Origin of the sequence: Pollutimonas rozaliensis, assembly GCF_048751585.1 — a bacterium.
Lineage (GTDB): Bacteria > Pseudomonadota > Gammaproteobacteria > Burkholderiales > Burkholderiaceae_B.
Window position 1 is genome coordinate 112,877 of sequence record NZ_JAZHOB010000007.1, and the last position, 216,756, is coordinate 329,632.

Consider the following 216,756-nt stretch of genomic DNA (forward strand, 5'->3'; position numbering starts at 1 on the left):
CAGGCTGGACAGGCCGTCCTCCACTTCACGGAATGCGCTCAACACCGTCTGGCGATATTTGGCGACATCCTCCTCATAGCGAGCCCGGGCACGATCCAGGCCGGCCTGGCGCTGCCCTCCGTCGAAAATGGGCAGGGACAGCATGGTACCGACCAGGGGCCCCAGCAGGAAGCTGCGGCTGGACCACTGGAACAGATCGCCCAACTGCGAGGACTCGTAGCCGAATGCGCCCGTAATGTTCAGACGCGGGAAGAATGCCGCCTGAGCCGCGCCGATCCGTGCATTGGCAGCGGCCATGGCGCGCTCGGCGGCCGCGATATCCGGGCGGCGCTCCAGCAAGGACGATGGCAGGCCGGCGGGTATGCCCACCGCCACACGTTGCAGCGGGCGAGGCGCTATCGAAAACTCCGCTGGCGTCTTGCCCATCAGAATCGCCAGCGCATGCTCCGCCACGGCGCGCAAGCGCGCAACGCCCAGCGACTCCGATTGGGCGGAGGCCAACTCGGACTTGGCCCGCGCCACATCCAGTTCGCTGATGTCGCCCTCCGCATAGCGCCGCTGAACCAGGTCCAGGGTTTTGCCGCGCAACTCCACGGTGCTGCGGTAAAGCTCCTGCTCGGCATCGAGCCGCCGGATCAGGAAGTAGCTCTGCGCGACATCGGCTTGCAATGCCAGTTGCACGGAATGGAACAGGGCGGCGCTTTGCTGGGCATCCGCCGTGGCGGCATCGACGTCGGATGCGATCCGTCCGAACAAGTCGACCTCGTACGACAGGCCCGCTTGCGCGCGCCACAAGGTCGCGGGGCTGTTCGGCGCATCGGCCGGCAGTCCCTGCGCGGCATTGGATGCCCGTTGCCGGGTCGGTCCAAAGCCGGCATCCAGCCGCGGAAAGAACTCCGAACGCGCACCGCTCTGCAACGCGCGCGCCTGCGTGACCCGCGCGGCGGCGGCCTTCAAGTCCTGATTGGCCGCCAGAGCCTGCTCTTGCAAGGCATCGAGCTCGGCGTCGTCGAACACGGCCCACCACTTGCCACGGGCGATATCGTCGGAGGGTTGGGCCGCCTTCCAGCGCTGGGCGGCCTCGGGCGACAGGGTCGCCTCTTTGAAGGCCTTGGGCACATCGGCCGCCGGGCGCTGGTACTGCGGCCCCACGGCACAACCCGCCAGCAGCAGGACCAGCGCGCCCATCGAAAGAGTGAAACGTAAAGAATTGATCATAGCCATAATCCTTGAAACTTATTGTCCGGCGTGCGCGGCCAGCGCCGGCGCTTCATGCGTCGTTGCGGAGCGCAAGGGACGTCCGCCGATCGAGCGCAGCAATACATAGAAGACCGGCGTCAGGAACAGGCCGAACAAGGTGACGCCCAGCATGCCGAAGAATACGGCGACCCCCATGGCATGCCGCATTTCAGAGCCGGCTCCGGCCGATGTCACCAGCGGAACGACACCCATGATGAAGGCGATCGAGGTCATCAGGATGGGCCGCAAACGCAGGCGGCTGGCCTCGATGGCCGCCTTGAGGGGCGCGGCGCCCTGCAGTTCGAGCTCGCGGGCGAATTCCACGATCAGGATGGCGTTCTTGCAAGCCAGGCCCACCAGTACCATCAGGCCTATCTGGGTGAAGATGTTGTTGTCGCCGCCGGTCAGCCAGACACCGGTCAGGGCCGCCAGTATGCTCATGGGCACGATAAGAATCACAGCCAGCGGCAGGGTCAGGCTTTCGTATAGCGCGGCCAGCACCAGGAACACCAGCAGGACGCTGATGGGAAACACCCAGATTCCGGCATTGCCCGCCAATATCTGCTGATAGGTCAGGTCGGTCCATTCGAACTTCACCCCGCGCGGCAGTGTTTCGGCGGCGATGCGCTCGGCGGCGGCCTGGGCCTGATCGGACGAATACCCCGGCGCCGGCCCGCTATTGATGTCGGCGGCCGTGTAGCCGTTGTAGCGGACAACCATCTCGGGCCCGTAGGTGGGCGTCACCTTTACCAGCGACGACAAGGGCACCATGTCGCCCGAGCGGGTACGCGTCTTCAATTGCAGGATATCCTCGGGCTGCGAGCGGAACGGGGCATCGGCCTGGGCCCTGACCTGATACACCCGCCCGAAGCGGTTGAAATCATTGACGTACAGCGAACCCAGATAGATCTGCATGGTGTCGAACACGTCGGTGACCGGCACACCCAGTTGCTTGGCCTTGACCCGGTCCAGGTCCACGTCCAGATGCGGCACATTGATCTGGAAACTGGAAAACGCGGGGCCCAGCTCAGGCGCCTTGCGCGCCGCCCCCATGAAAGCCTGCGCGGCGGCGTCCAGCTGCGCATAGCCTACCGCGCCGCGGTCCTCGATCTGCAGCTTGAAGCCTCCCACCGTGCCCAGGCCCATGACCGGCGGCGGAGGAAACACGGCAATGAAAGCATCCTTGATCGCGGCGTACTGCTGATTGAGCGCGCCCGCTATGCCGTTGGCCGACAAGGCATCCCCCTTGCGCTCCTTGAACGGATCCAGCGTGACGAATACGATGCCGGCGCTGGAACTGTTGGTAAAGCCATTGATGGACAGACCCGGAAAGGCGATTGCGCTTTCCACCCCCGGCTGCTTCAGGGCGATATCGGTCATGCGGCGTATCACCTCTTCGGTGCGGTCCAGCGATGCTCCGTTCGGAAGCTGCGTAAAGCTGATCAGGTATTGCTTGTCCTGCGCCGGCACGAAACCGCCGGGCACGATGTAGGAAATGGCCACGGTCAGCGCCAGCAGGACGGCGTATACGCCCATGGACGAAGCCTTGCGGCCGATGACGCCCGACACGCCTTTCGCGTACCGTTCGGAGGAGCGGTTGAAGAAACGGTTGAATCGCTGGAAGAATCCTCCCAGGAAGCGATTCATGACGCGCGTCAGCCAGTCGGGCTTTTCGTGATGCCCCTTCAGCAGCAAGGCGGCCAGCGCCGGAGACAGCGTCAGGGAGTTGAAGGCCGAAATGACGGTGGATATGGCTATCGTCATGGCGAACTGCTTGAAGAACTGTCCGCTCAGTCCGGTCATGAAGGCCAGGGGAACGAATACCGCCACCAGCGTCAGCGCAATGGCGACGATGGGCCCGCTGACCTCGCGCATGGCTCGATAGGTCGCATCGCGCGGCGACAGGCCCTCGGCAATATTGCGTTCAACGTTCTCCACCACCACGATGGCGTCGTCCACCACAATCCCTATTGCCAGCACCAGCCCGAACAGGGACAAGGCGTTGATCGTATAGCCGAAAGCCAGCATCAGGGCAAAGGTGCCCACAATGGATACCGGCACGGCCAGCAAGGGAATGATAGATGCGCGCCAGGTCTGCAGGAACAGGATGACCACCAGCACGACCAAGGCGATCGCTTCCAGCAGGGTCACGACAACGGCATTGATGCTGGAACGCACGAACTGGGTCGGATCATAGGCAATGCGGCTTTCCACCGAAGATGGAAAGTCCGCCGAAAGCTCTTTCATTACGGCGCGCACCTGATCGGATACCGCCAGGGCATTGGCCCCCGGCGACTGCATGATACCCATGCCGATCGCCGGCTTGTTGTCCAGCAGGGAGCGCAAGCCGTACTCCGACGCGTCCAGCTCGATGCGCGCCACATCGCCCAGGCGCGTCACACCGCCATCGGCGGAAGTCTTCAGCACGATATCGGCGAACTCCTCCTCGGTGCTCAAGCGGCCCTGGGCATTGACCGACAACTGCATGGCGACATCGGACGACGTAGGCGACGCGCCGATGACACCGGCCGCGACTTGCACGTTCTGCTCGCGTATGGCCGCCACGACATCGTTCGCCGTCAAGCCGCGCTCCGCAATCTTCTGCGGATTCAGCCACACCCGCATGGCATAGTTGCCCGAACCCCAGATCTGGACTTCGCCCACGCCCGGAATACGCGCCAATCTGTCCTTGATGTTCAGGACGGCGTAGTTGCGAAGGTAGGTCATGTCATAGCGATCGTCGGGAGAAAGCAGATGCACGACCATGGTCAGGGTGGGCGATGTCTTGACCGTGGTCACCCCCAGCCTTTGCACATCTTCCGGCAATCGCGGCAGCGCCTGCGACACACGATTCTGGACCAGTTGCTGGGCCTTGTCCGGGTCCATCCCCAGGTGGAAATTGACCGTTACCGCCAGATTGCCGTCGCTGTTCGCCTGCGATTGCATGTACAGCATGTTTTCCACGCCATTGATGGACTCCTCCAGCGGCGCGGCCACCGTTTCGGCGATGACCTTGGGGTTGGCGCCCGGATACTGGGCGCGCACGACCACCGATGGCGGGACCACTTCCGGGTATTCGGAAATGGGCAACTGAAAGACGGCCAGCCCTCCGGCCAGCAGTATCAGCACCGACAACACGCCCGCAAAGATCGGACGGTCGATAAAGAATTTGGAAATGTTCATGAATATCCAGCGTTGTTCTTGGAATCAGTTTGCCGACGCGATACGGCGGGCGGCCGCGTCCGCGTCGGAGCCGGCCGTGCCGCCGCCCGCCTCGCCGGCCGCCAGGATCGGATGGGGAGAGACGGGGTCCCCGGGCCGGATGCGCTGAAGGCCGTTGACGACGATGCGCTCGCCCACTTTCAAGCCGGCTTCCACCACCCTGCCGCCCTGCTGGTTCGCTCCCAGGCGAACCTCGCGGTACGCCGTTTTATTGCTGTCGTCGACCACGATCACGAAGCGTTTGTTCTGATCCGTGCCTATGGCCTTCTCGTCGATCAGCACGGCGTCGTGCGGCGCACCGCCGCCAAGGCGTATGCGCGCATACAAGCCGGGAACCAGGGTTCCATCGGCGTTGTCGAACACGGCCCGCACGCGTATCGTTCCGGACGAGGTGTCCAGGCGATTGTCGACCGAGGCCAGACGGCCGGGGCGCGGATAGCCGTCTTCATTGGCCAGGCCCAGGAAAACCGGCACCTGCGCCGCCAGGTCGGCGGAGCGCGCCGGGTTCACGAACTTCAGGAAGCTTTGCTCGTCCACATCGAAAGACGCATACAGCCGGGAAACCGAGACCAGCGATGTCAAGGAGGGGGAACTCGCACCGGCGGTCACGACATTGCCCGCCGTGACTTCCGCGCGCGACACGCGGCCCGGAAACGGCGCCACTATCCGGGTGTGCTCAAGGTCCAGCTCGGCCGACTCCAGCATGGCCTTCGCCGCTTGAAGGTTGGCGGCCGCCTCGCGCGAGGCGTTGCGCTTTTCCTCGTAATCACGCTTGGCTATGGCGTTATCGGCCAGCAGGCGGCTGCCGCGCGACAAATCGGAGGCCGTATAGGCGGCGCGGGCTTGGGCGGCCGCCAGACGGGCCTTGGCCTGATCGACCGCCGCCTGGTAGGGACGCGGATCGATGGTGAACAACAGGTCGCCCCGCTGCACCAGGCTGCCGTCCTTGAAATGCACGGCAGTCAGCGTACCGGATACCAGCGGCCGGATCTCCACACGATCTATCGCTTCCAGCCGGCCCGAAAACTCATGCCAGTCGGTGATTGTTTGTTTTTCAACGATGGCGACATCGACGGCGGGCGCTGGCGGCGCCCCCGCGCTTTGAACGGCGCCGGCATCGACCCGCAAGGCAATAATGCCGGCGGCCAGCAACACGGCGGCAACCGCCGACATAGCGTAGCGCTTACGCAGTAAAAACATGGTCTTCCTTGAATAGATAAGTTGCTCTTCACCAGGGCGGGAGCAGCGCCGCGAGGGCAAGCTGTGTCCGTTTGCAAAACGCCGTAGGAAAAATGGAAAGGTGGGAGTATTATTGATTCTTTGCGAAAACAGATAAATAATCATTTTTCGCTAACACTATTCATTTTTCGCGAACAATCATTTTTTTTACCGGCAGTCATCCTCCTTTTCCGGAGCGACGATTGCCGATCTTTCGGAATGAGCCATGGATCGTTTTCAAGCCATGCAGGTCTTTACCCGGGTCGTCGATGCCAACAGCTTCACTCTGGCGGCCGACACCCTGGGATTGCCTCGCGCCACTGTCACCACCACCATCCAGAGCCTGGAGCGCACACTGCAAGTGCGCCTGCTGAATCGGACCACCCGCCGGCTTAGCCTGACGCCGGACGGCGCGGCTTACTACGAGCGCTGCGTGCGGATACTGGCCGATGTCGAAGAGGCCGAGTAGTCATCCTTCCACGATGTCACACGCGGGCCGCGCGGCCGCCTGCGCATAGACGTCCCGCCCTCCATGGGCCGCCTCATCCTGATTCCGGCGCTCTGCGATTTCCACGAACGCTATCCCGATATCGAGCTGGCCATAGGCATGAGCGACAGGCCGGTGGACATGGTGCAGGAGGCGGTCGACTGCGTGATAAGGGTGGGCGAACTGCAGGATTCCTCGATGGTGGCAAAGCGGATCGGAACATTTGAAAGCCTGACTTGCGCCGCGCCGTCCTATCTCGAGCGCCACGGCATGCCCAAGTCCATCGAACAGCTCGAAGGCCACCAGGCCGTCCATTATTTTTCCAGCCGCAGCGGACGGGTCATAGACTGGAGCTTCATGGTTGACGGAAAGCCGACCGATGTTCCCGTAAAAGGCGTCATATCCGTCAATGACGCCGAAGCCTATGTCACCTGCGGCCTGAACGGATTCGGCATCATCCAGCCCTCCCGCTACATGGTCGCGCCTCATTTGCAATCGGGCGCGTTGATCGAAGTGCTGTCAGACTGGAAACCTCCACCCATGCCGATTTCAGTTGCCTATCTTCAGAACCGCCACCTGTCTCCCAAGGTCCGGGTATTCGTGGACTGGATAAGCGAGCTCTTCCAGCATTGCCCCTTGATGAGCGGATGCCAGGCGGAGCACTTCAGCAAGGAATGCGCCTTCGCCGGCGAGCACAAGCACAAGCAGAAGCCCATGCAGGGCAATTCGCTGCACGAACTCATCGCCCACCACAATATGGCCGAAAGCGTGTTCTGAAGCCCGACGGGCATGGCATTTGCTTCTTCGGGACGAACGGAGGGGCAAGGCGATTGACCGGCGCCTCTCCGCGATCCTGAGGAGAGCACATGAACGTCGCCATTGTCGGAACCGGTTATGTCGGCCTCGTTACGGGCGCATGCCTGGCCGAGGCTGGCCACTTTGTCACTTGCATCGATAATAATGCGGTAAAAATCAAGCATATGCGGGCAGGAAGGCTGCCCTTCCACGAACCCGGCTTGCAGGCCATCGTGCTGTCGCAACTGCATGGCGGAACACTGCGCTTTTCAACCGATCTGGCCAGCGGGACCCGGCAAGCCCAGGTTGTCATGCTGGCCATCGGCACACCTTCGGCGGCCGATGGCTGCGCCAATGTCGACAGCCTGCTGTTGTGCGCGAAGGCATTGGCGGACACGCTGGATCATTCATGCGTACTTGCCATCAAGTCGACCGCTCCCGTGGGCACTTGCGAGCAGGTGCAATCCTTCTTCAAAGCGCGGCAAGGCCTCAGGCCGGATGCTCCGCGCGTCGAGGTGGCCTCGAATCCCGAGTTCCTGGCCGAGGGCCGCGCCGTCGACGATTTCAGGAAGCCGGACCGCATAGTCATTGGCGCCGAGACGGCGCAAGCCGGAGACACGCTGTCCAGGCTTTATGCCCGGTTCGATCCGGATGGCCAGCGCACTTTGCGCATGGACGTGCGTAGCGCCGAGTTTGCGAAATACGCCTGCAATGCCATGCTGGCTTCCAGGATATCGCTGGTCAATGAACTGGCCAACATCGCCGGAAAATTGCAGACCGACATGAAGGCCGTTTGCAAAGTCCTTGCCACGGACCATCGGATCGGCCCTGATTTCCTGCGCCCGGGCGCCGGCTACGGAGGCTCCTGCCTGCCCAAGGACCTGCGCGCGCTTATCCGCGCGGCGGAGCAATGCCAGGAATCCGCCCCCTTGCTGCGCGCCGTGGAGGAGGTGAACCAGCGCCAGGTCAGACTGCTGTTCGATTCCATACAGCGCTACTTCGGCGGCAGTTTATGGGGACGCCGCATCGCAGTCTGGGGGCTGGCTTTCAAGCCGGGCACGGATGATGTCCGCGAGGCGCCCAGCTTGGCGCTCATACGTCTGCTGATCGACGCCGGCGCCACGGTGCGGGCTTACGACCCGGCGGTCTGCGCTTCGATCCCCAAGCTGGCAGGCCGGCCCGGGCTGGAGTTGAGCCGTTCGGCGGCCCAGGCATGCCGGCACAGCGAGGTCCTGGTCGTCATGACGGAATGGCAGGAATTCACCGAACCCGATTTCTCGGCGCTGGCCAGCAGCCTGGAATCCGGGGCTGTTTTCGACGGGCGCAACCTATATCGCCCCGAGCAACTGGCCCGCTTCCAGTTGCGGCATTTCCGGATCGGCCAGAAGGTCCAGGGCAAGCCGCTCGCGGCACACCGCCATGCGGCCATGCCGGCGCATTCCAGTCCAGGGTGAATCGGCGAATCGCGTATCCCTTCATAAATGGATCGGCTCATGGAGAACGGCAATGCAAACAGATTGGGGATCCCTTTTCGAACTGACCATGTCCCCTTGGGAACTCATCGTGCGAGGCACCATAACCTACTGGTTCATCTTCGCGCTGCTGCGGCTGGCGGGCCGGCGCGATTTCGGATCGGTGGGCATGGCCAACATCCTGCTTCTGGTGATGATTGCGGACGCCGCGCAAAACGGCATGGCGGGCGACTACAAGACCATCACGGAAGGCATGATCCTGATCGCCACCCTGGTGTTCTGGAGTGTGCTCGTCGACCGCCTATGCTACTTCGTGCCCGCGGCGCGGGTCGTTCTGGAGGCCAACCGCCTGTGCCTGGTCAAGGATGGCCAGATACAGCGCCGCGGCATGCGCCGCGAATACATAACGGAAGACGAATTGATGGCGGAATTACGTAAGAACGGCATCGACGATATCAAAAAAGTCAGGCGCGCATATATGGAGGAAGCCGGCGACATCAGTGTTCTGCCTTATCGGAAATGACGGGCGGCCGAGCCACGGCCAATACCGTCGCCAACAGCTCGCGAGGATCCACCGGCTTGGACACATGCACCTGGAAGCCCGCCAGCAAAGCGCGCAGCCTGTGTTCACGCTCCGTGTAGCCCGACAGCGCGATGGCGGGCAGGCGCTGCGCCAGGGAGGATTTGCGTTGCGCCTCCATATTCCTGATTTGCGTTATGACCTCGTAGCCATCGGGCTCGCCCAGCGAAATATCGCAAATCAGCGCATTGGGCCACTGGTCCGGGGTGCGCTCCCGCAAGGCGGACAATAGCGACAGTCCGGAAGAAAAAAGCTCCACCTCGCAGCCTTGATCCAACAGAACGTCCCCCAGAAGCTCCCGGGCCTCTTCCTGGTCATCGGTGATGAATACCGTCAGGCCCCTCAGCCTGCCGCCATCCGTCCATTCCTTGGGCGCGGCAGGCGCCAGCGAGGCGACCGCCCGCAGAGGCAAGTGCATGGAAAACGTCATGCCGCCGCCGTCATCCGACGGACGTACCTGCAGACGCCCTCCCATCTGTTCAAGCACGCTGCTCACCCGCAACGGGTCGAGCACCGGAACCGCCGCGGCTTGCGCCGTCCCGCCGTCAGCCGCGTCCAGAGGCTCTGGCGGCGCCAGGCGCCGGTCGGTCACGGCTACCATGGCATCGGTGCCGTCGCGTTCCACGCGCAACTCAAGGCGCTCCGACGGCGGCGTGAAAGCAATGGCGTTTTCGCATACCTCGCACAACACCTGCTGCAAGGCGCTGGGATCGCCGGTCACCCGCAGCGAATCCGGACTGATCAAGGTATAAAGCACGATGCCCTTTTCATCGATCTGGGGACGCATCGCGTCCAGGACACCCGCGACCAGGGTGGTCAAATTGATCGGCTGCGCGCTCAGGCGGGTCCCCGATTCATCCAGTTCATTCTGTTGACGCTGCAGATCCCACATCTGCGAATACGTGCCTTTGGCCCGCAGCAGCTGCGCATGCGTGCCGCGCTCCACGATGTGGCCATGGTCCATGACCAGAATAAGGTCGGCATCGATGATGGTCGACAGACGGTGGGCAATGATCAAGGTACTGCGGCCCTGAGCCAGCAATTCGAGCTCGCCCTGGATGGCCCGCTCGGTGCGCGTATCCAGCGCCGAGGTCGCTTCATCGAACACCAGCAGCGGCGGATTCTTCAGTATGGCGCGCGCAATGGCAATGCGCTGGCGCTCGCCGCCCGAGAGCTTGACCCCGCGCTCTCCCACCAAAGTGCCGTACTGAGCCGGCAGGCTCTGGATCAATTCGTGGATGCGGGCGGCTTTGGCGGCCTCGATGACGTCCGCCAGCGACGCCCCCGCGCGCCCATAGGCAATGTTGTAGGCAATCGTATTATTGAACAGGATCGAGTCCTGAGGCACGACGCCTATCGAGGCGCGCAGGCTCTTCAGGCTGACCGCGCGCACGTCCTGGCCATCGACCTCCACGCTGCCGCCGTCCACATCATAAAAACGCAAAAGCAGCCTGGCCAGCGTGGACTTGCCCGAACCGCTGCCGCCCACCACCGCCACCGTCGCCCCCGGCTCGATGCGGAAGTCGACCTCGTGCAGGATCTGGCGTCCCGGCTCGTAGGAAAAATCGACTTGCTTGAAGGCCACCGCCCCGTCGCCCAATTGCAGGGGCGGCAAGCTTTGCCCAGGATCCGTCTCGGGTGGATACCGCAGCAGATCGGACATGCGTTCAGCATTGATCAGCGCTTCGCGCGCCTGTCGAAACACCAGTCCCAGCGCGCTCAAGGGCAGGCAGACCTGGATGACATAGGCGTTGACCAGCACCAGATCGCCGACCGCCATCCTGCCTTCCACCACCTCCTGGCCGGCCAGGATCATGACGGCGGCCACCCCCAGCGCAATGATGCCGCTCTGGCCCACATGCAGAATCGACAGCGCCTTCTGATTGTCTATTCCCACCCCTATCCACTTCTTCATGGTATCGCGCAAACGCTGCGATTCAAACGTCTCGCTGGTGTAGAACTTGACCGTCTCGTAGTTCAACAAGCTGTCGACCAGATGGCCGGCGGCCGACGAGTCCAACTCATTGAGCCGGCGCTGATAGGGAGTGCGCCTCTCGGTGAATATGACTGTATATACGCCATATGCGATGAAGGTGGCCGCCACGATGCCGGCAAATCCAAGCCGGTAGGCGAACATCATGATCAGGACCACCGACACGATTTCGATCAGCGTTGGCAGGACCGTGAAAAGCGCCGTTCCAAGCAGGAAGCCGACACCCGCCGTCCCGCGCTGCACGTCGCGTGAAAACATGCCTGTCTGGTGGCCTCCGTGGAACTTCACGCCCAGGCTGTGCAGATGGTCGAACATCCTGACGGTGAAATCGGCCACCGCCGTTTGCGTCACCCGCGCAAACACCAGGTCGCGCAGTTCAGTGAACAGGCCGGAGGCAAAACGCAGCAGCGCATAGCCCAGCAGCAGGAACACCGGCAGCACCAGCTCGCCGTGTCCAGCCTCCAGGCTGTCGACGATGCCTTTCAAGGCGACCGGCACCAGTACCGCCAGCAGCTTGGCAACGACCAGCAAAGCCAGCGCTGCGCCCGCCCGCCGCCGGAATCGCCACAGTACCTGGGCGACCGTCCTTAGAATTTCCCGGCGGGCCAGGATGGCCGAGCCCGCGCCTTTATCCGGCCTGCGGCCATTTCGAATACCCTGATCAGCGCTTTCCATCAGTACGATCTCTATCCACGGTTCGCAACCCCGGGATGGCGGCAATTAGCATGCCCGCAGGAAAGCCAGGAAGCGTCTTTCATCGGCGCGCAGGCCGGCGGGAGCACTCAGGCTGGCGCGCGGCGGAAGCTGTCCGGCCAGATAGGCCTGCGTAACGGCCGGGTGTATGTAACAGTCGCGGCATATGGCGGGGGTGTTGCCCAGCATTTGCGCGGCGGCCTTGTAAACATCGCCCAAGGCCGCCTTGCCGCAGACCCGCGTCCCGCCTCCGTGCTTTTGCAGTTGCTTGAAAGCAAATACCGATGCTCCCCAGGTACGGTAGTGCTTGGCGGTGAAATCGCCGCCGCCCGCTACTTTCAGATAATCGTTCACGCAGCCCGAATCGATACGGTGCGTGCTTCCTTCCTCATCGCGGTACTGGAACAGCTCGTGGCCGGGAATCTCCATGCAACGCCTTATGGCCCGGGCGATCCTGCGGTCATTGATGGTGACGTCGTGCCGTACACCGCTTTTACCGCGAAACTGGAAACGGATCCGGCTGCCCATGACGGTGGCATGCCGGCGCCGCAAGGTCGTCAAGCCGAAGGATTTATTGCTTTTGGCATATTCGCGCGTACCGACGCGAATCAACGTCAGGTCCAAAAGCTTGACCACAAGAGCGGTGATCTTCCGGATAGTGAGTGCGTTCGATTGCATATCCCGCTCCACCCGGCGGCGTATGCGCGGCAAGGCGGCGCCGAACTGCTCCAGTTGCCGGTACTTGTGGGCATCCCGGATTTCCTTCCACTGATCGTGATAGCGATATTGCTTGCGTCCTCTCGCATCCCGGGCGGTAGCCTGGATATGCCCATCCGGATCCGGGCATATCCAGACGTCTTCGTAAGCGGGCGGGATGGCCAGGGCATTGATCCTGTTCAACACACTCGCATCCCGAATCGCCTTGCCCTGCGCATCGACATACCGGAAACCCTTGCCCGCCTTTTTACGCGCTATTCCCGGTTCCGCATCGGTGGAGTAAACCAATCCCCGCCCGCCTTCGGCCACCTCGGATACATCGGACGCATCCTTCATCGTTCATCATTCATGCATTGCACGAAATCAGGACATGGCGGCGGACGGTACTAGATCCTGCTTGAGAGACTCCATCTCCTGCGCCAGATCCTTCAGGTCTATTTTCTTGGAAATCACCTTGGGAAACAGCTCGCCCTCCTCCTCCGTGACATGGTGGTTCACGTATTCTCCCAGCACGGTGAATTTCGCATCGTACAAATCGTCTTCGGGGTCCATGCCCTGAAGCTGGGTGATGAGCTCCTTGGCGGAGGCATGCTCCACCAGCGCTTCGTTGAGCAGTTCGCCGAAGGCCTGGGGATCCTGGTCCCGCAGATAGGGATAGAACTTCTCCTCTTCGATCTTCGTATGCACGGTCAGCTCCGTACAGGCTTCCTCCACCATCCTTTGCCGAGCAGCGACATCCTTCTCCTTTTCAAAATCCTTGAAAATTTTCTTGACCTTCCGATGGTCGTCCAGCAATAGACTCAACGCCGCCTTCTGGGCCGCGGGAATTTCCGATTTATTCATGTTCGCTCCTGTGTGCAAAGCTGTTTAGGCGTGTCCCGGCGCTTGTGTCCGGCAGCACCTGCAGAGCAATTTCCATGCCGCCCAGGAGCGTCAAGACAAGGCGGGATCCACAGGCCGGGACGCAGGCGCATGCGAGCGCGACCCGTAGCGGTTTGCATAGCACCAGGTAAACTCGGCGCCAAGCAGGAAAACCTGCGCCGCGTAATACACCCAAATCAATACGACGATCAACGAGCCTGTGGCGGTCAGCGACGATACGGTCGAACTCTTGCCCAGATACAGGCCAATGCCGGCCTTGCCGATCTCGAACAGCAGGGCCGTCACGGCCGCGCCTATCCATACATCGCGCCATGCTATGGTGGCCTGCGGCATGAATTTATATATGGCGGCGAACAGCACCACCGTCATGGTCAGGGAGAAAGCCGCGTTCGCGATCTGAAGCACCGCCTCCCATCCCGGAAAGAATGCGCTGCTCCATTGCCCCAGGACGGCGAGCAGCGCACTGGCGACCAATGACACCAGAAGAAGAAATCCCAAGCCCAGCACCAATCCGAATGAAAGCAGCCTGGCCCGGAACAGCGCCCATAGGCCCGCTCTTTTCTGCTTGCTGGGCACCTGCCATATCCGGTCCAGCGCGCTTTGCAATTCGGCAAAGACGCGGGTCGCGCCCACCGCCAGAATGACGACGCTGACCAGCGTGGCGAAAAAGCCCTGAGCAGGCTTGTCGGCGCTTTTAATCAGGCTTTGTATGCCCGAGGCGCCTTCGGGTCCAACCAGGCCGCCCAGCTGGCGAATGATTTCCCCTCTTACCGCGTCTTCCCCCCACACGGAACCGGCCACGGCGATCACGATGATCAATAGCGGAGCAATCGAGAAAATCGTGTAGAAGGCAAGCGCGGCTCCCAGGCTGGACGCGTAATCCTCTTTCCAGGCCAGAAACGAGCTTTTCACCAGATCGAAGAATGCCCTTGCCGTCATGGTGTGCCGTGCCATCGGGCAGCCTGCCTCAAGGTATCGCCCTGTCGTGGCCCAGCGACGGCGCCTCCGGGATGGAAGCGGCCCTTTGCTTGGCCAGTGCCTTCAGGCAATGAGCAATGCTGGCCGCGATCGCCTCGTCGAACCAGGGCAGGGCTCCGCTGACTCCGACGACGATGCCGTCGACGCATGCGCTGCCCCATAGGCCGGTATCCGAACCCTTTAACAAATGAGGGGCCAATTGCCGTACGAAATGCCCGTCCCGGCCCGTCCGCCATGCAACCCGGGTTTTATCGCGTGCAAAACGGGCATAGTCGGCATCCCAGGCGGAGCGGTCTCCCACGGCATGCTCATAAAGAACCGCATGATCGAAATCACTGGCCTCGGGGCCCAGCGCGGGATCCATGATCACAATATAAAGGAAGCCGCTATCGCCTATCGTGCGTTGCAGCAGGCCTTGCTCCACCATGGGTAAAACCAGGGCGACCGCCTCGCGGGCGGCTCGTTGATCGGCAAAGAAGCTGCCCGATGCGAACGGTTCCTTGTCTTCCATCATAATGCGCCCTCCGGCTTCTCATTCGGCTTTATGCAGTCCGGCATGCAACTGCTTGGCCATCTGCAAATGGCCCTGCAATACGGGCAGGGTCTTGGAAGCGAATGCCTTCACATCGCCATCAGCGGCATTTTTCGAGGCATTGGTAAAAAGAGCGACCGCCTCTTCATGCGCTATCACGCCGATTTCCTGGGCGTACTTCTTGTCAAACTCCTCGCCCTTGAGCTTGCCCAGCTTGGCAAGCTGGTCCTGCTGCTTTTTATTCATGGACGCCGGCAGTTGCACATCCTTGGCCTTGGCCAGGGCTTGCAGTTCGGTGTCCGCCTTGCCATGATCGGCAAGCATTTTTTGCGCGAACGACTTTACCTGCGCCGATTGCGCCGATTTATCCGCCAGGGCGCTGGCCTCCAATTCCAGCTTGCCAGCCGCCGCCGCCGAAGTCATGAAGGTCATATCGGCTTTGCCGACGCCGGCGGCCAAGGCCGCTCCGGATACAGCGCACACCGCAAGGGAAAAACAAAGCTTGTGAAGGGAGAATACATGCATGGAAGGCTCCTTGGGTGGTCGAAATGCAAACGCAATACACCAGCAAGCCCCATGCCGCCGCAAAGCCCCCTTCTTTTATGCCGAGCGGCTCAAGCGCTTGTACCCATATGCCTGCTCCCATCAGGGCCTTGAAACCGCAAATATGCATAAATGAACGAAATATCGAAGCGGCTGCGGTGCAAGCAACACAAGAGGCAAGTTATGGTGTTCAATACCGCTCATGAAGATCGACACCCAACCCTCCGGCGATGTTGAATCGCCCTATGCGTGGACACGCCTCATCGTGTCGCTGCTGCTGATGACCATCGGCGGATCGGGCATGTATTCCGTGACAGTGGTGCTGCCGCAAATACAGGCGGAGTTCGGCGTAAGCCGGTCGGACGCCTCGCTGCCCTACACCCTGACGATGGTCGGCTTCGGCCTGGGCGGCATACTGATGGGCCGCCTCTCGGATCGCTTCGGCGTATTCGTCCCTATCGTGGTGGGCACGCTGGGCATCAGTTCGGGATTCATGCTGGCCGGTTCGGCCGGCAGCCTCTGGCAATTCAATCTGGCGCAAGGCCTGCTTATCGGACTCATGGGCACGGCGGCCAGCTTCGCGCCCCTGGTCGCGGACACTTCCCAATGGTTTACACGCCGGCGCGGCATCGCGCTGGCCATTTGCATGAGCGGCAATTATCTGGCCGGGGCTGTCTGGCCGCCCATCATGCAGCACTTCATCGATACCGTAGGCTGGCGCCAGACCTACCTGGGCATAGGCATGTTCTGTCTGCTGTCCATGCTTCCGCTGGCGCTGGTCTATCGCCGCCGGCCGCCATCGACGCAACCGTCGGCGGCCGGCGGCCAATCCAGGCCGAAGGCGCGATTCGCCCTGGAAGCGGCCCGCTCCGACCCTTCCCGGCCGCTGGGCCTGACGCCGGGCGCCTTGCAGGTGCTGCTCTGCATCGCCGGCGTGGCCTGCTGCGTGGCCATGGCCATGCCGCAAGTCCATATCGTGGCGTACTGCGGCGACCTGGGCTTCGGCGCCGCCCGAGGCGCCGAAATGCTGGCGCTCATGTTGGGCCTTGGCATCGTCAGCCGCCTGGTGTCGGGCTGGATTTCCGACCATATCGGCGGCTTGCGCACCCTGCTTCTGGGTTCGGTGCTTCAGGGCGTCGCCCTGCTTATGTTCCTGTCCAGCAACGGCCTGGTTTCGCTGTATGTCATTTCCGGCTTGTTCGGCCTGTTCCAAGGCGGCATCGTTCCGGCATATGCATTGATCGTCCGCGAATTCTTCACGCCCAAGGAAGCCGGGGCGCGCGTCGGAACCGTGCTGATGGCCACGCTTTTCGGCATGGCGCTTGGCGGCTGGATGTCGGGCGCCATCTACGATCTTAGCGGCTCTTACCAAGCCGCCTTCGTCAACGGCCTGGCCTGGAACGCACTGAACATCAGCATCATCGGATTCCTGTTGTACCGCGCCAAACGGGGGCCGGGTCGGGCAGGCGTCCCCATGAGGGCATAAACCGCCAGGCCGGATCCCATTGACCCTTGACGTTAGGCGGCCCTAGCCGCGAAACGACAGCGCGACGAAATCCACAAAGGCGCGCACGCGCGTCGAGAGCTGATGCCTTTGCAGGTAGGTCGCGTAGATATCGGCATCGGGCGTCTGGTAATCGTGCAATACCTGCACCAGGCGGCCGCTATCGAGATAACGGGAAATATCCCATTCGGCGCGCATCAGGATGCCATGGCCATCCAGTGCCCAGTTCACCGCCGTTTCCCCATCGTTGGTGCTCAGTGTGCCATGCACCCGGACGACTTCAGTCGTTTTTTCGCCGCCCTGCTCCGTGGTCAGGCGCCAGACGCCATAGGCTTCGTCGCCCTGCTGTATGCCTATGCAGTTATGCTTTTCCAGATCCTTGGGTGTGGCGGGCGCCGCATGGCGGGCCAGATAGGCGGGCGAGGCGCACAGCAGCCTGCGGTTGGCCGCCAGGCGCCGGGCCATGATGCGGCCGTCGGGTGGTTCTCCGAAGCGGATGCACACATCGAAAGCATCGCTGCTGAAGGCGGGCGGGTCGACCGACAACTGCAACTGGACCTGCACGTCCGGATACTTCAGCATGAAACGCGACACCAGCGGCGCGATATAGCTTCGCCCGAACCCCGGCGATGCATTGACGCGCAACAGCCCCTTGGGCGCGGCTCCGGATCCCGCCAGCAGTTGCTCCATGTCGTCGATTTCAGCCAGGATGCGGCGGGCGTGAGCCAAATAGATTTCGCCCTCGGGCGTCAGCCGCATGCGCCGGGTCGTGCGTATGACAAGCGGTATCCCCAGACGGGCCTCCATCTGCGCAAGACGCTTGCTGACCGCGGGGGTGGTAACACCCAGGGTACGCGCCGCCGCCCCCAGCCCCGCCGATGCGGCAAGAACCGAAAAAAAAGCGAGCTCGGACGGATGGGTTCCAGAAGTCATGCGTATGCGTTTTGATTATTGAATACAAGTTAACAGTGGTTTCACCGCCAGCCCCTTATTTTGAACTGAATTGCTCCTATAGTTCAAGCAAAGCCAAGCATTGCAAGAGGAGCATTGGATGAAAACATATCGCATCGCCACGATTCCCGGCGACGGCATCGGCAAGGAAGTCATACCCGCTGGCCAGGAACTGCTGCAGGCACTGGCCGCGGCGGACCGCTCTTTCGCCTTCGAGTTCGAAAACTTCGATTGGGGCGGCGACTACTACCGCAAGCACGGCGCCATGATGCCTGAAGACGGACTGGATGCCCTGCGCGGCAAGGACGCCATTCTGTTCGGCTCCGCCGGTGACCCGGACATTCCCGATCACATCACGCTATGGGGCCTGCGCCTGAAAATCTGCCAGGGTTTCGACCAGTACGCCAATGTCCGCCCCACCCGGATTCTTCCCGGCATCGATGCGCCGCTCAAGCGCTGCGCCGTCGAAGACCTGAACTGGGTCATCGTCCGTGAAAACTCGGAAGGCGAATACTCGGGCGTGGGCGGACGAGTCCACCAAGGGCATCCCATCGAAGCCGCCACCGACGTTTCCATCATGACGCGTGCCGGTGTGGAGCGCATATTGCGCTATGCCTTCCGTCTTGCCCAGTCGCGTCCCCGCAAGCTGCTTACCGTCATCACCAAGTCCAACGCGCAGCGCCACGCCATGGTCATGTGGGACGAAATCGCCAAGCAGGTATCGGCGGAGTTTCCCGATGTCGCCTGGGACAAGGAACTGGTCGATGCGGCCACCGCGCGCATGGTGAACCGCCCCGCATCCATGGACACCATTGTCGCCACCAACCTGCACGCCGACATCCTGAGCGACCTGGCCGCTGCGCTGGCGGGTAGCCTGGGCATTGCGCCCACCGGCAACATCGACCCCGAAAGGCGCTATCCATCCATGTTCGAACCCATCCACGGATCGGCCTTCGACATCATGGGCAAGGGCCTGGCCAATCCGGTCGGCACATTCTGGTCGGTCGTCATGCTGCTGGAGCACCTGGGCGAAACCGCCGCCGCCCAGCGCGTCATGCGCGCCCTGGAATATATAACCTCCCGCCCCGAGTTGCATACCGGCGATCTGGGCGGCAGCGCCACGACCGCCGCCGTTACCAAGGCCATGTGCGACCGGATCGCACAAGCCTGATCAACAGCGCAGCAATACGGCGCCACCCCGGCGCCTACATATAAAACAGGAGACAAGCATGAAAAAAAATCAAATCAATGGAACGGGAAGAAAAGCGGCCGGGCTTGCGAAGGCGGGCGTTGGCGCGCTGGCCGTGTTCGCCTTGTCCAGCTCCCTTGCCATGGCGCAAGCCTGGCCCGACAAACCGGTCAGCCTGGTCGTGCCATTCGCGGCGGGCGGCACCACGGATGTCCTGGCGCGCGCCCTGGGCGATCAGTTGTCCAAATCGCTGGGACAGCCCGTGATCGTTGAAAACAAGCCGGGAGCGGGCGCCACGCTGGGCGCCGACATTGTCGCGCGCGCCAAACCCGACGGCTATACGCTGCTCATGGGGGCGGTACACCACACCATTGCCACCAGCGTCTATAAAAAGCTTTCCTACGATTTCCAGAAAAGCTTTGAACCCATAACGACGGTTGCCCTGGTTCCCAACGTGCTGGTCATCAACGCCGCCAACACCCCCGCCAAGACGCCGGCGGAACTGGTCGCGCTGGCCAAGAAATCGGCGACCAGCCTGGCATATGGGTCAAATGGCTATGGCACCTTGCAACACCTGATCGGCACACAATTCGCCATGCAGAACGGCATTGAGTTGCTGCATGTGCCCTACAAGGGCAGCGGCCCCCTGACCACCGACCTTATCGGCGGCCAGGTCACTATGTCTTTCGACACAGTCACGCCCGTCCTGCCGCATATCCAGGCCGGCAAGCTGCGCGCCTTGGCCGTCACAACCGCCAAGCGCTCGTCCGTGCTGCCCGATACGCCGACCTTGAATGAATCGGGCATGCATGACTTCGACCTTGGAACCTGGTTCGGCGTGCTGGCCCCCGCGGGTACGCCGGCAAACGTCCTGGACAAGCTGAACACGGAAATGGTCAAGGTCATCAAGTCGGCCGAGTTCCGCGACAGAATGTCCAAGATCGGCGCCGAGCCCATAGGAAATTCGCGTGCGGAGATGGCCAGACAGATCGACGACGACACCAAGCGGTTTGCCCAAGTCATCAAAAAAGCCAACATAACGGTTAATTGAAGCAGGAATATCGGGCTACAAAACCTGGCATCCAGCTTGGAAAAGAACAGGCCGCCGATCATATGATCAGGCGGCCTGTTTTACTGGATTCATATACAGTGGTTTTTCCAGAATGGCATCAAGCTTGCAAATGACTTAAAAAAAAACTTAAAAGAATGTTGTAACTACCTAATATAAAGACGTTTTTTCTGATACTATCACTTCAATTAAAAATACGTCCTCGCGCCCACGACATGTCTGCTATCCGGAACACACCCTTGCGCCGCTTCTCCCTATTGGCTCTGCTGCCGGTATGCTTCGTTTTCGCGCTAAGCACCAGCATTCCGGCCCAGGCGCGAACACAGACGAAAACCGCTCAAACACAGAAAGCCGGCGCCTCGGCCAAGAAACCCGCTCCTAAAAAAACGGCCGCCAAAAAAACCGCCAAGCGCAAGATTGCCAAGGCCCGCCCGGCCAGCGCCGGCAAGTCCCATATCGTACGACGCCAGAACTTGCGCAAGGCCAGCTACGCCCCGCTCATCCAGGAAGCCGCGCCTCCGCAAGCGGGAACTCCCGAAACAGGACTGGACACCCGCCAGGCCATGCTGCGCTCCGAAGTCGCTTTCGTGCAGGATCTTGAAAGCTCCCATGTCCTTTACGACAAGAACGGCGATGAAGTCCGCCCGATTGCATCCATTTCCAAGCTTATGACCGCGCTGGTGGTCGCTGAAGCCGGCCTGCCCATGGACGAGGTCCTGGAAATTTCCGATGCCGACGTCGACCGCTTGCGCCATTCGCGTTCACGCCTGCGGGTCGGCACGCAGCTTAGCCGCGCCGACATGCTGCACTTGGCGCTGATGTCTTCGGAAAACCGCGCCGCCCATGCACTGAGCCGCTATTATCCAGGCGGCATGCCCGCCTTTGTGCGCGCCATGAACGACAAGGCGCGTGCCCTGGGCATGCGCAAGACGCACTTCGTCGAGCCCACCGGCCTGTCCAGCGAAAACGTTTCCTCGCCGCGCGACCTCGTCAAGCTATTGCGCGCCGTCAGCAAACAGCCGCTTATCCATCGCTACACCACCGACGACAGTTATCTGGTCGATGTCGGCCGGGGCCGGCAACTGGTCTACAACAATACCAATCGCCTGGTGAAGAATTCCGATTGGGACATCCGGATATCCAAAACCGGCTTCATCAATGAAGCGGGCGAATGCCTGGTCATGCTGACCCGGATCGACAACCGCGATGTCGCCATCGTACTGCTCAATTCCACAGGACGCTATTCACGCATCGGCGACGCCGTGCGCATTCGCAACCTGGTTGAAAACGACAGCAACGTGGCGATGCTCTAAACCCTACCCCGATCGCGCCCGGACCATGTGCATTGCCTACCTGTCCATCTTCGCGCATCCTCGATGGCCTTTGTTCATTGCGGCCAATCGCGACGAATTCCATCAACGGGCCAGCCTGCCCGCCGCGCCCTGGCCTGATCGGCCCGACGTCATTGCGGGCATAGATTGCCTGGGCAAGGGAAGCTGGCTGGGCATGACCCGGCAAGGCCGTTTTGCCCTGCTGACCAATTATCGCGACCCCTCACGCCTTGTTCCAGACGCGCCATCGCGCGGCGAACTGGTCAGCCAATACCTGACGAGCCAGGAATCGCCCGCATCGTACGCGCAACGCATACACGCCGCGGGCCCGGCCTATAACGGGTTCAACCTGATCGTGGGCGACCCGGACGCCGCTTGCTATGTGGGCAACCAGGCCGGACAAGCCGCGCCCCAGGCCTTGCAGCCGGGCCGCTACATTGTGTCCAACCATTTGCTGGATACGCCCTGGCCCAAGGCGGAGCGCCTAAGGACCGCGCTTGATTCCTTTTCGCTGGATGGGCTGGAGCAATCACTGACGCCCATCTTCGAGATACTGAAAGACAACACGCCCGCCCAGGATCACGCCTTGCCCAGCACCGGCCTGACGCTGGAGCGCGAGCGGCTGCTTAGCAGCCCTTTCATCGTCAGCCCCGACTACGGCACCCGCTGTTCCACGGTCATTGCCGCACACGCCAGCGGCCGCGTGTTCTTCAGCGAAGTGAGCTACGATGAATCCGGCCGGTCCACCCAACGGCACGACTGGCCTTTTTCCCTTGTTCCAAGGAGTGCGCCATGAATGCTTCCATCTTTGGCACCCGGCCATCGAAAGCGGTATTGAACATAGCCCTGGCGACGGGCATATTGCTGGCCAGCGGCCTGTATATCCAGTCCCGCGCGGAGCTGCCCGCGACACAGATACAGGGCAGTACGGAATACATCAGCGGAGGCTTCGGCCAGGATGAATCCACGGCCTTGAAGCAGGCCATGGATCAGTGGCCTCTGGCCCTGACCTTTGCCAGCCAGGTGGACGGCAAGGCCGCCTATGCCGGCGAAGTGCAGGTGGTGATCCGCAACGCAAGCGATGCAACGGTTTTGAATGTCGCATCCGACGGGCCGTATTTTCTGGCCCGCCTGGACCCGGGCTCGTATCGGGTTTTCGCCACCTACGACGGCCAGACGCAATCGAAGGAAATCACCATCGCTCCGGCAGGAACGACTCGTGTGACGTTTACCTGGAACAGGCCGGCCTCGGGTCCCGATTGAACAGGTTCTAGTGCAAGGTTCTACCGGAAGGCGGGACCTCGTCGGACGCCTGCCCTTCTTGCAGCGACCCCAGGGCATCTTCCCAATTGCGCAAGGGGACACAGGTCTGCAGGCGCACGACGGCCTGCTTGATCAGGGCATCGTGCAATTCGTGCCCTATCCGGGAAGCCACATCCAGCGTCGCATCGCCTTGCAGTTCGCTCAGGCGGACCAGCGTGGATTCAACGTCTTCGACCGAGACCTGCTGATCGTTGGCGCCATGAAAAAAATGCAGCATGGTGGTGGGCGGCACCGTGCTGGGCAAGGCCGCATACAAGCCCGAAAAGGCCAGGACGCGGCCGGCCAGATTAGGCTGGGCATGGCTGGCTTCCAGCGCCATCGAGGCTCCTTGGGAAAATCCCGCCAGCGCCGTTTGCTGCCCCGACAAGCCGTAGCTGGATTGTATTTGGCGAATCTGTGCAATGAGTTCCGGCAGAGCCTGCGCGACACGTTCGGCATAATTGCTTTCGCGCAGGCCAACCGGATCGATCCAGTGATAGCCCGCTATGCCTTCCCGATCGGCAACGGATGCCGGATTGCCGGCCGGGATGTTTTCAAAAGCATAAGGAAGCACCACCATCGCTCGCGGAAAAGCGCGCTTGATGGCTTCGGCCAAAGGAAACATCTGCCGGGGGTCCGCCGACTCGCCATGCAGCAGTACAAAAAGCAGTTCGGGCTTTTCCGTCTTGGGTATGAAAATAAAAGGATCCGGAAAGTCCGGCTTCATCGCCATATCGTGATCTCCTCAAAGCCTGGCCTTGCTTGAAACTTCGAAAATTGTACGCCAGATAGGAAAGCCGTTTGATTAGGAACGCCATGATTTTTACTGTATATTTATACAGTATCAAGAATCCGGCCCCGGCAATGCGCGCTTTTTCCCTGCAACACCCCGAACACATCCACCCGGCCCTCTGGCGGGGGACCCAGCTTGCCCATGCGCGCCGCCCCGTCGTTTCCACCGGCTTCGCCGCCCTGGACCGCGAGCTTCCCGGGCAAGGCTGGCCTTTGGGTTCGCTCATCGAGTTCCTGCCCAGCCAGCCGGGAATAGGCGAAATACATTTGCTGCGGCCCGCCCTGGCCAATCTTTCTTCCGAGCGCAGCGTCATCCTGGTTCATCCCCCTTGCGAACCGTACTTCCACTGCTGGGTCGATTGGCGGCTTCAAAGCCGGCGCCTGTTATGGGTCAATCCGAAAACCCAGGGCGACGCCTTGTGGGCCGCCGAGCAAATCCTGAAACACAATGCCTGCGCCGCCCTGCTTTGCTGGGCCGCCACCCCGCAGCCGGACGGCGTGCGCCGCCTGCATCTTGTCGCACAGCAAAGCGACACGCTCTTCGTGCTTCTGCGTCCGCAAACCGCGGCCATGCATGCCAGCGCCGCGCCTTTGCGCCTGCGCCTGACGCCTTTCTCCCAGGGCATCGGAGCCTTCATCCTGAAGCGGCGCGGCCCTTCCTGCAACCAGCCGGTATCCCTTGTTTTTCAACCCGCGCGCAACACAGCCGGGTGCCTTGAATGCCATGAACAGCACGCCTCTCTGGTTCAGCCTGCATCTGCCCACGCACAGTCTGGACGTCCACTTCCCGCACTGGTCGGCTAAAACACTGCTGGCCGCCGTCTTGCTCAAGGACCGGGTCTGCGCCTGCACTCCGGCGGCGCAGGCCAAAGGCATCAGGCCGGGCATGCGATCCAGCACCGCGCTGGGACTGGCCCCCGGCATTTTGCTGGCCGCCGATCAGGCGCAGGCGCGGCATGACCATTTGCGGGAAATCGCCCTGTGCCTATTGCAATACACACCTCATGTAGCCTTTTTCGACGAGCATGCATTGGTTCTGGAGGTCGGGGCAAGCCTGAGCCTATTCCACGGAGTGCGCCGCCTGCATGCACGCATCCGGGCCAGCCTGGACAACATGGGCGTGCGGGCTCGTATCGGCATGGCGCCCACCGCCTTGGGCGCCTGGATGCTTGCTTGCCGCAGCCAGCCTGGGGCCCGCCGTGTGATAAGCCATCAGGCGCTGCGGCGCCGGCTCGACCCCTTGCCCACGCACAGCCTGCCCGCCGCCCGTCCCTTCGACGACTGGCTGGACGGCATAGCGTGCCACAGCCTTGCGCAATTGCGTTCATTGCCCCGCAAGGGGCTCCAGCAGCGCAGCAGCCCCCTGCTTTTACAGGAACTGGACGATGCCTACGGAGATGGCCGTCAAAGCTTTCCCTGGTTCCAGGCTCCCGAGCGCTTCAAGCTGCGCCATGAGCTGGACGAACACCTGGAGCACTACAACGCCGTCCTTGCGGTCGCAGGCCGCCTGATCGAACAATTGTGCGGCTGGCTGCATGCGCGGCAACGAGCCGCCCGTGTACTTGAGTTGCGGCTGCACCACGAAAAAGGCCGCCAGGCCAGGGCCCCCACCTGCATTGTGCTGCGCCTGTCGGAAGACGCCTGGCTGCCTGAAAATTTCCTCACCGTACTCAGGGAACGCCTGCAATCGCTCTGCCTGGATGCGCCGGTCATTTCGCTGGAGCTTTCCGTTACTGAAACGCTCTCCCGGCCTACGGCCAGCCTTAGCCTGTTCCCCGAGCCCTCGCAGTGGCTGCGCCAGGAACACCGGATGCTCGATCTCTTGCAGGCCCGACTGGGGCAGGATCGCGTTTTGCGCGCCTGTCCCAGCGCCGATTACCGTCCCGAGCAGGCTAACCAGTGGCTGGCCGCCGATGCCCATGCTTGCGCGGCGGACATGCCGCCTGCCCTCTCGGGACATTCCCGCCCATTCTGGCTCCTGCCCGAACCAGAACGACTGGATGTCCGCAATGATCGTCCCGCATACAGGCGCAACAGCCTGCGCCTGATCCAGGGGCCCGAGCGTGTGGAAACCGGCTGGTGGAACGCCGCCGGACACGAACAGCGCGATTACTTCATTGCGCAGGACGAGTCGGGCGCGCGGTACTGGATCTATCGACAGCGCGAAGCCGGGGGCCTGGGCTGGTTCCTGCACGGCTTTTTCGGCTGAATCCTTCTTGCCAGCCTACGCCTCATCATGAAAGCCGCCTTGCTTCCCGACTATGCCGAACTGGACTGTCTGTCCAATTTTTCGTTCCTGAAAGGCGCCTCGCACCCAGAGGAGCTGGTGGAACGCGCCGCGGAACTGGGCTACGAAGCCCTGGCTCTTTGCGACGAGTGTTCCCTGGCCGGCGTGGTGCGCGCCTGGACCGAAGCCCGGAAGCAGTCCATCAAACTGATTATCGGCAGCCGCTTCAAGGTGGACGGCATGGAAATCATCATCCTGGCGCGCAACAAGACAGGCTATGGAGATTTGTCGGAACTGATCACCCTGGCGCGCAGGCGCAGCGAAAAAGGCCAATACCGGCTGAGCCTGGAAGACATCGCCTCGCCGCCGCCGGGCGGCGAGCATCTGAAAAACCTGCCCGACTGCCTGTGCATATTCAAGCCGGATTACGACGTCGACCCCCAACTGCTGCACGAGCAAGCGGCACGATTGCTGCGTATCTTCGCCGGGCGCCTCTGGCTGGGCCTGGGCTTGCGATACCAGCACGCCGACGCCCAGCACCTTGCCAGGCTGGAATGGGCAGCCCGGCACTTTTCGATCCGGCTGGTGGCCACCGGCCAGGTGGAAATGCACAGGCGCTCGCGCCAGCCCCTGCACGACACCCTGGCCGCCATACGTCTTAAGCAGGCTGTGCAGCATTGCGGCTACGTCCTGAAGCCCAACGCGGAACACCACCTGCGCAGCCGCTTGCGCCTGGCCAATGCCTATCCCGCCCACACACTGGAGGAAACCCAGGTCGTGGCCGGGCTCTGCACATTCAGCCTGGACCAGATACGCTACCAGTATCCCCGGGAAATCGTGCCCGACGGCATGAGCGCAACGGCCTACCTGCGCCAGGAAACCTATGCCGGCGCCCGCAGGCGCTATCCCAATGGCATCGCCGATTCCATCAGAAGCCAACTGGAAAGCGAGCTGGCCATCATCGCCGGACTGGAATACGAGCCCTATTTCCTGACGGTCTACGACATCGTGCAGTTTGCCCGGCGACGCAACATCCTTTGCCAGGGGCGGGGCTCGGCGGCCAACTCCGCCGTCTGCTATTGCCTGGGCATCACCGAGGTCGACCCCGAGAACGGCAACGCCCTGTTCGCCCGCTTCATCAGCCAGGCCCGCAAGGAGCCGCCCGATATCGATGTGGACTTCGAACACCAGCGCCGCGAAGAAGTCATCCAATACATCTACGAAAAATATGGCCGGCATCGGGCGGCCCTGACGGCGGTGGTCAGCAGCTATCGCACACGCAGCGTCCTGCGCGACACGGGCAAGGCGCTGGGCCTGGATCCGGAACTGGTCGACCGGGTCGCCAAGTCCTTTCATTATTGGGATGGCAAGCAAAACCTTCTGGACAGGATCGCCGCGCACGGCCTGGAAGGCGGCTCGCACATTGCCAGGCTGTGGGCGGAGCTGGCACAGGAACTGTCCGGCTTTCCCCGGCATCTGTCGCAGCACCCCGGCGGCTTCGTCATCGCGCGCGACAAGCTGTGCCGGCTGGTGCCCATCGAGAACGCCGCCATGCCCGAACGCAGCATCGTCCAATGGGACAAGGACGACCTGGATGCCATGGGCCTGCTGAAAGTCGACATCCTGGCGCTGGGCATGCTGTCGGCGCTGCATCGCTGCCTGGACCTGGCCGGCCGCCGGCGCGGCAAGCCCTTGCTCATGCAGGATATCAAAGACAATGACGAGCCCACATACCGGATGATCCAGCAAGCCGATACGATAGGCGTGTTCCAGATCGAATCGCGGGCGCAAATGAGCATGCTGCCCCGCCTGAAGCCCGCCATCTTCTACGACCTGGTGATCCAGGTGGCCATCGTGCGGCCCGGCCCCATCCAGGGCGGTATGGTCCATCCCTATCTGCGGCGCAGGCAGCACCCGGAAGAAATAGAAGCCCCCACCCCCGCCATAGAGAAAGTGCTGTCGCGCACCCTGGGCGTTCCCATCTTCCAGGAGCAGGCCATGCAAATCGCCATGGCGGCCGCCGACTTCACCGCCGACGAAGCCGACCAATTGCGGCGATCCATGGCGGCCTGGAAGCGCAAGGGCGGCGTCGAACATTTCCGCAAGCGGCTGATCGACGGAATGATCCAGAATGGCTGCCCGGAAGAATTCGCCTTGCGCATATTCCGGCAACTGGAGGGTTTCGGGGAATACGGCTTTCCCGAAAGCCATGCGGCCAGCTTCGCCAAACTGGCCTACATCAGCGCCTGGCTCAAATGCCACGAACCCGAAGCCTTCCTGGTCGCGCTGCTCAATTCGCAGCCCATGGGCTTTTATTCGCCCAGCCAACTGGTGCAGGACGCCCGGCACCACGATGTCAAGGTACTGCCCGTGGATATTCAAGCCAGTTGCTGGGAGGCCGGCCTGGAGCCGGACGGCCGGCGCCCCGCCGTGCGCCTGGGCCTTAACCAGGTCAAAGGCCTGTCCAGGGACGCCGGGCTGCGCATCGAAGCCGCCCGTCGGCCAAGGCCTTTCGACACGGTGCAGGATCTGGCCGGCCGCGCCGGCCTGAGCCGCCACGAGATGGATGCCCTGGCGGCCGCCAATGCCTTGCAGCCGCTAAGCGGGCATCGGCGCCAGGCCCGTTGGCAGGCCGCCACCCAGCCGCTCAAGGGTTTGCTGCATGGCGCGCCCATCAACGAAACCGCCCAGCCTGCGCTGTCCGCGCCCACCGAAGGCCAGGACCTCGTTGCCGATTATCGCTCCATGGGCCTGACCCTGGGACGCCATCCCGTGGCCTTGCTGCGGCCCACCTTGGAGGCGCGGCGATTCGTGCCGGCGGCGACCTTGGCCGACGACTATCCCGACCGGCGCCTGGCCCGGGCCTGCGGCATCGTGACCGGGCGACAGCGCCCCCAGACCGCCAAGGGCACGGTATTCGTCACCCTGGAAGACGAAACGGGCAACGTCAACGTGATCGTCCATGCCGAGCTGGCCCAGCGCCAGCGGGCGGCGCTGGTGCAATCCAGCCTGATGGGCGTCTACGGTGTCTGGCAGCGCCACCAGGGCATCAATCACCTGTTGGCCAGCCGGCTTGTCGACCTGAGCGGCTTGTTGGGTTCCCTGCCCACCCGCAGCCGGAACTTCCATTAAAATGAACCCTTTGATCAGGATGCAATCATGGGCAACACGCTAAAACAGCAATTGGCCGATACCGTAAAAACCGCCATGCGCGCCAAGGATTCGGCCCGATTGGGCACCCTGCGTTTCCTGCAGGCCGCGATCAAGCAAAAAGAAGTCGACGAACGGCGCGACCTGGACGATGCCGACGTCACGGCCATCATCGAAAAGCAGGTGAAGCAGCGACGCGAATCCATTGCCGCCTTCGAGCAGGCCGGACGCACTGAAACGGCCAATCAGGAAAAAGCCGAATTATCCATCCTGCAGGAATTCCTGCCGCAACAGGCCGCGCCCGAAGAAATCGATGCCGCCATCGACGCCGCCATTGCCGACGTAAGCGGCCAGGGTGTGACGGGCGCGCCGGCCATGGGGAAAGTCATGGCGATACTCAAGACGGCCCTGGCCGGCCGCGCCGACATGTCGGCGGTATCCGCCCAGGTCAAAGCGCGCTTGATGTAATCCCAAATCAAGCGTGAACGCGAAGGCGAAGCGCAGACATTACTGGCGTAAGGCAAGCGAAGCCGACAAAATGCACGCTTGATTTGGATAGGGGCTTAGCGATAGGCCACGCAAACCGAGGTATCCATCAGGATGGACTGCCGCATGGCGTTCAGGGCGCCCGCATCCCAGGGCGAGTGCCCCCAGACGGTATGCGTTACCTGGGTATGGCTGGCATCGACGGCCTTGATATCGGTGCGCGCCACTTCCAGCCCGCCCAAAGGACTGCGAACCGCGACGCTGCCCGCCTGCATGGCCGGATCCACCTGCGCGTAGACATCGTAGTGCTTCTTTCCGCGCAGGCATTCATCAGCCTGATTCTGGGCCCGAAGGTATACGATCTGATAGCTGCGGGGAACCGTATAGGATACAGTGGGCGACTCATCGCCCGGCTGTATTCCGGCGATGCAGCCCGACAGCAGTGCCGCTGTCACGATACCGATCAATTGCGCTTTCACCGTTCCTCCGTGCATCTGCCCGCGTCAACTGGAAAGTTATCACGCCGCAAGCGGCAATTGGAATTTTTTTCTGCCTCAGGAGCAGGTTTCTTTCTGCGGCGCGGCGGCGCTGGACAAGGACGGATAGTCGATATAGCCTTTTGCCCCGGCCGTATAAAAGGTGCTGGGGTCCCAATCATTAAGCGATGCGCCGGCTTTCAGGCGCGCGACCAGATCCGGATTGGCGATGAAGGCCTTGCCGAACGCCACCGCATCGGCCTGCCCCTTGGCGACCATGGTATGCGCCGTGGCGATATCGTAGTTTTCATTGACGATGACCGGACCGCCGAACTGCCGCCGGATCTCCGCCGTCAGGCTGTCTTCGCCCAGGGATTCCCGCGTGAAGATGAAGGCGATGCCGCGCTGGCCCAAAGCGTGGGCCACATGGGAAAAGAGTTCGCGCGGATTGGAGTCGGACATGGAATGCGCGTCGCCGCGCGGTGAAAGATGCACCCCCACGCGGCCGGAGCCCCATACCCCCACGCAGGCATCGACCACTTCCAGCAGCAGGCGCGCCCTGTTTTCAATGGAACCGCCATACTCGTCATGCCGCTTGTTCACGCCATCCTGAAGGAATTGGTCGATCAGGTAGCCGTTTGCGCCATGCACTTCCACGCCATCGAAGCCGGCCTCGCGGGCATTCTGGGCCGCACGCGCGAAATCGTTGACAATGCCGGGGATTTCCTCGATGTGCAAGGCGCGCGGCACCACATAGGGGCGCTTGGGGCGCAACAGGCTGACGTTGCCTTGGCAAGCCACCGCGCTGGGCGCCACGGGGATTTCGCCGTTCAGGAATTCGGGGTCGGAAACGCGTCCCACATGCCATAGCTGCAGGAGGATTTTTCCGCCCTTGCTGTGCACGGCCTGGGTGATCTTCTTCCAGCCTTCCACCTGGGCGCTGCTCCAGATGCCAGGGGTGCTGGGGTAGCCGACCCCTTGGGGCGACACCGATGTGGCTTCCGACAAGATCAGGCCAGCCGTCGCACGCTGGCAATAATAACTGCGCATCAAGTCGTTCGGCACACGTCCATCCGATGCGCGATTCCGGGTAAGCGGAGCCATTACAATACGGTTGTTTAATGCCACAGCCCCCAATTGAATGGGGTCGAACAAGCTAGTCATCATTAATACTGCTACTCAAATCAAGGTTAACCCTAGTCAGTGTGCCTGAAAATAACAGAAGCCGCACAGACAGGCATATGTCCATTAGGGTTTTTACCAGAATTTGCGCCACCCCCGCAATCCACTATCGTAGAGTAAGCCGTTCGCCGGAATACAAAAAGCAAGGAAGCACATGGGACAATTCGCCGTTATCGGCCTGGGCCGTTTCGGTTCCGCCTCAGCCCTGGAACTCATGAAAATGGGCCACTCGGTGCTGGGCGTCGACACCGACGGTAAAGTCATCGACAAATATGCCGATCAGCTGACGCATGCGGTCATCGCCGATGTCACCGACCGCGCCGCCCTGGAAGAACTCGGCCTGGACAACTACGATGTGGTGCTGGTCGCCATAGGCGAAGGAATACAGGCCAGCCTGCTTTGCGTCGTCCACCTGAAGTCCCTGGGAATACCGACCATCTGGGTCAAGGCCACTTCGCATGCCCAGCACCTCATCCTGAGCAAGCTCGGGGTGGATCGCATCGTGCATCCCGAAGAAGAAATGGGTATACGGGTGGCCCAGGCGCTTAGCTATCCCATGGTCAACGACTACATCTCCATGGGCAATGGCGAGTTCGTCGTGGAGATCGACGTCAGCGATCGCCTGGAAGGCATCCCGCTAAGCCAGGTATTGCAGGGCGTGCCCGACACCATCCATGTGCTGCTGGTCAAGCGCAAGATCCAGATCTTCGTCCATCCTTCGGACGATTTCACGCTAGAGGCCAAAGACACCTTGGTATTGTTGGGACAACTGAGCACCCTGAAGGCCATTGCGCCCAAGCTTGCCTGAGCCATGCGCAACTGGCTGCCGCTTTATAGCTATCAATCGTACCAACGGATACGGCGCACCGGGCTGTTGCGCGCCAGCCCGCCCATCGTGCTGGCCGCGGGCTTCCTGGCGCTTATCGCCCTGGGCACAGTTCTGCTTGCCCTGCCCATCGCGGGCCGCGAACCCATCAGCCTGTTCACGGCCTTCTTCATGGCGACCTCGGCGGTTACCGTCACCGGCCTGACCGCTATCGATCCGGCCGTTTCGCTCAGCCTTTTCGGCCAGATCGTGCTGATTTGCCTGGTGCAGTTGGGAGGGCTGGGCTTTGTCACTTTCGCCGTGGTCGCCGCCATCACCCTGGGCAAGAAGATGAGCCTGAAGCACCAGGCGCTCGCGCTGGAAGCCTTCAATCAGACCAGCGTGTCCAAGATCCGCCGCACCGCGTTTTCCGTCTTCAAGATATCGCTGGGCATAGAAGCCATTGCGGCGATCATCCTGGCCCTATGGTGGTGGCGCGACTACCCCTTGGCCACCGCGGCATACCGGGCTGTGTTCCATGCCATCGCCGCCTTCAATAACGCCGGATTCTCGCTGTTTCCGTCCAGCCTGGCGCTGTTCGCGGAAGACACCGCCGTCATACTGACGATCAGTTTTTCCATCATCCTGGGCGGCATCGGCTTCTCGGTGCTGAGCGATGTCGGACACAAGAAGCGTTGGGCCACCCTGCTGCCCTACACCAAGGCCATACTGCTGGGTACGCTGGCCCTGAACCTGATCGGCTTCGTTGCCATCTGGGCGCTGGAATTCAACAACCCCGATACCCTGGGAAGCCTATCGATCCATGGGCAGGCACTGGCCGCCTGGATGCAGAGCGTAACCAGCCGCACCGCCGGCTTCACCAGCATCGACATCACCCAACTGCACGACAGCTCCACCCTGGTGGTCATCCTGCTCATGTTCATCGGCGGCGGTTCGCTGAGCACCGCCAGCGGCATCAAGATAGGGACCTTCATCGTCCTGCTTGCCGCCGTCTATTCCTATATTTTCCATCGCAAGGAAGTCGTGCTGATAAAGCGTTCAATATCGCCCGATACGGTTCAGAAAGCGCTGGCGCTGGTTCTGGTCACCTGCGCGCTGATCTTCGTGGGCGTCCTGTTCTTGACGATATTCGAGAAAGCGCCCTTCATCAGCATTCTGTTCGAGGTGGTCTCGGCCGTCAGCACCACCGGGCTAAGCCGGGATCTGACCCATAACCTTTCCGCGCCCAGCCAGTTCTTGCTTGCCTTGCTGATGTTCGCAGGCCGGCTCGGTCCATTGACCCTGGTATACAGCCTTGCCACGCAAAAACGCAGCCGCGTGCGCTATCCGGAAACCGAGTTCCAGGTAGGTTGAAAACTATGCTAGAATCTCGTTCTTCGCTGATCTTGGTTTGGTCCATCAGCGAGACGACTAAAGGCAAAGCTGATCAAAGGCTTTCGCCGATAGTTTCGGGGCGTAGCGCAGCCTGGTAGCGCACTTGCATGGGGTGCAAGGGGTCGCGAGTTCGAATCCCGCCGTCCCGACCAACAAAATCAAGGGCTTGCAGAAGAAATCTGCAAGCCCTTGTGCTTTATAAGAGCAAACAAAAAACCCCAGCAAAAAAAGCCGCCGCATCATTTCGGATGCGGCGGCTTTTTTATACGCAATTACTGCACCGAAATATTCGCGGCCTTGACCACGGTATCCCAGCGCTTGAGTTCCTGCTTGGTGAAATCGCCCAGTTCGGCCGGCCCCATGTACTGGGCTTCGGCGCCCAGGGATTCCGCCTTCTTGCGGAACTCCGGAGTCTTCATGATGGCTTCGATTTCCTTGGTCAGCTTATTGACGACTTCGGGCGGCGTGCCGGCCGGCGCGTACATGGCAAACCACGAGGACACGAGCAGATCGGGGAAGCCGGCTTCAGCGGCAGTGGGCACGTCGGGCAGGCTGGGCAAACGGCTCTTGCCGGTCATCGCCAGCGGCCTGAGCTTGCCGGCGGCAATTTGGGGCAGCAGCGGCGGGGGCGTGGTCATGGTCATATCCACGGACCCGCCCAACAAGTCCTTCATTGCCGGCCCGGTGCCGTTATAGGGGATGTGCGTAAACTTGGTTCCCGCCATCTGGTTCAGCAATTCGGTGGACACCTGCTGCAGCGAACCCACACCCGACGATGCATAGTTCAGCTTGCCGGGCTCCTTCTTGTCAGCCGCGACCAGCTCCTTGAGCGTCTTGTAGGGCAAATCGGAGCGCACGACCAGGACTTGCGGCGCCGACAGCACATTGGCCACCGGAGCAAAATCCTTGATGGGGTCCCAGCTTAGATTGGGCGTAATCAGGGGCGTGATGACCTGGTAGCCCGAATACTGCAAAAGCAGGGTGTAGCCGTCGGCTTCCGAACGGGTAACGAGTTGCGCCGCTATGGTCCCCGCCCCGCCCGGCTTATTGTCGACCACCACGCTCTGGCCCAATGCGCGGCCTAGCGGCTCGGCGATCATGCGCGCGGTCAGATCGGTGGTGCCGCCAGGCGCCGCCGATACGATCAATTTGATGGGGCGGTCGGGATAATTCCCGGCCTGTGCCGAGGCCGGGGCCACATTCATCGACAGGCCCGCAGCACAAGCCAATGCGGCCAGGGGGTATTTCAATTTTATTTTGGATAGCATTATGGTCTCCTGGATTGAATAAAACACGACGGCCGGCGCCGGCTGTTGGTATGGATATAGCCGGCCCTTAAGGCAACCGCCCTTGCGGCGCCGAAGCGGCTGTGCGCGACGCATCGAGTATGCCACCGCCGCCTTGCACCCGCCTTCCTTATTGCGACAAGCGGGTTATCGCGAAACACGAAAGCCCGCGCACGACACGCGTCATGCGTCGGGCGGAGTGTGCTGCTGTACGTGTGCCAGCAACAGCCTGGCAGCCGCCGTCAGCGCGTCGGGATCGCGCACGCCGATAAGGAGCTTGCGGCGTGCCCATTCGTCGGTCAGCGGAATCAGGCTCAGCTCCATGGCGCGCGCATGGGTCGCCGCCGCCAGGCGCGGCAAAATGCCGATGCACTGGGTGGCCACCGCCATCTTGCAGATGGAATCGAACCCCCTTACCTGGATGCGCAGCTTAAGGAGTTTGCCCAGGCGCTCGCTTTCCTCCTTCAGCCTCAAGGCCAGCGAGGTCGCCTCTGAAAGCCCGATGTAGTCGTAGGCCAGCGTATCGGAAAAGCTGACCTGGCTGCACGTGGCCAGCGGATGGTGGCGAGGCACCATCAAAACGAGCTCGTCGTCGCGATAAGGGTATGTCGTCAGGCCTACGCATGGCGTGCGGTCGGCGAAGATGCCCAGATCGGCCTGGTTATTGATGACCGCATTGACGATGCGCGTACTGTTTTCCTCTTTCAGGCTGATGCGTATGGCTGGATGGTTGCGCATGAAAATCGCAAGATCGTCCGCAAGGAACTGCGTGATGGCCGACGTATTGGCGCCCAGACGAACATGGCCTTTGACGCCAAAGGCATAGTCGGACAAGGCGCTGGCCATCTGGTCCATCTCGTGGATCACCCGCAAGGAGTGATGCAGCAGGGCCTCGCCCGCCTCGGTCAGTTCGACGCCGCCCGCGTGGCGATACAGCAGGGGCGTGCCCAGCGCCACCTCGAGATCCGAGATACGCTTGCTGGCGGCGCCCACAGCCAGGTGGGACTGCCGCGCGCCGGCCGATATGCTTCCCTGCCGGGCCACGGCAATGAACAGCGCAAGGGTTACAAGGTCGAATCTGGCTAGGTTCATGGTTACCGGGGCGTGGCGGGGAAAATGCGCATCAAGCCGGCTGGACAGGCGCCGGATGCAGGGTCAGGCGCGGCCCGGCCTTTAGAATCTGGCTGGGTACGTCATGGCCTATCAGGCCCGGAAGCGTACCCGAAATATCCAGGATTGCGTCCAGATCGATGCCCGTGTCGTATCCCATAAGCTCCAGCATGTGCACCAGGTCTTCAGTGCACACATTGCCGCTGGCGCCAGGCGCATACGGGCATCCGCCCAAGCCGCCCAGGGAAGCATCGAAACGATCGCAGCCCACGCTTATTGCGGATAAGGTATTGGCCAGCGCCATGCCGCGGGTATTGTGAAAATGCATGGTCAGTTCCAGTTGCGGAAAGCGGGTCTTCGCTTGCCGGGCTATTTCTTCAACCTGCGATGGGTAGGCCATGCCGGTGGTATCGCACAAGGTAATGCCGTCCACGTCCAATTGCGCAAACCGGTCCATCAGCCCAAAAACCTCGGTGGCGGCGATATCGCCTTCCATGGGGCAGCCAAACACCGTGGAGAGCGAAACGTTGATGGCGGTGTCGGTGCCGCGCACGGCGCCAACCACGTCCGCCAGCTGCGCATACGACTGCTCGCGCGTCATGCGCAGGTTGGCCCGGTTATGCGTCTCGCTGACCGACATCACCAGATTGACCTCGTCCACATTGCAGGCCAGCGCCCTCTCCGCGCCTCGCGCATTGGGCACCAGCACGGTATAGATGACGCCCGGTTGGCGCCGGATTTCGTGCATGACCATGTCCGCGTCCTTCAATGCCGGAATGGCCTTGGGGGACGTAAAGGAAGTCGCTTCGATCTTGGCGTAGCCGCTGCCGGAAAGCCGATTTATGAACTCGATCTTGTCATGAGTATCGATAAATTGCTTTTCGTTCTGAAAACCGTCGCGAGCTGCGACCTCTTGAATGTATAGCTTCTTTCTGCCGTTCATTTTGAACCCTCGGTTCAGGGCCGGATAAATCCAGAACGAGATTTCTCATTCAACATTCGCCGGCCCTGAATAAATTAATTAAATGATTCCGCGTTGCCGCCATGCCTGGCGGGTGCCTTCATCGATGCCGATGCCCGCCAATATCTCGTCGGTATGCTGGCCCAGGGCTGGCGCGGCACTGCGCACTTCGCCGGGGGTTGCGCTGAGCTTGGGAACGATGCCCGGCAGTTTGATCCCTGTCCCGTCGGGCAGCACCGAATCCAGTATCATGCCGCGGGCCTGATAATGCGGATCCGCGGCAATGTCGGCCACATCGTAGATCCTGCCCGCCGGAATCTGCTTCGCATTGAGCCTATCCAGCACTTCGTCCAAGCCATGCCGGGCCGTCCACTGCGAGATGGCCTCGTCGATCATCGCCACCTGCCCTACCCGGCCGACATTGTTTTCCAATGCGGGATCATTGCCCAGATCATCCCGGCCGATGACCGACATCAATCGTTTGAAGATGCTGTCGCCATTGCCCGCAATGAGCACATATTTATTGTCCTTGCATCGGTAGGCATTGCTCGGCGCGATGCCGGGCAGGCTGCTGCCGGCAGCCTGCCGGACCTCGTTGAACACCGAATATTCGGGCAACAGGCTCTCCATCATGTTGAAGACGGATTCATACAAGGCCACGTCTATCATCTGGCCCTGGCCATTTTCCTGATCCCGCGCTCTCAAGGCCAACAACACGCCTATCACCCCGTGCAGGGCCGACAGGGAGTCGCCTATCGACACGCCGACCCGGACTGGCGTGCGTCCGGGTTCGCCGCTTAAATGCCGCAGGCCGCCCATGGCCTCGCCAATCACGCCGAAGCCGGGCAAGTCCCGGTACGGCCCTGTCTGCCCGTAGCCGGACACCCTAAGCATGATCAGCCGGGGGTTGATGGATTTCAGGTCTTCCCAGCCCAGTCCCCACCCTTCCAGGCAGCCCGGCTTGAAATTCTCGATCAGGACATCGACTTCCTTGACCAGCGTACGCACGACCTCTTGCGCCTCCGCCTGGCGCAAATCCAGCGTTATCGATTTCTTGTTGCGCGATTGGACCTGCCACCACACCGAGGTGCCGTCGTGTATCAGGCGCCACTTGCGCAAAGGATCGCCCTTGACGGGCGGCTCCACCTTGATGACTTCGGCGCCGAATTCGCCCAGCATCTTGGCTGCAAAAGGCCCGGCTATTAATTGCCCCAGTTCCAGAACGCGGATGCCCGTCAATGGTTTGCTCATGATTTCCTCGTGAAATAGCTCTACTCTGCTGTCGCAGGCAGTCTATCAAGCAATCCTCCCGCGCCGAAGAATTGCTTAGCGATGCCGCCATCGCGAAATGCGATGGCCAAGCACCGAAAGGCTATACTGGACATCACCCAACGCTCACCGTGACCGCCATGCATCTGGACCCCATTTCACTGAAGCTGTTCATCAGCGTCCTCGAACAGGGAACCATCGCGCGCGCGGCCGAACGCGAGCATATCGCCGCGGCGGCGGTCAGCAAGAGAATCAGCGAGCTGGAAGCCCAATTGAAAACCCGCCTTCTGGTCAGGACCAACAAGGGGATAAGACCCACGCCGGCGGGCATTGCCTTGTCGGCCATGGCCAGGCGCGTCTTGCGCGAATTGGACGAAATTTCGCTGCGCATGAAGGAATACTCGGACGGTGCGCGCGGCTTGGTCAGGGTATGCGCCAACATTTCGGCCATTACGCAATTCTTGCCGCAGGATATCAAATCGTTCACGAACGCCTACCCGAACATCCATGTCGATCTCGAGGAGCAGGTGACGCCCGCCATCATCAAATCGATAACGGAGAACGTTGCCGATATCGGAATTTTCTCGGACACGCCCCTGGACCAGGGCATCGAGACCCTTCCCTACAGGGAGGATACGCTGGCGCTTATTGTCCCTGCCGGGCACTCATTGGCCGCCAAGGCCGGTTTCCGTTTCGTGGACGCCTTGGACTACGAGTTTATCGGTCTGCATACGGGCAGCGCCATCAATCGCATTGTGTCCAGGGCCGCCGATGAACTGAAGCGCACGATAAAGCTGAAGGTGCAGGTCACTGGCTTCGACGCCTTATGCTTCATGGTCAACTCGGAATTGGGAATAGGCGTCCTGCCGCTGGCCATCGCCAAGCGTTATTCCAAGATGTTCGGTATCCGCATTCTCCCTATCAAGGAATCCTGGGCGCGCAGAAAGATACTGATAGGCGTACGTTCGTTCGAATCCCTGCCGGCCGCCGCTCGGCTATTCGTCGAGCATTTGAGCCCTGGGGGCGATAAAGCGCCGAACGCGGGCAAAACACCCCTCAACGTTCAATAACTCCCCAGCGATGAAGGCCTGAGGCCGGGCGATACACAGCCTGGCTTCACTGCTTTATTCAGCGACTCGACCAAACGGCTTACCACGCTCGTCTAGCCCCAGCGTAAGCCGTATGCCGCATTTTGCTGGCTCTTGTTCCTCTCTATGATCCCTTCCATCGAGTCTGTATCCAGACATTAAAAATCGTAGCAAGCATGAGATAGCGCTGCGGAGGTCCAAGACCTCTTGCGCGAGAACCGGCTCAGGCTGTCGTCGATACAAGAAGCCCGGATGCGCATAGAAAAGGGAGCTAATGCCATGCACCTGTCCAGCAAAACGACGGACGCCGTCTGTTTCTCGCCGAACGGACGATCATGAATACATCGATGCCACTCGGTTTCCTTTGCCTGGTGATTGCCGGCTTGTTGAGCACCCCGGCGTCCGCCGCCGTATCGCGCGCGGAATACGATGCGCTGATACGGGCCGCCCGGGCGGGAAACTACGAGCCGGCGCTGATCATGCTGCGCCAGCATGGCGTGGAACACCCCATGGATCTGCGTGCCGCTTACGACCATATCCTGATTGCCACGTGGGCCGGCAACAATGACGAAGCGATCGCCGCTTACGAGGCCATACAGCCCGCCCCCAACCACCCGCCGGCCGATGTCCTGATCGCACTCGCCCGTGCTTACCGGGACACCCAGCGATGGGATTACGCCCTGGACCATTACCGTGAGGGCCGTAGGCTGTTTCCGCGCCAGTCGTCCTTCGCGGTCGGTGAAATCATGACGCTGGCCGACGCCGGGCGTGCCGATGAGGCCATCGCGCTGGGCAAGGAATTGATCGATGAGATTCCGGACGATGCCGACGCGCGCCTGGCACTGAGCTACGCCTACAAGGTTCGCCCGTCTCCTTATCCTGTACTTCAGGAAGCCGACCATGCCAGGACCCTGGCGCCGCGAAAAACCTATGTCACACGGGAATATATAGATGCTTTGCAGCACGCGGGTCTAGCCCAGGCCGCATTGACCGTGGCTCGGGAACATCCCGATCTGCTCAATGACGCAAAAATGCGCCAGCTGGAAGCGGACTACCTGGCGGAAGTAACACGCTTGGCCGCCATGCCATACCGGCTGGAATCGGAACGGTTCGCCACCGCGGACCGCGCCCTGGCGGATTATGAGCGTCTCATCCCCGCCTGGGAGGCCCTGGGCCCGGCCGCCAGCGCGGACGTCACGCGCCTGCGCGCCGATCGCTTGCAGGCGCTGCATGCCCGATCGCGCATGCAGGACGTGGTGGATGGCTACGAAAGCCTGGTCGCGGACGGAATAAGCGTGCCGCGCTACGTATTGAACGATGTCGCTTCCGCATATCTATACCTTCGCCGGCCCGAAGAAGCCCAGGACCTTTACCGCCAAGTAATGGGCGACGGCAGCCAAAGGGACAATCCCAGTGAACGGCTAAGCAACGAAACCGGCCTGTACTACTCCTTGATTGAAAGCGAACAGTTTGACGAAGCCGGAAATGTCATCCAGGCCGCGCGTGCCGGCCAGCCGACATGGCGCTACATCAAGGGCGTGCCCCAACGTGTTCCGAATGACTTGCACTTGTATTCAGAGCAGACCGCCGCACTTGGCCTGTTCTATACGGACGATACGGCCGGCGCCCAGGCGCGGCTGAAAGATCTGGTCGATCGCGCGCCGACCAACGTCGGCCTTCGAACTTCGCTGGCCAACGTCTATGCCAGCCGGGGCTGGCCGCGACGCGCGGAGAAGCAATTGAAAGTCGCCGAAGCGCTGGAGCCCCAAGCCGTGGAGGTCAAGGCGGTCCAAGGACTGACGGCCCTGAAGCTTCAGGAATGGCGGCAGGCCGAGATACTGACGCAGGACCTTGCCACCCGGTTTCCCGAAGAACTTGCCACGCAAAACCTGCAACGAGAATGGGCGCTGCACAACAAGGCCGAGCTGCGCGTCGAAGCGCGCCGGGGCATCGCTTCGGACAGTCCGGTAACCGGCAGCGGCGATTTCGGCATCGAAACCGTTTTGTATTCCGCGCCGCTGAACCACAACTGGCGGGTCTTCGGTGGAGCCGGCTACGCAAACGGCGATTTCGATGAAGGCAGCGGAAATTACCGATGGCTGCGCACCGGCGCGGAATGGCGCGGACGGGATATGACCGCCGAGATGGAAGCATCGACGCATAACTACGGCTATGGCACCAAACCCGGAGCCCGGATGTCGGTCGCCTACGACCTGAGCGACCAATGGCAGGTCGGCGCCTCGGCCGAACTGAGATCGCGCGATACCCCCCTGCGTGCCTTGCGCAACGACATCTCATCGAATGCCGCGGGCGTCTATGCCAGATGGCGGCAAAGCGATCACCGGGAATGGCGCTTTTCGCTGGCGCCCTCGCATTTCAGCGATGGCAACAATAGGCTGGCGGCCACCTTGTCCGGCCGCGAGCGTATCTACACCCGCCCCCACCTCAAGGCGGACTTGAATATCAACATCGCCGCAACGCGCAACTCGCAAGAAGGCGGCCCCTATTTCAACCCCCGATCCGATCTTGAAGTGCTGCCCACGCTGAATCTGACCCATACCTTGTACCGCCGCTACGAAACAGTATGGGAGCAGACCTTCATTCTCGGCATCGGCGCCTACAAGCAACAGGACTTCGGTACCGGCGCCATTGCCGTCGCAGGTTATGGAATGCGCTACCGCTACAACAACGCCTTCGATATCGGCGCGACGGTACTCGGCATCAGCAGGCCCTATGACGGCATACGCGAACGCGAAGTGCGCTTCATGCTCGACATGTCATTCCGCTTTTAGAAGAGACGCCATGCTTGCCTACATTTCACGCACCCCATTGTTCGCGATCCTGCTATGCGCCCTGCTGTTCCTTGGCGGCTGTGCCAAGGACATACCCGCCTTTGTTCCACCCAGCGAACGCTCCATGCATAACTCCCAATACCCCTGGAAAGAGAATACCTTCCTGTCGCTGGCCTATCACGACGTCGAGGACACGGATCCGGACCAGACTTATGTCAGCGTCAGCACCGAGCATCTGATCGAACAGTTCGCCTGGCTAAGGGAAAACGGCTATCAGCCGGTTACTGTGGATCAGATACTGACCGCCAGCAAAGGTGGCAAACCCCTGCCGCCAAGAGCCCTGCTGCTTACCTTCGATGATGGCTACCGCAGCTTCTATACCCGTGTGTTTCCGCTGCTGAAGGCATACAACTGGCCGGCCGTTCTGGCTCCGGTCACCTCCTGGGTGGACACGCCCGACGATCAAACCGTGGATTTCGGAGGAAAGCCCACGGATCGCGAACGCTTTCTGACCTGGCGGCAGATACGTGAGGTATCGCGTTCCGGCCTGGTCGAGATAGGTGCCCATACCGACGCATTGCACTACGGCATCCTATCCAATCCCCAGGGCAATCTAGAGCCGGCCGCCGCCTCCCGCGCCTATGATCCCGCCACCGATACCTATGAAACCGACCAGGCTTACCGAACGCGTGTCGCAGCCGACGTGGATCGGGTCACAAAGAAAATACTCAGGGAAACCGGAAAAAAGCCCCGCGTTTGGGTATGGCCCTATGGCGAGGCCAGCGGCGACGCGCTAAGAATCGTCCAGTCCAAAGGCTATTCCATGGTGCTGACGCTCGATAGCGGTCTGGGCAAAGTGGATGACCTGAGCAATGTCCCCCGCGTACTGGTCTCCAATGATCCCCAGTTGCAGAACTTCGCACGCATCAGCATGGTCATGGAAAACAACACTGTCATGCGGGTCGCCCACGTCGACCTGGACTACGTGTACGATCCCGACCCGGAGCAGATGGAACGCAATCTGGGCGATCTGGTCCAGCGCATTGCCGACATGCGGATAACCACGGTCTTCCTGCAAGCCTTTGCCGATCCCGAAGGCGACGGACTGGTGAAGTCGGTGTACTTTCCGAATCGCCATCTTCCCATGCGCGCCAACCTGTTCAACCGCGCCGCCTGGCAACTGCGCAGCCGCGCCATGGTCGATGTGTATGCCTGGATGCCGGTGCTCAGTTTCGATCTGGATCCCAAGCTGGCGCGTGTTATGAAATGGGATCCGGAACAGCATACGGCGACGGTCGATCCCGGCCAGTACCGCCGGCTCTCTCCCTTCGATCCCGCCGCGCGCCAGCAGATCATCGACCTGTATGAAGACTTGGCTCGGCATGCCATATTCGCCGGCATTCTTTTCCACGATGATGCCCTGTTGTCCGATTTCGAGGATGCAAGTCCGCCGGCATTGGCGGCCTATCGCGCCGCCGGATTGCCCGACAGCATAGAAGCCTTGCGCGCCGATCCCGATACCCTGCATCGATGGACGCGCTTCAAAAGCCGCTATCTGGTCGATTTCACCAAAGTCCTTGCCGATCATGTACGCACCATACGCGGCCCGCAAATCAGGACGGCGCGCAATATTTACGCCCAGCCCGTGCTTCATCCCGAAAGCGAAGCCTGGTTCGCCCAGAACCTGGATGACTTCCTGGAGGCTTACGACTGGACCGCGCCGATGGCCATGCCCTGGATGGAAAACGTGCCCCACGATGGCGCCGATGCCTGGCTGGACAGCCTGGTCGACGCCGTCGCGTCGCGGCCGGGAGCGCTGAACAAGACCGTGTTCGAAGTCCAGGGCCGGGATTGGCGGCCCTCCAGCGCCAACGGCGACTCGGGGCATGTCGATTCCGCCGTGATGGCGCACTGGATGAAACGCCTGCAACTGCGCGGCGCCCGCAGCTTCGGCTACTACCCCGATGATTTCACGCAGAATCAGCCCCGGTTGGACGTCATCCGGCCGGCCATTTCCAACGCCTGGTACCCATTCCAATGATAGACCGACTGATCGCCTTTCTGGTGTTGTGCATCGTTCTTGGCGCGCCTTTCGGCCTGACCCTGGCGCTGACCAGCAATGTCTTGCTGAACTTCGTTTTCTTTTATCCGCTGTTCATGTCGGGTATCTGGATGGCGGGAGGCCTGTACTTCTGGCTGCATTGGGAGCGCAAATGGAACTGGCGTCCCTACCGTCCGCCGCAATTTCCGGACGAACCGCTGATCACCATACTGATCCCCTGCTACAACGAGGCGGACAACGGTGAACAGACCATACTGGCCGCGCTGGGGCAGGAGTATCCCAACATCGAAGTCATTGCCGTCAATGACGGCTCCACCGATGGCACCGCGGTGATGTTCGACAAGCTGACTGCCTTGCATCCCCGGCTGCGTGTCATTCACCTGGCCCAGAATCAAGGCAAGGCCATGGCGCTGCGCATGGGCGCCATGGCGGCCCGCAGCGAATACCTGGTCTGCATAGACGGCGACGCGCTGCTCGACCCGGATGCCGTCAGCTATCTGGTTGCGCCGCTGGTCAACAATCCGCGCGTCGGGGCGGTTACCGGCAACCCCCGGGTCCGCACGCGGTCTACGCTGATCGGCCGCATCCAGGTGGGCGAGTTCTCATCCATCATCGGCCTGATCAAGCGCACACAGCGCGTCTACGGCCAATTGTTCACCGTATCGGGCGTTTGCACCGCCTTTCGCCGGCAAGCGCTGGACGAAGTGGACTACTGGAGCCTGGACATGATCACGGAAGACATCGACATCACGTGGAAGCTGCAACGCGCGCAATGGTCGGTCTTCTATGAGCCCCGGGCGCTGTGCTGGATACTCATGCCGGAGACCTTGCGCGGCCTGTGGAAGCAGCGCCTGCGCTGGGCCCAGGGCGGCGCCGAGGTATTCCTTAAAAACCTGATCACCATCTGGAGCTGGAAGCATCGCCGGCTCTGGCTGCTGATGTTCGAATTCTGCCTTTCGACGGGATGGGCCTTCGCCTTTGCCCTGTCGATCGCGCTGTGGGCGCTGGGCCACATTATCGTGCTGCCCCCCAATATACAGGTGTCGATACTCATGCCGCCGTCGTTCACCGGCATGGTGCTCGCCATGGTATGCCTGATGCAGTTCCTGGTCAGCATACTGATAGACAGGCGCTACGAGCCGAAGCTGGCCCGCGCCCTGTACTGGATCATCTGGTATCCCTTCGCCTACTGGATCATCAATCTTTTCACCACTCTCTTCAGTTTTCCCAAAGTCATGCTTCGCATCCGGCGCCAGCGTGCGCGCTGGAGCAGCCCGGATCGGGGCATCAAGGAGTTGACATGATCATCACAACGCAACGCTCGCCCATCGCATTGGCTATCGACGCATCGCTTACCGCACTGGGATGGATAGGTTTCTTCTACCTGTTCACCAAAGGCGTGGTCGCCGTCATGGACGGCAGCTACGACAGCCCATCGACCCCCTTCATTACTCAGCTATGGCCCACCGCGCATACGCTGGCGCTCTACGCGCTGGTGGCCGCCTTCAACGCCACGCTGGTGGTGCTGTGGGGCCGCTATCGCAAGCTGTTCTTCAGAAAGCTCAACCGAAGGGAAGCCGACAGCAAGATCGATGACGAAACGGTGGCCACGCATTTCCACCTGTCCAGCAATCAGTTGCACGAAATACAGGGTAGCCGGGTAACCGTCATCTACCACTCGGATGAGGGCAATATCGCTCATCTGGAAACCGATCAGCTGCGCATGCAGCCCGCCGGAAACAGCGCTATTTACGACGCCGTGCGCGCAGCCTGACAGCCGCGGCCGTGTGCCGGCGCCTGCTTCCGCCATTTGGCCGAGGTGGATAAACGCCGCTACGGAAAAGAGCGGAGAGCGGCCTACGGCATATGCCGCATGTTTCCAGGCCGCGCCGTCTCTATCATGTATTCATGCAGTCCGTTTCCATACGTTAGAAAAAGCAGCAAAAAATTCATGCTGGGGAAAAAGCCGGAAGATGCCGGCGCAGCGATAACACCGCACTCATCCGTTGTGCGATCAAGGACTGGGAGGAAACCCGAAATGCGCTGTTCCATGGTTTGGCTGATTTCGCTTGCCGCCGCGGCGTCTTCCCCTCTGGCCCGGGGCCAGGACCTGCCGCTGGCCAAGGACGGCCTGCCGCCCACCGTGCTGGACGACGGGCAGGCGAAGAAAAGCGTATTCGAGGACCCGCTGGGCGGCGTGGTTGTAAATCGGACCGTCACCGTGCTGGGCAATGATTTCTACCAGGACTTTACGGCGTTATGGCGCCAGAAAGACATCAGCAACAAGTTTTCGATCTCCATCTACGAAAGGCCCTCCGCCCGTTTCGGCAGCGAGATCTGGGTTCAATTCCGGCAAAAAAACATGTTTCACGTATTTCTGCCGCCGGCACGCGCCGCAACAAAAAAGATCAGCGCCGTGGCCGTCGAACTGGTTTACCAAAACATTGCCGACAGCGAAGCCGAACGCATCCTGGTCCGCAGCCCGGACCTAGGGCCCGAGGAGATGTAAATGAAAGGAGCAGACATGTCGATAAAAAAAAGGTTTCTGCTGCATGGCATTGCGGCCTGCTGCGCATGGACGCTTGCCGGCCAGGCTGCGGCCACGGAACTGGTTTATTACCCCTTCAACCCTTCGTTCGGCGGTAGCCCGCTGAACGGCCCCGTGCTGCTGAACTCCGCGCTGGCCACCAACCGGCACACCGATCCGGACATAGGCCAGGATCAATTCGGGATTGAGGAAAAGACCCCCCTGCAGGTTTTCAACGAAACGCTGGAGCGTTCGATCCTGAGCCGGCTGGCATCCGCGGCCAGCTCGCAGATCGTCGGACCCGATGGGCAATTCATGCCTGGCACGCTCGAGACCGAGAGTTTCACCATAAATGTGGTCGACCTGGGCAACGGCTTTTTGTCGATAACGACCATAGACAAGCTCACGGGCGGCATAACCACATTCCAAGTAGGCAAATGACCATGCATAAGAGCCAAACCGGGCCTGACACCGCGCAGCGCGGCCTGAAGATTCTTCTTACCGCCGCAGTCTGCCTGGCGCTGGTCGCCTGCGCCGTGCCGCACAAGCCGGCGGAGGTCGCCACGCCGGCGCACTTGACGCCAGCCACGCCTTCCACGCGCGACCTGGTCAAGCTGCCCCCTCCAAAAGGGAAAGTCACCGTGGCGGTCTACGGCTTCCGGGACCAGACGGGCCAGTACAAGCCCGCACCGGATAGCTCGTTTTCCACCTCTGTGACCCAGGGCGCGTCTTCCATGCTGGTCAAGGCGCTGAAGGACTCGGGCTGGTTCACTCCAGTGGAGCGGGAAAGCTTGCAGGAGCTGCTGACGGAGCGCCGGATCGTCCGGGCGCTGGACGGCTCCCAGGGCGAAGCGGCGCCGAATATACAGATCCCCGCCCTGATGCCCGCCTCCATATTGATAGACGGCGGCATCGTCGCCTACGAAAGCAATGTCCGCACCGGCGGGCTGGGCGCGCGCTTTCTGGGAGTAGGCCTTTCCACCCAATACCGGATGGACCAGGTCACCGTCAGCCTGCGCAGCGTCGACATACGATCGGGCCGCGTGCTGCAGGCCGTTTCCACGACCAAGACCATCTTTTCCTATGAGGTCCGGCCCAGCGTCTACAAATTTGTGAATTTCAAGGATTTGCTGGAAATCGAAGGCGGCGTGACCAGTAACGAACCCACCCAGCTTTGCGTCAAGGAAGCCATCGAGGCCGCGGTCATCCATCTGACTGTGCAGGGCTTGAAAGACCGCAACTGGCTGCTCAGGGATGAGAACGACTGGAATTCCCCCCTCATCCAGGCCTATCTCCAGGAAGGCAATACGTATGCGATCAATGTCGCCGACCTGCCTGCGGGCGGCGCGGCGGCCATGGAAGCCGCCCCGGCAACGTCAAGCGATTCCTTTTCGAATCCGTAGCAGCGTTGTATGGCAAGCCCGGAACAGAGACCGCCGGGCTTGCCAGATAAATCCAGGTCTTTATTTTGAGGAGAAACGCAATGAGCATCAAACTGTCTGTTATTGCCCTGGGTATTACTCTGGCTTATGGGGCAGGCGCCGCCATGGCGGCCAACGTCGCCACGGTCGACCAGAACGGCGTCCACAACGACGCGGTCATCGAACAATGGTCGAACGAAAACGCCAGCGCCGCCATCACGTCCTTCGGCAACTTCAACGACGGCTACATCGAGCAGGAACGCAACAATATCGCCAACGCAACCATCTCGGCTTTTGGCGACTTCAATGATGCGGTCATCAACCAGCACAACGTCAACAATACCAACGCGACCATCTATCAAGCCGCCGATGCAGGGGACGCCACCATCAACCAAAGCGGTGGATGGAGCTACGGCTATCACCATGGCCACTCCAGCGAAGGAAACAACCAGTACGCGGTCATCAACCAGAACGGCGGTTGGGGCAACGTGGCTTGGGTAACCCAGACCGGCGACAACACCGACGCGATCATCAATCAAAACGGCTACAAGAACCGGGCCGGCGTTGAACAAGACGGCGGCGGCAGCCAATATGTTACAGCGCGCATCAATCAGACCGGTGCATTCAATGATGGCTACATTCAACAGAACGGCGCGAACCTGATGGCGACCATCAATCAGACCGGCGCCAAGAACGATGCCATCATTCTCCAGAAGGGATCGGGATACACAGCAACCGTCACGCAGGTTGGGTACGCGAACAACGCGTACGTGAACCAGCGCTGATAAAAAAATAAGCACTGGGCGTCCGCAGGCATCACTGTTTGCCTGCGGCCCCTCCAGGGCGAGTACGCCGCATGACCATTAAAAAGGCCGGAAATGAACGCAGATGCCGATATTCAGGTTTGGCTGGAAACCATGGCTAGGACCCAACCCGTTGTCATAATTCCATACGTGCAAAGCACGGAGAATAAAACCCTGGGCTACAGGCTCAGGGCGGTAAAGGACGGCCCGGGGGGACGTTCCGTGCTGGGCCAGGGAGGTACGCTGCAGGTGCCGGCGGATACTCCCACAGCCTTGGGTCGAATGTCCCTGAACTACAGCGCCCGGGACGCCTGCAGCATCGATTTGACGCTAAACGAAAATGGCGAGGCCCAGCGCAATTACCACTTTGCCTGTCCGGAATAGGCATCTTTACAAGAATTTACCGTGTAACAGCAACAACTTACGCTGATTTACTAAGGTAAACATTTACTTGCAACAAAGATCATGAGTTAATACCATATTAGGTAGTTGGGATCAATTAAGATCACAATTTGTTTCGCTGAGTGCGAACCGGACAGTAGGCTAAGTGATATTCAGCGGGTAGACGCCGATATTGAACGCCCTGTGACAACGAAATCAGGGTACAGGCTTTTGTCTTCCCGGCAGCTTGCCACTACGAAGCTCGCAACAAGCGAACATCGAACAAGGGAAGAACAAAGCATGTCTCTCATTACCGTCATCGAACCGCACCCGTTGATCCGGCTGGGTATCCTGCAATTATTGTCCAATGTCGAGCCCAGCTCTTCGCTGAAAGGCGAGGATTATTCCAGCATCGCGCGCGACACGCCGTGCACCGATGAATCCGACCTGGTTTTGCTTTCCATTTCCTCGTTTGAAGACGTGCACGCATTGACGACGGCCACCGAGCGCGTCTTTGCCCCCAAGGCCATGCTGCTTTTGTCCGACAGCAGCGATATGCCGCACTCCGTACAGGGGCTGCCTCCCTCGGTTGCCGGCTATGTGCCCAAGAATGCTCCTCCCGAAGTGCTGCAGGCTTCGGTTCGATTGGTGCTGGCGGGCGGATCCTGCTTCCCCATGCGACCGAACGTTGCCAACTCACAACAATCGCTGCTGACTCACTTCAAGCCGGTCAATTGGCAAATTGATAACGAAAGAAAAACCAAGGCGGCCAACGCCAATCCCGAATCCGAAATGCTGGGCCTGACGCCCAGGCAATATGAAGTGCTGGTCCTGCTGGCGCGGGGCTATCCCATGAAGACGGTTGGGCGATACTTGAATATCTCCGTCGCAACGGCCAAAGCGCATACTGAAACCCTGTATCAGCGCCTGGATGTGCATAACCGCAACGCCGCCGTCTACGAAGCGGTATCGCGCGGCGCCACGTTGGGCTGGCCATCGATCGGAGGGCCTCAGCAAAGCGCCGAAGCCTGAGCGGTAGCCGCAAAAGGAAGCCGGCCATGGGCCGGCGGGGCCGGAACGCTTAAAGCAAGCCCATTTGCAAACGGGCGGGCTCGCTGATCATTTCGCGGCTCCAGGGCGGATCCCAGACCAAGTCTACCTTTACTTCATCAACGCCATGGATGGACAACAGCTTGTTGCGCGCTTCGTCGGCGATCATGGTGCCCATTCCGCAACCGGGCGCCGTCAGCGTCATCTGGACCTCGATCCGGAACTGTTCGTCGGCCGCGGGCATGACCTTGCAGCTGTATACCAGGCCCAGGTTCACGATATCGATGGGGATTTCCGGGTCGTAGCAGGTGGACAGCAGGCTCCAGGCCGCATCCTCGACGGCTTGCGCGGTCACCGGTCCGTCGTGCATATGGGTGGCCGCTTCAGTGGGCTCGAAACCGAGGGCATCGCCATCGGCTCCCTCGACCCTGTACAGGTTGCCCTCGACCATGACGGTATAACTGCCGCCCAATTGCTGGGTGATGGTGGCTTCGCAGCCCTTTTCAATAGTGACAGGCGAGCCGTAAGGCACCGTCACTGCGGGGCAGTCGCGGCTTACGATCACGTCTTGACGTGTATAACTCATAATGTGCCTCTACTTATTCGGTACGCGCCGTATCCCTGGCCTGCGTAATCGCATTATGCAAGGTATGCCAGGCCAGCGTTGCGCACTTCACCCTGGCGGGGAATTCGCGCACGCCGGACAAGACTTCCAACTTGCCGAAATCGCGCTCTTCCGGATGCGCCTCGGTCAGCATGGCATGCATGTCGCGAAACAAAGCCTCGACCTGGTCCACCGGCTGACCCTTGACCGCTTCGGTCATCAGCGACGCCGAAGCGGTCGATATGGCGCAGCCGTGACCCACAAAACTGGCTTCCTGCACGATGCCGTCTTCCACCCGCGCGTAGACTGTCAATTGATCGCCGCACAAGGGGTTGTGTCCATCGGCCGTATGGCTGGCATCCGCCATGGCATGAAAATTACGCGGGTGACGGTTGTGATCGAAAATCACTTCTTGGTAAAGCTCGCGCAAATCGCTGTGATGATCGCTCATTGATGCCCTGTTCCAAACAATTTCTGCGCCTTGCGCAGCGCCGCGGCCAAGGCGGCTATGTCTTCCTGCGTGTTGTAGAGCGCCAGCGACGCCCGCGCCGTGCCGGGAATGCCGAAACGGGTCATCAATGGCATGGCGCAATGATGGCCCGCCCGTATGGCCACGCCTTCCGTATCCAGAATGGTGCCCAGATCGTGCGGATGAATGCCGTCGACCACAAAGGACAGGATCCCCGCCTTGTGCTGTGCCGTGCCGATCAGGCGCACCCCGGGCAGGGCAAGCAATTCTTGCGTGCCCTGCTCGAGCAGGAAATGCTCGTGCGCCGCAATGGCCTCCAGGCCGATAGCCAGAACGTAGCGAATCGCCGCGTCCAGGCCGACGACCCCGGCGATGTTCGGCGTGCCCGCCTCGAAGCGCTGGGGTACATCGGCATAGGTGCTGCGCTCGAAGCTGACCGTGTAGATCATGTCGCCGCCGCCCTGCCAGGGCGGCATGTCTTTAAGTATGTCGTAACGCGCATACAAGGCGCCGATGCCGGTGGGACCGTACAGCTTATGTCCTGAAAAGGCATAGAAATCGCAATCGATCGCCTGCACGTCGACCATCTGGTGCGCCACCGCCTGCGCGCCGTCTATCAATACCTTGGCGCCGGCTTCATGAGCCAGACGGGTGATCTCAACAACCGGATTGACCGTGCCCAGCGCATTGGAAACATGCGCCACGCCGACCAGTTTCGTTCGCGGCCCCAACAGGGCGCGATATTGGTCCATGTCCAGTTCGCCGCTGTCCGTCACCGGAACCACGCGCAATCGCGCGCCCGTCTGCTCGCACAGCAGTTGCCAGGGCACGATGTTGGAATGATGCTCCATGCCGGTGATCAGGATTTCGTCGCCTTCTTTCAGCGCCGCCCTGCCCCAGCTGTAGGCGACCAGGTTGATGGCCTCAGTGGTGCCGCGGGTGAAAACGATTTCCTGACTGCGCGCGGCATTGAGCAATTTCCGGACGCTCTCGCGCCCCTGCTCGTAAAGATCGGTGGCATGCTGGGACAGCCAATGCACGCCGCGATGGATGTTGGCGTTGGAATGCTCGTAATAACGGCTTTCTGCCTGGATGACCGCCAGCGGCTTTTGCGTCGTGGCGCCATTATCCAGGTAGGCCAGCCGGCGCCCTTTTACGGGATGCGACAGGATGGGAAAATCGGCGGCGCAATCCAGCAAGCCCTGCGCGCCGGCCATGCGTATCGGTGCATTCATGCTAGAACTCTCCCAGCGCGGCGCCGCCCGGCACCAGCGAACGTATGGCGGAAGCCACCTTGCTGCGCAGCGCTTCAGGCTCGATGCGGCCGACGGCCTGGGCCGCGAATGCATAAGTCAGCACGTTGCGCGCATGCGCCTCGTCCAGGCCGCGCGAGCGCAGGTAGAACATGCTGTCCTCGTCGATCTGGCCGACGGTGGCGCCGTGCGCGCACTTAACGTCGTCGGCGTAGATTTCCAGCTCGGGCCGGGCATCCGCCTTGGCCATGCGCGACAACAGCAGGCTGTCGGAACGCTGGACCGCATCGGTTTTGTCGGCGCCCGGGGCCACCAGGATGCGGCCGCCGAATACGCCGCGCGCCGTATCGTCCAGTATGCCCCGATAGAATTCGCGGCTGACGCCATGCGGCTGCGCATGGTCTATCAAGGTGTGGTGGTCGACATGCCGGCGGCCGTCGACATAGTACAGGCCGTTGAGCAGGGTTTCGCAATGATCGCCGGCAAAGCGGGTGGCGATATCGTGGCGCGCCAGGCGCGCGCCGAAGGACATGGAATGCGAGTTATAGATCGACCCCTTGGCCTGCTCGACGCTGACCGCGCCAAGATGGAAGGCCTGCGGGTCTTCCTGCTGCAGCTTCAGGTGGGTGACGTGCGCATCCGCGGCCAGCTTGGCCCGCGTTACCGTGTTGGTCAGGCTGGCGCCGCTGCCCTGCCCCACATAATGTTCCACGACAACGGCCTGCGCCGCGGCCTCGGCGACAATAAGATTGCGCGGAAAGCTGGCGGCCTGCTGGCTGGCCGCAATGAACAACAGGTGCACCGGCCGGTCCAGGGCAACGCCCCGGGCCAGGCTGATGAAGGCGCCGTCGGCCGCCAAAGCGGTGTTCAGCGCGGCGGTGCTGGAACCCTCGAGCTCATTGCCGAAAACGGCTTCAACCTGTTCGGGAACCTGTTCCAGAGCTTCGGACAGGGACTGAACCCGGGCGCCCTGGGGCAAAGGCCCCACATCGGACAGCTCGGGCACATGGCGCCCATCGACGAAGACCAGCCAATGGCCGGCTTCTTCGCCGCGCAACTGCCCGGCGAGCTGCGCCGCCGACGGCTTGCCGGCCTCAAGAAAAGACTGCTGTTCCAGCACGGCCAGAGAGGTGTGGCGCCACGCTTCCTGGCGAGTGGTGGGCCAGCCTTCGGCGGCAAATCGTTCGATGGCGCGTTGGCGCATGGACGACAGCCAGGGGAGCCGGGCACCGGCAGAGCTGCGCGCATGAGCCGTAAAACCGGTCACCCACGTTTGCACCGTGCTCATGCCGCGGCCCCTTTGTTTTCAGCTGCCAGATCCTTGACCCAGCCATAGCCCCGCTCTTCAAGCTCAAGCGCCAGCTCGTGTCCGCCGGAACGGACAATGCGCCCGCCCGCCAGCACGTGCACGAAATCGGGCACGATGTAATCCAGCAGGCGCTGATAGTGGGTAATGACGATAAGCGCGCGCTCGGGCGAACGCAGGCGATTGACGCCGTCGGCAACGACCTTGAGCGCGTCGATATCCAGGCCGGAGTCGGTTTCGTCCAGAATGGCCAGCTTGGGTTCCAGCAAGGTCATTTGCAGGACCTCGTTGCGCTTTTTTTCGCCGCCCGAAAACCCCTCGTTCACGGAGCGGTAAAGGAATTCCTCTTTCATGCCCACGGCTTTCATTTCGGTCTTGACCCGCTTGATGAAGTCCATGGCATCCAGCTCGGGCAGCCCTTGATGGCGCCGGCCCGCGTTCACGGCCGCGCGCAGGAAATAGGCATTGGACACGCCGGGGATTTCGATGGGATATTGAAAGGCCAGGAACAGGCCCGAACGGGCTCGCTCTTCAATGGGCATGGACAGGAGATCCTGGCCCTGCCATTGCACCGACCCGCTTTCCACCTTGTAATCCTCGCGGCCGGCGAGCACCTGCGACAGCGTGCTTTTGCCGGATCCGTTGGGACCCATGATGGCGTGGACCTCGCCGGCTTTAACCTCGAGGTTCAAACCGCGCAGAATCGCCTTGTCTTCGACCGAGGCGTGCAAATCCTTGATGCTTAGCATTACTACTTCTCCTTAACCTACGCTGCCTTCCAGACTTACGCCGAGCAGGTTCTGAGCCTCGACTGCGAATTCCATGGGCAATTCCTTGAAAACTTCCTTGCAAAATCCGTTCACGATCATGGACACGGCATCTTCGGCCGAAAGGCCGCGCTGCATCGCATAGAACAACTGGTCTTCGCCTATGCGCGACGCTGTCGCCTCGTGCTCGACGCTGGCCGTGGGGTTCTGCACCTCCATGGTCGGGAAGGTATGCGCCGCGCACTTGCTGCCGATCAGCAGCGAATCGCACTGCGTGTAGTTGCGCGCGTTCTCGGCCTTGGGCGTGATGCGCACCAGGCCGCGATAGGCGTTGCTGCCATGCCCCGCCGATATCCCCTTGGAAATGATGGTGCTGCGGGTATTGCGGCCCATGTGGATCATCTTGGTGCCGGTGTCGGCCTGCTGGCGATGATTGCTGAGCGCCACCGAATAGAATTCGCCGACCGAGTCGTCGCCGCGCAGGATGACGCTGGGGTATTTCCAGGTGATGGCCGAGCCGGTTTCGACCTGAGTCCACGAAATGCGCGAACGCGCCCCGCGACAGTCGCCGCGCTTGGTCACGAAGTTGTAGATGCCGCCCACGCCGTCCTTGTCCCCGGGATACCAGTTCTGGACGGTGGAGTACTTGATCTTGGCGTCGTCCAGCGCAACCAGTTCGACCACGGCCGCGTGCAGCTGGTTTTCGTCGCGCATGGGCGCCGTACAGCCTTCCAGGTAGCTGACCGAAGCGCCTTCCTCGGCAATGATCAGCGTGCGTTCGAACTGCCCCGTATCCTGCGCATTGATGCGGAAATACGTGGACAGTTCCATGGGACATCGAACCCCTTTCGGAATGAATACGAAGGAACCATCGGAGAACACCGCGGAGTTGAGCGCGGCATAGAAGTTGTCGCCCGGAGGCACCACGGTACCCAGGTACTTGCGCACCAGATCGGGGTGCTCCTTCACGGCTTCCGAGAACGAACAGAAGATGACGCCGACCTCGGCCAATTGCTTGCGGAAGGTGGTGGCCACCGACACCGAGTCGAACACGGCATCGACCGCCACGCCCGCCAGCCTGGCGCGCTCGTGCAGAGGGACGCCCAGCTTTTCATAAGTGCGCAGCAGCTCGGGATCGACTTCGTCCAGGCTTTTGGGGCCGTCCTTCTTGCTTTTGGGAGCGGAGTAATAGCTGATGTCCTGGAAATCGATGGCCGGGAAACTGACCTTGGCCCACTCGGGCAGGTCCATGGTCAGCCAATGCCGATAAGCGGCCAGACGCCATTCCAGCATGAATTCCGGCTCGCCCTTCTTGGACGAAAGCAGCCGGATGGTGTCTTCGGACAAGCCTTTGGGTATCGTTACCGATTCGATCTCGGTCACGAAGCCGGCCGAGTATTCGCGATCGAGGAAGGACTCGATGGGATCGACTCGGGGTGTAACGCCCGGTTCAGCTCGAGGCGTGACGCCGGGTTCTGTCAGAGAATTCATTTATGGATACTCCATGTCGTGGGACGTGCCGCTTTGGTCCTGGCTTTCGACTCGGGCACCGGCTGCGCATTCAAGGGAAATTCAATGGGGGTCGGACGGACCATATCGGCCACGCTGACGTCTTCGAGCGTGCGCCGCACAATGGCATTGATGCGCTGCCAATTCGTGCGGATATGGCAGCCCGCTTCGACCGAACATGCACCCGGCGTAGCGGTGCATTCGGTCAGCCCGAAAGGTTGTTCTTCAAGAGCGTCTATAATCTGCGCTACGCTGATCTGGTCGGCGGGCCGCCCAAGCGTGTAGCCGCCCCGGGCGCCGCGGCTGCTTTTGACCAAATCGCGCTGGCCCAGCAGCTTGAGTATCTTGCTGACTGTGGGCTGGCCAAGACCCAATGTGGCGGCCAGATCGGCCGCGCTGAACACACGGTCCGGGCACCCGGCCATGTGGGTCAACAACAGCGTCCCGTAATCGATTATCTTGCTGATACGCAGCACCTGCGCCTCCGAATCACTTCATTAGCCATATAGTACCGCTTTGGTACTATATGAGTCAAGTCGGTTCCTCATCCCCGCCGGCTTGCTGCAGCATCCACATTTGCGCATACCGTCCGCCCTGCAACAGCAGATCGCGGTGCGAGCCGCGCTCCAGCACACGGCCATGATCCAGCACGATGATTTCATCCGCATCCACGATGGTCGATAGCCGGTGGGCGATGATGAGCGTGGTCCTGTCCTTGGCGATCAGACTCAGCTCTTCCTGGATCGCCCTTTCGGTGCGGGTATCCAGAGCGCTGGTGGCCTCATCCAGGATCAGGATGGGCGGATTCTTCAGCAGCGTCCTGGCAATGGCCACCCGCTGTTTCTCGCCGCCGGACAGTTTCAGGCCGCGCTCGCCGACTTGCGTCTGATAGCCTTCGGGCAGGGCCGTCACAAAATCATGGATGCTTGCGGCCTTGGCGGCCTGCACGATCTCCTCGTGGCTGGCCGCCGGATTGCCGTAAGCGATGTTGTACAGGATGCTGTCATTGAACAACACCGTGTCCTGGGGCACGATGCCTATGTGCTGGCGCAGGCTGGCCTGAGTCAGGTCGCGAATGTCGATGCCGTTGACCCGTATGGCGCCGGCATCGATGTCATAGAAGCGGAACATCAGGCGCGACAAGGTCGATTTCCCCGCGCCCGACGATCCCACCACGGCCAGCGTCCGGCCCGCCGGTATCGTGAAACTGACGTCGAACAGTATCTGGCGATTGGCCTCATAGCCGAAATCCACCCTATCGAATTCGATGCTGGCCTGGGCCGCCTTCAGCTTGCGCGCATCGGGCCCGTCCGCCACTTCCTGGCCCTGCTCCATCAGGCTGAACATGCGCTCCATGTCGGCCAGCGCATGCTTGATCTCCCGATACACGAAGCCCAGGAAATTCAATGGCGCATACAGTTGCGTCAGGTAAGCCGACACCAGCACCACATCGCCCACCGACATGGTCTGGCTGACCACTCCCTGGGCCGACAGCCAGAGCAACAAGGTGATGCCGATGGTAATGATGAAGCCCTGTCCCATGTTCAGAAAATTCAGGGACACCTGGTTCTTCACCGCGGAATCCACCCATTTGCCCAGGTTGCGGTCATAGCGATCGATTTCGTAGCCTTCGTTGCCGAAATACTTGACGGTCTCGTAATTGAGCAAGGCATCAATGGCCTTGCTGTTGGCCTTGCTGTCCAGTTCGTTCATGCTGCGCCGATACACCATGCGCTTTTCGGTCACCAGCAAGGTAAATGCGATATAGGCCACGATGGTGCCTATCGTCACGATGGCGAACATGAAATCGTAGCGCCACAGCAGGATGGCCGCCACCATGCCGATCTCCAGCAAGGTCGGCAAGATATTGAAGACCATGAAGTTCAGCAAGAAGCCTATGCCCTTGGTGCCGCGCTCGATATCGCGGCTCAGGCCGCCTGTCTGGCGCTGCATGTGAAAGCGCAGGGACAAGGCAAACAGGTGCTTGAAAAGCCGGGTGGCAATGCGCCGTATTGAGCCTTGCGTCACGCGTGCGAACAAGGCATCGCGCAGCTCGCCGAACACGCTGCTGGCCAAGCGGGCAAAACCATAGCCCAGCAAGGCGGCAACCGGCAGGACCATCAGCGTGGCCGGCACACTGAGCTTGTCCACCACCTCTTTCAGGTACAAGGGCAGGATAACGCTGGCCACCTTGGCGGCCACCAGACAGGCCAGGGCGGCCATGACGCGCCACTTGAACTGCCAGACGAAAGGCAAAAGCGATCTGATGGTCTGAATATCGTTGCGACGGCTTGGGGCCGGGCCCCTGTGGGTGAATCTCATGAAGATGCGATCGAAGTGGCGGCGTCCGACATTGTACGTTGCGCTACCCTTCAGGCAGGCTGCCGCGCTGCTCCTGAAGCAACTCGTAAAAGGCCCGCGCCGCGCTGGACAAGCTTTTTTCGCTGCGGCGTATCAGGTAGAGCGAGCGCTTCAGGCGGCTCTTTCCCGCCAGCGGCACCACCGCGATGCCGGGATGCCGGAACTGGAACAAGGTCATGGAAGGCACCAGGCTGACGCCCAGCCCCGCCGCCACCAGACCCGTCACGGTTGCCAGGTGATCGACTTCCAGGAAGGTGTCCAGCCCTGCGAACACGTTGCTGCGCAACAGGCTCTGGCGAATGCTGCTGGCCTTGCCAAGCTGGATGATGGCGCTTCCCTTGAGTTCGCGCAGATGCACGGCCGGCCGCTGCGACAGCGGATGATCGTTGCGGCACACCAAATGGAAGTAGTCCTCGCACAGCGGCTCGGCGGCCAGGCCGGCCATGTCCCGTCCCTTGGCCGCCACGGCGATATCGACCGAACCCCGCCGGACCAGATCCAGGCAAGGCTCCAGCAAGGCGTCGTGCAACTGCAGCTCAACCCCGGGATAGCGGGCCAGAAACTGCGCATAGATGCCGGGCAGCCAGCCGGCGGCCAACGAAGGCAAGGCCGCAACGGCAACCCTCCCCTTGCGCTTGGCGACATGGTCATGGATGTCCTCCATGACGCTGTCCAGATCGTTCAGCAGCCTCAAGGCCGACTCGTTGAACAGCCTGCCCTCGGGCGTCAGTTCCACCCGCCGTGTCGTACGGTCGAACAGCCGGGTGCCGGCGGCGTCCTCCAGCGTCCTGATCAGGGCGCTGAATGCCGGCTGGGTGGTGTGGCAGCGCTCCGCCGCTTTTGTAAAGTGCCGTTCCTGGGCAAGAGCCACAAAGGCGCGCAATTGGCGGGACGATAGATTCATAAAAATGTTGGATCAATAAATAAGATATTTCTATTTAACTTATCAATTTAGCAATTCTATAGTACAGCGGCAAACACACAACAGGCATATACGGGCATGGAGACGACACCACTTACCATAGGCTGCGCCACAGGGTTCTCGGGCGACCGCAGCGACGGCGTGCGGCCGGTCGTCGACACGCTGATCCAAAGCGGCGGCCAGGCGCTGATATTCGAAACGCTGGCCGAGCGCACCCTGGCGTTGTCGCAGCTGGCCAAGAACAGCGATCCGGAACTCGGCTATGAGCCCTTGCTGGCCGAGTTGCTGCGGCCCGCGCTGGCCGATTGCCTGAAGCACAAGATACGAATAATCAGCAATTTCGGCGCGGCCAACCCGCCCGCCGCCGCCCGGCGCATTCAATCGCTCGCGCGGGAGCTGGCATTGCGCGCGCCGCGCATCGCCGTGCTGTCGGGCGACCAACTGACCCGGCCCGAACAGCTGGCTTACCTGCGCGAGCGTTTGGGGCCCGAATTCGACCGACTCGATATCGTCAGCGTGAACGCCTACCAGGGCGCGGTGGAAATCGCCCAGGCCCTGCAAGCCGAGGCCGACATCGTGGTTGCGGGACGGGTGGCCGACCCCTCGCTGGTATTGGGACCCGCCTTGGCGCACTTCGATTGGCGGCACGACGACTGGCACCGGCTGGGCTGCGCCACCATGGCGGGCCACCTGCTGGAGTGCGGTACCCAGGTCAGCGGCGGCTACTTCGCCATACCCGGCCTTAAAGAAGTGCCGGACATGGACACGCTGGGCTTTCCGATTGCCAGCATCGATGGTTCAGGAGCGTTCTCGGTCACCAAGGCGGCCGGCACGGGCGGCGCCGTCACGCTGCAAACCGTCAAAGAGCAACTGCTGTACGAAGTGCATGACCCCGCCGCCTACCTGACGCCCGACGTCATCGCCGATATCAGCCAGGTGCGTGTCGCGCAAAACGGGCCCGACAGGGTCGATGTGCGGGGCGTCACCGGCCACCCCAGGCCCGACACCCTGAAAGTCAATATCTGCTATCGCGGCGGTTGGCTGGCGGAGGCCGAGATTTCCTACGCCGGATTGCAGGCCGAGGCGCGCGCGCGCCTGGCGGCGGACATTGTCCAAAAGCGGATAGGCGCGCATTTGAAGCTGCGCATAGACCTGATCGGCGCCGTCAGCATTTTCGGCGACGACGACGGCCGCTACCTGCGCCAGCAGGCGGCCGGTCAGGCCAGGGACGTGCGTCTGCGCGTCGCGGCCGCGCATCCCGATAAGGAAACCGCCGCACGCGTCCTGCACGAGGTCACCGCGCTGTATACCTGCGGCCCCGCCGGCGGCGGCGGAGTCCGCACGGCTCTGCGGCCCCGCCTGAACAGCCTGTCCAGTGCCGTCCCCCGCGACCTGGCACCGGCAAGCTGGACTTTCACGGATGAATGAATTCATGCCCGCCACAGATAACCTCGTCCTCGTTCCCTTATACCGCCTTGCGCACAGCCGCACGGGCGACAAGGGGGACATATCCAACATCAGCGTGATCGCCTGGACTGCCGAGCTTTTTCCCATACTGAAAGAGCAGCTTACCGAACAGGCCCTGGAAAAATGGTTTGAATTCCGCAAGCCCCGGCGCGTGCGGCGCTACCTGATTGAATCCATAGACGCCATGAATTTCGTGCTGGAAGGCATCCTGGACGGCGGCGTCAACGACGCGCTCAACCTGGATACCCACGGCAAGGCCCTGTCGTTCCATCTGCTGGATTTTCCGATCCGGGTAAACAGCGGCCTGGCCGCCACCCTGCCCGACATCACCCCCTGACCAACCCACCCAAAAGGAGACAACCCATGAACCCGGGTCAAATCAAAAAAACATTATTGGCTGCGGCACTGGGCCTATGCCTGCCTCTTGCCGCGCCATCGCATGCGCAAGACTACCCCAGCAAATCCATTACCTTTGTGGTGCCTTTCGGACCCGGCAGCGCCACCGACCAGCTAGCCCGCGCAATCGGCCAAGGCATAACCGAACAGACCAAGCAAGTGGTCGTCATCGAGAACAAGCCCGGAGCAAGCGCCATGATAGGCGCCAGCGACGTGGCGCGCGCCGAGCCCGACGGCTATAAAGTGTTGATCACCACCAATACGTCGCAATCGGCCAACCCGCATCTTTACAAGAAGCTCAATTACGATCCCGTCAAGGATTTCGAGCCGGTCACCTTGCTGGGTACAGGCGGGCAAATCATGGTGGTCAACCCCGCCTCTCCCGCCAAGACGGTCGGCGACTTCATCAAGCTGGCCAAGGAAACCCCCGAAAAGCTCAGCTTCGGCAGCGGCAGCTCCAGCAGCCGGGTCGCGGGCGAGCTGTTCCAGCAGATGGCCGACGTAAAGCTCCTGCACGTGCCTTACAAAAGCAATCCCCTGGTCATCACCGACCTGCTGGGCGGCCAGATCGACATGATGATGGCCGACATGGCCACCGGCCTGCCCCAGGTCAAGGCCAACAAACTGCGCGCGCTTGGCGTAACCATGGCCCAGCCTTCGGTATTGGCTCCCGACATACCCACGATCGCCAGCGCGGGCGTGCCGGGTTACGAAATGGGCTACTGGTTCGGCGCCTATGTGCCGGCCAATACGCCGGCCGCGGTGGTATCCCGGCTGCACGATCTGCTGGTCAATGCCACCACACGCAGCGCCGCCGTCCAGTTCTACGAACAGACAGGCACGAAGCCCGTGACATCCACGCCGGCCGAGCTTGCCGATTTCCAAAAAAAGGAAACGGAAAAATGGGGCGCCATCATCAAGAAGGCGGGCATTGAGCCCTCGTAACGGCTTGGGCTTTCAGGTCTCCGGGTAGCGGGGCTATCTGGGGGTTAACTCCTGTTACCCCTATCCGCGCGCCATGAACTTTTGTTTACCGGAACACCTAATACAATAACGTGCCCGCAAGGGATAAACCGGAGAATGTATGGCTGTTCCACCTTTCGATTACGACGCCGCGCTACTGTCCTGCGCGGCCGGCGATCAGAACGCGTTCCAGAATCTGTATCGGCACGAGGCGCCGCGCATGCTGGCGCTGAGCCTTAAAATGCTTGGCCAACGCTCCAGCGCAGAAGACCTGGTGCAAGACGCATTCATCCTGATCTGGAAAAACGCGGCCAGCTACGATCCGATCATGGGCAGCGCTCGCGCCTGGATGTACAGCATCACGCGCTACCGCGCCCTTGGGCGTTTGCGCCAGGCTGGCCGCCTGCGCTCCAGCGACAGCTCATGGACGGATACCCTGCCGGGCGACGGAGCGTCGGCCGAACCTCACAGCGTGGCGGACACCATCGCATCACTGGACGAATCACGCCGCAAACCCTTGCTCATGGCCTTCTACAATGGCTACAACTACGAACAGATCGCTGCGCGCCTGAAGACCTCGCCGGGACAAGTCCGCCAGCATACGCAAGACGCCCTGAAATCGATGCAGGAGCGGCAACAGGCATGACACGCAACGACCAAGGCATACTGATTGCCGAGTACACGCTGGGCCTGCTGAATCCACAAGAAATGGCGCAAGCGCACGCCTTGCTGGGCCAGGACGCCGAAGCCGTCGTGCAGGCCCTGGACTGGGAACGCCGCTTCCTGGAACTGACCGATCTGTTGGCGCCGGTGGACCCGTCGCCCCTGCTGCTGGCCAAGATACAGACCAGCCTGGGGCACGACACTACGCCAAGGCCATCGAGCCTATACCGCAAGCCGGCGCACAACCCGCCCGGCGAGCCCCCACCCCCCAACGCCCACACGACGGCGCCAAAGAAGCGAAAAGCGCAACAAGCCACTGAACGGATACGCAGCGAACCCAGCCTATCGGCCGCTCCAAGGGCCGACAGCCCATCCGAGCCCGATGCCAGCGACACGCCGCCGGCAACGGCCAGCGCAGCTCTTCCGCCACCGGAGAATACCGGCAGCCTGACCGCCATGGCCGCCGGACCGGCCGGCACTAGCGCAGTCCCCGCCGCCCCTCCTCCCGCCGCGGACACTGTCGCCGCCATGGCGGCCCCCGCTGCCAAGACGGCGGCACCAGCCAGGACGGCGCCTCGTGAAAGAATATCCCAGGGAAATATCTGGATATGGCGAGCCGCCAGCGTGGTTTTTGCCGCCATCGCGCTGGCCCTGGGTCTGATGCCGGCCAAGCCCGTGCCTCCGCCCGTCACCGTCGTCGAGCTCGCGCCGACCCAGGCCGCCATATTGCAGGCGCCCGGCCAAAGCTCCACGCCCGGCTGGACCGTGACCATCGATCCGCAGCAGAATGTGCTGCTGGACCCGCAAGTACGCAGCGACATTCCCGCCGACGCCTCGGTGCAGCTGTGGACCCATAACAAGAATCTTCCGCAACCCAGATCGCTGGGGCTTATCGATCCGAACAAGCCGGTCACCGTGCCGGCGGCGCTCATGGGCCAGGTCAGTCCCGACCAGATCTTTGAAATGACGCTGGAGCCGGCGGGGGGCTCGCCCACCGCGGCCCCCACCGGCCCCATCCTGTTCATAGGCCGCGTCGTCACGTTTGGAAAGCGGCCGCCGCCCAGCCCCGCGGCGGGTGCAAGCGCCCCGCCCGCGGGAAGCTCTTAGTGTCCCGTCATGGCCGGGCCTCATCGGCAAAGCAGATAGCGGCCTAGCAAAGCACCACATTCACCGCCAGTCCGCCGCGCGACGTTTCCTTGTACTTGCTGCGCATGTCCGCGCCGGTCTGGCGCATGGTCTCGATGACGGCATCCAGGGAAACATGGTGCTGCCCATCGCCCTGCAAGGCCAGCCTGGCCGCGTTGATGGCCTTGACCGCACCCATGGCGTTGCGCTCTATACAGGGTATCTGTACCAGCCCTCCTATCGGGTCGCAGGTCAGGCCCAGGTTATGCTCCATGCCGATTTCCGCCGCATTCTCGACCTGTTGCGGCGTGCCGCCCAGGACCGCCGCCAGCCCCGCCGCCGCCATGGAACAGGCCACCCCCACTTCTCCCTGGCATCCGACCTCGGCGCCCGAGATCGAAGCGTTCTGCTTGTACAGAAAGCCTATCGCCGCCGCCGTCAACAGGAAGTCGACACGGCCGTCGTCGGACTGCTCCGGAATGAAAGTCTGGTAATACCGCAGCACCGCCGGCAGCAATCCGGCGGCACCGTTGGTCGGCGCGGTCACCACCCGCCCGCTGGCGGCGTTCTCCTCGTTGACCGCCATGGCAAAAAGGTTGACCCAATCCATGGCATGCAGCACGTCTTTCCGGGCGGTATCGCGCTGCAGTTCGCGATACAGGGCGGGCGCGCGGCGGCGCACCTTCAGGCCGCCGGGCAGGAGCTGGTCGGCCTGATCGTTATCGCGGCCGCAACCGCGATCGATGCAGGCATTCATGACATCCGCGATATGCAACACACCCCGCCGAACTTGTTCCGCGGGCGCCAGCACAGACTCGTTGGCCATCATCAACTGCGCAATGGACAGGCCCGTCCGGGCACAGGACTCGAGCAGTTGCGCCCCGGTCGAGAACGGATAAGGCATGGGCTCGTGCTGCGGCACGGACTCGTCGGTTTCCTGGGAATCGAGCGCACGGATGAAGCCTCCGCCTATGGACACATAGCGCTCCGCGATCAATAGCGCGCCCGAGGAGTCGAAGGCCTGGAAGCGCATGCCGTTGGGATGCTCGGCCATGGGCCGGATCCGGTACGAAAAGGCTTTTTCCGGATCGAAGGCGATATCGTGTGATCCCCATAAACGCAGCCGCTTGGTGGTCCGAACCTGTTCCATTAGTTGAGAAATGCTGGCCGGCACCACGGTATCGGGCGCCTCGCCCATCAGGCCCAGCGTGATGCCCATGTCGGTGCCATGGCCGCGTCCCGTTTCCGCCAATGAACCGTACAGGTCCACGGTCAACGCCGTCACGCGCGGCAGCAGACTCCGGGCTTGCAAGGTGCGTGCGAAATTGCGCGCCGCGCGCATCGGACCGACAGTATGGGAACTGGAGGGGCCTATGCCTATCTTGAAAATATCGAATACCGAGAGCGTCATGATGGAGTGCCTGTTTTTCTGTTCGGTAAAACCCCGCCCCCGAACGAGAGAAACCGGCGGGCATGCGCCGATTTTATCGCCACATCCGATGAATCTAAAGCTCTCCCGGCGAACTCCATTGCAAAGAGCCCTGAAGGGACGTAATGGACTCCAGCGGCGCCGTCTTGCGAAAGTCCGATGGCGACATGCCAACATGGGCATGAAAGGCATTGGAAAAATTGGCGGAGCTGGAAAAGCCCAGCTCCAGCGCTATAGTCTGTATGTCCAGGGATGTCTGCACCAACAGGCGCCGCGCCATGCGCATGCGCTCTTCACGCAGGAATTGGGTCACGGTCAATCCCAGCGAATTGCGGAACGCGTCCGATATGCGCTTCTTGCTGACGCCCAAGGCCTGCGCCAGCTCGCCCATCTGCGGCGGCTGCGCCAGCCTGGCGGAAAGATAATGTTTGGCCGTCCGTATCAGAAACTGATCAGCGGACTCGTCGGCCTCGGTAAGGGGTGGCACTAGAGACATAAAGGGTAGGCATCGAAAACAAGCCAGAATTGGCCCGCATCCTAAAACTCGTACCCATTACGGTAAATTCGCGGCTCGGATTTGTCCAAGCTTTTAGCGCCGCGTTAACTATATTTGACGTTGCGAAATAATTTGTGGAATTCAGGAGAGATCGAACTGACCGTTTTCCCCGGTTTCGGAGCCTGTTTTCCCCAATGCGTCGGCCAGCATGCTTCGTATGGCGTCCAGATCGTTGCGCAAGGCTTGCAGCTCGGTGCCTGAAAGGCGCACGGCCGCGTCCTGATCATGGGGAACGTCGTGCAAGTCGCCCAGACGGTTGCGCGCGCCGCTGATGGTGAAACCCTGCTCGTACAGCAGATCGCGAATGCGGCGGATAAGCAGGACTTCGTGATGCTGGTAGTAACGCCGGTTGCCGCGGCGCTTGACCGGCTTGAGCTGCGTGAACTCCTGTTCCCAGTAGCGCAGCACATGGGGCTTGACGCAGCATAGATCGCTGACCTCGCCTATCGTGAAATAACGCTTGGCGGGAATGGGGGGCAAGGTGACAGGATTATCGCTAGTGCTCATGGACGGGTTCTATGCCGGTTAAAAGACAAGGTTTTTCCTATTCTGCAACGGCGGCCGGCTTGCCGGCGAATTCGACGACGCTTTTCAGCTTCTGACTGGCATGAAACGTGACCACCCGGCGCGCCGCAATGGGAATCACTTCGCCGGTCTTGGGATTGCGCCCCGGACGAGGCGGCTTGTCGCGGACCTGGAAGTTGCCGAAGCCCGACAGTTTGACTTCGACGCCGCGCGCCAGGGAATCGCGTATTTCCTCGAAAAAGGTATCGACGATATCTTTGGCTTCACGCTTGTTCAGGCCGACGCGCTCGAACAGCAATTCCGCAAGCTCGGCTTTGGTCAGGGTGCGATCCGGATTCATGATGTCTTTACTCCTTAAGCGCGCTGGCGCACTGCATGAGCGCTCACCAGTGCCTCCAGCAGCCGGGCGAGGCATTGTTCTACCTTGGCATCGTCGAGCGTGGCATCGCGGTCTTGCAACCAGAAACGGAAAGCCATGCTTTTCTCGGCGGCTTGCGCCGATTTGTCGCGCCACACATCGAATAGTTTAATGTCCTTGACGATACCAAGAGTAGCATTAGATTGAATCGTTTGCGTAAGTGTAGCCAACAAATCCCCATACGACACATCCGGGCCGGCCCAGACCGCCAAGTCCCGTATCACGATGGGCTGGCGGGACAGTTCGGCAGGCGCCGGCAGGTCCGTTATGGAAACGGCCGAGGCATCCAGCTCGAATACCACCGGCGCATGCGCCAGGTCGCACTGCTGGGCCCAGCGCGGATGAAGCTCGCCTATCCATCCAATGGCCTTGCCGTCGAGCTCCAGCCGCGCCGAGCGGCCGGGATGCAGCGCCGGGTGCGCGGCGGCGATGCACGCCAGCCGGCGCGCCTGCTCGCCAAGCAAGGCCTCCACATCTTTTTTTACATCATAGAAGTCGACCTGCCGGGTGGGCACGCCCCATTGCTCTTCGTGCGCCGGCCCCCAGGCGGCGCCCGCCAGATGCTGCGGCTGGCGCACACCGGCAACCGCAAGAGGGCCGTCGGCCACAGCGGCGTCGCGCGCGAATACCCGTCCCAGCTCGAAAACGCGCACACGGCTCTGCTTGCGATTGGCGTTATGGACGATATTGGCCAGCAGGCCGCCGATAAGGCTGGAGCGCATCACCGCCAGTTGGCTGGCAATGGGGTTGAGCAGCCTGATGGGGTCGGTATTGCCCGCCAGGTCGCGCTCCCAGGCTTCTTCGACAAAAGCGAAATTGATGACCTCCTGGTAATCCAGGCTGGCCATGCGGCCGCGCAAGGCATGCGGTCCGCGCAGTGTTTCCGGATCGACGCGCATTGTTGCGCGCGCCCGCGGAGGCAGGTCCGGAATGCGTTCGAAGCCGTAAACGCGCGCCACCTCTTCGATAAGATCTTCCTCGATGAACAGATCGAAGCGGTACGAAGGAGGCTGGACGGTGAAGACATCGTCCTTGACGGTAAACGGCAGGCCCAGGCGGGTGAAGATTTCTTCCACCTCCTGACGCGCCACGGGCACGCCCAGGACGCGGTGGCAGCGGTCCAGCCTCATGTTCACAGGCTTGCGCTCAGGCATGTTGACGATCTGGTCGTCCAGCGGGCCGGCCTGCCCGCCGCAGATATCGATGATCAAGCGGGTCATGCGTTCCAGATGCTCGGTGATGGACTGGAAGTCCACCCCGCGCTCGAAACGATGGCTGGCCTCGGAACTGAACTTGTAGCGGCGGGCGCGGCCCATGATGGCCTCGGGCCACCAGAAGGCGCCTTCCAGGAAAATGTCGGTCGTGTCCAGGGTAACCGCCGTGGCCTCCCCGCCCATGATGCCGGCCAGGCTCTCCACCGCATCTCCGGTCACGATCACGCCCACATCGGGCTCCAGCTGGACGGTCTGGCCGTTCAGCAGCTCCAGTTGCTCGCCCGGCTTGGCCCAGCGCACGGTCAGGCCGCCCTGTATGCGCTTCAAGTCAAATACATGGGTCGGCCGACCCAGCTCCAGCATGACGTAATTGGAAATATCGACCAGTGCCGAGATCGGGCGCTGGCCCGCGCGCTCCAGGCGGTCTTTCATCCAGGAAGGCGTCTGCGCCCTGGCGTTCACGCCGCGCAGGATACGGCCGGCGAAACGGCCGCACAGATCGGGAGCTTGCACCTTGACCGCAAGACGGTCGTCCAGCGAGACCGGAACCGGCTCGTAGGCGGGCAGCGTCAGCGCGGCACCGGTCAGCGCCGATACCTCGCGGGCGACCCCCAGGATGGACAGACAGTCAGCCCGGTTGGGCGTTAGCTTGAGCGTGAACAGGGTGTCGTCCAGATCCAGCGCATCGCGCAGCGACGCCCCCACCGGCGCATCGCCGTCCAGCTCCAAAAGGCCGGCGTGATCCTGAGACAGGCCCAGCTCGCGCGCCGAGCACAGCATGCCCGCCGATTCGACGCCGCGCATCTTGGCGGCGGCTATCTTCATGCCGCCGGGCAGCTGCGCGCCGATGCGGGCCAGCGGCACCTTCAGGCCCGCCGCCGCGTTGGGCGCGCCGCACACGATCTGCAGCAAGGCGCCCGATCCGTCGTCGACCTTGCAGACGCGCAACTTGTCGGCATTGGGATGCGGCTCGATTTCGACAATATGCGCAACCACCACGCCGCTGAACGGCGGAGCGGCCGATTCGGTCTCTTCGACTTCCAGACCCGCCATGGTCAGGCGATGCGACAAGGCATCGGTATCCAGATCGGGATTGACAAACGCGCGTAGCCAGGACTCGGGAAATTGCATAATGTACTCGTCGGATTCGTGTTGCGGCTAAGCGGGCCGCCGCCGGAAGTCGGCGCCGCCCGCTTTCTAAATAGGGTTCAGCGGTTGAACTGGCGCAGGAAACGCAAGTCGCCTTCAAAGAACTGGCGCAGGTCGTTGACGCCGTAACGCAGCATGGTCAGGCGCTCCAGGCCGGAACCGAAGGCGAAGCCGATGTAGCGTTCGGGATCCAGCCCGAAATTGCGCACGACTTCCGGATGCACCTGGCCCGAGCCCGAGATTTCCAGCCAGCGCCCCTGGTTGGGGCCCGAGGTGAACATCATGTCGATCTCGGCGGACGGTTCGGTGAACGGGAAGAACGAGGGACGGAAGCGCACCGACAGATCGTCCGTTTCAAAAAACGCCCGCAGGAAATCGGTATACACGCCCTTCAGGTCGGCGAAGGAAATGTCTTCGGCTATCCACAGCCCTTCGACTTGGTGGAACATGGGGGAATGGGTGGCGTCGCTGTCGACGCGATAAGTGCGCCCCGGGGCAATGACCTTGATGGGCGGCTTGTGCATGCGCGCGTATCGCACCTGCATGGGGCTGGTGTGCGTGCGCAGCAGCAAAGGCAGCCCCTTGTCGTCCTGCATATCGACGTAGAAGGTATCCTGCATGGAACGCGCGGGATGGTTCTCGGGATTGTTCAGGGCGGTGAAATTGGTCCAGTCGTTTTCGATTTCGGGGCCGTCGGCCACGTCGAAACCGATGGAGCGGAAAATGGCCTCGACACGCTGCCAGGTGTGGATGACCGGATGGATGCCGCCGAAAGCGCGGCCTCGGCCGGGCAGGCTGACATCGATGGTCTCGGCGGCCAGGCGCTTGTCCAGCTCCGCTTGCGCCATCTGGGCGCGCCTATCGTTCAGCAGGCCTTCGATCTGCTGCTTCAACTGATTGATGCGGGCCCCTTCGGCCTTCTTCTGCTCGGGGCCCAGTTGCGCCAGGCCTTTGAGCAAGGCGGTCAACGCGCCCTGCTTGCCCAGAAATTTCGCCTTGGCGTTTTCAAGTGCCGCGGCGTCGCTGGCCTGGGCAAACTGTTCTTTGGCCTGTGCAAGCAGGTCGTCAACCGGAGGAGTCATAGTGTCGCTTTTCCAAATACAAACGGAGCCCCAAAGAGCCCCGTTTGCAGCAATACAGAATCGAATTCGATCAAGCAGCCAAAGCGGATTTGGCTTGGGCAACCACGGCTGCGAAGCCGGCTTTATCGTTTACGGCCATGTCGGCCAGTACTTTGCGATCCAGTTCAATCGAGGCTTTTTTCGTGCCGGCGATAAACACGCTGTACGAAACACCCAGCTCGCGGCAGGCCGCGTTGATGCGGGTGATCCACAGAGCGCGGAAGGTGCGCTTCTTGTTGCGGCGATCGCGGTAGGCATATTGCCCAGCCTTCATTACCGCCTGTTTGGCGATGCGGAATACATTACCGCGGCGGCCGCGATAACCTTTTGCTGCTTTGATAACTTTTTTGTGACGAGCACGGGCAGTAACGCCGCGTTTTACGCGAGGCATAGTAGATCTCCGGTAATCAAGCGAAAGGCATCATTGCCTTGACCGAGGCGACGTCTGCGTCGTGCACCGCGGCAGAACCGCGCAACTGGCGCTTGTTCTTGGTTGTTTTCTTGGTGAGGATGTGGCGCTTGAACGCTTGGCCCCGCTTGATAGACCCGCTACCGCGAACCTTAAAGCGCTTCGCAGCGCCTTTCTTGGTTTTCATCTTAGGCATGATGTAACTCTGTTATTAAATTATGAATGCAGGTGGCACCCGAACCGGCCAAAACACCTGGCTTTGGCGGCAAAATACTGGCTGCGCTTGCAAGACCCGACACCCACTTCTGGTTGTACTACTGTGGCGCCACCACGGTTTTGTTGTGGCCCGCCACCGCTTACTCAAGTCCCCCGCTTGGGGGAAGCTGGAAAAGCCCTTGATTATATGATGAATTCCCGGCGTTTGTCTAACGCGCGTAGAGGCCCGGGTATGGAAAGGCGGCGCCCAAAGCGCCGCCCTCCGGCCAGGCGGAAACGGCCAGCCCAGGCCGGGACGCTGAAGGAGCGACGCGCCCTTCCTCCCTAAAAAGCCTTGGATAGGGTCAGGATCGCCGCGGAGCGCCCCAAATACTTGCCCTTGGCGCTGGTATAGACGTTTCGGTCGGCGTTCGTATCCACATAAGCCAGTGTTGCTGTAAAGCCACCATCCCATTCTTTCTTGAGGCCCACCGACCAATCCGTGTACGAGCCATCGTCCAGATTTCTGACCTTCTGATAGCCCACGTGCGCGTTCAGCGCCAGCCCCCACACGCCGGTGGGGAAGCTGCCGGAAAGATCGTAATACTGGCTATTCTTGGAATCGGGCACGCCGAAAAGGTTCGTGAACGAATGGGAATACTTGAACGTTACCGGCCCGTAGCCCAATCCCAGATAGCCCTCGGTGGTGTCCGGCTTGGTGAATCCGGACGGATAGCTGCCCGGGTAATAGTAATGCAACACCCCGACATCGACGGACAAATCACCCCAGATTTGACGCGTGTATCCCGCGTAGAAATCCATTTCGACCGACGACGACACATCGGGATCGGCATCGGAAAGCCAGCTTATGCTGGAATTCCAGTTTCCCACGTAGAAGCCGCTGGCATGCTTCAGGTCGAATCCACCCTGGATCGCCGGCTTGTTGTTGCTTTGCATCAGTCCGCGATAGCGATACTGGCTGGCCAGCGACACGTTGGCGCTAAGGGTGAAATCGGACTGAGGCGCGGGAGTGCCGGCCGCGGGGTCATTGGCCGCTTGCGCGCCCGCATTGGCGGCGGCGAGCAGACCCAGGACGACTACCGATAGCGAAAGAGTGGAACGAACCATGAAATGCTCCTTGGATGACATTGACGGACAGTGGATCAATGTTTCCAAACGCAAATCCCATGCCAGATTTCAAAGGATCGAAACATCCCCCGGCAAAGCCTGCGCGCCCCTTATGCCCGCCTTGACGCCTCGCAATGAGGCGAGCCGCGCCCGATTCCGGGCGGATGCGCCAATATCGGGCAAGCGGGCGGAATCAGCCCCAGGGCTGCCGGTACTGAATAGCCTCGGCGATATGCAACGCAGTTATGCCGTCCTGCCCCGCCATGTCCGCCAAGGTGCGCGCCACGCGCAAGCTGCGATGCATGACGCGCGCCGACCAGCTCCAGCGCTCCATGGCTTGGCCCAGCAGCTTTCTGCCATCATCGTCCAACGGACAGTAATGCCGTATCTCATCAGCCCCGAGCCGGGCATTGGTGGTTTTTTGCCGCTTCCACTGCCGGGCGCGGCAGCGTTGAACGCGGATGCGGACGGGCTCGGAGGCTTCGCCTTGAGGAAGGTCCATCCAGCCCGGCTCCGCCGGCGGCAAGGCTATTTGCAGATCCACCCTGTCCAGCAGGGGACCGGATAGCTTGTTGCGATAGGCCTCGATCATGTCGGGTGTGCATCGGCAGTTCTTCCGTTTATGCCCCAGCCATCCGCAAGGACAGGGATTCATGGCGGCCACCAACTGGAAGGCCGCGGGAAAGGTCAAAGTGCGCGACGACCTGGCTATGGATACGCAGCCGGTTTCCAGCGGCTCGCGCAAAGACTCCAGCACCCGGCGCTGGAACTCGGGCAGTTCATCCAGAAAAAGCACGCCGTGATGCGCCAGGCTGATTTCCCCCGGCCTGGGGTGAGCGCCTCCGCCCACCAGCGCCGGCACGGAAGCCGTGTGATGGGGGGATCTGAAAGGCGGCAGATCGGAACAGACCTGATCCCGCCCGCCCAGGCCCGCCAGCGCCGCGACCTCCAGCACTTGCTCTGGATCCAGCGGCGGAAGCAGGCCGGGCAGCCGATGCGCCAGCATGCTTTTGCCCGTACCTGGCGGGCCGGACATCAGCAGGCTGTGCCCTCCGGCCGCAGCGATCTCCAGCGCCCGGCGCGCCGCCGACTGTCCACGCACATCGGACAGGCAGGGAGCGGCGCTTCCCGCCGCGGGCTGCGGCGCGGGCACGGCAATGGGCAAGGGCTGACCGCCCGCGAAATGGCTTACGGCATCCGCAAGGCTGCCCACCGCCAGAACGGTCAGGCCGGGGACTCTTGCAGCCATCGGGGCGGAATCGGCCGGCAGCACCAGGATGGCGCCTGGCTCGCCGCGCGCGACGGCCAGCGCGATGGCCAAAGGCGCCCCGACCGAAACAATGGCGCCGGTCAGCGAAAGCTCGCCGGCAAAGACATAGTCCTGCAAGTCGGGTTGAGAGCCGGCCGCGCCATCGGGCTGGACCTGGCCCGACGCCAGGAGCACGCCCAGCGCAATGGGCAGATCGTAGCGCCCGGACTCTTTAGGCAGGTCGGCCGGCGCCAGATTGACCGTGATGCGGCCGGCGGGAAATTCGAAGCCGCTGCTGACTATGGCCGAACGCACCCGCTCGCGGCTTTCGCGCACGCCCGCGTCGGGCAAGCCGACCACATGGAATGCCGGCAGGCCATGCCCGACGTGGACTTCGACGCGCACCGCGTAAGCCTGAAGGCCGCACAGCGCCCGGCTTGCCAAGACCGCTAGAGACATGAAACACCCCGCCAAGTATCCATCAGCCGCCAGTATGGCGCTGGAACTTGTGCGGGGAAGGCTCCGAGGATGGATTGATCGCAGGCGGCTACTACCCTGCGGAATGCGCCGCACTTGGGGAGGTGATTACGGCGCGGCGGCGGTGGCGGCCATAACACCCCGACCGGCAGTCACCTGCTCTATCACGTCCAGCCAGTCCGCAATGTATCGGTCCATGCCGAAGCGCCGCATCGCGGTCTGGCGCCCCGCCTCGCCCCAGCGGCGTGCAAGCTCCGGATCGGCTATCAACCGCCGCATGACATCGACGATCAAATCCTTGTCCGTGTGCACAAAACCGTTTTCGCCGTTGACGATGACGGTGGGCAGCTCCGTTGCCGCAACGCCCACTATAGGCATGCCGATCAGCATGGCCTCCACCAGTGCCAGGCCCAGGCTGGTGTACCGGATAGGCGTGTAGAAAAACCGATATGGCGCCATCATCGCGGCGACACTCAAATTGGAGACTTCGCCCAGGCCGCCCATCTGTTCGCTCTGCATGCCGATCAGGTCCAGCGGAACGCGCTGGCGGCTCCAGGCAAACAGATCCGCTCCCATGCGCCGTCTCCGTCCGGGCAAGCCGTTGATCACCGTGATGCCCGCCGCCCGCTCGCCGGTGTATGAAACACTGGGATCGACGGGCACGCCATGTTCAATCACACGCGTCGGCATGTCGCCGGCGTCCCAATTAAGGGCGTTGTAGTGCGTCACATGCACCAGCACACCGCAATCATGCCGGAAGCAATGCACGGTATCCACCGGGTAGGGACGCGGCGGATCGTGTTCGATATAAATGCTGGGCAAAGCCCGTTGCGCGGCGGTAAGCAGCAGGGGCGCGTCTTCCTCGTAGGCGGTTCTGGACTGATAGATAACGCAGTCGAACTCTTGCGTGGCGATTTCCTCGGCCGGGATCTCCGTGATGTTCTTGCCCCAGGGAATTTTTCCCCCCAGCGGCGAATAGCCCGGCATGCCGTCACCGCGCACGGGAATCACGAAATCGTGAGGCACCTGCGACAAGGAATACAGATAATTCCCGTGAACATGCCAGGTCAGGATGCGCAGCCTCCTGGGCAATGCTTGATCAGTGATGTCCACCGCCTTCCTCCAGCTTGAATAGGATCGAACCTGAAGGGCAAGCAAATTTTGTACCGGCCGGCCCGGCTTGCCGATGGATTGATCGCAAGCGGCTGCCGGCCCGCCGGATCGTCCCGCCTAGACCGGACCGGTGGTGGAGCCGGCTTGCAATGGCGTGTCGGGCCGGCCTTCCAGTGCCTGGACCCTGGACTCCAGGGCCGTGATCCGTGCCATGGCCCGCTCCAATAGCTGCGCCTGGACGTCGAATTCCTCGCGGGTGATCAGGTCCATGCGGGCGAAGGTTTGCGCCATCATGGCCTTGACATTGCGCTCGATATCGGCGGCCGGGCTCTTGGCGATGAGCTCGGACATGTTTTTCTGAAAGTCTTCAAACCAATCGCTGCGGTTAATCATGGCACTCTCCGTGGACGTCAGCCTGTAGTGTAATAAAAAAACGAGCCCCTGAAGGCTCGTTTTGCCGTCTATCCGCCGCAATCGCGACGCATCATGTCAGGCAAACCCGTTCAGGGCTTGGTTTCGGTGGACGGAGTGGTTGTGGTCCCGTCGGCCTGCTTGCTGCCGATCGAATCCTGAATGGCCTGGTCGGCCTTGGCCGCGCCTTCCTTGATGGCATCGCCCATCTGGCCGGCCTTTTCAGCAGCGCTGTCCTTCAACTCGACCGCTTTGTCGGAGATGGTGTTGGCCGCCTGCTTGGCGGACTCTTTCATTGTGCTGCCTTCGCTGGAGGACGGTGCGGGAGCGGGAGTGCCGCTGGGCGATGTGCCGGGCGCGGGTTCAGGAGCCGGCGCGGGGGCCGGGGCCGGGGTTTCCATGCCCGGCGCGCCGTCCGCCGGTGGATTCGTGTCCTCGCCCTTCGAGCATGCGGCTAGCAGACTCATTGAAGCAACCATAGCGATAAGGGCTAGATGTGTACGAGTCTTTTCCATGATATTCCTCTCTTATGCAGAGTCGCGGATATTTCTTAGCTGGCATCGGTGCGACTAACGATCCAGCAGCGAGCTTGTTACAACTGGCTTGGTAACAATGTTAGCCACAGAAACCGCTAGACAAGCGAACCTAGTGTAAATCCTGATTTCAATAATATTTTTTATTCGGGCGGATTTTGGCGGGAATACCTTCTGGCATCGGGGCTTACGCTTTTCGGCCCGCGCCCTTGAGCCATACACATAGATACAAACCCTCCGCCTGGCCGATGTTTTGTTACAGATTTGTGCGGATCCCGACCGGCGTTCCATATTGGTGCGGGGCAAATCGCGCTGCACCGATATGGCGCAAACCACGGACCGCGGATAGCGCCGTAAGCGGCGATTGCCGCTCTTGCCGCGTGCATGGGCGATTCCCGCAAGGAGGACGGCAGAGGAATGAAAATTGGCATGCTAATTGCGTAAACCTCGTCGTCAACCTCACGAGGAACCACAATGAAGCTGATTACCGCCATCATCAAACCTTTCAAGCTGGATGAAGTCCGCGAAGCCCTGTCCGACATCGGCATACAAGGCATGACCGTTACCGAAGTCAAGGGCTTCGGACGCCAGAAGGGCCATACGGAACTGTACCGTGGCGCCGAATATACCGTCGATTTCCTGCCCAAGCTGCGCCTTGAAATGGCCGTATCCGAGCATATGGTCGAGCAAGCCATTGAAAACCTGTGCACGGCGGCGCACACGGGAAAGATCGGCGACGGCAAAATATTCGTCACCCCCATCGAGCAGGCCATACGCATACGTACCGGCGAATCAGGTGAAAACGCCCTCTAGGGCCACGGGAATCGCAGGCTTTTGATAACAAGCTCATGCGTCGCGGCGGCCGATATGGCATCGCCCTGGCGCCCTACTGATCTTCTGGAGTAAGAAAATGGATAAAGCCGATCTGGCGTGGGTAAGCGTTTCGACCCTGCTTGTATTGCTCATGGTGGTGCCTGGCCTGGCGCTGTTTTACGGCGGCCTGGTCCGGGCAAAGAACGTCCTGTCCGTGTTGATCCAGGTGCTCTCCACCTTCGCGCTGGCGCTGGTCATATGGTTTGTCTACGGCTATTCGCTCAGCTTTACGGAAGGCAACGCCATCCTGGGCGGATTCTCCCGCGTGCTGTTCAGCGGCATGCTCGATTTGAGCACGCAGAAATTCGCGCTGGCGGGCAGCATTCCGGAACTCAGCTTCGCCACCTTTCAGGCGACATTCGCCGGCATCACCTGCGCGCTGATCGTGGGTGGTTTCGCGGAACGGGCGCGCTATTCCGCCGTACTGCTCTTCACCCTCATCTGGCTGACCCTGGCCTACATACCCATCGCCCATATGGTGTGGGGACCGGGCGGCTGGCTGCTGGAGCGCGGCGCGCTGGATTTTGCCGGCGGCACCGTGGTCCACATCAATTCCGGAGTGGCCGCTCTGGTGGGAGCCTATTTCATCGGCAAGCGGGTGGGCTACGGCCGCGAATCGATGCAGCCGCATAACCTGCCGATGGCCATGATAGGCGCGTCGCTGCTGTGGGTGGGCTGGTTCGGCTTCAATGCGGGTTCGGCGCTGAGCGCCAACGAAACCGCCGCCCTGGCCTTTTTCAACACCATAATCGCCACCGCGGGCGCCATCCTGGCCTGGGTGCTGGTCGAATGGAAGTACAAGGGCAAGCCGTCCCTGCTGGGCGCGATCTCGGGCGCGGTTGCCGGCCTAGTGGGGATCACGCCCGCGGCGGGCTTGGTCGGCCCGGGGGGCGCGCTGATCATCGGCATCGTCACGGGCGCAGTCTGCCTTTGGGGTGTCAATGGATTGAAACGCATGCTGGGCGCGGACGATACGCTGGACGTGTTCGGCATCCATGGGGTTGGCGGCATCGTCGGCGCACTTCTGACCGGCATCTTCAATGCGCGCCCGCTGGGCGGGCCGGGCCTGGAAAGCCTGGGCGCCATTCCGCATCAAGTATGGCTGCAATTGGAAGGCGTGCTGATCACCGTCGTGTGGTCCGCCGTGGTGGCCTTCATTGCCTACTTCATTGCCGACAAGGTGTGCGGCCTGCGGGTTCCCGCCGATATGGAGCGCGAGGGCCTGGATATTCATTCGCATGGCGAGACCGCGTATCAGCGCTAGCCTGCAAATTTCACGAGCTGCACAAAAAAGCATAGGCAACCGCCGCCCAAGGACTTATGGTTACTGGTTCGACGCCAAACAACCCAAAGAACTGCCTATGCAACCAGTTTTTGGGCGTGCATTTGCAAGCTGGTCTGCAAATGCACGCATGCATTCAGCAAGCGATCCACGGCTGCGCAACAAGGATCAATCAGAAGGCCAAGCTCCGAATCGCTCAAGTACTGCTGCACGATCTCGCTAAGACAAAAATATAGTTTCTCGCCCCAATCAGCCTGCTCCAGCTCTTGTGCGCTCAATAACGCTCCGCCCATACGGCTTTCAAGCCCCTGCGCCTGCAAAATCAACATAGGCCGCCAGGATGCCAGTTGTTTTGCCAACTGTGCCTGTAAGGCGCTATCCAACGCCTGTGACAGCTGTGCGCACACTGCTTGAACCTGGTCGCGCCTGGCTAGTGTTTGATCGTTACGCATTTGAGCATCAATCCAGCCGGGCAATAAGGGCATAACGCTACGCCAAACAGCTTTGCCTACATTGGCTGGACAGGCATGCATCCGAACGCGTTCTGCGTGCAACATGTTCTGCAGTGTTGCCAACTCTACAAACAGTCGCTGCTCAAGCGGGGTTTGCACATGCTCTTGCAGATGGTGCAGCAGCACTTCTGCAGGCTTGCGTCGCTTGTATGCCAGCGCTGGCGTAGCCAACTCCTCGAGCGCAGCGAACAACCGCTCAAAACCCGCCTCCCGCAGGCTGGCTTCATCATCCCGGCCTTTGCCCCGTGCCATATGCACCGATACCGAAAGCGCCGGCCGCAGCAGCATGGTGTCTACGCCGAGTTGCTTGAGCTTGGCGTGCGCGCGCGCGCCGACATCTTGCTCTTGCAATACGCGATTTGCGTCAGTCTTGTTACGCAAAACCTTGCATATCTCGCCATCGATTTCGTCTTCTTCGAACATATCGCTCCGTGTAATCACAGGCAATAAAGGTTTGCGACGTCGCAGCTCGCGCGCGAGCTCATCGAGTTCCTGCACCTGGCCGGGCGAGGTAGAGCTACTTAACCACAGCACGGCATCGGCACAGTCGGTAAAGCGGAGCGTCAATTCGGTGTTCTCGGCGGTCATTGAATGCAAGCCTGGCGTATCCAGCAGCACAAGACGGTCACCTATCTCCACGCATTGGACGCTGGCCGTCGTTTCGGTTGCGCCTTCGGCAAAGCCACGGTCGGTGTGAACAATGCACCCGTGGTCAAGCCGGAAGTGCTTAATATTCCAGCCATGAATGGCCAGTCGCTCGGCCAAGAAGTTGCACAATGAGCTTTTGCCGGCATTGAATTTGCCAAAGATCAGCAGCATCAACCTATCGTCAAAGCGTTCCGCAAGCGATCTCGCAAGCTGTAATTCGCCCCACTGCGCTTGCCTTTCGTCGATAATCTCTTGCGCCAGTGCTCGCAAGGTCCGCAATTGCATGGCTAGCGCGCTATCGCCACGCAACTCGTCTCCGTCTGGCATCCACTCGTCCAGGATGGCCTGCAGTTGCGTCAGCCAGTTCCACATCCCGTCCACAATGCACTCAAGATTGCTTGCGGGCGCAAAGGAGCCGCCCAATGCGCGGATTAAGCTCTGCTCACCGGCCATGCGCGAGGCCTCGTTCACGCTTCAGGCTTCCAGGCTCTCAGTACAGCCAGCGCCTCTTCGCAAGCGGCGAGATCTGCCTCACACTGTGTGATCCGGTTTGCCAAAGCGCACTGATCCTCCGAGGGCATGAAATAGCGTGCGAACGCGCGTTGCAGCCGTGCCCTTCCGGCCTCTTCGGAGAACATCTTGCGCAAGTCTTCCCGGTACTTCACCGACACGCCCATGACCGCCACCACCAAGCTGTTTAGGCTTTGCGCCTCGACATGTTGAGCTTTGGGCAGGCTGGTCAAACCGTGCTTGATCAGCACACCGCCAATCTCGATGCAGGCACGAGAATAAGCAATCTGCAGCCGTGCGCGCTCGCGTTTGCCGGCGCTGGCCTTGAACATAGTGGCAAAAGAATCCGGCTCTAGCGCACGATCCGGACCGCTGCCGATCAGTATTTCTTGCAGCCCCTCGCCCACCTTGAGCAGCACTGCCGCAAGATCCTCCTTGAAGGCCTTGCGCTGCTGGCGCTGCTTGGCCTGACATTCCGTCAAAGCATTGGAAGCCGCCTTTTCGCAGGACTCGCATTCGTCCGCGAGTTTGGCATGCAGTAGGGCGTGTTCATGGCGTCGTGCCGCCGGCACCGCCGCCACGGCCTGAGAGATAGCCGCTTGCAGCTCAGGAATACCGCTACGTTCCACAAGTAAAGGCTTATCCTCCTGTACCCCCCGTCGATGCCGTGTCGCCGAAACCGCATACGTCGCGAATACCGGCCCCACCTCCAGCGTCTGAAGCTGCGTGCGCAGCGCTTCTTGGATATCCCGCAAGTGCGCATCATCAGCCAACTGGTCCACCTGCGTCATAACGAAGAGTGTCAGGCGACGGCTACGTCCAGCATCATCACAAAGCTCAGCGAGCCACCGCCGTTCAGCCGCATCCAACTCGCCTTCCTTGGCAGCATGCACGAATAGCCGCACATCTGAGCATAACCACACCGCTTGTTCGGCCAGGGTATCGTCGGCACTGTTGACATCGGCGTCCAGGCCTGGCGCATCCAGCCAGCGCACGCCCTGGCAACGGTAAGCCGAGAGCGTAGCAGTCTCGCGCCGATCCGCTACAACGAAAGCATCGTCCCCCAACAACTCGTTGAGCAAGCGGCTCTTGCCATGGTTATATTTTCCGACCACGGTCACTACCGGCAACTCGCGCCGTCCGGCCGGATCCGACAATCTGGCTAATCTTGCAATTTCGCGGCCCTGGTATGGCAATACTGCCAGCACGGCCTGTTGCCCAGCCCTCGATAAAGTTTGAATGTCCGCCGCGCCGATGACCATGCTTCAGATTGCCGATGGGTGCTTGGCCAAAGGCGTAACCTTAATTTGCATGTATGGGAACAAGGGCAATTGGCTTAATAATGTGTGCAACTCGTCGTTGCTTTCCACATCGAATATGCTGTAGTTGGCATATTCGCCCACTACACGCCAGATATGTGGCCATTTCCCCGACCGTTGCAGCTCCTGAGAATATTCCTTCTCACGCAGCTTGATGCGGTTGGCCGTATCTTCGGGAAGATCGGCGGGAATATTGACGATCATGTGAACAAGAAAAAGCATGATTCAGCCTTTGAGCAAGTTTGTGTTGAAAATGAATGTACGCGGCACGTCATACCTCAGCAGGCAAGCCATCCAGAAAGCCTGAGAGTGCCGCCTCGAACGCATCGGGCGCCTCCAGGTTCGAAAGATGCGAGGCCGCTATCGTTGTCAATCTAGCCCCGGCGATCGATTGCTGCATGGCTTTCGCATCATCCACCGTAGTAACAGGATCGTATTCCCCGGCAAGCACCAACAGCGGAACAAGAATCTGCCCGAGTGCCGGACGCAGATCTGAGGATCCCAATGCTTCGCAACTGGCCGCATAGCCTTCGGGGTCGGTATTGGCGAGCCACTGCTGCGCGATACGTACGACCTGCGGCTCGGTGCTGATGAAAGCCGGTGTGAACCAACGCCCGGGGCCTGAATCGGCGAGCGCCCGCATGGCGCTGACGCCATTGTTCTGAATGAGCCTTGCACGCTCTTGCCAGCCCTGCTCTGTACCAATCCTGGCAGCACTGTTGCAAACCACAACCCCCACAAAACGCGCTGCGGCATGGATGGCCAGCCATAGGCCGGTATGCCCACCCATCGACAACCCGCAGAAGCGCGCACGCTCAATCTGCAAGGCGTCGAGAATTGCCAGCACGTCGTCACCCAGCTGCGAAAAACTGTAGGGCCCGGGCGTGACCACGCTCTGTCCGTGACCACGGGTGTCGTAGCGCAACACCCGATAAGTCTTGGAAAGCGCCTGAGCCTGGTGATCCCACATCTCCAGCGTTGTTCCCAGCGAATTGCTTAGCATCAACAGCGGCGCATCGGCAGCGCCATCCAGCGCGATACGGAAAGCACCGTTACGCGTCTCCAAGATACGCATGTCAGTCATCGATAATCCTTTATGCCTATGCGATGGTCGCGCCGTCAGGCAACCCGGCCAATGCCTGGGTTACGCTGTCGACGCATTTGTCAATCGTATTCAGGCTACCAGGCGCGGGCGATGCACGAGCTGGTCGTCCGCGCCATTGATCAGAGCCGTGAGCTGGAAGTCGAACACGATCTCCGTAAATGGACCTTCCAATCCTTCGGCCTTGATGCTGGCTTCGTCGGTACGCTCCACCAGCGGCGGGACCAGGCCTTCGCGCGTGGCATAAGCGAAGTCATCATAAACCAGCGGATCGCCATCGATGTTGATCTGCGTAGTCAGCTTACGGTGCTCATCCGCCGCCACGAAGAAATGTATGTGCGCGGGGCGGTTGCCGTGGCGACCAAGTTCGTTCAACAGCGCCTGTGTAGGACCGTCGGGCGGGCAACCGTAACCTTTGGGCAGGATGCTCTGGAATTTATAGCGGCCCTGATTATCGGTGATTATTGTGCGGCGCATATTGAAAGGCTGCTGCTCGCCAGTGGGGTCGAAGTGCGAGTAAAAGCCTTTGGTGTTGCAATGCCAAACCTCGACCTTGGCTCCAGGAACTGGCTTGCCATCAGCAGCAAACACCGTGCCGTGCATGATAAGCGGATGGCCATCCTTGTCGGTGCCATCGTCGAGCCGGGCGAATCCTTGCTCCACTGGCGCACCCGCAACATACAGCGGACCTTCGATGGTGCGTGGAGTCTTGCTTTCGACGCCACGTTGCGCGTCCTCCGCATCCATGCGCATGTCAAGGAAGCGGTCAAAGCCCAGGCCTGGGGACAGCAGGCCTGCTTCACCGCGTTCGCCCAACTTATTCAGATAGGCAATGCCGGCCCAGTATTCATCCGAGGTGATGTTCAGGTCGTCGATGGCCTTGTACAGATCGGAGATAATGCGGTGCACGATCTCTTTGGCTCGCGGGCTGCCTCCTTCGTTGGTCAGGCCTGCGGCAGTGCGCAGGAGATCCTGCACCTCTTGGTTATTAAAAATCTTGACGCTCATGATATCTCCTTCAGCTTCCGGGAAGAATTATGCTGCACTCAGTGGCAGCGAGAATTGAAAACCATATGGGAATTTCTATAGGACGGGTCAGTGAGCCTTCACAGCCGCTGCCGATACGCTTACGGAGGCGCCCTGAGTACGGTCACGCCTGAAACGCTGCACGCGTTCCTCGTCCAATGTAATGCCTAGCCCCGGGCCTTGCGGCACAGTAAGCTGAAAATCCTTGTACTCCAGTGGCTGCTGCAGGATCTCTTCCGTCAACAGTAAAGGGCCGAATAACTCAGTGCCCCATTGCAAGCTGCGGAACGTGGAAAATACATGTGCCGAGGCAATTGTGCCAATGGGGCCTTCCAGCATTGTGCCGCCGTATAACTCAATCTGCGCGGCATCGCCAATTGCGGCTACTTGCTGGGCCGCCTGTAAGCCGCCGGACTGCTCTATCTTTATGGCGAACACATCGGCCGCTTCAGCGCGCGCCAGCGCCAACGCCGAGGCCGGGCCCGTCAGGGATTCATCCGCCATCACAGCAATTGGGTAACGGCCGCGCAGCCGCGCCAACGCCTCAGCTGAAGCCACAGGTTGCTCTACCAGCTCGCAACCCGCATTGGCCAGCGCAGCCAGACCTTGGCGCGCCTGGAGCTCAGACCAGGCCATGTTCACATCCACGCGCACGCTGCCGCGGTCCCCCAAAGATTGCTTGATGGCGGCCACATGGGCCACGTCCTGCTGCACGCTACGGCGACCTATCTTAAGCTTGAAGATCTGATGGCGGCGCTCAGCCAGCATCTGTTCCGCCTCTTCGATGTCCCGACCCGTATCGCCGGAGGCGAGCGTCCAGGCCACCGGCAACTGATCGCGCTGACGCCCACCCAGCAACTGTGACAGCGGCAAACCGAGCCGATGGCCAAGTGCGTCGTACAAGGCGGTTTCCACCGCGCATTTGGCAAAACGATTGTCGCGAATAGCGTGGTGAATGCGGGCCATCACGGCCGGCACCGCATCGGCATCAGCGCCTGTAAGCAAAGGCGTGAAATAAGTATCGATAGCCAGCTTCATACCTTCGGGCGATTCCGCGCCATAGGCCAAGCCGCCAATTGTCGTGCCCTCGCCTACGCCTATACTGCCATCCGAGCAGTAGATGCGCACCAACATCAAAGTCTGGCTCTGCATGATCGTCATCGAGAGCTGATGGGGTCGGATCGTTGGTAAATCCAGCAGCAGGGTTTCAACCCGTTCAATAACTGTGGAGCCGGTTTTCAGCGAAATAGTGTTTTGTAGCATAACGTCCTTCATACCCAACATGCACCTGACGGGCAAGTTGGCAATGTTTGAGCGGGGTATTTTGTAACCCGTCTCGATTTGGATAGGTCTGAACCATTTGTGTCGGCACGACCCGCCAGATCGAGACATGGAAATCGGTAGATAATTACAACCGAGCAGTGGCAGCCGCTCCGCCTACAGAAGCCCCGGTGCTTTTGGATTCGTACATGGCCTCTTCGTTCTCGGGTGTCACACCCCGACGCTTTTGCCAGCCGGCGAGCCAAGCGACAAAGAAGGGAAGCACGAATGCAGTGACCACGACTGCGGCGGCAATTTGAGCAGTCGCAGCGTCTTTTACGGCAAGATAACTAGGATCAAGCGCAGCAACCACCGCCGGTGTTGCAATGGCATTTCCCGCCACGCTCGCTTCGGAGGCAGCGCTGACCATGTTTCTTGTTGATGCGGGGTGACGCCGAACAATATGCCACACATAGAGCGATGCAATGGCAGCTCCGCCTGAAAACACAGCCGTTGCCAGACCCAGCAGGATTCCGACGGAACCTTCTCCAACGAGCACCTGCAAGTTGATGCTGGCTCCGATGGCAAATGCGGCAAACGGAATAATGAGTTTTTCGCCAGCCTCGAGAAATTTTCGAGCAATGGAACTAATATTTCCAAGGATAAACCCAAAAATCATTGGAAAAATGGCGGAAAAAAGGGCCATCATCGGGAAAGCCGCCAAGCCTGCAACCCCAAGAGCCACTAAGGTCAGAAACGGGCCGTCATTGATCGAAAGAATCGAGATTGCGCCTTTGTCGGTCTTGTTTCCAAATTGGCTTGTCAGCGCTACGTATAAAGAGCCGTTTGAGTTCGACATCCCAGCGATGATGGCCAGCGGAAGCATCCCCAGGAAAACGCCATTCGTGGAAAAGAAAGCGACGGACAGGCCAAACAATACAGCTATTCCGAACTTTGCCAATAACAAGACCAAGCCTTTTTCCACGGACGGAAGCGCAGCTTTGAAGCTGATCTGAGATCCCACCGAAAGAAAAAACAGCCCGATCAGAACGGCGAGCCCATTCTTAAATAGTGCAGTGGTAAAGCTACCTATCATGAGTGCTTCTGGGGCCACGGTGTTGACCACCACCCCAAGAAAGAGCGGCACGATCATCAGGGCGCCTGGGATCTTTCCGACTTGCAGCAAGAACCGATCGAATGGAGTGTAATCGTTCATTTTGTCTATCCATTAATAAATTTGATTAGTGCGAGGATCCCGGGGATATCACCCTTGATCCCCCCCTCCTGCGGGTAAAACTGATCCAGTGATATAGGAAGCTTCATCGGAAGCAAAAAATAGCAATGGCGCGACCATTTCATCTAACGTTCCGTACCTGCCCAGGTATGTGCTTTCTGTGGTCTGATCGATAATTTCCTGGTACCACACTTGATCCTGTTTCGGAAGTTCAAACGGATTTCCAAGTGGGTTGCGAGGAACTCGCCTGACAGGGGCTTCAGTCCCACCAACAGCGACTGCCACAATACGCACGCCCTTCGAGCCAGCTTCCATGGCAAGCGAAGCAGTCAATGCATTGACCCCGCCCTTTGCCGCGGCATATGGAACTCGATAAATGCTTTTGGTTGCTATGGATGAAACATTGACCACCACGCCTTTTGCGCGCTCCACCATAAACGGCAGAACGGCCCTCGTGCACCACAATGTTGGAAAAAGCGATCGTCTGATCTCATCCTCGATGTGTGATGGTTCGTACTTTTCAAACGGTCTGGTCCATATTGTTCCGCCAACATTGTTGAACAACACGTCAACCTGACCGTAAGTGTTAATTGCATGAAGCGCCATCTCCTCGGCGCCGCTATAGGTTTCCAGATCCACCTCAACCGCAGATGCCGTGCCGCCGGACTCCTGAATTTTTTGAGCAACTTCCTGGACTAAAGGGGAACGATCCGCAAGCACGACGGTTCCTCCCTCTTGTGCAAACTTTCCAGCCAGAACTGCACCAATTCCTTGGGCGCTACCGGTAACGATAGCCACCTTCCCTCTAAATCGCTTACTCATTTTGATGATTCCTGCGAGTGAATGATCGACTTTTTTATATTTGAAATCTTTAGTCCGCTCAGGTAGCAATGGCAGACGGACCGATACTTGAAACACGAGCGTCATTTAAGCGCGACGCCATTCCGGCCTCCAATACTGTTTCAATATTGTTTGATACCAAAAAGGTATAATTATTTGAATTCTCTACCGATATCAATGTGTTGGAGCTGATTGAAATGAATAAGCTATCGTTTTCCCCAATAGCGTCGGTGCCTGGTCAAGTTTGGCATCATCATGAACTGCAAAAAACAAAAAGCGATTTTTCAGCTGCTCGCTGAGCACTTCAGAATCTGCCTCAATGGAAGGATCCCGCATGGAACTGCGCCAACTGCGTTATTTTGTTGCCATCGCTGAATGCCGCAACTTCACCCTTGCATCCAAACAATTGCATATCGCCCAACCGCCGCTGAGTCGGCAAATTCAGATGCTGGAGGCGGAATTGGGTGTGACGCTGCTGTTGCGTAACAGTCGGCCGGTACGTTTGACCGAGGCCGGTCGCGTGTTCTATGAGCAAGCGCTCCAGGTATTGGCGCGCATCGAACAAATGAAATCGGCCACACAACAAAGCAGTGCGAATCAGCGCCGCCGGCTTGCCATCGGTTTCGTGCCTTCTGTGTTATATGGTGGCTTGCCTATCCTCATCCGCAAGTTGCGCCAGCGCATTCCCGACATTGATTTGCAAATGGTGGAACTGACTACGTCCTTGCAACAGGTGAGCGTATTGCAGGCCGGGCGCATTGACATTGGCGTGGGGCGTATCCGCAGCGCCGATGATTCCGTGGAACGCATTGTGCTGGGCGAGGAAAAACTAGTACTAGCCGCAGCGCCCGGTCACGCCTTGGCGGCATCGAGGGCCGCAGTAAGCCTAGCTGAACTAGGAGGCCAGAGCCTGATCGTTTACCCGCAGGAGCCCAGGCCCAGCTTTGCGGACTACGTGATCAGCATGTTGCGAGATGACTCCATCCGACCCAAGGAAGTCATCGAGGTACGCGAACTACAGACCGCGCTGGGCTTGGTCGCCGCCGAAGGCGGTGTATGCCTGGTTCCCTCTTCGGCACGCATCCGTACCGATGTGATCTACCGTGAAGTACAGGAAGAACGCGCTACCTCGCCCATCATCCTGATTCACCGTCTTGGCGATACATCCTGGTACATCGAGCCAGTTCTACAGCTAAGCCGCGAAGTGTTTTCCGCTTTAGCTTATCCTTGATATCCGCCTTCGATAGTCGCTAGGAGCGTACCGGCTGTCGTTGATTTCGCATCGCCCGCTGCGCTGCGCTGCGAAGTGAGGAGCATTCTGACTAACCCGACAAGGTGGCCAGATCGATGCGTTCCGCCCGGTTCAGCGCCGACGCCACCTTGACTCGCAATGCATTCGAATGGGCCTGCCGGATTTCTTTCTTGACGTCGAGCAATTGCTGCGGATGCATGGAGAATTCGGTCAGGCCCAAACCCAGCAGCATGCGAGTGACCCGGGAATCGCCGGCGATCTCGCCGCAGACCGCCACCGGCTTGCCCGCGCGCTCGCCCGCGTTGATGGTATGCGCGATAAGCCGCAACACGGCCGGATGCATGGGATCGTACAAATCGGCCACTTCGCTGTCGCCCCGATCGATGGCCAGGGTGTATTGGATCAGGTCGTTCGTGCCTATGGACAGGAAGTCCAGCGTCTCGACAAAAGGTTCGATGGCAATGGCGATGGCGGGAATCTCGACCATGGCGCCCAGGGAAATATTGCGGGCATAAGGTTCGCCGCGCGCATCGAGCTCGGCGCAGGCCGAATCGATGGCGACGCGCGTGGCATGGACTTCGTGGATATGCGAAATCATGGGAATCAGGATGCGCACATGCCCATGCAACGAGGCGCGCAGCAGCGCCCGCAACTGCGTGGCGAAGATCTCGGGATTGGCCAGGCAATACCGTATGGCGCGCAGCCCCAGGGCGGGATTGGTCGCCACGGTGACGTCGCCATCCAGATTCTTGTCGGCGCCCAGGTCCAGCGTGCGTATCGTGACGGGCCGGCCCGCCATGGTCTTGACCACCGAGGAATAGGCCTGGTATTGCTCTTCCTCAGTAGGCAGGTCGTGGCGGCCCATGAACAGGAATTCGCTGCGGAACAAGCCTATGCCGTCGGCGCCCGCTTCCATCGCGGCGGCGGCTTCTTCGGGCAACTCGATATTGGCTTCAAGCTTGATGGCGATGCCGTCCAGCGTAACGGCCGGGGCATGGCGCAGCAAGGCAAGCTCGGCGCGTTCGCGCGCATACTCGGCTTGCCGTTCGCGGTATTCCCGCAGCACGCTTTCCGGCGGATTGACCAGCACTGTCCCCGAAAAGCCGTCGGCCACCAGCGTATCGCCATCGCGCACCAGAGCGCGGAAGTGCCCCAGTCCCACCACAGCCGGCACGTTCATGCTGCGCGCCACAATGGCGGTATGCGACGTGGGCCCGCCCAGGTCGGTCAGGAAAGCCGCGAACCGGCCGCCGCGCAGGCGCAGCATATCGGCCGGCGAAATATCGCGCGCCACGACAATAAGCGGATCGTTGGAGTCGCCGGCTGACAAATTGGGCAGCAAAGCCGTGGATCCGGACAGGACGCGCAACACCCTTTCGATGACCTGGCGGATATCGCCGCCCCGCTCGCGCAGGTATTCGTCTTCCATCATGCCGAACTGCTCGGCCAATATCTGTCCCTGGCTGGTAAGCGCCCATTCGGCGTTGTAATGCCGCTCGACAATGAGAGCGCAGGTCTGCTGCAACAGCATGGGATCGTCCAGCAGCATGCTGTGCACGGTCAGCAAAGGGCCCAGCTCGCGCGGCGCATCGTCGGGAAGTGTGCTGGCGATAAGCTGCAGATCCTCGCTGGCCGTCGCCAGCGCCCTTTTCAGGCGCTCGCATTCGGGCTCGACGTCTTCGGGCGCAATGCGATAATGGGCTACCTCCAGCGCGGCGGCGCTCATGACCGCCGCCCTGCCTATGGCGTAACCCTTGACCACCCCCTGGCCCTGCATGCACAGCATGGCGCAGAGGCCCGGCGGTTCAAGAAGAGTATTGAGGGTCATGGGCGGCGCAATCCGAAGGAAAAAGCTATTCCTGTTCGCCGAACTTGTTCTCGAACAAGGACTGGATATCGAGCAGCGCCTGCTCGGCATCGGCGCCCTGCGCATCGACTTTGACGGTAACACCCATTCCGGCGGCCAGCATCATGACGCCCATGATGCTCTTGGCATTGACGCGCTGCGCGCCGCGCGCGATGAAAATTTCGCTATTGAACCGGCCCGCCAGCTGGGTAAGCTTGGCGGCGGCGCGGGCATGCAGGCCCAGTTTGTTGCTGATGACGATGTCGACGGAGGGCATAGGGTTCTTTACTTTTTTTGAGATGCAAAAACCAGCGTTGCGGATCAGCAGGTCTGGTCGGCATTGACAATGCCTCGCAATGCTCCCAGCCGGACGCTTTCGCTGAGCTTGTCGGGATTTTCCTGTTGCTCCGTAAGCGCCTTCAGGACCATACACAAATTTGTACCGGTAATGAGATGAGCGGTCAAGCCTCGCTCGATGGCCAGCTTAAGGGCGCGCTTGGCAATATTGAACGGCGTCGCGCCGAATATATCGCAAAGCACCAGCGTGGCCTCGTCGGGAGTCCCCAGCAACTGCCTGGCCAGGAGAGTGACTTGCGACTCGGGGTCCGCATCGGGAGCGACGTCGAACACGGTCAGTTCGGCGCTGTGGCCCAGCACGTGTTCGGCGCAGGCCGCAAAAGCCAAGCCCAGTGGTTCATGCATGACCAATACGATGCGGGCCATTCAAGCACCTACCGCCTGTTCGAGCGCCGCCGCGAAATGGCCGGCCACGTCGAAATCGGTTTGCTCGGTGATCTCGACGAAACAGGTCGGGCTGGTGACATTGATTTCGGTGATGTAGTCGCCGATGACATCCAGGCCAACCAGCAGCAGGCCGCGATCATGCAGGCGGGGACCGATAGCCTGCGCAATTTCGAGGTCGCGCGGGGTCAGAGGCTGTGCGACTCCCCTGCCGCCCGCCGCCAGGTTGCCGCGGGTCTCCCCGGCCAGCGGGATGCGCGCCAGGCAATAAGGCACGGGCTGACCGGCAATGAGCAGGATGCGCTTGTCGCCATGGACGATCTCGGGAATATAGCGTTGCGCCATGATGGTACGCGCCCCGTTGTCGGTCAGCGTTTCCAGGATGGCGCCGAGATTGGGCTCGACTTCCTGCAGGCGGAATATTCCCGTGCCGCCCATGCCGTCCAGCGGCTTGACAATGACGTCGCGGTGCTGGGCATGGAAAGCCCGCAAGCGGGCCATGTCGCTGGTCACCAAGGTCGGCGAGGTGAACTCGGCGAATTCGGTGATGGCGAGTTTTTCTGGATGGTTGCGTATGGCGGCGCCGGAATTGAATACCCGGGCGCCTTGGGCCTGCGCATATTCGAGCAGATGCGTGGCGTACACGTATTCCATGTCGAAAGGCGGATCCTTGCGCATGAGCACCGCATCGAACTCCGACAAGAGCGCATCCCGGCGCGGTTTGCTTTCGCGCCACCACGCATGGCCGTGCAAGTCGGCGCCGGCCACGAGATCGATTCCCGTCGCCGCCGCCTTGACCACCCCTTCGTCAATGAACAAGCCGCTCTGGTAGGCCACGCTGAGCGTGTGGCCGCGGGATGCGAGCGCGCGCATCATGGCCACGGACGAATCTTTGTAGGCCTTGAGGGCGGGCAAGGGATCGATAATGAACAATACGTGCATAAGGCACCTGCGTGTATCCGATCCATCGGGCCGGACCGATGGATCGGATGTGTGGGAGTCGGGTCAGCCGGCGGATTCGCCGGTCTTGCCCGGGGTCGCCTTCTTGCGCGGCGCAAGGACCATGACCATTTGACGGCCTTCCAGTTTGGGCATGGCTTCGACCTGGCAGAGTTCGACGAGGTCGTCGCGCACGCGCTCGAGCACGCGCATGCCCAGCTCCTGGTGAGCCATTTCGCGGCCGCGGAAGCGCAGGGTCACTTTGGCCTTGTCGCCTTCCTCGATGAAGCGGCGCAGATTGCGCAGCTTGACCTGGTAGTCGCCTTCATCGGTTCCGGGACGGAATTTGACTTCCTTGACCTGGATGATTTTTTGCTTGGCGCGAGCTTCTTGCTGGCGTTTTTGTTCTTGATACTTGAACTTGCCGTAATCCATCAGGCGGCAAACTGGCGGCTCTGCATTGGGTGCAATTTCGACCAGATCCACTTCGTTCTGTTCTGACAGGTGGAGAGCATCGGAGGTTTTAACCACCCCTAGCTGCTCGCCATCTACTCCAATAAGTCGCACCTCGGGGACGCGGATTTCACCATTGATGCGATGTGGTTTTTCGGTTGCGATGTCTAAGACTCCTAGAATTGATAAAAAAATCAGGCCTGTCCGGCTTCCCCGCCATTATGACGGGAATCGATTTCGTTTTGCAGGCGCGCGGTAAAGTCGTTCAACGGCATCACGCCCAGATCGACACCGCCACGCCCGCGTACCGCCACTTGGCCGGTTTCGCGTTCTTTTTCGCCCACCACCAGAATGTACGGTATTTTTTGCATACTGTGTTCACGGATTTTACGGGTGATTTTTTCACCACGCAAATCGGAACCGGCTCTAAACCCTTGTTTTTTCAGGCTTAGGGCGATTTCCTCGGCATAAGACGCCGAGGCTTCGGAAATGCAGCACACCACCGCGTGCTCGGGAGAGAGCCAGGCCGGCATGGCGCCGGCATGGTTCTCGATCAGCATGCCGATAAAGCGCTCCAGCGAACCCAGGATGGCCCGATGCAGCATGACCGGCGTCTTGCGCTGGTCGGCGGCATCCACGTATTCGGCGCCCAGGCGCTGCGGCATGGAGAAATCGACCTGTATCGTGCCGCATTGCCAATGCCTCCCGATGGCGTCCTTCAAGGTGTATTCCACCTTCGGGCCATAGAATGCGCCCTCTCCGGGGGACACCTCGTACTTGCAGCCCGTACGGTCCAGGCTTTCCATGAGCGCCTGCTCGGCCTTGTCCCAGACCTCGTCCGAGCCTATGCGCTTGTCGGGGCGGGTGGCGACCTTATACAGAATCTCGGTGAACCCGAAGTCGGCGTACACCTTCTGCAGCAAGGCCGTGAATGCCGCGCATTCATCCTGCAACTGATCCTCGGTGCAGAAAATGTGGCCATCGTCCTGAGTGAAACCGCGCACGCGCATCATGCCGTGCAGCGAGCCCGAAGGTTCGTTGCGGTGGCATTGCCCGAACTCTCCATAGCGTATCGGCAGTTCGCGGTAGGAATGCAGTCCCGCATTGAATATCTGCACATGGCCGGGACAGTTCATGGGCTTCAAGCCATAGGTGCGGTTCTCGGACTCGGTGGTGAACATGTTCTCGGCGTAGTTGTCCCAGTGGCCGGTTTTCTTCCACAGCGACAAGTCCAGAATCTGCGGCGCCTTGACTTCCTGATATCCGTTTTGCTGGTAGACCGTACGCATGTACTGTTCAACCTGTTGCCACAGGGTCCAGCCTTTTGGATGCCAGAAGATCAGGCCCGGCGCCTCTTCCTGGAAGTGGAACAGGTCCAGCTCGCGGCCCAGCTTGCGGTGATCGCGCCGCTCGGCTTCTTCCAGCATGGTCAGGTAGGCGGCCTGTTCTTCCTTGGTCGCCCAGGCCGTGCCATAGATGCGCTGAAGCATCTCGTTCTTGCTGTCGCCGCGCCAATAGGCGCCGGCCACCTTCATCAGCTTGAATACCTTGAGCTTGCCCGTGGAAGGGACATGAGGACCGCGGCACAGGTCGATGAAGTCGCCTTCGCGATACAGACTGATGGGCTCGTTGGATGGAATCGACGCAATGATCTCGGCCTTGTAATGCTCGCCTATGCCCTTGAAATACTCGACGGCATCATCGCGCAGCCATTCTTCGCGGCTTACGGTTTCGTCCTTCCTGGCCAGCTCGGCCATCTTCTTTTCGACGGCTTCCAGGTCCTCGGGCGTGAAAGGCCTTTTATAGGAGAAGTCGTAATAGAAGCCGTTTTCGATGACCGGGCCTATCGTGACCTGCGCATCGGGAAACAAGGATTTGACGGCATAGGCCAGCAAATGAGCCGTCGAGTGGCGGATCAGATCCAGGCCATCGGGGTCCTTGGCCGTAATGATGGCCAGTTGGCTGTCCCGCTCCATGACGAAACTGGTGTCGACCAGCCGGGGTTCCGCGCCATCCACCGCGACACGTCCGGCCAGCGCGGCGCGCCCCAGGCCGGTGCCTATGGAATGCGCAACATCGCTGACGGAAACGGGACCGGGAAATTCGCGCTGCGAACCATCGGGCAAAGTGATCTGAACCATAAAGACATCCTGAAAATGCAAAAACGCGGCCAGTGCCGCGTTTTGGGTATGTTGATTTTGCTGGTCAGCTGAAAAACAGTACGCGGCGACGTCTAGAAATGCCAGGTCGTAGTTCGCGTAGAGTCCATGCTTGTATCGGCTATCATCAAATAATAATTCGTTGCTTCAGTGTAACACCTGCGGGCAATCCGGCGGTCCCAGCCACCTGGAAATAACGCTATCCACCCGTCATGGCACGGCGGTATGTTGCAAAAAAACCCCTTATCTCCAACCGAACGCGCATGAAAAACCCGCAAGGCATCACGCATTGCGGGTTTTCGGTATTTGGTAGGCAGTACTGGATTCGAACCAGCGACCTCTACGATGTCAACGTAGCGCTCTAACCAACTGAGCTAACCGCCTAGAAAGAACGAGATTCTAGCGTACTTGTTTCAGGTTTGTCAAAAGCGGCCCGAACATGCCGACCCGGCGCTTGCCGCCGCATTCTTTTCGCAGGGCCGGCGCGGGCATGCCGCTTGCTGGCCCATTGCGGTTACAACTGAACGATAGGTGGGTGGATGCCCAGAACCTCTTCCCTTGCCATCGCGCCTTCCAGCCTGGACGAGGCGCGCGGCAGCATGCAGGTGCTGTACTGGGCGGTACGTGGCGAAACCTTGAAACGCGCATCGCCCTTGTCCTCTGAAGACCAATGCATACAGTCCATGCCGGAGGCCAGCCCGACCAAATGGCATCTGGCGCATACGAGCTGGTTTTTCGACGCCATGCTGCTGCGCCCTCACCTGCCTGGGTATCGGCCGTTCGACGAGCGCTATTACTATCTCTTCAACTCCTATTACGACGCTCTGGGCGCCCATCTGCCTCGGGCTCAGCGCGGGCTGCTCAGTCGCCCCGCCCTGGACGAGGTGTACGCCTACCGCCGCCACGTCGACACGAGTATGGAGCAATTGATGGAGCAGTCGGACTCCCGTCTTTGGACGCGCCTGCGCCCGCTGGTCATGCTGGGCCTGAACCATGAGCAGCAGCACCAGGAGCTGCTGCTGACCGATATCGTTCACGCCCTGTGGCGCAATCCCTTGCAGCCCGCCTACCAGGCGCCCACCGGCGATGTTCATGATGAATCGGACAAGGCCTGCGAGCCGCCGCAATGGATAGACTTTCCGGGCGGCCTCGCATCCATCGGGTACGAGGCGGGCGGGCAAGACCTGTTCGGATTCGATAATGAAACCCCGCGGCACACGACGCTGCTGCAGCCCTACCGCCTATGCAACCGGCTGCTGACTTGCGGCGAATACGCCGACTTCATCGCCGACGGAGGCTATCGAAATCCGCAACTATGGCTGTCCGACGGATGGGCCATGGTACAGGAACAGGGCTGGCGGGCGCCCATCTATTGGTCCACGCCGAAGGGATCTTCCCCGCGGGATTGGCGGATATACGGCTTGCATGGCGCCCTTCCCTTCAAGCCCTCCGACCCGGTGATCAACCTGAGCTTCTATGAGGCGGCTGCCTATGCGGAATGGGCCGGTGCACGCTTGCCCACCGAGTTCGAGTGGGAAGCGGCCGCGGCCGATCCAAGAATAGGCCAGACACTGGGCGAGGCCTGGCAATGGACCCGCTCGTCTTACGACCCCTACCCCGGCTTTCGTCCAGCCCAGGGTGCGACAAGCGAGTACAACGGCAAGTTCATGGTGGGCCAGATGGTGCTGCGCGGCAGCAGCCGGGCCACGCCTTCGAGCCACGCGCGCATCACCTACCGCAATTTCTTTCCTCCCGCCGCCCGCTGGCAGTTTGCCGGGCTGCGGCTGGCCAAGGACGGTAAACAATGACGCCGTCCCAGGCCTTGCGTAAATCGATGCCGTCAGCCAGTGGCCAGGCGGAGGCAAACGGCGACTTTTTCAGGGACATGAGCCATGCACTGGCCTTGCGGCCTCATCGACTGTCGCCCAAGCACTTCTATGATGAAAAAGGATCGGCGCTCTTTGACCGTATCTGCGAACTGCCCGAATACTACCCCACCCGGACCGAACTGGCCCTGCTTGCCCGCCATGCCGCCGAGATCGCACGGCGGATGGGGCCAGGCGCGGAGATCATCGAATTCGGCGCCGGCTCGTTGAAGAAAATCCGCCTGCTGCTCGATGCCCTTGAACGGCCGGCGCGCTATCTGCCAATCGACATTTCCAGCGCGCACCTGGCTGCGTCGGCGGCGCAGCTCAAGGCCGATTACCCCGGCCTGGCGCTGCGCCCCATTGCGGCCGACTACACCGAAGCCATATCATGGCCCAAGGAAGCATTCAGCGCGGGTCGCCGTTTCGGATTTTTTCCCGGCTCAACCCTGGGCAACCTGGACCCGCCAGAAGCCCTGGGTTTCCTGCGGCAAGCCCGGCGGCTGCTGCGCGGCGGCGCTCTGCTGCTGGGCGTGGACCTGATCAAGGATCCATCCATCCTGCATGCCGCCTACAACGACAGCGCCGGCATTACGGCCGCCTTCAATCTGAATTTGCTGGCGCGTGCCAATCGCGAGCTGGGCGCGAATTTCGATATCGGGCAGTACGCCCATTACGCCTTCTACAATGCGCCGCTGCAGCGCGTGGAAATGCACTTGATGAGCAAGCGCACGCAAGAGATCGGCATGGGATCGGAATGTTATGTGTTGAACGAGGGGGAAACGCTGCATACCGAGTGTTCGTACAAATATACGCTGCAAGGCTTGCGGTCCATGGCCAGGCAAGCGGGTTTCCGGCCGACAGCGGCCTGGACGGACGAAGCGGATTTATTCAGCCTGCACTGGCTTGAAGCACCCGGATAAACACCGGCCGATTGCCTTGCATGAAAATCCGCCTTGGCGCCCGGATTTCCTCAAGTTACCGCTTGCGCAACGGCATTCACATCGTAGTCTTGCCGATCGAGTATGCGGGCCAGCGTATCGACCGCGTCCCATACATCCACAAAGCGAAGGTACAGGGGCGTGAATCCGAAGCGCATGATGTGCGGCTCGCGGTAGTCGCCGATGACGCCTTTTTCGATCAGCGCCTGGACAATGGCGTAGCCATGCGGGTGGCTGAAGCTGACGTGGCTGCCTCGTTGCGCATGCTCGCGCGGCGTGACCAGCGTCAGCGGATGAGCCGCGCAACGGCGTTCGGCCAGATCGATGAACAGGTCGGTCAGGGCCAGCGATTTCTTGCGCAGCGCCCGCATGTCGGTCCGCGCAAAAAGGTCCAGACCGCACTCCACCAGCGCCAGCGACACGGTGGGTTGCGTGCCGCACAAGGCGCTGCGTATGGTGGGGCAAGGCTGGAAGCCGGCCTGCATGGCGAAGGGCCTGGCGTGCCCCCACCAGCCCGACAGGGGATGCGAGAATCGCGGCAACAGGCGAGGCGCCACCCAGATGAAAGCCGGAGCGCCCGGCCCGCCGTTAAGGTATTTATAGGTGCATCCCACAGCGAAATCGGCATCGGCGCCGGCAAGATCCACCGGCACCGCACCGGCCGAGTGCGCCAGGTCCCAAACCGTCAGCGCGCCTTGTTCATGGGCATGGCGGGTCACCGCGCGCATGTCGAGCAGGCGGCCGCTGCGATAGTTGACATGCGTCAGCATGACCACCGCCACATCGGCATCGATGGCGGATGGCAATTCATCGGGGGCGTCGACGAGCCTTAATTGGTAGCCGCGATCCAGCCATTTGGCCAGCCCTTGCGCGATATACAGGTCGGTCGGGAAATTGCCGCGCTCGGAAACGATGACCTTGCGCCGCGCCGATGAGTCTTGCCCGGCCTGGATGTTCAAGGCGGCGGCAAGCGCCTTGAACAGATTGATGGAGGTCGAATCGCTGACCACGACTTCGCCTGGTCCCGCGCCGATAAGCGGCGCCAGTTTATCGCCCAGCTTGACGGGAAGATCGAACCAGCCGGCCTTGTTCCAGCTGCGGATAAGGTCTACGCCCCATTCCTGTTCAACGACTTGGCGGGCACGATCGAGCGCGGCCCTGGGTCGCGCCCCCAGCGAATTTCCATCCAGATAGATCACATCTTCCGGCAGGACGAATTCGTTTCTGAGCGAGGCCAGGCCATCGTTCTGGTCCATGGCCAGGCAAGCTTCACGGTTCGTCATCGAACCCTCCTTCGAGCGGTCGTTGCACCGAAGTATTATAGGCTTAAAGGTTTTCCGATGCCGCGCGCAGCGCCTGCATGAAAGCGCCTATTTTTTCGGCCGATTTGATTCCCGGCGCGGTCTCTACTCCGCTGCTGACATCGACCGCATAAGGCCTGACTTCCCGGACAAGCTGTCCGAGGGATTCGGGCTTGAGTCCGCCGGCCAGCACCATGGGCCTGCTGTCGGTCGCTGCCCGCACATCGCGCAGCAAGCTGGAATCGAAAGCAAGCCCGCTGCCGCCATAGCCAGCGCTATAGCTGTCGAACAGCCATGCGCTGGCCGACGCATAAGGCCGGCACGCATCCAGGACCGCCGATGGCGTGTCCAGCCCCGGCCCGCCCACGCGAAACGCCCGCAGGTAACGCCGCCCGAAACTTTCACAATACTGGGGAGTCTCGTCTCCGTGAAACTGCAGCAGGTCGGGCTGCACCTGCTCGATGACGGCGCGCACGTCGGCTTCAGGCGCGTTGACGAACAAAGCCGTGACGCTGATGAAGGCCGGCACGGACTGCCGCAGCAGGCGCGCCCGCTGGATATCGACGCAGCGTTTGCTGGCGCCGTAGAACACGAAGCCAATGGCATCGGCCCCGGCTTGCGCCGCGGCATCGATATCTTCAAGTCGCGTCAAGCCGCAAATCTTGACGCGGGTGCGTAGCGATGGAGTCATCCTGAATATTTCATGCTATTTGAACGCGGCGCCGGCATCGCCCATTCCGCCGCCGTCGCCGCCGTAGGAATCGGAGCCGTAAGCGTTGCTGGTGCCAAACTGCACGGTGGAGGGATCCACGCCCGTGCCTTCGTGTTTGTAGTGCGTGACCATGCCGGGGAATATCATGACGGCGGCCACCATAAGTATTTGTATGCAGATGAACGGCACCGAACCCCAGTAGATCTGGCCGGTGGTGACCTTGGGAATCAGTTTGCCGGTCACACGGTCATGATAATCCTCTTTGGGGGCCACGGATCGCAAATAGAACAGGGCGAAGCCGAAAGGCGGATGCATGAAGGACGTTTGCATGTTTACCGCAAGCAGCACGCCGAACCAGATAAGGTCTATGCCCATCTTGTCGGCCACGGGCCCTAGCAGCGGAATGATGATGAAGGCCAGTTCGAAGAAATCCAGGAAAAAGGCCAGGAAGAAGGTCAGCACGCTGACCACGATCAAGAAGCCCCATTCACCGCCAGGCAGTCCTATCAGCAGGTGCTCCACCCAAAGATCGCCGTTCACGCCCCGGAAGCTCAGGCTGAATACCGTCGAACCCACCAGGATGAAAACCACGAAGCAGGACAGCTTGGTGGTGGTATCCATGGCTTGTTTGAGCAAGGCAAAGGAGAAGCGACCGCGCGAGACCGCCATGACCAGCGCGCCGACCGCGCCCATGGCACCGCCTTCGGTGGGCGTTGCCACGCCGATGAAGATGGTGCCCAGCACCAGGAAGATCAAAAACAGCGGCGGAATCATGACGAAGGTGACGCGCTCGGCGATTTCGGACAGCAGGCCCAATCGCAGCACTTTATTGGCCAGCGCGATCACCAGCGCGGTGATGCCCCAGGCCATCAGGCTGATCACCACGCGTTCGTCGATGGGTACCTGCGTATGCTCGCTGAAATAATGCTGAGTGGCGAAATACGACACCGTGGAGGCGATGATGGTCAGCACCAGCAGCGAGCGCAAGCCCCGGCTGCCATCGGGCTTGACATAGATGCGGGCCTCTTCGGGCAGCGCGGGAGCGCTGGAGGGCCGGATGAAGGAAACGGCAACAACATAGGCGATGTAGGAGCTCGCCAGCAGCAGTCCCGGTATCATCGCGCCCCGGTACATGTCGCCGATGGAACGGCCCAGTTGGTCGGCCAGGATGATGAGGACCAGCGAAGGAGGAATGATTTGCGACAAAGTGCCCGACGCCGCGATCACTCCCGTGGCCAGCCTGCGATCGTAGCCGTAGCGCAGCATGATGGGCAGCGAGATAAGCCCCATGGAAATCACCGATGCGGAGACCACGCCGGTGGTGGCGGCCAGCATGGCGCCCACCAGCACCACGGCAATCGCCAGGCCCCCGCGGATGGGACCGAACAACTGTCCCACCGTTTCGAGAAGGTCTTCGGCCATGCCCGAACGTTCGAGTATGAGGCCCATAAGCGTGAAGAAAGGCACGGCCAGCAAGGTATCGTTGGCCACGATGCCGAAGACGCGCTGCGGCAAGGCCTGGAACAAGGCCGGCTGCATGAGGCCCAGGTCGATGGCGACCAGCCCGTACAGGATGCCGTTGGCGGCCAGGGAAAACGCGACGGGAAAACCCAGAAGCAAGAACACGATCAGGTTGATGAACATGATCGGGGCCAGGTTATCGACAAAAAACTCCATGATTAACGGCCCTTGCTTGCTGTGTTGTTGTTATTGGCGGCTTCGGAGGCGTCCAACTGCGCCTGCCGCAGGATTTCTTCCGCCAGTTCTTCTTCGGCTGTCCTGGCATGCTGACGAGCTAGCGGGTCGGGACATGCGCCCCGCAAAAAACCCACGCACTTTATCAGGTGAGAGAACCCGGCCAGGATAAGCAGGAAAAATCCGACCGGTATGAGCAGCTTGGCGGGCCAGCGGATAAGTCCGCCGGTATTCGAGGACAGCTCGTGCAGCACGAAGGATTCATAGAAAAAAGGCAGCGACAGCCAGAAAATAAGCATGCAGGCCGGGAACAGGAAAAACAGGATGCCGAATATTTCTATCTTTATCTGGGTGCGCTTGGAGAATTTCTGGGACAGGACATCGACCCGGACGTGCTCGTTGCGCAAGAAGGTATAGCCGGCCGCAAGCAGAAATATGGCGCCGAACAGATACCATTGCAATTCGAGCCAGGCATTGGAGCTTACGCTGAATACCTTGCGCACCACGGCGTTGGTGGCGCTGACCAGGACCACCAGCAGGGTCAGCCAGATAACGGCTTGCCCGACCCGGACATTGATGGCGTCAATTGCTTTCGATAAGGACAGAAGGAATTTCATGGGTCCCACTAAACTAGGGGTAATGATGATGCCCGGCAAATCACGCGGGGGCGCCGATGTCTGAGGGGCGGATGTCGGCTTGCGCATGCGGGATGTATCAGGCGGAAACGGATGAATTCTATACGATAGCGGCCTGCTTTACTCTCGGTATAAGCCCCCGGTCATCCCGGGCGGCGATACGCCCAGATGTGAAAACAATGCCATGGCGGGGTCGGCGATGGGCAGTGAAAAGCCGGAAGGGTACTCCACCTGCGCCAGATACAGGCCGTCCGGCGCGAACGTCGGCGCGGCCCGGCGGCGGTCGCGCTGGGCAAGCAATTCGTCCATCCAGGCGGCTTCCTGGCGGCCCTGCCCGACATACAGAAGGGCACCCATAATATTGCGCACCATATGATGCAGAAAGGCATTCGCCTTGAAGGTGAACAGGAAATAATCGCCATGCCGCACTATGTCAAGCTGGCTTAAAGTCCGAACGGGGCTGGCCGCCTGGCACTGCGACGAGCGGAAGCTGCTGAAGTCATGCTCGCCCACCAGTTTGGCGGCGGCCCGGCGCATGCGCGCGAGGTCCAGCGCATGATAGACCCAGCCCACCCTGCCGTGCATCAACGGCGAACGCTGCCGGGCATTTCGCACCACATAGATGTAGCTGCGCGACAGCGCAGAAAAACGGGCATGGAATTCGTCCGGCACGGCTTGCGCCCACTGCACGGCAATGCTGTCCGGCAGCAAGGCGTTAAGGCCCCTTACCCACGATTCCTCGCGTCTTTCAACAGGGGTATCCAGGTGCACAACCTGTCCCAGCGCATGCACGCCGGTGTCCGTGCGTCCCGCGCAAATGGTGCCGGTGGGCCGCGCCAGAAAGCGGCCCAGCGCCGATTCAAGCGTATCCTGAACCGTGTGCCCGCCGCGCTGGGTTTGCCAGCCTAGCCATTGAGAGCCTTCGTAGACTATGCCTAACGCCACGCGCGGCATAATTCGGGCCCTAGCTTCTGCCTGAACGAGAGCCTGGGGACGGGTCCTGCTCCAGATCGAGATTGATCTGCTCGAGCTTTTCCTTGACCATGGTCTCGGTAATGACGCCGTGATTATCGTCGTCGCGTCCGGTATTGGCGCGGCGCAATAGCCAGGCGATGATCAACACAATGAATGCCAGTATGCCGGTGATGACACCCAGCATATGCTCTTGAAACCACGACACGGTCTGTCCCGCCTTTGTTGTATCGGTTTGCGCCGCTCCATTCGCACCGTCGGTGCCGGCCGAAGCGCCGTTGTTCGTATTACCCGCGGCGCCCGGCCCTGCGCCGGCCGCGTTTCCTGCCTTATCGCCCGACGAGCCGCTATCCGCCGAAGCTCCTGCCTGGCCGCCAGTTGCGGCGCCCGGCGAGGCCTTGCCGTCCGCCGGAGCGCCCGGTTGCGGGCCGGCCGGCGGACTGGCCGTTGCCGCAGGCCCGCCTTGGCCCGATCCGGCCGGAGCGGCAGCGCCATTGTCAGCCGAAGACGAACCGTCCGTTGCAGCGCTTATGCCGTTGCCCTTATCGCCTTCGCTCTTGCCGCCGGCGGATTCCGCAGCCGCCTGGGAACCGGCCTGGCCAGTCGAAGACCCGTTCGCCGCGCCATTTTCCGTATTTACCGCGCTATCCGCCCCGCTGCCCTCTTGGGCAGCGTTATTTGAAGCGCCATTGCCCGTACCGGAGCCCGGCCCCGCCTGCCCTTCCGATGAAGTGCCGGCCGCGCCGCCGCTCTTGCCCTTATCGGCCGCCGCATCGGGCTGGTTCGCCGTGGAGGTGCCGGACGAGGACCCAGTTACCGCGTCGGCCGCATCGGACAACGTCTGCCCCAGGCCCTTGGCGCCGCCAATGACGAGGTCCGTCGCGGCTCCGCCCTGGGATTGCAGTGCCTGGCTTAGATGTTTGACGTTCTCTTCGAGCTGCGAAACCCGCTGCTCGGAATCTTGTATGCCTTTACGGGTGGCGACGCGATCGTCGGCCCGCGCGGCGGCATCGCCCGCGGCCCCCGTGGAACCCGAGCCGCCAGCCGCGGCGTTGGCCGTCCGCCCGCTCTGGGCGGCCTGGCTGCTACCCGACAGGCGCAATTGATCTTGCGGTCCCTGTGCGGGCTCTTGCCTCGAAGGCTGGCTGGCCGCCGATACCGTGCCCGACGCGGCTGCGCCGGCTTCCTGTCCAACTGCGGGCGTGCTGCCCGCCAGGCGTTGACGATACAAGGCAAAGGCCTGCGCCTGCTTCTGGAAGATGCGGCGGGCTTCCTTGTCGGAAATGGCCGTGAGAGCGGCCATACCAGGCATGGAAAGCGTGGCGCCGGCCTTGACCAGATTGACGTTGTTCTGGATGAAAGCCTGCGGGTTGGCTCGCTGAAGAGCGATCATCATCTGATAGACGCTTACGCCGGGGACCGCATTGCGCAACGCAATGGCGAACATCGTGTCGCCCGGCTTGACGTGGATGGACTTTTGCGGAACCTGCTGAATGCCGTCTTGCCCCCCCGCGGATTGGCCGGAGGCGCGCAAAGCCGAACTGCGCTGCGCGGCCAGGGATTGCGGTCCGGCCTGGGTCAGCAGGCTGACCTGATAGCGCTGCTGGCCGGAGGCGGTGCGCACATCCAGCAGCAAATCGGCCACCGGACGGTCGAAGACCTGGCTGGAGCGCAATTGCAAGACCTTGGTGCCCGGTGTGTAGCCGTCGATCAGCCGCAGTTGCAAGGAGGCGAGATCGACTGGCGGAACCAGTCCGGCCTGCTTCCAATCGGCCGCCGGTGCCGGCCTTACGGCCAGCGAGCGCAAGTCGTCGGGGCTGAGCTGGGTGATGGGCACATCGATGCGCAGGGGCTGGCCCAGCGCGGATACGACGCGCGAATGCCCGAAGCTTGCCGCATACGATGTGGAGCATGCCAGCAATGCCGCCGCCAGTGCCCCGACCAAAGGTTTAGTATTTACGACTAACGCAGAAGACGACGACACACAGCGGGACATATGCATTTTTAGAGTTCACCCAAAGTAATCCGCAACATGCGGCGCAGCGGTTCGGCCGCCCCCCATAGTAGCTGATCTCCTACCGTAAAAGCACTTAGATATTCCGGCCCCATGGACATCTTGCGTAGGCGGCCGACAGGAATATCCAGTGTGCCGGTCACGGCAACCGGGGTCAGTTGCTTCATGGTGGCGTCGCGTTCGTTGGGAATGACTTTGGCCCATTTGGAGCCTTCGCGCAAAATGCCGGTGATCTCGTCCAGCGGAATGTCGCGCTTGAGCTTGATGGTCAGCGCCTGGCTGTGGCAGCGCATGGCGCCGATACGCACGCACAAGCCATCGATAGGCGTCGCGGCGGTGCCGAAGGATTCCCCCCGTCCCAAGATCTTGTTGGTTTCAGCCTGGGCTTTCCATTCCTCGCGCGATACGCCGTTACCCAGATCCTTGTCGATCCAGGGAATCAGGTTGCCGCCCAGCGGAACGCCGAACTGCTGCTGGGGCAGGCCGGGATCCTGCTGCGCCTGCAAGACGCCCCTATCGATTTCCAGGATGGCGGAGGCTGGATCGTCCAGCAGGTGCTTGACCGAGCTGTTGAGCAGGCCGAATTGGGTGAGCAGTTCGCGCATGTGCTGCGCCCCGCCGCCCGACGCCGCCTGGTAGGTCATGCTGCTCATCCACTGGATCAGGTCCTGATTGAACAAGCCAGCCAGACCCATGAGCATGCAGCTTACCGTGCAATTGCCGCCAATGTAGTTCTTGACGCCGCGCTTCAGGGCGGCATCGATCACCGGACGGTTGACCGGGTCGAGCACGATGATGGCGTCATCGGCCATGCGCAGCGTGCTGGCCGCGTCGATCCAGATGCCGTTCCAGCCGGCGGCGCGCAGCTTGGGGTACACGGCCGTGGTGTAGTCGCCGCCTTGGGCGGTAAGAATGATGGGAAGCTTTTTCAGCGCTTCGATGTCGTAGGCGTCTTGCAAGGCGCCCGCGCCGTCCGCCCAGGCGGGAGCCGCCCCGCCCGCATTGCTGGTGGAAAAGAACACCGGCTGGAAAAGGGAAAAATCATTCTCGTCGCGCATGCGCTGCATGAGGACGGAACCCACCATGCCGCGCCAACCGACTAAACCTACTGCTTGGCTCATGTTAAGTCGCTTAAATAAAAATAAAGTAAAAAATCAAGTCCTGAAATATTATTTTAATGCTTTCAGGACGGCGTCGCCCATTTCGCTGGTGGAAACCTTGGTCGTGCCGCTTTCATAGATGTCCGCGGTACGCAAACCCTGCTCCAGAACAGCCTGGACGGCGGCCTCGATGCGGGCGGCCTGGGCGGCTTGGTCCAGCGAATAGCGCAACAGCATGGCGGCCGACAAAATGGTCGCCAGCGGATTGGCCACGTTCTTGCCGGCGATATCGGGCGCCGAGCCGTGGCTGGGCTCGTATAGACCTTGATTGGACGCATTGAGCGAGGCCGAGGGCAGCATGCCTATGGAGCCGGTCAGCATGGCGGCTTCGTCGGACAGGATGTCGCCGAACAGATTGCCCGTGACGATGACGTCGAATTCCTTGGGAGCGCGCACCAATTGCATGGCGGCATTGTCCACATACATGTGGGACAGCTGAACATCGCTGTATTCGCTCGCCACGTCTATCATGATGTCGCGCCAGAACTGCGATGTTTCCAGCACATTGGCCTTGTCCACGCTGCACAGCCGCTTGCCGCGCTTTTGCGCCGCCTGGAATGCGACATGCGCAATCCGGCGAACCTCGGACTCGGCGTAATGCATGGTGTCATAACCCTGGCGCTGGCCCTTGAACGGCCCTTCCGACACCTCGCGCACGCCGCGCGGCTGGCCGAAATAAATGTCGCCGGTCAGTTCACGCACAATCAGGATGTCCAGGCCCGCGACCACCTCGGGCTTCAGGGACGAGGCATTGGCCAGTTGGGGATACAAAATGGCCGGGCGCAGATTGGCAAACAGGCCCAGCGCCTTGCGCAGGCCCAGGATGGCCTGTTCGGGACGCAATTCACGCGGCAGGCTGTCGTACTGCCAGTCGCCCACGGCGCCGAACAGGATGGCCGCCGAGTTCTTGGCCAGATCCAGCGTGGCTGGCGGCAGCGGATGCCCTTGCGCGGCATAGGCGGCGCCGCCCACGGGCGCGGTTTGCGCATCGAGGTCCAGGCCCAGGGCGCCCAGCACCCGCAGGGCCTGTTCAGTGATCTCGGGGCCGATTCCGTCGCCTGGCAATACTGCAATCTTGTAAGTCATGGATTTTCCTGAATAAGTGTTGTGCATGGCTCTGGCTCATACACAGAAAAAGGGCTGCGTTGCCGCGGCCCTTGTCGATATCAATGAAGCCCGGCGGGCACCGGGCGGTCCTTAGGCGATGGGACGCGCTTCCAGCCATGGATGGCGCGCCAGCCGTTCGGCCTCGAAAGCCCGGATAACGTCGGCTTTTTGCAGCGTAAGCCCGATTTCGTCCAGCCCGTTGAGCAGGCAGTGCTTGCGAAAGGGTTCGATATCGAATGCCAGTTCGCGGTCGTCTTGTGCGATGACCACTTGGCGCTCCAGATCGATGCGCAGCTTGTAGCCGGCAAAGGCCTTCACTTCATCGAACAGCCGCGCCACCTGCAGTTCGGGCAGCACGATGGGCAGCAAACCGTTCTTGAAGCTGTTATTGAAAAAGATGTCGGCGTAGGACGGCGCGATAATGGCGCGAAAGCCGTACTGCGTCAAAGCCCAGGGCGCATGCTCGCGGCTGGAGCCGCAGCCGAAATTCTTGCGGGCCAGCAAAATGGATGCGCCCTGGTAGCGCGGCTGATTGAGCACGAAATCGGGATTCAGCGGACGCTTGGAATTGTCCATGCCCGGCTCGCCGTGATCCAGATAGCGCAGCTCGTCGAACAGGTTGGGGCCAAAGCCCGTACGCTGAATGGACTTCAGGAATTGCTTGGGAATGATCAGATCGGTGTCGACGTTTTCACGGTCCAGCGGCGCGACCAGGCCATGATGGGTGGTGAATGCTTGCATGATGGCTTCCTATCGAAAATTTCGTACATCAACAAAATGGCCCGCGATGGCGGCTGCCGCGGCCATGGCCGGGCTGACCAGATGCGTGCGTCCGCCCTGGCCCTGGCGGCCTTCGAAATTCCGGTTCGAGGTCGACGCGCAGCGTTCGCCCGGTTCCAGGCGATCGGCATTCATGGCCAGGCACATCGAGCAACCAGGCTCGCGCCATTCGAAACCAGCTTCCAGGAATATCTTGTCCAGGCCCTCTTGTTCGGCTTGCCGCTTGACCAGGCCCGAACCGGGCACCACCATGGCCTGCTTGACCGACGAGGCCACGCGCTTGCCGCGCGCCACCACGGCGGCGGCGCGCAGGTCTTCAATACGCGCATTGGTACAGGAACCGATGAAGATGCGATCCACCTTGATATCGGTAAGCGGCGTATTGGGCTTCAGGCCCATGTACTGCAGGGCGCGTTCCATGCCGCCGCGGCGCACGTCGTCTTTTTCCTTGTCGGGATCGGGTACGCGCCCTTCCACGGACAAGACCATTTCAGGCGAAGTGCCCCATGACACCTGGGGGCTTATTTCGCGGGCATTGATCTCGACCACCCGGTCGAACTTGGCGCCCGGATCGGAATGCAGGGTGCTCCAGTACTGCACGGCCTGATCCCACAAGGCGCCGGATGGCGCATACGGGCGGCCGCGGAAGTAATCGATGGTCTTCTGATCGACGGCCACCATGCCCGAACGGGCGCCCGCTTCGATGGCCATATTGCAGACCGTCATGCGTCCTTCCACCGACAAGGCCCGCACCGTGCTGCCGCCGAACTCGATGGCATAGCCCGTGCCGCCGGCCGTGCCTATCTTTCCGATGACATACAGGACCAGGTCCTTGGCCGTGCAGCCGAAAGGCAATTCGCCTTCGACCTTGATCAGCATGTTCTTGTTCTTTTTCATGAGCAGCGTCTGGGTGGCCAGCACGTGCTCGACCTCGGAGGTGCCGATGCCGAAAGCCAGCGTGCCCAGCGCGCCGTGAGTGCTGGTGTGGGAGTCGCCGCAAACCACCGTCATGCCCGGCAGGGTCGCGCCCTGCTCGGGACCGATGATGTGCACGATGCCCTGGCGCAAGTCGTTCATGCGGAATTCGGTAATGCCGTATTTTTCGCAATTGGCGTCCAGCGTATCGACCTGCAGGCGCGAAATGGGGTCTTGTATGCCTTGATTGCGGTCCGTGGTCGGCACATTATGGTCGGCCACGGCCAGATTGGCTCCGATCCGCCATGGCTTGCGCCCGGCCAGAGTCAGGCCTTCGAACGCCTGAGGGCTGGTGACTTCGTGAACCAGATGACGGTCGATATACAGCAAACAGGTGCCGTCCGACTCTTGATGCACAACGTGCGCATCCCAAAGTTTGTCGTACAGGGTTTGTGCCATGGTGAGCCCTTAGGAGAAGTAAACGGAAAAGCCTTGGATCAATTATGCCACCTTGTTAACCCGGTACAAGACAAGTGCTTATACTGGTATACACAGTGACACCTTGTAGGCTGGCTGTGCGTTATGATTGGCTCGGCAAGAATCCGTTTATAGGATAAAGATCGCAACAAGCATGTCGAATCCATCCTACGGTACGAACCAGGACAGCAGTACGGCGGTAAAGTAGGTGATCATATTAACTACCACCACTTCACACTCAAAAGAAATGCAGTGCAAGGGACAAAACCCGATGAGTAAAAAGACCAGGATCGACACCCTTACCATCAAAGGCTTCAAATCGATCAGGAATTTAAACACCCTTAATCTGGGCGCACTGAATGTATTGCTCGGTGCCAACGGAGCCGGGAAGAGTAGTTTTGTGTCTTATTTCAGCATGCTCAACCAAATGATGGAGCAACGTCTACAGAAATGGACTACTCAACAGGGTTCCGCGGACCGTATCGTCAGTTTTGGCATAAAAGAAACAGACAAAGTCGAATCATTCATTACATTCGGCTTGAATGGCTACAAGTTTGAACTAGAGACAACAGTCGATGGCGATTTCGTATTCACGAATGAAAAACTCTTCTTCGACGGCCCGTATTATGGGGAAAGCTGGGTCAATCTGGGCAGCGGACACACAGAATCCAAGCTGAAAGACTATTACCTATCAAAAAACCTCAGTGCCTCATGGAAAAATGACACTGCAGCCTATTGCTATGAATCGATTTCAAGTTGGAAGGTTTTCCATTTCCATGACACCAGCGATCAAGCTGGCGTTAAAAGATATGGGCCGGCACATATCAATAAACACCTTAGCCCAGACGCATCCAACTTAGCGGCTTATCTATACCGGCTGCTTAATGAAGAGCCGGACATCTACAACGAAATTCGCAAAACCATCCAGCTTGCAATTCCTTTTTTTGATGATTTCCGTCTCCAGCCTGTTGCCCTGAAAACCCAGGAGGAAGTCATCAACTTGACTTGGCGGCAAAAAGACAGCGATTATATTTTTTGGCCCAGCCAGTTGTCGGATGGCTCAATTCGCTTTATATGTCTAGTCGCGGCCCTGCTGCAACCCGATCCTCCTTCAACCATCATTATTGACGAACCGGAATTGGGTTTGCATCCCTACGCCATTACTTTGCTAGGTTCGTTGCTGCGTTCGGCCTCGACCCGCATGCAAGTCATTGTTTCCACGCAATCCGTACCGCTGGTAAACGAGTTCTCCGTCGATGAACTCATCATCGTTGATCGTAAAGACGGCGATACCGTTTTTCAACGCCTGGAAGAAGCTGAATTCGAAACTTGGCTGGAAGACTATTCCATCGGTGAGCTTTGGGAGAAGAATATCTTCGGTGGGAGGCCGCGCAGATGATACGCGTTCATGTTATTTGCGAAGGCCAGACTGAAGAGATGTTTATCAAAGAAGTGCTTGCAGAGTCTTTAGAGAAGAAAAATATCTATTTGAACCCTGCCCTCATCGGAAAACCGGGACACAAAGGAGGTAATTTTCGTTTCCAACGCTTATTAACGGACGTAAGAAACCGATTATTGGGTGACCAGCAAGCCTATTGCACTACATTCTTCGACTTTTACGGACTTCCAGAAGAGTTTCCCGGCAAGATGGAAGCGAGAACCAAGAGCTCGATGAATGAAAAAGCGGATGCTCTGCTGACTGCCATGACGGCTCAATTGCAAGAAAAGTTGGGGTCAAAAGCAATGCGCCGTTTTATTCCATACATTCAAATGTATGAATTCGAAGGCTTGTTATTTAGCGCTCCGAATCACCTTGCGTTGGGTATCAACCAACCTGCTTTAGAGGGGCAGTTCCAGCGCATTCGTAATGCTTTTGATACACCCGAAGACATCAACGACAGCCCCAACACAGCTCCCGGAAAGCGCATTCAGGCCTTGTACAAAGGATATGAGAAGCCTTTACACGGGTCGCTGGCCGCTATTGAGATTGGTGTGGCCACCATCCGAGCCGAATGCCCACGTTTTGATCACTGGCTAAAACGTATCGAAACCTTGGGTAAGATAGAGCCGAAGGAACAGTAGTCTTCCAATTATCCGGCCTTGCCGCCCCCGGGCAACAGGCCTTGCGTGCGCAATTCCGCCAGCGCTTGCGCGAAGGCCCGGGCATTGCGGGCGGCCTCGGGGGCCGGCATGCCCTGCTTATACAGGGCGGAGCCCAGGCCGAAGCCGTTCGCGCCGGCACGCAGGTAATCGGCCATGGTGTCCGGCCGTATGCTCCCCACAGGCAATAAGCGATGATTCAAGGGCAGGACCGCGCGCCAGGCCTTGACCACGGACGGCGCAATCTGCTCCGCCGGATAAAGCTTAAGGGCGTCGGCGCCGTTGGCCAGCGCGGCGAAGGCCTCGGTCGGCGTCGCCACCCCCGGTACGCACAGCAAGCCCGACTGCTTGGCCTGGCGCACGACCGCGGGATCGCTGTGCGGCATCAGCACCAGCTTGCCGCCCGCCTGCGCGATCGCCATGGCGTCGACCGGCGACATGACGGTCCCCCCGCCCACCAGCAGATCGGGAAACCTGTCGGCCAGTAGCGCTATGCTGTCCAGCGGGCGCGGCGAATTCAAGGGCACTTCAAGAATGCGGAAGCCGGCCTCCACCACGCCTTCGGCCACGGACACCACCTCTTCGGGGGTGACGCCGCGGAAAATGGCGATCAGCGGGAATTCGTCCAGATAAGCGTCTATTTGCATCTTCATTCCAGTAAAGGATTGCGCGCTTGCGCCGTCAGGCCGTCAGGCCCAGATGGCGCGCTATGGCCAGCATGCCAAGATAGCTTGCCTGTTCAGGACAGCCCGAGCCCGTCAGCCCGAAAACGGAAAGCGCCTCTTGGTAGCGCTCGAGCAATACCGGCTTGCACACCAGGTGGATATGCTGCGGCGCATCAGCTTCCAGCAAGGCAAGAGCCTCGCGGATTTCCTCTCCGATCAGCAGGCCGGACAGGTAGTCCGGAGCAAGTTCGCTGGCCAGCCCTCCAAGCAGGCTTCGCGCCCGCACGGAAAACAGATTGTGCAGCAAGGCGCCCTCGGCCGCCAGCGCGCAGCCGGCGGAAAAACCGGCCCGCCCTTCCTCCCATGAAACCGGAGGACCCTGGGGCATGGTGCGCGACAGGATGGAATGCTGCCTGAGCAAGGCGAAGACCTCGCCGGTCATATAGGTATGGAAATCGCGGATGCGGCGGTTTTCCACCTGCACCCATTTGCTGTGCGTGCCAGGCAGGACAAAGATCCCGTTGTCGACCCCCAGGGCGTCCAATGCGCCGAAAACCTGGGTTTCCTCGCCCCGCATCACGTCGGGCGCGCCGCCGGCATGCCGGGTGGACAAGCCTGGCACGAAACCGATGGAACCGCCATTCCTGGCGGACCAGACCAGCCCCTGGCCCAATTCCTGGAATCCTGCCGGACACGGCAGGTACGGCGTCTCGCGCCAGCCCTGGCGGCTGCCCGCCATGCCCGCCGCCATCACCGCCGCCTGGGGATGGTCCCGCAGCCATGCGCCCGCCACCCTATCGAACACCGCCTGGAAATCCTGTCCGGCCACGGCCATGATGCCGTCGTCCGTATCGGCCTGAGCGACGATGTTGCCCTGGCCGTCCATCAAGGCGGCGCGCAGCGATGTGGTGCCCCAATCCAGGGCGATCAAATGCGTGGCGTGGGACATTTCAATTGGCGACCTTCATGTTGCTGCGCTCCACAAATCGACCGGCTCTTGCAGCGATGGTTTTATCACGGCCGACGAAAGCAAGACGGCCATTCACCCAGACTTGTTCGATTCCCTGGCTGAACTGGGCCGGTTCGGCATAGGTGGCCAGGTCGCGCACCTTGTCCGGGTCCAGGACGACCACGTCCGCAAAATAGCCGGGCTTCAGAAAGCCGCGCCCGCCAAGGCCGAAGCGTCTTGCCGACATGCCTGTCATTTTATGGATGGCCTGCGCCATGGGCAAGGTTCCCTTGATACGCCAGTATTGATCCAGCACCCGGGGGAAGGCGCCCCACAGGCGGGGATGCGGATGCGTGTCATGCGGCAGGCCATCGGACCCGATCATGGACAGCGGATGCGTCACCACGCGATCGACGTCATCCTGGCGCATCTGGAAATAGCAGGCGCCGCCCGGCTGCAGCCGCTGGCAGGCCTGCTTCTGCGTGATGCCCCAAAGCGCGGCAACATCCTTCAGATAGCGGCCTATCATTTCCGGGTGCGCTTCGCTGCCGGTTATCAGGATATCGATCACGCCATCCACCAGGTCTTCCCGCAGGACGGTGGAGCCCGCCGTATACGGATACACGTCCATGGCTATCGGCTGTTCGCGCGCAAGACGCTCGATTAGCGGCAGGGTCTCGTCCGTGCGGCCCCAGTTCTCCGGTCCCGCGCACTTGTGATGCGAAAGCACCAGCGGGGCGCCGGCCATGCGCGCCGTCAGGGCCGCTTCCTCGATGGCCTGGACGATGCCGCGCAATTCGTCCCGCACATGGGTGGCATAAACCCCGCCGTGCCCGGCCACGACCTTGACCAGCGCGGAAAGCTCGTTGATATCGGCCGCATATGCCTGCCGGTAGAACACGCCGGAGGACATGCCCAGGGCGCCCGCGCGCATGGCGTCGTCCAGCATCCGGCTCATGGCGGCCGTCTCGGCGGCCGAAGCCGGCCTGTCCAGATTGTCCATGGCATGCATGCGCAAGGCGGTGTGGCCGATCAGGGCAGCCACGTTGACGCCGGGCGGGGACTGGTCTATGGCCTGGCGATAAGCCCGCAGCGATTCGAAGCGGAACTGCCGGGCGCCCAGCAGGGACAAGGGGGCCGCCGGCCTGTCGGTCACGATGGGCACCAGCGAAATACCGCAGTTTCCAGTAACCACCGTGGTAACGCCCTGCGACAGCTTGGGCAGCATGTCGGGATGGTCGAGGACGACGGCGTCATCATGCGTATGGACATCGATGAAACCCGGAGCGATCACCATGCCGGTGCAATCGTGGATGACGCGGTCTGCCGCCCCGGCCGATTCCGACGGCAAGAGAGGAGGAGCCCCCGAGGGCAGGACGGCCAGCAATCTGCCGCCCTGTATCCAGACGTCGCCCGGCGCTCCATCGGCCGCCGACCCGTCATACACCATTCCGTTGCGCAGTACATCGATACGGCCGGCTCCGCCATCCGCTTGCGTCAAACTCATAACAACCTTTGAACTCAATAAATATCCGTATGCAGCGCGCTGTCTATGCCATGCTGCTCAAGCACCTGTTTGATCTGCTTCAGTTTCTCGATGGTGTCGGGTCCCAGCTTCTGCGCAACGCACACCGTCAATATCTCGATCACCAGTAAATGGGCCAGATAGGCCTCGGTGCTGACCCTCATGACGGCATCCTGCGGCACCGACACGGCTATCGTCAGGTCGGCCTTCACCGCCAGGGGCGTGCCGGCCTGAGTCAATGCCACCACCGTGGCCCCTCGGCTCTTGGCCAGCTGCGCGGCCTCCAGCACAAAAGGCATGCTGCCCACATGCGAAATGACGAAAGCGATCCCTTTCTCGTCCAGGGAACTGGCCGAGATCAACTGCTGATGAGGATCGGAGAATGCATTGGCATTGATTCCCAGGCGGAACAAACGGGTTTGCAGTTCCTGGGACATGAAGGCCGAGGTGGCGCCGACCGAATAGCAATCGACGCGGCTGGCGTCGACGATTTTCCGCGCCACCCCGTCCAGGACGTCCACGTCCAGATGGCGGCCCAGTTCGGCGAGCGAGGAAATCGCGCTGCGCACGATTTTGCTGACCACGTCGGGTGATGAATCGCCGATCGAAACGCTGCGATGAAAATGGTGGTTCGACACCGCCAGGTCCTGGGCCAGCGCCACCATGAAGTCGCGAAAACTGCCGTAGCCGAAGTGCCGGAAAGTCCGTATGACGGAGGGCATCGATACCTGGGCCGCTGTGGCAATCTGTTCTATCGTGCCATTCACGATGGCGGCGGGATCTTTAAGAATGACCAGCAGGACGCGCTGCTGCGCCTTGGATACATGTTCCAGCGCCTCGTGCAACTGGCGCAGCAAGCCGGAAGAAGAAGATGGCGTTGCCATGCGGCCTCCTAGAAGCGTGTGGTCACGGCGGAGACAACGCGCCCCGCCTCGTCGATCAGCGGCAACCACGTCCATTTGTCGAAAGTGGTGCAGGGATGCGAAATACCCAGGATGACCCTGTCCCCGACTTTGGGATGAGGGGCGCCGGCCGATATCTTCAAGTAGGCATGCTGGTCATTCAGGGCCGATATGGCCCAGCCCACCGGCGCAACGGTCCTGGCATGGCTGCCCTGCGGAGAATAGTGGGTCACCACTGGCAGGGAGAGGTCGTAAGACACATCGCGCTTGCCGCAGCTGAGTATCGCCAGGCCGGGCTCGGGCACCGACTGCACCATGCTCCAGACTTCCAGCGCCGGCATCAGGCTGGCCCTGAGGCCCTGGCGCTGCTCGACTTTGCGCAGCATCCCGGAATAAAAATCATGATCATGGGTCACGTAGCAGCCCGAACGCAGGATGCCCGCCACCGGCTTGGACAAGGACAGCTTCAGGCCCGGCACGACAAGGTCGAACACCGCGGAACCCCCCGCGCTAACAATGATCTCCTTATCCTCGAACAATGCCAGCCTGTCGCAATCCCGGGCAATGCGCTCGACCCGTTCCATCAGCGCGCCGACTTCTTCGCTATCACGCACGCTGTCGCATCGGGCCAGGCCGCCTTCATAGCACTCTATCCCGCCCAAGACCAGCGAATCCGACTCCTTGATGCGCCCGGCCAGCTCGACCGCCTGCTCAAGCGTCCGGCACCCGGTACGCTGACCGGAAATTCCGATCTCCAGCAGACAGTCGAACGCAATGTCCGTTTGGCGGCGATGCGCCCATGACTCGATCTGTTCGACCTGCGCCAGAGAATCCACCAGAAACCATATGCGCAGTTCCGGGTCGCGGGTCCGCATGTATAGCAAGGCATCCAGGTCGGCGTCGCCGACCACCTGGTTGGCGATGATAATGCGCCGCGCACCCGCCTCCAGGCCGGCATTCACCTGGAATACCGTCGCAAAAGTAAGCCCCCAGGCGCCCGCATCCAGTTGACGCTGGAACAGTTGCGGCGACATCGTGGTCTTGCCATGCGGCGCGATGAACACGCCCTGCTCTTTCGCATAGGCCTGCATCCACCTCAGGTTGTGCTCCAGCTCGGCCTGCCTGATGACCGCCATGGGATACGGCAGGTCGTCGTCGAACAGATTCCAGCCGTATTGCCCCACTTCATCCGCAAGGCAAGGCGGCGCACTGGGCGGGTAGCCCTTGTTGCCGGAATCCAGATAGTTCTTTTGCTTCATGTTCGTTCTGCCTTGTACTTTCGGATTACTCAATAACTGCGCCAGCATGCCTGCCAATGGCCTTCACCGTGCTGGCGCAGCTCCATGCCGGCCTGGGCGCACCTGGCCTCGGCCAGTGGACACCGCGTCCTGAACACGCAACCGGATGGAGGGTTGGCGGGGCTGGGCAAATCGCCTTCCAGCAAGTTCGCCGGGCGCGGCGCCCGCGGGTCGGGCACGGGCGAGGCCGCCAACAGAGCCTGGGTGTATGGATGGCGGGGCTGCGCATACAGTGCCTGGGTCGGCGCAATCTCCACCACGCGGCCCAGGTAAAGCACCACCACACGGTCGCACAGGTATTCCACCACATCCAGATCATGCGAAATGAAAAGCATCGTCAAGCCGAGCCGTTCCTTGATCTCGCCCAGAAGATTGATGACCTGCGCCTGTATCGATACATCCAGCGCCGAAAGCGGTTCGTCCGCAATGATGAACTCCGGCTCGACCGCCAGCGCCCGCGCAATGCCGATGCGCTGGCGCTGCCCGCCGGAGAACTCATGCGGAAAGCGCTCCGCCTGCTCCTCGTTCAGGCCTACCTGCCGCAACAGCTCGTAAATGCGCGGCAGGCGCGCGGCGCCTCTGGCCAGGCCATGCGCGTCCAGGGCCTCGGCAAGAATACGGCGTACGCGCATGCGCGGATTCAAGCTGGCATAGGGGTCCTGGAATACGACCTGTATCTGCGCGCGCAAGGGCCGATACTGGCGCTGGCTTAGCGTGGCCAGATCCGCTTCCTCCGGGCCGCCGTAGTAAAGCATCTGTCCCGCGCTGGGATCCGTCAACCGGCTCAGCATGCGTCCTATGGTCGTCTTGCCCGACCCCGATTCGCCCACCAGGCCAACGGTCTCGCCTTTGAGTATAGAAAAGCCGACGCCGCTGACCGCCTGAATCGGCGACGCGGACGAGCCAAAGGTCTTGCTCAGCCCGCGCAGCTCGATCAATGTTTTCCGTTTGCTCATAGGCCCCCTCCCCCGGCCTTGAAGCAGCGCACGCTGTCTTCGCCGGACAGCGGCTCCAGTGGCGGCGCGGAGCTGCGGCAGTATTCATCGGCCAGGGCGCAACGCGGGCTGAAGGCGCAACCCGAGGGCATGTCGTAGGGGCTTGGAGCCTGCCCCGCTATCGCCGCAAGCCGCCGCCCTGTCGGCCCGTCGCGCCGGCTCGACTTCCTGGCCATCGCGGGCAGGCAATCCAGCAAGGCCCGCGTATAGGGATGCGCGGGCCTTGCAAACAGGCGCTCCACACTGCCCGACTCGACGATCCTGCCCGCATACATGACGGCCACCTCGTCGGCATACTGGGCCACCACGCCCAGGTTGTGGGTGATGAACAGGACGCTCATGCCGGTCTCTTGCCGCAGGCGCCCTATCAGGGCCAGTACCTGGGCCTGTATCGTCACATCCAGGGCCGTGGTCGGCTCATCCGCGATCAAAAGCGTAGGCGAACAGGCCATGGCCAGGGCAATCATCACGCGCTGGCGCATACCGCCTGAAAGCTCATGCGGATACTCTCCGACCCGCCGCGAGGCGGCCGGTATCTCGACCATGTCCAGCATGCGCTGCGCATGCGCCCAGGCCTGCGCGCGGCCGTACCCCAAGTGCAGCCGCGTCGACTCGGCGATCTGCTCTCCCACCGTCAACAGGGGATTCAAGCTGGTCATGGGTTCCTGGAAGATCATAGCCATCTCATTGCCCCGCAAGGCGCGAAACTCGCGCTCCGACAAATCAAACAGGCTGACGCGTTGGCCGTTGCGGCGCAGAAATAGCGCCTTGCCGCCGACGTGTGGATGCGAGGTCTTGGCGTGCAGGCCCATCAGGCTAAGGCTGGTCACGGACTTGCCCGATCCGGATTCGCCGACCAGCGCCAGCGTGGTGCCCGCTGGAATCGAAAACGATACGTCGGACACGCTTTGTATGCGTCCACGGTCGGATAGAAAGGAGGTCGACAGCGATTCGACCTGTATGCGAGGTATGCCGGTATCGGCCCGCGTCGTCATACCGCCGCCTTCAGCTTGGGATCCAGGCAATCGCGTATGCCATCGCCCACGAGCTGCAGCGAAAGCGCCGTGATGACGATGGCCAGGCCGGGATAGACAATGGTCCAGAAAGCCTGGTCCGAATAGTTCAGGCTGCCGACAATCATGGTTCCCCAGGTGGGAATGGAGGGCGGGACGCCCACACCCAGAAAGGAAAGCCCCGCTTCGGCCAGGATGGCGTAGGCGAATATGAAGGTCAACTGGACCAGGATGGGCGAGATCAAGCCGGGCAGGATATGCATGTAAAGAATCTTCCAGGTCGGCGTCCCGATCGCCCTTGCGGCATCCACATACAGCAGGTCTCGCAAGACGAGCGTCGAAGCGCGCGCCACCCGGGCAACGCGCGGGGTATAGACGATGACCAGCGCCAGCACCACGTTCCACAACGACGGTCCCAGTATTGCCACCAGCGCGATGCCCAGCAGAATATCGGGAAAGGCCATCATCGCGTCGACCACGCGCATGATGGGGGCATCGGCCAGGCGAAAGTAGCCCGCGACCATGCCCAGCACCGTACCCAGGATCACCGCGCCCAGGGCGGTCACCACGCCTATGGTCAACGAATAGCGGCCTCCATAGGCCATGCGCAGGAATACGTCCCGCCCCAGATGGTCCGTGCCCGCCCAATGCGACAGCGATGGCGCCTTCAGGCGCTGCATGATGGAAACCGCGCTGGGGTCCGCCCCCGAAAACCAGGAGATGCCCACGGACACCGCGACGACGGCAATCAGCACCACACTGGCCGCCAGCACGATGCGGCGCGAAAAATAGCGGCCGGCCAGATAACTGAATCGGCTGGGTGGCGGCCGGATGCCGGCGTCCGGAAGAATGGAAGACATCGCAAGCCTACTTTCGCAACCTGATCCGAGGATCGATTACCGTATATAAAAAATCAATGAAAAAATTGATCAGCACATAGATGAATGCCACCACCAGCAAGGTGCCCTGGATAACTGGATAGTCCCGGCGCAGGACCGCGCGCACCACCAACCCGCCCACTCCCGGCAAATTGAATACCGTTTCGGTGACGACGGTGCCGCCTATCATCAGCGCCATCGTCAGTCCGATGACCGTGACGATGGGAATCAGCGCGTTCTTCATGACATGCTTGACCATGATGACGGTCTCGGACAAACCCTTGGCCCTGGCGGTGCGCACATAATCCTCGCCCAGCGTGTCCAGCATGGAGGCACGCGTGAAACGGATGATGAGCGCCGAATTCAGTACGCCCAGCACCACCGACGGCAATGCCAGATGCACCATGCGCTGCGCCAGGCCCGCGTCGGGCGGGCCGTAGCCTGAAGCGGGGAACCAGCCCAACTGAACGGCAAAGACGCGAATAAGGATAAGGCCCATCCAGAAGCTGGGCACGCTGGCCGCCAGCATGGCGATGGCGCTGACCGCCTGGTCCGTCCGCGAACCCCGCCAAACGGCCGCCAGCGCGCCGCAAGGCACGCCTATGCAGCTTGCGATCGCAACGGAAAACAAGGCCAGCAATATCGTGGGTTCCGCCCTTTCCAGCAAGACCTCGGCCACTGGTTGCTGAAGAAAAATGGATGTACCCAAATTCCCGGCAAGAACCTGGCCCAGCCACAGGAAGAACTGCGTGGGCAAAGGCCGGTCAAGGCCGTACCGCGCACGCACCTGGGCGATGTCGGCCGCCGTGGCCTGGTCGCCCAGCAGCACCGCAATGGGATCGCCGGAGGCCATATGCACCAGCAGGAAAACCAGCACGGCCACGATCAGCAACACGACGCATGCGCCCAGCAGTCGGACAAGCAGTATCTTGATGGAGGACAGCATTCGGGCAGCTTCTCTCAGGCCAGCCTGGTGTTCCAGAAGAACGGCCAGGCGCTGGGCATGAAACCCTGCAAGCGGCTGGAGCGCGCCGACAGGCTGTTGAACTTGCCCAGCTCGACAAAAGGCACTTGTTCGTACACCACGGCCTGCACCTGCCCCCACAGCGGCCCGCGCTTGGCCAGGTCCACCTCTTCATTGAATGCCTTGATCGCGGCAGCTTTTTCGGGCGATTCCCACCAGCCCGGCGCGTCGGATCCCAATTGCGGCGGCGACAGGATGGGTTCCGGAAACAGGCCGGAGTGGGTTATGTAGATGTCCCATACCTTCGGGTCGTTGCGGCGCTGAAGCAAAGTGGCCCAGTCGACCACCTGCAAATCGGCGGCCAGGCCGGCGCGCTTGAACTGTTCGACCAGCACCATGGCGATGTTGTAGTGGAATTCGTACTGGCGGCTGGCAAGAATCGGTATCGGCTTGTTGTCGTAGCCGGCCTTCTTGGCCAGTTCCGCCGCCTTCTTGGGATCGTTGTTGTTGTAACGGCCGGCGCCGGCATCGGAATAATAAGGCGTGCCCTTGGGGAAGAAATTGGGCTCCACAATGAAGAAGCGGGGATCGCCGAAGGCGGCGGCCATCAACTCTTCAGCGCCGATAGCCGTTTGCACCGCCTGGCGCATGGCCTGGCTTTGCAAGGTGCCTTCCTTGGTGTTGAACACCATGTAGGCAAAACCGAAATTCTTGGCAATGATGGGAACGATGCCTTCTCCGGCACGCTCCAGTCGCCCCACGGATTCCACCGGCAGCAAATCGGCATAGGCGAACTGCCCCGCCATGGCGCCCGCCACACGCGTGTTGGAATCGGGCACGGGCACAAACCGCAGCTCCTTGATGGCCGCCGTGCGCCGTCCGCCGAAGCCGCTGGGCTCTTCCCCGCGGGCGGCATACGAATCGAAGCGATCCAGTATGGTGTATTGGTCCGGGCGCCGCTCTTTCAATTTATAAGGCCCGGTTCCTATGAAGCTGGCCATCTGGTCGGCAATGGTGCTTTTCGGCATGATGGCCGCCATGCCGGAAGGAAACGCCAATTGAGCCAGCAAAGGCGCATACCGGTTGTTCAAATGTATGGCTATCTTCGAAGGCGAGACCTTTGCGATTTGCGCGATCTCCTTGGCAACCGCCTTGCCGCGCGGCGATATCCGGGTCCAGCGCTCCAGCGAGGCAATCACATCGTCGGCGCTCAGGATGGAACCATCATGAAAAGGAACGTTCTCGCGCAGCTCGATCTCGAATACCTTGCCATCGTCCGAAATCGCGGGCATGGACGAAGCCAGCATGGGAACGACATTCCAGTTGGCGTCGAAGGTATACAGCGGCTCGTAGACATGCTGCATGATGGTGCCGACCAGGTCCGCCGTGGTCAGCATGGGATCCAGGGTTTGCGGATCGCCTATCATGGCCAGGCTGGCCGATTGGCCGCCGGCGGCGAATGCCTTGTTGCCTCCCAGCGCCACGGTCGACGCGCCCAGGGCGCCCGCAAGCAATACCTTTCGGCGCAAGGGATTGTGGCGCTCAACAAGCACCGGGTTACCGTTAAGACAGGATAATTGCATGATGGCACCATGTAGTAATAAAATTACAAATAAGATGCTATATACCCACAATACAGCCGTCAATAGACTGCATGTCAGGGTTTTCCTGTAATTTTTTTACATAAATGAGGGATAAATGTCGACCATAGAGCTATTGGGCCAATCACCCGTCAGTTCGGACCGCCTGGCGCGGCCCTTGTCGCCCGCGGTACGGGCGGGCGATTTCGTATTCGTATCCGGCCAGGTACCGACGGACGAACAGGGCGAAGTCGTCGCCGGCGGCATCGAAGCGCAAACACGCCAGGTCTTCCAGCACCTGAAGCGTGCGTTGGCTTTGGCCGGCTGCACACTGGAGGACGTATGCAAAACCAATGTATGGTTGGCCGATGCCCGCGATTTCGGCAGCTTCAACCGCGTCTACATGGAGTGCTTCGGCGAGCACCGCCCCGCCCGTTCCACGACCGAGGCGCGCCTGATGATAGACGCCAAAGTCGAGATCGACGTGACCGCCTACAAACCGCGGTAGGCAACTGGCGGCCGGCCATGGCCATGGCTATGCCGGCGCCTTTCTTGCTTGTTAGCTATTTACCGCCAGCCTGTTGGTACAGAGGCATGACCTTGTTTGCCGCCTCGGTCAGGTCGGCCGAGCGGCTGGATGCCGATGGGTGGGTGGACAGGAACTCGGGCGGCGCGCTGCTCTGGCTGAGCGCACCCATCTTCTGCCACAGCGTGACCGCGGCGCGCGGATCGTAGCCCGCTCTTGCGGCAAGCTCCACGCCGATACGGTCGGCTTCGGCCTCGTGCGTGCGACTGTTCGGCAGGGTGAACATGACTTCGCTCAGCGCGCTGCCCAGGTCGGCCGTGGCGCCCGCGCCAGTCACCGCCGACAACACCGACAGACCCATATTCGTGACCATCTTCTGGGACACCTGTTCGCGCGCATGCTCGCGCAGGGCATGCGCCATCTCGTGGCCGATGACCGCCGCCAGCTCGGCGTCGGTCGGCTTGATCTGGTTGATCAGGCCGGTATAGACGGCGATTTTCCCGCCGGGCATGCACCAGGCGTTGACGTCGTCGGAGTTGAGCACATGAACTTCCCAGTTCCATTTGGCCGCATCCGGACGGAACACGCCGACCTGCTTGATCAGTTTTTGGGATATGGCTTTCACACGCGCGGTTTGCGCGGCGTTGGCGTCCAGCGCGCCCTGGGCCTTGGCCTGGGAAATCAGGCTGCTGTACTGTTGGGCGGCTTCCTGCTGCAATGCGGCTTCGGAGACCATGCTGGACATATACTGCTTGCGCTCGACGCCCACCGTACCCGAGTCGGTGGTCTGGACAGCGGCGCAGGCGGCCAGCAGAGTCAAGGCCGACACCGCTCCGGCGGCGGCCATGCCGCGCATCGTTGAGATTCTTTTCTTCATGGCAGTAAAGCTCCTTTCAGGCAACAAGGTTCATTTCCCGCACTGTGCGCGATGGCGCAAAGCGTGATCCATCAGCACGATGGCCAGCAAGGCCTCCGCAATGGGTGTCGCGCGTATGCCTACGCAAGGGTCGTGCCGTCCCAAAGTCTGCACCGAAACCGGCTCGCCGGCGCGGTTGACGGACCGGCGTTCGACCCGGATGCTGGATGTGGGCTTGATGGCGATGGACACGGTAATGGCCTGGCCGGACGAAATGCCGCCCAGCACGCCGCCGGCATTATTCGACAGGAAGCCTTCGGGCGTGATTTCGTCGCCATGCTCGGACCCGCGCTGGGCGATACAGTCGAAGCCGGCGCCTATCGACACGCCTTTTACCGCGTTAAGGCCCATCATGACGTGCGCTATGTCGGCATCCAGGCGGTCGTACAGGGGCTCGCCCCAGCCCGCCGGAGGATTCTCGGCAACGACTTCGATGCGCGCGCCGATGGAATCGCCGTCGCGCCGCAACTGATCCATATAGTCTTCAAGCTGAGGCACGATAGCCGCGTTGGGTGCGTAGAAGGGATTATTCGGGACATCGTCCCAGGACTGGAAAGGAATAGGTATCGGTCCCAACTGGCTCATGTAGCCGCGTACCTTGATGCCATGGTTCTGCTCCAGCCATTTCCTGGCGATCGCCCCGGCTGCCACGCTGGGCGCGGTCAGGCGGGCCGAGGAGCGTCCGCCCCCGCGCGGATCGCGCTCGCCGAACTTGCTCCAATAGGTAAAGTCGGCGTGGCCGGGACGGAAGGTATCGGCGATATTGCTGTAGTCCTTGCTGCGCGCGTCGGTATTGCGGATAAGCAGCGCAATGGGCGTGCCCGTAGTCACGCCCTGGTATACGCCCGACAGGATTTCGACCTGGTCCGGTTCCTGGCGCTGGGTTACGTGGCGCGACGTGCCGGGCCGGCGCCGATCCAGATCGAACTGGATATCCGCTTCGGACAACGCCAGCCCCGGCGGGCAGCCGTCCACCACGGCGCCTATGGCCGGGCCATGCGATTCGCCGAAGTTGGTGACGCAGAATAATTTGCCTAGAGTGTTGCCGGACATAGTTTTTATCTAAGGTTGAATTGAAAGAATACGCGATAAACCGGATGGCGGCATTCCCGCTCGCCGCATCCCAGCCATGATTCTATTAAACATTGTGAACAGATGAATCGGCCCGCCTTCGCCGGGGCTGCGCCGAGCTCATGACGAACAACTGACTTCCAGCCGCCCGGCCCACTCCGGCGGAACGGCGGCATAGGACTCGTAGCCGGCCTGTTCGGTATAGGGGTCGCGCAGCAGTTTAAGCAAGATATCGATCTGGCTGGTATCGCCTTGCGCGGCGGCCCGTATCGCGCCTTCCGCCAGATGGTTGCGCAACACATACAGGGGATTGCTGCGATTCATGTGCTCGATGCGTTCCGGGTCCGGCCGTTTGTCTTGCGCCAGGCGTTGCAGGTAGCGATCCAGCCATGCGCTCGCTTGATCCCGGTCGTGGAAGCGCTGGAAAAATGCCGTGCTGTCCAGGGGCGCCTGGGCCAGGGAGCGGAAGCTGAGCGTGAAGTCGGCCTTCTGCGTATGCAGCAAGCGCCACCAGTCGTCCAGCAGATCGTCGTCGCCATCCGTCCAGTTCAGCAAGCCCAGCTTTCCGCACAGGTTGGCGCGATACGCCTGTAAAAAGGCCGGCTCGAATTCCCGCAGCTGCTCTTTCAGCGCTTCGGCTTCCACACCCAGACCCAGCAAAGCGCTGGCCAGGCGGTAGAGATTCCAGTTGGCCACCGACGGCTGCGCATTCCAGGCATAACGCCCCTGGCTGTCGCTGTGGTTGCACACATGATCGACCTGAAAAGCATCCATGAAGCCGTAGGGACCGTAATCCAGGGTCAGCCCAAGTATGGACATATTGTCGGTATTCATGACGCCATGGCAAAAGCCGGCGGTCTGCCAATCAGCCAGCAAGCGGGCCGTGCGAATGGTGACTGCACGCACAAAGCGCAGGACCACCTGCTCCTGTGTGGCCGGCGCACCGTCCACGGCGTCGCGGCACTCCGGATAGTGGCGGTCAACCACATAGTTCAGCAAGGCGCCCAGGTTCTCGGGGGACGAGGACCAATGTTCAAACGAACCGAAACGCACGAAACTGGGTGAAACGCGCGTGACGATGGCGGCGGTTTCCACGGTTTCCCGATAGACCGGATCGTTCGACACGACCAGCGCCAGGGCTCGGGTCGTGGGTATGCCCAGGCCGGCCATGGCCTCGCTGGCCAGGTATTCGCGGACCGAGGAGCGCAGCACCGCGCGCCCGTCGCCCATGCGCGAATAAGGAGTCCGCCCAGAACCCTTCAATTGCAATTCCCAGTGCCCCGAGGGGCTGACGACTTCGCCCAGCAAATGCGCCCGGCCGTCTCCCAACTGGCCCGCCCACACGCCGAACTGATGGCCGCTGTACACGGCTGCCAGCGTCTTGCCGCCGGGCAGCGGCTGATTGCCGGCCACCACATCGAGAAATTCGGGCTGGGTCAACGCCGCGGGCGACAAGTCCAGCAGCCGCGCCACATCGGCGTTGGCGTGCAGCAAGCGAGGTTCAGTCAGCGGCTGCGGCGACAGGCGCGTATAGAAGGCGGCGGGAAGATCGGCAAACGAGTTCTCGACCCGGATGTCCTGGATGGAGTCCTTCATGAAATCACCCCTGCCTTGTCCCGAGCCGCATTCTGCTTGGCGGCCCGCTTGGCCGGCCGCAGATAGCAAACGGCGCATAGGTAGAATATCAGCGAAAAAAGGATTTCCAGTCCGCCCATCCAGGCCGACATGGGCGAGGGGTCGGACCAGGCGCGCACGACGCCTTCCATGAAATAAAGCAGGATAAGCATGGCCGCCCATTGCAGGGTATACAGCTGTCCTTTCAGTACGCCGCGCAAGGGCAGCAGCAAGGGCAAGGCTTTCAGCGCCAAGAGAGAGCCGCCGGGGCGCAGAGGGGCTATTTTCAGCTCCCAAAGCAGGCACAGGGCAATAAGCGCCACCAGCGATACGGATGCACCATGGCGCAATACGGGATTAAGTTGCGTAGTCATGCTGGTATTATGACCCGAAAGAGGCGCGCGCCGCCTGAACGGCGCCCCTGAAATGTAAAGGTTCATCGTCATCATGCCCACGAAAAACGATAGCCCCGACACGGCAAACTCCTTTTCGGACGCGCCGGTCGCCTCATCCCCGGCGCCGGTCGAGGAGCCCAGGCTGGAAGCGGGCGAAACCCCGCAAACCGGTTTGTCGAACGCCGGCAAGATAGCCCGCTTTGCCCTGCAGCGCGCCGGCGAAAAGAAACTGACCCAGGTGGCCTCCAGCCTGACCTTCACGACGGTACTGGCCATCGTACCGCTGCTCGCCGTGGTGCTGTCCCTGTTCACCGCCTTTCCGCTGTTTGCCGAATTCCGGGTCGCCCTGGAGAACTTCCTGACCAGCAGCCTCATGCCGCCGGCGGTATCCGATAACGTCATGCTGTATTTGAATCAGTTCGCGGCCAAGGCGTCGGGACTAACGGCCGTGGGCAGCCTGTTTCTGATCGTCACTTCGGTCATGCTGATCATGACCATCGACGAAGCCTTCAACGACATCTGGCAGGTCGAACGGCAACGGCCATTCAGGCAGCGCATTCTGGTGTATTGGGCGATCATATCCCTGGGTCCCGTCCTGACGGGCGCCAGCCTGTGGGCCACCTCCATCCTGGCGCGCGAATCCATAGGCAATATCGGCGAACTGCCCGCCGTGGTCGGATTCGCGCTGTCCTTCGTGCCGCTGATCGCCACCGGGCTGGGCTTCACCGCGCTGTTCGTGGGCGTTCCGAACCGGCGGGTTCTCTGGAAGGACGCCGTGATAGGCGGCTTGGGCACGGCCATCGTCCTGGAAATAATGCGCGTGGGCTTCGCCTACTACCTGACGCGCTTCCCCTCCTACACCGTCATCTACGGCGCCTTCGCCACCCTGCCCATTTTCCTGCTGTGGATCTACCTGTCGTGGCTGGCCATCTTGCTGGGCGCCACCGTGGCGGCGACGCTCCCGGCCCTGCGCCAGCGGCGCTGGGCCCTGCAGCATTACCGGGGAGCCATGTTCGTGGACGCCGTGCGCGTGCTGCGCGTTTTGTGGGATGCCCAAAGCGCGCTTCCGGCGGGCCGCAGCATGCGGTTCCTATGCGCGCACCTGCAACTGCACCAGGATGAGCTTTCCAGCGTGATGAAGGCGCTTAAGCGACTGGGCTATGCGGTCAACACCGAAAACGGCGATGCCGACCAATGGGTGCTGGCCTGCGATCAACGCGAAGCCACTCTAGGCCCGCTTATCGATGAACTGCTGCTGGACCGCGATCAGCCCGGACTGGCCTTGGAACCTTTACTTCTTGAAGCGATTTCGGTTTCTTTGACACAAACCCCGCAACGGCTGGCCGCCCTGTTCGACGGGCCAGGCGAAACACTACCGGAAAGCCCGCATATGGTGCAAAATACCCTTACCGCGGAGCATAGAAACACCCAGGAGAAGAAACATGCTGAAAGTCAGTGAAATCCTACGCGTGAAGGGGCACACGCTATACACTGCCACGCCCGACATGCCTATTTTGCAAGCGCTTCAAACCATGAGCGAGCAAGACATCGGCTCGCTGGTCATCATGGACCACGGCGAACTTGCCGGCATGCTGACCTTCCGGGAAATCATCCGCCACCTGCACGACAACCAGGGCATGACCGGTTCGAACACCGTGCGCAGCATCATGGACGATGCGCCGGTCAGCGTATCGCCCAATACCGGCTTCGAAGAAGTGCAGCGGCTGATGCTGGAAAAGCATGCGCGCTACATGCCGGTCATGGACGGCCCCACGCTCATGGGCGTCATTTCCTTCTATGACATGGCGCAAGCCATCGTGGCCGCGCAGCAGTTCGAGAACAACATGCTCAAGGCCTACATACGCGACTGGCCCACCGATTCCGAAGAAGCGGCCCGTTCTTAGCAGCCTGTGTCGCCGGTTCGCAACATCAAATCCGACCATGCCCGCTCGATAAGTCCCGCGTCGTTCTGATTAAGCAAGGCGGGGTCCGACAAGCTGCGGCGCCAATGGCGGGCGCCTGCTCGGCCGCTCATCCAGCCCAGCATCGAGCGCGCGATCATGCGCAGCGGCACGCCCTTTTCGATCTCGCTCCCCGCATAGCGGGCCATGGCATGAACCACCTGCGCGGGCTCGGGCAAGACCAGATCCGGATGCAGCTTGCGGCTGATATCGGCCAGCACGCCGGGGTTGTGCCAGGCGGCCCTGCCCAGCATGACTCCATCGAACTCCCGCATCAGTTGCAAGGCCTGGTCCGTTTCGGTAATGCCGCCATTAAGCACGAATACGCAGTCGGGAAAATCGGCCTTCAGCCGAGCGGCGGCGTCGTAGCGCAATGGCGGCTTCTCGCGATTGTCCTTGGGCGACAGGCCCTTTAGCACCGCGTTGCGGGCATGCACGATAAACACCCGGCAGCCGGTGTCGCGGATTTTGCCGACGAAGTCGCGTACGAAATCGTAGGACTCGTTATAGTCCAGGCCCAGCCTGTGCTTGACGGTTACGGGAATGTCCACGGCGTCCTGCATGGCTTTGATGCAATCGGCCACCAGATCGGGTTCGGCCATCAGGCAGGCGCCGAAGGCTCCGCGCTGGACGCGCTCCGACGGGCAGCCGCAATTCAGATTGATTTCGTTGTAGCCCCATTGCCGGCCCAGGCGTGCCGAGTCGGCCAGCGCCTGGGGCTCGCTGCCGCCCAATTGCAGGGCCACCGGCTCCTCGGCCGGATCGAAGTCCAGGTGGCGCGCCACGTTTCCATGCATCAGCGCGCCCGTGGTGATTATTTCGGTATACAGCCGGGCGCGCGGCGCCAGCAGGCGATGGAAATAGCGGCAATGCCGATCGGTAACGTCTATCATCGGCGCCACGCAAAGGCGCCAATCATCGACGGGCGTATTGTCTTGATTCAGGATCACGTTAAGCAGGTTCTATAGGTAAAACAGCGCGTATTGTCGACCATTTTAAGCGCCGGCGGAAAAAGCCTTGTGATCGCGCAAGCTCCATAAACGCAGGCCCATGTGGATCTCCAGCATCTTTCCGGGTTCGCGCCACGCGCCCAGCAGCGCATCGATCGCTTCCAGCCGCTGGCGGAACGTGTTGATATGCAAATCCAGCTTTCCCGCGGCCGCCCGCGCATTATGGCCATGATCGAGATAAGCCAGCAGTGTTTTCGCGAGCTCGATCTTTCGAGGTTCGCCATGCCGATAAAGCCCGCCAAGGCTCGAACACAGGAAAGCATCGATATTCTGCGTGGTCGATGTGTCGAACAAGGAAGCGTAAAGCACCAGCTCGCGTTCTTGAAAAATGGCGTTTTTTCGTCCCAGCGCATTCAAGAACCGCAGGCATCGGCCCGCCGTCTCAAACGCCCGCACGAATTCGGAAGGCATGGCGACAAGTTCCGAGACGACACCGGTGAATTCGCCCCGGTGGCCGCTAAAGCACTGCGTGACCGCCCCCAGCAAACCGTTCAGGGAATGGTCGTTGACCAGGACGACCAGGGACTCGCCCACCTCGCCGAACAAGGCACCGGTCGCTTTCAGCCGCGCCCGCAATTGCTTGACCATATAGGCGCCGCGGTCGGGCCGGGTCTGGATCAGCATCAGGCGCATGGCTTGCGACAGGTCCAGTCCATGGGCGGCCGCCTGCTGCGCCAGCTTTTCCAGATTTCCTTGGGGATGATGCACCAGGCCATGCAGCACAACGGGCACGTCGGAAAGAATGGAGAAATCCCGCTGTTCCTTGAGCAGCAGCACGACACCGGTCACCATGGCGCTGCGCTCGAAAACACGAACGGCCACATCGTTCAGCGCCGATTCCGTATGAATGACCAGGCCGCCCAGCAAGCCCTTGCCGCCCACCACCGCGCAAACCCGGCATACATGCGATGGCAGCGAAAATGCCGTTACCGACCGTCCCAACCTGCGGCTTTCATCGAGCGCGGCATGGATCTTGTCGTCGAACCAATATTCGCCATCCAGGTGGGCGGGGGCCGATGCAAGAAAGCCCGGCGGATCGCCCGCCGATGCGCAGATCTTGCCCCCGACCTCGTCGCGCACGATTACGTGGCCCCCCAGGCGATGGCCCACCATAAGGCATATATCGGACAAGTCTCCGCCGCGCGCGACCAGCGAGGTCAATTGCTCGTGCGCCTCGGCCGCGGCGCGGGTATCGGCGGTCTGGCGGGTCAGCAAGGCGTTCGTCGTACTGGCCTGCCGCAACGCCTTTTGCGCTTGCTCGAACAAGCGCGCATTGCCGATGGCCACGGATGCATGCGCCGCGAGCGTCGACAGGATGGACATTTCCCAGGCCACGTAAGAACGCACGTAGCGGTCGCCCACGAACAATACGCCCACCACTTTGTCGCCTTCCAGCAAAGGCACGCCCAGGATGGACTTGATGTTTTCATCGACCATGGCGGAATCAATGAAGCCGGTATGGATGAACCGTTCGTCCGCGCCGTAGTTGGACGACGAGTAAGGCGTGCGGTTGCGGGCCACGAAACCGCAAACGCCCACCTCCAGCCCTATCCTGATCTGCCTGAACCGTTCGGAAAAAGCCCCGTCCGTCGCCCGCACATAGAAGTCGCTGTTCTCGTCATCGTAAATCGATAGATAGCCCACATCGCAGCCCACCAGCTTGCGGGCGCGCTGCACGATGGCCTGCAACACTCTGTCCAGGTCCGTGATGGCGGTAAGGTCCTGCGCCGTTTCGATCACGGCCAGCAAACCGCGCTCTCGCAACTGATGCTGATCGAGGCGCTCTTTGATGGTGACGCCCATTTCAACGCTTTGGATCAAGCGGGTTTTCTCGGGGCCGTCCGGCAGAAGCCGGACCTGGTCCAGCAAGCCGGCCAGCTCCTGGCGGCGGGCATCCTGATGCAGCAAGCGGACGATTTCAGCCTCTATGGAAGGGGCGGACCCGGCTGTCTGCGCCACACCGCCGCGTTCAACGCTGGAATAAGCCATCGGCCTTGTCCTGAAAAGTGCGAAATAAGAACATACACACAAAAATCATATTTTTATGTGCACTTATAACATGTGAATAGCAGTCCGCCCTACCTATACTGATCCCCATACATCATTATTCGAAACCTACCCGAGACAACGCAAAATGAACCTGGATTCACGCCTGCCCGACTTCCGTTCCCTATCGCCCGCCGGACGCTTGCAGCATATCGCCGAAAAGACGCAATTGAATGCGGAGGAAATCCGCCTGCTGGCCGAAGCCGGCGGCCTGCCGCTGGGCACGGCCGACGGCATGATAGAAAACGTCGTCGGCAAGTTCGAGCTGCCTTACGCCATCGCGGGATACTTCCAGGTCAATGGCAAGGATGTGCTGGTGCCCATGGCGGTGGAAGAACCCTCTGTCGTCGCCGCGGCTTCGTATATGGCCAAGCTAGTGCGTGAATCGGGCGGTTTCCAGACGTCCAGCACCGGCCCCATCATGCGCGCCCAGGTGCAAGTGACCAACGTATCCGACCCCTACGGCGCGCGGCACGCCATCCTGCAAAACCGCCAGAAGATCATAGACATCGCGAACAGCCGCGACCAGGTACTGATCGGCCTGGGCGGCGGCTGCCGCGATATCGAGGTGCATGTGTTTCCGGACACCGCGCGCGGCCCCATGGTGATTGCCCACTTGATCGTCGATGTGCGCGACGCCATGGGCGCCAATACCGTCAACACCATGGCCGAAGCCGTGGCCGGGCCCATCGAGCAGATTACGGGGGGCCGCGTGCGCTTGCGCATTCTGTCCAACCTGGCCGATTTGCGCCTGGCTCGCGCCCGTGTGCGGATATCCCCCAAAACACTGCACACGAAGGACTACAGCGGCGAGGATGTCGTCAACGGCATTGTCGATGCCTATACCTTTGCCGCCGTCGACCCCTACCGCGCCGCCACGCATAATAAGGGCATCATGAACGGCATCGATCCCATCATTGTGGCCACCGGAAACGACTGGCGCGCGGTCGAAGCCGGCGCCCACGCCTTTGCCTGCCGCGATGGCCGCTATACCTCGTTGAGCACATGGGAAATCGCCGGCAATGGCGATCTGGTCGGCACGCTGGAACTGCCCATGCCGGTCGGCCTGGTGGGCGGCGCCACCAAAACGCATCCTCTTGCCCGGCTTTCCCTGAAGATTCTTGGCGTAAGCACCGCGCAGGAACTGGCCGAGATAGCGGCGGCCGTAGGCCTGGCGCAAAACATGGCCGCGCTGCGCGCCCTGTCGACCGAAGGCATACAGCGAGGCCACATGGCTTTGCACGCCCGCAACATCGCGCTTGCCGCCGGCGCGCAAGGCGACGAAGTGGCCTGGGTCGTTCAGGCCATGGTGGCGGAAAAGGACGTGCGCGTCGACCTTGCCGTGCAACTGCTGCAGCAACGGCGGGCCGGCGCCAAATAGCCTTGGCCGGGCAACAAGCAATACCGAAGCAAGGAATTTACCGAAACAGGCGAACAAGCCGGCAGCCAGACCGGTAGCCATCCCACTGGAACAACGGAGACAAACCATGAAAACATCATTTATGCAGCTAAGCACATTGGCGCTGGTCCTGGCCGGCGCCATCGGCAGCGCCCAGGCCCAGGGAAACCAGGACGTCGTGCGCATCGGATTCATCACCGACATGTCGGGGCCCTATGCCGACACCGACGGCTCGGGCGGACTGGAAGCCATCAGAATGGCGGTGCGGGACGCGGGCGGAAAGGTGCTGGGCAAGAAGATAGAAATACTCTCGGCCGACCATCAGAACAAACCTGAAATCGCCGCCTCGCGCTCGCGCGAATGGATAGATCAGCAAGGCATCACCTTGCTGATAGGCGGAGTCAATTCGGCGGCCGGCCTGGCCATGAACACCATCATCAACGAAAAGAAAATACCCTATATCAATATCGGCGCCGCGACCGCCCGCCTGACCAACGAGGACTGCACCCCCTACACCATTCACTACGAATACGATACCGTCGCCCTGGCCAAGGGCACGGGTTCGGCCGTGATCAAGCAAGGCGGCAAATCGTGGTTCTTCCTGGTCGCGGACTATGCCTTCGGCCACTCGCTCGAGGCGGACACAGGCGCGGTGGTCAAGGAAAACGGCGGCACTGTCGTCGGTTCGGTCCGGCATCCGCCGTTCTCGCCGGACATGTCCTCGTACATACTGCAGGCCGCCGCGTCGGGAGCCCAGGTACTGGGCCTGGCCAATGCGGGCTCGGACACCATCAATTCGATCAAGGCAGCCAACGACTTCGGCCTGGTCGACAAGATGAAGCTGGTCGGCCTGTTGATGACCATCAACGACATCCATGGCCTGGGCCTGCCCGTCGCCCAGAAACTGCTGATGACGGACAGCTGGTATTGGGACAAGAACGAGGCCAGCCGGAAATTCTCGCAGCGCTTCTACGAAACCATGAAAAAGATGCCCAGCACCCACCAGGTCGCCGCCTATTCGGCCACGGCAACCTATCTCAAGGCGGTGGAAGCGGTCAAGACCACCGACTCGGACAAAGTCATGGCCGAACTGAAGAAAATGAAAATCGACGACGTCTACACCAAAGGCTATATACGGGGCGATGGGCGCTACATCCACGACATGTATCTGCTGCAGGTGAAAACACCCGAAGAATCCAAGAAGCCATGGGACTACATGAAGATCGTCGCCACCATTCCCGGCGAAGAAGCCTTCACCCAGGTCAAGGATTCCACATGCCCGCTGCTTAAAAAATGAGCCCATCAACCTGAATAGCAAGCCCCGCCGCACGGGGCGCCAACCTGGACTAAAATCAGTGGCCCGGCTTTTCGGGCCTTTTTTTATTTTCCACGGTTTACACAAGCAGAGTCCGCAGCCTATGGCCGTTTTTACCCCCGTCAGCGACAGCGATGCAAGCGAGCTTCTGGCCCGCTACATGTTGGGCGACCTGGTTTCCCTGCGCGGCATCACCGCCGGTATCGAAAACACCAATTACTTCCTGGCCACCACTCAGGGCGAATACGTCCTGACGCTGTTCGAGGTGCTGACCCATGAACAATTGCCGTTCTACATCGAGCTGATGCACCACCTGGCCATGAAAGGCATACCGGTGCCGCATCCGCAAACCTTGCGCGACGGCACCCGGCTGACCACGCTGCACGGCAAACCCTGCGCCATCGTCAGCCGGCTTTCGGGCGGCTACGAACCCGACCCCGGCGCGGCCCATTGCGCGCTGGCGGGGGAAACCCTGGCGCGGGCGCACCTTGCGGGAGCGGATTTCGGCATACGCCAGCCCAATCTGCGCGGCCTGCCCTGGTGGCAGGAAACCGTACCCAAAGTGCTGCCCTTTCTTAGCCGTTCGCAAACCGCGCTGATCCAGCAGACGCTGGACGAGCAGACCCGCTTTGCGGCCACCGCCGCCTACAAGGCGCTGCCCCTGGGCCCGGCGCATTGCGACCTGTTCCGCGACAACGTGCTGTTCGACGGCACCTTCGACATGCCGCGCATGGGCGGCTTCATCGACTTCTACTTCGCCGGCTGCGATACCTGGCTTTTTGACGTGGCGGTCAGCGTCAACGACTGGTGCATAGAACGCAACACCGGCGTGTTCGACGACGAGAAGCTGCACGCCTGGCTGGACGCCTACGGCCGCGTGCGCCCCTTCACCGCCGAAGAGGAACAAGCCTGGCCGACCCTGCTGCAGGCCGCCGCCCTGCGGTTCTGGGTCTCGCGGCTGTTCGACTTTTACCTGCCCCGGCCCGCTCAAACCCTGAAGCCGCACGATCCGCGCCATTTCGAACGCATACTGCGCGAACGCCGCAACACGCCGGCACGCCCTCTTTCCATCTAGGACTCCAATCGCATGCAAGCCGCCATCCTTCCCATCACATCCGGCTGGATCTGGATACAAGATGGATTCAAGCTCTTCAAGCGCCAGCCCATGGCCATGTTTTTCTGGAGTTTGATGACCGGATTCCTGATCACGGTTAGCTACCTGATTCCGCTGTTCGGCCAGATGGCCCTGATCGCCGGCACGCCGATACTGACCTTCATCACCCTGTGCGCCTGCCGCCATGTGGCCGCCGGGCATCCCATGCTGCTGTCCATGTGGCTGGAACCCCTGCGCGACCGCGAAACCCGCAGGCGCCTGTTCGGCCTGGGCCTGGCCTACCTGGCCTTCTGCATGATGGGCGGCTTCCTGGCCACCCTGCCCTTCATGGACAGCCTGATGACCGCCATCAATCCGGAGGGCGTGCTGGACGAACAAGCTCTGCTGGCCGCCATGCGGGGCCCGCTGATTACCTTCGGCCTGCTGTACGTGGTGATTTCCGCGCTGTTCTGGCACGCGCCCGCGCTGATAGGCTGGCACAAGATACGCATGCGCCAGGCGCTGTTCTTTTCCATGGTGGCCTGCTGGCGCAACAAACTGCCCTTCCTGGCCTACGGCGCCAGCTGGGCCGCGATCTTCTTTGCCGTGCAGATGGCGGGTAACTTCATCAGCGCCATGGGCGTGGCGCCGGGCACGGTGCAGATACTGCTGACGCCCGTTAACATCATTGTGGCCGCCGTGCTGTACTGCAGTTTCTATCCGGCCTATGTCAGTGTGTTCGGGGCGAATCACCCGTCGGAGCAGTGACGGCCATACACCGCCCACCGGCGTAACGCTAGATGCGCTGGATGATGGTCGCCGTCGCCATGCCGTGCCCTATGCACATCAGCTGCATGCCGATTTCGCCGCCGGTGGCCTCCAGGCCGGCCAGCATCTTGCCCATCAGTGCCGCACCGGTTGCGCCCAACGGGTGACCGTGCGCAATTGCCCCACCCCAGGGGTTGACCTTGTCCATGCCTGCCGGAAACTCGCGGCCCCAGGCCAACACCACACTGGCAAAGGCTTCATTGATCTCTATCCAGTTCAGATCGTCCAGCGACAGGCCCGCGCGCGACAAAGCCAGGTGCGTGGCGGGAATGACGCCCGTCAATTGCATGACGGGATCCGACCCCACGGCCTGCCTGGCAAGAAAGCGGGCGCGCGGCCGCAGCCCATCCGCCACGGCGGTATCGCGGTCCGCGATCAGGACCGCGGCGGCGCCATCAGCGATCTGGCTGGCGTTCGCGGCGGTAACCCGGCCGGTTTCAGGCGAGCGGAAAACCGGCGCCATGGCTGCCATTTTGCTATCGTCTATGGAAGATCGTATGCCTTCGTCGCGCGTCATGAAGCATTCCTTTCCATCCGCCCCCAAGCCCGCCATCGGCAGCACTTCGGCATGCCGCTTGCCATGCGCCGCCTGGTCGGCGCGCCGATGGCTTTCCTTGGCATAGGCATCCAGCTCGGCGCGCGAAATAGTCCAACGCTCGGCGATGCGCTCGGCGCTTTCGACTTGATGGATAAGCGGATAACGCTCCAGCAAGTCGGGATTCAGGCCATCGAACCCTCGAAAATCGTCGCGCCCCAGAGTCAGGTCGGTGAACATCGGAACGCGCGACATGCTTTCCACGCCGCCCGCGACGATATAGCGCGCATCGCCCGCCGCAATGGCCTGGGCGGCAAAATGAACCGCCTGCTGGCTCGACCCGCACATGCGGTTCAGCGATACGCCGGGCACCGACGCGGGCAAATCCGATAGCATGACGGCCAGCCTTGCGATATTGGCGCCCTGCTCCCCGGCTTGGCTTACGCAACCGGCGATGACATCGTCCATCTTGTCCCGGGCCGGCTCGTTGCGGGCCCACACCGCGCATAGCACGCCCGCCAGCAAGGCATCCGGCCGAACGTTGCGGTAAGCGCCCATCCTGCGTCCGAAAGGCGTCCTGACGGCGTCGATGATCACGGCTTCGCTCATGGTTCATTCCCAATAGTGGACAAGGGCCTGGAAAGCTATCGCCCCAGGAAAGACGGGCGGCGCTTTTCCAGGAAGGCCGCCGCCCCCTCCTGAAAGTCGCCGGTCTGGGCGCAAGCCAGGAAGGCCGCCTGCTCGGCCGCCAGTTGCGACGGCAGGCCGCGGCCTTGCGAAGCGCGCAGCAAAGCCTTGATGCGGCCCAGGGCCACGGTGGGGCCGCTGGCCAGGCGCTGCAGCAATTGCTCGGTTTCGGCCTGAAGCTCGCCTGCCGGAACGATGCGATTCACCAGGGACAGGCGCAGCGCCTCGCTCGCATCGACGGTATCGGAAAGCATGACGATTTCCATGGCCTTGCGCAGGCCGACCACGCGCGGCAGATGCCAGGAAGCCGAAGCATCGGGGCTGGCGCCTATCTTGGCATAGGCCATATTGAAGCTGGCATCGTCGGCGGCAATGGCCAGGTCGGCAGCCAGCATCAGGCTTACGCCGGCGCCCGCCACCGCGCCCTGAACGCTGGCCAGTACGGGAACAGGCAGGGCCGCCATCATCTCAAGCCCGGCATGCAAAGGCTGGATAATGCTTGCCGCCGTGCGGGACGAATCGACGCTCAGTTCCGACAAGTCGCCGCCCGCCATGAAGGACCTGCCTGCGCCATGCAGCAGCACGGCGCGCACGTCCGGCGCCGAGGCGATGGCCGACACGGCCTGCCTGAATGCCCGGGCCATGGCGACGTTGGCGGCATTCAGGGACGCGGGACGATTCAAACAGATGCGCGCGATGCCGTGCGAGATATCCAGCAACAGGGGCGAAGAGGTGTCGTGAGTCATGTCCGCTCAATCCACAGGGTGAAAAAGGCCGGGCAAAGCGGCGCGCAGCATCTGTTCGATAAGCTCGTCGGCATTCAGTCGGCCATCGGCCTTGTACCAGCTGACCGTGAAATTCATTCCGCCCAGAACATGTTTTCGAATGACAGCGGCATCCCCATGCACCAATCCACTGGCCGCCGCATCGTCTATGGCCCTGTGCCACAGTTGCTCATAGGCGTCGCTAAGCTGCTGGACGGGAACCCGGGCCTGCGGCGAAAGGCTGCGCCACTCGTAGATCATGGCATGCATGGCATCGCCGCCCACCCCGCTGATAAGGCTGGCCATATGCAGGCGGAACAGGCCTTCAAGCCTGTCGGCCGGCTGTGCATGGCGGCGCATCAGCTCGCGGCCTTCGTCGATGACCGACTGGATGCCGTTGGCCATGACCGCGACCAGTATCTCTTCCTTGTTGCGAAAGTAATGGAACAGGCTTCCCGAACGCAGTCCGACGGCATCGGCCAGCTCGCGCACCGTCGTGCGCTCGTAGCCGCGCTCGCGGAACAGCCGGGCCGCAGTCAGAATTACCGCCGTGCGACGGCTTTCGTCGCCAGGCGCGGCGGCGGCGCGCAAGCTTGCCGGCGCGCTCATGTGTACAAGGCCTCTATCTGCGCCGCGTACCCCCGGTATATGCTGGCGCGGCGCACTTTCATGGTGGCGGTCACTTCGCCGTCATCGTGATCGAGCTCTTTGATCAACAAGTGGAAGCGCCTGATGCGCGATACATCGGCAAGCTGACTGTTGGCCGCTTCGATCTCCCGCTCGATCAACGCACGCACGGCATCATGCTCGGCCAGCGAGCGGAAATGCGTGAAGGCGATGCCCTGCGATTCGGCCCATTTGGCCACCGTATCGAACTCGATCTGGACCAGGGCCGAGACGTATTTGCGCCCATCGGCGATGACGATGCACTCCTTGACATAGGCGCTGGCCTTGACCTTGTTCTCGATTTCGGAGGGCGTCAGGTTTTTGCCGCCCGCCGTAATCATGATGTCCTTCAGGCGGTCCACGATGCGCAGCATGCCATCCTCTTCGGCAATGACGTCGCCCGTCTTCAGCCAGCCGTCCTGCATCGCGGCTTCGGTCTGTTCCGGATTCTTGTAATAGCCCTTGAACACCATTTCGCCGCGCACCAGCAGTTCGCCTTCATCGCCCCGGCGATACTCCACGCCCGATATCGGCTCGCCCACCGTGCCGAAGCGAATGCGATCGGGGTGCTGCCCCAGTATCATGCCGCTGCTCTCGGTCAAACCGTATACCTCGACCAGCGGCAGGCCCAGGCTGCGGAAATAGCGCAGGATATCGGGCGGGATCGGCGCCGCTCCGGTCAGCGCGATCTTCGCGCGCCGCAGGCCGATGAAATTAAGCAGCGCCCGCAATACCAGCCAGTACCAGAACGCATAGGTAAGTTTCTCCGCAAGCGTGCGCTGCCGCGCCGATTTCCCGGCAAAGGGTTCGCAAGCCCGCAGGGCGCCTTGGTACAAGGCGCGCATCCATGGCCTGGCCTCCTGCATCTTGATGGCAATGGCGGCATGCAGCTTTTCCCAAATGCGGGGCACCCCCAGGAACATGGTGGGGGCCACTTCGCGCAGGTCTTCCTGCACGGTGCGTATCGATTCGCCGAAGTTCACCTGAGCGCCCGAATAGATGGGCACAAAGGTCGTCAGCATCTGCTCGGCCACATGGCATAAAGGCAGATACGACAGATGGCTGTCATTGGCATCCAGGCCGAGCCTGTCCATGATGCCGGGAGCCACGCCGCGAATGTTGCGATACGAAATCATGGCGCCCTTGGGCTTGCCGGTGGAGCCTGAGGTATAGATCATCAGGCCGATATCGCCCAGCGTCTGGCGGGACAGCGCCAAGTCCACGACTTCAGGGTGCGCGGCATGACTTTCGGCCCCCATGCGCTCCATTTCGGCAAAAGTACAGATCAGTTCCCGCGCATCGGCCGGGTAAGCGCGCAGGCCCTTGGACTCGATGACCACGATGCGGCGCAAACGTGGAAGCTCGTGCAAGGCCTGCAGCACCTTCTCGACCTGCTCCTGATCCTCGCACACCACCAGATCCACATCGGCATGATGCAGCACGTAGCTGATCTCCGACGCCGGGCTGGTGGGATACAGGCCAACCGTGACGGCTCCCATCGCGCCCGCGCCCATTTGCGCCAGCACCCATTCGATGCGGTTTTCGGACAGCACGCCGACATGGCCGCCCTCGGCCACACCCAGCGCGCGCAGCCCCATGCCCACATGGCACGCACGCCGCCAGTAATCGCGCCACGTGTACGGCTGCCATATGCCGAAGTCCTTCTGCCTTACGGCAATGCGGCCGGGAATGCGCAGAGCCTGCTCACGCAGCATTTGCGGCAAAGTCAGCTCGGGGAGGGGGGCGAAAGAAGACCGCATGACCCGCTCCTAGGACAGCCAGCGCTTTCTGCGCTTGTAATGCTTGACGCTGCGAAAATCGCGCGCCTCGCCGCCCCCGCCCACGCCAAGGTAGAACTCGCGCACGTCGGGGTCCTGTGCCAATTTCTCGGCCGTGCCGTCGATCATCACTTTTCCAGTTTCCATGATGTAGCCATAGTGCGCCACCGCCAGGGCAACCGAGGCATTCTGCTCGACCAGCAGCATGGCCGTGCCCTGCTCGATATTGATGCGCGCAATAATGGTGAATATGCTTTCCACCAGCATGGGCGACAGCCCTAGCGACGGCTCATCAAGCAACATCAGCGCGGGCTTGGCCAGCAAGGCGCGGCCTATGGCCAGCATTTGCTGCTCGCCGCCCGACAGGTAACCGGCCAATCCGCGCCGCCTTTCATACAGCCGTGGGAAATACTCGTAGACCAGATCGAAGTCGGCGCGCCCCGCGCGCCGGCCTGACAAGGCATAGGTGGCCGCCACCAGGTTCTCCTCGACCGTCAGGTCTTCGAATACCCGGCGCCCCTCCATCACGTGGCTCATGCCGCCGCGCACCAGTTCCTGCGGCGCCAAGCGGGCCACATCGCGCCCGTTGAAGGCGATGCGGCCTTTCACCAGTTCGCCGTCCTCCAGTTCCAGCAGCCGCGATATCGCCTTGAGCGTCGTGGACTTGCCCGCGCCGTTGCTGCCCAGCAAGGCCACCACCTGCCCAGCCGGCACAGACAGGGACAGGCCCCGCAAGACCTGTACCGCCTTGTTGTACACGACCTCGATGTTGTTGATATCGAGAACCGGGCTGGCGCCCGGCGTATGCGCGGCAGCAGTCGTCATGACGGGCCTAATCCAGCTTGATCCAGTCGGAAGCGGGAACCATCTTCTTCTGGCTGTAATCGGCGCGGTAGATGCGACCCACCGGAATCGAATTGCCTTTGATGCTGACGGGTATGCCGATGATGCCGCCGGTATCGAAATCCTGAATCGACTGCAGTCCGGCTTTCATGTTGGCCGCGGTCAGTTCCTTGCCGACGGCCAGGGTGCGCTTGACCGCCTCGGTCATCAGCATGGCGGCCAGAAAACCCTGGGTGTAAGCCGTGCTCTGATATTCCGGGCGCATCTGGCGAATCTTCTTCATCATCGGCGCATCGCCCTCTTCGTCATAGTAATAACGGAAAGGCATCACGCCCATGAAGCCATCGGCGTTCTCTCCCATCTTCATTACCGTGGAATTGTCCATGGTCCAGAAGGTGCCCATGTAGCGGCTTTTCAGCCCCATCTGCTTGCCCTGCGCAATGAATTCCGGAATGGGCGCCAGCACGTAGCCATGAAAAATGGTGTAGTCGGGGTTGGCGCGGCGCAGCTTGAGCACTTCGGTGGATACATCCACGCTGCCCGGAGGCGTCATGATTTCCGCCGCCACGTTCAAGCCCAGGGTCTTGGCGACCGCACGCGATTCCTCGATGGGATCCTTGCCGAACTCGGTGTCGGAATATACAAAGGCCACCTTTGCGCCCGGCTTTTCCTTGGCGATGTAGCGCAGCAGGATGCCGAACATCTCGGTGTAGTCGGGACCCACCAGGAACTGAGCCGGAAACTTTTCGGGATTGTTGATTTCCGTGGCGAACGAGGCTCCCGTCATCAGGATATTGCCCACGCGATTCAGCTCGGGATTGATGGTCTTGGAAAACCCGGTGGAATCGCCGTAATACAAGCTGACCTTGTTCTGGCTGGTGATTTTCTTGAATGCGGCCACCGATACATCCACCTTGTAGGCGGTGTCTTCCGGCACATAACGAACCTGACGCCCATCAATGCCGCCGGCCTCGTTCAGCATTTTTACGTAATCGCCCATGCCGGCGTGTATACCCACGCCCGCGAAGGCGAATACGCCGCTCATGGGGATGGAGCCGCCGATGACAATATCTTCCTTCTGCTGCGCAAGCGCCCCGCCCGATAGCGCAAGGCCGGCCGCGATCGACAGAGGTAAAGCAAACCGCCTGACCAGGCCGGGCAAAGATAGCGTATGAATCATGGTTGTCTCCTGGGTGTTGTAAAAGCAGCCGCGCACCGCTTCAACTGCGAAAAGGCCACAAGTGAAAGAAACGCCGCAGCCTTCGCCACATTTCGGCCAGCCCCTGCGGTTCAAAGATCAGAAACACAACAATCAACATGCCAAACACAATGGTTCGCACCGGCGAGACAAAGCGCAAAGTATCGCCTTCGATGGGCAGCCAGCCGACCGCGATTCTTAGCACCTCGGGCACCATGGTCATGAACACCGCACCCAGAATGGCCCCCAGTATGGATCCCATGCCGCCGACGATAATCGCAGCCAGAAAGAAGATGGACAGGATCAAGGGAAAGCTTTCGGGCGTGACCACGCGAAAGAAATAGGCCCACAAGCCGCCCGCCACGCCCGCATAAAATGAAGAGAGGCCGAAGGAAAGCAGCTTGTAGCGCAGCAGGGGTATGCCCAGCACCTCGGCCGAGATATCGCGGTCGCGTATGGCGATGAAGGCCCGGCCCACCCGGGTGCGAAACAAATTGGCGGCGCCCAGCACCATCAGCAGCGTGATCGGGACGATCAGCCAGTAGATGCGGAAGGACGTGTCCAGCGAAAGGCCCAGCAGCCGGGGCGGCGGCACCGTCATGCCGCCCGACCCTCCAGTGAAGCCCAGGTTGGCAAAGATAAAATGCGCAATGAAGGAAGCGGCAATCGTCACGATGGCCAGGTACAGGCCCTTGACCCGCAACGACGGAATGCCCACGACCATTCCGCCCAGCATGGCCACCCCGCCCGCCGCCAACAGATTCAGCAGGAAAGGCGTGCCGTAGCGCTGCTCCAGAACCGCAACGGTGTACGCGCCCAGGCCCATGAAAGCCGCCTGCCCCAGGCTGACCAGCCCCGTATAGCCGGTAAGAATGTTCAACCCCGTGGCGCTGGCGGCGTGTATGGACACCAGGCAAGCCAAGTACAGCCAATAGTCGTTCGCCAGAAAGGGGTACACGGCCAAGGCAGCCAGGAACAGCGCCATCCATACTCGCTGGGTGGACGTGTCGAACAAGGCCTCGTCCGCCCTGTAGTCCTGCCGTGCCGTGCCTATGCGCATGATCAGAGCCTTTCGATTTCACGGGTGCCGAACAGGCCGTAGGGCCTGAGCATCAACACCACCACCAGCACAATGAAGGTAAGCAGCAGCTTGTACTCCCCGCCCAGATAGGCGCCGGCCCAAGCCTCCACCACCCCGATCAAAAGCCCCGCCAGCAAGGCGCCCACCACGCTGTCCAGTCCGCCAACGATCACCACCACCAGCACCGACAGGCCGAATATGCCCATGGACGAAGACAGTCCGCCTATGGCGCCCACCGCGATGCCCGCCACAGCCGCCAGCGCCGCGCTGGCCACCCAGGCCAGCGAGAACACCCTGGGCACATTGATGCCCATGGCGTAGGCGGCGCCCTGGTCCGACGCCGTGGCGCGCAGGGCCACCCCGCCGCGCCAATAGCGAAACAGCGTCACCACAATGGCCACCAGCCCCACGGCCACCAGGAAGCTGTAGAACACCTTGGATGAAATGAAGGCCTCGCCAAGAAAAATTGGCTCGGAAGGCAGGAACTCGGGCAGCCGCCGCTGGTCGGCCGTCCAGATAAGCTCTACCAGGCCCACCAGTATGGAGCCCAGGCCCACCGTTACCATGAACACCGAAATCGGCGATTCGCCCAGCATGGGCCGGATGGCGAGGCGCTCGATAATGCCGCCCATGGCCCCGCTGGCCGCAATGGCCAGCACCACGGCAAGCCAGATCGGCAGTTGCATGCCCGACGCGAAAGCGAAGAAGATATACGCGCCCATCATCAGCATTTCGCCTATGGCCAGGTTGACCACCCGGGTCGCCTTGTACACAATCACGAACGCCAGCCCGGCCAGCGCGTACAGGCCGCCGCTGCCTATGCCGGCCAGCGTCACCTCGGACAGGAACAGCCAATCCATCAGGCCGCCCCCGCCGCTGCGGGCCCGCGCAACCGGCGCCGCAGATCGGCCACATCGCCCGCGCCCAAGTAAGCGCGCACGACCTCGGGATCCGCCTGCACCTGGGCCGGCGTGCCGTCGGCAATAACCTGCCCGAAGTTCAGCACCACCACGTGGTCGGAAAGATCCATGACCAGCCCCATGTCATGCTCCACCATCAGCACCGTAACGCCCCACTCCGCCCGCACATCAAGGATGAAGCGCGCCATGTCCTCGGTTTCCTCGCGATTCATGCCAGCCACCGGCTCGTCCAGCATCAGCACCTGCGGCTGCATGGCCAGGGCGCGAGCCATCTCCACGCGTTTCTGCAAACCATAGGGCAAGGCCGACACCGGAGCATGGCGGATGTGGTCGATTTCCAGGAAGTCGATGATGCGTTCCTCGATATCGGCGCGCAAGGCCATCTCTTCGCGCCGGGCCGGGCCCAGGTAGAACAGGCCTTGCAGAATATTGGTCTTCAGGTGGCAGTGGCGACCCAGCTTGATGTTGTCCAGCACCGACATGCCGCGAAACAGCGCGATGTTCTGGAAGCTGCGCGCCAGGCCCAACCGAGCGCGCCTGGGCGCCGGCAGGCGGGATATGTCCTGGCCCTTGAACTGCACCGAGCCCTCGTTGGGGCGGTAAAAGCCGGAAATGGTATTGAACAGCGAAGTCTTGCCCGCGCCGTTGGGGCCGATGACCGTCGTAATGGAGCCGGGCGCCACACTGAAGCTGACACCGTCCAGGGCCTTGACGCCGCCGAACGCCAGCGTAAGCCCATTTACCCGCAGGACAGGGTTGCCAGCCTCCACAAAGTCTCCCTTATGTGCTTTTTGTAGCCTGCCCTTGGCCTATTCCGGCTTAACCGAGCAAGCGCTTGGTTGAACAATGCATTAGCACCGTCTGGAAAACAAGCTCGGGCTTTCCCTGTGATGCAGTGCATCACGCAAGGCAAGGCGGATGCGGCGCGGATAATCGGGATAGGCGGCGCAATAACCCGCCGGCAGCTCCACCACGCAAGCCGCCCTCAGGCAGATCGCCGCGCGCCAGGGTGGCAAATCTTTCATGCACTGGATTACCCTGCCATGCCGATTCAGAAACACCACATCGATGGCATACCTCAGCCCGAAAGTATGTACGGCGTTACAGGGGATGATGCAAAGCCCGGCATGCCATGGCAGGCCTGGATAGGCATGCAAACCCAGCAGGCGCTGGCGAAAGGTGGCGGCAACAGCCATGCGTAGACAGCCTGTATCCACATCGGCGCAGACGGTCCCGCGTCTTCGCCGGCCGCCAGGATGGCCTATCAATAGTCCACCGCGAACAGCTTGATGGCAATGGGAAAACCGATGATCAGAAAGGTGCATGGAAAAATGCAGAACACCATCGGAAAAAGCATCTTCACCGGCGCTTCCAGGGCCAGCTTTTCGGCACGCAGAAAGCGTTCGGCTCGGCGCTGCTCCGACTGAGAGCGCAGCAACGGCCCCAGACTCATGCCCAGTTGATCGGCCTGCGTCAGGGCCGTCACCAGGCTGCGCACCGCCGCCAGGCCTGTCCGTTCGGCAAGCTCATCCAGCGCTTGCAGACGCGGCAGGCCGGCGCGCATGTCCGCAAGCGCATGCCGCAACTCCGAACGCAAAGGCCCTTCAGGGCCGTGCTGGGCCGCCTGCTGCAATGCGCCTTGCAGATTAAGCCCCGCCTCGACGCATAAGGTAGCCATATCCAACAGGAAGGGAAGCTCGCGCAGCATCTGCCCTTGCCGACGCCGTCCCAGGTCGAAAAGCCAGCGTAGCGGCCACCACATGCATGCGGCCCCCGCAATCAGGCCCATAAGCAGGCCTTGGGCAAGGTTCAGTCCACCCCGCATGCATAACATCCCTACCGCAAGCGCAGAAAATGCGAACGCAAACATCTGCAAGGCAACGATATGTTCAGGCTTCCAGAAAGTAGGCAGTCCGGCGGTGCGCAGGCGCAGGCGCAGGGATAACCTTGTACGCCAGGAAATGAATGGCTCGCACATAACAGCCATGGCCAATACCCACGGCCATGCCGACCGCAGAAGCAGACCAGCCGGGCGCGGCTCCACATCAGGCGTGCCAACAACCACAGGCCGTGTAAGTACCCAGACCGCCGAGCACAACGACACCCCGGCCGCAAAGCAACTGATCCAGAAAAACATGCCGTTCCCTTTTTTGCCTATACCTGAATACTGACGATGCGAAGTATGAAGAAGATGCCTATAGCTTCCAGCAAGAAAATAATGCCCAGCACCGACCAGCCCAGCGGCGTCTCCCAAAGCACCGCCATGGCGGCCGGGTCAAGGCGATACAGAACCAGCGCCAGAACGGCGGGCAAACAGGCCATGATCCAAGCCTGGAGGCGGCCCTGCGAGGTCAGGGCATGAATGCGTCCGAGCAGATGCAGTCTGGCCCGCAAAGTGACGGCTATCCCTTCCAGCGTTTCCGCCAGATTGCCGCCGCTTTGGGCGGCGATCTTGAGAGACGACGCTACCAGGCCCATGCCTTCAGTCGGCATGCGCTGATATAGTCCGCCCAGTGCGTGTTCGAACGACAGCCCCATGCGCTGTTGGCGCAGCATCAAGCCAAATTCCTGAGAAAGAGGTATGGGCGATTGAGCCACGATATGGCGCAAGGCGCCCTGCACACCCGATCCCGCGCGCAGCGCCCCGGACAGCGCCATCAACATGTCGGGCAGTTGCCGATCGAAGTTCCTCAGGCGTCGCAGCCTAAAGCGCCGAATGCCGTATTGAGGCGCGGCCAGGGAAGCCGCGCCTGCGGCGGCGGAAAGCCACCCTTCGCCAAGCAGGACATAACTGGCCGAAACGACAAGAGCGCACACGACAAGATTGGCCAGCCACAGTTGCGAGGGATCCAAAAAAAGGAAAAACTCCCCCATGCGCTCGCTGGCTTCCTGTTTGAAGGCTTGCCGATAGCGCGCGTAGGCACCGCTCAATGAGCGTTGTAGAAACCAGCTGAGCACCGCCATCGCCACGGCAACGCCGATGATAAACAGTTCGATCATGCATAGGCTCCTTTGCCCCATGGGGCGTCGTCGCCGCCTTGAGTTCAGGCAACTTAGAAACTGGCGATATCGTCGGTCAAGGCCAATTCAGTATATTGATCGAATAGCGAAACCGGCAGGCCGGGCTGGCCGGCCCGGTCGGTAAAGCATTCGGGAATAACTCCGCAACCGGTGAACGCCGGTGCGGGCCCATGAACATAGCGGAACAGCTCCTGGGTCTGTATCCGCCCGCTTTCCATCCCTGTTACCTCGACGATAGCGGTAATGCGGCGTTTTCCATCGCTCAGCCGCGCCTGCTGAACGATAAAGTTGATGCTGGCGGCAATGTGCTCGCGAACCGCCGCCAAAGGCAGATCCATACCGGCCATGAGAATCATGGTTTCCAGCCGAGACAATGCATCGCGCGGGCTGTTCGCATGCAAAGTCGTCAACGAACCCTCGTGCCCGGTATTCATGGCGGCCAGCATATCGAAGGCTTCGCCGCCACGGCATTCGCCGATGACGATCCGATCGGGCCGCATACGCAAGGCGTTACGCACCAGATCGCGGATATCGATCCGGCCGCGGCCTTCAAGATTGGCCGGCCGGGACTCCAACGCCACCAGGTGCCGGTGGTCCAGACGCAATTCAGCCGCATCCTCTATGGTGACAATGCGCTCGCCGTCCGGAATGAAATTGGACAATATATTCAGCAGCGTCGTCTTGCCCGAGCCTGTTCCACCCGACACAATCACATTTTTCTTGCCCAGCACCGAAGCACAAAGAAAATCGCGCATGGCGCAATCCAGCGCACCCACACGCAGAAGATCTTCCATGTCGGGACGTGCCTGCGGAAATTTACGTATCGTCAGACTGGCGCCGCGCAGGGCCACCGGAGCAATCACCGCATTCACCCGCGACCCATCGCGCAGCCGCGCATCCACCATGGGCGAGCTTTCATCGATGCGTCGACCCAAGGGCGAAACAATACGCTCAATGACGCCCAGCACCGCTTGTTCGCTGCTGAACGCTGCAGGATGGCGGCACAGCCTTCCATTGGATTCCACGAAGATTTCATCGTGTCGATTCACCATGATTTCGCTGATGGCGGGATCCGCCAACAGAGGCTCCAGTGGGCCAAGTCCTACAGCCTCGTTCACCACGTCCATCAGCATCTGAGCGCGATCGACCGAATCCGGCAAGCCGCTGTCCCGAGCAATGATCTCGCCCAAGGCGACCATCGCTTCACCTCGTAAAGCATCGTCGCTCATGGCGGCGATGTCACGGCGACGCAAGTCCAGCGCTTCGAGCAAAATCGTATGCAAACGCCGCCGATGATGGAGCAAGGCGTCGGAAGGCTGTTGTAAAGAAAAAGAAGGATCGTCCTGCTTTGAAGCCACGCTCACGGCTTTGCTCGAAACCTGCGCAAGCCCGGGCTCGTCGTCCTTCAACGCCGGAGATATCGCCACGAGACCGGATGCCTGCGCTGCAGCGCATTCGGCCGTTGCCATACTGGGCAATTCACGTAGGCGAATAAGGCAAGGTCCAATGACGATTTCATCGCCTGCGCGTAGCGGGCCGTAGCGGGTTATCCGCCGGCCATTGACCAGCGTGCCGCTAAGCGCACCGAAATCCTCGACGAATATACCGCCCTCGCCTTCTTCAAGCAGGGCATGCCGCCTCGCCACCCGCCATGCCTTCAGGCATAAGCCGGCACTGGCCGAGCGTCCTATTTCCAGCGGCAAAGCGACACTGCGTGTCTGGACAAGTCCATCTTCAAAGTGCAATTCCATGTCTAGCATCGCCTACTCCGTAAAGGCCTGCCGGTTCGTACCTACCCGTACGATGCTTTCCTGTACAACAGGAAACGGCAAAGCATGCCCCTCGCCCCACTGAGAACCTTCCCCGGCCCAGGGGTTCCAGGAATGCTGGAGCGTCGGCACGAGCGCATCCGGCAAGGAACCGCGGGAAGACACCGGCACGTTCATCCGTGGCGGCTCGGGAAAGCTGGCATCGAGAATTTCACGGCTGTTGCGGATCCGCTGCTCAAGATCAGGGTGATCCGCGGCCACCAGAACCGGCGTGACGAAGATCGCCAGCTCGGTTTCATTGCGCTGGAATCGCGTCGATCGGAACAAAGGACCCAGTATGGGGATATCGCCCAGTCCCGGCACCTTGTCCACATTGCGCGACTCCTCGCGCGACAAAAATCCGGCCAATACCAGGGTCTGGCCGGAGCGCACATTGAATTCCGTGGCGGCCCGGCGGGTTTTGAGCGATGGGCCATTAGGCACAGACAAAGACGTGTCGACCGAACTGACCTCGACTTCGATGCGCGAACGCACGGCGCCATTGCGTTCGATTTTGGGTGTGATGCGCAGCGAGACCCCATAAGGCTTGAATGCCGTATTGGCATTGCCATTGGCATCGACGGTGGAGTAAGGAACTTCTCCGCCGGCGAGAAATTCAGCGGTGGCGCCGCTGCGCGCCAACAGCTGCGGTTGGGCCAGGACAACGGCCGTGCCGGTTTGCGCCATGGCATTGATCTGTGCCGAAAGCAAGGCATTCACGCCGAAGTACCCCGCCGCCGCAGTGGCGGGAAACGCCAAAGGCATTGTCGCCTCGCCAGGACGCTCGGCCCATCTTTTGCTGCCCCCGTCCCAGACCAGCCCCGTGCTTACACCGCCCGCGGTAGCGGTATTCCAGCGCAAGCCCAGTTCTTGCAACTGGACCCGTGGCACCTCTACCACTTGAACATCGAGCAACACCATACGATCCCAGCCAACCTGGCCAGTGAGATCCAACAATGAGGGGTAGCGTTTGGAAAGCTCAGCAATGCGTTCCCTATCGCCGTCGGATAAATCGTCCCCTTCCACCACCAGCTTCTCGCCGACCACCGATATCCGGGCATGCGGGATACGTTCTAGGACACTGCGCAGCTCTTGTTGGATCCGCCGCGTGCCCTCTGGCGTGACATCGACCTGGTAATGATGCCGACGCCCGGTTTCGGACCATATCTGCAGGGTGCTGGACCCTTCGTTGCGTGCAAACACAATTACTTCCTTGTCATCGGTGGCGACCGCATTGATTACATGCCCATCCCCGACCGCTACCCGCGCCACGTCAGGTATTGCCAGCACCTTGACTTCGCCTGCCTGCAAGCTGAGCAGACTGTCCCGCCTTGCCGCTGAACAGATCGATGTCGCCAGCAACAGCAGACAGCATAGAAATAATCGGGATGGGCGCATCATGACCGCGCCCTATTCCGATACGACGCCGTCGAGGGCGCTGCGCAGATCAGACAAACTTGCATCGGCCAGAGTGCCAGGCATCGGCCCTTGGGCTGCCTCGCGCATCCATGCGCTGACCAGTTCCGGAGCATAAGGCAGATCGAATACGCCAGCGGCCTGAGAGGCCGCCGCCGATGGAATCAGCCTGGGTACGCTGCGCACGGCCTGGTTGCCGTACAGGACCGGAACTTTTCTTGATGCCGCCGGCGGCGGCCGATTGACACCAAGCAGGCTGGCCAGATCGCCGCGTACCGCCTTCTGCGTCGATTCGCCATCATGCGGCGGCCGCAATACGGCCGTAATGACCCCGCTTTGTCTGGCCGCCACCAGCTTGACAGCATCCTCGGGCGCGGTGTCGAGAGTCACCGTGGCATAAGGAGCCGGCGGTTTGTTTCCAGAGCCCGGTGCATGCTGCGTGGTAGCCCCTGTGGCGAGAACCAGGACGCCTTGCAGCAAGGGTGCGGTAATCCGCCGCCGTTGATATTCAAACGAAACATATAGATCAATGAGATCGCCGGGCTGCAGCAGTCCTGACACTGAATTGATGGCATCTACAGGCATCGTGATGGCCCGCCGCCCCGAAGCCAGATAGCTGGAGAACGCGCCCGCCTCGTGTGCCGCCGCATGAACCGGCAAGACCGGATCGCCCGAACGCAATGGCGTACGGAGCACTGTGCCGCTAAGTTCGGTATAGCGTTCGGGCGGAAGGCTGTCGCTGGAAACCAAAGCGGCTGGAAATGACCGTATCACCAGATGCGCTGGCTCAAGACGGGTTCCCGCCGGCAGATCGTGGGCGGCGACGATGCGCTGGGCCATGGGGACCTTGGCCCGGGCCTCGATAAGCTGGACACGGTCTTGAAGATACTGCCTTGCGGCCCAAGCTGAACACACTCCGGCTGCCAGAGCAAACAGCAGCATGGCCACCGACCGGTTGAATACGAACAGCCGCATGGAATCTCCCTTGTGATCTATTCAACATGATGGATATACAAGTCGGTACCCGAAGGCCTCTCTTGCGGAAACAACATCAGGCGGGACGTTGACCGCCGCCAGGCGCTATGGCCGGCCAGCCCGGCGATGGTCGGTTCGGCCTCCCAGCCTTCAGCGCGCAACTGCCGGCGGACATAGGCGGTAAGTGCCTGCATGGGCAAGCCTATGCTGTAGACATACTGCGCCACCGTTGGCGAAGGTGAGCTGCTGCGGTAAGCAAACCGACGCTGTGCCGGCGCCGGCAACCATGTGAATCCAGGTTCAACATCGGCCTGCCCGCCGTTGATCGAATCCAGGCCGATGCGCATTGCCGATACATAGCCCGCCGCACCTGCCGCCACGGTATCTACCTGGGCGAGCCAATGCCAATCGGCCTGCAATCCCGACAAGATGATCGTGTCCTTGACTGCCAGGACGCGCTGGAAAAGACCGGAGTGAGCGGCCAACGATCGAGCCACCGTAAGCATCGCTTCATCGGATGAAAAAGACTTGAAGTGCGTGGGAACACCTGACATGGACATGGATTGAACGGGCTCCCAGCGCAGTCCTTGCACGACAAGTGAATTCAGGCGCTCCGGCACGGCTGGAACGGCCCAGGCGGCGGGAGACATCCAGATGCATGCCAGCAAGCCAAGGCGAAGCCTCCGACCCGCCGGCCGCCGCCGTTCGAAGCTCACCTTGCCGTGGCCGACATGGGGGCCGGAATCATCGATCATGCTGCCTCCCTGTAGTGATTAGATGATGCTGAGGCACCCGTCCCGCCCAAGAAGCCAGCCAGTCAAACTCGGGCGCGGGGCGATCCCAAGCCGAGTCCACCGGGTTCATGATGGCTGCAATTCTGCCGCCGGTGGTGTAGGAGGTGTCGGCACTGCTGCTCCAGGCAAGCTGGGACTGCGCCAGTACCTGTTGGACTTGCGTATCGCCGGAGGCATGACCGGCACCGGTCAGGATGGCCGTATGCCGGCTCATGGGCGGATAGCCGATATCAGCGTGGTACCCGACGGATTTTTCCGAATCATGGTCCCACAGCGGCAAAATGCCCGACAGCGATACACCGACATGCAGTACGCCGGAATCCTGTATGCCCCAATCATTGCGCAAGGCGTCAGCGGATTCGCTTTGCCCGCCCGGCTGCGCATAAGAGCCCAGGACTTGCCGGCGGATGGACAGTCCGACGCCGTTGCCCTTATCGCCCAACACAAGCTGCCCACGGCGATCGGCCCACTGATGGGCCGGCCCGGAAAAAAAATGCTGGGTGACATCCCCTGGCTTGATCGCGGTACCGGCCCTCGCCTGTTGGAACGCGGCATATCGGCTGGCATGCTGCGCCGACAAGGCCATATCCTGAAAGCGCCCCAGCCACGCTATGGCTCCATAAGCGGAAAGCAGCACGCCCAGCACGGCAATGCCTTCCGCCATCGCCTGGCCTCTTTGCCTGGGGGTAAGAGGCTGGCGGGTGATCGTAGCCGCAGGTATGCGCAAATGAGAGCTTGTCATGGCCGCAACCTTTGCAGCCATGGCGAACGGTAATGCGCCACAAGTCTTGCCTGCCAATAGGGATGGAACAGATTACCCGTCTCGCGAAGCCCGTCGCCGCGCGCTTCGGGTCGCTGATAGTACGTCTCGGCGGCGCTGCGTGCCGTGACGACAAGGTCCTGGGGGCCTGCATGCCTGAGGCTCACACTGAACTGCAAGGTCCGATCGATCACGTTGCCTGCCGTATCGATGTAGGCAGGCAGGCCGCCGCCCCGCCAACGCTGCCGGGCGGCGGAGGCTTTTGAATTAGCCAATGGATTTGCGTTGCCCGATGCGATGTTCCAGTCGGTCGCTTCTTGGACCCAACGCCAGAAATCCTGAGCCGAGAAATCATCCGGAGGGTCATCGACATGAGGCTGATCCATAGTCTGTGATGCCGCGCTGGGAATCCAGCCCCACCCCATGGCATATTCCCGGTGGTAACAGCCTATCCAGCGGTTGGATCGCAGGGCGTGAAAGGATTCGGTATCAATGGATTGCCATCGGCCTTGAGCATCCAGTAGGGTATCGCCGCGACGGCGCAATTGATGCCTGGATGCGGGACAGCGCCCATCCACCATCCATGGATTGGAGGCAGTGTGATTGCGCGCCGACAGGAAACCGTACATCTGCGCAACCTCGTCCACCAGGCCGCGCAAAGGCCCATGGCCCGAATATGCCTGCACATAGCCTGGCCAGTTGTCGTCATCGATAGTCAGGTCAAAGCTTGAGCCCGGCGCGACGCCCGGATAATTGTGGCCCAGCACCGCTTGCATTCCCGCCCACCGGGTTTGCGGAAGTTCGCGGGCGATGTCGCCCTGGACACGTGCCAATACATTGCGGATGGCGTGATCGTGAGCGGAGTAGGCCTGTGCCAGTCCGCCTTGGGATCCGGCAAGATGCTCCAGGCCATAGGCCTTGCTTGCCGCCGCGTAGGCCGCTCCATGGCCAGGCCCGAACAGCATGGCAATGAGATGAAGCGGCGGATTGCCGGTACCCAGCTGACGCGCCTGCGTACCACCCAGGGCGGCCCATGATCCAAGCGTGACCAGGTGCGCCAGTGCAAGCTGATGCCCCACATGCGCGCGATTGATGTAGGCCATCATGTTAAGGGCTCGAGCCTGGATCAATGCGCCACTGTAGGTGGCCGCATCCAGCGCATGAAGCTGCCTGGCCTTTGCGGCGACCACCTGTCCGGTTGAAAAGTAACGAACGAAGGCGATCAGGGCGATTCCCGCCAGCAGCATGCCCAGCACCATGGCCTGCCCTTGCTGCGCGACGGTCGACGCATTCCGGTGCGATGGGGCGCTCATTGGCCCGCCCCTGAATTGCCTGTAAAGGATTTAAGGGTTTTGGCGGCGGTTTGAGCGGCGGCGGCCTCGGCCGCCGACTGCGCCATGCGCGATTGCTCGGAACCATCTTCGCCGGCGAGTTCCTTGGCCATGGCCGCCGTTTGCGAGCGCACCACCTGCCCGAACATTTGATAGACCGCAATGGCCGCGACCGCCACCAGCGCCACCACGATGATGTATTCGGTCATGCCCTGTCCGCTTTGCGCATGGCGTTCTTTGTGCACGATGCTCTCCCGGCAAACAATCAGGATTGCAGTGTGCCCGCACACAAGCCATGCGCCAATTCGGAAATCCCGAGTTAGGCAAACGGATCAGTTGGCCAAATTCATCGCCATCGGGATCAAGGAATCACCAGTCGGCAACATCGCTAGTGAACGCCGTGGCTCGCACAATTGGAAAAAATATTTCGACATTTCTACGCTTTTGCCCTGAGAGGATTGAATATCTCGATACCGGCAAAATCCTTTTCGTTGTCGGTCACTACAATACAATTGTTTGCCTCGGCAATGCCCGCGATAATCATGTCAAGTGCGCTTTTCGGTTGTCCTGCTGTTTTACCTTGAGCCATCAGACGAGCCCAGATAAGACTCGCATTTTCATCAAACGCAAGAATGCGGCCCGAGAAAAGCGCCTGCGGACCTTCTGGTCCGGAGAACCAGGCTTCGAGTTGATCGCGCCGTTTTCCGCCAGATTTTTCCAGTATGCCTCGGCGGATTTCCGCGAGCGTCAAAGAGGCGATAAAGAGATCCTCGTCACGCTGATCCGACATCCATGCAAGCAACGATTCCGACGGAGCTGGCTTGATGACGTTGCTAATGATATTGGTATCAAGAAGATAGCGCATCAGAATTCAACCGGACGCCCTTCTTCGCGTGTACGCCTCAAATCAAGATCCGCATCAACCAGAGGTGAGCGTCGCAAGGCAGCCAGAATGCCGCCTTTCTGTCCCGGTTCGCCCGTGATCGTCCGCTTAACAGCAGCGCGCAGCCGTGAAGCTTCAGGTCCATCCTGAGCCAGTCGACGCGCCAATGATCGGATCAGGTCGCGGTCTGTATCGCGGCCCAACACCTCAAAACGCGCAAGGCCGCGTTCACTGAGACGAGTCCGATAGCTGCGGATCGCGCGGTTCTGCGAAGTGCTCATAGATGACCTCCTGTCCTTACCAGTAATATATCCAGATACCTGAATTTTATCAAGGATAGGATTTCGTGGGAGGTGTGTGCCTTTTGTCATCAGCTAGCCAAATACGTCGCCGTCAGCCCCCACAAGAACACCTGTCGGCAGCGTATCGCCATGCTCCATCAGCCAAGTATCGAAATCATGGCCTATATGCGTCAGCACGGTTTTCTTTATGCTCATGGAAGACACAATCTCCAATGCCCGAGTCAGATCGTTATGGTTGCGCGGCGCATCCGGCATGGGCGGATACGAGCAATCCAGCACCAATAGATCCAACGGCCTCGGCTTCAGATAATCCAGGGTGTCCGGCGGCAGCCCCACCGTATCGGTCAGGTAGGCATGGCGCTGCGCGCCATCGTCGAACACATAGCCATAGGTCAGCTTGGAATGCATCAAGGGCAGCGGCGTCACTGTCAGCCCATCCAAAGACACCGGCTCGAATGCCTTTAGTTTCCGCGAAAAATCCAGGATGCCGGGGTGCTTGTACAGGTCGGCCAGGCCTTCCGGGTCGGGCGGACCCAGTACGGGTATGCGCAAGCCTCTGCCCCAGCGCAAATGCAGCAGCCCCTGCGCATGGTCGGCGTGGTAGTGGGTTTGAATGATGCCGCTAAGGCTGCCCGGCGGAAAACGCTCCGTCAGATCGGTCAGGCCGGCATCGATCAGCCAACGCCCCGTCCCGCATTCGATCAATGCGGAACACGGGCCGCGGCGGTGCTGCGGCGCCGTTCGGGCGCGTTGGCAGGCGGCGCAGCCGCAGTTGTAGACAGGCACCTGGGCAGCGCTGCCGGTGCCCAGCAGGCTAAGTCGCATGGCGATGGCTATGCCCTCCCCTTGAAGGGTTCACGCGTCGGCCGGTGCCGGACTCGTTCAAGTATTCGTACAAGGCCCGGATGGCGTCATCGGCCTTGCCGGAATTGTCGATCAGCGCCACAGGCCGCGCTCCGGGCGCGTCGTCCAGCACGGCAAGATTCGCATTGCGCATCAGCCGCGCCTGGATCTGTTCGCCGCTTTCGCGGCCGCGCGCATGCAGGCGAAGCAGCAGTTGCCGCTCGTCCACGCACAGCAGCACCGGCACCAGGTCCTGGTAGCGCTTGCGCGCCTCGGGCAGATACTGACGCGAACCGTTCACCAATACATCGCAGCCCGCCACCAGCTTGTCGTTGATGTCGCGCAGCACGCCATAGGCCAGGCCGTTTGCATGCCAGGCCATGGCCAGCAGGCCGCAGGATTCCATGCTGGCGAATTCGCTGGCCGAGACCGGTATCGAGCCGCGCTCGGTATCGGTGTAGGGCCGGGTCACGACGCGGGGAGCCAGGTAGCAGCCGTGGCCCATCAGGCTGAATACGCCTTCCAGTACTGTGTCCTTGCCCGAGCCCGACGGCCCCATCAGGTAGATAAGCCGTCCCGCCATCAGAACACCCGCCGGCCGCCGCGCCACACGTGATTCACCACGAACTGCTTGCCATGCGCACCCACGCGCAGCAGGTCGGCCCGCAATCCCTTGCGGATTTCTCCCCGGTCGTCCAGGCCCGCCGCCCTGGCCGGCGCCAGGCTGATGGCGGCCACCGCTTTGGGCAGGTCATAGCCTTGCGCCTGGTCGGCCAGTATGCGCGCCGCCTGCAACAGGCTGGATGGATAGTAGTCGCTGGACAGGATGTCCAGCACGCCATGGCCGGCCAGTTCGGCGGCGGCCACGTTGCCCGAATGAGAACCGCCGCGCACGATATTGGGCGCGCCCATCAACACCTTCAGGCCCAGCTTGTGGCTAAGGGCGGCCGCTTCGACCGTGGTGGGGAACTCGGCGATGCTCATGCCGTAGTCGGCCGATTCCTGCGCGTGTTCGGGCGTGGCATCGTCGTGGCTGGCCACCGACAGCCGGCGCTCGCGGCATTCGTGCACGATGGAACGCCGATAGCTGTCGCTGTAGCGGCGCGAGTTCTCGACCTGCTGTTCGATGAAGGCGTCCATTTCGGCGTCGTTCAAATGGTACTTGCCTTGATAATACTCGCGATACTTCTCGAACTTCACGAACTGCCGCTGGCCGGGCGAATGATCCATGACGGACACCAGCTGCACCAGGGGGCTTTCCACCAGCTCGTTGAAGATGTCCAGCGTTTTCTCGTGGCTGAGCTCGCAGCGCAGATGCAGGCGATGCTCGGCCCGGGTGTGGCCCTGCTTCTCGGCCTGGGTGATGGCCTGCAACATGATGGGCAGTTGGCGCAGGCGGTTGCCCTTGGGGTTGACCTCACCGATGGCCAGCGCGTCGAACACGGTGGTAATGCCGGCGGACACGATTTGCGCGTCGTGGGCCAGAACGGCCGATTCCGACGGCCAGTCCACGCCCGGGCGCGGGTTCATGTACTTTTCCAGGTTGTCGGTATGCAGTTCGATCAATCCGGGCATCAGGTAGTCGCCTTCCAGGTCCTGCGCCTGCGGTAGCTGGCTGCCGCCCGTGCCAACATCGTGGATAAGGCCGTCGCGCACGGCGACCGTGCCCAGGAAGACTTCGGTGTCCGTCACCACGCGGGCATTGGTGAATATCTGCTCAGCTTGCATAAGCCAGCTCCTTCGTTGTCATGTCCAGATAGCGGTCCGCCATCGAATCGCGGGTCTTGCCATCGTGTGAAATCGCGATAAGGGCCGAGCCGGCGGCCTTGGCCTGGGCGATCAGCTCCAGCACCACGGCGCTGTTGGCGTCGTCCAGCGACGCGGTGGGCTCGTCCAGCAGCAGCACGGGCCAGGGCACGATGAAGCTGCGCGCGATATTGACCCGCTGCTGCTCGCCGCCCGAGAACGTGCCGGGCGCCAGGGCCCAAAGGCGTTCAGGTATGCTCAGGCGATCAAGCAGCTCCATGGCGCGCGCCCGGGCCTGGACGGGCGCCTGGCCGCGCGCCAGCGCCGGCTCCATGACGACATTCAGGCAATTGACCCGGGGGATGACGCGCAGGAACTGGCTGACATAGCCCAGCGTGACGCGGCGCAGGGCCAGCGTCTGGCGCGGTTCGGCGCCCACCATTTCCATCATTTGGCCTTCGTGCCGTATCCGTATGCTGCCGGCCGCCGGCAGATAATTGCCGTACAGGGTGCGCAGCAGGGTCGACTTGCCCGCGCCCGAGCGGCCGTGCAAGACCAGGCACTCGCCCGGCATCAGCGTAAAGTCCAGGCCGTGCAATACATTCAAGACCACGCCGTGCTGCTGGTGCAACACGAATTCCTTGGCCAGTCCATTCACTTCCATGACAGCTTCCATCGTATTCACCTCAAGGCTGTAAAACCGAAGACACCAGCAACTGGCTGTAGGCATGTTGCGGATCGTCCAGTATCTGGTCGGTCAATCCGGCTTCCACCACGCGCGAACGGCGCATGACCATCAGGCGGTCGGCCAGCAGGCGCGCCACGGCCAGGTCGTGGGTCACGATGACCACCGCCAACTGCAGTTCACGGACCAGGCCGCGCAGCAGATCAAGCAAATGCGCCTGCACGGAAACGTCCAGGCCGCCGGTGGGCTCGTCCATGAAGATCAGGCGCGGCCGCGACACCAGGTTGCGGGCGATCTGCAATCGCTGCTGCATGCCGCCGGAGAAGGTGCGCGGCAGATCGTCGATGCGCTGCGGATCAATCTCCACCTGCGCGAGCCAGTCCAGGCTGGCCTGGCGCAGTTGGCCGTAATGGCGAACGCCCTGGGCCATCAGCCTTTCGCCGATATTGGCGCCGGCCGATACGCTCATGCGCAGGCCGTCGCGCGGATTCTGTTCGACAAAGCCCCATTCCGTGCGCAGCAAGGTCCGCCGGTAGGCCTCGCTGGCCTGATAAAGGTCCACTTGGCGGCCCTGCGTATCGCGATAGGCGATGGCGCCGCGGTCCGGCGCGCTGCGCCCCGACAGTACGCTTAGCAGGGTCGACTTGCCCGAACCGGATTCTCCGACGATGCCCAGCACCTCGCCGGGGTATAGATCGAAACTGACGCCTTGGCATCCCTTCTCGGGGCCGTACAACAGGGTCAGGTCGCGTACCGATAGCAAGGGGTTCATTGCGCGCTCTCCTGTGCGCTGCGGCGCTGGCCGCAGTAGTCGGTGTCGGAGCACACGAAGCTGCGCGTGCCCGCATCGTCGACGATCAGTTCATCCAGGTAGGAATCGGAGCTGCCGCAAAAGGCGCAGCACTGGTCCCAGACGGGGATTTCAAAAGGATGGTCCTCGAAGTCCAGGCTGCTCACCAATGTGTAGGGCGGAACGGCGTACAGCCGCTTTTCCCGGCCGGCGCCAAACAGCATCAGGGCCGGGCTCATGTCCAGCTTGGGGTTGTCGAACTTGGGGATGGGCGACGGGTCCATCACGTAGCGCTCGTCCACCATGACCGGATAGGCGTAGGTGGTGGCGATATGGCCATAGGTGGCGATGTCTTCGTACAGCTTTACATGCATCACGCCATAGTCGTTCAGCGCATGCATGCTGCGCGTCTCGGAATCCGAGGGCTCGATGAAGCGCAGCGGCTCGGGTATGGGCACTTGAAAGACCATGATCTGCCCCGGGCGCAAGGGTATCTCGGGCACGCGGTGGCGGGTCTGGATCAGGGTCGCCTCGTCCGTGCGCTCGGTGGTTTTGACACCCGCCGTGCGCACGAAAAACCGCCGTATCGAGACCGCGTTGGTGGTGTCGTCGGCGCCCTGGTCGATCACCTTCAGCACATCGTCGCCGCCCAGTATGGCGGCGGTCACCTGCATGCCGCCCGTGCCCCAGCCGTAGGGCAGGGGCATTTCGCGCCCGCCGAACGGCACCTGATAGCCCGGGATGGCCACCGCCTTCAGCAAGCCGCGCCGCAAGCCGCGCTTGGTTTGCTCATCCAGGTAGGCGAAGTTGTAGCCCCGCTCGATTCCCGCGTCCTGATTCACGCCGCTCATGCTGTTTTTTCCTTGTCCAGTTCGGCATCGCCAACCGAGGCGCGCCGCAGTTTCCGGATCAGATCCAGTTCCGATTGAAAGTCCACGTAATGGGGCAGCTTCAAGTGCGAGACGAAGCCCGCCGCCTCGACGTTGTCGCAATGCATCAGCACGAATTCCTCTTGCTGGGCCGGCGATTCGATGTCTTCCTGATACTCGTTGGCGCGCAGGGCGCGATCGACCAGCGCCATGCCCATGGCCTTGCGCTCGGCATGGCCGAAGGCCAGGCCGTAGCCTCGGGTGAACTGCGCCGGCTGGCTCTTGCTGCCCACGAACTGATTGATCATTTCGCACTCGCTGATCTCGATGTCGCCAACGGCAATGGGAAAGCCCAGCTCTTCGGGCTCTATCCATACCTCGACCAGTCCTATGCGTATCTCGCCCGCGAAGGGGTGGTTGCGGCCATAGCCGCGCTGGGTCGAATAAGCCAGGGCCAGCAGAAAGCCTTCGTCGCCGCGCGCCAGCGCCTGCAGGCGCTGCGCCCGGTTGGTGGGAAAATCCAGCGGCTCGCGGGTAATGTCGGGCACGGCGCCGCCCCTGTCCGCTTCCAGGGACACCAGGCCTTCCTCCGCCAGCATGTCCACCACCCTGGGACAGCTCTGGGCCGGTTCCGCAGCGCCGGCTTCCAGGTCCGGAACCGCGCCATCGGCCAGCAAGGCGAAATCCAGCAGCCGATGGGTGTAGTCGAATGTGGGTCCCAGCAACTGGCCGCCCGGCAGATCCTTGAAGGTGGCCGATATGCGGCGCTCGATGGCCATGGCCTCGGTCTGCAGGGGCAGGCTGGCCATGAAGCGCGGCAATGTCGTCCGGTAGGCGCGCAGCAGGAAAATGGCCTCGGGCAAATCGCCGGCCGCCTGCTTGATGGCCAGCGCCGCCAGCTCCTCGTCGAACAAAGAGCCCTCGCCCATCACACGGGCAACGGCCAAGGGCATCTGCTCGCGTATCTGTTCCACGGTCAAGACCGGAATCGACGTATCGCCGCGCCGTTTGCGGGCCAGCAAGGCATGCGCATTGTCGATGGCTTTTTCGCCACCCTTTACGGCTACATACATTCAGATCACTCCTTGAACGGCGGGCTGTACGCGGGTGCTGCGAGGCAGCCCCGTCATTTCCCGCCCGGCGGTAAAAAACATATCCAGGCCCTTGGGGAAGCCATGCTGGCTGCGCCGGGTCCAGAAGCCGGCGGCCACCGGCAGGCGCATGACGCGCTTGTTCAATATGCCGGGCCCGCGCCAGGATGTGGCCGCGCCCTCTTCCAGGCTGTCCAGCTGAACCAGCAGCGTGCAGGAAATATCCGGATCCCTGTCGGTGCCGATGTTGAAGCCGGAAAGCTTGTCCAGTTCGTCCACGGTCAGTACCGCAAAGGCGGCATCCTCGCGAGCCTGGACGACGGGGCATGCACAATGAAACGCCAGGTTGGCCCGCAGCGCCGGCGTATCGAGCAACGGCGCAATCCATACCGGCGTATCGGCGTCCAGCAGCGTCAGGCACAGCGCATAGGTGGCCGGCGCCAGCCTGTCCAGCTCGGGCACATGGTCCACGCGCTGTAGGGTGCCGGGCTCCGACATGGCGTTGAGCGCCAGGCGGAACACCCTTTGCATGGCCGTGACAGGATCCGGCATGGCCGGTTGCAACATACTGTCCCTCATCAGTCTTCTCCTCGTACCAGCGTGGTGAAATCCACCTTGGTGGCGGCGCTCTGCGCCGCCCGCCCCGCGCGGCTGGCGGCCTGTTCCTGCTCCAGCGTATCCACCAGCGCCATCCAGCGCGCAGCCTGCGGGCTTTGCAAAAGCGCATCGGCCAGGGCCGCCAGCTCCGCATGCGGCCTGCTGCGGCCCGCGACATAGCTGTGGCCCGTGCAGCCGTCAACCAATTGCACGACGCAGCGGGTCACGGTCATTTCGCCCAGGTTGAACGCTCCGCCGCTTGCGCCCACCCGGCCGCGCACCATGACCATGCCCGCCTCGGCGGGGCGTATGAAACGATGCTCGGGCGTGCGCAGTTCATCGCTATAGGCTTGCAGCCGTGCGCCGGCACGCGCAAGAATGCGCATCCATCGTTGGCGCGGGTTCAAGGCGCTTTGCGCGCCCTCTTCAATCCTCATGTCGTTCTCCGGAAATAACGTGGTACTGGAAACGGTCGGCGCGGCTGACCGAGCGGGACAGCTCGAACGGCACGCCGGACGCATCACTGGATAGCGTGCGTATGCTCAGCACTGGCGTATGGCGCGGCATGAGCAGGCGGATCGCATCCTGCTGCGTGGGGGTCCGGGCGCCGATCAATGTCGACACCCGCTTGAGCACGATGTTTTTCTGTTCCAGGTGCTGCCGCATGGAGCCGCCGCCGTAGTCGCCAAGGGTCTCCTGATGCCGGGCCGCAAAACAATGCGTGATCAGACTGATCGGTTGTTCGTCCAGCATGCGCAAGGTCTGCAGCTCAAGCACGGCCTCTTGCGGCGCAAGCGCCAGGTCGCGGGCTTCGTCCGGGTGGGCCGGCCGCTGGCGTCGGCCCAGCAATATTGCCTTCGAGCGGAAACCCATGTCCGACAGCGTCTTGCTGTAGGCACTGGCCGCACTGACGGGATAGACAATGGGCCTGGGCAGCACGCAGGTGCCGCGCCCCTTGTGGCGCAACACGCTGCCTTCCAGAATCAGCACATCCACCGCGCGCCGCAAGGTGTGGCGGTTCACGCCGAAGCGCTGCGCCAGCTGTGTTTCGGAGGGCAGATAATCCCCGCTCCGATATGTGCCCAGCTCGCTGCGCAGCACCTTGGCCAGCTCCATATACCTGGGCACTTCCTGTCTAGACAAGTCCATAGCCAATAAAGGGCATCGAAGCCCCATGCGTTAAATGAAATGCTTGCGCAAGCGCTGCGACACGATGTCGATGACGCTGACGGCGATAATGATGATGATCAGAATGGCGCAGGTCTGGGCCAGCTGGAAACCGCGTATGGCTTCCCACAAGGTGACGCCTATGCCGCCCGCGCCGACCATGCCGACGACGGTGGCCGAGCGCACGTTCGACTCGAAGCGGTACAGCGAATACGAGATCCACAGGGGCAGCACTTGCGGTATGACACCGTAGATGACTTCCTGCAAGGCGCTGGCGCCAGTGGCGCGCACGCCTTCGACCGGCCCGGGATCGATGGCTTCGACCGCTTCGGCAAACAGCTTGGCCAGCACGCCGGTGGTTCCGATGAACAGCGCCATGACGCCGGCAAAAGGCCCCAGGCCGACGGCCACCACGAACAGCATGGCGAAGACCATTTCATTGATGGAGCGAAAGGCATCCATGACCCGTCGGACGGGCTGGCATATCCACCATGGCGCAATATTCTCGGAACACAGTATCCCCAGGGGGATCGAGCAGACAATGGCCAGTGCCGTGCCCCACACCGCGATCTGCACGGTGACGAGCATTTCGCTCAGGTACAGCCGCCAATACCGGAAATCGGGCGGAAAAAAATCAGCCAGGAATACCCGCATGTTGTCGGCGTCCCGCCACAACATGGCCGGATTCATTTCGGCGCCGTTCCAGGACCAGGCCAGGATAAGGGCCACCACGGCCCAGCCCAGCCATTGCCGCCATGAACGGCCATTGGCGGGGGCCTGGCCGGAGCCCGTAGCGGACGCAAGTGTGGTCATTTGAATGTTCCTGGTTTCGGGTGGGCGGCCTGCGGCACAGCGCAGGCGGCGCCCTTTTCCATTGCCTACTTGGCGCTGGCCACTTTCTTGTCGAGCGCATCCATGCGCGCCGACAGCTTTTCAAGGCTGGCATCGATATCCTTCAGCCTGGCCTGCTTTTCAGCGTCATTGAGCGTGCTGTCGACACTGACCTGGCTGCGCTGCTTGAACAGCTCCAGCTGGCGTATGGGCAGCAACTGGTCGTCGGTCGAAGCGCGGAACTTGCCCCACTGCAAACCGGCCAGCACGGCAAGCTCTTTCTCGTTGGCGCCGTAGTTGGTGAAGAAATCGTTGATCTTCTTCTTGGTTTCCTCGGGCAGGTTCTTGCGCCATACGATGGGATCGGCCGGAATCAGCGGCGACTTCCAGATGACCTTCAGCTCGGCCGCCTTGGCCGGATTGGTTTCCTGCAGACGCTCCATGCCTTCGGTGTTGAAGGTGGCCACGTCGACCTGCTTGTTGGCCACGCTCAAGGCATTGACTTCATGGCTGGCATTCAGGGTGCGCTTGAATATCTTGTTGGCTTCGACATTGTTCTTGGCGAACACGTAATAGCCGGGAACCAGATAGCCCGAGGTCGAGTTGGGGTCGCCATTGCCGAAGGTCAGGGTCTTGGCATTCTTCAGCATGTCTTCCACTGAATTGATAGGGCTGCTCTTGTGCGCGATCAGCAGGCTCCAGTAGCCCGGATTGCCATTGGCCGCCACTGTTTGGGCGAAGATTTCGCCGCCCGCGCGATCCACCGCTTCCATGGCGGACTTATTGCCGTACCAGGCGACGTCCACTTTATTGAAACGCATGCCCTGGATGATGCCGGCGTAGTCGGGAGCAAAGAAGGAATTGATTTTCATGCCGGTACGCTTGCTCATCTCGGCCAGGAAGGGATCCCACTGGGCCTTCAGATTCTGCGAGGACTCGGTTGAAATAATGCCGAAGTTCAGTTCCTTGGGTTCCGCGGCATTCGCGGCTCCGCACAGGGTCATGCCGGCTACGGCGGAAGCCAGAAGGGCTTTATGCATGCCTTTAAACATATCAATACTCCAGGTAGTGCTTCGTTGACTTGTCTAGACAAGCCGGGTGAAAAATACTCCCTTGCCCGCGTGATGAATCAGGCGGCGACAAGGGATATGCGATGTGACGGGGCACGTCGTTGCGCCGGCTCTGGAAACAACAGGGACGTGTCCAGATCGCCGCCGTACAACTCATTCAGAAAGGGACCGCTCAATGCATCGACCGAGCCGTCAAAATGGACATGGCCCGATTTCAGGGCCACAACGCGTTCGCAATAGCGGACGGCATAGTCCACCTGGTGTAGCGTAACCACCACCGTCTTGCCGTCGCGCTGATTGATATCGGCCAGGATATCCATGACCTTGCGCGCCGATTCGGGATCCAGCGATGCAATCGGCTCGTCGGCCAGAATCACTTCAGCCTGTTGGCTCAATGCGCGGGCTATCGCAACGCGCTGCTGCTGGCCGCCCGACAGGGTGGAAGCGCGGCGGTGCGCGTACTGGGCAAGCCCCACCCGCTCCAGCGCGGCCATGGCGCGGTCTTTTTCCTCGGCGTTGAACAAGCCCAGCGAGCCGCGCCAGCGCGGTATGCGGCCCAGATGGCCCAGCAGCACATTGCTCAGCACGCTAAGGCGGCCCACCAGATTGAATTGCTGGAAGATGTAGCCGATGTCGGCCCGCAGGCGGCGCACCTGGCCGTTCAGGCGGCCCGCCGCTTGAACGGGCTGTCCCAGCACATGTATGCAGCTTGCATCGTTGCGGTCGCCGCAGGCCAGGCCCGCCAGGTGGCGCAGCAAGGTCGACTTGCCCGAGCCCGACGCGCCGATCAAGGCGACCATTTCGCCCGGCTGCACGGCCAGGCCCAGATTGAACAGAACCTGTTTGCCGCCGAAACTTTTGTTCAAGCCGTCGACACGGATTACCGAGTCCATATGTTTCCCCAGAAAGCCAGGCGGCACGCCGCCTTTGATGCCTCGCATCTTAGAAAGCGCGTATGACCAGGGGATGAATCTGAGGTGACAGTTTTGTGAACGGACTCAGTCGGGGCGATAGGATGGAAGGCCCGCGTGGCGCGATTTCCCATGCAGAGGCGCTTATCGCCCGGACCGCGAGGGTTGCGGGCCGGCTGCTTATCGCCCCGGCCGCGAATAAAAAAAAGCCCCGTTCAAACATGAACGGGGCTTTTCGTTTACTGCCTTTTTACGGCGTTTACTTCGTGGACTTGGTAATGGCGTGGCCGACGTTGCTGATGTCTTCCCCTGCGCCGGCTACCGTGTTGGCGCAGCCCGCCATCAGCAGGCAGCCCAGCAAGGCCAGTGAAGCCAGAATTTTCGTGCCCATGGCGAATTCCTTTTTATAGTATTGCAGTGGCGCTATTCTACGATGGGTTCGCCACTTTTACATGCAATTCGCCCAGGCCGGAAACGGCACCGACCATGGTGTCGCCCGCCACGACCGGACCGACGCCTTCGGGCGTGCCCGTGAAGATGATGTCGCCGGCTTTCAGTTCGAACAGGCCCGACAGATAGGCGATGGATTCAGCCACATTCCAGATCATCTGCGACAAGTCGCTGGACTGCTTGACCGTGCCGTTCACGCTTAGCGAGATCGCACCGGAATCCAGCGTGCCGACCTTGCTGCGCGGATGCAGGGGGCCTATGGGCGCGGACAGATCAAAGGCCTTGCCCACTTCCCAGGGACGACCCTGTTTCTTGGCTTCGCCCTGCAGGTCGCGGCGCGTCATGTCCAGGCCGATGGCATAGCCCCATACGCAGGCCGCCGCCTGTTCAACGGTCAGGTCGCGCCCGCCCTTGTCCAGCGCCACGACCAGTTCGATCTCGTAATGCAGATTCGAGGTCTTGGGAGGGTAAGGCATGGCGCCCGTCTGGCCGTCGGCCACATTGAGCAGCGCATCGGCGGGCTTGCAGAAGAAGAAAGGGTCTTCGCGGCCGGTGAAGCCCATTTCCTTGGCATGCTCGGCATAGTTGCGGCCCACGCAGTAGACGCGGCGCACGGGAAAGACGGCATCGGACCCGGCGACCGGCAAGGCGGCAACGGGATGGGCTGGAATAATGGTCGTTGTCATTATTTGCTTCCTTTTGCATAGCGCTCGGCGCCGTCGCGGATTTCCTTGAGCGCGGCTTCCTTGCCGTCCCAGCCCTTCACTTTTACCCACTTGCCCTTTTCCAGGTCTTTGTAGTGTTCGAAAAAGTGCTGGATGCGGGCCAGCTCTTCGACAGGCAGGTCGTCGGGGCTTTTGATGTTGCGGTAGGGAGGGTACAGCTTGTCCACCGGCACAGCCAGCAGCTTTGCGTCGCCGCCGGCTTCGTCATCCATGTGCAGCACGCCGATCGCGCGCGAGCGGATCACCGCGCCCACTTGCACCGGGAAGGGAGCCAGCACCAGCACGTCCACGGGGTCGCCATCGTCGGAAATGGTTTGCGGAATATAGCCGTAGTTGCAAGGATAATGCATGGCCGTCAGCATGAAGCGGTCGACGAACACGGAGCCGGAGTCTTTATCGACTTCGTATTTGACCGGATCCGCATTCATGGGAATTTCGATGATGACGTTGAATTCTTCCGGCAGGTTGGTGCCGGCGGGTACGCGCTCTAAACTCATGCTAGGTTCTGACCTTAAGGATATGAATGTAAAAAGAACTCAGGTTCGACTGGGCCCTCGCGCAGGGCGGTCGGATGTCTGGGACACGTCAACGCCGGGAATCGGGGCGCTGTCGAAATATTCGTCAAGCCCGGCTTCGCCGGCGGTGGCGGATGAAGGGATATCGGGCGGCGGAGGCTCCGGCGCCAGAACCGACGCCGCCACCGAATCGCCCAGTTCGTCGCCGGCGAAATCGGCGGCGCTGGCGGCCACAGGCACCGCCATATCGCGCAGGACGCGCGCCTGGGGCATGCGCCCGACATCGATCAGGGTGGGATCGCCGCGCGTGTCGGCGGCCGGCAGGGCCCGGCTGGTCGGCAGCACAGGCAGTACGCCCGCCACGCCGGAAGCCAGGCGCCAATGCCGGGCGGCATCGTCGGCCCGGCCCAGGCGGTCATACAGATTGCCCAGCAAGGCATGGATGCGCATATCGCTGCGCAGCTTCATGCTGCGCAGCAGGTAATGCTCGCCCTGCCCCCATAGTTCGCCGGTCAGGCAAAGATTGCCCAGCGCCGCCAGCAAGGACGAATCGTCGGGATTGGACTTGAGCCAGAGCTCGGCCTTGCTAAGCCGCCGCGCGACATGCTCGGGCGGGCATTGCGAATAGGCATTGAGCAAGCGGGGCTCCAGCCGAACCTGCAGGGCTGCTTCAAGAATGCGCGAGGCTTCGTCGATATTGCCTTGCGACTGCTGGATGCCGGCCGCCGCCAGGGCGATGTCGGGCAGCGTCCGCTCGTCGGATTTCAAGTCGCCCCAGATGGCCTTGAAGCCTTCCGGGCCGCCGGCCTGCAAACGCGCGGCCGCCGATGTCTCGATAAGCTGCAAGGACTCGGATTTTTCCAGGATGCCGCGGCGCGCCAGCAAGCGCGTCAATTCGTAGACACGGTCGTCGTTGCGCAACTGCCGGTGCGCGCGCAACAAGAGGCGGGTGGCGTGGAAGTAACGCGAATTGGCATCCTGCAAGGGCTGCAGCAGCACCAGGGCGTCTTGCGGGCGATTCTGGTCCAGATACATTTCGGCGGCCACGGTGGCGGCCGCCTCGCGCAGGCGCGGGTCGTTGCCGGCGCTTTCCCGCGCCAGCGCCAGCGCCTGGTCGCGCCGTTCGAACTCGCCCAGGTGATGCGAAGCGCGCGCCGAAGCCAGCCCGGCCAGCACCTTGCGGCTGCCCGAGCGAGTCTTGCCCAGCAGCCGCGACAAGTCTTTCTCGGCTTCGGTATAGCGCCCTTCCAGCACATTGATCCAGCCGCTTTCCAGCAGCTCGTGCTCGCGCTTCTGCGAACGCAGGCTGCGCCAGGAGCGGAAACGCTCGGGGCCGCCGCCTATCCAGGCCAGCGCGCGCAAGACAATGTACAAGATGATGAAGCTGGCCAGTATCAGCAATACCGCCAAGGTCAGCGAAAGCTCGATCCGCCAGGGTTGGGCGATGATGAGCACGTTGCCGCTGTGATCGCGCAGCACCAGCGCCAGGGCGACGGCGGCGATGAATACCAGCAGTGTCCAGAACCAGGCTTTCATGGCTTACCCCTGCAACAGGCTTGCACTGGCGCCCGTGGACGAGTCCGGCGCGGATTCCGTCGCGGGAGCGGCCGGGTCGGTCTGGGGTTCGGCGCCGGTGTCGGGCTCCGGCTGGCCGGGCGCCGCGATAGCGCCTTCCTCGGCTTGCCGTGCGCTGGCTTCGCGCAGAGCCGCAATGGCCTGCAAACTGTTGTCCACCGTGGGCAGCTTGACGTCTATCGGGGTGTCGGCCAGTTGCCGGGCGACTTTCAGCGCCTGGCGCACTTGCTGCGACCTGGAATCGAAACGTGTTTCAAGCGCCTTGACCAGCACGGCGGTTTCAGCGTCCCAGACCTTGGGCTGATGCATCAGCAAGGCCAATTGCGCCGTCATGCTGCGCAACCGCAGGGTTTCGCGGAAACGCGCGGCCTGATCCGGCGACATCAATAAAGCGGTTGCGTCGTCGACGCGGCGTACGGTAATGAACTGGCCCAGATCCTGGCGGATGGCGTCCCAAGCCGAACTCGACCATTGCTGCGCGGTGTCGATGCCCTGCTTCCACCAGGGAGCGTCGGGATCGGCGTAGCCGGGGCTGCCGGAATCGGCCGACATGGACGGCGCAGCGGCCTGCGGGGCCGGCACCGGTTCGGGCGCGGCGTCGTCGGGAACCAGCAAGGGCGCTTCGTTGATGAGATTGCCCAATTCCTCCAGTTGGCTGGACAGCATGGCGGTGTCGATGGTCGAGGCGGCCCGCAAGCGGTCGAGATCGCCATTGAGGGCTTGCTGCAAGGATGCCAGGGCCGGGCGATTGGCGCGCGCCAACTGGGCCTGCGCCGTTTCAAGAGAGATCACGGCGTTGGCGACATTGCCGCTTAACTGCAATTGCTGCTGGGCGATCGTGACCAGATGATCGACATCGTTGATAAGGACCAGATCGGAACCGCTGTCGGTCAGGGTCTGGAAGGCCTGCTCCAGGCTATCGGCCTGATCCTGGGATTCGCGCAACGAGTTCTCCAGAACATCGATCTTCCTGGATTGCTCTTGCGCCAGCGACAGTGCCTGCTGGGCTTGCTCGACCGCCTGGTTGACGGCGCTGGCACTATTCTGGACCTGGCCGGTCAGGGTCTGGCGGGTTTCATCCAAAAGCCGTTGCTGGTACCAGAGGCCCGCGGCCAGCGCCAAGGCGATAAGCAGCACCACAATGAAGGCGGGCAGGAGCATGGAGCGCGGCTTGGCGGCGCCGGCCGGACCTTTCTTGGCTGCGCTGGCAGACGTCGCGGGCCCCGGCGATGAAGTAGCGGCAGGCGCGGCGGTCCGCGGCGCCTGCGTGATCTCGGGTTTTTTATCAGTCATGGCGAGATTGTAATCCTTGGAGCTTTTTTAAAGCGATGCCGCGTGGACGATGGCCTGGAAAATGGCATCGTCGTCTGGCTGGCATAGTTTTACCATTGGCGGCTCCACCTTACCAGAAGCCCCGAGCACGGATTGTAAGCGGCTTGCAACACGTTCGTGTATGGCGACAAAACGCGAGCGCGTCCATGCGTCCCGCAGCCCCAGCCTGAGCATGTTCGCATGCACCGCGTCCACGCCCTCGCCGCTGGTCAGCAGGAATATGCATGGGGCGGGCGCGGCCAATGCCGCCGCCAGCAGGCCGCCCTGCCGTGCATCCCAGATAGCGGCCTGGCGATCGTACAGCGCCAGGCGGTCGGCCTGGATGCCCGCCTGATCGAAACGCCCGCCCAGCCATTCCCGTCCCGACGTGCCACGCACGATGAGCACGCGCTTGAAACTTCCGAGCATCGGTTCAAGCACCCTCCACAGGCCTTCGGAGTCCTGCGTATCGCTTTGCGCATCGGGATGCAATATGTGGCTGGCCGGAACGCAGCCCGCATCGCGCAGGTAGCGGGCGCTGGGCGCGCCCACCGTCGCCGCCCGTGTCGCCGCCGGCCAGGGTCCGGGCCGCCCCTGCCCGGCCAGCATGTCGATATAGAAGCGAGCCGCGTTACTGCTTACAAAAACGATCAGGTCGTAGTGTTCGGGCGGCGGCAACTGCGCCGCCTGGCGTTCCAGCGGCTTGAGTTCCAGAGCGGGCAAGGCCAGCGCGGACAGTCCGGCCACGGCCAGGCGTTGCGCCAGCGCTTCGTTCTTACCTTGAGGCCGGGTCAGGACGACGCTGGCTTTCATGGCCGCCTCGGGCACGGTCGCGGCGCCGTTCAGGAGGCCGCGTCAGGAGCCGACAGCCTGGCCAGGATGGCGCTGGCGCCCTTGTCGAGCAGGTCTTGCGCCGCCTGCTCGCCCAATTGCTCCGCCTGCGATGCCGGACCGCTGGCATGGGCGCGCAGGATGCGCGAGCCATCGGGTTCGGCGACCAGCGCGTCAAGGCTTAGGGTGTCGCCCTCCAGTTGCGCAAACGCGGCCAGGGGGACTTGGCAGGAACCGCCCAGAACACGCGATACCGCTCTTTCGGCCAGTGTGCAGGCCGTGGCGGCGGCATCGCCCAACGGCGCGAGCCACGCCCGCATGTCGGCGCGGGAATCGAGGATTTCTATGCCCAGCGCGCCCTGCCCGGCCGCCGGCAGGCTTTGCTGCGGCGACAGGCAGCCGCGTATGCGCGAAGCCAGCCCCAGGCGCCGCAGGCCGGCCGCCGCAAGAATGATGGCGGCGTAATCGCCGCGATCGAGCTTGCCCAGCCGGGTATCGAGATTGCCGCGCAAGGGCTGCACGTGTATATGGGGATATCGCTCGCGCAGTTGCGCTTCGCGGCGCAGGCTGGATGTACCCACCACAGCGCCGGCGGGCAAGGCATCGAGCGTATCGAAATCGTTGGAGACGAAGGCGTCGCGCGGATCGTCCCGTTCAAGAATGACCGACAAGGCAAAGGGGCTTTGCATGTCGACCGGAACATCTTTAAGGGAATGCACGGCCAGATCGGCCCGGCCGTCAAGCAAGGCGGTTTCCAGCTCTTTGACGAACAGGCCCTTGCCGCCGACCTTGGACAAAGAGCGATCGAGTATCTGATCGCCCCGCGTCGTCATGGTCAGCAGGCTGACCTGGCACTTGGGATACAGGGATTGCAAGCGATCCCGCACATGCTCGGCTTGCCACAAGGCAAGCCGGCTGGCGCGGGTTGCAATCACCAGTTTTACAGGCGAGTCGGACATGCCGGCCTAGGCGAAATAGTTGAGCAGCACCGCCGCGGCGATACCGATCAGGGCCAGAATGCCCAGGCCTTGCAGCAAGGACAGGCCGGACTCGTCCGGCTTCTTGCGGCCTGATGACTTAAACAGACTCATTCGTTTGATCCTTGGAGGAACTGCCGCGGCTGGCAATCCATTTGCCCACCGCTACGACTAGGATGGCGCCGATTACCTCGGCGGCGATCTTGATTGTGGTGGTCGTTGGGCCGAATTGTTCAACCACGAATACATCGGTGACCAGCATGCCGCCGGCAATCCAGCCCAGCAGCGCGGCACCCAGGGTGACCACGATGGGGAAGCGGTCGATGAGCTTCAAGACGATCGTGCTGCCCCAAATGATGATGGGCACGCTGACCACCAGGCCGAAGATCACATAATACAGCTGGTGATCCAGGTGCGTATTCTGTGCGGCGCCGGCAATGGCGATGACATTGTCCAGGCTCATGACGAAGTCGGCGATAAGAATCGTCTTGACCGCGCTAAGCACAGAGCTGCCGCCCTTGATATTGCCGTGTTCGTCTTCCTCGGGAACCAGCAGCTTGATGCCTATCCATACCAGCAGCAAGGCGCCGACAATCTTCAGGAAGGGAATGCCCAGCAGCGTAAGCGCGAAAGCGATCAGCAGGACGCGCAAGATAATGGCGCCCGCGGTACCCCACAAAATGCCCTGTATGCGCTGCTTGTGCTGCAAATTGCGGCAGGCCAGCGCAATGACCACGGCGTTATCGCCGCCCAGCAGGATATCGATCAGGATGATCTGGAATACGGCTCCCCAATGGAGCGTTTGAAAAAACTCAATCATTTTTTGTCCGTTTTAACCTAGAGGCGTAGTTAACGAAAATACCCGGCCGCAGCCAGTACGTCGGGGGTCAAAAAAACGGGCCATTATAATTCAGCTTATTGTAAGGTTCGCCGCAAGGCCCTGCGAGCGCAACCGGTCTTGAAACCTTAAAACCGGCTGCGCAGTATAAAAGGGCCCGCTTGTGGCGAGCCCCGTCAATACTTACAGTACCGACTTGAGCAGTTTGCCCATTTCGGACGGATCGCGGGTGGTGCGGATGCCGCAAGCTTCCATGATTTCGAGTTTGGCATCCGCCGTATCGGCGCCGCCGGAGATCAGCGCGCCGGCGTGGCCCATGCGCTTGCCGGCCGGAGCCGTGACGCCTGCGATGAAGCCGACGACCGGCTTCTTCATGTTGTCTTTGGCCCATTCGGCGGCGTTGACTTCATCGGGGCCGCCGATTTCGCCGATCATGACCACGGCGTCGGTGTCGGGGTCGTCGTTGAACATCTGCAGCACGTCGACATGCTTGAGGCCATTGATGGGGTCGCCGCCGATGCCCACGGCCGTGGATTGGCCCAGGCCCAGCTCGGTCAGCTGCGCCACGGCTTCATAGGTCAGCGTACCGGAACGGCTGACCACGCCGATACGGCCCTTGCGGGAAATGTGTCCCGGCATAATGCCGATCTTCAGTTCGTCGGGCGTGATCAGGCCCGGGCAGTTGGGCCCAAGCAGCAAGGTTTTCTTGTTCTGGTCGCGCATGCGGTTGCGAACTTCCAGCATGTCGCGCACGGGAATGCCTTCGGTAATGCAGATGACCAGGTCCAGGTCGGCCTCGACGGCTTCCCAGATGGCGGCCGCCGCGCCCGCGGGCGGAACATAAATGACCGACACGGTGGCGCCCGTTTGCGCCTTGGCGTCCTTGACGGAACCGAAGATGGGCACGCCTTCGAAGTTCTCGCCGGCTTTCTTGGGGTGCACGCCCGCGACGAAGGCATTCTTGCCGTTCGCGTATTCGCGGCACATATGTGTGTGGAACTGGCCGGTTTTACCGGTGATCCCCTGGGTAATGACTTTAGTGTCTTTGTTGATCAGAATCGACATTTACAAATCCTCGGCAATATTCTTATTTCGCGGCGGCAACGACTTTGGTCGCGGCTTCAGCCATGGTGTCAGCGCTGATGATGGGCAAGCCCGACTCGGCCAGCAGCTTCTTGCCGAGTTCTTCGTTGGTGCCCTTCATGCGCACGACCAGCGGCACGCTGAGGTTCACGGCCTTGCACGCGGCGATCACGCCTTCGGCAATGACGTCGCAGCGCATGATGCCGCCGAAGATGTTGACCAGGATGGCCTTGACGCCTTCGTTCTTGAGCATGATCTTGAATGCTTCGGTGACCTTCTCGGCCGTGGCGCCGCCGCCGACGTCCAGGAAGTTGGCCGGCTCGCCGCCGAACAGCTTGATGGTGTCCATGGTGGCCATGGCCAAACCGGCGCCATTGACCAGGCAGCCGATGTTGCCGTCGAGCTGGATATAGGCCAGGTCGAACTTGCTGGCTTCGATTTCAGCCGGGTCTTCCTCGGCCAGATCGCGGTATTCGACGATCTCGGGATGGCGGAACAGCGCGTTGGAGTCGAAGTTGAACTTGGCGTCCAGGGCGATGATATTGCCCTTGCTGTCACGATTCAGGGGGTTGATCTCGACCAGCGAGGCATCGGTTTCCATGTAGCAGGTGTAGAGCTTCTGGCATACGTCGATGAATTGAGCCACGGAATCGGCCGGCATGCCCACGCCCTTGGCAAGGGTCTGGCCATCGGCCTGGGTGAATCCCTTCAGCGGGTCGATCATGACAGTGATGATTTTTTCAGGCGAGGAATGGGCGACTTCTTCGATGTCCATGCCGCCTTCGCTGGACGCGATGAAAGCCACTTTTTGCGTGGCGCGGTCGGTCACAGCTGACAGGTAGTATTCCTGCTGGATGTCGGCACCCTCTTCGATGTACAGGCGGCCGACTTTCTGGCCTTCAGGCCCCGTTTGATGGGTAATCAGCTGCATGCCCAGGATTTCGGAAGACAGTTGGCGAACCTCGTCGATGGAACGGCCCAATTTGACGCCGCCGCCCTTGCCGCGCCCGCCCGCATGAATCTGCGCCTTCACAACCCAGACCGGTCCGCCCAGCTTTTCCGCCGCAGCCACGGCTTCGTCAACCGAGAAAGCAGGAATTCCGCGTGGCACAGTCACGCCAAACTTCTTCAGCAGTTCCTTGCCTTGATACTCGTGAATTTTCATTTGTTACCTGTCAGAACGTAAAGATAAGAAAAAGAACGCGTGCGCCTGTGCCCTGGGACACCCTTGCCCGCCGATGAGGATAGCCTACTCGCATTTTGCTTCCGTCTTCGGAGCCACATACCACTTGGGGTAGAACTCGCGCGCCACCGGACCATCGAGCCGCAAGGCGTGGCAGCCTTCAAGCTGGAACGGCCGCTTTTGCCCCTGCCCGGCTTCCTGTTCCTTCCTGCGCCGATTGGCCATGGTCTGGACGGCCACGGTGGGCAGCACATAGGAAAGCTCGGTCATGTGGGTACAGCCCGCCGTCCTGCCGAAACGATCCTTCACGGCCTGCCGGAAATTGCGCAGCAGGTTCATGCCGACCAGCGCGCGGTAATCGGGCGCGATGGCCATGCATTCCTGGTTGTAGGGGGCGGCATCGTAGTCGGCCATGGCGGCCGTGATGGTGAACTGGTCGTCGATGGTGACGCGAAGGTGCATGTGATGGACAGGCTCGCCCGCATGATGCATGGCGCCCGCCCTTTTGGGGAAATCATAAGCCTTGACGTCGATCAGTTCGGCTTCGATATCCCACTGGCCGTCCTCCCGGACAAACGAGTCCACACGTATGGAACGCGTGTGCAAGGGCTCGCGAGCGGTATCGGGAGGAGGCAAAGGCATGAATGAAAGTTGCGAATATTGCGATAAACCCTCTAAGTATAGCGCAGTGTTTGGGCTGCCTTGACCATCGCCACCAGCGCCGCTTCCGTTTCGGGCCAGCCGCGTGTCTTCAGGCCGCAATCGGGATTCACCCACAGGCGCTCGGGCGGCAGGCGGGTCGCCGCCTTTTTCATCAGATCGACCATCCAGTCCAGCTTGGGTATGTTGGGCGAATGGATATCGTAGACCCCCGGCCCGATATCGTTCGGATAGTGGAAATCTTCGAAGGCGCCCAGCAGCTCCATGTTGGAGCGCGAGGTTTCAATCGTGATGACGTCGGCATCCATGGCGGCTATCGATTCGATGATGTCGTTGAATTCCGAATAGCACATATGGGTGTGTATCTGCGTGTCGTCCCGCACGCCGCCGGTCGACAGGCGGAAGCAATCGACGGCCCAGTCAAGATAAGCCTGCCAGTCGGCGCGCCGCAGGGGAAGGCCTTCGCGGAATGCCGGCTCGTCGATCTGGATGACGGCAATGCCGGCCGCCTCCAGGTCGGTGACCTCGTCGCGCAGCGCCAGGGCCAATTGCCGGCAAGTGGTTTCGCGCGGCTGGTCGTCGCGCACGAAGGACCATTGCAAAATGGTGACCGGCCCCGTCAACATGCCCTTGACCGGCTTGTCGGTCAGCGATTGCGCATAGGCCGACCAGGCAACCGTCATGGCGGCCGGCCGCGCGACATCGCCGAAAATAATCGGCGGCTTGACGCAGCGCGAACCATAGCTTTGCACCCAGCCGTTCTGGGTGAAGGCGAAGCCCCCCAGCAATTCGCCGAAGTATTCCACCATGTCGTTGCGCTCGGGCTCGCCGTGCACCAGCACATCCAGCCCTACTTTTTCCTGGAAGCGGATGACCTGCTCGATTTCGGCGCGCATGGCTTTTTCGTAGGCCGCATCGCCAATCGTTCCGGCCTTCCAGTCGCGGCGCAGCACCCTGATTTCGGATGTCTGGGGAAAGGAGCCTATGGTCGTGGTGGGATACGCCGGCAAGCCCAGTTTTTCCTGTTGATGGGCAATGCGCTGGGCAAAGGGAGCGCGGTCGCGCGCCAGGCCGGCCGACGCTTCAAGGCGCTGCTGGACGCCGCGGTTATGGATACGCGCCGAGTTCTTCCTGGCTTGCAGCGCATCGCGCTGCCGCTGCAAGGCTTGCCGGGTTACCGGATCGGCCGAACCGTCCAGCGACGCCGCCAAAAGGCGCAACTCGTCCAGCTTCTGCGTGGCGAAGGAAAGCCAGCCTTTGAGCTCGGCATCCAGTTCCTGCTCGGCATCCAGATCGACCGGCACGTGCAGCAAGGAGCATGAGGGCGCAAGCCACAGTTTATCGCCGCGCTGACGCGCAAGCGCTTCCACGCTGGCGCCCGCCGCGTCCAGGTCGCTGCGCCATATATTGCGCCCATCCACCAGGCCCGCCGACAGAACCTGGTCCGGCGCCAGCACGGCGGCGACTTGGACCACTTGATCGGGGCCGCGGACCAGATCGATATGCACGCCTTGCACAGGCAAATCCTTCAGCACCTGAACGTTGTCGCCAAGCTTTTCGAAGTACGTAGCCAGCAGCAGCGATACGCCCGACCCCGCCAGTTCCTGGTAGACACGCTTGAAAGCCTGGCGCCAGGCTTCGGGAAGGTCCAAGCCGAGAATGGGCTCATCGATCTGGACCCACTCCACGCCCAGCGCGGCAATCTTCTTCAGGACCTCTTTATAAACGGGCAGGAGCGCATCAAGCAGGGCCAGCTTGGCCGGATCGCCGGCGCCCTGCGCAAAGGCATCGCCCTTGCCCAGCCACAGCCAGGTCAAGGGACCAGGAATAACCGGCTTGACGCGGTGGCCCAGCGCCTGCGCCTCGCGGATCTGATCGAAGAGATAGCTGCGGGCAATGCGATAGGACTGCTCCGGCACGAGTTCGGGCACGATGTAGTGGTAGTTGGTATCGAACCATTTGGTCATTTCGCAAGCGGCGGCGGGGGTGCCGCTGGGCGCGCGCCCGCGGGCCATGCGGAACAGCGTATCCAGCGACACGCCTTCGCCCGCGGCCTGGGCGAAACGGGCCGGAACGGCGCCCAGCAGGCAGGTCCATTCCAGGACATGGTCATACCAGGCGAAATCGCCCACCGGCACAAAAGCCAGGCCCGACTTCGCTTGGAGGGCCCAATGGCGGGCGCGCAACTCGCGCCCGGTCGCCTCCAATTCGTCTGCCGTTTGCCTGCCGGCCCAATAGGCTTCCAGCGCACGTTTCAATTCGCGCTGGACACCGATGCGCGGGAAGCCTAAATTATGAGTAATCGTCATGATGATTTTCCGTTAGATGAGTCTTTTTTGTTTAATTTGACTATTGTGCCTATACAATCACATGAATCAAAATCAAATACACCATCTTTAAAATGAATAAATTTCAATTTAAAACCACCGCACCGAACTCGCTCGCCGGCCTCGGTGCCCAAAAGGCAGGCCATGCTTGAAATACGCCACCTGGAAACCCTGTGCGCCATACGCGATGCGGGCAGCCTGCAGGAAGCCGCCGAGCGCCTGCACGTGACCCAGTCGGCGCTGTCGCATCAACTGCGCGACCTGGAAGTGCGCCTGAAAACGCCTCTGCTGAATCGCCGCACGCGTCCTGCCCGCCTGACCACGGCCGGATTGCGCATTCTGGCCTTGGCGGACGAGATACTTCCCCAGGTCAAGGCCACCGAGCGAGAGCTGCAACGGCTGGCGGCGGGCCGGACCGGACGGTTGCATCTGGCCATCGACTGCCACTCCTGCTTCCAGTGGCTGATGCCGGCGCTGGACGCCTTCCGCCACGACTGGCCGGATGTCGAACTGGACCTTTCAGCCGCTTTCTCCTTTGCCCCCCTGCCCGCCCTGGTGCGTGGCGACCTGGACGTGGTGGTGACATCGGATCCGCAAGCCATCGAAGCCGTTGAATATGTGCCGCTGTTCCGCTACGAGCTGGTGCTGGCCGTGGCAGCCGCCAACCCATTGGCGCAATACAAATACATAGAACCGTATCAATTGGCCGACCAGGTTCTTATTACTTATCCCGTCGAACGCCAGCGCCTGGATGTCTTCACCGCCTTCCTGGATCCGGCCGGCGTGGAACCGGCCGCGCTGCGCAAAGCGGAGCTTACGCCCATCATTGCGCAACTGGTCGCCAGCCAGCGCGGCGTGGCGGCGTTGCCCAATTGGGCGCTCACGGAATATCTGGACCAGAGCTGGCTGCGGCTGTGCCATCTGGGTACGCAAGGGGTATGGCGGACTTTATATGCGGCGGTGCGCAGCGAGGACGTGCAGGCCGATTACCTGCAAGCCTTCATAAAGCAGGCGCGGGACACCTGCTTCAAGACCCTTACCGGCATCAAGGCGGCACGCTAGCGTATTTTCGGTTCAGGTGTTTACCGCTATATGGCTTGTAAGCGTGTGGCTATGATCTGTAAGCTTGTGGGGGTTAGCTTATACAACCGGCGCAGCCGGTGGGCCGGGGCCGGGCTCGGATCGCTGCGCCCCTTCGGGGTTCCCTTGCAGCCGCTTTGCGCCGGGGGTCGGGCGCGAACTCGCCAGCCATCAGCCGCCTGGGGGCTGATGGCTGGCTCAAACATGCGCGCCCTCTTACGTCCCCGGCGCAAAACGGTTGCGGCGGCTTGCTCAAACCTCGCCCAGCCCCGGCCCACCGACTGCGCCTTGGCAGCATAGTTGGCGATGAACCCCCTTAGCGACGGATACTGTTGACGATGAATCATCCGTCAAACTCGAAATGTCCCGGCCCGCGCGGCAGGCGCGCGAGGCCGGGACGGCGCAAGACCCCTTCCAGCAGCACAGAGCGCCACATAAAAAGGCCAAGCACAAAAACCGCCCCAGCGGCGCCTCTAACGTAAAGCACTGCAGCGGGGCGGGTGGCGGGGGCCGGACGCGGCGACTTTCGGGGCCGAGCAAGCCGTCGGCGAACGCAGCCCGAAGGGGCGCAGGAGCCAGGCGCAGCGGTGTTCGGCGCGCAGGGCGCCGAACCGGCCACGAGGAGCAAGGCCGGTTCACGCCACCCGGCACGCGTCAGAGAATACCTTACACAGAGCTTGTCCCATACCACACGGATCTTGAATCACCACTGGGTATCGCCCCGGCAGAACCAACAAGCACGTAAGCACCTGAACCAAAAAGGCGCTAGCGGGACGCTGGCGGAATGCTGCCCAGTATGCAGCGCACGCATTCGGTGGTGAAGCCGCGGGAAGCCAGGAAGCGGAATTGCCTGGCGTAGTCTTTTGCGTCGACGGGAAGCGCGGCGAATTTCTTTTCCCAGACGGCCTGCGCGCGTTCTTGCTCGGTGCCTTGCAATTGCCTTCCTAGATCGGCAATGGCGGCGTCGCCCAGCCCGTGCTGCTTGAGTTCCTGCAGGATAAGGCCGGCGCCCTGCCGGGACGCGCGCCTATGCACCAGGCTTTGGGCAAAGCGCTCGTTGGAAAGCCAGTTTTCGCGTTCGAGATCGTTCAGCAGTTGTTCAAGCTGTTCGGGACTTTCGGCATGCGGCGCCAGCTTGCGCTGCAATTCGCGACGGGAGTGTTCGCGCCTGGAAAGATAGCCGATGGCGCGGGCCTTCAGGGAAGGCCCCGCTTTTTTATTGCGTTCGGGCGGGGAGCCGGCGTCGGACAGGGTTTCGAAACCGTCGTCGTTCGTATGCATGGCGCCCCGCCTTAGGCCTTAGGCCTCGGGATCGGCCTCGGGGACCGCGACCGGCTTGCCGGCGGCGGCTGGCTTGCTGGCGGTGGCAGCCGCCTGCGGGATGACGCCAAGCTGTTCGCGGACCCGGTTTTCAATTTCGAAGGCCATTTCGGGATGCTCTTTAAGGTATTCGCGAACGTTGTCCTTGCCTTGGCCGATACGGGTGCCGCTGTAGCTGAACCAGGCGCCGGCCTTGTCCACGATGCCGGCCTGCACGCCCAGGTCGATGATTTCGCCCTCGCGCGAGATGCCCGCGCCGTACATGATGTCGAATTCGGCTTGCTTGAACGGGGGGGCCACCTTGTTCTTGACCACCTTGACGCGGGTTTCGTTGCCCACGACTTCGTCGCCTTTCTTGATGGCGCCAATGCGGCGGATGTCGAGCCGCACCGAGGAGTAGAACTTGAGCGCGTTGCCGCCGGTCGTGGTTTCGGGATTGCCGAACATGACGCCGATCTTCATGCGGATCTGGTTGATGAAGATGACCATGCAGTTGGCGCGCTTGATGTTGGCGGTGAGCTTGCGCAAGGCCTGGCTCATGAGGCGGGCTTGCAGGCCGGGCAGCGAATCGCCCATGTCGCCTTCGATTTCGGCCTTCGGCACCAGGGCCGCGACCGAGTCGATGACGATGAGGTCGACCGAGCCGGAACGCACCAGCGCATCGGTGATTTCCAGGGCTTGTTCGCCGGTATCGGGTTGGGAAATGAGCAGATCGGCCAGGTTGACGCCCAGCTTGGAGGCGTACTGGACGTCGAGCGCGTGCTCGGCGTCGATGAACGCGCAGGTGCCGCCGATTTTTTGCATTTCGGCGATGACTTGCAGGGTCAGCGTGGTCTTGCCCGATGATTCGGGGCCGTAGACTTCGATGACGCGGCCGCGCGGCAGGCCGCCCACGCCCAGGGCGACGTCAAGGCCAAGCGAGCCGGTGGAGACAACCTGGATGTCGTGCTCGACAGTGTCGTCGCCATAGCGCATGACCGAGCCCTTGCCAAATTGCTTTTCAATCTGGGATAAGGCGGCGGCTAATGCCTTGCTGCGTTCGCCGGCGGCTTTGCTGTTCTTGTCGTCCATGTAGAGGATCCTTGGCTGAAAAACGATGAATTGATGAAAGCGCGCTGACGCGGCCCTGGGATGGAATAGATTATTGCATCAAATTGTACTGTATAAATACACAGATAACCAGGAGCCCATCGTAATCCCTGACTATCCGCTGCCCAGTGAACGTGCAAGAATAGGCGTTACCGCCACCTGACTCAGCCCAGCCTGCCCGAAATGCGTATTCTTATCGCCGAGGACGACAGTATTCTTGCCGATGGACTTTCACGTTCATTGCGGTACGACGGATATGCGGTCGATGTCGTCAACGATGGATCCAGCGCCGATTCCGCCCTGCAATTGCAAAGTTTCGATTTGCTGATTCTGGATCTGGACCTTCCCCAGATGCACGGCCTTGCCGTGCTGCGCCTGCTGCGCCAGCGCCACGTGCCGATACCCGTGCTTATTTTAACGGCAGCCGATACCGTTGAACAACGCGTCAAGGGGCTGGATCTGGGCGCCGACGACTACATGGCAAAGCCTTTTGCCCTGACCGAACTCGAAGCCCGCGTACGCGCTCTTACACGGCGCAGCGCCGGGGTCAGCACCACGCAGCTGCGCTACAAGCGGCTCAGTTTCGACCTGAACGGGCGCACGGCGCGCATCGATGATCAGCCGCTGGAACTCTCGGCGCGCGAAACCAGCCTGCTTGAAATCTTCCTTTCGCGCTGCGGCCGCATGATCAGCAAGAACCAGTTCGTCGACCTGCTTTGCGAATGGGGCGACGAAGTCACCCCCAACGCCATCGAAGTCTATATCCACCGCTTGCGCAAAAAAATCGAACCCAGCGGGGTCAAGATCGTCACCGTGCGAGGCCTGGGCTATTGCCTGGAACCCGAAAACCGCAACGATTCCGCGGCCGCGTGAGCTCGCAGGAGTTCTTGCCTGAATGCTGATCGATCCGCAGGTCCTGGAGGAAACCGATAGCTCGCCGCCTGAAAGCAAGGCCTTCCTGAGCCTTTTCCGGCGCAAGAAGAGCCATAGGGCGCTGCTGAACAAAATCATGATCTGGATGTTCGGCCCCCTGTTCCTGCTATGGACCATCGGGCTGGTGATCACTTATTTCATTGCACAGAACATTGCCAACGCGCCCTACGACCGCACTTTGGCGGATCACCTGCGGCTGCTCAAGCACGAGGTGGAGCAGCAGAAAATTCTGGAAGGCATCGAACTGTCGGCGTCGGCCATCACCATTCTGCAAGGCGACCCCGCCCATTTGATCCGCTGGGAGATCCGCGACGCCAACGGCAATTCCCTGGGCGGGAACGGCAGCATTCCCCTGCCCGAGAACTGGACCTACGAAGAAGACAAGATACGTTTCCGCAACGAAAGCTACGACGGCCACAGCATCCGGGTCGCCTACATCTGGGGCGGACGCGACGCAAGCGGCCTGCCCTTCCTGACCATCGTGGCCCAGTCCAACGAAATGCGCGCCACCTTGCAGCAAGAAATCCTGACCGGCATGCTGACGCCCCAGCTTATCGTCCTGCCTCTGGCCGCCCTGCTGGCCGGCCTGGGACTGACCCAGGGCCTGGAGCCCCTAAGCCTGCTGCAGGAGCGAATACGGGCGCGCCGCGCAAACGACATGTCGCCGATCAGCGCGGAACTGGCGCCGGCGGAAATTGTGCCGCTGGTGGCGGCGATGAATAGCCTGCTGGTGCGGCTGGCCGCCAGCAGTGAAACGCAGCGGCGCTTCGTGGCCAATGCCGCGCATCAATTGAAAACGCCGTTGGCCGGCATGCGCACCCAGGCGGAACTGGCTATGCGCGAGCAATCTCCCGAAAAACTCGACGAGAGCCTGCGGCAACTGGTACTGGGTTCCCAACGCGCCACCCGGCTGGTGAATCAGCTGCTGTCGCTGGCTCGGGCGGAAAGCGCCGAGAATCCCGCTTTGCGCCTGGCCGACGATATCGACCTGAACGCGCTGGCCGAGCAACAGACACTGGATTGGGTCGATGCGGCATTGAAAAAAGACATCGACCTGGGCTTTGAACGCGCGCCGGCCCCCATGCGTGTGTCGGGCGACAGCATCATGCTGGCCGAGATGCTGAACAATCTTATTGAAAACTCGATGCTCTACACGCCCGACGCCGGCTGGATCACGGTCCGTGTGGGCGGCGATGCGCTATCGGCCTACATCGAAGTGGAAGATTCCGGTCCGGGAATATCCCCCGAAGATCGGGAGCGCGTCTTCGATCGTTTTTTCCGGGTCCTTGGCGGAAGCACCGACGGCAGCGGGCTTGGCCTGTCCATCGTCAAGGAAATTGCCGAACAGCACAACGCCAGTGTCAATTTCATGCCTCCCGGCAACCGTAACGGCAAGCCCGGGGGAACCTGCCTGCGCATTACCTTCAACCGGATCAAGACCAGCACCATTCTGCCCGCTTGAAGTGATGGATAAGAGACAAGGCGCTGGCGGGCGCAGCCTTCAGCTTCCTCCTGCCCCCCAAGGTGCACGGATTTTCAGTTACACAATCCAACAAAAAGCTCCGGCCGTTCAACTTCCAGTCAGCTTGGCGTCAGGAGTTTCAAATAATTTACGCTTGTCCGATTTGCCGCAATGCGGATCGAGGCACATAACAGATCCAGCAGGACGATTCCTACACAGGAGACAGAAATGAACACAAGGACCGTGGCCCCCACGCCCGGGACGGCTCATATTGGCGCGCCGGCGGCGACGAATAGGCCGATGACCCCTGAAGAGCGTCGGGTTATTTTCGCGTCGTCGCTAGGCACCGTTTTCGAGTGGTACGACTTTTATCTCTATGGCTCGCTGGCGGCCATCATCGCCGCCCACTTCTTTTCCGGTGTCAACCCCACGGCAGGATTCATTTTCGCCCTGCTCGCATTCGCCGCCGGCTTCGCCGTCCGGCCCTTCGGCGCCCTGGTGTTCGGCCGGCTTGGCGACCTGGTCGGCCGCAAATACACCTTTCTTATCACCATCCTGATCATGGGCCTGTCCACCTTTCTGGTCGGGGTGCTGCCCTCGTACTCGTCAATAGGCATGGCCGCTCCCGTGATACTGATTGTCCTGCGCCTGCTCCAGGGCCTGGCGCTGGGCGGCGAATACGGCGGCGCGGCGACCTACGTGGCCGAACATGCGCCGCAGAATCGCCGCGGCTTCTACACCAGCTGGATCCAGACCACGGCGACCATGGGCCTGTTCCTGTCCCTGCTGGTCATCCTGGGCATCCGCACCTCGCTCAGCGAAGAAGCCTTCATGGATTGGGGCTGGCGCATTCCCTTCCTGATCTCGGTGGTCCTCCTTGGCATCTCGGTATGGATACGGATGCGCTTGAACGAGTCGCCCGCCTTCCGGAAGATGAAGGCCGAAGGCACGGGCTCCAAGGCGCCAATCAAGGATTCCTTCGGCAAGTGGAGCAACCTGAAGATCGTGTTGCTGGCCCTGTTCGGCCTGACCGCCGGGCAGGCGGTGGTCTGGTACACCGGCCAGTTCTACGCCCTGTTCTTCCTGACCAAGACCCTGGCCATCGAAGCCAACACCGCCAACATCATGATCGCGATGGCGCTGCTGCTGGGCACCCCGTTCTTCGTCGTCTTCGGCGCGCTGTCCGACCGTATCGGCCGCAAACCCATCATCATGGCGGGCTGCCTGATCGCGGCGCTGGCCTATTTCCCGGTCTTCAAGGGTATTACCCATTTTGCGAACCCCGCGCTTGAAAGAGCCCAGGCCACCGCGCCCGTCACCGTGATTGCCGATCCGGCCACCTGCTCGTTCCAGTTCAATCCGGTTGGCGTATCCTCCTTCACCAGTTCCTGCGATATCCTGAAAGCCTTCATGGCCAGCAATTCGGTGAACTACAACAACCAGGCCGCTCCCGCCGGAAGCGTCGCCAAGGCCCGCATAGGCGGCGACGAATTCATGTCGTTCGAAGGCCAGAAACTGAACAAGGCCGATTTCGCGGCCAGGTCGGCGGAACTGAAAAAATCCTTGACCGATGCCATCCGCAGTCACGGCTACCCCGCCAAGGCGGACCCTTCGCAGATCAACTACATCATGGTGGTGGTCCTGCTGACCTTCCTGGTCGTGCTGGTCACCATGGTCTACGGCCCGATCGCCGCCATGCTGGTCGAAATGTTCCCCACACGCATACGCTATACCTCGATGAGCCTGCCCTATCACATCGGCAACGGCTGGTTCGGAGGCTTCCTGCCGCCGGTGGTGTTTGCGGTGGTGGCGGCAACGGGCAACATCTACGACGGCCTGTGGTATCCCATCATCATCGCCGCCATGACCCTGGTCATCGGCACGCTGTTCGTCAAGGAAACCAGGGGGAACGACATCAATGCCTGAGGCGGGCCGATTTCAGGCTAACGTCAGGCTGAATCATTAGAATTCAGTACATAGGAAGGGTTGCCTCGTGTTGTCGAACGTCTGATCCCCCGGTTCCATAACCAAGCCGCCCTTTTTATCACCTGTGTTGCGTCCCCCGCGAGCCTTTTTAGCGCAACACTGTGTGCTCCCCTAATGGCCCGATGCCCTTGGCATTCCGGGCCATTTTTTTATCCGGCGCCCCGCGGCCTCCTGTCGGACCCTGATAAAGAACGCCGCGCAAATGGGCTTACAATCAGCGCTCATCATTTTTTTCGGCTGCCCTTGCGCTCACCGCGCGCGCAGGCATCCCTGCCATTAAAGAAGACATCAAGCATATGTGGTTCAAGAATCTCAGGATATTTCGTCTGGCCCCGACGTGGTCATGCACCGTGGACGCACTGGAAGCGGCACTGGAAAAACAGGCCTTCCAGCCCAATGGGAGCCGGGACATGCAAAGCCTGGGCTGGATTGCGCCCCGTGAAGACAGCGGCCTGGTCTATGCGCTGGACGGCCAGTACCTGCTTAGCCTGCGTGCCGACAAGAAGCTTCTGCCTTCGACCGTCATCAATCAGGTCGCCAAGGCCAAGGCCCAGGACATCGAAGAGCAGCAAGGCTTCAAGCCGGGCCGCAAGCAGATGAAGGAAATCAAGGAGCAGGTCACCGATGAACTGCTGCCCAAGGCCTTCAGCGTCTATCGCGATACCCGCGTCTGGATCGACACCCGCAACCATTGGGTGGTGATCGACGCCGCCGCGTCCGCCAAGAGCGATGAAGTGCTTGGCATGCTGGCCAAAGCCATGGATTCCTTTCCGATTTCGCCGTTGTACGTGGAAGAATCGCCCGCCGCCGCCATGACCAACTGGCTGATCAGCGACGAGCCTCCTTCCAATTTCTCGATAGACCAGGACACCGAACTGCGCTCGACCAGCGAAAGCGGCGCCGCCGTCCGCTATGTGCGGCAAAGCATCGAGATCGACGACGTTCGCAAGCACGTGCAGGCCGGCAAGCAGTGCACCCGCCTGGCCATGACCTGGGCCGACCGCGTCTCGTTCGTGCTGACCGAGGGGCTGGATGTGAAGCGGGTGAACCCGCTGGATGTGCTCAAGGAAGGCCAGGATTCGGCCGCCCATAACGAAGCGGAGCAATTCGATTCGGATTTCACCCTGATGACCGGCGAGCTTTCGCGCCTGATAGCCAGCCTGGTCGAAGCGCTGGGCGGCGAACGCAAGCAGTGATCGCGGCCGGGCATGCGCCCGGCTCCGGCCACGGATCGGCGCAGCAGCTGTGCCGATCCGTGATCGCAAACGGGTGGGGAAGCGGTCCGGCCCCTAATCCATGCCGTGGAAAACGCTGTCGTCCGGCCCGATATGCGAGGGCGGGCTCCAGGTGACATCGCGCTGCGAGTGCTGCACCAGGCTTTCCACACCCAGCAGCACGGCGAAGATGGCCATGCGCACCGGAATGCCGTTATCGGTCTGGCGGAATATGGCCAGGCGCGAATCATGGTTCAGGTCCACGCTAAGATCGTTCGCGCCTTCGCGGCTGTCGCGCGGCAAAGGATGCATGACGATGACGTCGGGGCCGCAGCACTTATCGATAATGGCCTTGTTCACCTGGAAATCGGGGCTGTAGCCTTCCAGCTCCTCGGCGGCGAAGCGCTCTTTCTGCACGCGCGTGGCATAGATCACATCCGCGCCGGGCAAGCCTTCCTCCAATGAGTTGGTCTGCTCGATGACGTGCCCGCGAGTACTCACCTTTTCCAGAAGGTATTCCGGCATCTCCAGCCCGCGCGGCGAGATCAGGGTGAACTTCAGGCCCCGATACAAGGCCAGCAGCTTGATCAGCGAGTGCACGGTGCGGCCGTATTTCAGGTCGCCGGCCAGGACGATATGCGCGCCGTCCAGCAATTTACCCAGCCGCGAAAACTCGGTCAATATGGTGTACAAGTCCAGCAAAGCCTGGCTGGGGTGTTCGCCGGGGCCATCGCCGCCATTGACCACGGGAATATTGGTCGCCGCCGCAAACTCCGCCACCGAGCCTTTTTCGGGGTGCCGGATGACCATGGCGTCGACATAGCCGCTCATGACCCGGCTGGTATCGTAAATGGATTCGCCCTTGGCCATGGACGAAAAGGTGAAGCCGGTGGTGTCGCAGACCGATCCGCCCAGCCGGCAGAACGCCGCCCCGAAACTGACGCGTGTGCGCGTGCTGGCTTCGAAGAACAGGTTGCCCAATACCGCGCCTTCCAGCACGCGCGATACTTTCTGGCGCCGGGCTATCGGCTGCATTTGATCCGCGATGCGGAAAAGTTCTTCGACCGACTCCCGGGAAAACTGGTCGACCGACAGCAATTGATGCTTGCCCTCGGCGGCAATCCGGTCGCGCAAGGCGCCAGACTGTGCGCTTTGCGCATATTTTTGCAGCAAAGACTCGTTCTCGACGATCTCCGTCACGAAGCGATTCACCACTTCGGGCATGGCCCGGAATTCCTGCGAACCCTCGGGCAGCAGCCAAGTATCCAGCGCGCGCCGCTTGACGCCTATCCGGCCGGCAAACACATCGCGTGTAAGGTTCAGGCGACGCATGGCATCGCGGAGAAACACCTGCTGGGAGATAGTCATGAAGGGCATCCTAAAAATAATATACGCAGAGCGTATATTTTATTTTCAACCACAACAATTGACGAGCATTTATTGAAGGATGGCGACAAAATACAACGGGAGCCCAGCGATCATCCGGCCGAGTAGGCCAGCGCAGCCAGGCTTTGAGTGAACCAGCAACCCGCAATGAAAGCCAGCAAGCTAAGGCTGTAGGCCACCAGCGAACAGAACAAGGGCAGCCAATGGCCGCGCCGAGGCTTGCCGGTGATCAACTGATGAAGCAGGCTGCTTTGCACCGGATAGGACCACAAGAGCCCCAAGGCGGACAAGGCCAACCCCGCCAGGAAAGCGGCCAGCGGAAAGCGCAGCCACTGCGGATCCAGATCGATCTGCACTATACCCAGCGAGCAGCTTAGAAGCAGCAACACACCCAGCCCATTGGTCCAGGCCAGAAATTTGAAGCCCAGCACAAGTGCGCCGGCCAGGGTTCGCGAGGCATGAAGCCGGCCGGTTTGATCAATATCCATATAATCCTATCAAGCAAAAAAACGGCACCCGCATGGTGCCGTTTTGAAATTCAAGCTATGCGCACGGAATGGACCGCAAGGCTACTGGGCCGGCGTCCCCGTTGTGGCGGGCATGGATGGATTGGCTGCCGGAGCGTCATTGGCCTGCACTCCCGCAATCGCGCGAGCGGCGGCCGTGGCATTTTCTTCGGTGCCCACCGCGAAAATAAGGTGTTCCGAGGCGACCGGTGCCGTATAGCCTGGGGCAGCCAGCATGGTGCGTCCGACAACCAGCGCCAGGCGCCGGTTGGGGTTCTTGGTCGTGATGTCGGTGACCTTGCGCTTTCCTTCCTCGTTCAGTTGCAGCGCGAGCAGGCCTTCGCCCTGCTTGCTGGCGCCGGCCTGGACCCCGGTAAGATCGCCCCGCGTAATCACGGGAGCCGGGTTCACATACAAGGTGCCCGACTGGATCGTGACGGGGGTCCAGCCCGCCTGCTGTGTCGTGTCGGCCAGGTATACCGCGACCGGTGCGCCCTGCTCCTGGGCTTGGGGCGCCGTTTCGGCCTGCGTCGCGGCAGGCGCCTGGGATTGGGTCTGATCCGGCGCTGTCGCAGCCTTCTTGCCCGGCACCGTCTGGCAGGCGGCCAGCACCAACAAACTGACGGGCACAAGGGCACGGCCCAGCATACGAGTCGCTTTCATGGAAACTTCCCCCCAACATGATTTATCAACGTTTGAAAAGTTTAACAGGTAGGTCGATGAAATGACGTCAATATCTGTCAATTTGTTTGAACACGTGCCCGCCGTCCAAGTTTTGATTCACCGGGGCGTCGCGCCGCGCACTTCCACACGCACCGCGTCCAGCACATTTCCCTCGGCGTCCAGCAACTCTATGCGATGCCGGCCCGGCCATGGAGCCCAGTCCAGTTCGCCGCCGCGTCCCAGCATGCGGCCGTCGATCCGCCAGGATACGTCCCGCGCGGTGACGGCGGCGACGCTCTTTGCCCGCAAGGCGCTGAGCTGACGGTCCGGCGGTATGTCCGGATCGAGAGCGAAGATGACGCCGTCGGCAGGCGCGGCGATACGCGCGACGCCCTGGCCGCGCGGCACAAAGTCCTGCGCCAGATGAACGCGGCGGACAATGGTATCGCCCGCAAAAGCCTCCAGGCGCGCTGGCTCGAGCTCGTTGTCGAACACGACCTGGACTTGCGCCACGTCGTCGGGCCTGGGCGCCTGCGCGCTGGGCCGGCGGCGATGAAGATAAGACATGATGTCGTGCCAGACCGGACCGGCGCCCGACACGCCCGACACGTCGCGCATGCTGGCCCCTCCGCTGTTTCCCACCCATACCCCCACGGTGTAATCCCGCGACCAGCCCATGCACCAGTTGTCGCGCATGTCCTTGCTGGTGCCGGTTTTCACGGCGGTCCAGAACGGCGTGGACAATGGGCTGTCAAAGCCGAAAGTGCGCGCCCGCGCCTGCCGGTCGGAGAGCACGTCGCCAATGATCCAGGCCGCCGCCTCGGACAGGATGCGCCGCGGCGGCGCACCCTGCTCATCAAGCAGATACCGGGGCGGCGAATAAAGCCCGCCGCCCGCCAATGCGCGATAGGCATTGGTCAGGGATAACAGCGTAACGTCCGCGCTTCCCAGTGCAAGGCTGTAGCCGTAAAAATCGCCGCTCTGGTCCAGCGGCAAGCCCAGGCGAACCAGGAGCCGCGCAAAGGCATCGGGTGAAGTCATCAACAAAACCCGCAAGGCCGGAATATTCAACGAGGAGGCCAGCGCCGTGCGCGCGCTGACCCACCCCGAAAATCGCTTGTCGTAGTTCTGCGGAATATACAATCCGTTTCCTGTCGGGATGTCCAAGGGACTGTCGTTCAGCAAGGACGCCATGGTTAGGCGCTGCTGTCCGATCGCCTGCGCATACAGGAAAGGCTTGAGCGTGGAGCCGGCCTGGCGCAGCGCCCGCGCATGATCCACGCGCGCCGCCGCCGATAAATCACCCGACGAACCCACATAGGCCAGTATTTGTCCCGAGCGATTGTCCTGCACCACCACGGCGGCATCGCGCACATTGTCCATGCCCAAGGCGCGCAGGTGCCGCCCTATGCTTTCCACGACGAAGCGTTGCAAACCCGCGTCCAGTGTTGTTTGCACCGTTTTCGGAGCCGGGCCTTCGCTGTGCGATTGCGCCAGGGCCAGCCGCGCATAATGCGCGGCCTGGCTGGAGCGGTCGGCCCAGGGACCAGACTTGCGTGCCAGAATGCGGCGCGTGTACCCGGCCAGATCCCGGCAATCGTCGGGCGCCCCCATATCGGCCAGCAAGGCGCAGGCGCGCCGCGCAACAATCTGTGCGGACGCATTCGGGCCGCGCAGCAAAGCGGCAGCCAATGCGGACTCGCGCGCATCCAGTCCACTGGGATGCTTGCGGAACAAGACGCGGGAAACCGCATCGACTCCGATCAGCTCGCCGCGAAATGCCGCCAGGTTCAAATAGGCTTCCAGTATCCGGGGCTTGCTCCATTGCTCCTCCAGACGGCGCGCTTCGATGGCCTGGTCGATCTTCTGCATGATGCCGCGCCCTTGCGGACCGCGCTGAAAGCGCTCATCGATCAAGCCCAGCAATTGCATGCTGAGCGTCGAGGCGCCCCGCCGCCGTTCATGCGCGAGCGTGTCCCAGGCCGCGGCGGCCATCGCCCGCCAATCGACACCCGCATGCGTGTAAAACCGTTTGTCCTCGGACAGGATGACGGCCCGCTGGAATGCGATCGACATGTCTTCCAATGCAATCCAGTCACCGCGCCGCGCCTGAAAATCAAAACGGACACGTTCCAATAGCTGCCCCGAACGATCCAGCACCAGCACATCCGACGACTGCGCATCCGCCTTGACTTGGTCGTAGGAAGGCAGCGCGATGGCGGCCTTCGGCAGCGCCAACATTGCAAAGGCCAATCCGAAGAACAGGCATGCGGACAGCCGTCTTGACGTGCACATGCCCTACTCCGCCCCCGCTCCGTCCCGCACCTCGAACTGGCCCGGATGAGGCAGCTCGCCGTACACGTCGGGCTGGTACATGGCCTCGATGCGGGTGGCCGGCAGGCTGAAGCTTCCCGCCGTGTTCAATCGCACGACATAGCGGATCGTTGTTGTTCCCGCCGGCAGGTAATCGTAATAAGCGCGATACGCCTCGAAGCTGCGCTCAACGAAGGACGGCGTATAACCCCCGTCCTTCAATGGTTCGCCAGCCTGCGCCGCTATGCTGGAATCCCGTCCCAGTCCGCTGCCCAGTATCGTTGCGCCGGCTGGAATGGGATCGCTCAACACGGCCCAGGTGGTGGGCGCCCTGGCCTGGATGGTCAGCGTCACTCGATACACGTCGCCACGCGACCACTCCGACGACACAGCCTGGGATACCGGCTCGATGCGGCGCTGGATTTCATAACCGGACGAAACCGCCACCGATGCCGGCACGGCAGCCAATGCGCGCAGCGTCACCCACGGCCGTCCCGGACCTTGCTGGTCCAGCACCAAGGTATCGGCCGTTGCCGACGTCCAGGGTTGCAGGAAGTCCAGGATCTTGACGCCAGCCGCAGAATCGGCCCCTTGCCAATCAAGATCGTGCGTGCCGCTGCCCGATGTCAACCGCAGCCGCCCGGAAACGGCCACATTCTCTTCGTGCCGGGCAAATTTTTCCATGGCAAGGCTGCCCAACAGATTGGCCGTGGTCGTAGGCCATGCGCCCCGGCGTTGCATGCCCAGCAGGCCTTGCGCCATCCGGGGTAGCTCATTGCGCCATTCGGGCTGCCCCGCGGCGAGCAGAATCAGCTTGGCCAGGTTCGACTCGCGGCCGCTCATCAGCCACCAGCTATCGTTCAGCGTGTCCTCGCCGAATGTCAGTTGGGTACCGCTCTCCATCATGCGTGATCGCAGTATCTGGCGAGCCTGCGCCATCTTCTCCTGCTTGCCGGAGATACCCGGCACGCGTTGAAGAAGGGCCAGCCAATCGATCACCGCCGAGGTCGGCCAGCGATCCGGCGCAATGGCAATGCTGCCCAGCATGCGCGCCTGAACCAACCCATAGCGCGACAAGGCCTCCAGGGCCAGCAGCTTGCGCACGTCCAGATCGCGTGCGGGAGCCCAGCGGTTACGGACCAGCTTGCCTTGCGCAAACGCCAGCAGACCGCGCGTCATGGATGCGCGAACCGCCGCAGGAATCGCGTACGGCAAGCCAATCTCCTGGGCCTCGTGGCTGACGGCCAGCAAATAGGCGGTCAACACCTCGCTGCCTTGCGCCGCCCCGGGAAAATAAGCAGCCAGTCCATCCTCGTCCAGATAGGTGGGCAGCCGGCGCATCAGGTCTTGCCATTGCGCAATGTCGCGCAAGCCTATTGCCTTGGAGCCCAGCTGTTCCAGGCAGGTGTAGGGGTAGGCGGAGAACCACTCGCGCACGCCCGGCAGTCCGCCCGCCAGCGACGATTGCGCATGCACTTGCACGCCGCCGCGCGGCACGCCATTGGCGTCCGTCAGCGCGCCTTTGGGCGCCGCGACCGGCAGGCTTATTGGTCCCGCGGCCGGATCCAACGCAATCAGACTGGCCTGACGCGTCCTGATCGGCACGGCGGGCAGCAGCGTCTGCTTGAACGCCAGCGCATCACTGGCCCGGCTGCCTGTGCCATCCGTGCCTTGCGCTTCGACGCGCCAATCCAACAGCGCCGGCCCATCCAGCAGATTGCCTTCGGGCGCCTGGACATCCCAGCTCAGCGCGCGGGCGGCCCCGGGGGCCAGCTCCACATCTTGCGGCGCCAGCGCTTCCGGCGCCACCCCCTTGCCGGTATAGCCTGCCGCCACCCGGATCCGCATGGGGCTGGCCGTGGAGTTGCGCGCCGTCACCATGGCCTGATAACGGTCCCCTTCACGAACCAGCGTGGGCAGGCCGGATATCAGCTGCAGGTCCTGCGTGCTGGCAATGCTTGCGTATCCCGTACCGAAGCGTTCCGCGCCGTAATCGGCAACGGCCACCAGCTTGTAGCGCGTAATGGCATCATCAAGCGGGACAGTCAGCGTGGCCCTGCCCTGTTCATCGAGCTCCACCGCCGGCGCCCACAGCAGCAGCGTATCCAGCAATTCGCGCGTGGGGCTCTTGCCCCCACCCCCGCCGGCCGGCAAAGCCTTGCGCCCATAGTGCCGGCGACCCACGACCTGCATCTGGGCCGTGGCGGTTTCGACGCCGTAGCTGCGCAACTGCCGCAACGCCGAAAGCAGATCCCAGCTATCGTTGGGAGCCAGCTCCAGCAAGGCCTGATCGACGGCCGCGAAGGCAACCGTGCCATGCGCCGCCGGCTTGCCGTCGGGCGTTTTTACCTCCACGGTCACGGTGGCCCGTTCGCGCACCTGATAGGTCGGCTTGTCGGCACTTACCTTGACATCCAGGCGATCGCTTTCGTCGGACACCCGGATCTCGGCCAAGCCGTAACGGAACGACGGTTTCGATAGATCGATGAAAGACGTCGGCGCCGCATAGTTTTTCCGGGCATCGGCAAAAGCGCCGTACCAGGATTGGGGCCGCTGCCAGCCCCAGGTAAAGAAGGAATACCACGGCACCTCGCGCAGGCGCCCGCGCAGGGCCAGTACCGACACATAAACATTGGGTCCCCAGTCCGCCTCGATCGGGATGTTGATCGTGGGGTCGCTGCCGTCCAGTTCGACGACCTGCGTCTTCAGCACGCCTTCACGCTCCACGGCCACCAGGGCGGTGGCGTGGCGGAACGGCATGCGCACCTGGAGCCTTGCGGTTTCCCCCGGCTTCCAGTTCTTGCGCTCGGGGATGATATCCATCCTGTCGTCGTTCTCGCCGCCAAACCACAGCTCGCCGGCACCCGTCGCCCATACGGTCGATTCGGCCGTCGAGGCGCGGCCTTGGTCATCGCTGGCTGTGGCGCGCAACTGGATGGCGCCGCCTTCCTTCAGCTCTATCGAACACGCCAGCACACCGTCCGCCCCGGTCTTGCCCTGGCACACCGTACCCAGGTCGCGAACCCGAACATGATTGTCGTAGCTGTAGAAGCCGCCCACCATGCGCTTGCGGGTGGAATAAGTGCTGCGCGCAAACGCCGTGATTGTCATTGGGACCCCCGCTTGCGGCGTCCCAGCGGTCGACAGGGCCAGGCCATGCACCGGTGTGGCCGCGCCCGCCGCCACCCAATTGCCCGCGCGTATACCCGCCTGGACAGCGGCCGGCCACACGGGCACCGACTGTGCCAAGGTCTGGATTTGTCCATTCGGATCCGCGAAGCTTGCCTCGAACAGCAGCTCGCCGGGACGTTTGAACGCCGGCAGGCTGTCTATCTTCAGCCGCCCTCCGCCTTGCGCATCCAATACCAGCGGTTTCTTGTCCAGGAAAAGCGCCTGTTGCTCGTGGCCCACGGCCTCCGCCTCGTCGCCTGACGAATCGCTGCCGCGCTCTTCGGGCGGGTCGAAAGAATAGTCCTCGTAGCCCGCGAAACGCACCGAGCGATCGCGCAGCACGCCTGAAACCCGCAAGGGCAAATCGCCGGCGGGGCCGCCTGACACATAGGCGATCTGCACATCGGCATCCACGCTGGCCGGCGCAACCAATGGGCCGCTGCCCGTCTTGTCGATGATTTTCAGATTGCCGCTCAATAAGGGAAGCTTGAACTCCTCTACCCGAAACTGGCTGCTGCCGTACCAACCGCCCTGCTCATCGACCAGCGTGACGGAATACACGCCCAGCCTGGCCGTTTTCGGTATCGCAAAACCGCTGGCCGCCGAAAGGCCGCCTGAAGGCGTCTTCTTCCAGGAAACCGCCTGTTCGTAACGCTGGTCAGACCCCTGATGCTCGATCAGAAGCTTGCCTGGCATGTCGGAAATGCTGGCCGGCAGCGCCAGCCCGTCCCGGGTCTGGATGCGTGCAAAATGCTTCATGGACACCGTTTCGCCGGCCCGCAACAGTGTGCGATCAAACACCGTGTGCGTGGCAATCGACGGGGTGGGACTTGTGTCGACCGGCACATTGAAACGCCACGACTCTATGCCGCGGTTCCAGTCCGAAAATACAAAAGAGAAATCGGCCTTGCCGCGCGCCAGCGGATGATGGTCCGCTATCCGCGCCGAGGCGTAGAGCCCGTTCAGTCCCGTATCCTCGCAATAATCCGGCGCATCCAGCCGCCCGCGGTGATGCCAGATGCCGTCGGAGCCGGTCTTGCCTTGCGCCAGCACGGTGCCGGAACAGCTCAACACGGCAATGGCCGCATCGGGCACCACCCTGCCATCATCCAGCGTCGTCACCCAGACCAGGACATCGTCCCGGCCTGTCTTGATATGCACGCCCAGATTGGTCAGCAGAGCTGTGCTGCGCACATACATCGGTTCGGCGGAGGCCAGCAGCGACTGCCCCAGGCGCGCCGACTCGATCTCCAGAACATGAAAGCCAGGCTCCGTCAAAGGCACGCCTATGACTTCGAAAGGCCGCGGATTCTCGCCGTTCATACCCGGCAGGGTCAGCTTGCGGACCGCCTGCATGCCTTGCAGCGCGGAGAAACCGCGCGCATCCAGGCGGGGCTTATCTTCCTGGCGAGGCGCGCGATCGGCCATGATGTCCTTCAACTGGTTCGCCGTCCAACGCCCATCCTCCAGGCGCCGGACCCGGGCATACCAGCGCAGGACCTCCTTATCGTCCTGCGTTGCATAGTCGCTGACCTTGCCGGCCGACACGGCCAAGTCCTTGGTGCTGAGCGACGCCTCGACATTGCGCAAGGTCAGGGGCACGCTGGCCGGCGCATCCGTTTCGCTGCCATCCGGCGGCAAATGCGCGAAACGCTCTATCACGCCAAATGGCGCGGCCGCGAATTTGGCCAAAGGCGGAAAAGCCGCCGTCTGTATGGCCAAAGGAAATTGATCCGCATTGGCCAGCTCGCGCCCCGCATCATCCTTCAGGCCTTCCGGAAGGATGAGCGATAAGGCGGAGAGTTCAGGGAAAGGGCCTTCGAACCGCACACGCGTCAGGCCCCCTTGATAGCCATTGTCGTCGATGGAAGGCTCGCGTTCGCCCGACGGCGCGGCCAGTCGTATCTTCCTGGCATCGTCGCGCGCTATCGGCGCCGAGAACTCCAGCGACAAAGCCGATACCGGCGTGCAAGGCATGCTGGAATTTTCACGCAGGCAGCTAAAGCTGGCCTTGAACGGCGCGCGCACCGTGTAATCAAAGACCTCCGCCTTGACGCTGGCCACCGCCGGGCGGTCCGAGCCCGCCGGCGTCGCCACCCCCGGACCCACGCTAAGCTGCACCCGGGCCTGCGCGGGAAGGCGGCGCTTGCATTGCAGCAACTGCGTGGCCGGCGTGTCCCACTCGTCACTCATCGAATAATAGACAGCCTTCAGGATGTCGCGGCGCGCCTCGCCCGAAATTTGCCTGACCGGTACGGCCTCGCCCATCCCTTCGACCAGGCAGCGCGAATTGGCGACCAGGCTGTCGGCGTCCACTTTGCCGTTGAATCGCAAGACGAAGACCTGATCCTCGGCTATGGTCTTATCGTAAGGATGCGAAGTCCCTATTACCGGCCCGCCGGTCTGGAACGAAAAACTCGTCTTGCCGGCAACCGTCTCGTTCGCCAGGCTGCGAAAGGACGAACGCAGCGTGGCTTTGCAATGTACCCCCGGACCAGGCGCCTCGTTGAACACATAGGTCCAGCGCTTGGCATCCAGCCAGCGGCCCTGTCCCTTTACAGCGGGATCATCGCAGACAACATCCATCGGAGGGGCTGCCTGCCCATCGCCGAAAGCAATAACAGCCGTATCGAAGGCAAGCTTGACGCTTTCAACCTTGGACACCGTGCCTTGCGGCGTGAACTGGCTGATCTTGACCGCCCAGGCGGGAGACAAACACACTATCGATGCTAAAACTACTGCTGTTATCCTGAACACGCTGGCCTCTCCAACCCGGTTTTCGGCCACGATAGCATTCTTCGGTTAAGGCGTCAGCAGGCCGGAGAAGGCGCAAAACGCTGGCGCCGCATCGCTAGGCAAGCTTGGACGGTTTATGTAATAATTGCGGGCTATCTGGCGATGTACGCAAAATGCGTCCCCGGATACGCCCCTCTAGCTCATGCCTGGTTAGAGCAGCGGACTCATAATCCGTTGGTGCCGTGTTCGACTCACGGGGGGGGCACCAGATTTAAAGCCTTGATTCATCAGGGTTTACACAAACAGCGTCCTATAAATTAAATTGAATTTATAGGATTTTGTGCCAAATCTGTACCAAATTATCATTTTTCACATGATTAAAACCTTCAAGAAAAGGTGTGAAAAATGGGTACGATTACAAAGCGAGAAACGGGCTACCTTGCCCGTGTCCGGCGCAAAGGGCACATTCTCTCCAGGACGTTCGATGGGCGACCAGAAGCAAAAATCTGGATTGGCCAGGTCGAAGCGGCGATAGACTCCGGTTATTACCGTGACGACACGCAAGCGCGGAACACAAAGTTTGGGGATTTGCTCAAGGACTACCGTGAAAAGGTCACGGTCAGGAAGAAAGGCGCGCAACGGGAAGCCTTAAAAGTCCGCCGCCTGGAACGTCAGCCTTTCGCAAAGCTCCAGTTGTCTGAGCTCAGGGCGCGACACTTCATTCAATTTCGTGATGATCGCCTTGCGTCAGGCCGTACGCCGGCGACGGTACGCGGCGACCTGGCGATTCTGTCGTCAATCATCAATCACGCCCGGAAAGAATGGCAAATCAGTTTGCCAGAGAATCCCCTCTCCCTAGTTAAAAAGCCCAGCGTGCGTAATGCCCGCACCCGTATTCTTAAAGGGCAAGAAGAAACGTGCTTGCTCCGGGCTATCGAGCCTCGCGGCCAGGACGGCAATAAAAAACCGATCGGACCCGAGCTGCGGTGGTTGTTTATCCTTGCTGTTGAAACCGGCATGCGCCGGGGCGAACTGCTCGGCCTGGACTGGGCCGACGTGCACATTAAAGAGAGCTGGGTGACGGCCCGCGACACAAAGAACGGTGACGATCGAGACATTCCACTAACGCCGGCCGCAACTGAGGTTTTCCGTGAAATTCGGGGCGATGAGATCAATAAAAAGGGTCGTGTTTTCAATCTGACGGGCAATGCCGTCACCTGGCGCTGGCGCTATGCGCTTGAGCGGGCTCAAGCCCTCTATATAGAGGATTGCGAGAAAACCGAGATAAAGCCCGATCCTAGCTTCTTACAAGACCTGCGCTGGCACGATCTGCGACACGTCGCAATCACTCGGCTCGCTGAAATCGTTCCCGACACACTCGAGCTAAGCCGCATCACGGGGCACAAGACCCTGGCCATGCTTCGCCGCTACTACAACCCCCACGCTAAAGATTTGGCCGTAAGACTTGCCCAGCGCATTGCTGCACGGGCTTCTTAATGTTTTTTTCGGAGATTTGACATGCAAAAAAATGAAGTCAGTGAAGTAGACGGCGGACAGGCTCTGGAGGCCTTTGCGAAGGAGCTTGTGGGCACAGATCCCGTCGCAAATCTCAATCTCACAACATTTAACCATCATGTCGGGGGGGTGTTGATGACGAATATCAACACGCTCGAAGACCTGCTTTTGGCTGTTCGCTTGATGCGCTCATTTGGTGAAAAGCTCCGGCGCTTCTGCGCTGGGCGGCTCGTAGCAAAGTTTGAGCTCGATCCGTTGCTTGTAGACAGTCACAAAGACTCCGACGAGTTTGCCGCCGGCTACACGTTCACGAAAAAATTAACGAGAGACGCGCTCAGCGCGCAGCCCCCCTTTAATAGAAATGGAGCAACGACATGCAACAACAATCATTAAACATTGAAGATCTAGCACTTCCGGTCTGTTTGCAAGAAATATTGGACTTTGAAAAGTCGCTTGATCGTCGACAGCACCGGACAGAGCTCTCGCGTGCTTATCGTTCTGCCGAAGCTAAAAGCCGACTATTCGCTGAGCGCCTAGAACGTCATGAGCAGGCCGGCACGGGCTTGAACCTCAATCTGCCTGTGTTCGTCAGCGTCGACAGCGTTCAGGCCTTTGAGGCGCTGGCAAATGAATTCGTCGGCACTTGCGACACTGACCCGATCGCCGACCTCCACTTAACGATGTTTAACAACGCTGTCGGCGGCTGGTTGCTGAACAACATCAAGACGCTCGATGATCTTTTGTTCGCTTTGAGTCTTTTGAGTTCAATAGATAATGAGTATGTCCGACATGCCTGCGCCGGCCGGCTTGTTGCACGGCTTGAGTTGGACCCGCTAATTGTTGACCCGACGATGAACGGGCATCGTGAAATTTTAGAATTCCTCGATTTTCATAACAAGGCGGATTGGGGCAACGGTCACGATGAGTTCGCGGCGGGCTTCATGTTCACCAAGAAGATCTATGCTCGAGCATCATTGACGGAGGGTGTTAGGTGGGGGCTTGGAAATATACAAACTCACGGTGAAAACTTTCACTTTGAGTTTCGGCAGGCCGGGAGCAGTGTATGGCATCGCTCACTCCACTTAGCAAGGCCTCGCAACGAGGCAGCAGCGCTCGTTAATCGATACAACGCCGAAGATAAGACCATTGTGTACCGTTATGTGCAATGGGACGGCGAGTAAAGAAATAAAAACTATCGTGTTTAAAATCAAATAGTTAAAGTGAATTAGTGAAAGATCAGATCCATCAAAAAAAGGCCCTCCGGGGCCTTTACTCGTTGCGCGGTTGGTGTCCGCCCGGTGGCGGACACCAGGCGGCACAGCCGCCTACTCTACTGGCTCCGCCTCCTGTACGCCGGCGAGTGACCGGACGAGACGCAGCCGAGCCTCATTGGCGTCGAAGTCGTCTTTATATGCGCCGGCTGGCCAGCCTCTCTGATTGTCAGCTGTAACGCACAATACAAGCCCGTTATAAACCAATAACTGTTGAATCGTATGTGCTGGGATCCAAGTGGCATCATCAGGTCTCGTGATCGCATCGGGCTTGTCGCTGATCAGCACGCGGACGTATTGCCCTATGCTCCAAACGTCAAAATCAATCATGGCACTCTCCTTTAGTTGCTGGGCGCGGGGTGGTACGTCTGTACGTGCGCTGGCGTCACGGGCCGACTGCTTTGCGCGGCAAGGTGGGCGTCCAGCTCGACCGCGGGGGCCGAGATGCTTTTCGGGTTCTGCTGCTGACGAAGATACGCATCGCGCTTCAACTGTTCCGCTTGGCGCTGTTGCCTGGCTTGAGCTTCCTTCTCAGCGTCGACGCGTTGCTGTACCTGGGCGCTTTGATTCGCTTCGTGCTTTTGAGAGTGCGGCAGAGCATGGCGCAGCTCGGCAAGTTCAAGATCGGAATCATTTTTCTCCCAGTTCGCGGTTGCTGTTTTCAGAAAATCCGCTTTGGCAGTCTCAAGATGCACAGTGACTGACTTAAGTTTTTGTTGCTCAATAGCAAGCTGCTTTTCGGCTTTCTCGATTGCTTCATTGAGCTTGTTTATATTTTTATAGTCACTGCCAAACTGGCGCATAAGCAGACTGACAGCGCTCTGAACGCTACCGATCTGCTCGCGATCAAAGCGTAGATCTTTTAATGCATCTTGAGCAATTTCAAGATTAATTTTTTGAGTATCGAGGTCAGATGCGAGACTTTTGACTGACTTGTCTTGCTTCATCAGTCTTTCGGGCCGCTGCTGTTCAAGATTAACGATTCGGTTTTTAATTTCTTCTGAAGCTCCAAAATAATCGACGTACAGACGATCGCGAATCTTAGAAACTTGCTGAATCAATGCACCATAGTCAGACTCATTTGCACCGCCCCAGTCTTTGTTAACTCGCGCACGATGCAAATAATCATCAAGCACTTGCTCCCCAGCTCGGGGAGGTGTGGGCTGGATGGGCAATTCACCTTTTAGTTTTTCAAGTCTGTAATGTTGGAACTCAGTTGCACCTTCTTGCTCTGCGGGATGATGCATAACAGCTGCAATTTTCAAGAATAAATTCGGGTTTGTGCCTTGAAGCTGCTGTATCTCTCTATCGAGATGATTCAGAACAACGTCTAAAATTTCGTGGGGTTGATCATCCCCTTGGTTTTCGTCTTGATCAAGTCGCAAGTATTCAACATACGAAAGCGGCCCTTTTGCAAAAGCGGGGGCAACGTAATGATTCGATATTTCAAGAATTTCAGCGTGCGTCATCATCGAATATACCGTCTCAAGATTTTTTGTTCGCAGTGCGGGATTTCGTTTCATGGTTTTTTTCCTAAAAAAGTATGGTTGGGTTAAAACTTCGGTCGTGGGTGATGGTCCTGCGCTGGACTGACCGTCTCTCCAGCGCGTGGGTGATCGCTTTTCGGGCGTCCGGCCGAAACGCTTTTCGCGTTCTGCTGCTGTTGAAGGTATGCGTCGCGCTTCGCTTGCTCCTGTTGCTCTTTTTGCTGCGCCTGGGCTTCCAGGGCCGCTGCTTCCCGGGATTCTGCGCGGGGCAGCTCTTCGAGCAAGGCATTGAGCTCTGGCTCGATTTCTTGCGTCCAGCGCGGGCCGTTCTCTGCTTTAAATTGGGTCCAAATTTTGTTGTATTGCGCCTCAATTTTCGTCAGCTCAGCTCGCGTCGAGGTAAGCTCTTGCTGTCGCATTTCCAGTTGCCCCGCCACTTCTTTTTCTTCAGTGCGATCGAAGATCGGACGCAACAGCTTTTCGATGAGGGTTGACGTTTTGGTAAGCTCCCCGAGCTTGCTTTGAAGCTCCGACACTTCTGCAGAGAGTTCATTAACTGAGTGGGTTGTATTCAACCGCTCTTCATGCAAGCTAAAAGGTCCGTCGCTTTCCATCTTTTTCATGAAAAGTCGGTCGGGGCGAAGACCTTGAAGTTGTCGAATCCGGCTTTTAATCGCGCGGGGCGACATGCTTTGCATGCCACCAGCTTTGCCAGATTTTCCCGTTTTACCGTTCTCGTCATCTTCATCAATCGCGGCTTCTCGCTTTTTGTTTTTCTTCTTCTCTGCTGCCGCCGTTTGCTGTGTGATTGGGGTGTCGGGTGCGGTCGAGATATCAGCAATCGATTGCTGTAAGCTCGCAAGTAGTTGCTCTGTCGCGTTCATAAGTTCTCCGATTTGATGAAGCTTTTCGAGCTTCTTTTCGCTTAAAGTTGTTGCTTTTTTAAGTTTGATTTGCAAACCGATCTGCGCTTTTTCTTGATTCTTTTTGATGCTTGCAAGTGCGGTGGTTTGCATCTTGTCCAGCTGCACGCTCTTCTGTTGATACTGCTGCTGTGTGCTCTCGATCTTGTCTTGAACGTCTTCGAGCTTGAGCATTGCATTCACAACATCGGGCATTCCGCCAAACCCCAACCAAACAAGCAGCTTGTGCATAAGGATGGACAAAATTGTGAGGTTCTCAGTCACGGAGTACTTCGTGTAATCGAACCACTCTTCCTGCCGCTGCTTGCGCTTTGCCAAGTCCAAAACCGCGTCGGCAATCTTCTTTTTTGGCGACCAGTTTTCTAAGATGTCGAGTGGGTCGGCTTGCTGCTTTTCAAGCAAAGCTTGCAATTGATCAAGCTGATCTTGTGTTGACTCGATGTCTTTTTGTAGTCTCGCGTACTCTTCTGCCAACCTAATTTTTTCTTCTGCGGCGGCAATGGCGCGGTCTCTGATTGCGTCCAGTTTTGTCGAGTCCTTACCTTCCCGCCGGCGGTTCACGGCTGCGGGGCCGGCGTGTTCTGTCGCCAGTTGGTCTAAGCCCAATTTTTCGAAAGATTCGTGTTCGACACGATCATCGAAACCTGCTTTTTCAAGTACTTCGTTGACGATCTGAGCCCAGACCGGCCGAGCCCAGGTTGCGCTGTTTTCTTTCTTGGCCCGCTGGCACGCGATAGCATCAAGATCGCGATTCTTGTTTCCAAAACCTCCTGTTTCAGCGTCAACAGTCGATGTCGAAACCAAAATGTGGACGTGGTAGTTTCCGTTGTTCTTTTCGTTATCACGAAAAGGATCAATGATGTGAAATTGCTGCGGGTCCTTTTTGAGCATGTATTCAGTCACAACATGTGGCGCGTGCAAACTAAAGTCCACTGCAACACCATATTTTTCAGTAACCGCTTTCGCGAACCTTTCACAAATCTCGAAGCGCTGCTCATCGTTCAGAATGTGCGGAAGATCGGCAACCGCTTCCCGCGCAGTTACTGACGCGGGGTGCCTGTCGTGCAGATCAGCTCGCGACCAAAACTCGATTCGATCTTCGCTCTTGCCCCCGGGCAGATACACGCGCTGGACTGGGTTTAACACTCCTTTTTTCTTACGATAGTCAAAGACAAGTCCTGTCCTTTCACATTCGATCTTTGTGCCATTGCGATACGCAATGCGCGACATGAGCGGCGCTTTCGTACGTTCAAGTTTCTTCAAGTGAAAGTGGATATGTTTGATCATGTGAGCTGAAAAAAATTGTCGGTCGAACATAAAAAAGAGAGCGAAACAGAAAAAAAGGTGGGACAAAAAAGAAGCGTCGCGATGTCCCAACTTTTCAGAAAAGCACACAAATCGCGCTACACGCTTTTGCTTTTTTCTTTGTTCCGAAGGGACCGCACGCAACCCCCGGTTGCTCTAAGTGCGCTCTTGTTGTCACAAGAGGAACCAGCGAGTTATGTACCAGTCTAGGTTTTTAAGCAGCAGATTCAAGGTTCTGCATGTGTTTATTTTCATTATTTTCAATAGTGGTAAGCATCGATATATGCATAATTTCCACTAAGGTTTTTTTTGCACAAAACAGAAAATAAATAGCCTGAAAACCTGGACTTAAAAATCTTTATGCTCAGAATGGTGTGTGCGCGTAACCAATTCGGAGCACACACATGAGCGACATTGAAAAACTGATCGAAGAAACAAAAAAGAAGCTTGCACAGCTCAAAGAGCGCCAGCGCATTGAGCGGGCGGCTGAACGAAAACGACTAAGCGCTGAGAATCGGAAAGCGGACAGTCGTCACAAAATGCTGGTCGGGATTGGCATTCTGCAAGCGATCAAGAACAAGCGCATGAGTGAACAACAGCTCATAGCGCTTATCAGCGACGGAATTACAAATCAAAGCGATCGCGAATTTCTTAAGCAGTTTTATGACATCCCCATGCCTACCGCTACCGCGCTAGCGGCTCCGGCTCACGCCGACGCACAACAACAATAAAAAGGCGACGATTATGAGCGACGACAACAAGCAGTTTTTTATAAATAGGCATCGGTTTGGAAGCCTTACTTATGTGAAGCAGTTCTTACAGGACACACAGTTGAATCCGTTCTCATTTGTACGCGTCACACTGACGAAGATGATCAGCAGCGAAGCGCTCCTCTTCAATCTGAAGCTTTTCGTCTTCATGATCGTGCTCTTCAGCAGCATCAGAATCATTCAGTTTTTGTTGGGAGCTGCATCATGAAACTTAAGAAATTCGTGTGTGCCACTTTGCTGTTGTCAGCAACAACAGCTTATGCAGATATCTGTGCTGACATGAACAACTCAACAGCTGGGGCCGTCGCCCAGCGACAACAAGAAATCGACAAAGATCCGCGTTTTGAAGAGATTGAGCGGCAACGTCGGGCCGATCAAGAGTGCATGCTTGATTTGAGCAAAGAGCTCGGCGACGTTGTCAGCGCCGACGGCTATGGATTGGGCGCAATCATCGATGATGTTTTCAAACAAGTCAGCGCCAGCATCTGCAACGTTCAAAACAATCCGGCAAGGCAGCATGCCGGGTTCGGCGGCAGCGTTGCCAAGGCACCCCAGTCGGTCACAGCCCCCCGTTCTGAACCTTCAATTACTGGCGCACAGCCATTTTCAAGCCCACTCGCGACACCTCCGGTCGTGCAACAGCCAGCCTCGAATCCATCGTCTTCCACCTCCAGCGTCTGGACTCGCCTGAACGAAGCTATGGCTGGCCGACCTATCAACAAATAAGGGGAATCAACATGTTGAAGTTAATCGCGCTTGCAGTATCGATTTTTGTATTTTCTGGCACACCCTACGCAAAGAATATTGCCGAGAAAGGCGAGTGGCTTTCTGAAAAGCTTGGCCTTGAGCCTTTCAGCTACCCAGAGCCCGAACCGCCACGGACTCGTGCTCAAGCAAAGGATCAATTTGCGCCACAACCTGTGCCGCCTGCGGCACAGGAAAACCCCGCCCCGAGAGCGGCGGCGTTGCCGCCTGGTGACCAATCAGGAATTAAGAAAAACGATGTTTGGAAACGATTGAACGACTCGATGATGGGCCGTCCAGTCCAACAGTCTGGAGATGTGAAATGAATTTCAAATACTCCATCGTTGCCGCTGCCGCCGTCTTGGGCGGCGCTGTCGCGCCCGGCACAGCTTCTGCCTACACAAAATGTACCATCACCGCGGAATGCCTGATCGAGATCCGAATGGCAAAAAATGAAATCAATCGGAATATTGATGACTTCGATCGCAATACAACACGAGCAATCGACACAGCCAGGTCTGACATTATCGATGCGCTCGGCCGGCAAACCTCGTCGCTCTCGGGGCAACAATCGAAAGCAGTTGAGACACAAAATCGACATGCGGAAGATGTTGCGATCGCTCGAGAGAAAATCGCAATTGAAAAGTCGTCCCCACAGCTGCAGTGCAACGTCGCGAGCGGTAGCAAAGGCCCTCGAAGCGGCGGCGTTGATGCGACCGCATACGCCGGCGCCGGCGGTGCAAAGTCGGGACGCTCGAATGTTCCCGATCAGCTGAAAACAGCTTGGAATCGGGCCGATCCTGCATCTGCTGTCCCGGCTCCACCGGATCCGCAAATTACTCGGGTCGATGTCGGCGCGGGCTCATGCGCCGGCTTTGCGGGAGATCCCAGCTCTGCTCGGGGCATGATGTGTAGTCAAATCAACGGTTTGAAGATAAACAGCAGTCCTTTTTTTGATGCAGATATAAAAGCTGAAACGCTGTTCGACGGACCTCAAAAACCCGGCGCTGCGCGGACTCAGCTCACAGTGACTGCAAAAGACAAGACAGCTGAACGTGACGCTCGCAATGCCGCACTTTTCCAGCTGTCTGCACCACTGCCGCCGCCCGGAATTTCTAAGCAAGCGGTGTCGACTGACGCCGGCGTTGCATATGTTGGTGAGCTTACAGCGTATCAAGCACAAGTTTCGCTCGCATCAAAACCCGCGAGGGATTATGACGCGCTCACTACTTCAAACGCGCAGACGAAAGACGCGCTGCAAGTACTTTTACGTGATCCGACAACTGCGGGTTTTGTGACAACAAGGCTCGATGAAAGCTTCAAAAACTGGAAATCCGAAGGGGTTTCTGCCGTGGAGCTTCTTGATCTCGAAGTCGAAAAACGCGTCGGAAATGAAGATTGGTTTAAGTTCTACGCTGGGGCTACCGACGTTGAAAAAGCCGCTGAAATTCCGTTGATTCTTGCTGCTCAGCAGAGAATGATTTTTCAGCTACTTCAAGAAGTCAGAAAAGCGAACGTAATCGCTGGACAGCAGCTCGCTTTGCAGCTTCAACAAACGTCGCTACCAAAGCTGGAAGCGCTTGCGCAAGCGGCAAACGGCAAGCCGGCACAGGTCGGTGCACAAGCACAATAAAAGAGGCATTCGATGAGAGCAAAAAACACAACAGCACGCCTTCTTTTTGCCTTTGCCGGCCCCGCCCTCGCGGGCGCAGCGCACGCACAGTCACAGCTAGGAACGACGTACGATGAGATCGTCGCCGCCGGCGCTGCGCCTGGTGACAAGTCACGCGAGATTCTATACAACTTACTGTCCGATTTTTCTGTAAATCCGTTCACAGAAATCGGCGCTGCGAACACACTTCTGGGCAACCTTTTTTTTATTTTCAACTCCGGAATTTTTGTTGTCGGCACGGGACTTCTGACATATTTTCTGCTGTCCACTGTCGCCCAGACCGCCCATGAAGGGGAGGTACTGGGAAAACGAATAAACGGGCTCTGGGTACCGATAAGAGTTACGTTCGGTGTATTCGGTATGCTGCCTGTTTTCGGCGGATTTTCTCTCGCACAAGCAATTCTTATGCTCTTTGTCACGCTCGGAATCGGTCTTGCGAATCTTTTGACAACGAGCGCGATCGATCAGACTGAGCAGTTCAATGCGCTGATCCCGCCGCCGGGCATCGCGACGGACGGCACACAAACATCGTTTTCAAAAGAGTTCGCGCAGAATCTTTTTCTAATGAATGTTTGCGTTGAGAGCGCGAAACGGTATCACGCTGACGCTACGAACTCGTTCAACACTCGCGCAGAACCGCGTATGAGCATGCGCCCCTTGGGGCGCGAAACCCAAATCGAGTCGCTGGGCATCCCGGGCTGGGGCAACAGTTGCGGGAAGATTTTGCTCAAGCGCGATGGCGGTAGGCAATCAAACTGGTACACGCTTGGGTATCGTTCAGCAGCGGTAAATTACGAGGAAATTAACGCACTTTCTGACGTTGCGTACGAGAAAAAATCAGACGTGTTGCTCCAGATGAACAATATGCTCAACGCAGAAGCGATCGCGTTCGTCAATGCGTATTATGATCCAGCGTCGGAGTCCGAGTACAGGCTTGATATTTCGATGTTTTCTCGTCTCGCGATTCAAGCAAATGATGCTGTTTCGCAAGCTGTCAAGCAAGCGGTCGATGGCACAAGTTCGGCAGAAGAAAGCAAGCAATCGGCACTCACAGAAAGCGCTAGAAACGCGATCCGTGACGGCGGCTGGATCACTCTGGGAAGTTGGTACAGCACCTACGCAGAAGTGCAAGCAGCGCTTCAGAGTGCGGCTTACAACGGACAACTGATCGAGACGCCCATTAAAATTAACGAAAGCGCACAAAACGGCACCCTGACGCGACTTGTGAGTGCTGCGCAGAGTTATCTTGAGCGTCCCGTTGCTGTCGCCGACAGCGATTTTGCAACGAATTCGCCCGGGCGCTGGCTTGTCGATAGCATTTTTTCGGGCATTGCTGTTGATAGCGCCGGAAAGGGCATGGTCAATCCAATCACAACAGCAAAAAATATGGGCGATTGGATGATCAACGGTGCAATTGCTATGTATACGCTATCAACGCTTTCAGAAATGATCCCGGGCGGTAAAACGGTGCTTGATGTTGTCGGAAAGATCCCAGGACCAGGCAAAATCGCATCGATGTTGAAAGCAATTTTTAGTGATCTTGCAGCGCTACTCCCCGTCATCGGATTACTGCTGCTTGTGATCGGCGGCATGCTCAGTATTTACGTTCCGTTGATCCCATTTTTCACCTGGTTTTCTTCGTTGATCGCATATTTTGCAAGCGTCATCGAGGGTTTGATTGCTGCCCAAATTTGGGCGTTCGGGCACTTGAGCCTGGACGGCGAAGGTATGGGCAATAAGACGGAAAAAGGTTACGTGTATTTATTGAACATGCTCTTACGCCCGCCGCTCATGGTTTTGGGATTTTTCTTTGCGTCTGCAATCCTTGTTTTGCTGGGCACTTTTTTAATTCAAGAGCTGCGCACTGTCATTGAAAACGTGCAAGGAAATTCAATGACCGGGGTCATTTCGATCTTCGGTTATTTGACTGCTTTTGCTATAATACTAGTTACGCTTGTCTCGACGGTTTTCAGTATGATTTTTGAAATCCCAGATCGTGTTATTTCTTATCTCGGTGGCGGACAAGAAGCGCAAATGGGACGCAACATGACGAACGAAGTGCAAGGACAAGCACATAATGCGGCCCGCTGGGCCGGCGGTGCTGGGCACGCAATGCAAGTCGGTCGAGCGGGTTTGCAAACTGCAAAAGCTGCAAGCGCAGCAAAGAACGGAGCTGAAAAATGAATGGATTGATCACTAAAAAACAGGCAGCTACAGCTCAAAACAAGATTGCTCTTGCCGCAGCTGGCTTTGTATTTGCCGGCATTCCTGGCTTTTTTCTTGCCGCGACCGCGATTATCAGCTGGCAGGACGGCGGCTATAAAGACTTCATTCCAGTTTTTCTTGCTATTCCAGCTTTCGCGATAATTTGCGGGATCTACGCGCTTAGAAAAGCGCCCGCTACGCGGGATCTACTCAAGCGATATCAAGCACAGCAAAACAGTCAATAAAATCTTGAAGCGTCACAGGATAGCCCCGGCACAGCGCCGGGGTTTTTATTTGGTGCCGCCGTCGATTAGCCGGGTTAAGAAACTGGCCGGCACGGCGCCAGGCGATGCAATGTTGCTGCTGAAAACGACTGATGGCGAATTCCGACTGTATGTCTTACCGCTCTTGGATTTCAACCTACCCAGCGCCGCAATAATCTCGTCTGCTGGCGAACTGCAGCCAGCAACCATTACAGGCTTCTTTTCGTTCAATATGAGGTTGTCCCATGCCTGAGCGCGGGCCTGGTTGTTCGCCTGGCACAGAACTTGGTTGGACAGATCACGCGAATGCTCTCCCAGCAAGGGGGCTACAAAGGTGTAGATCGTCACGTTATCGAGCTTGTTTAAGTCTTTTTCAAGCTGGCGGGTATAAGGGCATGTCGGGTCAGCAAACACAGCCATCTTGCGACTGCCATCCCCATGCACGCGAACGATAGCGTGCTGCAAGGGCAACGTATTGAAGTCTAGGCCGTTCTCCCAGCCAGGTACCCTCACAGCACGAATGCGACCTTTGTACGCAGGTTGTGGCGCTGTTTGGCTGTAGTCATGCCACTTGTAGTTCGATGGCCATCCAGCTGGCTTTGAGTCCATAGCAGATGTCGACACGGAGTTAGAGGCCAGGCTACTAACGGCATTGACGCCTTCTTTGACTACCGCATCTACAGCGGAATTGAGCAAACCTTCAAAGTTGAATTGCGCTTGGGATACGAGGGGAAAAGCGGCCAATGCCAGCGTTCCAATCATTAAGCGGTGCATCACTTTATTTCGCATTTTGTGCCAGGATTGTGCTATTGCGTTTTGCAAGCTCGAGCTCTTCCAGGTAGAGAACGTCGTCCGCAACTTTGCGTGATCGATCTTCCTTTTCAGCCAAGCCTTCCAAAAACTCGATTGCGGCTTCCATCTTTGGTTTCATCTTCCTGTAGATGACATAGCACGCCAAAGGCAACACAGCAACACAGGCAAAAAAGGTAAATCCCATCGCAAACTCTGGATCTTGATGAAAGCGACGCAGGCTTTGTTGATTCAGATAATTGAAGCCGATGATGAGGGCACAAATTCCCCCAGGAATAAACGAGAGAATTCCCACTGTATAAGCCATATAGCCGTACAAGCACACGCGCCGCGCTGCCTTACACCTTTCTTGCGTGGCCTCGTCGAGACTCTTAATATCGTACTTTTTCATCGTCCCCACCCTCGACTAACACGCCTGAATTGTGTATGTTTTTTACAGAATAAGTCTAAATAGTACACGTTTCAGCATCTTTACTCGAATTTGTACAAAGTGTGCACTTTTATCAAATATGCTCAAAGTTGTAGAAATAAATAAAGGTATGGGTTTTCTTGAGTTTGCCGGGCAAATAGATAAGATGGACTTGTTGTGTAGTTGCTTGTTCTCTTATTTGCCCTAGCTAACCCGCCGGGGCATTTTTTTACGCGTCCACCGCAGGCTCGTGATCGTTCACCAGTCCTTCCTCAGCGAACGCCCAGCCGACAAATCCCAACAAAGAAATGGCTTGATAAGAAAATATTTCGGTGCCGTAATCAGTTTGGTTGCCGTGTAATACCCTATGCCGACTCAATTTATTAGGGCGAGGCTTGCTCATTGGGTGCTGCTCTGTTAGCGACGCTAGAAAAGCTTTGGCCAGCTTGGGCAAGTCTTGTTTATCGAGCCAGCCTGCAATTGCGGGCCGATTTTTATCGAGATTGAAAACTGACTTTTGTGTAACGCTGTAGGCAATTCCTTCAGCGCAAATCAGAGCTAATGGGATGGATGCCAGAAATCGACCCTCATCATGAAGCCGGAACATTTCCTCGATCAGTGGCGCGTGCTTCGGATAATCAGCTAGTAGGCGTTTCTCAACGTCCGTTTTGATGGCCTTCAACATTGCCATGAATAGTTCGTCAAGTTGAGCGGCGTCTTCGCCACACTCGTCAATGTCCGCAGTAAACGTGTAGAACGTCTCTGGTTGAATGAACCAATTCTGTCGTGCGGCGAAACGCAACGCCCGCTCATCACGTGCATGCAGCGCATCCCAGTCGATTCTGGGGATATTGAATTTCGGAATGTTGATCTTCGGAAAATCAAATATAGGCAGCTTTGGTAGCTGGAAGTTGTTGGCGATTGAGGAAGCGAACGCATTGATCGCAAGCGGTGGCCGCCATAGGCGCTGAATACGCTCTACAGCGTCGCCTATGGCCGGCGAAACTATGTGTCCCTGATACTTCAAAAGTGAATCGGACAGCTGCTTGACGGCTTTTAGCTGGTTATTTTCGTCGTCCATGAGATTCCCATGCATGATCTGGTCTCGCCGATTGTAACTTTGAAGCAAGTCCGTCATCTGCAGACCGGAGCCGCGGAGCGGCCAGTTGCGCAGGGGGGACCGCCAACGGCGGGGGACAGGCTACTGTCCACGGGGGTCGAAGGGCTGGCGAAGCCAGACAGGGGGCAGAGCCCCGGCCCTGGGTTTTGGTTCAACGTTGAGACGCGTAAAGAATTGTGTCTCTCAGCTCGATCACCTATAATTGCGGCAGGCATATGTAGATGCCTGCCGTCCGCATCGGCAAAGTTAACTCACTACCTACATGCAGTACCACGTTGGAATCTCCTTTAGATTCCTCATTGAGCGGACCCCTGGGGAGCATATTTTGTGAGATTACAGCGATGGATAACATCATCACTTGGGCCGATATCGCCCTCATCAAAAAAACCGCTAAAGCCAACAAGCAGGCACAGCCCCTCTTGAGTCATACACAACGGCTTGATGCGGCAGCGCATGATCTATATGGCGTTCGTCATTTTCATGAGTTTCAAACCCGATACCATGCCCAAATAGACGCGTTTGCTCGACGTGACGAAAGTGGTGGCGCTCATTACTGCAAGTATTGCAGGTTCACGTTCGATGGGAGCTATGCTCCTGACGTTAAAACGCATCGTGAACTCCACAAACGCTTCGAGGAAGCCCATACGACCCTAGGTTACTTGCCTGACGGCTATCAAAGCCGTGAGAAAACTAAGCGCCTGGGATATGACTGGATGCTTTCCCCAAATAAGCATACACAACGTGAAGGTGCTCTTGCGGTCCTACTGGCGCAATTTGAACGCTCATTAGAATCGGCGATCGAAGCCGGAACATGGCCAAAACACCCGTACTTTCCTGAGTATGTATCGTTCATAATTGGTCAGGCGAACAATATTCCAGAAGCGATCAGGGCAGGCTTGGAAATAGAGTTTGGCCGGGTGGACGTAATCCCTGCGGGCCAGTCTTCATGGTCGAGCCGCTTTGCCACGCCGGCACGAACTACAGCTAAAGCTGAAATTCTGGTTCGTTCAAACGACCTTCGCACCTCGATTATTGAAGCCACAAGCAATTTCGATAAGGCTGATACGCTCGCCTAGGCGGAAAAATCGGTAAATATATGAAAACTACGGCAAGGCCCACCGGGCCGCGTCAGGGGCGCTGTGCGCCTGTCGTGGGGAGACGCTGGTTAACTCCCGTACCGTAGGCCGTCCACGCCCTTGCGGGGTGGGCGGGGCAGTTGTCCTGGGGCGGGCGCGTGTAGCTTGCGCTGGCCACTCAAACTACGGTGATATCTCTGTAAGAACCTTCGATTGAATAAAAATAAAGATTGAAAAATAAGGCGAAGCCTTTTTCGGCGCGGGGTTTTCTATGCAGTCAGCAGGCGGCCGTTTCCTGAGATGGCCGCGCCTGTACCTGGGGGTCTATGCAGCCCCCTCAGGGGGCCTTGATATAGGGAGGGGGAGCCGCGCAGCGGGGGAACCCTTGGGTGCCCCAGAGTGCGTTTTCGCACTCGCTCTGATTAAATAGAGATTAAAAAGAGATTAGGCAAATTTTGCAACTCGCTCAAACCGCCTATTCACGCAAGTTTCGAGCGATTTATGAAATTATAAAAGTGCACCGAACGCCGTACTTTTGTGCATCGAACGCCGTACTTTTGTGCATCGAACGCCGTGGCCAAAGTGCATCGAACGCCGTGGCTGTGAACAACTTTTAAGCCAGCTGTTTCCTCCTGGCCACCTCTTTTTTAATGGCCTTCTTTTGCAGATGACGCTGTTGTGTAGCAGTACCGGAACGAGTGACGTGTACAGTGTCACTGCTCTTCTCAATTTTCCAAGCACCTACAAAACCCAATTCAAGAAGCGCGTCGAGCGCTTCGCGCAATTGACGTCTGAATGAGGATAGCTGCGGATTCTTGCTACCACTCAGTTGATACAGCGTCGTCACTTTTAGCGGATACGGGCTAGCGTGGGAGCTGTACCAGCCGTGCAGCCACAGGGCAAGCGGCTTGCGACGAAGAGCCTGGCGAATCGAACGGTCAACCTGAGTCCAGCCTGTGTCATATAGCGCCAGCAAGGCCGAGTCGAACTGAATCACGTAGTGCTGGGTTTCCTCGTCTCTAAACCCTTTGAACAAATTTCCGAAAAACGTGTTCTTTCCTTGGTGCGTGATCTCAATACCACCGCTGTAAAGCCGAGCAATCGCATTTTTAAGCCAATTATGCTGCTCACCGCCTTCGTCCCTCCCCATTGATTTCAAGATTTCGTTTGCGCTGACATGCACCAACGAACTCATGGGTTGCCTACGAGCCAGGTGAACTAGTATTTCCAAAACATCCAGATCAGACTGATCAAGCTGAATGCCGGTGAACCTGACCTCAGTACCCTCCAGGCTGCCTACGAGCTCGCGAAGCATCGTTCTTCTGCTCTTCGATTGCACTGCTGCGAATAGAGCCGTGCGAAGCAAGAGGTTAGGGATTCCGGCCATCGAATCAGGCCAAGTGGGAAGTGTTCTATGGTCGGGGATGGCTACCGGTTCAACCACGGCCGGAGCGACGCTACGCGCCTGCATCTCCAATTCGAGGAGCCGCATCCGATCGCCGGGGCGCATACTCTCCCTGGTCGTGACGAACCCTGTGGCCAGCTGGTCCAGCATTTCAGCTCTTAATACGGGCCGAGCTGATTGTTGCGCGGCCGACCGCGGCGTTTCTTCGGCGCTTCATTCTGCTGTGCGTCAGCCAGTTTTTTGAAGTAGCTCCTGACCTGGCCCGCTGGCCAGCATCGAAGGCGATTCACTCGCTGGTCCTTGATTGGCGGAGGAATAACGCCTTCTCGGACGTACTTGCGGAGCGTCGGCATCGCAATGCCGCCATGCACCAGGCAGAACATCTCCCCAGTGACAAAGGCTTCTGCGGGCAATCGCTTGAGCTCGGCCCAGGCTTGCTCATACTCTTCGAATGTGATGTATTTCCGTTTTGACATGGCTATATAGATACGTAAACGTTATAATTCAATTATTAGTACGTTATCTATTAATACAACAATCGCCAAATCCTATATATAAAATTTAATTATTAGTACGTATATTTCCAATCTATGAATGAGAAAACAACAGGAAAGAAACGAGTGGGCCGCCCAGCAGTTGCCGAAACCGCCGAACATCGGGCCCTGCTAGGGCGCCAGGCGCTCGTCTTTCGCACAATACAAAGCCTCAGCGGACTGTCCAACGCTCAGCTAGATCGCCTTTTTACCGGAATCACCAGTAAAGGCAACGAAGGCAAAGCCTGGCGGCGCTGGGTAGCGGGCGAGCAGCGATGCCTCAATTTTAACGAAGTGTGTGATGTGGCCAGGTCAAACGGTTGGCTTAATGACGTTGCCACCAGTGCCCTGGAGCATGCAGACCTGAGTGCTGAAGCATGGGCGCCGATCGTGAAAAGGCAAAGCCGCTTTCAGACAGCCAGAGCTGAGTTAAACGCGGCTTTGCAGCGTTTTCGGGAAGTGTGTGAAGCCGAGCACAACGAATACAGCTCAATATGGCAGACGGGTGAAATCGATGCGCCGGCTACGGCGGTCGAGCTGACACGAATGTTTGATGAAGCGCAGGCACATGTGCAAAAGCTCAATTGCCTGGCGATTGCCATTGAGCCGCCTAAGCTGCCGAAAGATCCGTCTGTACCACAGTACATTTTTGGGCCGATCCCTGGGGGCTCAAGTTCACAGCCCGATGCGTACCAAATCTGTACCAAATTTGCGCCAGAATTATGACGTTAATCTTCGTTTTGGCACATAGCAGTACGGCAATCTACATATAAATATTGACAGCTTAACAAGGCCACCCTATCATTAGCAGTACGTTGTGAAAAATGATGAAAAGGCCCTCATAATCCGTTGGTGCGCAGTTCGACTCTGCGGGGGGGCACCAGTATTCATGCGAGTTTCGGGCAGTCCAAGCCGGAAGCCGCTATAAGCCGGAGGCCGGGCTCTTCCCCATAAACGGGGGATGGGCACTCATCAAACACGGTTAATCACACCGTTCCAATCGCACAGGGCCAAGACCCGCAGGCGGTAATTCTCAAAATTCCTGAACCCAAACGCCCGGCGCGAGATCATCTCCATTTTCGTGTGGAACCCCTCGGTAATCCCATTGGATTTGGAGAAGCGCCACATGCCGACAATGGGTTCGAACCACGATGTTAACGTGGCGGCCAGGGTTTTGGCCGGACTGTTGGCAAACTGCTCGATGAGCGCCAGAAACCGTGGCAACAGTTTCTTGGCCCGTTTGGCCT

Annotated in this window: 204 protein-coding genes, 3 tRNA genes and 1 pseudogene (1 of these 208 running past the window's edge); 64 read left to right on the top strand and 144 right to left on the bottom strand. The window is 60.5% G+C overall.

The annotated features are described in order from the left end of the window. The 3 genes in view from V0R37_RS14150 to V0R37_RS14160 are tightly spaced (at most 24 nt apart) and all read right to left on the bottom strand, a layout consistent with a single transcriptional unit that may run on beyond the window. Window positions 1-1,218: the 5' portion of an efflux transporter outer membrane subunit gene (locus V0R37_RS14150; protein WP_420375134.1), read on the bottom strand. The gene continues 264 nt to the left of window position 1, outside the view; 1,218 of the gene's 1,482 nt are visible here — the first part of the coding sequence; it begins with the start codon at window positions 1,216-1,218; the stop codon falls past the left edge of the window. An 18-nt stretch (window positions 1,219-1,236) separates the two neighbouring features. Next, window positions 1,237-4,422, bottom strand: a complete 3,186-nt coding sequence (locus tag V0R37_RS14155) for an efflux RND transporter permease subunit (RefSeq protein ID WP_420375135.1) — start codon at window positions 4,420-4,422, stop codon at window positions 1,237-1,239. Window positions 4,423-4,446: 24 nt separating this feature from the next. Continuing rightward, a complete protein-coding gene (locus V0R37_RS14160; protein WP_420375136.1) occupies window positions 4,447-5,661 on the bottom strand; it encodes an efflux RND transporter periplasmic adaptor subunit in 1,215 nt (404 codons plus the stop codon). Between the two features lie 244 nt (window positions 5,662-5,905). On the opposite strand from V0R37_RS14160, the pseudogene V0R37_RS14165 reads away from it, so the two are divergent. The 3 genes and pseudogenes from V0R37_RS14165 to V0R37_RS14175 all read left to right on the top strand — a co-directional run. Then, window positions 5,906-6,814: pseudogene (locus V0R37_RS14165) on the top strand (LysR family transcriptional regulator); the annotation flags it as partial. A 218-nt stretch (window positions 6,815-7,032) separates the two neighbouring features. Then, window positions 7,033-8,415, top strand: coding sequence for a UDP-glucose dehydrogenase family protein (locus tag V0R37_RS14170; RefSeq protein ID WP_420375137.1), 1,383 nt, complete (start codon window positions 7,033-7,035; stop codon window positions 8,413-8,415). Between the two features lie 52 nt (window positions 8,416-8,467). Then, window positions 8,468-8,956, top strand: coding sequence for a DUF421 domain-containing protein (locus tag V0R37_RS14175; RefSeq protein WP_420375138.1), 489 nt, complete (start codon window positions 8,468-8,470; stop codon window positions 8,954-8,956). Here V0R37_RS14175 and V0R37_RS14180 read toward each other — a convergent pair. From V0R37_RS14180 to V0R37_RS14205, 6 genes are all read right to left on the bottom strand, one after another. After that, window positions 8,931-11,681 (bottom strand): ATP-binding cassette domain-containing protein, encoded by a 2,751-nt coding sequence (locus V0R37_RS14180; RefSeq protein ID WP_420375139.1) that lies wholly within the window; start codon window positions 11,679-11,681, stop codon window positions 8,931-8,933. The genes V0R37_RS14175 and V0R37_RS14180 overlap by 26 nt on opposite strands. Window positions 11,682-11,726: 45 nt before the next feature. Beyond that, the gene (locus V0R37_RS14185; protein WP_420375140.1) at window positions 11,727-12,752 is read right to left on the bottom strand and encodes a DNA topoisomerase IB; all 1,026 of its coding nucleotides are present in this window, start codon (window positions 12,750-12,752) and stop codon (window positions 11,727-11,729) included. 27 nt (window positions 12,753-12,779) lie between these two features. Then, window positions 12,780-13,259, bottom strand: coding sequence for a hemerythrin domain-containing protein (locus V0R37_RS14190; protein ID WP_420375141.1), 480 nt, complete (start codon window positions 13,257-13,259; stop codon window positions 12,780-12,782). Between the two features lie 90 nt (window positions 13,260-13,349). Continuing rightward, the gene (locus V0R37_RS14195) at window positions 13,350-14,252 is read right to left on the bottom strand and encodes a YihY/virulence factor BrkB family protein (RefSeq protein WP_420375142.1); all 903 of its coding nucleotides are present in this window, start codon (window positions 14,250-14,252) and stop codon (window positions 13,350-13,352) included. Between the two features lie 13 nt (window positions 14,253-14,265). Beyond that, window positions 14,266-14,790, bottom strand: a complete 525-nt coding sequence (locus V0R37_RS14200; RefSeq protein WP_420375143.1) for a hypothetical protein — start codon at window positions 14,788-14,790, stop codon at window positions 14,266-14,268. Between the two features lie 18 nt (window positions 14,791-14,808). Then, window positions 14,809-15,333 carry a DUF4142 domain-containing protein gene (locus V0R37_RS14205; protein ID WP_420375144.1) on the bottom strand — a complete coding sequence of 175 codons (525 nt, stop codon included), beginning with the start codon at window positions 15,331-15,333 and terminating at the stop codon, window positions 14,809-14,811. Between the two features lie 220 nt (window positions 15,334-15,553). On the opposite strand from V0R37_RS14205, the gene V0R37_RS14210 reads away from it, so the two are divergent. Further along, window positions 15,554-16,837, top strand: coding sequence for an MFS transporter (locus V0R37_RS14210; RefSeq protein WP_420375145.1), 1,284 nt, complete (start codon window positions 15,554-15,556; stop codon window positions 16,835-16,837). Window positions 16,838-16,879: 42 nt separating this feature from the next. Here the strand turns inward: V0R37_RS14210 and V0R37_RS14215 are convergent, their stop codons facing one another. Continuing rightward, complete coding sequence (locus V0R37_RS14215) at window positions 16,880-17,788, bottom strand: LysR family transcriptional regulator (RefSeq protein WP_420375146.1); 909 nt, start codon at window positions 17,786-17,788, stop codon at window positions 16,880-16,882. Between the two features lie 118 nt (window positions 17,789-17,906). On the opposite strand from V0R37_RS14215, the gene V0R37_RS14220 reads away from it, so the two are divergent. The 5 genes from V0R37_RS14220 to V0R37_RS14240 all read left to right on the top strand — a co-directional run bounded on the left by V0R37_RS14220 (window position 17,907) and on the right by V0R37_RS14240 (window position 22,658). After that, the gene (locus V0R37_RS14220) at window positions 17,907-18,977 is read left to right on the top strand and encodes a tartrate dehydrogenase (protein WP_420375147.1); all 1,071 of its coding nucleotides are present in this window, start codon (window positions 17,907-17,909) and stop codon (window positions 18,975-18,977) included. 58 nt (window positions 18,978-19,035) lie between these two features. Beyond that, a complete protein-coding gene (locus V0R37_RS14225; RefSeq protein WP_420375148.1) occupies window positions 19,036-20,046 on the top strand; it encodes a Bug family tripartite tricarboxylate transporter substrate binding protein in 1,011 nt (336 codons plus the stop codon). 233 nt (window positions 20,047-20,279) lie between these two features. Next, on the top strand, window positions 20,280-21,377 hold the full coding sequence (pbpG, locus tag V0R37_RS14230; protein WP_420375149.1) for a D-alanyl-D-alanine endopeptidase: 1,098 nt from the start codon (window positions 20,280-20,282) through the stop codon (window positions 21,375-21,377). A 25-nt stretch (window positions 21,378-21,402) separates the two neighbouring features. Next, complete coding sequence (locus V0R37_RS14235; protein ID WP_420375150.1) at window positions 21,403-22,191, top strand: NRDE family protein; 789 nt, start codon at window positions 21,403-21,405, stop codon at window positions 22,189-22,191. Continuing rightward, on the top strand, window positions 22,188-22,658 hold the full coding sequence (locus V0R37_RS14240; protein ID WP_420375151.1) for a carboxypeptidase-like regulatory domain-containing protein: 471 nt from the start codon (window positions 22,188-22,190) through the stop codon (window positions 22,656-22,658). Before V0R37_RS14235 ends, V0R37_RS14240 begins: the two co-directional genes overlap by 4 nt. Window positions 22,659-22,665: 7 nt before the next feature. On the opposite strand, the gene ypfH is transcribed toward V0R37_RS14240, so the two are convergent. Continuing rightward, entirely contained in the window at window positions 22,666-23,424 is a 759-nt protein-coding gene (ypfH, locus tag V0R37_RS14245; protein ID WP_420375333.1) for an esterase, read from the bottom strand. 152 nt (window positions 23,425-23,576) lie between these two features. On the opposite strand from ypfH, the gene imuA reads away from it, so the two are divergent. Genes imuA through V0R37_RS14265 form a run of 4 tightly spaced genes read left to right on the top strand, consistent with a single transcriptional unit; the run spans window position 23,577 to window position 29,334 of the window. Then, a complete protein-coding gene (gene imuA / locus V0R37_RS14250; RefSeq protein WP_420375334.1) occupies window positions 23,577-24,293 on the top strand; it encodes a translesion DNA synthesis-associated protein ImuA in 717 nt (238 codons plus the stop codon). After that, window positions 24,214-25,698 (top strand): Y-family DNA polymerase, encoded by a 1,485-nt coding sequence (locus V0R37_RS14255; protein ID WP_420375152.1) that lies wholly within the window; start codon window positions 24,214-24,216, stop codon window positions 25,696-25,698. Before imuA ends, V0R37_RS14255 begins: the two co-directional genes overlap by 80 nt. Window positions 25,699-25,725: 27 nt before the next feature. After that, window positions 25,726-28,848, top strand: a complete 3,123-nt coding sequence (locus V0R37_RS14260) for an error-prone DNA polymerase (RefSeq protein WP_420375153.1) — start codon at window positions 25,726-25,728, stop codon at window positions 28,846-28,848. Window positions 28,849-28,875: 27 nt separating this feature from the next. After that, on the top strand, window positions 28,876-29,334 hold the full coding sequence (locus tag V0R37_RS14265) for a GatB/YqeY domain-containing protein (RefSeq protein ID WP_420375154.1): 459 nt from the start codon (window positions 28,876-28,878) through the stop codon (window positions 29,332-29,334). A 95-nt stretch (window positions 29,335-29,429) separates the two neighbouring features. On the opposite strand, the gene V0R37_RS14270 is transcribed toward V0R37_RS14265, so the two are convergent. Further along, window positions 29,430-29,831, bottom strand: coding sequence for a BPTD_2524 family lipoprotein (locus V0R37_RS14270; RefSeq protein ID WP_420375155.1), 402 nt, complete (start codon window positions 29,829-29,831; stop codon window positions 29,430-29,432). 75 nt (window positions 29,832-29,906) lie between these two features. Further along, the gene (locus tag V0R37_RS14275) at window positions 29,907-30,992 is read right to left on the bottom strand and encodes an alkene reductase (RefSeq protein ID WP_420375335.1); all 1,086 of its coding nucleotides are present in this window, start codon (window positions 30,990-30,992) and stop codon (window positions 29,907-29,909) included. A 172-nt stretch (window positions 30,993-31,164) separates the two neighbouring features. Here V0R37_RS14275 and V0R37_RS14280 point away from each other — a divergent pair, with 172 nt between their 5' ends. From V0R37_RS14280 to V0R37_RS14290, 3 genes are all read left to right on the top strand, one after another. Further along, on the top strand, window positions 31,165-31,818 hold the full coding sequence (locus tag V0R37_RS14280; protein WP_420375156.1) for a potassium channel family protein: 654 nt from the start codon (window positions 31,165-31,167) through the stop codon (window positions 31,816-31,818). Window positions 31,819-31,821: 3 nt separating this feature from the next. Continuing rightward, window positions 31,822-33,189, top strand: a complete 1,368-nt coding sequence (locus V0R37_RS14285; protein ID WP_420375157.1) for a TrkH family potassium uptake protein — start codon at window positions 31,822-31,824, stop codon at window positions 33,187-33,189. 96 nt (window positions 33,190-33,285) lie between these two features. Continuing rightward, window positions 33,286-33,362: transfer RNA gene (locus V0R37_RS14290), tRNA-Pro, on the top strand. 120 nt (window positions 33,363-33,482) lie between these two features. Here V0R37_RS14290 and V0R37_RS14295 read toward each other — a convergent pair. The 4 genes from V0R37_RS14295 to V0R37_RS14310 all read right to left on the bottom strand — a co-directional run bounded on the left by V0R37_RS14295 (window position 33,483) and on the right by V0R37_RS14310 (window position 37,818). Then, the gene (locus V0R37_RS14295; RefSeq protein WP_420375336.1) at window positions 33,483-34,415 is read right to left on the bottom strand and encodes a Bug family tripartite tricarboxylate transporter substrate binding protein; all 933 of its coding nucleotides are present in this window, start codon (window positions 34,413-34,415) and stop codon (window positions 33,483-33,485) included. Between the two features lie 264 nt (window positions 34,416-34,679). Further along, entirely contained in the window at window positions 34,680-35,588 is a 909-nt protein-coding gene (locus V0R37_RS14300; protein ID WP_420375158.1) for a LysR family transcriptional regulator, read from the bottom strand. Window positions 35,589-35,619: 31 nt separating this feature from the next. Continuing rightward, a complete protein-coding gene (locus tag V0R37_RS14305; RefSeq protein WP_420375159.1) occupies window positions 35,620-36,549 on the bottom strand; it encodes a hydroxymethylglutaryl-CoA lyase in 930 nt (309 codons plus the stop codon). 78 nt (window positions 36,550-36,627) lie between these two features. Next, window positions 36,628-37,818 (bottom strand): CaiB/BaiF CoA transferase family protein, encoded by a 1,191-nt coding sequence (locus tag V0R37_RS14310; protein WP_420375160.1) that lies wholly within the window; start codon window positions 37,816-37,818, stop codon window positions 36,628-36,630. 158 nt (window positions 37,819-37,976) lie between these two features. Here V0R37_RS14310 and V0R37_RS14315 point away from each other — a divergent pair, with 158 nt between their 5' ends. From V0R37_RS14315 to V0R37_RS14365, 11 genes are all read left to right on the top strand, one after another. Continuing rightward, complete coding sequence (locus V0R37_RS14315; RefSeq protein WP_420375337.1) at window positions 37,977-38,906, top strand: LysR family transcriptional regulator; 930 nt, start codon at window positions 37,977-37,979, stop codon at window positions 38,904-38,906. Window positions 38,907-39,259: 353 nt separating this feature from the next. Next, complete coding sequence (gene pgaA, locus V0R37_RS14320; RefSeq protein WP_420375161.1) at window positions 39,260-41,716, top strand: poly-beta-1,6 N-acetyl-D-glucosamine export porin PgaA; 2,457 nt, start codon at window positions 39,260-39,262, stop codon at window positions 41,714-41,716. A 10-nt stretch (window positions 41,717-41,726) separates the two neighbouring features. Continuing rightward, window positions 41,727-43,757: a poly-beta-1,6-N-acetyl-D-glucosamine N-deacetylase PgaB gene (pgaB, locus tag V0R37_RS14325; RefSeq protein WP_420375162.1), complete on the top strand. Its 2,031-nt coding sequence runs from the start codon at window positions 41,727-41,729 to the stop codon at window positions 43,755-43,757. After that, window positions 43,754-45,082, top strand: coding sequence for a poly-beta-1,6-N-acetyl-D-glucosamine synthase (pgaC, locus tag V0R37_RS14330; RefSeq protein WP_420375163.1), 1,329 nt, complete (start codon window positions 43,754-43,756; stop codon window positions 45,080-45,082). The genes pgaB and pgaC overlap by 4 nt, the downstream gene beginning before the upstream one ends. Continuing rightward, window positions 45,079-45,552 carry a poly-beta-1,6-N-acetyl-D-glucosamine biosynthesis protein PgaD gene (gene pgaD / locus V0R37_RS14335; protein ID WP_420375164.1) on the top strand — a complete coding sequence of 158 codons (474 nt, stop codon included), beginning with the start codon at window positions 45,079-45,081 and terminating at the stop codon, window positions 45,550-45,552. Before pgaC ends, pgaD begins: the two co-directional genes overlap by 4 nt. 264 nt (window positions 45,553-45,816) lie before the next feature. After that, complete coding sequence (locus V0R37_RS14340) at window positions 45,817-46,287, top strand: curli production assembly/transport protein CsgE (RefSeq protein WP_420375165.1); 471 nt, start codon at window positions 45,817-45,819, stop codon at window positions 46,285-46,287. Between the two features lie 15 nt (window positions 46,288-46,302). Beyond that, window positions 46,303-46,746, top strand: a complete 444-nt coding sequence (locus V0R37_RS14345) for a curli assembly protein CsgF (protein ID WP_420375166.1) — start codon at window positions 46,303-46,305, stop codon at window positions 46,744-46,746. A 2-nt stretch (window positions 46,747-46,748) separates the two neighbouring features. After that, the gene (locus V0R37_RS14350; protein WP_420375167.1) at window positions 46,749-47,708 is read left to right on the top strand and encodes a CsgG/HfaB family protein; all 960 of its coding nucleotides are present in this window, start codon (window positions 46,749-46,751) and stop codon (window positions 47,706-47,708) included. Between the two features lie 80 nt (window positions 47,709-47,788). Further along, window positions 47,789-48,511: a hypothetical protein gene (locus V0R37_RS14355; protein ID WP_420375168.1), complete on the top strand. Its 723-nt coding sequence runs from the start codon at window positions 47,789-47,791 to the stop codon at window positions 48,509-48,511. Window positions 48,512-48,604: 93 nt separating this feature from the next. After that, window positions 48,605-48,913 (top strand): curli-like amyloid fiber formation chaperone CsgH, encoded by a 309-nt coding sequence (csgH, locus tag V0R37_RS14360; RefSeq protein ID WP_420375169.1) that lies wholly within the window; start codon window positions 48,605-48,607, stop codon window positions 48,911-48,913. A gap of 297 nt (window positions 48,914-49,210) precedes the next feature. After that, window positions 49,211-49,942 carry a response regulator transcription factor gene (locus tag V0R37_RS14365; RefSeq protein WP_420375170.1) on the top strand — a complete coding sequence of 244 codons (732 nt, stop codon included), beginning with the start codon at window positions 49,211-49,213 and terminating at the stop codon, window positions 49,940-49,942. Window positions 49,943-49,991: 49 nt separating this feature from the next. Here the strand turns inward: V0R37_RS14365 and sufT are convergent, their stop codons facing one another. The 9 genes from sufT to V0R37_RS14410 are packed head-to-tail and all read right to left on the bottom strand — an operon-like array spanning window position 49,992 to window position 59,133. After that, window positions 49,992-50,546, bottom strand: coding sequence for a putative Fe-S cluster assembly protein SufT (sufT, locus tag V0R37_RS14370; protein ID WP_420375171.1), 555 nt, complete (start codon window positions 50,544-50,546; stop codon window positions 49,992-49,994). A gap of 13 nt (window positions 50,547-50,559) precedes the next feature. Further along, complete coding sequence (gene sufU, locus V0R37_RS14375) at window positions 50,560-51,015, bottom strand: Fe-S cluster assembly sulfur transfer protein SufU (protein ID WP_420375172.1); 456 nt, start codon at window positions 51,013-51,015, stop codon at window positions 50,560-50,562. Further along, on the bottom strand, window positions 51,012-52,268 hold the full coding sequence (locus V0R37_RS14380) for a SufS family cysteine desulfurase (protein ID WP_420375173.1): 1,257 nt from the start codon (window positions 52,266-52,268) through the stop codon (window positions 51,012-51,014). The genes sufU and V0R37_RS14380 overlap by 4 nt, the downstream gene beginning before the upstream one ends. A gap of 1 nt (window position 52,269) precedes the next feature. After that, window positions 52,270-53,574, bottom strand: coding sequence for a Fe-S cluster assembly protein SufD (gene sufD / locus V0R37_RS14385; RefSeq protein WP_420375174.1), 1,305 nt, complete (start codon window positions 53,572-53,574; stop codon window positions 52,270-52,272). Further along, entirely contained in the window at window positions 53,571-54,341 is a 771-nt protein-coding gene (sufC, locus tag V0R37_RS14390) for a Fe-S cluster assembly ATPase SufC (RefSeq protein ID WP_420375175.1), read from the bottom strand. Before sufC ends, sufD begins: the two co-directional genes overlap by 4 nt. A 12-nt stretch (window positions 54,342-54,353) precedes the next feature. Beyond that, window positions 54,354-55,850, bottom strand: coding sequence for a Fe-S cluster assembly protein SufB (gene sufB / locus V0R37_RS14395; protein ID WP_420375176.1), 1,497 nt, complete (start codon window positions 55,848-55,850; stop codon window positions 54,354-54,356). Next, window positions 55,847-56,344 carry an SUF system Fe-S cluster assembly regulator gene (locus V0R37_RS14400; protein ID WP_420375177.1) on the bottom strand — a complete coding sequence of 166 codons (498 nt, stop codon included), beginning with the start codon at window positions 56,342-56,344 and terminating at the stop codon, window positions 55,847-55,849. The genes sufB and V0R37_RS14400 overlap by 4 nt, the downstream gene beginning before the upstream one ends. 55 nt (window positions 56,345-56,399) lie before the next feature. Continuing rightward, on the bottom strand, window positions 56,400-58,190 hold the full coding sequence (locus tag V0R37_RS14405; RefSeq protein ID WP_420375178.1) for an ABCB family ABC transporter ATP-binding protein/permease: 1,791 nt from the start codon (window positions 58,188-58,190) through the stop codon (window positions 56,400-56,402). A 43-nt stretch (window positions 58,191-58,233) separates the two neighbouring features. After that, entirely contained in the window at window positions 58,234-59,133 is a 900-nt protein-coding gene (locus V0R37_RS14410; RefSeq protein ID WP_420375179.1) for a LysR family transcriptional regulator, read from the bottom strand. 96 nt (window positions 59,134-59,229) lie between these two features. Between V0R37_RS14410 and V0R37_RS14415 the strand changes: the two genes are divergently transcribed. The 5 genes from V0R37_RS14415 (at window position 59,230) to V0R37_RS14435 (ending at window position 63,747) form a co-directional block, all read left to right on the top strand. Beyond that, window positions 59,230-60,579, top strand: a complete 1,350-nt coding sequence (locus V0R37_RS14415) for an acyclic terpene utilization AtuA family protein (RefSeq protein WP_420375180.1) — start codon at window positions 59,230-59,232, stop codon at window positions 60,577-60,579. Between the two features lie 4 nt (window positions 60,580-60,583). Next, complete coding sequence (locus V0R37_RS14420; RefSeq protein WP_420375181.1) at window positions 60,584-60,955, top strand: AtuA-related protein; 372 nt, start codon at window positions 60,584-60,586, stop codon at window positions 60,953-60,955. 26 nt (window positions 60,956-60,981) lie between these two features. Then, window positions 60,982-61,959 (top strand): Bug family tripartite tricarboxylate transporter substrate binding protein, encoded by a 978-nt coding sequence (locus V0R37_RS14425; RefSeq protein ID WP_420375182.1) that lies wholly within the window; start codon window positions 60,982-60,984, stop codon window positions 61,957-61,959. 139 nt (window positions 61,960-62,098) lie between these two features. Next, entirely contained in the window at window positions 62,099-62,623 is a 525-nt protein-coding gene (locus V0R37_RS14430; RefSeq protein WP_420375183.1) for a sigma-70 family RNA polymerase sigma factor, read from the top strand. Further along, complete coding sequence (locus tag V0R37_RS14435; RefSeq protein WP_420375184.1) at window positions 62,620-63,747, top strand: anti-sigma factor; 1,128 nt, start codon at window positions 62,620-62,622, stop codon at window positions 63,745-63,747. Before V0R37_RS14430 ends, V0R37_RS14435 begins: the two co-directional genes overlap by 4 nt. Before the next feature lie 43 nt (window positions 63,748-63,790). Here V0R37_RS14435 and V0R37_RS14440 read toward each other — a convergent pair whose 3' ends face one another. From V0R37_RS14440 to V0R37_RS14500, 13 genes are all read right to left on the bottom strand, one after another. Beyond that, entirely contained in the window at window positions 63,791-65,176 is a 1,386-nt protein-coding gene (locus V0R37_RS14440) for an L-serine ammonia-lyase (protein ID WP_420375185.1), read from the bottom strand. 94 nt (window positions 65,177-65,270) lie between these two features. Beyond that, on the bottom strand, window positions 65,271-65,690 hold the full coding sequence (locus tag V0R37_RS14445) for a helix-turn-helix domain-containing protein (protein ID WP_420375186.1): 420 nt from the start codon (window positions 65,688-65,690) through the stop codon (window positions 65,271-65,273). A gap of 141 nt (window positions 65,691-65,831) precedes the next feature. Beyond that, window positions 65,832-66,257 (bottom strand): MerR family transcriptional regulator, encoded by a 426-nt coding sequence (locus V0R37_RS14450; RefSeq protein WP_420375187.1) that lies wholly within the window; start codon window positions 66,255-66,257, stop codon window positions 65,832-65,834. A 37-nt stretch (window positions 66,258-66,294) separates the two neighbouring features. Beyond that, window positions 66,295-66,615, bottom strand: coding sequence for an integration host factor subunit alpha (locus tag V0R37_RS14455; RefSeq protein WP_420375188.1), 321 nt, complete (start codon window positions 66,613-66,615; stop codon window positions 66,295-66,297). A gap of 14 nt (window positions 66,616-66,629) precedes the next feature. Further along, a complete protein-coding gene (pheT, locus tag V0R37_RS14460; RefSeq protein ID WP_420375189.1) occupies window positions 66,630-69,038 on the bottom strand; it encodes a phenylalanine--tRNA ligase subunit beta in 2,409 nt (802 codons plus the stop codon). A 77-nt stretch (window positions 69,039-69,115) separates the two neighbouring features. Next, the gene (pheS, locus tag V0R37_RS14465; RefSeq protein ID WP_420375190.1) at window positions 69,116-70,138 is read right to left on the bottom strand and encodes a phenylalanine--tRNA ligase subunit alpha; all 1,023 of its coding nucleotides are present in this window, start codon (window positions 70,136-70,138) and stop codon (window positions 69,116-69,118) included. A gap of 70 nt (window positions 70,139-70,208) precedes the next feature. Next, entirely contained in the window at window positions 70,209-70,568 is a 360-nt protein-coding gene (gene rplT / locus V0R37_RS14470; RefSeq protein ID WP_128354339.1) for a 50S ribosomal protein L20, read from the bottom strand. A gap of 16 nt (window positions 70,569-70,584) precedes the next feature. Further along, a complete protein-coding gene (gene rpmI / locus V0R37_RS14475; protein WP_264129066.1) occupies window positions 70,585-70,782 on the bottom strand; it encodes a 50S ribosomal protein L35 in 198 nt (65 codons plus the stop codon). 344 nt (window positions 70,783-71,126) lie between these two features. Beyond that, window positions 71,127-71,909 carry a TorF family putative porin gene (locus V0R37_RS14480; protein WP_420375191.1) on the bottom strand — a complete coding sequence of 261 codons (783 nt, stop codon included), beginning with the start codon at window positions 71,907-71,909 and terminating at the stop codon, window positions 71,127-71,129. Window positions 71,910-72,102: 193 nt separating this feature from the next. Beyond that, a complete protein-coding gene (locus V0R37_RS14485) occupies window positions 72,103-73,617 on the bottom strand; it encodes a YifB family Mg chelatase-like AAA ATPase (RefSeq protein ID WP_420375192.1) in 1,515 nt (504 codons plus the stop codon). A 126-nt stretch (window positions 73,618-73,743) separates the two neighbouring features. After that, window positions 73,744-74,748, bottom strand: a complete 1,005-nt coding sequence (locus V0R37_RS14490) for a glycosyltransferase (RefSeq protein WP_420375193.1) — start codon at window positions 74,746-74,748, stop codon at window positions 73,744-73,746. 117 nt (window positions 74,749-74,865) lie between these two features. Next, entirely contained in the window at window positions 74,866-75,141 is a 276-nt protein-coding gene (locus tag V0R37_RS14495) for an accessory factor UbiK family protein (protein WP_420375194.1), read from the bottom strand. A gap of 110 nt (window positions 75,142-75,251) precedes the next feature. Beyond that, window positions 75,252-75,626, bottom strand: a complete 375-nt coding sequence (locus V0R37_RS14500; protein WP_420375195.1) for a hypothetical protein — start codon at window positions 75,624-75,626, stop codon at window positions 75,252-75,254. 540 nt (window positions 75,627-76,166) lie between these two features. Here V0R37_RS14500 and V0R37_RS14505 point away from each other — a divergent pair. Both V0R37_RS14505 and amt read left to right on the top strand, forming a co-directional pair. Then, window positions 76,167-76,505, top strand: coding sequence for a P-II family nitrogen regulator (locus V0R37_RS14505; protein WP_420375196.1), 339 nt, complete (start codon window positions 76,167-76,169; stop codon window positions 76,503-76,505). A 97-nt stretch (window positions 76,506-76,602) separates the two neighbouring features. Continuing rightward, window positions 76,603-77,829, top strand: a complete 1,227-nt coding sequence (gene amt / locus V0R37_RS14510) for an ammonium transporter (protein ID WP_420375197.1) — start codon at window positions 76,603-76,605, stop codon at window positions 77,827-77,829. A gap of 95 nt (window positions 77,830-77,924) precedes the next feature. On the opposite strand, the gene V0R37_RS14515 is transcribed toward amt, so the two are convergent. The 9 genes from V0R37_RS14515 to V0R37_RS14555 form a co-directional block, all read right to left on the bottom strand. After that, window positions 77,925-79,478 (bottom strand): P-loop NTPase family protein, encoded by a 1,554-nt coding sequence (locus V0R37_RS14515; protein ID WP_420375198.1) that lies wholly within the window; start codon window positions 79,476-79,478, stop codon window positions 77,925-77,927. Beyond that, the gene (locus tag V0R37_RS14520) at window positions 79,475-80,779 is read right to left on the bottom strand and encodes a GTPase (RefSeq protein ID WP_420375199.1); all 1,305 of its coding nucleotides are present in this window, start codon (window positions 80,777-80,779) and stop codon (window positions 79,475-79,477) included. Before V0R37_RS14520 ends, V0R37_RS14515 begins: the two co-directional genes overlap by 4 nt. 3 nt (window positions 80,780-80,782) lie before the next feature. Beyond that, a complete protein-coding gene (gene catC / locus V0R37_RS14525) occupies window positions 80,783-81,058 on the bottom strand; it encodes a muconolactone Delta-isomerase (protein WP_420375200.1) in 276 nt (91 codons plus the stop codon). A 49-nt stretch (window positions 81,059-81,107) separates the two neighbouring features. Continuing rightward, window positions 81,108-81,920: a 3-oxoadipate enol-lactonase gene (pcaD, locus tag V0R37_RS14530; protein WP_420375201.1), complete on the bottom strand. Its 813-nt coding sequence runs from the start codon at window positions 81,918-81,920 to the stop codon at window positions 81,108-81,110. A 90-nt stretch (window positions 81,921-82,010) separates the two neighbouring features. Next, on the bottom strand, window positions 82,011-82,946 hold the full coding sequence (gene catA, locus V0R37_RS14535; RefSeq protein WP_420375202.1) for a catechol 1,2-dioxygenase: 936 nt from the start codon (window positions 82,944-82,946) through the stop codon (window positions 82,011-82,013). Window positions 82,947-83,033: 87 nt separating this feature from the next. Beyond that, window positions 83,034-84,239: a muconate/chloromuconate family cycloisomerase gene (locus tag V0R37_RS14540; protein WP_420375203.1), complete on the bottom strand. Its 1,206-nt coding sequence runs from the start codon at window positions 84,237-84,239 to the stop codon at window positions 83,034-83,036. 133 nt (window positions 84,240-84,372) lie between these two features. Beyond that, window positions 84,373-85,440: a 2-keto-3-deoxygluconate permease gene (locus V0R37_RS14545; RefSeq protein WP_420375204.1), complete on the bottom strand. Its 1,068-nt coding sequence runs from the start codon at window positions 85,438-85,440 to the stop codon at window positions 84,373-84,375. Window positions 85,441-85,488: 48 nt separating this feature from the next. Next, window positions 85,489-86,280 carry a benzoate diol dehydrogenase BenD gene (benD, locus tag V0R37_RS14550; RefSeq protein ID WP_420375338.1) on the bottom strand — a complete coding sequence of 264 codons (792 nt, stop codon included), beginning with the start codon at window positions 86,278-86,280 and terminating at the stop codon, window positions 85,489-85,491. 192 nt (window positions 86,281-86,472) lie between these two features. Next, complete coding sequence (locus tag V0R37_RS14555; RefSeq protein ID WP_420375205.1) at window positions 86,473-86,634, bottom strand: hypothetical protein; 162 nt, start codon at window positions 86,632-86,634, stop codon at window positions 86,473-86,475. On the opposite strand from V0R37_RS14555, the gene V0R37_RS14560 reads away from it, so the two are divergent. Further along, window positions 86,633-87,529, top strand: coding sequence for a LysR family transcriptional regulator (locus V0R37_RS14560; RefSeq protein ID WP_420375206.1), 897 nt, complete (start codon window positions 86,633-86,635; stop codon window positions 87,527-87,529). The two genes, V0R37_RS14555 and V0R37_RS14560, sit on opposite strands and share 2 nt — an antisense overlap. Before the next feature lie 91 nt (window positions 87,530-87,620). Here V0R37_RS14560 and ptsP read toward each other — a convergent pair whose 3' ends face one another. The 7 genes from ptsP to V0R37_RS14595 form a co-directional block, all read right to left on the bottom strand. Then, on the bottom strand, window positions 87,621-89,312 hold the full coding sequence (ptsP, locus tag V0R37_RS14565; RefSeq protein ID WP_420375339.1) for a phosphoenolpyruvate--protein phosphotransferase: 1,692 nt from the start codon (window positions 89,310-89,312) through the stop codon (window positions 87,621-87,623). Window positions 89,313-89,403: 91 nt separating this feature from the next. Then, window positions 89,404-89,673 carry an HPr family phosphocarrier protein gene (locus tag V0R37_RS14570; RefSeq protein WP_420375207.1) on the bottom strand — a complete coding sequence of 90 codons (270 nt, stop codon included), beginning with the start codon at window positions 89,671-89,673 and terminating at the stop codon, window positions 89,404-89,406. 44 nt (window positions 89,674-89,717) lie between these two features. Continuing rightward, a complete protein-coding gene (locus tag V0R37_RS14575; protein ID WP_420375208.1) occupies window positions 89,718-90,119 on the bottom strand; it encodes a PTS sugar transporter subunit IIA in 402 nt (133 codons plus the stop codon). Further along, window positions 90,120-91,079, bottom strand: coding sequence for a glutathione synthase (gshB, locus tag V0R37_RS14580; protein WP_420375209.1), 960 nt, complete (start codon window positions 91,077-91,079; stop codon window positions 90,120-90,122). A 63-nt stretch (window positions 91,080-91,142) separates the two neighbouring features. Next, window positions 91,143-91,712 carry a translation initiation factor IF-3 gene (gene infC / locus V0R37_RS14585; RefSeq protein WP_420375340.1) on the bottom strand — a complete coding sequence of 190 codons (570 nt, stop codon included), beginning with the start codon at window positions 91,710-91,712 and terminating at the stop codon, window positions 91,143-91,145. An 11-nt stretch (window positions 91,713-91,723) separates the two neighbouring features. Beyond that, complete coding sequence (thrS, locus tag V0R37_RS14590; RefSeq protein ID WP_420375210.1) at window positions 91,724-93,670, bottom strand: threonine--tRNA ligase; 1,947 nt, start codon at window positions 93,668-93,670, stop codon at window positions 91,724-91,726. Between the two features lie 325 nt (window positions 93,671-93,995). Further along, window positions 93,996-94,072, bottom strand: a tRNA-Val gene (locus V0R37_RS14595). Between the two features lie 155 nt (window positions 94,073-94,227). On the opposite strand from V0R37_RS14595, the gene egtB reads away from it, so the two are divergent. Both egtB and egtD read left to right on the top strand, forming a co-directional pair. Then, window positions 94,228-95,496 (top strand): ergothioneine biosynthesis protein EgtB, encoded by a 1,269-nt coding sequence (gene egtB / locus V0R37_RS14600; protein WP_420375211.1) that lies wholly within the window; start codon window positions 94,228-94,230, stop codon window positions 95,494-95,496. After that, the gene (gene egtD / locus V0R37_RS14605) at window positions 95,493-96,476 is read left to right on the top strand and encodes an L-histidine N(alpha)-methyltransferase (RefSeq protein ID WP_420375212.1); all 984 of its coding nucleotides are present in this window, start codon (window positions 95,493-95,495) and stop codon (window positions 96,474-96,476) included. The genes egtB and egtD overlap by 4 nt, the downstream gene beginning before the upstream one ends. A gap of 50 nt (window positions 96,477-96,526) precedes the next feature. Here egtD and kynU read toward each other — a convergent pair whose 3' ends face one another. The 10 genes from kynU to leuC form a co-directional block, all read right to left on the bottom strand. Further along, window positions 96,527-97,777 carry a kynureninase gene (gene kynU / locus V0R37_RS14610; protein WP_420375213.1) on the bottom strand — a complete coding sequence of 417 codons (1,251 nt, stop codon included), beginning with the start codon at window positions 97,775-97,777 and terminating at the stop codon, window positions 96,527-96,529. Window positions 97,778-97,820: 43 nt separating this feature from the next. After that, on the bottom strand, window positions 97,821-98,486 hold the full coding sequence (locus V0R37_RS14615; RefSeq protein ID WP_420375214.1) for a phosphoribosylanthranilate isomerase: 666 nt from the start codon (window positions 98,484-98,486) through the stop codon (window positions 97,821-97,823). A 15-nt stretch (window positions 98,487-98,501) separates the two neighbouring features. Then, on the bottom strand, window positions 98,502-100,184 hold the full coding sequence (locus tag V0R37_RS14620; protein ID WP_420375215.1) for a TRAP transporter large permease: 1,683 nt from the start codon (window positions 100,182-100,184) through the stop codon (window positions 98,502-98,504). A 2-nt stretch (window positions 100,185-100,186) separates the two neighbouring features. Next, entirely contained in the window at window positions 100,187-100,819 is a 633-nt protein-coding gene (locus tag V0R37_RS14625; protein ID WP_420375216.1) for a TRAP transporter small permease subunit, read from the bottom strand. Window positions 100,820-100,957: 138 nt separating this feature from the next. Then, a complete protein-coding gene (truA, locus tag V0R37_RS14630) occupies window positions 100,958-101,791 on the bottom strand; it encodes a tRNA pseudouridine(38-40) synthase TruA (RefSeq protein WP_420375217.1) in 834 nt (277 codons plus the stop codon). A 10-nt stretch (window positions 101,792-101,801) separates the two neighbouring features. Beyond that, window positions 101,802-103,754 (bottom strand): FimV/HubP family polar landmark protein, encoded by a 1,953-nt coding sequence (locus tag V0R37_RS14635; protein ID WP_420375218.1) that lies wholly within the window; start codon window positions 103,752-103,754, stop codon window positions 101,802-101,804. A 59-nt stretch (window positions 103,755-103,813) separates the two neighbouring features. Then, window positions 103,814-104,944, bottom strand: a complete 1,131-nt coding sequence (gene asd / locus V0R37_RS14640; RefSeq protein WP_420375219.1) for an aspartate-semialdehyde dehydrogenase — start codon at window positions 104,942-104,944, stop codon at window positions 103,814-103,816. Between the two features lie 48 nt (window positions 104,945-104,992). Then, window positions 104,993-106,069 carry a 3-isopropylmalate dehydrogenase gene (leuB, locus tag V0R37_RS14645; protein ID WP_420375220.1) on the bottom strand — a complete coding sequence of 359 codons (1,077 nt, stop codon included), beginning with the start codon at window positions 106,067-106,069 and terminating at the stop codon, window positions 104,993-104,995. 111 nt (window positions 106,070-106,180) lie between these two features. Next, window positions 106,181-106,831, bottom strand: a complete 651-nt coding sequence (leuD, locus tag V0R37_RS14650) for a 3-isopropylmalate dehydratase small subunit (protein WP_420375221.1) — start codon at window positions 106,829-106,831, stop codon at window positions 106,181-106,183. Window positions 106,832-106,840: 9 nt separating this feature from the next. Then, entirely contained in the window at window positions 106,841-108,244 is a 1,404-nt protein-coding gene (gene leuC / locus V0R37_RS14655) for a 3-isopropylmalate dehydratase large subunit (RefSeq protein ID WP_420375222.1), read from the bottom strand. A 289-nt stretch (window positions 108,245-108,533) separates the two neighbouring features. Between leuC and V0R37_RS14660 the strand changes: the two genes are divergently transcribed. Together V0R37_RS14660 and V0R37_RS14665 are read left to right on the top strand one after the other, a co-directional pair. Further along, window positions 108,534-109,661, top strand: coding sequence for an AAA family ATPase (locus V0R37_RS14660; RefSeq protein ID WP_420375223.1), 1,128 nt, complete (start codon window positions 108,534-108,536; stop codon window positions 109,659-109,661). Beyond that, the gene (locus V0R37_RS14665) at window positions 109,658-110,344 is read left to right on the top strand and encodes a DUF4276 family protein (RefSeq protein WP_420375224.1); all 687 of its coding nucleotides are present in this window, start codon (window positions 109,658-109,660) and stop codon (window positions 110,342-110,344) included. The genes V0R37_RS14660 and V0R37_RS14665 overlap by 4 nt, the downstream gene beginning before the upstream one ends. Before the next feature lie 8 nt (window positions 110,345-110,352). On the opposite strand, the gene V0R37_RS14670 is transcribed toward V0R37_RS14665, so the two are convergent. Genes V0R37_RS14670 through V0R37_RS14715 form a run of 10 tightly spaced genes read right to left on the bottom strand, consistent with a single transcriptional unit; the run spans window position 110,353 to window position 121,134 of the window. Then, complete coding sequence (locus V0R37_RS14670; protein WP_420375225.1) at window positions 110,353-111,009, bottom strand: 2-dehydro-3-deoxy-6-phosphogalactonate aldolase; 657 nt, start codon at window positions 111,007-111,009, stop codon at window positions 110,353-110,355. 34 nt (window positions 111,010-111,043) lie between these two features. After that, window positions 111,044-111,976 (bottom strand): 2-dehydro-3-deoxygalactonokinase, encoded by a 933-nt coding sequence (locus V0R37_RS14675; protein WP_420375226.1) that lies wholly within the window; start codon window positions 111,974-111,976, stop codon window positions 111,044-111,046. A 1-nt stretch (window position 111,977) separates the two neighbouring features. Beyond that, entirely contained in the window at window positions 111,978-113,483 is a 1,506-nt protein-coding gene (locus V0R37_RS14680) for an N-acyl-D-amino-acid deacylase family protein (RefSeq protein ID WP_420375227.1), read from the bottom strand. A gap of 14 nt (window positions 113,484-113,497) precedes the next feature. After that, the gene (locus tag V0R37_RS14685) at window positions 113,498-114,385 is read right to left on the bottom strand and encodes a MurR/RpiR family transcriptional regulator (RefSeq protein ID WP_420375228.1); all 888 of its coding nucleotides are present in this window, start codon (window positions 114,383-114,385) and stop codon (window positions 113,498-113,500) included. Window positions 114,386-114,393: 8 nt separating this feature from the next. Continuing rightward, entirely contained in the window at window positions 114,394-115,662 is a 1,269-nt protein-coding gene (locus V0R37_RS14690; RefSeq protein WP_420375229.1) for an amino acid deaminase, read from the bottom strand. A gap of 29 nt (window positions 115,663-115,691) precedes the next feature. After that, window positions 115,692-116,657 (bottom strand): ABC transporter ATP-binding protein, encoded by a 966-nt coding sequence (locus V0R37_RS14695; RefSeq protein ID WP_420375230.1) that lies wholly within the window; start codon window positions 116,655-116,657, stop codon window positions 115,692-115,694. Beyond that, complete coding sequence (locus V0R37_RS14700; protein WP_420375231.1) at window positions 116,654-117,691, bottom strand: ABC transporter ATP-binding protein; 1,038 nt, start codon at window positions 117,689-117,691, stop codon at window positions 116,654-116,656. The genes V0R37_RS14695 and V0R37_RS14700 overlap by 4 nt, the downstream gene beginning before the upstream one ends. Then, window positions 117,688-118,569: an ABC transporter permease gene (locus V0R37_RS14705; RefSeq protein ID WP_420375232.1), complete on the bottom strand. Its 882-nt coding sequence runs from the start codon at window positions 118,567-118,569 to the stop codon at window positions 117,688-117,690. Before V0R37_RS14705 ends, V0R37_RS14700 begins: the two co-directional genes overlap by 4 nt. A 7-nt stretch (window positions 118,570-118,576) precedes the next feature. Beyond that, window positions 118,577-119,533, bottom strand: coding sequence for an ABC transporter permease (locus V0R37_RS14710; protein ID WP_420375233.1), 957 nt, complete (start codon window positions 119,531-119,533; stop codon window positions 118,577-118,579). A 14-nt stretch (window positions 119,534-119,547) separates the two neighbouring features. Next, the gene (locus tag V0R37_RS14715; RefSeq protein ID WP_420375234.1) at window positions 119,548-121,134 is read right to left on the bottom strand and encodes an ABC transporter substrate-binding protein; all 1,587 of its coding nucleotides are present in this window, start codon (window positions 121,132-121,134) and stop codon (window positions 119,548-119,550) included. Between the two features lie 115 nt (window positions 121,135-121,249). On the opposite strand from V0R37_RS14715, the gene V0R37_RS14720 reads away from it, so the two are divergent. Next, the gene (locus tag V0R37_RS14720) at window positions 121,250-121,639 is read left to right on the top strand and encodes a RidA family protein (RefSeq protein ID WP_420375235.1); all 390 of its coding nucleotides are present in this window, start codon (window positions 121,250-121,252) and stop codon (window positions 121,637-121,639) included. A gap of 55 nt (window positions 121,640-121,694) precedes the next feature. Here V0R37_RS14720 and V0R37_RS14725 read toward each other — a convergent pair whose 3' ends face one another. The 4 genes from V0R37_RS14725 to V0R37_RS14740 form a co-directional block, all read right to left on the bottom strand. Continuing rightward, the gene (locus V0R37_RS14725; RefSeq protein ID WP_420375236.1) at window positions 121,695-122,534 is read right to left on the bottom strand and encodes a M48 family metallopeptidase; all 840 of its coding nucleotides are present in this window, start codon (window positions 122,532-122,534) and stop codon (window positions 121,695-121,697) included. 30 nt (window positions 122,535-122,564) lie between these two features. Continuing rightward, window positions 122,565-123,626: a chorismate synthase gene (gene aroC / locus V0R37_RS14730; protein WP_420375237.1), complete on the bottom strand. Its 1,062-nt coding sequence runs from the start codon at window positions 123,624-123,626 to the stop codon at window positions 122,565-122,567. A 138-nt stretch (window positions 123,627-123,764) separates the two neighbouring features. After that, the gene (locus tag V0R37_RS14735) at window positions 123,765-125,240 is read right to left on the bottom strand and encodes a protein adenylyltransferase SelO (RefSeq protein WP_420375238.1); all 1,476 of its coding nucleotides are present in this window, start codon (window positions 125,238-125,240) and stop codon (window positions 123,765-123,767) included. Continuing rightward, entirely contained in the window at window positions 125,237-125,632 is a 396-nt protein-coding gene (locus tag V0R37_RS14740) for a DUF2069 domain-containing protein (RefSeq protein WP_420375239.1), read from the bottom strand. Before V0R37_RS14740 ends, V0R37_RS14735 begins: the two co-directional genes overlap by 4 nt. A gap of 73 nt (window positions 125,633-125,705) precedes the next feature. Here V0R37_RS14740 and V0R37_RS14745 point away from each other — a divergent pair, with 73 nt between their 5' ends. Both V0R37_RS14745 and V0R37_RS14750 read left to right on the top strand, forming a co-directional pair. After that, on the top strand, window positions 125,706-127,112 hold the full coding sequence (locus tag V0R37_RS14745) for a YihY family inner membrane protein (RefSeq protein ID WP_420375240.1): 1,407 nt from the start codon (window positions 125,706-125,708) through the stop codon (window positions 127,110-127,112). Beyond that, complete coding sequence (locus V0R37_RS14750) at window positions 127,096-127,557, top strand: CBS domain-containing protein (protein ID WP_420375241.1); 462 nt, start codon at window positions 127,096-127,098, stop codon at window positions 127,555-127,557. The genes V0R37_RS14745 and V0R37_RS14750 overlap by 17 nt, the downstream gene beginning before the upstream one ends. Here the strand turns inward: V0R37_RS14750 and dusA are convergent. Together dusA and V0R37_RS14760 are read right to left on the bottom strand one after the other, a co-directional pair. Next, on the bottom strand, window positions 127,554-128,564 hold the full coding sequence (dusA, locus tag V0R37_RS14755; RefSeq protein ID WP_420375242.1) for a tRNA dihydrouridine(20/20a) synthase DusA: 1,011 nt from the start codon (window positions 128,562-128,564) through the stop codon (window positions 127,554-127,556). The two genes, V0R37_RS14750 and dusA, sit on opposite strands and share 4 nt — an antisense overlap. 45 nt (window positions 128,565-128,609) lie before the next feature. Continuing rightward, on the bottom strand, window positions 128,610-130,613 hold the full coding sequence (locus V0R37_RS14760) for a helix-turn-helix domain-containing protein (RefSeq protein ID WP_420375243.1): 2,004 nt from the start codon (window positions 130,611-130,613) through the stop codon (window positions 128,610-128,612). A 145-nt stretch (window positions 130,614-130,758) separates the two neighbouring features. Here V0R37_RS14760 and V0R37_RS14765 point away from each other — a divergent pair, with 145 nt between their 5' ends. From V0R37_RS14765 to V0R37_RS14780, 4 genes are all read left to right on the top strand, one after another. Next, the gene (locus tag V0R37_RS14765; RefSeq protein WP_420375244.1) at window positions 130,759-132,051 is read left to right on the top strand and encodes a hydroxymethylglutaryl-CoA reductase, degradative; all 1,293 of its coding nucleotides are present in this window, start codon (window positions 130,759-130,761) and stop codon (window positions 132,049-132,051) included. 106 nt (window positions 132,052-132,157) lie between these two features. Beyond that, window positions 132,158-133,366, top strand: a complete 1,209-nt coding sequence (locus V0R37_RS14770) for an ABC transporter substrate-binding protein (protein ID WP_420375245.1) — start codon at window positions 132,158-132,160, stop codon at window positions 133,364-133,366. 121 nt (window positions 133,367-133,487) lie between these two features. Beyond that, window positions 133,488-134,459, top strand: coding sequence for a homoserine kinase (locus V0R37_RS14775; protein ID WP_420375246.1), 972 nt, complete (start codon window positions 133,488-133,490; stop codon window positions 134,457-134,459). A 12-nt stretch (window positions 134,460-134,471) separates the two neighbouring features. Next, a complete protein-coding gene (locus tag V0R37_RS14780; protein WP_420375247.1) occupies window positions 134,472-135,245 on the top strand; it encodes a BPSS1780 family membrane protein in 774 nt (257 codons plus the stop codon). A 28-nt stretch (window positions 135,246-135,273) separates the two neighbouring features. Here V0R37_RS14780 and V0R37_RS14785 read toward each other — a convergent pair whose 3' ends face one another. From V0R37_RS14785 to metE, 47 genes are all read right to left on the bottom strand, one after another. Continuing rightward, entirely contained in the window at window positions 135,274-136,449 is a 1,176-nt protein-coding gene (locus V0R37_RS14785; protein WP_420375248.1) for a thiolase family protein, read from the bottom strand. A gap of 35 nt (window positions 136,450-136,484) precedes the next feature. Then, window positions 136,485-137,273, bottom strand: coding sequence for an enoyl-CoA hydratase/isomerase family protein (locus V0R37_RS14790; protein ID WP_420375249.1), 789 nt, complete (start codon window positions 137,271-137,273; stop codon window positions 136,485-136,487). A 6-nt stretch (window positions 137,274-137,279) separates the two neighbouring features. Continuing rightward, the gene (locus V0R37_RS14795; protein ID WP_420375250.1) at window positions 137,280-137,900 is read right to left on the bottom strand and encodes a TetR/AcrR family transcriptional regulator; all 621 of its coding nucleotides are present in this window, start codon (window positions 137,898-137,900) and stop codon (window positions 137,280-137,282) included. Beyond that, on the bottom strand, window positions 137,897-139,717 hold the full coding sequence (locus tag V0R37_RS14800) for an AMP-dependent synthetase/ligase (RefSeq protein WP_420375251.1): 1,821 nt from the start codon (window positions 139,715-139,717) through the stop codon (window positions 137,897-137,899). The genes V0R37_RS14795 and V0R37_RS14800 overlap by 4 nt, the downstream gene beginning before the upstream one ends. A gap of 9 nt (window positions 139,718-139,726) precedes the next feature. Continuing rightward, on the bottom strand, window positions 139,727-140,560 hold the full coding sequence (locus tag V0R37_RS14805; protein ID WP_420375252.1) for an ABC transporter ATP-binding protein: 834 nt from the start codon (window positions 140,558-140,560) through the stop codon (window positions 139,727-139,729). Between the two features lie 7 nt (window positions 140,561-140,567). Further along, the gene (locus tag V0R37_RS14810; RefSeq protein WP_420375253.1) at window positions 140,568-141,758 is read right to left on the bottom strand and encodes an ABC transporter substrate-binding protein; all 1,191 of its coding nucleotides are present in this window, start codon (window positions 141,756-141,758) and stop codon (window positions 140,568-140,570) included. A 40-nt stretch (window positions 141,759-141,798) separates the two neighbouring features. Next, window positions 141,799-142,836 carry a branched-chain amino acid ABC transporter permease gene (locus tag V0R37_RS14815; protein WP_420375254.1) on the bottom strand — a complete coding sequence of 346 codons (1,038 nt, stop codon included), beginning with the start codon at window positions 142,834-142,836 and terminating at the stop codon, window positions 141,799-141,801. A gap of 2 nt (window positions 142,837-142,838) precedes the next feature. Further along, on the bottom strand, window positions 142,839-143,717 hold the full coding sequence (locus V0R37_RS14820) for a branched-chain amino acid ABC transporter permease (protein WP_420375255.1): 879 nt from the start codon (window positions 143,715-143,717) through the stop codon (window positions 142,839-142,841). Then, a complete protein-coding gene (locus V0R37_RS14825) occupies window positions 143,717-144,547 on the bottom strand; it encodes an ABC transporter ATP-binding protein (protein ID WP_420375256.1) in 831 nt (276 codons plus the stop codon). Before V0R37_RS14825 ends, V0R37_RS14820 begins: the two co-directional genes overlap by 1 nt. Before the next feature lie 81 nt (window positions 144,548-144,628). Then, window positions 144,629-145,102, bottom strand: a complete 474-nt coding sequence (locus tag V0R37_RS14830; RefSeq protein ID WP_420375257.1) for a DUF192 domain-containing protein — start codon at window positions 145,100-145,102, stop codon at window positions 144,629-144,631. Next, a complete protein-coding gene (locus V0R37_RS14835) occupies window positions 145,042-145,602 on the bottom strand; it encodes a type II secretion system F family protein (RefSeq protein ID WP_420375258.1) in 561 nt (186 codons plus the stop codon). Before V0R37_RS14835 ends, V0R37_RS14830 begins: the two co-directional genes overlap by 61 nt. A 329-nt stretch (window positions 145,603-145,931) precedes the next feature. Next, window positions 145,932-146,777, bottom strand: a complete 846-nt coding sequence (locus tag V0R37_RS14840; protein ID WP_420375259.1) for a type II secretion system F family protein — start codon at window positions 146,775-146,777, stop codon at window positions 145,932-145,934. Between the two features lie 53 nt (window positions 146,778-146,830). After that, complete coding sequence (locus tag V0R37_RS14845) at window positions 146,831-148,558, bottom strand: TadA family conjugal transfer-associated ATPase (RefSeq protein WP_420375260.1); 1,728 nt, start codon at window positions 148,556-148,558, stop codon at window positions 146,831-146,833. Window positions 148,559-148,561: 3 nt separating this feature from the next. Next, window positions 148,562-150,007, bottom strand: a complete 1,446-nt coding sequence (locus V0R37_RS14850; protein WP_420375261.1) for a type II and III secretion system protein family protein — start codon at window positions 150,005-150,007, stop codon at window positions 148,562-148,564. A 9-nt stretch (window positions 150,008-150,016) separates the two neighbouring features. Then, complete coding sequence (gene cpaB / locus V0R37_RS14855) at window positions 150,017-150,997, bottom strand: Flp pilus assembly protein CpaB (RefSeq protein ID WP_420375262.1); 981 nt, start codon at window positions 150,995-150,997, stop codon at window positions 150,017-150,019. A 17-nt stretch (window positions 150,998-151,014) separates the two neighbouring features. Further along, window positions 151,015-151,752, bottom strand: coding sequence for a hypothetical protein (locus V0R37_RS14860; protein ID WP_420375263.1), 738 nt, complete (start codon window positions 151,750-151,752; stop codon window positions 151,015-151,017). Then, window positions 151,742-152,533, bottom strand: coding sequence for a hypothetical protein (locus tag V0R37_RS14865; protein WP_420375264.1), 792 nt, complete (start codon window positions 152,531-152,533; stop codon window positions 151,742-151,744). Before V0R37_RS14865 ends, V0R37_RS14860 begins: the two co-directional genes overlap by 11 nt. Then, entirely contained in the window at window positions 152,530-153,864 is a 1,335-nt protein-coding gene (locus V0R37_RS14870; protein ID WP_420375265.1) for a hypothetical protein, read from the bottom strand. The genes V0R37_RS14865 and V0R37_RS14870 overlap by 4 nt, the downstream gene beginning before the upstream one ends. After that, entirely contained in the window at window positions 153,861-154,091 is a 231-nt protein-coding gene (locus tag V0R37_RS14875) for a hypothetical protein (protein ID WP_420375341.1), read from the bottom strand. Before V0R37_RS14875 ends, V0R37_RS14870 begins: the two co-directional genes overlap by 4 nt. Window positions 154,092-154,318: 227 nt before the next feature. Beyond that, window positions 154,319-154,747, bottom strand: a complete 429-nt coding sequence (locus V0R37_RS14880; protein ID WP_420375266.1) for a type II toxin-antitoxin system VapC family toxin — start codon at window positions 154,745-154,747, stop codon at window positions 154,319-154,321. Continuing rightward, the gene (locus V0R37_RS14885) at window positions 154,747-155,046 is read right to left on the bottom strand and encodes a hypothetical protein (protein WP_420375267.1); all 300 of its coding nucleotides are present in this window, start codon (window positions 155,044-155,046) and stop codon (window positions 154,747-154,749) included. Before V0R37_RS14885 ends, V0R37_RS14880 begins: the two co-directional genes overlap by 1 nt. Before the next feature lie 93 nt (window positions 155,047-155,139). Then, window positions 155,140-155,892, bottom strand: coding sequence for a phosphonate metabolism protein PhnP (gene phnP / locus V0R37_RS14890; protein ID WP_420375268.1), 753 nt, complete (start codon window positions 155,890-155,892; stop codon window positions 155,140-155,142). Continuing rightward, window positions 155,882-156,493 (bottom strand): phosphonate metabolism protein/1,5-bisphosphokinase (PRPP-forming) PhnN, encoded by a 612-nt coding sequence (phnN, locus tag V0R37_RS14895; RefSeq protein ID WP_420375269.1) that lies wholly within the window; start codon window positions 156,491-156,493, stop codon window positions 155,882-155,884. Before phnN ends, phnP begins: the two co-directional genes overlap by 11 nt. Continuing rightward, a complete protein-coding gene (locus V0R37_RS14900) occupies window positions 156,493-157,638 on the bottom strand; it encodes an alpha-D-ribose 1-methylphosphonate 5-triphosphate diphosphatase (RefSeq protein ID WP_420375270.1) in 1,146 nt (381 codons plus the stop codon). The genes phnN and V0R37_RS14900 overlap by 1 nt, the downstream gene beginning before the upstream one ends. Beyond that, the gene (gene phnL, locus V0R37_RS14905; RefSeq protein ID WP_420375271.1) at window positions 157,628-158,332 is read right to left on the bottom strand and encodes a phosphonate C-P lyase system protein PhnL; all 705 of its coding nucleotides are present in this window, start codon (window positions 158,330-158,332) and stop codon (window positions 157,628-157,630) included. The genes V0R37_RS14900 and phnL overlap by 11 nt, the downstream gene beginning before the upstream one ends. Window positions 158,333-158,342: 10 nt before the next feature. Next, a complete protein-coding gene (gene phnK, locus V0R37_RS14910) occupies window positions 158,343-159,113 on the bottom strand; it encodes a phosphonate C-P lyase system protein PhnK (RefSeq protein ID WP_420375272.1) in 771 nt (256 codons plus the stop codon). Next, window positions 159,110-159,982 (bottom strand): alpha-D-ribose 1-methylphosphonate 5-phosphate C-P-lyase PhnJ, encoded by an 873-nt coding sequence (locus V0R37_RS14915; RefSeq protein WP_420375273.1) that lies wholly within the window; start codon window positions 159,980-159,982, stop codon window positions 159,110-159,112. Before V0R37_RS14915 ends, phnK begins: the two co-directional genes overlap by 4 nt. Beyond that, window positions 159,979-161,073, bottom strand: a complete 1,095-nt coding sequence (locus V0R37_RS14920) for a carbon-phosphorus lyase complex subunit (protein WP_420375274.1) — start codon at window positions 161,071-161,073, stop codon at window positions 159,979-159,981. The genes V0R37_RS14915 and V0R37_RS14920 overlap by 4 nt, the downstream gene beginning before the upstream one ends. Further along, a complete protein-coding gene (gene phnH, locus V0R37_RS14925; RefSeq protein ID WP_420375275.1) occupies window positions 161,074-161,670 on the bottom strand; it encodes a phosphonate C-P lyase system protein PhnH in 597 nt (198 codons plus the stop codon). It abuts the gene before it with no gap. Continuing rightward, window positions 161,670-162,125, bottom strand: a complete 456-nt coding sequence (gene phnG, locus V0R37_RS14930) for a phosphonate C-P lyase system protein PhnG (RefSeq protein WP_420375276.1) — start codon at window positions 162,123-162,125, stop codon at window positions 161,670-161,672. The genes phnH and phnG overlap by 1 nt, the downstream gene beginning before the upstream one ends. Then, window positions 162,115-162,837 carry a phosphonate metabolism transcriptional regulator PhnF gene (gene phnF, locus V0R37_RS14935; RefSeq protein WP_420375277.1) on the bottom strand — a complete coding sequence of 241 codons (723 nt, stop codon included), beginning with the start codon at window positions 162,835-162,837 and terminating at the stop codon, window positions 162,115-162,117. Before phnF ends, phnG begins: the two co-directional genes overlap by 11 nt. 30 nt (window positions 162,838-162,867) lie before the next feature. After that, on the bottom strand, window positions 162,868-163,668 hold the full coding sequence (phnE, locus tag V0R37_RS14940; protein WP_420375278.1) for a phosphonate ABC transporter, permease protein PhnE: 801 nt from the start codon (window positions 163,666-163,668) through the stop codon (window positions 162,868-162,870). 65 nt (window positions 163,669-163,733) lie between these two features. Continuing rightward, window positions 163,734-164,738, bottom strand: coding sequence for a phosphonate ABC transporter substrate-binding protein (phnD, locus tag V0R37_RS14945; RefSeq protein ID WP_420375279.1), 1,005 nt, complete (start codon window positions 164,736-164,738; stop codon window positions 163,734-163,736). A gap of 77 nt (window positions 164,739-164,815) precedes the next feature. Then, on the bottom strand, window positions 164,816-165,649 hold the full coding sequence (gene phnC, locus V0R37_RS14950; protein ID WP_420375280.1) for a phosphonate ABC transporter ATP-binding protein: 834 nt from the start codon (window positions 165,647-165,649) through the stop codon (window positions 164,816-164,818). A 277-nt stretch (window positions 165,650-165,926) separates the two neighbouring features. After that, complete coding sequence (locus V0R37_RS14955) at window positions 165,927-166,058, bottom strand: entericidin A/B family lipoprotein (RefSeq protein WP_420375281.1); 132 nt, start codon at window positions 166,056-166,058, stop codon at window positions 165,927-165,929. A gap of 37 nt (window positions 166,059-166,095) precedes the next feature. Continuing rightward, window positions 166,096-166,803 carry a fumarylacetoacetate hydrolase family protein gene (locus V0R37_RS14960; protein ID WP_420375282.1) on the bottom strand — a complete coding sequence of 236 codons (708 nt, stop codon included), beginning with the start codon at window positions 166,801-166,803 and terminating at the stop codon, window positions 166,096-166,098. Beyond that, window positions 166,803-167,339, bottom strand: a complete 537-nt coding sequence (gene ppa / locus V0R37_RS14965; RefSeq protein WP_420375283.1) for an inorganic diphosphatase — start codon at window positions 167,337-167,339, stop codon at window positions 166,803-166,805. The genes V0R37_RS14960 and ppa overlap by 1 nt, the downstream gene beginning before the upstream one ends. 39 nt (window positions 167,340-167,378) lie before the next feature. After that, entirely contained in the window at window positions 167,379-168,893 is a 1,515-nt protein-coding gene (locus tag V0R37_RS14970) for a heme biosynthesis HemY N-terminal domain-containing protein (RefSeq protein ID WP_420375284.1), read from the bottom strand. A 3-nt stretch (window positions 168,894-168,896) separates the two neighbouring features. Next, window positions 168,897-170,225 (bottom strand): uroporphyrinogen-III C-methyltransferase, encoded by a 1,329-nt coding sequence (locus V0R37_RS14975; protein WP_420375285.1) that lies wholly within the window; start codon window positions 170,223-170,225, stop codon window positions 168,897-168,899. Window positions 170,226-170,252: 27 nt separating this feature from the next. Continuing rightward, window positions 170,253-171,056 carry a uroporphyrinogen-III synthase gene (locus V0R37_RS14980; protein WP_420375286.1) on the bottom strand — a complete coding sequence of 268 codons (804 nt, stop codon included), beginning with the start codon at window positions 171,054-171,056 and terminating at the stop codon, window positions 170,253-170,255. A gap of 29 nt (window positions 171,057-171,085) precedes the next feature. Continuing rightward, complete coding sequence (gene hemC, locus V0R37_RS14985) at window positions 171,086-172,033, bottom strand: hydroxymethylbilane synthase (RefSeq protein WP_420375287.1); 948 nt, start codon at window positions 172,031-172,033, stop codon at window positions 171,086-171,088. Window positions 172,034-172,039: 6 nt separating this feature from the next. Further along, entirely contained in the window at window positions 172,040-172,165 is a 126-nt protein-coding gene (locus V0R37_RS14990) for a hypothetical protein (RefSeq protein ID WP_264129143.1), read from the bottom strand. Then, window positions 172,152-172,871 (bottom strand): TerC family protein, encoded by a 720-nt coding sequence (locus V0R37_RS14995; protein WP_420375288.1) that lies wholly within the window; start codon window positions 172,869-172,871, stop codon window positions 172,152-172,154. The genes V0R37_RS14990 and V0R37_RS14995 overlap by 14 nt, the downstream gene beginning before the upstream one ends. Before the next feature lie 201 nt (window positions 172,872-173,072). Continuing rightward, window positions 173,073-173,954: a succinate--CoA ligase subunit alpha gene (sucD, locus tag V0R37_RS15000; protein WP_420375289.1), complete on the bottom strand. Its 882-nt coding sequence runs from the start codon at window positions 173,952-173,954 to the stop codon at window positions 173,073-173,075. 22 nt (window positions 173,955-173,976) lie between these two features. Then, window positions 173,977-175,137, bottom strand: a complete 1,161-nt coding sequence (sucC, locus tag V0R37_RS15005; RefSeq protein ID WP_420375290.1) for an ADP-forming succinate--CoA ligase subunit beta — start codon at window positions 175,135-175,137, stop codon at window positions 173,977-173,979. 84 nt (window positions 175,138-175,221) lie between these two features. Further along, window positions 175,222-175,797, bottom strand: coding sequence for a DUF2889 domain-containing protein (locus tag V0R37_RS15010; RefSeq protein WP_420375291.1), 576 nt, complete (start codon window positions 175,795-175,797; stop codon window positions 175,222-175,224). Window positions 175,798-175,829: 32 nt separating this feature from the next. Further along, on the bottom strand, window positions 175,830-178,124 hold the full coding sequence (gene metE / locus V0R37_RS15015) for a 5-methyltetrahydropteroyltriglutamate--homocysteine S-methyltransferase (RefSeq protein ID WP_420375292.1): 2,295 nt from the start codon (window positions 178,122-178,124) through the stop codon (window positions 175,830-175,832). A 162-nt stretch (window positions 178,125-178,286) separates the two neighbouring features. Between metE and V0R37_RS15020 the strand changes: the two genes are divergently transcribed. After that, window positions 178,287-179,204 carry a LysR family transcriptional regulator gene (locus V0R37_RS15020; protein ID WP_420375293.1) on the top strand — a complete coding sequence of 306 codons (918 nt, stop codon included), beginning with the start codon at window positions 178,287-178,289 and terminating at the stop codon, window positions 179,202-179,204. A gap of 783 nt (window positions 179,205-179,987) precedes the next feature. On the opposite strand, the gene recX is transcribed toward V0R37_RS15020, so the two are convergent. Together recX and recA are read right to left on the bottom strand one after the other, a co-directional pair. Then, window positions 179,988-180,503 (bottom strand): recombination regulator RecX, encoded by a 516-nt coding sequence (gene recX / locus V0R37_RS15025; protein WP_420375294.1) that lies wholly within the window; start codon window positions 180,501-180,503, stop codon window positions 179,988-179,990. Window positions 180,504-180,521: 18 nt separating this feature from the next. Continuing rightward, on the bottom strand, window positions 180,522-181,613 hold the full coding sequence (gene recA / locus V0R37_RS15030; protein WP_420375295.1) for a recombinase RecA: 1,092 nt from the start codon (window positions 181,611-181,613) through the stop codon (window positions 180,522-180,524). 201 nt (window positions 181,614-181,814) lie between these two features. Here recA and V0R37_RS15035 point away from each other — a divergent pair, with 201 nt between their 5' ends. The 4 genes from V0R37_RS15035 (at window position 181,815) to V0R37_RS15050 (ending at window position 187,208) form a co-directional block, all read left to right on the top strand. Then, window positions 181,815-182,504, top strand: a complete 690-nt coding sequence (locus tag V0R37_RS15035; RefSeq protein WP_420375296.1) for a response regulator — start codon at window positions 181,815-181,817, stop codon at window positions 182,502-182,504. Window positions 182,505-182,526: 22 nt separating this feature from the next. Continuing rightward, a complete protein-coding gene (locus V0R37_RS15040; RefSeq protein ID WP_420375297.1) occupies window positions 182,527-184,026 on the top strand; it encodes a sensor histidine kinase in 1,500 nt (499 codons plus the stop codon). 300 nt (window positions 184,027-184,326) lie between these two features. Further along, complete coding sequence (locus V0R37_RS15045) at window positions 184,327-185,952, top strand: MFS transporter (RefSeq protein ID WP_420375342.1); 1,626 nt, start codon at window positions 184,327-184,329, stop codon at window positions 185,950-185,952. Between the two features lie 356 nt (window positions 185,953-186,308). Beyond that, on the top strand, window positions 186,309-187,208 hold the full coding sequence (locus V0R37_RS15050) for a recombination-associated protein RdgC (protein ID WP_420375298.1): 900 nt from the start codon (window positions 186,309-186,311) through the stop codon (window positions 187,206-187,208). Window positions 187,209-187,301: 93 nt separating this feature from the next. Here V0R37_RS15050 and V0R37_RS15055 read toward each other — a convergent pair whose 3' ends face one another. The 5 genes from V0R37_RS15055 to V0R37_RS15075 all read right to left on the bottom strand — a co-directional run bounded on the left by V0R37_RS15055 (window position 187,302) and on the right by V0R37_RS15075 (window position 197,986). Then, complete coding sequence (locus tag V0R37_RS15055) at window positions 187,302-188,594, bottom strand: aspartate carbamoyltransferase (RefSeq protein WP_420375299.1); 1,293 nt, start codon at window positions 188,592-188,594, stop codon at window positions 187,302-187,304. A gap of 110 nt (window positions 188,595-188,704) precedes the next feature. After that, window positions 188,705-189,100, bottom strand: a complete 396-nt coding sequence (locus V0R37_RS15060; RefSeq protein ID WP_420375300.1) for a hypothetical protein — start codon at window positions 189,098-189,100, stop codon at window positions 188,705-188,707. 81 nt (window positions 189,101-189,181) lie between these two features. Then, window positions 189,182-189,781 (bottom strand): SecDF P1 head subdomain-containing protein, encoded by a 600-nt coding sequence (locus V0R37_RS15065; RefSeq protein WP_420375301.1) that lies wholly within the window; start codon window positions 189,779-189,781, stop codon window positions 189,182-189,184. Window positions 189,782-189,898: 117 nt separating this feature from the next. Continuing rightward, window positions 189,899-192,076: a penicillin-binding protein 1C gene (gene pbpC / locus V0R37_RS15070; protein WP_420375302.1), complete on the bottom strand. Its 2,178-nt coding sequence runs from the start codon at window positions 192,074-192,076 to the stop codon at window positions 189,899-189,901. 3 nt (window positions 192,077-192,079) lie between these two features. Beyond that, entirely contained in the window at window positions 192,080-197,986 is a 5,907-nt protein-coding gene (locus V0R37_RS15075; protein ID WP_420375303.1) for an alpha-2-macroglobulin family protein, read from the bottom strand. Window positions 197,987-198,190: 204 nt separating this feature from the next. Here V0R37_RS15075 and V0R37_RS15080 point away from each other — a divergent pair. The 4 genes from V0R37_RS15080 to V0R37_RS15095 all read left to right on the top strand — a co-directional run bounded on the left by V0R37_RS15080 (window position 198,191) and on the right by V0R37_RS15095 (window position 200,697). Next, a tRNA-Ile gene (locus tag V0R37_RS15080) sits at window positions 198,191-198,269 on the top strand. A 137-nt stretch (window positions 198,270-198,406) separates the two neighbouring features. Further along, complete coding sequence (locus V0R37_RS15085; protein ID WP_420375304.1) at window positions 198,407-199,498, top strand: tyrosine-type recombinase/integrase; 1,092 nt, start codon at window positions 198,407-198,409, stop codon at window positions 199,496-199,498. Between the two features lie 21 nt (window positions 199,499-199,519). After that, complete coding sequence (locus tag V0R37_RS15090) at window positions 199,520-199,909, top strand: hypothetical protein (protein ID WP_420375305.1); 390 nt, start codon at window positions 199,520-199,522, stop codon at window positions 199,907-199,909. Further along, window positions 199,891-200,697 (top strand): hypothetical protein, encoded by an 807-nt coding sequence (locus V0R37_RS15095; protein ID WP_420375306.1) that lies wholly within the window; start codon window positions 199,891-199,893, stop codon window positions 200,695-200,697. The genes V0R37_RS15090 and V0R37_RS15095 overlap by 19 nt, the downstream gene beginning before the upstream one ends. A 144-nt stretch (window positions 200,698-200,841) precedes the next feature. Here the strand turns inward: V0R37_RS15095 and V0R37_RS15100 are convergent, their stop codons facing one another. Genes V0R37_RS15100 through V0R37_RS15110 form a run of 3 tightly spaced genes read right to left on the bottom strand, consistent with a single transcriptional unit; the run spans window position 200,842 to window position 204,484 of the window. Further along, a complete protein-coding gene (locus tag V0R37_RS15100) occupies window positions 200,842-201,117 on the bottom strand; it encodes a hypothetical protein (RefSeq protein WP_420375307.1) in 276 nt (91 codons plus the stop codon). Window positions 201,118-201,128: 11 nt separating this feature from the next. Continuing rightward, a complete protein-coding gene (locus V0R37_RS15105; protein ID WP_420375308.1) occupies window positions 201,129-202,310 on the bottom strand; it encodes a hypothetical protein in 1,182 nt (393 codons plus the stop codon). A gap of 29 nt (window positions 202,311-202,339) precedes the next feature. After that, window positions 202,340-204,484: a MobA/MobL family protein gene (locus V0R37_RS15110; RefSeq protein ID WP_420375309.1), complete on the bottom strand. Its 2,145-nt coding sequence runs from the start codon at window positions 204,482-204,484 to the stop codon at window positions 202,340-202,342. A gap of 422 nt (window positions 204,485-204,906) precedes the next feature. On the opposite strand from V0R37_RS15110, the gene V0R37_RS15115 reads away from it, so the two are divergent. The 7 genes from V0R37_RS15115 to V0R37_RS15145 are packed head-to-tail and all read left to right on the top strand — an operon-like array spanning window position 204,907 to window position 210,138. Beyond that, a complete protein-coding gene (locus V0R37_RS15115; protein WP_420375310.1) occupies window positions 204,907-205,233 on the top strand; it encodes a hypothetical protein in 327 nt (108 codons plus the stop codon). Window positions 205,234-205,246: 13 nt separating this feature from the next. Next, window positions 205,247-205,480 carry a hypothetical protein gene (locus tag V0R37_RS15120; RefSeq protein ID WP_420375311.1) on the top strand — a complete coding sequence of 78 codons (234 nt, stop codon included), beginning with the start codon at window positions 205,247-205,249 and terminating at the stop codon, window positions 205,478-205,480. After that, a complete protein-coding gene (locus V0R37_RS15125) occupies window positions 205,477-205,998 on the top strand; it encodes a hypothetical protein (RefSeq protein ID WP_420375312.1) in 522 nt (173 codons plus the stop codon). Before V0R37_RS15120 ends, V0R37_RS15125 begins: the two co-directional genes overlap by 4 nt. Before the next feature lie 11 nt (window positions 205,999-206,009). After that, a complete protein-coding gene (locus V0R37_RS15130; RefSeq protein ID WP_420375313.1) occupies window positions 206,010-206,342 on the top strand; it encodes a hypothetical protein in 333 nt (110 codons plus the stop codon). After that, window positions 206,339-207,649, top strand: coding sequence for a hypothetical protein (locus V0R37_RS15135; RefSeq protein ID WP_420375314.1), 1,311 nt, complete (start codon window positions 206,339-206,341; stop codon window positions 207,647-207,649). The genes V0R37_RS15130 and V0R37_RS15135 overlap by 4 nt, the downstream gene beginning before the upstream one ends. Window positions 207,650-207,661: 12 nt before the next feature. Beyond that, a complete protein-coding gene (locus V0R37_RS15140) occupies window positions 207,662-209,872 on the top strand; it encodes a DotA/TraY family protein (protein WP_420375315.1) in 2,211 nt (736 codons plus the stop codon). Then, window positions 209,869-210,138, top strand: a complete 270-nt coding sequence (locus V0R37_RS15145; protein ID WP_420375316.1) for a hypothetical protein — start codon at window positions 209,869-209,871, stop codon at window positions 210,136-210,138. The genes V0R37_RS15140 and V0R37_RS15145 overlap by 4 nt, the downstream gene beginning before the upstream one ends. Window positions 210,139-210,183: 45 nt before the next feature. Here the strand turns inward: V0R37_RS15145 and V0R37_RS15150 are convergent, their stop codons facing one another. The 3 genes from V0R37_RS15150 to V0R37_RS15160 all read right to left on the bottom strand — a co-directional run bounded on the left by V0R37_RS15150 (window position 210,184) and on the right by V0R37_RS15160 (window position 212,456). Further along, window positions 210,184-210,945, bottom strand: a complete 762-nt coding sequence (locus V0R37_RS15150; RefSeq protein ID WP_420375317.1) for a DsbC family protein — start codon at window positions 210,943-210,945, stop codon at window positions 210,184-210,186. Continuing rightward, entirely contained in the window at window positions 210,935-211,357 is a 423-nt protein-coding gene (locus tag V0R37_RS15155; protein WP_420375318.1) for a hypothetical protein, read from the bottom strand. Before V0R37_RS15155 ends, V0R37_RS15150 begins: the two co-directional genes overlap by 11 nt. Window positions 211,358-211,604: 247 nt before the next feature. Further along, window positions 211,605-212,456 carry a hypothetical protein gene (locus tag V0R37_RS15160; protein ID WP_420375319.1) on the bottom strand — a complete coding sequence of 284 codons (852 nt, stop codon included), beginning with the start codon at window positions 212,454-212,456 and terminating at the stop codon, window positions 211,605-211,607. 380 nt (window positions 212,457-212,836) lie between these two features. On the opposite strand from V0R37_RS15160, the gene V0R37_RS15165 reads away from it, so the two are divergent. Next, window positions 212,837-213,571: a hypothetical protein gene (locus V0R37_RS15165; RefSeq protein WP_420375320.1), complete on the top strand. Its 735-nt coding sequence runs from the start codon at window positions 212,837-212,839 to the stop codon at window positions 213,569-213,571. Window positions 213,572-214,184: 613 nt separating this feature from the next. Here the strand turns inward: V0R37_RS15165 and trfA are convergent. Both trfA and V0R37_RS15175 read right to left on the bottom strand, forming a co-directional pair. Further along, on the bottom strand, window positions 214,185-215,126 hold the full coding sequence (gene trfA, locus V0R37_RS15170; RefSeq protein WP_420375321.1) for a plasmid replication initiator TrfA: 942 nt from the start codon (window positions 215,124-215,126) through the stop codon (window positions 214,185-214,187). An 8-nt stretch (window positions 215,127-215,134) separates the two neighbouring features. After that, window positions 215,135-215,452 carry a hypothetical protein gene (locus V0R37_RS15175; protein WP_420375322.1) on the bottom strand — a complete coding sequence of 106 codons (318 nt, stop codon included), beginning with the start codon at window positions 215,450-215,452 and terminating at the stop codon, window positions 215,135-215,137. 114 nt (window positions 215,453-215,566) lie between these two features. On the opposite strand from V0R37_RS15175, the gene V0R37_RS15180 reads away from it, so the two are divergent. Further along, the gene (locus V0R37_RS15180; RefSeq protein ID WP_420375323.1) at window positions 215,567-216,235 is read left to right on the top strand and encodes a hypothetical protein; all 669 of its coding nucleotides are present in this window, start codon (window positions 215,567-215,569) and stop codon (window positions 216,233-216,235) included. Between the two features lie 246 nt (window positions 216,236-216,481). Here the strand turns inward: V0R37_RS15180 and V0R37_RS15185 are convergent. Then, window positions 216,482-216,756, bottom strand: a 275-nt coding sequence (locus V0R37_RS15185; RefSeq protein ID WP_420375324.1) for a transposase, incomplete at its 5' end; no start/stop codon positions are given.

What these genes read in the sequence shown, in the direction of transcription:
- V0R37_RS14295 (WP_420375336.1), bottom strand. Translation starts at nt 34,415, where the DNA reads ATGAATGTGGCCCCGGCCTCGGCACAGGCCGGGAATTATCCCGACCGC.
- V0R37_RS15155 (WP_420375318.1), bottom strand. Translation starts at nt 211,357, where the DNA reads ATGAAAAAGTACGATATTAAGAGTCTCGACGAGGCCACGCAAGAAAGG.
- V0R37_RS14485 (WP_420375192.1), bottom strand. Translation starts at nt 73,617, where the DNA reads ATGTCTCTAGCGGTCTTGGCAAGCCGGGCGCTGTGCGGCCTTCAGGCT.
- pgaC (WP_420375163.1), top strand. Translation starts at nt 43,754, where the DNA reads ATGATAGACCGACTGATCGCCTTTCTGGTGTTGTGCATCGTTCTTGGC.
- V0R37_RS15050 (WP_420375298.1), top strand. Translation starts at nt 186,309, where the DNA reads ATGTGGTTCAAGAATCTCAGGATATTTCGTCTGGCCCCGACGTGGTCA.
- V0R37_RS14555 (WP_420375205.1), bottom strand. Translation starts at nt 86,634, where the DNA reads ATGCGGGATCCTTCCATTGAGGCAGATTCTGAAGTGCTCAGCGAGCAG.
- V0R37_RS14340 (WP_420375165.1), top strand. Translation starts at nt 45,817, where the DNA reads ATGCGCTGTTCCATGGTTTGGCTGATTTCGCTTGCCGCCGCGGCGTCT.
- V0R37_RS15180 (WP_420375323.1), top strand. Translation starts at nt 215,567, where the DNA reads ATGAATGAGAAAACAACAGGAAAGAAACGAGTGGGCCGCCCAGCAGTT.
- V0R37_RS14800 (WP_420375251.1), bottom strand. Translation starts at nt 139,717, where the DNA reads ATGCGGTCTTCTTTCGCCCCCCTCCCCGAGCTGACTTTGCCGCAAATG.
- V0R37_RS14915 (WP_420375273.1), bottom strand. Translation starts at nt 159,982, where the DNA reads ATGAGCGGCGTGAATCAGGACGCGGGAATCGAGCGGGGCTACAACTTC.
- phnH (WP_420375275.1), bottom strand. Translation starts at nt 161,670, where the DNA reads ATGAGGGACAGTATGTTGCAACCGGCCATGCCGGATCCTGTCACGGCC.
- V0R37_RS14690 (WP_420375229.1), bottom strand. Translation starts at nt 115,662, where the DNA reads ATGAAGCAAAAGAACTATCTGGATTCCGGCAACAAGGGCTACCCGCCC.
- V0R37_RS14960 (WP_420375282.1), bottom strand. Translation starts at nt 166,803, where the DNA reads ATGACAACGACCATTATTCCAGCCCATCCCGTTGCCGCCTTGCCGGTC.
- V0R37_RS15125 (WP_420375312.1), top strand. Translation starts at nt 205,477, where the DNA reads ATGAAACTTAAGAAATTCGTGTGTGCCACTTTGCTGTTGTCAGCAACA.
- V0R37_RS14275 (WP_420375335.1), bottom strand. Translation starts at nt 30,992, where the DNA reads ATGACTAGCTTGTTCGACCCCATTCAATTGGGGGCTGTGGCATTAAAC.
- V0R37_RS14305 (WP_420375159.1), bottom strand. Translation starts at nt 36,549, where the DNA reads ATGAACGGCAGAAAGAAGCTATACATTCAAGAGGTCGCAGCTCGCGAC.
- recX (WP_420375294.1), bottom strand. Translation starts at nt 180,503, where the DNA reads ATGCATACGAACGACGACGGTTTCGAAACCCTGTCCGACGCCGGCTCC.
- phnK (WP_420375272.1), bottom strand. Translation starts at nt 159,113, where the DNA reads ATGAACCCCTTGCTATCGGTACGCGACCTGACCCTGTTGTACGGCCCC.
- V0R37_RS14670 (WP_420375225.1), bottom strand. Translation starts at nt 111,009, where the DNA reads ATGCAAATAGACGCTTATCTGGACGAATTCCCGCTGATCGCCATTTTC.
- V0R37_RS14710 (WP_420375233.1), bottom strand. Translation starts at nt 119,533, where the DNA reads ATGCTGTCCTCCATCAAGATACTGCTTGTCCGACTGCTGGGCGCATGC.
- V0R37_RS14760 (WP_420375243.1), bottom strand. Translation starts at nt 130,613, where the DNA reads ATGGCTTATTCCAGCGTTGAACGCGGCGGTGTGGCGCAGACAGCCGGG.
- ypfH (WP_420375333.1), bottom strand. Translation starts at nt 23,424, where the DNA reads ATGAAGCCGGACTTTCCGGATCCTTTTATTTTCATACCCAAGACGGAA.
- gshB (WP_420375209.1), bottom strand. Translation starts at nt 91,079, where the DNA reads ATGCACGTATTGTTCATTATCGATCCCTTGCCCGCCCTCAAGGCCTAC.
- V0R37_RS14220 (WP_420375147.1), top strand. Translation starts at nt 17,907, where the DNA reads ATGAAAACATATCGCATCGCCACGATTCCCGGCGACGGCATCGGCAAG.
- V0R37_RS14175 (WP_420375138.1), top strand. Translation starts at nt 8,468, where the DNA reads ATGCAAACAGATTGGGGATCCCTTTTCGAACTGACCATGTCCCCTTGG.
- V0R37_RS15040 (WP_420375297.1), top strand. Translation starts at nt 182,527, where the DNA reads ATGCTGATCGATCCGCAGGTCCTGGAGGAAACCGATAGCTCGCCGCCT.
- V0R37_RS14355 (WP_420375168.1), top strand. Translation starts at nt 47,789, where the DNA reads ATGAGCATCAAACTGTCTGTTATTGCCCTGGGTATTACTCTGGCTTAT.
- V0R37_RS14660 (WP_420375223.1), top strand. Translation starts at nt 108,534, where the DNA reads ATGAGTAAAAAGACCAGGATCGACACCCTTACCATCAAAGGCTTCAAA.
- V0R37_RS14445 (WP_420375186.1), bottom strand. Translation starts at nt 65,690, where the DNA reads ATGTCTCTAGTGCCACCCCTTACCGAGGCCGACGAGTCCGCTGATCAG.
- ppa (WP_420375283.1), bottom strand. Translation starts at nt 167,339, where the DNA reads ATGAGTTTAGAGCGCGTACCCGCCGGCACCAACCTGCCGGAAGAATTC.
- leuC (WP_420375222.1), bottom strand. Translation starts at nt 108,244, where the DNA reads ATGGCACAAACCCTGTACGACAAACTTTGGGATGCGCACGTTGTGCAT.
- pheS (WP_420375190.1), bottom strand. Translation starts at nt 70,138, where the DNA reads ATGACTCCTCCGGTTGACGACCTGCTTGCACAGGCCAAAGAACAGTTT.
- V0R37_RS14435 (WP_420375184.1), top strand. Translation starts at nt 62,620, where the DNA reads ATGACACGCAACGACCAAGGCATACTGATTGCCGAGTACACGCTGGGC.
- phnL (WP_420375271.1), bottom strand. Translation starts at nt 158,332, where the DNA reads ATGGAAGCTGTCATGGAAGTGAATGGACTGGCCAAGGAATTCGTGTTG.
- V0R37_RS14260 (WP_420375153.1), top strand. Translation starts at nt 25,726, where the DNA reads ATGAAAGCCGCCTTGCTTCCCGACTATGCCGAACTGGACTGTCTGTCC.
- V0R37_RS14695 (WP_420375230.1), bottom strand. Translation starts at nt 116,657, where the DNA reads ATGAGCAAACGGAAAACATTGATCGAGCTGCGCGGGCTGAGCAAGACC.
- V0R37_RS14285 (WP_420375157.1), top strand. Translation starts at nt 31,822, where the DNA reads ATGCGCAACTGGCTGCCGCTTTATAGCTATCAATCGTACCAACGGATA.
- V0R37_RS14830 (WP_420375257.1), bottom strand. Translation starts at nt 145,102, where the DNA reads ATGCACCTTTCTGATCATCGGTTTTCCCATTGCCATCAAGCTGTTCGC.
- V0R37_RS14155 (WP_420375135.1), bottom strand. Translation starts at nt 4,422, where the DNA reads ATGAACATTTCCAAATTCTTTATCGACCGTCCGATCTTTGCGGGCGTG.
- V0R37_RS14430 (WP_420375183.1), top strand. Translation starts at nt 62,099, where the DNA reads ATGGCTGTTCCACCTTTCGATTACGACGCCGCGCTACTGTCCTGCGCG.
- V0R37_RS14835 (WP_420375258.1), bottom strand. Translation starts at nt 145,602, where the DNA reads ATGCGGGGTGGACTGAACCTTGCCCAAGGCCTGCTTATGGGCCTGATT.
- V0R37_RS14705 (WP_420375232.1), bottom strand. Translation starts at nt 118,569, where the DNA reads ATGTCTTCCATTCTTCCGGACGCCGGCATCCGGCCGCCACCCAGCCGA.
- V0R37_RS14410 (WP_420375179.1), bottom strand. Translation starts at nt 59,133, where the DNA reads ATGAATCTATCGTCCCGCCAATTGCGCGCCTTTGTGGCTCTTGCCCAG.
- phnN (WP_420375269.1), bottom strand. Translation starts at nt 156,493, where the DNA reads ATGGCGGGACGGCTTATCTACCTGATGGGGCCGTCGGGCTCGGGCAAG.
- pgaA (WP_420375161.1), top strand. Translation starts at nt 39,260, where the DNA reads ATGAATACATCGATGCCACTCGGTTTCCTTTGCCTGGTGATTGCCGGC.
- egtB (WP_420375211.1), top strand. Translation starts at nt 94,228, where the DNA reads ATGCCCAGAACCTCTTCCCTTGCCATCGCGCCTTCCAGCCTGGACGAG.
- metE (WP_420375292.1), bottom strand. Translation starts at nt 178,124, where the DNA reads ATGACGATTACTCATAATTTAGGCTTCCCGCGCATCGGTGTCCAGCGC.
- V0R37_RS14975 (WP_420375285.1), bottom strand. Translation starts at nt 170,225, where the DNA reads ATGACTGATAAAAAACCCGAGATCACGCAGGCGCCGCGGACCGCCGCG.
- V0R37_RS14850 (WP_420375261.1), bottom strand. Translation starts at nt 150,007, where the DNA reads ATGATGCGCCCATCCCGATTATTTCTATGCTGTCTGCTGTTGCTGGCG.
- V0R37_RS15060 (WP_420375300.1), bottom strand. Translation starts at nt 189,100, where the DNA reads ATGGATATTGATCAAACCGGCCGGCTTCATGCCTCGCGAACCCTGGCC.
- V0R37_RS14625 (WP_420375216.1), bottom strand. Translation starts at nt 100,819, where the DNA reads ATGAAATTCCTTCTGTCCTTATCGAAAGCAATTGACGCCATCAATGTC.
- V0R37_RS15135 (WP_420375314.1), top strand. Translation starts at nt 206,339, where the DNA reads ATGAATTTCAAATACTCCATCGTTGCCGCTGCCGCCGTCTTGGGCGGC.
- V0R37_RS15095 (WP_420375306.1), top strand. Translation starts at nt 199,891, where the DNA reads ATGCAACAACAATCATTAAACATTGAAGATCTAGCACTTCCGGTCTGT.
- V0R37_RS14300 (WP_420375158.1), bottom strand. Translation starts at nt 35,588, where the DNA reads ATGAACCTAGCCAGATTCGACCTTGTAACCCTTGCGCTGTTCATTGCC.
- V0R37_RS14790 (WP_420375249.1), bottom strand. Translation starts at nt 137,273, where the DNA reads ATGACTCACGACACCTCTTCGCCCCTGTTGCTGGATATCTCGCACGGC.
- pheT (WP_420375189.1), bottom strand. Translation starts at nt 69,038, where the DNA reads ATGCAATTTCCCGAGTCCTGGCTACGCGCGTTTGTCAATCCCGATCTG.
- rplT (WP_128354339.1), bottom strand. Translation starts at nt 70,568, where the DNA reads ATGCCTCGCGTAAAACGCGGCGTTACTGCCCGTGCTCGTCACAAAAAA.
- phnG (WP_420375276.1), bottom strand. Translation starts at nt 162,125, where the DNA reads ATGAGGATTGAAGAGGGCGCGCAAAGCGCCTTGAACCCGCGCCAACGA.
- V0R37_RS15045 (WP_420375342.1), top strand. Translation starts at nt 184,327, where the DNA reads ATGACCCCTGAAGAGCGTCGGGTTATTTTCGCGTCGTCGCTAGGCACC.
- V0R37_RS14450 (WP_420375187.1), bottom strand. Translation starts at nt 66,257, where the DNA reads ATGAGCACTAGCGATAATCCTGTCACCTTGCCCCCCATTCCCGCCAAG.
- V0R37_RS14425 (WP_420375182.1), top strand. Translation starts at nt 60,982, where the DNA reads ATGAACCCGGGTCAAATCAAAAAAACATTATTGGCTGCGGCACTGGGC.
- V0R37_RS14520 (WP_420375199.1), bottom strand. Translation starts at nt 80,779, where the DNA reads ATGGTCATCGGCGCGGCGGACATTCAAACTTTATCGAGGGCTGGGCAA.
- V0R37_RS15105 (WP_420375308.1), bottom strand. Translation starts at nt 202,310, where the DNA reads ATGAAACGAAATCCCGCACTGCGAACAAAAAATCTTGAGACGGTATAT.
- V0R37_RS14280 (WP_420375156.1), top strand. Translation starts at nt 31,165, where the DNA reads ATGGGACAATTCGCCGTTATCGGCCTGGGCCGTTTCGGTTCCGCCTCA.
- V0R37_RS14675 (WP_420375226.1), bottom strand. Translation starts at nt 111,976, where the DNA reads ATGTCCCACGCCACGCATTTGATCGCCCTGGATTGGGGCACCACATCG.
- V0R37_RS14505 (WP_420375196.1), top strand. Translation starts at nt 76,167, where the DNA reads ATGAAGCTGATTACCGCCATCATCAAACCTTTCAAGCTGGATGAAGTC.
- V0R37_RS14440 (WP_420375185.1), bottom strand. Translation starts at nt 65,176, where the DNA reads ATGACGCTCTCGGTATTCGATATTTTCAAGATAGGCATAGGCCCCTCC.
- phnF (WP_420375277.1), bottom strand. Translation starts at nt 162,837, where the DNA reads ATGGACTTGTCTAGACAGGAAGTGCCCAGGTATATGGAGCTGGCCAAG.
- V0R37_RS14745 (WP_420375240.1), top strand. Translation starts at nt 125,706, where the DNA reads ATGCCCACGAAAAACGATAGCCCCGACACGGCAAACTCCTTTTCGGAC.
- V0R37_RS14725 (WP_420375236.1), bottom strand. Translation starts at nt 122,534, where the DNA reads ATGAAGAAAAGAATCTCAACGATGCGCGGCATGGCCGCCGCCGGAGCG.
- V0R37_RS14215 (WP_420375146.1), bottom strand. Translation starts at nt 17,788, where the DNA reads ATGACTTCTGGAACCCATCCGTCCGAGCTCGCTTTTTTTTCGGTTCTT.
- V0R37_RS15100 (WP_420375307.1), bottom strand. Translation starts at nt 201,117, where the DNA reads ATGATTGATTTTGACGTTTGGAGCATAGGGCAATACGTCCGCGTGCTG.
- V0R37_RS14315 (WP_420375337.1), top strand. Translation starts at nt 37,977, where the DNA reads ATGCATCTGGACCCCATTTCACTGAAGCTGTTCATCAGCGTCCTCGAA.
- V0R37_RS14620 (WP_420375215.1), bottom strand. Translation starts at nt 100,184, where the DNA reads ATGGAGTTTTTTGTCGATAACCTGGCCCCGATCATGTTCATCAACCTG.
- V0R37_RS14160 (WP_420375136.1), bottom strand. Translation starts at nt 5,661, where the DNA reads ATGTTTTTACTGCGTAAGCGCTACGCTATGTCGGCGGTTGCCGCCGTG.
- V0R37_RS14860 (WP_420375263.1), bottom strand. Translation starts at nt 151,752, where the DNA reads ATGATCGATGATTCCGGCCCCCATGTCGGCCACGGCAAGGTGAGCTTC.
- benD (WP_420375338.1), bottom strand. Translation starts at nt 86,280, where the DNA reads ATGAGTAAGCGATTTAGAGGGAAGGTGGCTATCGTTACCGGTAGCGCC.
- V0R37_RS14680 (WP_420375227.1), bottom strand. Translation starts at nt 113,483, where the DNA reads ATGAGTTTGACGCAAGCGGATGGCGGAGCCGGCCGTATCGATGTACTG.
- V0R37_RS14500 (WP_420375195.1), bottom strand. Translation starts at nt 75,626, where the DNA reads ATGAGTCTGCTAGCCGCATGCTCGAAGGGCGAGGACACGAATCCACCG.
- V0R37_RS15010 (WP_420375291.1), bottom strand. Translation starts at nt 175,797, where the DNA reads ATGCCTTTGCCTCCTCCCGATACCGCTCGCGAGCCCTTGCACACGCGT.
- V0R37_RS14405 (WP_420375178.1), bottom strand. Translation starts at nt 58,190, where the DNA reads ATGAGATTCACCCACAGGGGCCCGGCCCCAAGCCGTCGCAACGATATT.
- V0R37_RS14805 (WP_420375252.1), bottom strand. Translation starts at nt 140,560, where the DNA reads ATGACGACTGCTGCCGCGCATACGCCGGGCGCCAGCCCGGTTCTCGAT.
- V0R37_RS14240 (WP_420375151.1), top strand. Translation starts at nt 22,188, where the DNA reads ATGAATGCTTCCATCTTTGGCACCCGGCCATCGAAAGCGGTATTGAAC.
- V0R37_RS14210 (WP_420375145.1), top strand. Translation starts at nt 15,554, where the DNA reads ATGAAGATCGACACCCAACCCTCCGGCGATGTTGAATCGCCCTATGCG.
- V0R37_RS14900 (WP_420375270.1), bottom strand. Translation starts at nt 157,638, where the DNA reads ATGCAAGCTGAGCAGATATTCACCAATGCCCGCGTGGTGACGGACACC.
- V0R37_RS14920 (WP_420375274.1), bottom strand. Translation starts at nt 161,073, where the DNA reads ATGTATGTAGCCGTAAAGGGTGGCGAAAAAGCCATCGACAATGCGCAT.
- V0R37_RS14770 (WP_420375245.1), top strand. Translation starts at nt 132,158, where the DNA reads ATGAAAACATCATTTATGCAGCTAAGCACATTGGCGCTGGTCCTGGCC.
- V0R37_RS14455 (WP_420375188.1), bottom strand. Translation starts at nt 66,615, where the DNA reads ATGAATCCGGATCGCACCCTGACCAAAGCCGAGCTTGCGGAATTGCTG.
- V0R37_RS14205 (WP_420375144.1), bottom strand. Translation starts at nt 15,333, where the DNA reads ATGCATGTATTCTCCCTTCACAAGCTTTGTTTTTCCCTTGCGGTGTGC.
- V0R37_RS14420 (WP_420375181.1), top strand. Translation starts at nt 60,584, where the DNA reads ATGCCCGCCACAGATAACCTCGTCCTCGTTCCCTTATACCGCCTTGCG.
- pcaD (WP_420375201.1), bottom strand. Translation starts at nt 81,920, where the DNA reads ATGACTGACATGCGTATCTTGGAGACGCGTAACGGTGCTTTCCGTATC.
- V0R37_RS14740 (WP_420375239.1), bottom strand. Translation starts at nt 125,632, where the DNA reads ATGACTACGCAACTTAATCCCGTATTGCGCCATGGTGCATCCGTATCG.
- V0R37_RS14255 (WP_420375152.1), top strand. Translation starts at nt 24,214, where the DNA reads ATGAACAGCACGCCTCTCTGGTTCAGCCTGCATCTGCCCACGCACAGT.
- cpaB (WP_420375262.1), bottom strand. Translation starts at nt 150,997, where the DNA reads ATGCGGCTGTTCGTATTCAACCGGTCGGTGGCCATGCTGCTGTTTGCT.
- aroC (WP_420375237.1), bottom strand. Translation starts at nt 123,626, where the DNA reads ATGTCCGGCAACACTCTAGGCAAATTATTCTGCGTCACCAACTTCGGC.
- V0R37_RS15020 (WP_420375293.1), top strand. Translation starts at nt 178,287, where the DNA reads ATGCTTGAAATACGCCACCTGGAAACCCTGTGCGCCATACGCGATGCG.
- phnP (WP_420375268.1), bottom strand. Translation starts at nt 155,892, where the DNA reads ATGCGACTTAGCCTGCTGGGCACCGGCAGCGCTGCCCAGGTGCCTGTC.
- catA (WP_420375202.1), bottom strand. Translation starts at nt 82,946, where the DNA reads ATGAGCGTCAAGATTTTTAATAACCAAGAGGTGCAGGATCTCCTGCGC.
- V0R37_RS14495 (WP_420375194.1), bottom strand. Translation starts at nt 75,141, where the DNA reads ATGATTAACCGCAGCGATTGGTTTGAAGACTTTCAGAAAAACATGTCC.
- V0R37_RS14750 (WP_420375241.1), top strand. Translation starts at nt 127,096, where the DNA reads ATGCTGAAAGTCAGTGAAATCCTACGCGTGAAGGGGCACACGCTATAC.
- V0R37_RS15145 (WP_420375316.1), top strand. Translation starts at nt 209,869, where the DNA reads ATGAATGGATTGATCACTAAAAAACAGGCAGCTACAGCTCAAAACAAG.
- V0R37_RS14365 (WP_420375170.1), top strand. Translation starts at nt 49,211, where the DNA reads ATGTCTCTCATTACCGTCATCGAACCGCACCCGTTGATCCGGCTGGGT.
- V0R37_RS14980 (WP_420375286.1), bottom strand. Translation starts at nt 171,056, where the DNA reads ATGAAAGCCAGCGTCGTCCTGACCCGGCCTCAAGGTAAGAACGAAGCG.
- pbpC (WP_420375302.1), bottom strand. Translation starts at nt 192,076, where the DNA reads ATGTGCACGTCAAGACGGCTGTCCGCATGCCTGTTCTTCGGATTGGCC.
- V0R37_RS14865 (WP_420375264.1), bottom strand. Translation starts at nt 152,533, where the DNA reads ATGACAAGCTCTCATTTGCGCATACCTGCGGCTACGATCACCCGCCAG.
- trfA (WP_420375321.1), bottom strand. Translation starts at nt 215,126, where the DNA reads ATGCTGGACCAGCTGGCCACAGGGTTCGTCACGACCAGGGAGAGTATG.
- sufU (WP_420375172.1), bottom strand. Translation starts at nt 51,015, where the DNA reads ATGAGCGATCATCACAGCGATTTGCGCGAGCTTTACCAAGAAGTGATT.
- V0R37_RS14785 (WP_420375248.1), bottom strand. Translation starts at nt 136,449, where the DNA reads ATGAGCGAAGCCGTGATCATCGACGCCGTCAGGACGCCTTTCGGACGC.
- leuB (WP_420375220.1), bottom strand. Translation starts at nt 106,069, where the DNA reads ATGACTTACAAGATTGCAGTATTGCCAGGCGACGGAATCGGCCCCGAG.
- V0R37_RS15150 (WP_420375317.1), bottom strand. Translation starts at nt 210,945, where the DNA reads ATGCGAAATAAAGTGATGCACCGCTTAATGATTGGAACGCTGGCATTG.
- V0R37_RS14955 (WP_420375281.1), bottom strand. Translation starts at nt 166,058, where the DNA reads ATGGGCACGAAAATTCTGGCTTCACTGGCCTTGCTGGGCTGCCTGCTG.
- V0R37_RS14200 (WP_420375143.1), bottom strand. Translation starts at nt 14,790, where the DNA reads ATGATGGAAGACAAGGAACCGTTCGCATCGGGCAGCTTCTTTGCCGAT.
- thrS (WP_420375210.1), bottom strand. Translation starts at nt 93,670, where the DNA reads ATGGTTCAGATCACTTTGCCCGATGGTTCGCAGCGCGAATTTCCCGGT.
- sucD (WP_420375289.1), bottom strand. Translation starts at nt 173,954, where the DNA reads ATGTCGATTCTGATCAACAAAGACACTAAAGTCATTACCCAGGGGATC.
- leuD (WP_420375221.1), bottom strand. Translation starts at nt 106,831, where the DNA reads ATGCAAGCATTCACCACCCATCATGGCCTGGTCGCGCCGCTGGACCGT.
- V0R37_RS15110 (WP_420375309.1), bottom strand. Translation starts at nt 204,484, where the DNA reads ATGATCAAACATATCCACTTTCACTTGAAGAAACTTGAACGTACGAAA.
- V0R37_RS14795 (WP_420375250.1), bottom strand. Translation starts at nt 137,900, where the DNA reads ATGAGCGCGCCGGCAAGCTTGCGCGCCGCCGCCGCGCCTGGCGACGAA.
- V0R37_RS14665 (WP_420375224.1), top strand. Translation starts at nt 109,658, where the DNA reads ATGATACGCGTTCATGTTATTTGCGAAGGCCAGACTGAAGAGATGTTT.
- V0R37_RS14195 (WP_420375142.1), bottom strand. Translation starts at nt 14,252, where the DNA reads ATGGCACGGCACACCATGACGGCAAGGGCATTCTTCGATCTGGTGAAA.
- V0R37_RS14180 (WP_420375139.1), bottom strand. Translation starts at nt 11,681, where the DNA reads ATGGAAAGCGCTGATCAGGGTATTCGAAATGGCCGCAGGCCGGATAAA.
- V0R37_RS14880 (WP_420375266.1), bottom strand. Translation starts at nt 154,747, where the DNA reads ATGCGCTATCTTCTTGATACCAATATCATTAGCAACGTCATCAAGCCA.
- V0R37_RS14350 (WP_420375167.1), top strand. Translation starts at nt 46,749, where the DNA reads ATGCATAAGAGCCAAACCGGGCCTGACACCGCGCAGCGCGGCCTGAAG.
- V0R37_RS14540 (WP_420375203.1), bottom strand. Translation starts at nt 84,239, where the DNA reads ATGAAGGACGTTATGCTACAAAACACTATTTCGCTGAAAACCGGCTCC.
- V0R37_RS14875 (WP_420375341.1), bottom strand. Translation starts at nt 154,091, where the DNA reads ATGACCGAATACATCATCGTGGTGGCGCTGGTGGCGGTCGCGGCCATT.
- V0R37_RS14545 (WP_420375204.1), bottom strand. Translation starts at nt 85,440, where the DNA reads ATGAACGATTACACTCCATTCGATCGGTTCTTGCTGCAAGTCGGAAAG.
- V0R37_RS14685 (WP_420375228.1), bottom strand. Translation starts at nt 114,385, where the DNA reads ATGGCAACGCCATCTTCTTCTTCCGGCTTGCTGCGCCAGTTGCACGAG.
- V0R37_RS15120 (WP_420375311.1), top strand. Translation starts at nt 205,247, where the DNA reads ATGAGCGACGACAACAAGCAGTTTTTTATAAATAGGCATCGGTTTGGA.
- V0R37_RS14345 (WP_420375166.1), top strand. Translation starts at nt 46,303, where the DNA reads ATGTCGATAAAAAAAAGGTTTCTGCTGCATGGCATTGCGGCCTGCTGC.
- V0R37_RS14840 (WP_420375259.1), bottom strand. Translation starts at nt 146,777, where the DNA reads ATGATCGAACTGTTTATCATCGGCGTTGCCGTGGCGATGGCGGTGCTC.
- V0R37_RS15140 (WP_420375315.1), top strand. Translation starts at nt 207,662, where the DNA reads ATGAGAGCAAAAAACACAACAGCACGCCTTCTTTTTGCCTTTGCCGGC.
- V0R37_RS14970 (WP_420375284.1), bottom strand. Translation starts at nt 168,893, where the DNA reads ATGAAAGCCTGGTTCTGGACACTGCTGGTATTCATCGCCGCCGTCGCC.
- V0R37_RS14990 (WP_264129143.1), bottom strand. Translation starts at nt 172,165, where the DNA reads ATGAGTCTGTTTAAGTCATCAGGCCGCAAGAAGCCGGACGAGTCCGGC.
- V0R37_RS14700 (WP_420375231.1), bottom strand. Translation starts at nt 117,691, where the DNA reads ATGACGACGCGGGCCGATACCGGCATACCTCGCATACAGGTCGAATCG.
- V0R37_RS14235 (WP_420375150.1), top strand. Translation starts at nt 21,403, where the DNA reads ATGTGCATTGCCTACCTGTCCATCTTCGCGCATCCTCGATGGCCTTTG.
- V0R37_RS14845 (WP_420375260.1), bottom strand. Translation starts at nt 148,558, where the DNA reads ATGCTAGACATGGAATTGCACTTTGAAGATGGACTTGTCCAGACACGC.
- V0R37_RS14225 (WP_420375148.1), top strand. Translation starts at nt 19,036, where the DNA reads ATGAAAAAAAATCAAATCAATGGAACGGGAAGAAAAGCGGCCGGGCTT.
- pgaB (WP_420375162.1), top strand. Translation starts at nt 41,727, where the DNA reads ATGCTTGCCTACATTTCACGCACCCCATTGTTCGCGATCCTGCTATGC.
- kynU (WP_420375213.1), bottom strand. Translation starts at nt 97,777, where the DNA reads ATGACGAACCGTGAAGCTTGCCTGGCCATGGACCAGAACGATGGCCTG.
- V0R37_RS15055 (WP_420375299.1), bottom strand. Translation starts at nt 188,594, where the DNA reads ATGACTATCTCCCAGCAGGTGTTTCTCCGCGATGCCATGCGTCGCCTG.
- V0R37_RS15065 (WP_420375301.1), bottom strand. Translation starts at nt 189,781, where the DNA reads ATGAAAGCGACTCGTATGCTGGGCCGTGCCCTTGTGCCCGTCAGTTTG.
- phnC (WP_420375280.1), bottom strand. Translation starts at nt 165,649, where the DNA reads ATGGACTCGGTAATCCGTGTCGACGGCTTGAACAAAAGTTTCGGCGGC.
- asd (WP_420375219.1), bottom strand. Translation starts at nt 104,944, where the DNA reads ATGAGCCAAGCAGTAGGTTTAGTCGGTTGGCGCGGCATGGTGGGTTCC.
- V0R37_RS14190 (WP_420375141.1), bottom strand. Translation starts at nt 13,259, where the DNA reads ATGAATAAATCGGAAATTCCCGCGGCCCAGAAGGCGGCGTTGAGTCTA.
- V0R37_RS14715 (WP_420375234.1), bottom strand. Translation starts at nt 121,134, where the DNA reads ATGCAATTATCCTGTCTTAACGGTAACCCGGTGCTTGTTGAGCGCCAC.
- V0R37_RS14480 (WP_420375191.1), bottom strand. Translation starts at nt 71,909, where the DNA reads ATGGTTCGTTCCACTCTTTCGCTATCGGTAGTCGTCCTGGGTCTGCTC.
- catC (WP_420375200.1), bottom strand. Translation starts at nt 81,058, where the DNA reads ATGCTTTTTCTTGTTCACATGATCGTCAATATTCCCGCCGATCTTCCC.
- rpmI (WP_264129066.1), bottom strand. Translation starts at nt 70,782, where the DNA reads ATGCCTAAGATGAAAACCAAGAAAGGCGCTGCGAAGCGCTTTAAGGTT.
- V0R37_RS15085 (WP_420375304.1), top strand. Translation starts at nt 198,407, where the DNA reads ATGGGTACGATTACAAAGCGAGAAACGGGCTACCTTGCCCGTGTCCGG.
- sucC (WP_420375290.1), bottom strand. Translation starts at nt 175,137, where the DNA reads ATGAAAATTCACGAGTATCAAGGCAAGGAACTGCTGAAGAAGTTTGGC.
- V0R37_RS15115 (WP_420375310.1), top strand. Translation starts at nt 204,907, where the DNA reads ATGAGCGACATTGAAAAACTGATCGAAGAAACAAAAAAGAAGCTTGCA.
- V0R37_RS14720 (WP_420375235.1), top strand. Translation starts at nt 121,250, where the DNA reads ATGTCGACCATAGAGCTATTGGGCCAATCACCCGTCAGTTCGGACCGC.
- V0R37_RS14885 (WP_420375267.1), bottom strand. Translation starts at nt 155,046, where the DNA reads ATGAGCACTTCGCAGAACCGCGCGATCCGCAGCTATCGGACTCGTCTC.
- truA (WP_420375217.1), bottom strand. Translation starts at nt 101,791, where the DNA reads ATGCCGCGCGTGGCGTTAGGCATAGTCTACGAAGGCTCTCAATGGCTA.
- V0R37_RS14560 (WP_420375206.1), top strand. Translation starts at nt 86,633, where the DNA reads ATGGAACTGCGCCAACTGCGTTATTTTGTTGCCATCGCTGAATGCCGC.
- V0R37_RS14775 (WP_420375246.1), top strand. Translation starts at nt 133,488, where the DNA reads ATGGCCGTTTTTACCCCCGTCAGCGACAGCGATGCAAGCGAGCTTCTG.
- csgH (WP_420375169.1), top strand. Translation starts at nt 48,605, where the DNA reads ATGAACGCAGATGCCGATATTCAGGTTTGGCTGGAAACCATGGCTAGG.
- pbpG (WP_420375149.1), top strand. Translation starts at nt 20,280, where the DNA reads ATGTCTGCTATCCGGAACACACCCTTGCGCCGCTTCTCCCTATTGGCT.
- V0R37_RS14575 (WP_420375208.1), bottom strand. Translation starts at nt 90,119, where the DNA reads ATGGCCCGCATCGTATTGGTCATGCATGAACCACTGGGCTTGGCTTTT.
- V0R37_RS15035 (WP_420375296.1), top strand. Translation starts at nt 181,815, where the DNA reads ATGCGTATTCTTATCGCCGAGGACGACAGTATTCTTGCCGATGGACTT.
- V0R37_RS14615 (WP_420375214.1), bottom strand. Translation starts at nt 98,486, where the DNA reads ATGACTCCATCGCTACGCACCCGCGTCAAGATTTGCGGCTTGACGCGA.
- V0R37_RS14820 (WP_420375255.1), bottom strand. Translation starts at nt 143,717, where the DNA reads ATGGATTGGCTGTTCCTGTCCGAGGTGACGCTGGCCGGCATAGGCAGC.
- V0R37_RS14415 (WP_420375180.1), top strand. Translation starts at nt 59,230, where the DNA reads ATGGAGACGACACCACTTACCATAGGCTGCGCCACAGGGTTCTCGGGC.
- V0R37_RS14735 (WP_420375238.1), bottom strand. Translation starts at nt 125,240, where the DNA reads ATGAAGGACTCCATCCAGGACATCCGGGTCGAGAACTCGTTTGCCGAT.
- phnE (WP_420375278.1), bottom strand. Translation starts at nt 163,668, where the DNA reads ATGACCACACTTGCGTCCGCTACGGGCTCCGGCCAGGCCCCCGCCAAT.
- sufT (WP_420375171.1), bottom strand. Translation starts at nt 50,546, where the DNA reads ATGAGTTATACACGTCAAGACGTGATCGTAAGCCGCGACTGCCCCGCA.
- amt (WP_420375197.1), top strand. Translation starts at nt 76,603, where the DNA reads ATGGATAAAGCCGATCTGGCGTGGGTAAGCGTTTCGACCCTGCTTGTA.
- egtD (WP_420375212.1), top strand. Translation starts at nt 95,493, where the DNA reads ATGACGCCGTCCCAGGCCTTGCGTAAATCGATGCCGTCAGCCAGTGGC.
- V0R37_RS15090 (WP_420375305.1), top strand. Translation starts at nt 199,520, where the DNA reads ATGCAAAAAAATGAAGTCAGTGAAGTAGACGGCGGACAGGCTCTGGAG.
- V0R37_RS15165 (WP_420375320.1), top strand. Translation starts at nt 212,837, where the DNA reads ATGGATAACATCATCACTTGGGCCGATATCGCCCTCATCAAAAAAACC.
- V0R37_RS14170 (WP_420375137.1), top strand. Translation starts at nt 7,033, where the DNA reads ATGAACGTCGCCATTGTCGGAACCGGTTATGTCGGCCTCGTTACGGGC.
- pgaD (WP_420375164.1), top strand. Translation starts at nt 45,079, where the DNA reads ATGATCATCACAACGCAACGCTCGCCCATCGCATTGGCTATCGACGCA.
- V0R37_RS14570 (WP_420375207.1), bottom strand. Translation starts at nt 89,673, where the DNA reads ATGCCCTCCGTCGACATCGTCATCAGCAACAAACTGGGCCTGCATGCC.
- V0R37_RS14995 (WP_420375288.1), bottom strand. Translation starts at nt 172,871, where the DNA reads ATGATTGAGTTTTTTCAAACGCTCCATTGGGGAGCCGTATTCCAGATC.
- V0R37_RS14380 (WP_420375173.1), bottom strand. Translation starts at nt 52,268, where the DNA reads ATGAATGCACCGATACGCATGGCCGGCGCGCAGGGCTTGCTGGATTGC.
- V0R37_RS14780 (WP_420375247.1), top strand. Translation starts at nt 134,472, where the DNA reads ATGCAAGCCGCCATCCTTCCCATCACATCCGGCTGGATCTGGATACAA.
- V0R37_RS14310 (WP_420375160.1), bottom strand. Translation starts at nt 37,818, where the DNA reads ATGAGCAAACCATTGACGGGCATCCGCGTTCTGGAACTGGGGCAATTA.
- sufB (WP_420375176.1), bottom strand. Translation starts at nt 55,850, where the DNA reads ATGAATTCTCTGACAGAACCCGGCGTCACGCCTCGAGCTGAACCGGGC.
- recA (WP_420375295.1), bottom strand. Translation starts at nt 181,613, where the DNA reads ATGGACGACAAGAACAGCAAAGCCGCCGGCGAACGCAGCAAGGCATTA.
- sufC (WP_420375175.1), bottom strand. Translation starts at nt 54,341, where the DNA reads ATGCTAAGCATCAAGGATTTGCACGCCTCGGTCGAAGACAAGGCGATT.
- V0R37_RS14870 (WP_420375265.1), bottom strand. Translation starts at nt 153,864, where the DNA reads ATGAGCGCCCCATCGCACCGGAATGCGTCGACCGTCGCGCAGCAAGGG.
- hemC (WP_420375287.1), bottom strand. Translation starts at nt 172,033, where the DNA reads ATGTCCGACTCGCCTGTAAAACTGGTGATTGCAACCCGCGCCAGCCGG.
- V0R37_RS15130 (WP_420375313.1), top strand. Translation starts at nt 206,010, where the DNA reads ATGTTGAAGTTAATCGCGCTTGCAGTATCGATTTTTGTATTTTCTGGC.
- V0R37_RS14815 (WP_420375254.1), bottom strand. Translation starts at nt 142,836, where the DNA reads ATGCGCATAGGCACGGCACGGCAGGACTACAGGGCGGACGAGGCCTTG.
- V0R37_RS15175 (WP_420375322.1), bottom strand. Translation starts at nt 215,452, where the DNA reads ATGTCAAAACGGAAATACATCACATTCGAAGAGTATGAGCAAGCCTGG.
- phnD (WP_420375279.1), bottom strand. Translation starts at nt 164,738, where the DNA reads ATGTTTAAAGGCATGCATAAAGCCCTTCTGGCTTCCGCCGTAGCCGGC.
- V0R37_RS14265 (WP_420375154.1), top strand. Translation starts at nt 28,876, where the DNA reads ATGGGCAACACGCTAAAACAGCAATTGGCCGATACCGTAAAAACCGCC.
- V0R37_RS15160 (WP_420375319.1), bottom strand. Translation starts at nt 212,456, where the DNA reads ATGGACGACGAAAATAACCAGCTAAAAGCCGTCAAGCAGCTGTCCGAT.
- V0R37_RS14185 (WP_420375140.1), bottom strand. Translation starts at nt 12,752, where the DNA reads ATGAAGGATGCGTCCGATGTATCCGAGGTGGCCGAAGGCGGGCGGGGA.
- V0R37_RS14765 (WP_420375244.1), top strand. Translation starts at nt 130,759, where the DNA reads ATGAACCTGGATTCACGCCTGCCCGACTTCCGTTCCCTATCGCCCGCC.
- V0R37_RS14810 (WP_420375253.1), bottom strand. Translation starts at nt 141,758, where the DNA reads ATGATTCATACGCTATCTTTGCCCGGCCTGGTCAGGCGGTTTGCTTTA.
- sufD (WP_420375174.1), bottom strand. Translation starts at nt 53,574, where the DNA reads ATGAGCACGGTGCAAACGTGGGTGACCGGTTTTACGGCTCATGCGCGC.